The organism is Streptomyces sp. C1-1, from assembly GCF_050214755.1.
GTDB lineage: Bacteria > Actinomycetota > Actinomycetes > Streptomycetales > Streptomycetaceae > Streptomyces.
In genome coordinates, this window is the sequence record NZ_CP189826.1 from 632,564 (window position 1) to 858,331 (window position 225,768).

A 225,768-nucleotide genomic window follows, 5' to 3' on the forward strand; every position below is an offset into this window, starting at 1 on the left:
AGCGTCGGCAGCACCATCCGCGTATGGGTCAACGCCGAAGGAGAGATCACCGACCCGCCCATGACCACGGAACAGGCCCGCAATCGCTCCATGGGATGCGCCGTCCTCGCCGCCATGGCCGTCCCGCTCCTCGGCATCGCCGCATACGGCTACGCGAACCGCAGGTTGCAGCGCTACAACCTCGCCCAGTGGGACGAGGCTTGGGCCGAGACCGCACCGCGGTGGACTACGTCTCGCTGACGCGGCGAGTCGGTCCGGCGACAGGAGACGCCACACCGGACGGCCCGGTCGAAGCCTGTTGTGACGACCAGCCGGATCTGGATCCAAGCCGCCCAAGCGCTCTGCAGGCAGGGGCACGTCTCCATCCGGATCCGCCGTCCGTCCCAGGAACTCTCAGCCTGGCATCGGTCATCAGTGCGGCCTATCCTGGTCCCGTTGCCCCGGACCCCGGCAGCCGCGGCCGTAAAGAAGAGTCTGGGGCACCGAGACTCATGCGCCCCTCACCTGTACCTCCACGGCAGGAAACGACGAGGGGATGATCCCATGGGGCGCGACGTACGACTCTTCAGCCTGCCGCACGTCTACGAGGGCGAGGCTTCCTCACAGCTCGCCCATGTGTCGTCGGCCATGGAAGTCCGGCAGGAGATCGACTCCGTCAGCACCGCCGAAGCGGCTCGGGGCATGCTGGTCGGTTTCGGGGTGCCGAAGCTCATGGCCTCGCTAGTGGCGGACGCCGTCCGAGTGGGCTGTCACTACATGCGCGGGCACAGTACTCGGGACCGCTTCTGGGTTCTGCTCGGCACGGACGATGTCGGCGTCACCGTCGTGCTCACGGACTGGGACGAGGTCTCGCTCGGGGAGGATCCCGAGTGGCACCCCGACGGCGACAGCCCGGAGGCAATCAATTCCGGGCGCCTTGGCGTGCGTACGAACGCCCAGGGCTACCTGCGAGTTGGCTGCCGGATTCAATGGTCCTGGCTGCAGAACGGCCGCGCGAACGGCATCGCTCACTCAGCCACCTCGACCAAGGGACAGCTGCGCTACTGAGGCGCGAGGCGCGAGCCGGGGTTCTGCCCGAACCGCTACGTACGCGCGGCGAGCGACACGGTCGACGGCCGGTCACGGAAGTGGGCGGTCGCGCCGGCGAGTGCCAGCGGCCCGAGGGAGGCCCTGTAGTGGTGGCCGCACAGGTACAGGTCGATCGGGCGGCCGCCTCGAACCGGCATAAGGATCTTGACCTGTGGCGGGGCGGAGCAGCAGCACGCCCGTGCGGGCCACCCGTTCGTGCCCTGGTCATCAGGGTCGGCGTGGATGTCGTGGATCGTCACGCCGGCACGGAGTGGCTGTCGCCCATCGTCGAATGCGTCCTCCGGTGAGGGCAGACCCGGGTGGCTGTCGGTGCCCCAGCGGGAGAGGTCACTCACGGGGATCGTCAGTACCGGGCAGGTGGCGTGCCTGGCGCAGTAGCGACAGGTGGAGCGGTGAATCCAGCGCCGTGGCCACAGTCGTCGCAGGCGGCGGACGGGTGGCCTGCCCAGGACCAGCAAGTCGTCCTCCCGGTGCGCCGCGGCGACCAGCACCGGACCGGGCCGGCCCATCGCCACCACCTGGTGGAGGTGTACGTCACGGGGAAGTCCCCCCAGCGCCTTCTCGAAGGTCCGTGTCACCGCTCTCAGTTCCCGCTCCTCGCAGGCAGCCAGCAACCGGTGCCAGGGCTCGCCCGTCGGGGGTTGCGGTATGCGGGGAAGTCGCCAGTCGAGCGGGTTCGGCGGGGCCGCGCCACCACCGGTCGGCGCGGGATAGGCGCGCACGGCCATCAGTTCCCGGCCCAGCACCCTGGCCTGGGCGACGGCGGCGTGCAGGGCGCACAGACCAGCCGGGGAATCGTCCACGCCTACGATGACACGACCACCGGACGATCCTGTCATGACCAGTCACCGTCCCTCGGTCGCGGCTTTCAACACCAGCATCCGCGCGAGCACGACGGCCGGGCATGGGCCACAGGTACTGCGCTTCGGGGACGCACGGCCCAAGGAACAGCCGCCTCCCCGAGCTCACAGCACCCGCGCAGAGCTTCCGGAAGATCTTCTTCCGCCCGATCGATGGGACCTCCAGGGCGTCCGGTGCTCGCACTCGATGCCCGTCTCGCACATCCGCGTCGTACGCGTCCGCCCCGACCTGGTCACCGGGATCAGGGTTCCCCGAACGGCCCACGTCCCCGATCCGCTGATTCAGCCCGTCCCGTCCTGGGAGAGCCGTCCGGTTCGGTCCGTCCTGGAAGCAGGGTCGGCGGATGCCTGGCCGGCGCGGTCTCCGGCGGGCCTCTTGGCGACGGAGACACGGCGGGGCGCGATGGTCTCACCGGCGGGGCGCGCGCTCGGGGGCTGGACGCCCAGCAGGCCGTAGACCACCGTGCCGTCCACGGTTTCCCGCTTGAGCAACAGGTCGGCCAGCTCCCGAAGCTGTGCGCGGTGCCGGGTGAGCAGGTCGGTGGCGCGCCGTTCGGCCTCGCGGAGCAGGCGGGCGACCTCGTCGTCGACGGCCGCCTGGGTGGCCTCGGCGAAGGGGCGGCTGCTCATGGCGGGTGCGCCGCGGCCGAGGAAGACGGAGCCGCCCTGCGGATAGCCCACGGGGCCCAGCGCGGGCGAGAGCCCGAACTCGCGGACCATCTTGATCGCCAACTCGGTCGCTCCGGCGAGGTCGTTGGCCGCTCCGGTGGAGCCCTGGCCCAGGACGACGAGTTCGGCGGCGCGACCTCCCAGCCGTACCGCGAGGGTCTGGTTCAGATAGTCCTCGCCGTACAAGTGCCGCTCGACGAGCGGGAGTTGCTCGGTGACACCGAGGGCCTGTCCGGCGGGCAGGATGGTGACCTTGGCGACCGGGTCGGCGCTCGGCGACAGGGCGGCGACCAGCGCGTGGCCGGCCTCGTGCACCGCCACGGCTTCCTTCTCCTCGGGCAGCAGCACGTTGGAGCCCTCCCGGCGGCCGAGCAGGATCCGATCGCGGGCGGCGTCGAAGTCGGCGGCGGCCAACACCTCACGGCCGTCCCGGACCGCGACGATGGCGGCCTCGTTCGCCAGGTTGGCCAGGTCGGCGCCGGAGAAACCGGGTGTGCCGCGAGCCACCACATCCAGGTCGACGTCCTCGCCCAGCTGCTTGTCCTGACAGTGCACGGCCAGGATCGCGGCGCGTTCGGCGAGCGTGGGCAGCGGAATGGTGACCTGACGGTCGAAGCGACCGGGACGCAGCAGAGCCGGGTCCAGTACCTCGGGCCTGTTGGTGGCGGCCAGCACCACGATGCCCTCGGCCGCCTCGAACCCGTCCATTTCGGACAGCAGTTGATTCAATGTCTGCTCGCGCTCGTCATTGGACACGACGGCTCCGGCGGCGGCGCGCCTGCCCCCGAGCGCGTCGATCTCGTCGACGAACACGATGACCGGCGCCCGCTTGCGCGCCTCGGCGAACAGGTCGCGCACCCGGGCGGCGCCCACGCCGACGTACATCTCCACGAAGCTGGAGCCGACCACCGACAGGAACGGCACCTCCGCCTCGCCCGCGACCGCGCGGGCCAGCAGCGTCTTGCCGGTGCCCGGCGGGCCGACCATGAGCACACCGCGCGGTGCCATCGCCCCGGCACGGCGGTAGCGTTCGGGCCGCCGCAGGAAGTCGACGACCTCGGCGATCTCGCCCTTGGCGCCCTCGTAGCCCGCGACGTCGGAGAAGGTGGTCTCGGGCCGTTCGGCGTCGAACACCTTCACCCGGGACTTGCCGACGCCGCCGAGCGCGCCGGTCATCTGAGCGACCCCGCCCTTCGACAGCCGCCGCCAGAACCAGAAGATGATGATGAACGGTCCCAGCAGGAGGATCAAGGACAGCGCCTGGGAGCCGAAGGACGTCGTGGTCGACGGCTGGGACGCGGTGACCTCCACCTTGTTCTTCTCCAGGCGGGTCAGCAGCTGGTCGCCGGCGAGCTGGACGGGGACGACGGTACTGAAGGCGTGCCCGTTACCGAGCCTGCCGCTCGTGTGCCCGTCGGAGCTGATCGTGACGGACTTGACCTTGCCGGCGTCGACGTCGGTGAGGAACGTCGAATACGTCAGGTTCACCTTCTGCGTGTCGGTGGACCGCGTCATGGGCAGCACCGTCCACAGGCCGACGGCGAGGAGGATCGCCAGCGGCCACAACCAGTGCCGCCAGGCGGGCGGAGGCGGCGGCGCGGTCGGTGACGGCCGGTCGCCCGGTGGCGGCGGCTGGGCCTGCTTGGTCATGGCGTCTCCATGCGTTCTCAGGCGGGCCCACCAGGTGGCCTGGGGTAGCGAGCGGGGTCGGAGTCGAAGGCGGACACGGAACGGGCGTGGTGATTTGCGGGGAGCACGCGGTCGTACAGCAGCTCGTACATCCACTGTCACGCTCGCGTACGTGTCCCCACAGGGGCCCACCGTCCCCGCGCACAGGGCTGCCCGGCCCTTCGGACGTCTGGGCAACGGCCTCCTTCACCAGTCCGGGGTGGCGGGCGGCCACGTCCGGTCCGCGGCGTCGGCCCTCTTCGCTGGTCCCTCCTTGGCTTCCGGTCCCGATCTCATCGACGTCTCTCCGCCAGCCGGTGATGGCGGCTTTCTCGGCGCACGAGCAGGCAGGCGCCGGGGCCGTCGGCCGTCCGAGGATCACCTGCGACGACCGGGGTCGTCCTCACATGTGGCCGGAAGCCGCAACGGTGGAACGCGCCCGCGTGTCGGGGCGATGGGTGAGGTGGCTGGTGACCGCCACGACCCCGTCCACGTGCGCGGCGATCCACGCCGCGAGTTCGGTGTCATCGCGCTGCCGCAGATGTCCCCTCAGCGTCACCACTCCCGCATCGACCTCGACGTCCACCGCGTAGCGGGGCACATCCAGGCCCAGGACCACGCGGCGGCTCACTTCACGACGGATTTCGTCGTCCGTGCGCAGGAAGACCCGCAGCAGGTCGCCGCGGGTGACGATGCCGACCAGGTGGCCCTTGTCGTCCACCACGGGCAGCCGTTCCACGCCATGCTCGCGCATGATCTGTGCGGCCTCTGTCACGTAGTGGTCAGGGGTGACAGTGATCGCCGGCCGGGTCATGAGGTGATCTGCGGTCCTGGCGCGGGCCTTGGCCGCGGCGGTGCGGGCGGAGAGGGTCAGCTTCGGCCGACGAACGCGCCTGTGCTCGTAACCGTCGTCCTGGTGGGTCTGACGCTGCATGAGGTCGGTCTCGGAGATCACTCCGACGACCTTCTCCTCGTCGTCCACGATGGGCAACCCGCTGATGCGGTTGTCCGACAGCAGCCGGGCGATCTGCTTGAACGGCGTCTCGCCGTAGGCGCGTACCACCTCCTGGGTCATGACGTCCTTGATCCTGCAGTACATCATCGCTTCTTCCTCCTTTCGTTCCCATGGGCACCAACTGCGGCACGGTGGACGTGTGTCGGGCCGTCCCCAACTCTTCTACCGTTTCCAGTCTCTGACGGTGCGCCGCCCAACACATGAGTCCTACGGGTCACAGATCACGCCTACCGGCCCATGCCGGCCGTACCTCGCCGCCGTCCGCCGTCCCACGTCCGCTCCTGAACCAGGCTGCCGCCGAACACACGCGCCGAATCCCGCCTGAGCCGAGACCACCGCGCTTCGTTCTCGACAACGGTCGTCCGGTCGGCATCGTCGCTCTCGCCGCCAGACCCTGAACAGCCCTGCCATGACTACCGATTGGCCCTCGAAGGCGGCAGACATGAGCGATGTACTGGGAGGTGAGGTATGTCAGCCTTCTTCTTCGAGAAGGGAGGAGAACGTCATGGCCACGCCTCGAACCTTCCGTCACATAGCGCTGGGAGCCATGGTGCTCCCCCTCGCCATGCTTGCACCGACCTCCGGAAGCACCGCCACAGAAACCGCCGCCGACACCGCGGTTCAGGGCCGCGGCGGGAACCCGGCGTCCACCGTCGACCATGTCGCCGACTTCTACGGCGCCTACACCGACGTCCTGCACGACGTCGGCCACGGCCGCCTGTCCGATGCCCTGCGCGGGCACTACCTCACCCCAGAGCTGCGTCGCGCCTTGGCACGCTGGGAGGCGGCCCACCACCGGGACGGCGTTCTGCGCGCCAAGGGCGTCCCCACGCAGTGGCGCGTCGAGTACAACGACAGCGGCATGGGCCATTGCTGGACCCGGGTCACCCTCACCTGGAACGACCCCGGAAAACACAAGCGAACGAGTCACGTGATGATTCAGTCCGACCTCGCCACCCGGCTGATCTCAGGTATTCGCGCGGACGAATGAGGCATACGAGCCCCATGGCACAAGCCACCGCTACGGCAAGGACAGCGGGACTGGAAACGCTGGCTGGTTGGCTGGCTGCAGGTGAGTGGGGTGCGGCAGCACACCGGCGGCCCCGTCGGCGGCCGGAGGTCCGATATACCGACTCGGAGGTGGAACGGCTTCTATCGCCGTCCGCTGCACCGCCGGCCCTCGCGCGGGATCCGGCCCAGCATCACGCAGCGCTATATGTCCGTTGGCCGTGGTTATGCGAGAACAGGGCCGGCTAGTGCTGTGACCGGGATGGTCCACCGTGATCGGGAGGCGGCTCGCGGGACGAGCGCACGCGCAACGGCTGGTATTACTGGGGCATGCAGGAAGAGACGGCACGCTCCGCGATCGACACGTTCATCTCCGCGTTCAACGCATCGGACGAAAGCTATGTGACTGCCCTCCTCTCCCAGGCCCTGACCTCAGACGTGGTCTTCTGGGGGCCGTTGGGTCGCAGCGAAGGGATCGAGGCGGTCGAGCGGTTCGTGCTGGACATCCGGCGCCACCCGGCGGGGACCGGCACGATGGTGCGCTGCTCAGCGGTGGACATGCCTGACGAGTGGGCCCGGTACCAGTGGGTCTTCACCACGCCGGATGGAGGCCCCCGCCTGGCGGGAACGGACGTCGTCCATCTGCGGCGGAGCCTCATCGACCAGGTCATCGTCTTCGCGGGGGAGATCGAGCCGTCCGCCTCCTGAGTGAACCTACGCCGTCACAGCACTAGACCTGCACAGAGAACCGGGCCTGGTCGAATCGGTGGGCGGCGAGGTCTTCAGAGCGGATGAGCCAGTAGAGGGTGCCCTCGTCGCCCCAGGTCATCTTCGCGTCGCTGTCGCTGCCGAACTGGGCGAGCAGGACCCAGCGTTCGGCTTCCTGGTCCAGCGGTTGGTCGCCCCACTCGTGCGTGCCGCCGAGTGTCGCGTTCGCGATCTCGTACTCCACCGGGCCCTGGAAAGCGACGGCGTGGCCGCCGATCTGGTGGTCGATTTGGGCGTGCAGGTGTCCGAAAGCGCGGACGAACGGTTTGAGCTCGGCCGGGGTGTCGCGCGGGTGGGGCCAGTGCCGGTTGTCACCGAGCAGGGCACGCCGGGCCTGGGGCAGCCACAAGTCCGGGGCACTCTGCCCGGTGTCTGCGGTGAGGTCCACACGCTGGAACGCCTCCAGGACGGGGGGCGTGTCCGCCGGGAAGACGGGGGTGTCCTCCGGGATGTACAGCACCTGGGCCCCGGCCCAGGTCTCCGGGTCGTCGACGGACACGAAGGCGTCTTCGTCCACCTGACCGTCGAAGTAGAAGAAGAGCAGGGTTCCATCCCGGGGGAACTCCTTGGCAAGTCCGTCTCGGGGCAGTGCGGCACACCGCACCGAAGCGACGAAGGACAAGGGCCCGTATGCGGGCCACTCGGGCCAGGCGGCCCCTGCCGGAAGCTCCGGGGCTCCGCCGAGAACGGCCACGGTCTGCTCGTCGGCTTCGGCCTGACGCAGGCGTATGCACGGGCGCAGGAGCGGTGTCCAGCGCTGGGCAAGATCGCCGGGAAGGTGCTCGGCGGCAAGCCGGGAGTATGGCTCATCAGTCATGCGGCTCATCATCTCGGGCCCCACTGACACTGCGGGCGTCGACCTCACACGTTGCGTGACCTTCGAGGATGGATCAAGGGAGCGTAGATCGCCCCGGTCACGGCCCTCACCGGCGTCGCGTCGTGCCCGTCCGGTGGACGCAGCCGCCGGGCTTGCCTCGGCGATCCCCCCAGAGGGGGACGGGGGCTCGGAGGATCACATACGCTGCGGCCGTACGACGAGTCCCACGGGCGCCCGGCGTCGGCCGGGACCGACTCATCGGAGGCGATGGCACTGCTCACCCTGGATCTGCACCCCGTCTTCCGCAGCGACCGCGCCATCGACACGGCCCTGCGGCAGACCCTCTTCAAGGCCGCCGCCACCGGAGTCGACACCGTCCAGATCATCCCGGGCAAGGGGACGGGCCAGCTGAAGAAGCGCGTGCTGGCGGTGCTGGCGCAGAAGCACCTCAAGAAGCTGTACGCCCGTGTGGAGACGGATCCGACCAACGCCGGCCGGATCCTGGTCCACCTGCGTTGACCCCCCGGACCGACACGCCGCTCACACGGGCGCTTCCGTCAGACCCGCCGACAGCCATCGCACCACCGACTCCGCGCTGTACGACTCGCCTGCGGGGGCCAACTGCCGTAGGAAGCCGAGGTCCTGGCCGATGGTGACGATGGGAGGTTCGACCGCGCCGTGCGGGCGGCGCTGGCCGAGCCCGACGGCGGCCAGCAGCCCGTTGCACAGGCACTGCCGGCCCTTCGTCTGCTCGGCGGCGCCGCCCTTGCGGACGTACATCGCGGCCGGCTCCGCGGGACAGCGGTAGGCGATGGCGCCCTGCTCGGTGCGGTAGGGGGTGCGCAGATAGCCGAGGTCGCACAGCCGGCGGCGTGCCGCGCTCACGGAGGGGTCGGCCAGTGTGCCGGGCAGGTCGGCGACCTTGAACGGAAAGCTGGTCGGGGAGGCCGCCGGATCGTTGTGGACGGTCAGTTCCGTGCGCAGCTCACGCTCGACCAGCTTGCGCCGCAGCCCTGCTTCGAGGCCGGACTCCTCGCACAGCGCGAAGACACTGCCGAGTTGGACGCCGACCGCCCCCGCTGCCCGTGCCCGGCGAAGATGCTCGGGTCCGCACTGGCCGCCGGCGATCCAGAAGGGCAGGCCGAGGGCGGCCATCTTGGCGAAGTCGGGGGTATCGCGGGGCCCGTAGACGGGGTCGCCCCGCTCGTCGAGGCGCATCGGCCCGCGCGGCGGCGCGCTGTGCCCGCCGGCGCCATGGCCCTCGACGACGAAGCCGTCGGGCGTGGTCTGCGCCGAACGGCTCAAGTACGACGCCAGGGCCGGTAGCGAGACGATGGCCAGGACGTCGGGGCGGCGCAGAGGCCCCGGCTGCGCGCCGCACAGCACCGAGGCCGGGTCGAAGGCCAGCTCCACGGGCGTGTCGTCACCGTCGACGTCCAATCGGGCGGTGACTGGCTCGAGTTGGGCGAGCCGGGTCGCCATGCCCGGGATCTGCGCGGGAATGCCCGCGCCGACCAGGACGTAGTCGACACCGGCCAGGATCGCACCGAACATGGCCGGGGCCGTGGCGAGTTGGACCTTCGCCAGGTAGTTGATGCCGACCTGTCCGTCGTGGCCCTCCTTGGCGAGCCACACCTCACAGAAGTTGGCGACGACCGTCAACTCTCGTGCCGAGCACGTCTCGTCGGCCGTCAGCCGGGGTGTGGCGGCGTACCGCTGGTCGGCCCCGATCCCTTCCTCGACGAAGTAGCGCTGCCGTATGGAGTCGGCGAGTTCCGGTACGGGGAAGGCGGCGAGGGCCCGCCTGAGGTGGCCGCCGGGGTCACCGTTCTGCAGCGTCCGGATCAGCAGGGTGTCCAGGGCGGTGCCGGAGACGACGCCCAACTGCCCCGCGCGCGCGACGGAACGGGCCAGGCGCCAGCCGGACACCCCCACCCCCATCCCCCCTTGGATCAGCCAGGGCAGGTCGGTCTTCGTACCGGGAGTGCTCATGGTTCCTCGCAAGGATGATCGCCGGTTCGGAACACCTACTTACGGTTCCGTAACCTACGCTACCGTAACCAAGGCCAGCAGAGCTTCAGGGTCTCGGTTCTACGATCTCTTGGGTGCCGATGACGGCGAGGAGGTCGAGGGCGTCGGCGCTGTCGGTGCCGACCGCGGGGGTGAACCAGAGCAGCCGCTGCCGGCCGTCTTCGCTGAACAGGCTGAGGCAGTTGACCTCGATCAGGCCGATGGCGGGGTGGTTGAGGCGTTTTCGGTCATTGCGTCGGAACGCCACGTCGTGGTCGGCCCACAAGTCGGCGAATTCCCGGGAACTGCCGAGCAGCGAACCGATCATCGAACTGGCCTCGGTATCCTTGCTGTCCCGTCTGGCGGCCGCGGCCCGCAGGTCGGCGACGAAGGCGCGGGACTGCTCGCCATGGTCGGCCTCGGGATACAGGTTGCGGGCGGCGGGGTCGGTGAACCATCGGTGGACGAAGCTGGCCCGGGCGCCACGGAAGCCGGAGTGGTCCCCGAGCAGCGCCACTGCGAGCGGGTTCTGAACGAGGGTGACGTGCAGGTCGGTGATGACCTGTGCGGGTGTCGACGTAAGGCGGGTGAGCAGGTCGAGCATGCCGGGGTGGACGTGCGAGGCGGCTGAGCCGGCCGCGGGCACCGGACGGTCCGCCAGGTGGTAGAGGTAGTCCCGCTCGTCGGCGGTCAGGCGCAGTGCCCTTGCCAGCGCGGCGACCATCTGCTCGGAGGGCTGGGACCCGGCTCCGCGTTCGAGCTCGTTGTAGTAGTCCACCGAAGCACCGGCGAGCTGCGCGACCTCGTCGCGGCGCAGTCCGGGCACCCGGCGCCGGGGGCCGGACGGCAGTCCCACGTCGGCCGGACGAATGCGCTCGCGCCGGGAACGCAGGAAGACCCCCAGCTCGGTGTATTTCCCAGAAGCCATGCCTGCCATTGTGCGTCCGGCCGGAGTGGCGGAACCAGGGGATGGCATCCCCTGGTTCCGCCTGCCGAAGCCCCGCATCGTGGAGGACATGACCAAGAATCACAGCACGCCGGCGGCCGTACGGGTCGCTGTCGTCACCGGCGGATCGCGCGGCATCGGCCGGGCGGTCTCCCACCGGCTCGCCCAGGACGGCCTGGCCGTCGTAGTGAACTACGCCCGGGACGCCGCCTCCGCCGAGGAGACCGTGGCGGCGATCACCGCCGCCGGAGGCCGGGCGATCGCGGTACAGGCGGACGTGGCGGACGAGAAGGAGGTCTCCGCGCTGTTCGACCGGACGCAGGAGGAGTTCGGCGGCGTGGACGTCGTGGTGAACTCGGCCGGCCGGATGGTCCTCGCGCCCATCGCCGACCTGGACCTGACGGCGCTCGACGCCATGCACCGCACCAACATCCGCGGCACCTTCGTCATCGCCCAGCAGGCCGCCCGGCGACTGCGCGCGGGCGGTTCGTTCGTGGGGTTCTCCACGTCCGTGGTGGGGACGCAGTTCCCGACCTACGGCGCGTACGCGGCCGGCAAGGGCGCCGTCGAGGCGATGACCATGATCCTCGCCCGCGAGCTGCGCGGACGGGACATCACCGTGAACACCGTCGCCCCGGGCCCCACGGCCACGGATCTGTTCCTCGAAGGCAAGACGCCCGAGCAGATCGACCGGCTCGCCAAGACCCCGCCACTGGAGCGACTGGGCACCCCGCAGGACATCGCCCAGGTGGTCGCCTTCCTCACCAGCCCGGAAGGGCACTGGGTGAACGGCCAGATCCTGCGCGCCAACGGAGGCATGGTCTGATGAATCAGCAGAACGTCGTGGTGGTCACCGGCGCGTCCAGTGGCTTCGGAAACCTCACCGCACGCGCCCTGGCCGAGGCCGGCCACATCGTGTACGCCGGTATGCGCGCCACCGCGGACCGCAACGCCCCCGCCGTCGCCGCGCTCACCCGGTTCGGGAAGGACCGTGGCGTACGGATAGCCGCCGTCGACATGGACGTCCAGGAACAGGAGTCCGTCGACGCCGCCATCGACCACGTCATGAGCGAGCACGAACGTATCGACGTGGTGGTCCACAACGCCGGCCACATGGTCCTCGGGGCGGCCGAGGCCTTCACTCCCGATCAGCTCGCCGAGGTCTACGACATCAACGTACTGTCCACGCAGCGGGTCAACCGCACGGTGCTGCCGATCATGCGCCGTCGAGGGCGGGGCCTGCTGGTGTGGGTCGGTTCCTCCTCGACCCGCGGCGGACACCCTCCCTTCCTGGCGCCCTACTTCGCCGCCAAGGCCGCCATGGACGCCCTCGCCGAGAGCTACGCCGCCGAACTGATCAAGTTCGGCGTCGAGACCACCCTCGTCATTCCCGGCGCCTACCCGAGCGGCACCAACCACTTCGCCCACGCGGGCACACCCGCCGACACCACGCGAGCCGCGCAGTACGACGAGTTGTACGGACGGCTCAGGAGCACCATGGCCGAGACCCTGAGCGACATTTTCCCCGCCGGTCGGGAGGCGGGTGAAGTGGCCGACGAGATCGTGCGGGTCATCGGTCTGCCGCATGGCGAACGCCCCTTCCGCACCCACGTCGACCCCAGCCGCGACGGCAGCGAAGTCGTGTCGATCATGTACGACCGGATCCGCGCGGAGTTCTTCCGCCGCATCGGCATCGACGAACTGCTCACCCCTCACGCCAGTCTCTGACCACGCCTCATTCCAAGGAGAAACACTCATGCCTTTCGCCAACTTCAAGGTTCCAGCGGGCACCATCACGGCCGAGGACAAGAAGAAGATCGTCGAGCGCACGACCGATCTGTACGCGGAGATCTACGGTGAGCGAGCCCGCCCCAACACCGTCGTACTGATCGACGAAGTCGTCGACGGCGGCTGGGGCTTCGGCGGCACCGTCCTGACCGCCGCCATGCTCAACGGCGACGCCTGACTCGGTCAACGGGGAAGCCCGTCCGTGAGCGGAAGGTGCGGCGGTAGGTGTCCGGAGGCACGCCGACCGTTCGGTTGAAGTGGCGGCGCAGGGTCGCGGCGGTGCCCATGCCGGTGGCCTCCGCGATGGTGTCGACCGTGTCGTCCGTCTTCTCGAGCAGTTCCTGGGCGCGGCGGATTCGTTGGATCAGCAGCCACTGCAGTGGGGTGGTGCCGGTGGCCGCGTGGAAGTGGCGGCCCAGGTTGCGCGAGCTCATTCGCGCCCGGCGCGCGAGGTCCTCCACCGTCAGCGGCTGGTCGAGGCGTTCCAGGGCCCACGGGAGCAGGGCGGCGAGCGGGTGGTCGTCCCTGGCGGGCACCGGCGTGGTGACGAACTGCGCCTGTCCGCCGGCGCGGTGCGGCGGCACGACCAGTCGGCGGGCGACGGCGTTGGCGACGGACGAGCCGTGATCCAGGCGGACGACGTGCAGGCACAGATCCAGCGCGGCGGCCTTGCCCGCGGAGGTGAGCACGCTGCCGTTGTCCACGTAGAGCACGTCCGGGTCGACCTCCACCGCGGGGTACCGGGCGGCCAGGGCGTCGGTGTGCGCCCAGTGCGTGGTGGCGCGCTTGCCGTCCAGCAGGCCCGCCGCGGCCAGCACGAAGGCACCCGTGCAGAGGGAGGCCACGCGTGCCCCCGCCTCGTGGGCCGCGCGCACCGCGTCCACCAGGTCGGCGGGCGGGTCCTCGTCGATGTCGGCCCAGCCGGGGACGATCACGGTGTCGGCGCTGCGGAGCCGGTCGAGTCCGTGGTCGGGCTCCAGCCGGAACCGGCCGAAGCGTACGGCGTCCGGCCCGCAGACGTCGAGGTCGTACCAGGGGCCGGCGACTTCGGCGGGGGCGGTGCCGAACACCTCGTACGCCATGGACAGTTCGAAGGGCAGCATGCCGTCGGTGGCCGCAAGGGAGACAGAGCTCATGTCCGTAATTGTATGGGGCATGTCGTTTCGGACACTGGTGGTGAGGTGCCCTGCCCCGTGAGGATGGCCGCGGTCGATCGTTGCAGAGTGGGGGCAAGAGGCATGGGATCAGGGCGGAAGGTCGTGGTGTTCGGCGCTTACGGGCACACGGGCCGGTTCGTGGTGGCACACCTGCTGGAGCGCGGGTTCGAGCCGGTCCTCTCCGGCCGCGACGCCGGCAAGCTGCGCGAGCTGTCGGCGTCCTTTCCCGGACCTGAGGTCCGTACGGCATCGGTCGACGACCCGGCCTCGCTCGACCGCGCGCTGGCCGGTGCCACCGCCGTGGTCAACTGCGCCGGCCCCTTCGCCACGACCGCCACCCCCGTGATCGAGGCGGCACTGCGCGCCAAGATCCCTTACGTGGACGTGGCGGCCGAGATCGAGGCCAACGCCGACACGTTCACGCACTTCGCGGACCGCGCCCGAGCCGCGGGCGTGGCGGTCGTCCCGGCCATGGCCTTCTACGGCGGTCTCGGCGACCTTCTCGCCACCGCGGCGATGGGCGACTGGACCGCGGCCGACGAGGTGCACGTCGCCTACGGGCTGAGCGGCTGGCATCCCACGGAGGGCACCCGCGCCGCGGGCAAGGTCTCCGGCAAGCGGCGCAACGGGCGCCGGGTGCGCTACACGAAGGGGCGGCTGGAATATCACGACGACGCGCTGCCCACCCTGACGTGGCCGTTCCCCGACCCGATGGGCCCCCGCACCGTCATCGGTGAGTTCACGATGGCCGACGTCGTCACCGTCCCCAGCCACTTGGCAGTCCCCGAGGTCCGCACCTACATGACCGCCGAGGCGGCCGGTGGCCTGGCCGCCCCGGACACACCGGCGCCAAGCGCGGTCGACGAGCGCGGCCGGTCCGCGCAGACCTTCCTCGTCGACGTCGTCGTCCGCTCCGGCACGACCGAGCGGCGCGCCGTGGCGAAAGGCCAGGACATCTACGCGGTCACCGCGCCGCTCGCGGTGGAGGCGGTTGACCGCATCCTCACGGGACGGACCAGGACGGTCGGCGTCGCCTCGGCCGGCGAGATCTTTGACGCGCCCGACTTCCTCCGCGCGCTGTCCTCGCACATCGTCCTGGAACTGCACCCTTAGAAGGCGCCCCCGTGCCCCGAGTGCTGCTCGTCACTCAGCGCGGATGCTCGGCCGGCCCGACGATGATGCCCTCCGGGGCACGGAAGTAGCAGAGCAGGGAGCCGTCCTCATACCGGGCGATCTCACCGCCGAGTTCGGCGCCGTGAGGGCACAGGCGGGCGTTCTCGGCATCCGCAGACCGCCGCACTCCGGTCAGTTCCTTCTACTCTGTGCGCAGCGCGCAGCACCCGGCCACAAGGAACGCCATGCCCGACAGCCCCGCCCCGACGCAGCCGGGAACCAGCCGAAGCACCTCGGCGACCATCGCTCCGAACATCCTGCGCTGCCTGAGCCCGGTCACCGACGCGTACGGGGTCGACCTCCGGCCCGAACTGAACCGGGTCGGGCTGGACGAGGCGATGCTGCGCTCGGCAGCGCTGCGGGTCTCCTACCGCCAGGGCAGTGCCGTCATCCGGAGCGCCCTGGAGCTCACTGGTGACGCCCACCTGGGGCTGCGGGTGGGCGCCGCTCAGCACCTGACCTCCTGGGGGCTTCTCGGGTTCGCCCAGATGGCGGCCGCCACGCTGCGGGAGGCCATCGAGACCGGCGTACGTTTTCAGAACCTGTCCGGGACGATGGTGGTCTGGTCGGCCGGGCCGGAGGAAGCCGGCTATGTGCTGCGGGCCGAACTGCCCGATCCGGCCCTCGATCCGCCGGTCGCGGTCTTCCTGGCGGAGGAGGCGTTCGCCAGCGTCGTCGCACTGACACGGCTGAGTTCCGGGCAGGAGTTCGCGCCGCGGGACGTCGAGTTCGCCTTTCCCGCCCCTCGCGACACCGGGCCGTTCACGGAGTTGTTCCGCTGCCCGGTCCGCTTCGGCGCCGTCACGAACCGCCTGGTGTTTCCCACGTCATGGGCCGGGCGGCCGATGCCGGGCCGAGACCCGGTCACCTACACCGCCGTCGTGGAGATTCTGGAGGAGCAGGCGGCGTCGACACGCGATCGGCAGGACCTCCTGGAGGTGCTGGAGATCTCGATCGCGCAGGGCCTGCCCGAGGTGCCGTCCTTCGTCGAGCAGGCCCGACGGCACGCCTTGAGCGAGCGCACGCTGCGCCGTCGGCTGGTCGAATGCGGCACGACGTACGAGGCGGTCGTCGACGGAGTGCGCCGCGAGCGGGTCGAGCAGTTGCTGCGCCGACCGGAGCTGACTCTGCGGGACATCGCCCGGCAGGCGGGCTTCTCCGACGTCCGCGCGCTGCGGAGGGCAGTGCACCGCTGGCACGGGGTGGCCCCGGCCCGGCTGCGCGGGGACGCCTCGGAGCAGTGAGGCCCGCGCCCAGGGCCCACCGGGTCGCCGTGCCACGGCATCAACGTGTGCGGATCCAGACGGTCTTCTCTCTGGTCCACTGCGCGAAGGCGTCGGTGGACTTCTCCGAGCCCCCGAATCCCGACTGTTTCCATCCTCCGAAGGGAGTTGTGATGTCGCCTTCGCTGTAGGCGTTGACGGAGACCACCCCGGCCTCCACTCCGCGCGCGAGCCGGAAGGCGGCGTCGAGGTCGCGGGTCCACACCGAGGCGGCGAGCCCGTATTCGGTCTCGTTCGCCAACCGCACCGCCTCGTCCTCCGAGGTGAAGGTCTGGACGGTGACGACTGGGCCGAAGAGCTCCTTGGTGAGCACGTCACTGTCGGCCGGGGCCCGGCTGATCACGGTGGGCGGGTAGTAGGCCCCGTACGGCGGCAGACCGTGCGGCAGGCCGCCGGTGTGGATGTGGGCACCTGCGGCGCGGGCCGCGTCCACCGCCCCGGCGACCCGGTCGAAGGCGGCACGGTCGATGAGCGGCCCCACCTGGGTGCGTGCGTCGGCAGGGTCTCCGACGGTGAGTTTCTTCGCGGCGGTGGTGAATCGGTCCAGTACCTCCTCGGCGATGCTGTGGTGGACCAGGACGCGGGAGCCGGCTGTGCAGTTCTGCCCCATGGTCAGGAACGCCGCCTCGGTCATGTGGTCGATCAGTTCGTCGCCGTACTCGAGTGCGTCCGGCATGAGGAGCTGGGGGCTCTTTCCGCCCATCTCCAGGGACATCCGCTTGAAGTTGGACTCGGCCGCGTCGGCCAGGATGCGGCGTCCGGTGGCGGTGGATCCCGTGAACGACAGCGCGCGCACCAGTGGGTTGCGGGCGAGCGCCGTACCGGTGACGGTGCCGTGGCCGGGCAGGACCGTGAGCACACCGTCCGGCAGTCCCGCCTGGGCTGCCAGGGCGGCCAGGCGCAGGGCCGAGCGCGGGGTGGCCTCGGCGGGCTTGAGCAGCAGCGAGTTGCCGGCGGCGAGCGCGGGGCCGACCTTCCAGGCGGCCATGGCCAGCGGGTAGTTCCAGGGCAGGATCGCGGCGGCGACCCCGACAGGTTCCCGGCTCACCAGGCCCAGGCTCTCGTGACCGGTGGGAGCGACGCGGCCGAAGACCTTGTCGGCCGCCTCCGCGAACCACCGGATCGACTCGATCGCCGCGGGCACGTCCCCCGTACGGCACTCCGTGATCGGCTTGCCCGCGTCCTCGCAGTCCAGCCGGGCCAAATCCTCGGCGTGGCGCTCCATGAGGTCGGCCAGGCGCAGCAGGACGGCGGCTCGCTCCCGGGGTGACCGGCTCGCCCAGACGCCACTGACGAAGACCTCGTGCGCCCGCTCGGCCGCCCGCACGACGTCCTGCTCGCTCGTCGCCGGCAGGGTTGTGATCAGTTTCCCGGTCGCGGGGTTGACGACGTCGAGCGTCTCTTCGGCAAGGGTGCTGCCCCTCGGGCTCATGCTTCCTCCACCAGTTCCCACCGGCCGCCGACCTGGCGGGCCAGCCCCCTGCGGCGCAGGTCCTCCAGATAGCGGGCCATGCCCCGCTCACCTCGTTTGCGGAACAGCGGGAAGAGTCTGGGCAGCAGATTCGGCGCCAGCATCGCGAACCGCACCAGTCGGGACTCGCCGGAGCGGACGTAGGACTCCAGGCGGGGCTTGTCCAGCAGGCTCACGACCGCGCGCACGACATCGGACGGCTGCTGCGGCGGGTCCTGGAACTGCATGGAGTTCCCGCCGTCCACGGCCTCCTGCCGCAGCATGCGCGTGTCGGTTGCCGACGGCAGCACCGAGCCGGCCTGGATGCCCTTGTCCTTGAGATCCAGCCCGATGGCGAGCATCGCGCCGCGCAGGCCGAACTTCGAGGCGGTGTAGATCGGGGTCTCACCGAGCGGGAAGATCCCGCCCAGCGACACCGTGGTGACCACGCGCGGGTCGCCGGAGGCCCGCAGCAGCGGGACGGCGATCCGGGTGGTGACCAGCGGAGCGACCAGGTTGACGTCGATCTCCCGCTCGATGCTCTCGACGCTGCGCACGTCGAAGCGCTCCGCGTTGGTCATGCCCACGTTGTTGACCAGGACGTCGATACGGCCGTGGGTGATGGCGACACCGTCGAGCATCCGCTGCACGGCCTCGCCGTCCAGCAGGTCGCAGCCCAGACCGGCATGGCCGCTCCCGGGCAGCTCGGCGGCGGTCCGCTCGGCCCGCACCCCGTCGATGTCGACCACGAGGAGCCGCGCACCGCCTGCCGCGAAACGGTGGCACAGGGCACTGCCGATACCTCCGGCGCCGCCGGTCACCAGGATGACCTTGTCATGGAAGTCGTACGTCATGACGCCACCGCCTGCTGTCGCACGGACGTCGCCCGAGGCGGCAGACCCGCGGTGCGCCAGCCCATCCCTTCGGCGACCTTGCCGAGGTACTTCACGAAGGCGTCGCTGTGCACGTAGCCGGTGTGGCGCGGCGAGTCGACGAACTTCAGTCCGCCGGTAAGGTCCGGCCGGTCGCTGCGGACGAGGCGGGCGAACCGTTCGGCGGTCGGCAGCCCGGCCCTGCTGTCCTGGATGAAGGAGGCGAGCAACTGGGCCTGGCTGTCGAAGAGTTGGTAGGCGCCGGAGTTGGTCTCCACGAAGCCGACGCCGAACAGGCCCTCGTGGTCGCGGGAGAAGGAGGACAGGTAGAGGTCGGGGTGCTGCTCGTCGCCGAAGTACCGCTGCGCGACGGGGACCTTGTGGACGTATCCGGTGGCCAGCAGGATCAGGTCGAAGTCGTCGCTGGTGCCGTCGGTGAAGTGGACCGTCCGGCCCTCGGTGCGGGCGATGCCGGGCCGGGCGGTGATGTCGCCGTGCTGGAGGTGGTGGATCAGCAGCGAGTTGATGGCCGGGTGGGTCTCGAACAGCTTGTGGTCCGGCTTTTGCAGACCGAGCCTGCGCGGGTCACCGTTGACGAGCCTCAGCAGGCCGCCGAACAGCTTCTGCTGCAGCCACATCGGGAGGTGGGGGCCGCCCGCGGCGATGGTGTCCACCGGTCGGCCGAACAGGTGCTTGGGGATGAACCAGTAGCCACGGCGCATGCTGATCGCCGCGTGGTCGGCGGACCGTGCCGCGTCGCAGGCGATGTCCAGCCCGGAGTTGCCCGCGCCCACCACCAGCACCCGCTTTCCCTGCAGTTCCGCGCTGCTGCGGTAGGTGAGCGTGTGCCGGATCTCTCCGGTGAAGTGGCCGGGCAGATCGGGGACGTTGGGGTGCCACTGCGACCCCGTGCACACGACGACCTGCCGGTGGGTACCGGACCGGCCGTCGGCCCGGGTGACCGTCCAGGTGCCGTCGGGATTCTTCTCCACGCTGCGGACCTCGGTGCCGAACTCGATCCGGTCCGTGAGCCCGTAGGCCTCGGCGAACGACGTCAGGTAGGACAGGATCTGCCGGTGCGGCGGGTAGTCGGCGAAGTGGTCCGGCATCGGATAACCACCGAAGCCGGAAAGCGACTTGCTGGAGATGAAGTGGGCCGACTCGTACATCGGGCTGCCCGGGTTGTCGATGTCCCACAGCCCGCCCGGCCCCGTATGGCGTTCGATGTGCGTGTACGGCAGGTCCCGCTCGGCCAGCGCCCTGGCGACCGCCAGTCCCGCGGGTCCGGCACCGATCACACAGGTGTCGTCCTCGTTCTCGCTCACTGGTCCGATCCTTTCGTCGATGGAGCAGGGGGTCGCGAGGAACCTATGCACCGCGCGACCGCCGGGAACTGACTCCTGCGGCCACAGAGGGGACCGCAGCGGCCAGCGACAGGCCGCTGCTGTCCGGGGTCCGACTTGGTGACCGGGATCACAGAGGTCAGGTGCATCGTGGCGTGGTGTCCAATGTCTTTCCTCAGGTGTAGGGGCCTGGTCGAAACGGGGACGGTGCGTGTGGAACAGGGTCGAGCCGAAGGGTTCGACGGGTTCGTGGCAACTCGCTGGTCGGCGTTGTTCCACCTCTCCCGTCTGCTCGTGGGAGGCGATCGGCACCGGGCCGAGGACCTGCTGCAGGAAGCCCTGGTCAAGCTCTGGTTCGTCTGGCCGAGGATCGCCGAGGAGGCCCCGGAGGCATACGTGCGCAAGGTGCTGGCACGCGCGGCGGCACGCTCGGCGCGGCGCCGCTGGTGGGGCGAGAGTCCGGTCGAGGAGTTGCCGGACCTGCCCGCGGCCGGCGACGTGTCCGCGGCCGTCGTCGAGCGCTCACGGCTGGAGTGGGCCCTGGCCCAACTGCCGCCACGGCAGCGGGCCGCGGTGGTACTGCGCTACTACCAGGACCTGTCCGAAAAGCAGGTCGCCGAAGTACTGGGGTGCCCGGTGGGCACCGCCCGGTCCCATGCCTCGCGTGGCGTGGCCCGGCTGCGTCGCATCCTGTTCGACGTCATCGAGCCGGTGGGGTGAAGGGGAACCGATGGACCACTTCGAGCGGGAGTTGGCGCGGATGATGCGCGACACCCAGGAGTACACCCCCTTCGGGGAGGAGCACCAAGAGCGCCTGAGAGCCGGTGTTCAGACCCAGAGGCGGGTTCGTACGGCGCGGAAGGCAGCCGGTTCCGTGCTGGCCGTGGCGGGACTCGGGCTCGGCCTGTTCATGCTGCCCCACGCCCAGGGAGACAACAGGCCGCAGGCACCGCATCCGCGCCCCACGACGAGCCAGGTGTCCCCCGCGCCGGCGCCCACCACGACCCCGGCACCCACGACGGCGCCCCCCAGCGCGACCACGTCGCAGAGCACCACCGGCGCCACCGGACAGCCGTCGTCCTCGACCGCGGCACCGCCCCCGTCCGGGACCTCGTCCGCATCCACCTCCGCCCCGCCCCCGACCACGCCGACGACTTCACCGCCGAAGAACACGGCTACGCCCACCTCACCGGCGGCACCATCGACGGCACCGGCGTCGGCCTCGGGCTCTGCCAGTCCCGGATAGCAGGAGCCGTGCCGCCCCACTGACTCGCCCCCTCCGACCGCCCCTCCGACCGCCCCGCCGCACCGCACCGTGAAACCACCGTGCCTGCCTTCGGCATGCCCTGCGCCAAGACTCGAATCTGGACGGACCGTGACAGACCTGATGAATCAACTGCCGCTGCCCACACCGGTGTCGGCCCACCACCGCGAGCCCGTCCTGGACGTGGTCGTGCCCGTGTTCAACGAGCAGGCGGACCTGGAGCGCAGCGTACGGCGGCTGCACGCGCATCTGCGCGAGACGTTCCCCTACCCCTTCCGGATCACCGTCGCGGACAACGCCAGCACCGACGCGACCCCGCGGATCGCGGCCCGGCTGGCGGCCACGCTGCCGGAGACGCGGTGGCTCCGCCTGCCGGAGAAGGGCCGGGGCCACGCCCTGCACGCCGCATGGTCGAACTCGCGGGCACCGGTGCTCGCCTACCTCGACGTAGACCTGTCGACCGACCTGGCCGCGCTGTTGCCCTTGGTCGCCCCGCTCATCTCCGGGCACTCCGACATAGCCATCGGCACCCGTCTGGCCCGCGGCGCCCGGGTGGTGCGAGGCCCCCGTCGGGAGGTCATCTCCCGTTGCTACAACGCCCTGTTGCGCTCCACGCTCGCGGTGGGCTTCTCCGACGCGCAGTGCGGTTTCAAGGCGGTGCGGCGAGATGTCGCCGAACGACTGCTGCCCCTGGTGCAGGACACCGGATGGTTCTTCGACACGGAGCTCCTGGTGATCGCGGAACGGGCCGGACTGCGCATCCACGAGGTACCGGTCGACTGGGTCGACGATCCCGACAGCAGGGTCGACATCGTGTCCACGGCCCTGGCCGACCTGCGGGGCATCGCCCGGATCGGCCGGGCGCTGGCCCGCGGGGCACTGCCGACGGCGGCACTGCGCCGCCGCGACGACGGGCCGTCCAACGGTCTGGCCGGCCAACTCCTGCGGTTCTGCGCGGTGGGAGCCGTCAGCACCGTCGGATACGTACTGCTGTACGCGGCCCTGCGGCCCGCCACCGGCGCGCAGGCCGCCAACGCGATTGCGCTGCTGCTGTGCGCTCTCGCCAACACGGCGGCGAACCGGCGGCTCACCTTCGGGCTGCGCGGCCACGGCGGCGCACTGCGCCACCACGCCAAGGGCCTGCTGGTCTTCGTCATCGGCCTGGCCCTCACCAGTGGATCACTCGCCGCGCTGCACCACCTGGCCCCCGCGGCGGCACGGGCCGCGGAGATCGCGGTGCTCGTCGCCGCCAACCTGGCGGCCACCCTCGTACGCTTCGCGCTGCTGCGCGCCTGGGTGTTCCGTGCCGGCCGTCACGGGACGGACTCGGCGACAGCATGAACGACACGCTGACCCCGGCCACCCGCCCCGACACCGGCTCCCCCACGCACACCGGCGAAAGCCGCGTTGCCTCCCGGCTTCACCCGGCGTTGCGCCAACTCCGGCACCACGCACCCGTCCTGGCGATGTACGGCATCCTGAAGCTCATCGGGTTCGCCGTCTTCATGCATCTGTTGGACTCCGCCGGAGACTTCCGCAGGAAGAACCCGCGCTTCGGCGGAGGCGCCCACGCCTGGGACGTCCTGGCCAGCTGGGACGGCTGGTGGTACCAGCAGATCGCCGCCCACGGCTACGACCCCGCCCTCGTCCGGATCCCCGAGGCCTCGGGTCTGATCACCCTGGAGGGCAACTCGGCGGCGTTCTTCCCGCTCTACCCGGGAGCCATGCGGCTGGTCTCCTCCTGCACGGGCCTCGGCCTCTACGGCGCCGCAATGCTGGTCTCGATCCTCGCCTCGTTCGTGGCGGCACTCGGCATCTGCGCCGTCACCGCCCGTGTCGGCGGCCGGCGCGCGGGGCTCGTCGCGGCGGGACTGTGGGCGGTGTGGCCCGGTTCCGGCACCGAGTGGTCCGGGTACTCCGAGTCGCTCTACGTCGCCCTGGCCGTCTGGGCCTGCCATGCGGTGATGAGCGACCGCTGGCTGACCGCGGGCGCACTCACCTTCGCCGCGGGGCTGAGCCGCCCCACAGCGCTCGCGCTCATAGCAGCCCTCACCGTCGCAGCCCTGCGGACGCTGCACCACCGTCAAGAAGACGTCGCCCGCCCGATGGCCGCGATCCTCGTCGCGCCGCTGGGCCTCACGGGATACCTCCTCTGGGTCGGCGACCGGATGGGTGACCTGACCGGCTACTTCAAACTGCAGAAGGGTGCCTGGGCCCACACCTTCGACTACGGCAGGCAGACGCTCGACGTCTTCAGCTCCCTCGCCGTGGGCCGCACGGACTACCTCTTCCCGTCCCCGTTCGAGGACGTCATCGGTGTGCTGGTCGTCCTGACGGGCCTGCTGCTGATCCCCTTCCTCATCCGCCTCCGCCCACCCGCCGTCCTGGTCGTCTACACCCTCCTCACCTTCGTCCTGGTCCTGGGCAGCCAGCAGATCTTCGGCAACGTCTCGCGCTACCTGCTCCCCGCCTTCCCCCTGTTCATCCCGCTCGCCGTACGACTGCGCACGGTCGGCCTGCCCCTGCTGTGCGCACTCCTCGCCGTCACGGCGGTGGCATCGGGCTCGTATGCCGGATACGCGCTGTTCGAGCTGGGGATTCCCTGATCCACTGTCCACGGCTTCCGTGACGGTATCCATGCCACTAGATTTGGCGTCATGACTGCCATCACTCTCCGAATCCCCGACGCCATGGACAAACCGCTGCGCGACGCGGCCGCCGACGCCCCCTCACTGAACGACTACATCGTGCGCGCCGTGCGTCGGCAGATGACGCTCGACGCCGCCCGCAAACTGGCCTCGATCGCACCCCTCGACCTCGCGGGCGAGGGCGACGCGCTGTGACCATCCGCAAGGGCGACGTGTGGGACGTCGACACCGGCAAGGGCACCCGCACCGTTCTCGTCGTCAGCCTCGACGGCCTCGCCGAGGCCTACAACGCTGTCGTCGTCCTGGTTCTCCACGCTCCCGCGCAGCACCCCGACACGGCGATGAGCGTGCGTCTGACCACGCCGGTGGACGCCTCCCTCGTCGCGGTGAACCTGCTTCAGCTCTCCGCCGTCCGCTTCGAAACCGGCACGCTGCACGGCCACATCGGCCCGGAGCAGCAAGAGCTCGTCGACAACGCGATCCGCGCGGTCCTCGACCTGTAGGCCCACCCGGCCGACGTCGGCCGCCCGAGCCACCGGCAGCGGGTCGGGGGCCTACTTGGATTCGACGCGTCCCACCGCGTTGGGGTCGTCGGCCAGCGCCTCGCACTCGGCCTGCCACGTGGACACACCGGGCTGGAGCTGGGTACGGAGATAGGCCGCGGCGAGCCTCGCGAGGGCGGCGACGCGCTCGGGGTCCTCGTCGGTGGTCTCGGCGGCGTCGTACCCGGCGATCCCGCCGAGCCCGTGCTCCGCCCCGAAGAGGGTGAGCAGAGCTTTGGGCCCGGGGGCGAGCGTGTAGGGGTCGACGTGCCAGTCCGGCCCCATGTCCGTGAAGTGCCGGGAGTCGTCCTTGTCCCCGGCGACGACCAGCGCCGGTGTGGTCATGGTGGAGAAGTCGATGGTCCGGAACACCGGCAGCGCGTCCGCCATCGGTCCGTTGAGGACGTCACCCCTGCCGGGTGCGGCGAGCAGCACGCCCGCTGTGATCCGGGGTTCGAAAAGGTTCACCTCGGCCCCCTCCTCGGGGTCCGTGACCCGGGCCCCCAGCAAGAGGCTGGCAGTGAAGCCGCCGAACGAATGCCCGGCAACGGCGACCTTGGTGTGGTCCATCCGCCCGGAGAGTCCCGGCACGGCCTTCTCGATCATGTCGAGTCGATCGAGGATGTGCGCCATGTCCTCGGAACGCGAGCGCCAGAAGAAGGGCGCTCCAGGGACATCGGCGAGCAGGTGAGTCAGCGTCCTGGATGTGAGGTGGGTCGGCTGGATGACCACGAATCCGCTGGCGGCCCAGAAGTTGGCCAGTGGCGCGTAGCCGTTGAGCGAGGAGAGATTGTTCGAGGGCCCCCCGCCGTGGGAGAGGAGGATGACCGGAAGACCGGTGCCGGTCGCGGGTGCGGAGACGCGCACGTGGAGGTCAACGGGGCGTCCGGGCACGGAGAGGACGACGGGACTGCAGGACAGGACGGCGACGGGCGCGCCGAAGGCGTCGGCGCCGGCGCCAGTGGATGTGCTCATGGTGTGGGTTCCCTTTCGGTGGCACCTGCCGGCCGCCGGTCCCGCGACCGACGACAAGAAGGCGGTCAAGGGCATCCCGCTTCCACCACCAGAAACGGAACACCGTTCCGAATACTATCCGGAACAACGATCCGCTTTGTCAATCGGCGTGGCGGGGGTACGCGATGGCCATTGGCGCCCTCCAGGCACGACTCGCTCGCCCACTCACTCGATGTCACAGCAGACGGGATCCGCGGTGGGCAGGCTTGATGCCAGCCGGATCAGAGTGCTGCGGACCGTTTCGCGCAGACGTCCCAGAGGGAGGGCGGACGCGTCGTCATAGATGAGGATCTTCACCGCGTCGACGCGCGGTTGTTCGCCGTCGCTGAGCTGGGGCAGCCCGGCGAGCAGTTCATGGGACGGCCGCCCGGTCGCGGCGTGCGCGATGTCCGCGAAACGCATGTGGTCGATCAGGTCGGCTGTCCAGGGACGACCGTCCGACACCGCGTCCAGTACGAGGGAATGGATGCTCAGCGCAAGCAGCATCTCCAGCAAGGGGTCGGCCGACGCCGGATGCATCGACCAGTTTCCGTAGCGCCGGTGGCGGCGTGCGCGCTCCCCGGGCATCCGATCGACGGCGCTCAGGATCCGACCACTCCACGCGATACACATCCGCCAGACATCCACAGACTCTGCCTCGCCTTCGGGTCTCAGTGACCTCGACGGGTCAGCGTCGATAGAGCTGCCACATCGCGAGTTCGTCGTCGTGCGCTCGTAGGCGTTCGACGGCTTCCGTGGGGGTGCGCAGTTCGGTGAGCTCGTAGAAGAAGAACAACGGGGCGAACACGCTCGCATAGCCGAAGGGGGCGCCCCGAGGGGCGATATAGGTGCCGGCACCGGCGTCGAGGAAGGCGTCGGCGAGCGCGGCCTCCCCCGTGTCGCAGCCGGTGACGAGAGTGACGCTGCCCGGCAGACGGAAATGCTCGCGTACTCGGTCCGGCCCAACGGCACCGTTGAACGGCTGGAATCTGGCCAGCTCCTCGGCGACATCATCCATCAGAATGCGTCCCTCGTCGCCGTGGCAGCACAGGACCACGTAGGGTGCGATCGGTCTGGTGCCGTTCAACGCGGCCACCAGGTGGCGAGGTTGACCGACCCGCAGATAGTTCACCTGGACACCGAAGACTTCCAGCCCGTCGCGCAACGCGCGCGCGTACTCGCCCTCGACGTCGATCAGGTCGATCTCGGTCCAGCCCAGGCGACCGGCCTGGACCTCCCGCACGCGCGACGGCCGCTGAGTCGCCAGCCACTCCTGTTCCTGTCCATGCATCACTCGGCCACGATGCCACGGCCCTTGGAGATGTCCTCCGGATCGAGCCTGTTTCATGTGCGTGGCCCATAAGATCTCGGATCTGTCGGGCGGGCGACCTACGCTGAGCCCCGTCGGCACTATCTGGGAGAGGCATGACAAGCAGGTTCACCGAGTTGACCGTTGACTGCCATGATCCGGAGAGGCTCGCGGCCTTCTGGTACGAAGTCCTGGACTTCAAGGTGATCGACCGGGGCGAGGGCAAGGTCGAGATCGGCTCATGGATGCCAACCGTCGAGGAGGTACGGGCCCGCCAGATGCCGCCCACCCTGGTGTTCATCCGTGTGCCCGAGGGCAAGACCGTAAAGAACAGGCTTCACCTCGACGTCAGCCCGATCGACAGCAGCACCGAGGACGAGGTGACCAGATTGCTCGGTCTGGGCGCCGTAAAGGTGGACGTGGGCCAGGGCTCAGACCGGAACTGGGTGGTGATGGCCGACCCCGAGGGCAACGAGTTCGACGTCGTGCGCACGTTGGCACCGCGGGAGTAGCCCGCCTTCCACGACCCGAAGTGCGCGAGCCGGTTCATCCAGGGTGTCCCGGAGCATCGAGCAAGAACCGCGCCTACTCGACGAACCTACAGGGGTCATCGACGCCAACAACCGCCTGGTGGTGGCCGCTGGCATCCCGCTGCCCGGCAGCCGCAACGCCATGCGCACAACCCTCGTGTCGAGATTCACGCGTGTGGGTTCATCTGGGCCGCGGTGATGTCTGCGAGTCGTTGCGCGGTGTTGAAGTGGGGGGTGAGACGGGTCTTGGTCATCGCGAAGGAGGTGCGAGTGACTGTGTCGGCATAGACGTAGCTGCCGCCCCCGCCGACCCAGCCGAACGTGGTGGAGGCTTCGTTCTGCTGGGCACCGATGCGCCCGAGCGGATAGCCCAGGGCCAGTCGCGCGTGGTTGCCGAAGACCTGGTCAGTTCCCTCGAAGGCCACCGCCGTCAGCTCCTCGAGCTGGTCTGAGCCGATGAGCCGACCGTCAAGTGCCGCCGCATTCATGGCAGCGACTCCCCGCGCGGTGAAGCTGCCGACGGACGGGATGTCTGCCAACAGGATCTGGTGGCTGTTCCCCATGGCCGCGCTCGGTCGCATTTCCCAGGGCGCGAGAATGGCGTCGCCGTCGGGTACGGCGGCCGGTTGGGGTGCGGCGTCCTCGAGTCGCGCCAAACGGGGCAGGTCAGTGCTGGGCACACCGAAATACAGCTCGCCGTCGATGCCCAGGGGTGCGGTGACCCACTCGCGCAGGAGCTGCCGCATCGGTTTGCCGGTGGCTCGGCGAGCGACTTCGCCGACCAGGAAGCCGAAGGTGAACGAGTGGTACCCGGTCTTGGTCCCGGGCCGCCACTGCGGCTCCGCGTCGGCGATCGAGCTGCAGACCCGCGGCCAGTCGGTGAGATCCGCAGGGCCGATGCATCGTGGCATGGCCGGCACACCGACCGAGTGGGTCAGCACGTGCCGAAGAGTCGCGGTCTCCTTCCCGTGGGCGCCGAACTCCGGCCACAGGTCGACCACTGGTGTGTCGTATCCGACCGCTCCGGTCCTGACGAGCAGGTGAGCGATCAGCGACGTCATGACCTTGCCCGCGGAGAAGCTGAAGAACGGGGTCCGCGACGTCACCCTGCGCCCACATCGGGCGTCGGCGACGCCGGCGACGGCGTCGGCGACAAGAGCGCCGTGATGGTGAACGGCGACCTGCAAGCCGGTTTCGGCTCCCTGATCGACGAGTTCGTCCAGGACACTCTGGAGCTCTTGCCGGAGTGAGGGCATCATCATTACCGGCTCGGCCAGGTGTATCGGGTCTCGCTGGACGTCGGCAGCTTGCCAAAGGCGAATGCGACAGCCGGCTCGACTCGGTACAGCCTGACGTCGCCGACGATGACGGCCTCGCCCAACCCGTACCAGGCACCCTCGGGGCTGGTCAGATGTGTGCCGTACTTCCGCTCGAAGTCCGCAGCGGCCTGTTCACGCTCGGAGCGCCCGTCCACTATGTGGGCGGCGCCCTCGATGACGACGTCAACACCGGTCAAGGCATTGGTGCCGGTCGTCAGCACACAGCGGGGATTGCGCTCGAGATTTCGCGCCTTGCGCTCCTGGCGACCGGTGGTGAAGCACATTCCGCCCAGACTCCAAGCCGCCAGCAAGGGCGTCACGTGCGGTCGCCCGTCGGACCGCACCGTCGACAGCCAGAACACCTCCGCCTCAGCCAGAATCGCCAACGCCGACGCCCATGGCGTCGCTCGCGCGCTTGGGGACGAGAAGGGCCCCAGCAGGACATCTGGTTCGCCGTCCAACATGTTGCGTCCCCAATCAGGCGTATTCATCCACGAGCATCGGTGAGCCATTGGCATCCAGCCGACCCGCCCTGCTGTCGGACATTTCTTGCGTACCGCCTTGGTGATGACCTGAGGTCGCCGAGAAACTCATCGGTCCGAGTGCACCAGGAAGCTGTGATCGTGCCGTCGAGCCGTTGCGGGACGACTTTGACCAGTCGAAACCGCCACCTCCAAAGTCAGCGGCACCAACTTGATCGGGTCGCGCGCGATGGTCCCCCGCTGGCACGCTCTCCTCATGGATCACGCGGAAGTACTGCTCATCGGAGGGCGAGCCGGTGTCGGCAAGACGACGGTGGGCTGGGAGGTTTCGGCGTTGCTGCGTTCCAAGGCAGTCGCTCACGCGATCATCGACGGTGACTTCATGGGGCAGGTACATCCGGCACCGGAAGGGGACCCCCACCGCGCGGAGATCACCGAGATCAATCTGACTGCCGTGTGGGCGAACTTCGCTCAGCGCGGCTACCGACGCCTGATCTATACGAACACCATGAGTGTGCTGCCGGAGGCGACGGGCATGTTCGAACGTGCCATGGGGGCCGGAGTGAGGATCACACGGGTCCTGCTGACCGCCTCCGACGCCACCGCCCGCGAGCGCCTGCTGGGACGAGAACTCGGCTCAGAACTGGAAAAGGAGCTGGAAGGAAGCGTCCGCAAGGCACGGCTCCTGGATCAGCGGGCCCACGCAGAGACCGTGCGCGTGGCGACGGACGGACGGGGCGTCGTCGACATCGCACGGGAGGTCGTGACCGCCACTGGTTGGGCCGGGTCTCACGCGCCGGCGTCCGCCAGCAGTCCGCCCAACAGGTAGATGAGCAAGCACAGGAACACCGCCGCCATCACGCCCGCCACGAACCTGAGGCGGTTCGGAGTCATCCTCGGTCTGGCGGTGACGGGGCTCCTCCGGTCCAAGTAGTCATGGACCCAGAGACCGAAATTGCGGTAGTCGACGGCAACGAGCAGACAGAGGCTTCCGAGCAGGGCGACCCAGCTCAGCATGGAGAGGGCTTCGCCCCAGCCGACGGGCGCGACCACTGGCTGACCCGCAAGGACCAGAGGCCCACGCACAGCGCCCGCCACTTCCCACTGCTCCTTCACGCTCACATTTCACGATCATCGAGAGGCGCCAGGCGCCAGGCGGCCGACGCGGTCGTGAAGTTGTGGCACGGCCCGCCACGCACGGGTGACCTCAGCTGGTGTCCGTCACCTCGCGTCCCTGCGCATGACGCAGTTCGACGCAGCATTCGCCGGGGCGCGGAGCCAGGACGGCCCGGACCGCCGGGGCGCGTAGTCCTTGCAGGTAGCCGGTGAGGAAGGCGTGGTTCATGCCGCAGACCAGGTCGGGGGCCTGGGCGGCGAGGGGGTGGAAGGGGCAGTTGCGCAGTCGTAGCCGGTCGGGCGCTTCGCGTGTGGGCTCGAAGCCGTGCCGCTCGAGCATGCGCTCGCACAGGGTCAGGCCGCGCTCGGCGCCGAGCCGGCCGGGACGGGTCTGGGTGCGTTCCTCCTCGCCGAGTTGTTCGCCCCTGTGTTCGGCGGTGCGCATCGCCGCCTGGACCGCGGTCTCGTTCTCGCCTTCGGTCACGACCGCCTGGACGAGCAGGTCGGCCAGGAGTTCGTGGCGGCGGTCGGGGATGCTGACGCGGATCGGTGTGTCGGTGGGTTCGTACACCTTGGGCTGCCGGCCCACTTTGCGGATGCCCGTGGGAGAGGCGTAACGGGCGCGCAGCAGGCCGACGTCGACGAGCTTGTCGAGGTGGAACGCGGCGAGTTTGCGAGAGATGCCGACGCTGGCGGCCGCCTCGTCGCGTGTGACGGGGCGACGGGCACGGCGGATGAAGGCGAACATCTGCCGCCGGGTGCCCTCGCCGAGCGCGCTGACGGAATCGATCGCGGCGTCGTCGGGAGAGACCGGCGGGGTCATGTCGGAGGTCACGTCCTCACAGTAACGCCAACTCTCGTCATCGAGGGCACATCGCATGCACTTGAGCTGGAGCACTTGACCGCCTCCCCGAATAAGACCAAGCTTTGTTGGTGAAATCAGGTGAGATCAGGAGGTGGCTCCTATGACCCAGCCGCATCCGGCCAAGCAGCCGGTCAGTGCCGCGCTCGCCGGCCCCTACGGGCACCCTTTCCACCCGATCCTGGTCACCGTGCCGATCGGAGCCTGGGCGGCCGGCCTCGTCTTCGACATCGCCTCCCACCTCGTGGAAGGACCGGAGTTCTTGTCCCGCGGGGCGATGTGGCTGATCGCCCTCGGCGTGATCGGCGCCCTGGCCGCCGCCATGGTGGGCTTCCTGGACCTGTTCGCCATCCCGACCGGTACACGTGCTTTCCGGGTGGGCTTGATCCACATGACGTTGAACCTGCTGGTGACCGCCGCCTACCTCGGCAATTTCCTGTGGCGGCACGCCGGTGGCGGACCCTCCGGCAGCGTGGGGGCGGGGCCGATGGCGCTCAACGCCGCCGCATTCGTCGTACTGGGCGTCTCCGGATGGCTGGGCGGCAAGCTGTCCTACCGCTACGGCATCCGGGTCGCCGACGAGGAGACCCAGGCCGAGGGCTTCGTCCGAGTGCATCCGGCAGAGGGACTCACCCCCGTGCACCCGAGGCCACAGGGCCGTACCGACTGACGGACCGCTCTCGCCCCTGTCCGGCATCGGCCGTGGCAGCCGCTTCTCCCCCACTGGAGTTCTCATGGACATCGCCGCACTGGTCACCTGGGTGATCACAGCTCTCGGCGGCTTCTACCTGCTCGGCACCTGGCTCTCACGCGGCGGCGCCCGCGGCGCCAACAGCCACCTCCCGGTCCCGGTGATCTTCGGCCACTTCGCGCTCGCCGCCATCGGCCTGGTCCTGTGGATCGTCTACGTCATCGCCGACAAGGAGGCTCTGGCCTGGACGGCCTTCATCGTGCTGGTACCCGTCGCGCTGCTCGGCTTCGTCATGCTGGCGCGCTGGGTCCCGGTGCACCGCGCGCACGCCACCGCCCCGGCCGGAGCCGGACAGGACGTTCCCGCCGAGCGGCACTTCCCGGTCGCCGTGGTCCTCGCTCACGGACTGTTCGCCGTGGTGACCGTCGTGCTGGTTCTGCTGTCCGCTCTGGGTGTCGGGGGCAGCTGACATGTCCCGGCACTACGCAGCCCTGCCGCACACGTCCGAGCCGACACCGCAGGTCGCTGCCTTGCGTGTGGTCTCCCCCGGCGGGCAGGAGACCGATCTGGCAGCCGCCGAGCAGGCCGCCGCACAGTTCCTGCGGGCTCTGGGCATCCGCACCGACTCCGAGAGCCTGCGCGGTACCCCGGGCCGTATGGCGCGCGCCTACGCCGAGCTGTTCTCCCCCCGCTCGTTCGACTTGACGACCTTCCCCAACGACGAGGGTTACGACGAACTGGTCCTCGCCCGCAACATCCCCCTGCGGTCGGTGTGCGAGCACCATCTGCTCCCTTTCGTCGGCACCGCCCACATCGGCTACCTCCCGGGGCGGCGGATCCTGGGGCTGTCCAAACTCGCCCGCGTCCTGGAACACTTCGCCTGCCGTCCCCAGGTACAGGAGCGCCTCACCAAACAGGTGGCGGACTGGCTGCAGAACCAGCTGCAGCCCAAAGGCGTCGGAGTGGTCATCCAGGCCGAACACACCTGCATGACCCTGCGCGGCGTCCAGGCCACCGGCACCACCACCATGACCTCCACCCTCCTGGGCCTCCTGCGCACCGACGCGCGCTCGCGCAGCGAATTCCTGACCCTGACCGGCCTGCCCGGCTGACACCCGCTCCCCCGCGTCGAAGGACCCACGACATGCCGCCTCCCGTGAGCGCCGGACCAAGGCGCCGGCCACCCACCCCTGCCTGATCCAGCGCTAGAATGCACGCCCGTGGCGGACACCCAGTACGAAGACCTGTTGCGGCTGGTGCTCACCTCCGGGACGGCCAAGGCCGACCGGACGGGCACCGGCACCCGAAGTGTCTTCGGACACCAACTGCGCTATGACCTCGCGCAGGGATTCCCGCTGATCACCACGAAAAAGGTGCATCTCAAATCCATCGTGTACGAGCTGCTGTGGTTCCTGCGCGGCGACTCGAACGTCGGCTGGCTGAACGAGCACGGCGTCACCATCTGGGACGAATGGGCCGACGCGAACGGTGAACTCGGGCCGGTCTACGGCGCGCAGTGGCGCTCCTGGCCCGCCCCGGACGGCAGGCACATCGACCAGATCAGCGACGTCCTCGACACACTGCGCCGCGACCCCGACTCCCGCCGCATGCTCGTCTCCGCCTGGAACGTCTCCGAGCTGGACAAGATGGCGCTGGCGCCGTGTCACGCCTTCTTCCAGTTCTACGTCGCCGACGGCAAGCTCTCCTGCCAGCTGTACCAGCGCAGCGCGGACCTCTTCCTCGGCGTCCCCTTCAACATCGCCAGCTACGCCCTGCTCACACACATGGTCGCGCAGCAAGTCGGCCTCGAGGCAGGCGACTTCATCTGGACCGGCGGTGACTGCCACGTCTACGACAATCACGTCCAGCAGGTGACCGAGCAGCTCTCGCGCACCCCGTTCGAGTTTCCCCGGTTGCGTCTGCGCCAGGCGGACTCCCTGTTCGACTACGCCTACGCCGATGTGGACATGCTCGGCTACCAGCATCACCCGGCCATCAAAGCGCCCGTCGCGGTGTGAGCGACGGCGCAGCCCCCTGGACCCGTCCGGCCGCACCTGCACGCTGATGCCCTTGGGGTATCACAGGTGACGAAAGAGGTCTTGGACGCATTCCGGTCTCCGAGCGCAGGCTTTGGACAAGTCACGACCGACGGAGATTGGAATCGAGATCATGAGGGTTTTCCTCACCGGTGGATCCGGATACATCGGCAGGGCAACGATCACCGCTCTGGCCCGGCACGGCCACACCGTGGAGGCCCTGGCCCGCAGCGACCGCGCGGCCGAGACCATCAGTTCCCTCGGAGCGGCACCGCTGAGAGGCGGCCTCGGCGATCTCGGTGTGCTCAACGCCGCGGCCGCCCGCGCTGAGGCCGTCGTACACCTGGCGCAGGCCGAGACCGGTGCGGAGGACCTGGCAGCCGCCACCGCCATGCAGGACGGCATCGGTACGGGCACCTACGTGCACACCGGCGGCACCTGGGTCTACGGAGACACCGACGGCGTCGCCGACGAGACCGCCGTCTGGAACCCACCGGCCCTGGTCGCCTGGCGCAAGCCCGTGGAGGACGCCGTCCTGGAGCGCGCGCGGCGGGGCGGTTGCCCCGTCGTGGTGCAGCCCGGCCTGTTGTACGGCGGCGAGAACCGTCTGATCGACATCTTCTACACCACCCCGGGCAGGGAAGCGGGGGCCATCCCCTGCATCGGCGACGGTGCGAACCACTGGGCGCTGGTGCACATCGACGACATCGCGGAGCTGTACGTCGCCGCGCTCGACGCGAAGCCCGGATCGGTGTACGTGGGCGTCGGCGGCGTCAACCCCACCGCGAAGGAGTGCGCCCTGGCCGTCGCCCGCTCTGTCGGCCTCGACGGCAAGGTCGCTTCGGTCACTCTGGAGGAGGCTCGCCGGCAGATGGGCCCGGTCGCGGACGCCTTCGCCCTGGACCAGGAGTTCACTCCGGCTCGCGCCGAGGCCGAACTGGGGTGGGTACCCGTACACACCGACCCGCTGGCCATCCTCGCGGACGGCGAGTGATCCGCCCGGGCCGAGCGGCTCACCGCCTGCGACGGTTCACCGCGGCCGGGACGGTAAATTCGTGATCGGTTGGCGCGGCCGTGTGCCCGCGGACGGCCGCGGCACTACCGACAGGGCGGCCGGCGCAGCGAGAGAGCGGTGATTCCGGGTGGATCTTGACCTGCGGAAGCTCCGGTACTTCGTGGCCGTGGCGCAAGAGCTCCACTTCGGGCGGGCGGCCGAGCGGCTGCACATCGCGCAGCCCGTCCTTTCCCGGCAGATTCGCAGCCTGGAGGAGGAGCTCGGTGCGGAAGTGTTCACCCGTGACCGCAGAGGCACTGTGCTCACCGCGGCGGGAGAGCAGCTGCTTGAGGACGCCGTTCCCCTGCTCGCCTCGGCGCAGGCACTGCTCACGCGAGTGACAACGGTGGCTCGGGGCACGCAGACGCTGACCATCGGCTTCATGCCCGGCATCACGCTGACTCCAGCCACCGTTGCCTTCACCGCACGCCATCCGAAGGTGAACGTTCGCCTGCTGCGCACCACGTGGGACGACCAGGTGGAGGTGCTGCGGGACGGCCGGGCGGACGTCGGCGTCGTACGGCTGCCCATCGACCGGGACGGTCTGCGGGTGCAACACCTCTTCCGGGAACCACGGGTGGTGATGCTGCCCGTCGGACACGTCCTGGCGAACAGGGCGTCGGTGACGGTCGCCGATCTTGCGTCCGAGCACCTCCTGCAGGACCCGAACGCCGTTCCCGAGTGGCGCGATGTGGCAGTGGAGCTGCGGGACAAACGGCGCCGCGAGGTTCCGGTGATCCATCAGGTCGAGGAGAAGCTCGAACTGGTGGCCGCCGGAGCCGGCATCTGTGTGCTCCCGCTGTCCACCGCCACCTTCTACACCCGGGCGGATGTGGTCGCGGTGCGCGTCGACGGCATCGCCCCCAACGAGGTGGCCCTCGCGTGGGTGGCCACCCGCCGGTCTCCACTGATCCATGACTTCGCCGAGGCCGCCGCGGATTGCCTGGCCGAAACTCATCTCGAGGCACACCGGCCGGCGCCGCAGTAGGGGCAGTGGACCGGCGCGCGGCTGCCCGGGCCGGTTGGGCCCGGGCAGCCGCGTACTGCGGGTGTGGGTCAGGGTGTCAGCTGCCAGCGCGCGATGTAGCCGACGTCGATGGACGCCCGGTCCTGCACGCGCAGCTTCCACGTGCCGTTGAGCGGCTGTGCGGAGGCGTCGATCGTGAAGGTCTGGTCGACGTTGGCGGCGGAGCCCCCGCTGCGGTTGAGCAGGGAGTAGACGGTGCCGTTCGGGCCGACCAGGTCGACGGTGAGGTCACCGCGGTAGGTGTGGACGATGTTGACGTAGACCGAGGTGGTCGCGGAGGCGTTGCCGTCGCGGCCGGCGATGGTGACCGGTGATTCCACGGCGGGCCCGTTGTCCGGGATGTCGACGCGGGTGGCGTTGGCGTAGACGTAGGCGATGCGCCAGTTGAAGGTCTTCGAGGCGGACGCCCCGGTGCTGTCCGTCACCTTGATCGTGACGTCGCTCGCGCCGAGGGTGGTCGGTGTGCCGGTGATCAGACCGCTCGGGCTGAGGCTCAGGCCGTCGGGCAGCCCGGTGGCCTCGTAGGTCAGGGTGGCCGCGGAGTTGGTGGTGTAGGCGTCCAGTTGCAGGCTCACCGCCTGGCCGATGCCGCTGATCTGGTCGCCGACCGGCGCGAGGTTGACGCCGAGGGCGATGCGGTTGCCGACGTTGATCCCGGCCCAGGCGTCGGCGACGGCGAGGTAGGTCGGGCTGTAGGCGCCGAACAGGTCGGCGGCGGCCGACAGGGTGGCGGTGCGGGCCCCGGCATAGTTGGTCGTCGAGGTCATGTAGGTGGTCAGGGCCCGGTACCAGATCGCGGCGGCGTTCTGGATTCCGATGCCGGTGACGGGCTGGCCGTCGTACGTCGGGCTGTCGTAGGACACGCCGTTGACGGTCTTCGCGCCGCTGCCTTCGGAGAGGAGGTAGAAGAAGTGGTTCGCGGGGCCCGAGGAGTAGTGGACGTCGATTCCGCCGAGGGTGGAGCTCCAACTGTCGCGGGAGGCGCCGTCCTTGGAGGGCTTGTCCATGTAACGCAGCGGTGTGCCGTCGCCGTTGATGTCGATCTTCTCGCCGACGAGGTAGTCGCCGGGGTCGGCCGGGAGGTTCTCGTAGAACTCCACGGCGGCGGCGAAGATGTCGGAGGTCGCCTCGTTCAGGCCACCGGACTCGCCCGAGTAGTTCAGGCCCGCGGTGGCCGCGGTGACGCCGTGGCTCATCTCGTGGGCCGCCACGTCCAGCGCGGTCAGCGGGTGGGAGTTGCCCGAGCCGTCGCCGTAGGTCATGCAGAAGCAGGAGTCCTGCCAGAAGGCGTTGACGTAGTTGTTGCCGTAGTGGGCACGGCTGTAGGCGGCGACGCCGTCGTTGCGGATGCCGTTGCGGCCGTACGTGTCCTTGTAGTAGTCCCAGGTGGCAGCGGCGCCGAAGGCCACGTCGACGCCGGCGGTCTGCCGGTTCGACGGCGAGCCGTCGCCCCAGGCATCGTTGTCATCGGTGAACAGCGTGCCGGTGCCCGAGGTGCCCTGGTTGAGGTCGTACGTCTTGTGTCCGGCGCGGTCGGGATCGATGAGCTGGTACGTCGATCCCGACGGGGTGGTGCCGAGGGGGACCGTGCCGACGTACTGGCCGGTGCCCGTGCCGGTGTCCACCTTCTGCGCGGCCAGCAGCTGCTTGCCGGTCCTGGCGTCGGTGACGACCTGCAACTCGCTGGGGGTGCCGTCCCGTTGGACGCCCTTGACGACGCTCTCCCAGGCCAGGACGGGCTTGCCGGCGCCCGCCCACACGACCAGGCGCGGCTTCTTCCCCATCTGGGAGCCGGTGACCTTGGCACGCTTCGAGGCGGCCTCGGCGCGGTCGGCGGCGCTCGTCGCGGTGATCTTCGAACGGAGCGAGGGCACCGAGAGTGCCGCCCGGTTCGCCTTGGTGATGGTGAGGCGGCCGCTCTTGTCGTGGATGACGAGATCGCCGCCGAGCACGGGCAGACCGGCGTAAGTGCGCTCGTAGCGCGTGTGCGTGGTGCCGTCGGCGTCCCTGATGACGTCCTTGACGACGAGTTTCTCCTTGGCGCCGAGGCCGATGTGCCGCGCCGTGTCCGCGGCCGCGGACTGCGCGCTCTTCACCAGGGCGGCGCGGCGGGCGGGTGTCAGGGAGGCCGGGAGTGCACCGGCGCGGGGCTTGGCCGTGATCTTCGCGGGGGTCGGGGCCGCCGGGGTGGCGTCGGCGTGACCGGTGACGGCCAGGGTGAGCACAGAACCTATGGACGCGAGAGCGAGTGCGGTGGCGCGTCTGCGCCGCAGGAAGGGGCGGTGTCGCAGGGGCAACGGAAACTCCTTCAGTACGACGGCCCGTTGTGGGGGCCGCGGACGGCACGGAGCGGCAGGATGCGCCGGTCCGGAGACGGCACGGCATGCGGGTGGAAGGAGGTGGGGGGTGGTGCTGCGGCTGCGCCGCGTGGGGAATCTGTCAAGGAATGGTGAACTTCCGCAGAAGAGTGACACCCGACAGCCTCTACTGTCATGCCCGAGTCAACTCAACGGCTTGAATTGGTAAGGAAGTTCCGGCAAATCGGACTGCCTGCCACCGCTTTTCGGCCGCAGCCGGACACCGGGGAGTCACCGACAAGGCGTCACCAAGACGGTTCGTCAGGCCCCCTTGGACGCCCCCACGACCAGGCACCTGTACTCCACGCGGACTTCTCCGCCCTCCCCGGCATCGAGGCAGGAAGCGACCTCGCGCAGGAGCCTGTGTCGCAGCGGCGAGGGCAGAGCCAGGTGACGGCTGTCAGTGCCCAGCAGTCCGCAGAACTCATCGGTGGCGAGGCGGGTCTGCCAGGCCACGACCGTCCTCGTCACGCACCGGAACCCGTGGGATCGCAGTTCCTGGGCGTATGCGTCGAGGTCGCTCTCCGACAGCGACGTCCTGCCGCCCCGTCCGGGTGGCAGGCCATCGGGCAGGACGGAGGCGTAGACACGGTTGAGGCAGGTGCTGTCGCGCAGCGCGTAGGTGCCGAAGTTCCAGGCGAGGAGGATTCGGCCGCCCGGGCGCAGACACCGCGCCGTCTTGGCCGACCGCTCTCCGCTGTGCAGCCAGTGCCACGCCTGACCGCATGCCACCAGGTCGAACCGTCTGCCGCCGGGCTCCCACGTCTCGAACGCGCCCACCTCCACCGCGAGCCCATTGGCCGAGGCGACGGCCGCCATCCGCGCATCCGGCTCGAGACCGGTGACCGCATGGCCGAGGGCCGCCAGGGTGACCCCCAACTTGCCGGTGCCGCAACCGATGTCCAGCGCGGTGCCGGGTGGCCCACCGCCCAGGGCGGCCAGGGTCTCGGTGACCGCTTCGGCCGGGTAGCCGGGGCGCAACCGGTCGTAGTCGTGCGCGCGGGCGCCGAAACTCGTGGGCGACCACACCGTCCGGTCCTTCACGTCAGCCTCCGATCAGGGCCACGAAGGTGTGCTGCGGCAGGAAGAGCACGTAGGCGCCCAGGCAGGCAAGGCCGAAGGGCACGAGGCGTTTGGGCAGGAGTGAGGTGAAGGACAGATGCGTGAGCAGCCCCAGAACTGCCCCCGTCGGCCAGGTCGCGGGGAAGATCAACAGGAGGGGAAGGACGGCCTCCACGGCGATCGTCGCCATTGCGGGCAACCGCCAGCGGCGGGCGACGACCGGCGGGGCGGCGGTCGCGAAGCGGCGGGTGAACCAGTCGGGGAAGAAGTACTCACGCGGCCCGTCGGGCAGGTCCTCGCGCACGGAGACCAGCTGCGCGAACACCCGTTGAAGGGTGTACCCGCTGGTGAACTGGCGGGAGGTGGCCTTGTGCCAGGCGCTGCTCCAGTACAGGTGGAACACCAGCACGACGGCGGCCGCCTGCGGCCACGACGCTCGCTCGGCCCCGGGCAATCGAGCGGGATCGAAGAACGCACCCGAGGACGGGGCGTCCAGCAGCGACTGCAGACTCAGATAGGCGTCGGCCCCTCTGGCGAATACGAAAGGCAGGCACATCGCCCCCAGGAACAGCGTGTTGAACTTGCGGTCCCAGGTGAACTCGAAGACGCACCATGCGGACACGACGCCCGAGGCCAACGGGGTCAGCACACCCGCGAGCACGCACAGCACGGCGAGGGCACGGGCGGCATAGAAGACCCTGAAGGCCGTGGGACTCAGCAACAGCTTGACGGGCATCTCGTCGTGCTCGTAGCGCCAGCGCTGCAGGGACTTGGGGCCGAGGTCGAAGAACCGCGCCATGCCGAAGACATGGTCCGCGATGATCTTCCACAGCAGGGCCGCGCCCAGGACCAGCCGGAAGAAGCACAGCGAGGGACCGGCCGTCGTTCCGTGCACCGGGAACGCGACGGGCAGCAGCTCATGCACGGAGGACCCTGCCGTTTCTGACCACGATCCTGAAGTGGTCGAAGTGCGTCAGGATGACGCCCTCCCCCACGACGCGCCTGCCGCGCTCCTCGTTCAGGTAGCTGACCAACGAGCCCAGTTGCTGCGGGGAGTTGAAGAAGTCCTGACGCAACTCGTACTGCCACGGACAGACCGGCTGCCCGTCGCGTACGTCGTGCAGCCGGACACGGTAGGCGCCGATGTTGGCGAACATCGGCCACGAGCCGAAGGCACCCGGCTCGAGACAGAATCCGCGCCACACCAGCCAGCCCACCGCCCCGCAGCCGAGAACCGCTGCGGCGATGTCGTTGATCATGACGGCTCCTTCGGTACGCGGCGGGACAGGTCAAAGGACCATGGACGGCACGGGCCAGCGGTCAAGCCGGTACGGCGCCCACCAGTCGCGGCCACCGAAGTCCAGGACCAGGTGCTCGGCGCGCAGCGCGGCCATGACCTCGGGATCGACGCCGTCCGCCCGCTGTTCCTCCAGCGAGGTCACCGCCTGCACATACGCGGGCTGGACCAGGTCGAAGCGTTGCAGCACCCCCTCTCGCCGGTCGCGGATCTGCACGAAGCCGGGGCCGCGGCGCCACACGCAGCGGCCGACGTAGAACCGGCTCCTCCACTCGGCAAGGCGCTCGGCCGAACGGCCGCCGTCGAGCGAGACCGGGGGCTGAAGGTGGGTCAGGTGGCGTGCCGTCAGGGCGGGATCGGCGCGGCGGCCGGCCCGCAGGTGCCAGCGCACCAGCAGGCCCCGGCCTGTGGCGTTCCGGACGAAGTCGAGTGCGCGCAGATCGCGCGCGGTGGGCGAGCGCAGCGAGACGGGATCGTCGAGGGTGGCGCACCGGACGCCCCGGCGGTACAGGTCGCGGACGTGCTCGCCGGAGGGCGGGCCGTCCGGGGCGGTGGACGGCAAGGTCAGGAGATCGTCACGCATGCGGGCTCCTCGGCCAGTTCCAGGGCCAGTTCCGGCCCGCCGGACTTCTGTGACTCGCGCCGGATGCGGCACATCAACTGGTTGTCGTCCTCGGTCGCGACATGGAGCACGCGATCGTCCTCGACGAAGATCAGACCTTGGCGGCGCCAGTCCGCGAGCAGACCCTCGACACGGGGCCGGTCCCAGGCGCCACTGCGCTGACCGGCGCGGCGTACCAGGTGATCGTTGGTCCTGGGGTCGTGCAGGGCACGGAACAACTCCACCTCGACCGGGTCGTCCAGTGTCATGGTCCGCCAGGCGAAACCCGGCCGGGAATTGACCAGTTCGATACGGCCGTCGACGTCGGCGTAGGACAGGCGGCTGCGGACGTAGTTCTCGCGCCATTCCTGAAGAGCCTCGTCCAGGCGGTCGGCGATCGCCTTCTCGATGCCCCGGTCGTCGGTGTCGAACAGGTAGGCCAGGTCGGCCAGTTCGGTATCCGGCAGGTCATAGATGAGCGGGTACTGCCAGTGCGGGCGCCGCTCGGCGAAGCCCAGATCGGGGCGGTCGAAATAGGGGCTGAAACGCTCCAGCGCGATCCTGCCGGCCCCGGTGTAGGGATGAAGGTGGTGCAGGGCCGGAAGTTGCTCGATGACGGGCAGGTAGTCGTCCTCGGTCTCACCCGGGAACCCGTAGAGGTAATTCCACGCCACCGACAGGCCGTTGCTCTCGGCGTCGCGGAGGAAACGTACGTTGAGGGTGCCGCTGACGCCCTTGTCCATGATCTTCAGCACGCGGGTGCTGAGGTTCTCGATGCCCGGCTGGACACTGACCACTCCGGCCGCACGCAACTGGGCGATCTGCGAGAGCTTCATGTTCGACTTGACCTCGTACTGGATACGCAGGTCGAACGGCGCCTCGGCGATCTTGGCCAGGACGGAGTCGAGGTAGGACATCTCCAGGATGTTGTCGACGGCGTAGAAGTCCAGCACGCGGTGACGCCCGGCGAGCGTGAGGATCTCCTCCAGATAGGTGTGCGGGCTCTTGCTGCGGAAGGTCATGGCCGATCCGTTGAGCCCGCAGAAGGTGCAGTGGTGCTTCTCGCCCCACCAGCAGCCACGGGCGCCTTCGACCACGAGCACCGGCTCGGACCAGGACTGCACGCGGGAGCGTCGCAGCCTCTCGAAGTAGGCGTCGTAGTCGGGTGAGGGAATCTCGCCCGGAGCCAGCAGACGATCGGACAGCGGATTGCTCACACTCGCATCGCCGTCGCGCCAACACAGGCCGGGAATCCGTGAGATGTCCTCGCCGCTGTCGGCATCATCGGGGAGGTCGGCCGCGACGAGCTGCGTGAAGGTCCGCTCCCCCTCGCCGCGTACGACGTAGTCGACGAAGTCGAAGTTGCGGTGCAGCGCTTCGCCCTGCGGGCCGTCGCAGTTGGCGCCGCCCATGACGGTTCTCGTGTCCGGGGACAACTCCTTGACGCGCCGCAGCAGTGCGAGGGACGCCACATTCTGCTGGAACGTCGAGGTCGCGCCCACGAGATCGGGCCCGTCCGCGACGATCCGGCGTGCGAGCGCGTCGATGAAGGCGGGGACCGTCCGGTGGATCCGCAGGCAGGTCTCCAGTCGCTCGGCGCTGATGCTGTCCGTCATCTCACGCCTGAATTCTTCGACGCGCCAGGAGGTGTCGTCGTAGAGAGCGGAGGAGAACACCCAGTCGCCGCACCCCATGAAATAGCTCTCCAGCGAGAAGAAGCCGAAGTCGTTCGCGCTGTAACCGCCTTGGTGAAACATCCAGTCCGCGAAGTCGATGTTGGCGTACACCGTCTCGGTCTCGACCTCCGGAAAAGTGTCCGCGATCTTCTTCGAAAGGATGCCGAGTGCGAGCGACGGAGTTGCTATCGAGGCCCACGGCATGCAGACCAACGTGATCTTCATATGCCCTCCGGTGCGAGCCCGCACTTCCGGAAGACGGGGAAGTGCGCGGCGTGGCATGGTCGTTGACCGCTTCCGGTGCGGCCCGAACTTCCGGCCGCACCGGAAGCGAGGAGAAACCCAGCTCAGGTGGGCCTCGTCAGAACCTACCGATGATGATCGGCACCACGATCGTGGCCGATTCAGTGCCTTCGGTCTGCGGGTCGTTGTCGACGACGGTCTTCTCCACGGCGATCCTCCCTTCAGCCGCTCGGCGGGGCCGGCGCGCGGATGGGGCACAGCCGCGCCGGCGAGTCGTAACTCACCGGACAGCGTGGGCCGGCCGGAGCGGGCTGTCGTGCTCTGTTCCGCTCAGCAGACCGGACGAAAAGTCCCTTGCGGTCAGGGACGGTGAGGGCCGTACGGTTGGTCCCCGTGACCGTCGAGGTGCCCTACCAGCCACTTCCGATCGACCAGTCCGACGTGCGCTACGCCCACGGACCCGACTCCGCCACACAGCCGGACGTGCCCGCCGGCGAGACGGTCGAGTTCGAGTGGAGGCGCAGCGAGGTCTACCCGGGAACCTTCCGCAAGTTCTGGGTCCACGTGCCCGCACAGTACGCCCCGGCCGAACCCGCGTCCTTGATGGTGTTCCAGGACGGATGGTGGTACATGGACCCCGCGGGGGAGGTACGCGGCGCGACCGTCCTGGACAACCTCGTTCACCGCGGCGACATCCCCGTCACCATCGGCGTGTTCGTCGATCCCGGTGTCTTCCCCGACGCGGAGAACCCGAAGAACCGCAACACCGAGTACGACGCCTTCGACGACCGGTACGTCACCTTCCTCCTCACCGAGATCATTCCGCGGGTCACGGAGCGCTACAGCATCGCCCAGTCGCCCGAACGGTGGGGCATCTGCGGCGGGAGCAGCGGCGGCAACTGTGCCTTCACCGCCGCGTGGCTGCGGCCGGACAAGTTCCGTCGTGTCATCGGATACCTGTCCAGCTTCGCGCAGATGCCGGACGGCAATCCCTACCCGGACCTCGTCCCCCGCGTTCCCCGCAAGCCGCTGCGCGTCTTCCTGCAAAGCGGCCACCGCGACCTGCACTGGAACGAGCCGCAACGGAACTGGCTCGCCGAGAACCTGCGCGTGGCGGCCGCCCTCGCCGAAGCCGGCTACGACTTCCGCCTCGTCCTGGGAGACGGCGGACACAGCCCCAACCACGGCGGCGTCCTGCTGCCGGACGCTCTGCGCTGGCTGTGGCGGCCGGGTACGGAAGCGGTGTAGGTCTGGTCCAGGGAATCGGGGAGCCCGGTGCCGCTGAGGGCGGGGACGGTGTTCTCCACGCGGAGGAGAGAACGGGCGCCGACGCGGAACTGGTCGAGTCTGTCGACGATGGTCTGCCCCACGGGCTTGTGACCCCAGATGCTGATGCCCTGATGAGTGGAGGGTTCCCAGGTCGATTCGTCGATGACGATCGGATTCCAGCCGATCTCCCACTCGAAGCCCGAGGGGGTGCGGGCGTAGTAGGACAGTTCCTTGTCGTTGGTGTGTCGGCCGACCGACAGGGCCATGTCGAAACCGAGTTCGCACACGCGCTCGTAACTCTGGGCCAGGTCGTCGAGGGCGGCGGTCTGGATGTTGAGGTGCTGGACGCGGGTGCGGATCGGGTCGATGGGCAGGCCTCGGACCGCGGCGATGGCGATGGAGTGGTGGCGTTCGTTGACCCTCAGGAAGCGGATCTTGATTTTGACCCCGCTGATCGTCTCGTCGATGTAGTCGGTCAGGCGCGCGTCGAAGACGGTGTTGTAGTAGCTCCGCATCAGGGCGGGCTTGGTGGAAGTGATGGCGACATGGCCCATTCCGGCATCGCCCGTGACCCAGCCCGAGGAGAGCATCCGCAGCGGCTCGTCCGCGATGAGGGGCGTCGTGTAGATCTCCTGGGCGATGCCTTTGGGGCCGGGGAAGCGCAGCAGGCGTTCGACGCCGCGCAGGGCGGCCTCCTCGTCGGAACCGCGAACGACGGGAACGCCATGGGCTCGTATGCGGGCTTCGATCTGGTCGAAGGAGGCGTGGTCGTCGATGTGCCAGCCGATCGCGGTGACGTCCTCGGCGGGACCCCTCTGGAGCAGGAAGCGGCAGGCGTGCTCGTCGATACGGAAGCGCATCAGGTCGCGGGAGAGGTCGTCGCGGTGCATGCCGATGGCGTCGGTGCCGAAGCGGCGCCAGTCGGTGAAGCGGTTGGTCTCCACGACGATGTAGCCCAGGTGGACGGCACCGAAGACGGACGTGGTGTTCATCGGCGGCCCGCCAGGAAGTCGGCGCAGAGGCGGTTGAACAGTTCGGCCCGCTCCCACTGCACCCAGTGGCCGGTGTTGGCCACCTCGTACAGGTCGCAGTCGGGCATGCGGTCGGCCAGCATCCGGCCGCCGGACGGCCGGTTGACCCGGTCCTCCGCGCCCCACAGCACGAGGGTGGGCACGGGTAGCCGGGACAGGCGCCTGTCGCGGGTGAAGTCCATCTTCCACACGGTGCGCAGGTCCTTCGGACGCTGCAGCGGTGGATTGGCGATCACTTCGGGGTCGATGCTCGCCTCGTAGCGGGCGTCGATCACCGCGTCCGGCACCCTGGCCGCGTTGAAGACGAGGTGGTCGCGGATGAACTTCTCCAGCTTCGGCCGTGAAGGGCCGTCCCCGCCGTAGTAGTTGAGCAGGCTGTTGAGACCGGCGGTGGGAAGCGCGCGGGTGGTGCCGATGCCGCCGGGGCCCATGAGCACCATGCGGTCGACGCGGTCGGGGGTGTCCAGGGCGAGGCGCAGGGCGCAGGCACCGCCGTAGGAGTTGCCGACGAGGTGTGCCTTGTCCAGGCCCAGCCGGTCGAGGACACCCCGGATTCCGGTGGCGAGGGAGCCGAAGGGGTCGGTGCCGTCGATGCCCTTGCCGCTGCGGCCGTAGCCGGGCAGGTCGGGCACGATGACCCGGTACTCCTTCGCCAACTCGGCGATGTTACGGACGTAGTTGGAGACTCCGGAGGCGCCCGGGCCGCCGCCGTGCAAGAGCAGGACGGGCGCCCCCTGTCCGGTCTCGGCGACGAAGATCTTCCTGCCTCCGACATCGAGCAGGCTCTCCTGCATCACCGGTGGCTGAAGGTGTGTGGTCATGGTGGTCCTCACTTGACGGCCGAGGCGGCCTGTCCGGGTAGCGGGGCGAAACCGGCCGGGGGCGGCGGGAGTTGGGCGCCGGTGGGCGCGCCGGCGTAGACGAAGGCGTCGGGGCGCAGGGCCACCGTGGCCACGTGGTGTTCGGTCAGCCAGGGCAGCAGGACGTCGTCGCTGTCGACGACCGCGCCTTCGGTCGGGCGGGAGCCGACGGGCAGGACCGCCAGCGAGGGGACGCCGACGCGCTGCCAGGCGGGCTGCGAAGTGGGTGATCCGAGATGCAGCAGCAGCCATCGGCCGCCCAACGCGTCGTCGAGGCGGATCCGTTCGCCGCCGGAGTCGGTCACCCAGGGCTGCGGGATCTGGCGCCCGGAGGCCTTGGTGCGGGGACGGGCCTGGAAGCCGTCGGCGTAGTGGGCGACGGGTATCCAGTTGGAGTCCTGCAGCCAGTCGCCGAGGCCCACGATGCGGTTCAGCACCGGCAGTACGGCGTCCCGGGTCAGGGTGACCGCGCGCCGCCGCTCGGTGATGATCCTGCCGACGAACACCGCCCGCCTGGTGACCTCCTTGACGTGCGGTTTCCGCTCGGCCTCGTAGGAGTCCAGGACGGAGTCGGGCAACTGCCCGCGCAGCACGGCCTCCAGTTTCCAGCACAGGTTGGCCGCGTCGCGTACGCCGGCGGCCATGCCCTGCCCGATCCACGGCGGCATGGCGTGGGCCGCGTCCCCGGCCAGGAAGACCCGGCCGGTCCGGAAGCGGGCGGCGAAGCGGACGTGGTGGCTGTAGACAGTGGCGCGCAGAATCCTGAACTGGTCCCGGCGGATGCCGTACTTGGCGACCATCGCGTGGATCGCGTCATCGGTGACGAGGTGCGACTCGTCGTCTCCCGGCAGGATCGGGAACTCCCAGCGGTGATGGCCCAGCGGGGTCGGGCAGTCCACCGCCGGCCGTCTCGGGTCGCAGCGGAAACGCAGCCGGTCCTGGTCGGGCCAGGGCTCCAGCATCTCGGTGTCGACGACGACCCAGCGGTCCTCGTACGTGCGTCCCTCGTATCCCACGTTCAGCTGGGCCCGGGTAAGGCTGGAGCCCCCGTCGGCCGCGATGACGTACTTCGCGCGCAGTCGTCGTACGGAATCGTCCGCCGCGGAGACGGCCGTCAGCTCCACGCCGTCGGGGTCCTGACGCAGGCGCAGGCACTCGTGTCCGAGCAGGATCTCCACGTTCGGGTAGCGCTCCACCCCGTCGCGCAACACCTGTTCAAGGGCCGGCTGGTAGATGAACATCTGCGGTGGGTGGCCATGGCCCCGCGGTGTCGGACGCGCGCTGAGGAACGTCCGGCCGCGGGCGTCGACGAAGTCCAGCGGCCGTTGCGCCAGCATGTCCTGCTTGAGGCGGCCGGCCAGGCCGGTCCGTTGCCAGATCCGCATGACCTCCTCGTCCGTGGAGATGGCCCGGGCGCGGGAGAAGATCTCCACGTCGCGCTCCAGTACGACGACCCGCAGGCCCGTCGCCCCGAGCAGGTTCGCCGCCGTGACGCCGGTCGGCCCGTAGCCGATCACCGCTACGTCGTACGTGCCGCTGCCGGTTCTCTCCTCGGCGCTGTTCTCACTCACCAGGCCACCTCACGTGTCCCTGTCGCGCTTGCTGTAGCGATCACTACAATTGGAATGGTCGCTACGTTAAGCAGAGCATTGGATAAGGTCAAGAGCCACAGGGACAGGAAGGGCAGATCCGATGACCAGGCCGCAGACGGCGCGCAGGAAGCGCGCGAACGGGGTGGAGTCGCGGCAGAGGATCCTCGACGCGACGGTGGAGATCGCGGGCGAGCGTGGCTACGAAGGGACGTCCATCGCCGCCGTCAGCGCCAAGTGCGGGCTGCCCGCCAGTTCGATCTACTGGCATTTCAAGGACAAGGACGACCTGATCGCCGCGGTCATCGAGCGCAGCTTCGAGACGTGGCTGGCCGCCGTGGATCTGCCCGGCGAGGACGCCGGCACGCCCCTGGAACGGGTCACGGCGATGGCGGCGAACGTGGCGAGGTCACTGGTGGACGCGCCGGACTTCCTGCGCCTCGGGCTGATGCTCGCCCTGGAACGCCGCCCTGCCGAACCCCGCGGCCGGACGGTGTTCCTCCAGGTCCGGGCCATCGCCGAACAGAAGGTCACCGAGGTCATCGAGGAACTGTTCCCGGACCTGGACCAGGACGCCGTGCGGACCCTCACCGTCTACGGAGTGGCCGGCGCGGACGGACTGTTCGTGCACAGGGAGATCAACGGCGACGCCGTGGACCTGGTCGCAATGTTCGAGTTGCACGCACGGCTGGTCTACCAAGCGGCGGCCGCCATGCCGACCGCCGTTTCCTGATCACGCCCCCGCGAGCCTGGGGAAGAGGACTTCCGCACTACCGCGATTGATGGCGTCGAGCCGGCCGGGCTGGAAGCCCTCGTAGCCGTCGAGCATGGAGTCGAGGGGGAGGCCGGACTCCTGCGGGGCGAAGGGGAAGTCACTGCCGTACAGGATGTGCCCCGGGGCGGCGAAGGCCAGCAGGGAAGGCAGGGCGGCGGGCGTGGAGGACAGAGCGGTGTCGAAGTAGAAGCGTTGCAGGTCCGCCAGGATGCCCAGGGCAGTGGTGCCGGGATTGAACTGGGCGCCCCCGGTGAACCGCCAGGCGGCGTACGGCAGGAAACCCCCGGCGTGCGAGAGGATCACCTTCATCCGGGTGTACCGGCTCATGACCCCGTTGAGCGTCATGTGCACCGCGGTGCGAGTGGTGTCGAAGGGAAAGTCCAGCAGCGGGCCGGGCATGCCCTCCAGCATGGGCAGCGGCGGCGCGTCGGGGTGGATGAAGACGACCGCCTCGCGGGCATCGAGTTCGGCCCACAGGGGCTCGTACTCCTTGTCCCCGAGGTAGCGACCCCTGACGTTGGACAGCAGCACCACACCGTCCGCGTGCAGGTCGTCCAGAGCGTGGACGGCTTCGGCGAGCGCGCCGTCGACGTCCGGCAGCGGCAGGCTCGCGAAGAACCCGAAGCGGTTGGGCCGGTCCTTGGCCAGCTCGGCGGCGTACTCGTTGACCATGCGGGCGACCGCACGAGCCTCGGCGTCGTCGCCGAAGTGGGTGCCCGGCGAGCTGATCGAGAGGACGCCGGTGGCGATCGACCGGCGGTCCATCATCTCGAGCGCGCCGGCCGCGCCCCAGGCCGGGGTGGGCCACCCCGCGGCCGTCGCGCCGTGGCGATCCATCACCTCCCGGTACGCCGGCGGGATGAGGTGCTGGTGGACATCGATGCGGTACGGAGAGGGCACGATTCCGCTCGCCTCCTAATATTTAGTCGGCTAATTATTGCTCTGGTAAGTTACACGCCCATGAGCAAGCAGTACAGAGCCGGCCAGACAGAGCAGGACGCGGAAGCGGACGTCAGCGCCGAGGAGATGGCGCGGGCGACCGACGCGCTCTTCGTCGCCATCCGCCGGGCCCGTTCAGCGGGTGCGGAGCATTTCGGCGGCCTCTCACTGGCCCAGGTCACGCTGCTCGAACCACTGGCCACCGAGACGGATCTGCCGGTGGGCAGGCTGGCGAGCAGTGCCGATGTCAGCGTTCCGACGGCCACGCGCATGTTGCAGCAGCTGGAGTCGAAGGGCGTCGTGGTGCGGCGCAGGTCCGAGCACGACGAGCGCCGCGTGCTGGTCAGCCTCACCGCCGAAGGAGCCGAACTGCTCTCCACCCTCCGGGAGCGGCTGCGGGAGCGCCAGACCCACGCCTACGAGGCGTTCACGCCGGCCGAACGCACCCAACTCGTCACCCTCATGCGCCGCCTCACCGAACTCGTCTCCGACTCCGGCTGAACAGGACTTGTTCGAGCGCGAGTCGGAGGTACTGCCGGCCTAGATGTGGATGAGGATCTGCCGTAGGGGATGCCCGAGCGCGTCCGTGAGCGTGGCCAGTTCCTCGTCGGTCAGCCATGACCGGTTCGGATACAGGACCTCGATCCTGAACCGCGCGAACCCCATCGGCCAGTCGTACACCAGGTCGTTGAGCGACGTCTCGACGTCACAACAGGCAACCGTCACGACGAGCGTGGCGAAGTCCGCGTCGTATCGTCGCGAGACGGCCTCGGCCCACCAGCCGGGGGCACACTCCGCGCCGCAGTGCGGGCAGAGAATTCTCTTCAGGTTGGAACCGCACCAGACCACTTCGACACCGTCATGCCACTTGGCCTCCAGACCACGGCGGGCATCGTCGTCGGGGAGCATCCGCGACAACGCGGCCGCAGCGCGATCCGCCGCATCCCTGCCGGGCAGCCAGTACGGATCGGCCGGAATCACCGTCAGGTAGTTGTCACTCATCGGCCGGCATGTCCATACCCTCACGCTCCGTCGCGCAGCACACGGGACAGCCCCAGTGCCGCCGTCCGTACCGCCGGGGCAAGTTGGGCGGGGCGGTAGCGTTCACGCGGCACCGCGACCGACAGGGCGGCCACCGTGACACCGCCGGCGAAGACGGGGGCGGCGATGCAGCTCACCCCGAGTGCGGCTTCCTGCTCCTCGTAGGCGAGACCCGAGACCTGGATCTTCTCCAGCGTCAGGCGCAGCCGGTCGGGGTCGGTGATGGAGTACGGCGTGAGACTGGGCAGCGGGTGGGACAGGACGCGCTCCAGCAGCTCCGTCCCGGAGAAGGCGAGCAGGGCCTTTCCGACGCCGGTGCAGCTCAGCGGCAGGCTGCCGCCGATGCGGGACGGCAGGGAGAGGGCCTCGTGGCCGTGGATGCGTTCGAGGTAGACGATGTCCATGCCGTCACGCACGCCGAGGTGGACGGTCTCACGGGTCGCCTCGAACAGGTCCTGGAGGAAGGGCAGGGCCGCCTCGCGCAGATCCAGCCGATGCGGCACCAGCGAGCCCAGCTCGAAGAGCTTCGCGCCGAGCCGGTAGTGCGGGCCTGTCCGCTCCAGCCAGCCCAGCCGGACGAGGTCTCCCGCCAATCGGTGCACGGTCGGCTTGGGCAGCCCGGTGCGCTCAGAAAGTTCCGACAGACGGAACGGACCTCCGCTCGGAATGAAGCAATCCAAGATGACAGCCGCCTTCTCCAGCATGTTGCCGCTCTGGTTGTTCCGCTTCACGAAACAATGTTTGCCCATTCGCGAGGTCAATGTCTATATCGAGGTCGAACCGCATATTTCTTGTCGCTTGCCCCTTGCCCCTTGGAGACCCCATGCCGAATGCCCTCCCACCGGCCGTGGTCGAGGCCGCCGACCTGCTGGCGGAGGCTGCCCGGACCGGGGCCGCCTGCCCACCGGTCCGGGGCCTGTTCCACGGCGGCGGCGATCTGGAAACCGCCTACGCCGTACAGCAGCTGAACGTGCAGCGTGGACTGGACGCCGGCCGCCGGATCGTCGGCCGCAAGATCGGCCTGACCTCCGTGGCCGTGCAACACCAGCTGGGCGTGGACCGGCCCGACTTCGGCACGCTCTTCGCCGACATGGCCGTACCGGACGGCGGCACGGTGTCCGTGGAGCGGCTGCTGCAGCCGAAGGTGGAGGCAGAGGTCGCGCTCGTGATCGGCCGGGATCTGCCGCACCGCGCGTGCACGGTCGTCGACGTGCTGCGCGCGGTCGACTTCGCGCTGCCCGCGCTGGAAATCGTCGACAGCAGAGTCCGCGGCTGGGACATCTCCCTCGTCGACACCGTCGCCGACAACGCCTCTTGCGGCCTGTACGTCATCGGCGCCACTCCCGTCCCCCTCACGGACGTCGACCTGCGCGCCGTGACGATGACCATGACGCGCGACGGCGAGACCGTCTCCGAGGGCACCGGCGCCGACTGTCTCGACGGCCCTCTCAACGCCGCGCTCTGGTTGGCCTCGGCGCTCGCCGAAAGGGGCGATCCGCTGCGCGCGGGCGACCTGGTGCTGACCGGAGCCCTGGGCCCGATGGTAGACGCCCGGCCCGGGAACGTCTTCGAGGCGCGTATCTCGGGGCTCGGCTCCGCACGCGTCCGCTTCGCCTCGGAAGGAGAGGCCCGGTGAGCGCCAGGACCAAGGTCGCCGTCATAGGCTCCGGCAACATCGGCACCGACCTGATGATCAAGGTGCTGCGACTGTCGGAGACCCTGGAGGTCGCGGCGATGGCCGGTATCGACCCCGACTCCGACGGGCTCGCGCGCGCCCGCCGGCTGAAGGTGGCCACCACCCATCAGGGTGTGGCGGGGCTGGTCGGCCTGGACGAGTTCGCGGACGTCGAGATCGTCTTCGACGCCACCTCGGCAGGCGCCCACCGCCACCACGACGAGATCCTGCGCCCGCTCGGCCGCACTCTCGTCGACCTCACCCCGGCCGCGCTCGGCCCCTACGTCGTTCCCCCGGTCAACGGCGACGCCCACCTCGACGCGCCGAACGTCAACATGGTCACCTGCGGCGGCCAGGCCACCATCCCCGTCGTCGCGGCCGTCAACGCCGTGACTCCGGTGCACTACGGCGAGATCGTCGCCTCCATCGCCTCCCGCTCGGCCGGCCCCGGCACCCGCGCCAACATCGACGAGTTCACCGAGACCACCTCCGCGGCCGTCGCACGGGTCGGCGGCGCCGCCCGCGGCAAGGCGATCATCGTCCTCAATCCGGCCGAACCCCCGCTGATCATGCGGGACACCGTGCACTGCCTCGTCTCCGACTGCGACACCGGCGCGGTCACGGCGTCCGTCGAGGACATGGTCGGCCGGGTCCAGGTGTACGTGCCGGGATACCGCCTCAAACAGAAGGTGCAGTACGAGAAGGTGGCCGCCGACGACCCGCTGCGCACCCTCGCCCCCGCCGGGGACCTCCTGAAGGTGTCCGTCTTCCTGGAGGTGGAGGGCGCCGCGCACTACCTTCCGGCGTACGCCGGGAACCTCGACATCATGACCTCGGCGGCCCTGCGCACCGCCGAGCGCATGGCCGTCCTCGCGCACTCCGGACCTCGCTCGAGCGGGGGCACTCCCATCGCCACGGAGGTGGCCCGACCATGACCGCTCTGTACGTCCAGGACGTGACCCTCCGGGACGGCATGCACGCCGTCCGCCACCGCTACACCGTCGACCAGGCCGCCGCGATCGCCGCCGCGCTCGACGCAGCCGGCGTCGCCGCCGTCGAAATCGCCCACGGCGACGGCCTGTCCGGCTCCAGTGTCAACTACGGCGTCGGCGCACACACCGACTGGGAGTGGATCGAGGCCGTGGTGGGCGCCGTACGGCGGGCCGTGCCCACGACCCTGCTGCTGCCCGGCATCGGCACGATCCGCGACCTGAAGCAGGCGCACTCCCTCGGTGTCCGCTCGGTCCGCGTCGCCACCCACTGCACCGAGGCCGACATCGCCGCCCAGCACATCGCCGCGGCCCGCGCACTGGGCATGGACGTCGCCGGGTTCCTGATGATGTCCCACATGGCCGAACCGGCCGAACTGGCCCACCAGGCCCGGCTGATGGAGTCCTACGGCGCCCACTGCGTGTACGTCACCGACTCCGGCGGCCGCCTCACCATGGACGGCGTCCGGGACCGCGTCCGCGCCTACCGTGAAGTCCTCTCCCCCGAGACGGAGTTGGGCATTCACGCCCACCACAACCTCGCCCTCGGCGTGGCCAACACCGTCGTCGCCGTCGAGCACGGCGTCACCCGCGTCGACGCCTCCCTCGCGGGCCAGGGCGCGGGCGCGGGCAACTGTCCCCTGGAGGCGTTCGTCGCGGTCGCCGATCTGATGGGCTGGGACCACGGCTGCGACCTGTTCCCTCTCATGGACGCCGCCGACGACCTCGTACGGCCGCTGCAGGACCGCGAGGTGCGGGTCGACCGGGAGACCCTCACGCTCGGCTTCGCGGGTGTGTACTCCAGCTTCCTGCGCCACGCGGAGACAGCGGCCGCCCGCTACGGCCTGGACACACGCGGCATCCTGGTCGAGGTGGGGCGAAGGAGGATGGTCGGCGGCCAGGAGGACATGATCACCGACGTCGCACTGGACCTGGTCGCCCGCACGCATGCGTGAGCGCGTTCGGCGGGCCTGCCAAGTCCCTTCAGGACTCAGGCGGGCACGCGCTCGGCGGTGAGCTTGCGGGGGTTCCGCCAGGAGGGCGCGCAGCCTGGCCGCGGGCAGCGGGACGCCCGGGTCGTCGGAGGGCGGCATCCGCATGGGGGCGCCGGTGCGGACGGCTTCGGCGAGCTTCACCCGGGAGGCCGGCGCGGCGTCGGGGTCGGTGAAGCAGGGCGCCGTGCAGGGGTCGGTCTCGGGCTCGAAGCGCCGGCTCTCGGCCAGGGGGCCGGCGTCGACGGTGTCGAAGCCCGTCTCCCGTTACACCGTCTCACCGATGCGCGAGCGTCCCCGCGATCTCCTGGGCCCAGCCGTCGATCTCGCCCCAGTCGCGGTGATCGCCGTACCGGCAGCCCATCAGCCGGAACATCAACCGTCCGCGACGCGACAGGTGCCCGGGCCTGATGACACCGGAGAACAACCGATGGCCGCGCGCGGAGAACGGTGCCGCGAGATCCTCCTCGATGGCCGGCACCTCCTTGTACATCAGCCGCTTCCAAGGGCCTCGCAGCGCACCCGGCATGCCCACACTGAACAGCCACACCGGCCGGGAACCGGGCGCGGCGATGTCTCGGCGGACGAAGTTCCGGGCCTCGTCCAGCCACTTCTGATCATGTACGGCACTGCCGACGACGAACGCGTCATAGCCGCTCACCTCGTCGACCGCCTCCAGCGCGCGCACATCGACCTCCACACCCGCGGTCCGCATCCGTGAGCCGATGCGGTGGGCGATCTCGCGCGTGGATCCGTGCGCGGTCGCGTATCCCACCAGAACAGTCATGGCGATCCCTCCACGACGTGCAACACCGCCTGCAGGCCGTGCCGCGGCGAACGTCCACCAAGTCCAACGAACCCCACGTCGCCGGAGCCATACAGGGGCCGTTGGCCCCCTCCCGGCAGCATCCGGCCCTTGTCGCAGCGCCGAGGTCGGCCGGGACGGCGTGAGGGGTCAAGTCACGGGCCACAAAGTCTCCACACGGCGCCGCCATGCCGGCCGGGTGGCAGCGAGCGGTCCGGTGGACCGGGCCGGCCACGACACCTGGCCGGCATGGCGGCGCCCCATACCGCCCGCCCGGGAGCAGCCCATGTCCGCGCTGACGCACCAGACCGCACCCACGCAGTTCGTGGAGGCGGACGGCGTCCGTTACGCCTGTCGCCTGCTCGGCCCAGAAGGCACCGTTCCGCTGGTGATGCCGCAGCACTTCACCGGCAACCTCGACAACTGGGACCCCGCCTGCGTCGACGCGCCGGCCACCGAACGCGAGGTCGTCCTGGTCGACTGTCCCGGTGTGTCCGCCTCCTCCGGCACGCCCGCCACCACCGTGGCCGCCATGGCCCAGCAGATGATCACGTTCGCCGTGGCGCTGGGCCTGGACCGCATCGACCTGCTCGGATTCTCCATCGGCGGCTTTGTCGCGCAGGACATGGCTCTGATCAGGCCGCGGCTGATCCGCCGCCTGGTGCCGGCCGGCACCGGCCCCAAGGGAGCGCCGGGCACGCACGGCTGGCGCAAGGTCATCGAGACGCACGCCCGCGCCGAGACTCCCACCGGCGAGGACCTGCTCCACATCTTCTTCGCCCACACCGAGACCAGCCAGGCCGAGGGCGTCGAGTTCCTGGGCCGGTTCACGGCACGCAGCGAGGACCGGGACGCACCCAGCAGCCTCGCCTCGCGCGACGCCCGGTACGACTCTGCGTCGACGGCTCGGGGCTGATCCGCCGACGCGACCACAGCGTCGCCATCGCCGGCGACATTCCCGCAGCCCACTACATCTCCGGCCACCAGGAGGCGTCGGGCCTGGTCGTCCTGGTCGTCCCCACCACTCGGATGATCTACAGCCGTGACGAGAACGGACACAAGGTGCCCGAGCCGCTGGTCGTCTCGGTACGCCTGGAGAACATCACCGTCTCCTGAGCCACGAAGGGCCGGACCGACCCGGCCGGGCCCCGGGCAGTGACGGGCGTCGTCCACCCCGCCGCCGTGCTCCCCACCTGCATGGCCCAACCGTCGCTCTCGTCGCGAGCACTCTCGCCAGGGCCGCTCCATGACGCCCGCCGGATGAGGAACGGACTGCGCCGACGGGTCGTCTACCGCAATCGCTTAAGTCAATAGACAGATTCCCCGCTCGCCGATCGGAGGCATGCTGGGGGAATCGCTCGGCGCCGCACCGACCGCATGGACAGGGGTCGGCCGGTTGCCGACGGTGCCCGGAGCCAGCGCGTCACCCTGGAAGGGGAACACCATGCCGTTCATCACCGTCGGCCAGGAGAACAGCACCGACATCGAGCTGTACTACGAGGACCACGGCAGCGGACAGCCGGTCGTACTGATCCACGGCTTCCCGCTCGACGGTCACTCCTGGGAGAAGCAGAGCGCGGCCCTGCTCGCCGCCGGCTACCGCGTCATCACCTACGACCGTCGCGGCTTCGGCCAGTCCAGCCAGGTCACCACCGGCTACGACTACGACACCTTCGCCGCCGACCTCCACCACGTCCTGCAGACCCTGGACCTCAACGACGCCGTCCTCGTCGGCTTCTCCATGGGCACCGGCGAGGTCGGCCGCTACGTCGGCACGTACGGCACCGCCCGCATCGCCAAGGTCGCCTTCCTCGCCTCCCTGGAGCCCTACCTGCTCCAGACGGACGACAACCCCCTGGGCGCCGCCCCCGTGGAGTTCTTCCAGGGCATCTCCGACACCGTCAAGGCGGACCGGTACGCGTACTACACCGCCTTCTACAAGGACTTCTACAACCTCGACGACACCCTCGGCGTCCGCATCAGCGAGGAGGCCGTGCGCAACAGCTGGAACGTCGCCGCGGGCGGAGGATCGTACGCCGCGGCAGCCGCCCCGCTGACCTGGTACACCGACTTCCGCCAGGACATCCCCAAGATCGACGTCCCGGCGCTCATCCTCCATGGGACCGCCGACAACATCCTCCCCATCGACTCCACCGCCCGGCCCTTCCACAAGGCGCTCCCCCACGCCGACTACGTCGAGGTCGAGGGCGCTCCCCACGGCCTGCTGTGGACGCACGCCGAAGAGGTCAACAGCGCGCTGCTCGCCTTCCTCGGCAAGTAGCCCCGAACGGGCCTCACCTTCCTGCGGCGGAGGTGAGGCCCGCGCCGGCCCGGGCGCCGGCGCGGGCCCGCGGCAGGCCACCGAGCAGACGCTGCGTGTCGTGGGGGACGCCGAGTCCGCGGCGGGCATGGCCCTGCGGACCTTCCTCGCCCGGCAGGGAGTCCCCTACGCCTGGGTGCAATGACGCAGGCCCGCGCACATGTGGAGGCGGGTCGGCAGGCGCGCATCGACGCGATCCCACCGCACCACGCGCTCATCCTCGCCGCCGGCACGGCGATCACCGCGCCCGACGAGAGGGCGGAAACTCTACGAAGCCGCACTCGCCCTCCCGGACGCCTCCTTGTGGACGTACGACCAGGCCCGCACCCGGCTGCTGTACGGCGGATGGCTGCGCCGCCGACGCGAATACAGCGCCGCCCGCGTCCAGTTGAGCGCGGCACTGGAACTGTCGAGCAGCACCTCACGTTTCCATCGTGGGCGCGCCGCGCCCGCAACGAACTCCGCGCGGCCGGAGTGGACGTGGGCCTGCCGCAGGGCGGAGGCATGGTGGCGATGAGCGTGCGGGACCGCCGCATCGCCGAACTCGCGGCCGGCGGCCTGTCCCACAAGCAGATCGCACAACAGCTCGACATCTCACCCCGCACAGCGGGCGCCCACCTCTACCGGGTCTTCCCCAAACTGGGCATCACGTCCCGCGCAGCGCTGCGCGACGCGCTGAAGGCGTTCGACGAGGTGACGAACGGCGCGTGACGACGGTGGGGTGCCTCTGAGCGACAGCGACGGAGGTGCTCGCGGGCTCAAGTCCAGGGATTCGCACGCCAGTCGTCAATGACTCGCTCATTGACATGCCCTCTACAGGCGGGCACGCTGAGAGCCGTCTCGCACAGGTCCATACCAGACTTCCGCACCCCCACCGGAGGTGGACAGTGCCGCACCCACTCGGATCCCGTCGCGCGGCGGCGACCGCATCGGCGACCGCCGTCCTCGGTGCTCTGCTGACCATTGCGACGCCGTCGCCCGCGGACGCGGCCGCGACGGCCGGTGTCTGCAACAAGTACTGCGACGCGCGCGACCCCGCGGCGGCCGCCTCCGACCGCACTCCCGTCAGCAGCACCCTGTACGGCCGCACCGTACGACTGCACCTCTCGGACAACGATGTCATGGGCTGGGCCTCGATCGACGACGGCAACCCGGGTGACGAGGTCTGGCTGGATCGGAGCTTCGACGGCGGCCGCACCTGGTCCGGCGGCAGCAAGTTGGGCGACACCACGACGCCTACGGGCTCCCGCGGCTGGCGCACCCTCATGTACAACGTCGACGACTGGAACACCAGCGGCGTCGGTGCGCTGCGCGCCTGCGGCAAGGCCGGGGACCGCCCGGAGATCACCTGCACAGCCTGGGCCCGGGTCGACTGGAACGCCTGGAGCCGGGGCACCGCCGCGGCGACGGCGCTGATGATGTCGTACGACCGCGGCACGGGACTGTTCGGCGGCAACGGCTGGTGGACGGCCGCCAACGCCCTGACCGCCGTCCTCGACAACGCCCGCGTCAGCGGCATGCCCAGCTACCGGTACGCCATCGCGTCCACCTACGACAAGAACCTCGGCGCCCAGGGCGGCAACTTCACCAACGACTACCTGGACGACACCGGTTGGTGGGGCCTCGCCTGGGTCGCCGCCTACGACGCGACCGGGGACAGCCGCTATCTCAACACCGCACGCGCCGACGCCGATCACATGAACGCCTACTGGACCGCGACCTGCGGCGGCGGGGTGCTGTGGAACGAGACGAAGACCTACAAGAACGCCATCACCAACGAACTGTTCCTGCAGCTCAACGCAGCGCTGCACAACCGGATCAGCGGTGACGCCGTCTATCTGGCCCGGGCGAGGAACGAGTGGGCCTGGTTCCGGCAGAGCGGCATGATCAACGCCGATCACATGATCAACGACGGCCTCACCGACGCCTGCGCCAACAACGGGCAGACCACCTGGACCTACAACCAGGGCGTCGTCCTCGGCGGCCTCACCGAGCTGTATCGGGCCACGAGCGACAGCTCTCTGCTCACTACTGCCCGGCAGTTGGCCGACGCCTCCACCGTCCGTCTCCAAACCGGCGGAGTGCTGCGTGAACCGGGCGAGTCCGACAGCTGCACCGGCGACGGTCCGTCCTTCAAGGGCGCCTACGTCCGCGGCCTCGGCAGACTCGACGCCCAGTTGTCCGACCACCCCTACGCCGCCACCCTGGACCGATGGGCGGACGCGGCCCACGCCAACGACCGCAACTCCCTGGACCAGTACGGCCCGCACTGGAACGGCGGAACCGGCACCAGCGACTACGGCTGCCAGCAAAGCGCGCTGGACCTGCTCAACGCGGCAGGCCAGTGAAGATCGGCATGAGGGGCCTCCTGCTGGGGGAGGCCCGCGCCAAGCGGTACACCCAGTGCACCGCCGGCGAGGCCTGTCCTCAGAATCCGATGAGATGCCCGCCGTGATGATCTAGGCCGAGCCACCGTCACACGCCACGGCCCTCACCGCCGTTCTACTTGCTGACAGCGAAACGCATCAGGGCATGCTCATCGCCCTGCTTGATCTTGCCTGTCGTGTTGATCACCTCGAGCTTCCAACCGCCACCGACGCGCACGGCCTTGGCCACGGCGCAGCCGTTGTCCTGGGTGAGCAGGCTCGGCCAGATGTCGGCGACCTGCTGGGAGCTGCCCCCGGTGGCGTCGTAGACCTTGAAGCTCACGTTGCGCGCCTTCTGGAACGAACTGCCCTTCTTGTACGCGGCGGCCACGAACACGATCGACGTGATGTTGGGCGGGACCCGGGCGAACTCGACGGTCACCTTCTCGTCGTCACCGTCGCCATGCCCGGTCTGGTTGTCCCCACTGTGGACCAACGAGCCGTTGCCCATCGGGTCGAGCGAGTCCAACCCCGCCAGACGCACCGGATCTCCGCCCTGCATGGCGATGGCGATCAGGTCCAGATCCGTGCCGCTCTTACGGCGCAGCTTCCCCAGCACTCCGCCGCTGCTGCCGGCCGTGGGATCCCAGGAAACGCCGATGGACAGGTGGGTCACTCCGTCCAGGTCGGCCGGACCGTCTTCCTTTGTGAGCGTGATCATGTGTGCGCATCCTTTGTTGATGGAACTACAACACGCAGAGTGTGCCTGGCCCCCTTTTGGTTCCGTATGACGGGTCGGCTCGGCTTGTGCCACCAGCACTTCGACCATCATCAAAAGCTTTGTGACGCGTCGACTCCGCGGCGGAGACTGGCTGCCCGCGGCGCACCCACGGTGTGCGGCGAGCGCGCCAGTTGACACTCACAAGGGGGAAACATGAGATTCAATCGGTCTGCCCTGATCTCCACGGCCATGGCAGCCGTGGCCCTGGGGACCGCGACGGCCCTGGCCGCGCCGGCCTCGGCCGCGCCCAACACCACGCCGCAGAAGGTCTGCGGAAGCGCCTACAAGACCGTGAACTCTGCCGCCGTCGGCTCGCTGGGCACCGTCTACCTGACGTACAACGCCTCCAACGGCAAGAACTGTGTCGCGACCATCCGCAGCAACCCGGGCACCACCGTGGACATGTCCACCTGGATCTACGTGCCCGACACCGACGAGGGCGCCAACGACTTCGGGCGGTACACGTCGTACGCGGGACCGGCGTACGCGTACGGCAAGGGCCACTGCATCGACTGGGGCGGCAGCATCTCCAACGTGACCGTACAGGTGACGGGCTCCAACTGTGCCGCCCTGAAGGAGCACCGGGTCACCTCCACCCGCTGAGCCGCCCAACTCCGGCCTCGCAACGAGGGCCTCTTGCAGCTCGCGGTCGTTGCACTCCGCGAGCCGCGAGAGGCCCTGTTGTCCGGAGCAACGCGCGCCGGACGCCGAACGAGCTCCAACAAACCTGGTCGACGCCGGCCGACCGGGCTCGTAGCCTCACGCTGTGACGGAGACGGACGAAGAAGAGGGCGCCTTCGAGAACCGGTGCGAGAACGCGGCGTCGGTCCTCGCCCCATGTATCGGTTACTTCGTCGAACGAGTCTCGTTCGACGCCTTCGCCGAAGAGGACTTCCTCGAGATATCGCTGCGCGAGGGGCCGCGGAAGGCCGACGTCCGGATCTCACTCTGCAATCTTCACTACGTCTCGGTGTCGAAGCCGCCCGAACTGTCCGGCTCGTTCGTCGACTCGGTCTCCTTGGTCCACCTTCCACGGTGGCCGCACCCCTGGCCCGACGATGTCGCAGGCCGCCTGCGACGTTTCGCCGGATTGCCCGAACTCGCGTGGTTGAGGCTCACCGGTCCGACCGAGGTGGACGTCATCGCCTCGATCCTGACGGTCTACACGGCGATGAGTGACGACGAAGCCACGGCACGCCGGATCAGCTGAGGGCGTGCGGAAGGGCCGTCGCCGTCAGCGGAGCACCAGGAGGCGGCGGGAAGCGTAACGGGATGCCGCCCAGGTCCCGTCCGCCGAGAGGCGCCAGCCCCAGGCCAGCAGCGCCCGGTACTTCTCCATGTCGTCGCGGTCCACCAGGGTGACGCCGATGGCGCCGGTGTGGCCGCCGAGCAGGCGTTTCTGCAGGCGCCGGGCGAGGTTCCAGTCGCGGGTCTGGTCGTGGGTGCGCACCCGGCGCTCGACGAGGATGTCGGCGATCGCGAAGAGCCCGTCGACGGCGGCGACGTCGAGCAGGTCCTCCGGGAGATGTCCGTCGAGGTCCCGCCACCAGGACCCGGCGCGGTGCACCGGGAAGCCGTAGGCACATGCCGTGAGGTCCCGCGCGCCCGAGGGGCCGACGGCCTCCGCGACGAGCAGTTCGAATCCCGGCCGCCGTACATGGTCCGCAAGCCGTTGCTGAAAGGCGGTGTACCGGTCCTGGCCCGCCGGGCCCACGTGCATCGGCTCGCGCGGAGCGCACGACGAGGTGCGCGCGTACAACTCGTCGAGTTCCCACATCCGGTCGTCGACCTGGCGCCTGGTCAGCGGCCGGACGAATTCGCCCTCCTCGGGCGGAGCTCCCCGCCGACGCGCCTGCGGCATCGACTCCTCGGGAGAGACCCGATGTGGCCCCGCCGGACTGGGACGGCTGGTCGCCGGATGGCCCGGCTTGTGCGCGGTCATGGGACGGACCTTGCTCCGCAACCGGACGGAGTCCGGCTCGGCGTCGTCGTTCGCCGAGAACGGTGCAGCGCCTGGGGCCGGCACACGAGGAACCCTCGGTGCGTTCGAGCCTACGCCCCCATGTCCAGCGCGTGTCCGAGAGCGCGAGAACGCGCCACCAAGAGGCGGGCCGGGACGCGGCGCCGTTGACGGGCGGATGAATCCGACCTGTACGGGAATGCGCTGGACGACGCGGTCGACGAACCGGACCGCGGTGGCCTGGCGAGGCCTTTTCGGGGCATCCGCGTCACAACAGCGGCCGGAGCGGGTCGAAACGAGGACCGGCGCCTCACCGACCGAGCACCGCAGGAAAGGACACCACCACCGTGACCATGGATGCCTGCGGGCCCTCGGCCCCGGACGCCGCGACGGCCCGGAGACCGGCCGCCACCGCCCTCGGCGGCACCGCTCCCGGGCCCACCCCGCGCACGGTGACGGCCGAGGCCGAGGAGTCGGCAGCGCCGTACCGCACGCACACCCGCCCGCGCCTCGGCGCCGTATCGCATCGTGAGTCCCATGTCCGCTGACCCCTACCCCGGCGACACCCGGCCCGCCGTCCGCCCCATACCCGGCTCCCGGCCGCATGCCGCCTGGTGGCCGGCGTTGCGGCGCACGCCGGTGTCGTTGTGGAACGACGACATCTCGGACTTCGCGGCGGCCCTGACGTACTACGCGATCCTCGCGGTGCTGCCCGCTCTGCTGGTGGCGGTCCTCGCGTTCGGGATGATCAGTCCCGGCACTGCCCGGGAGTTCGTCACGCACGTCACCGCCTACGCGCCCGCCGAGTCGGCGGCGGCGCTGCACGCCGCCCTCTCCCGCATGCTGGGCGTCGACGGGGGCGCGTGGCCGCTGCTGGTGGTCGGCACCGTGAGCGCACTCTGGTCGGCCTCCAGCTATCTCGCCGTCTTCCGGCGTGCGCTGCACCGCATGCACCGGGTCGAGGACAGCCGGTCGCCGCTGCGCCGGGCCCACCGCATCGTGCTCACCGCGTTCGGACTGCTGGTCCTGCTGCTGACCGGTTCCCTCGCCCTGCTGCTCACGGGGCCTCTCGCCGAGGACCTGGGCCGGGTGCTCGGCCTGGGCGCCACGGCGGCCTGGGGCTGGAGCGTGCTGCGCTGGCCGCTGCTGCTGTGCCTGGTGGCGCTGCTGGTCATCGTGGTCTTCCACACCGGTCCGGTCGCGGCACGCCGGCGCGCGCACAGTCTGCCCGGCGGTGTCCTGGCCGCCCTGCTGTGGCTGGCCGTCTCCACCGGATTCGCGCTGTACGCCTCCACCCTGAGCACGTACAGCAGGCTCTACGGCTCCCTCGCCGGGGCCGTCGTATTCCTGATCTGGCTGTGGCTGTCGAACCTCGCGCTGCTCGGCGGCGCACAGTTCACCGCCGAGCTGAGCAAGGACGCCGCCCGCCACGGCGCCGGGATCGGCCCGAGCCGCCGGCCGTCCGCGTGAGCGGTGTGGGGCGCCGTGAGATCGGCGCCACCGTGATATGACAGTCGTTATAAGCGCATGTACCTTGGAAGCCGTTTATAACGACTGTCATAGGAGAACCTCTTGACGATCATCACCGTGAGCACCCCGACGGGACGACTGGGCCCGGAACAGCGCCGCACGCTGGCCGAGACGCTGACGGACGCGGTCCTCGTGCCCGAGGTGGGGCAGTTCGCTCCCTCCGCGCGCGCCGGATTCCAGGTGCACTTCGTGGAGCGCCGGCCGGACATGATGGCGATCGGTGGGCGCCTCCTGTCGGACAGCGGCCCGGACACCGACGTCATGGTGATCGACGTGGCGGTGATGGACGGAGACTGGCGGCAGGAGGTCAGGACCGCGGTCATCGAGCGCATCCTGGCCGCGACGGCCGACGCCTGCGGCCTCGCGCAGCCGTCGCCGGCCTGGTGGGTCACCTTCCGCGTGATCGACGAGGGCAGCTGGGGCTCGAGCGGTCGGGTGCTGTCCGTCCTCTCCCTCCTCGACACGGGGGTGTTCACAGAGGAGAAGGCCCAGGCCATCCGCGCCGCGCTCGGCGTATGACCCAGGCCCCTGCCGGGAGGCCGGCCGCACAGTCTCGGGTCACTTCGCCGTCGCGGCGACGACGAGGGCCTTGAGCTGCTCGGCGGCACGGTCGAGGGGCCGCGTGCTGCGCTGGGCGCGGCACATGGCCACCGTCCCCTCGACGGCCGCGACGACGAGCGTGGCCAGCTGCGCGGCCTGCTCGGCCTCGGCGCCGTGCGCCCGGAGCGAGTCGGCCAGCAGGGTCTCCCACTGCTCGAAGACGTCGGCCGCGGCCGTCAGCGCCGGAGGGACCTCGCCGTCCGGAGGTTCCTCGATGGCCACGGCCAGGACGGGGCACCCGGCATGGAAGTCGCTCTCCACGACGATCCTCCGCCACAGGTCGAGGAAGGCCCCGAGACCGGCGACCGGCCCCGATTCCAGCTCCTTGCGCAGCCTGCGGGCGACCCACTCCCCCGTGTACCGGACGGCCTCCGTGGCCAACTGCTGCTTGCCCTCGGGGAAGTAGTGGTACGTCGAGCCCAGCGGCGCCCTGGCGTGCTTGGCCATCTCCCGGATGCTCGTGGCGCTCAGTCCACGACGGCTGATCATGTCCGCGGCACCGGCCACGATCCGCTCGCGCGACGGCGTACTGCTCTTGGCCACCCGCGCCCTCCCCTCTGGTTATAACGTCCGTCATAGTCTACCGTGATCGAGGTTTATAACACTCGTCATAGGAGTCCTCATGCCCATGATCAGGCTGACCGTGCCGGTCGGCGCCCTCACCGAAGAGGGCCGCAGCACCGTCCAGCGCGACCTCGCGGCCGTGTTGCTGCGCTGGGAGGGGGCGCCCGGCACCGCCTTCTTCCGCGCCCAGGCGTGGAGTTACCTCGTCGAGTTGCCCGAGCGCGCCCAGAGCACGGCCGAGGACGACGCGCCCCGCTTCCTGGTCGAGGTGACGGTGCCGCAGGGGGCGCTGTCCGAACGGCGCACGGCCGGGCTGGTCCAGGACGCGACGAAGACCGTGCTGTCCGCCGCCGGCCTCGCTCCGGCCGACGCGCTGCGGGTGTGGGTGCTCGTACACGAACAGCCGGACGGCACCTGGGGTGCGGGCGGCTCCGTCATCCGCTACGCCGACCTGGTCGCCCTGGCCCGGCAGGGCGAGGAGCGGGCCCATGCGTGAGCTGACGTACGTCGCGCCCCGCACGGTCGAGTGGCGCGAGGCCGCCGACCCCCGGGTCCGCTCGGCCGGCGAGGCGATCGTCGCACCCGTCGCGGCGACCTCCTGCGACGTGGACTCCGCGATCCTGGCCGGACACGGCTTCATCGACCCGCCGTTCGCCCTCGGCCACGAATGCGTCGCCCGCGTCACCGACGTCGGCGACGACGTGAGCACCGTGGCGCCCGGCGACCTCGTCGTGGTGCCCTGGTCCATCAGCTGCGGCAGCTGCGCCCACTGCCGCACCGGCCTCACCGCCCACTGCACCTCGGTTCCGTACATGGCCATGTACGGCGCGCCGATCGGCGGCGACTGGGGCGGCCTCTTCTCCGACCTGGTCCGCGTCCCGTACGCGGACGCCATGCTGGTCCCGCTGCCGGCCGGCCTCGACCCCGTCGCGATGGCCTCGGCCGGCGACAACTGGTCGCTGTCCTGGCGACTGGTCGCGCCCCACCTCAAGGCTCGCCCCGGTGCCCGCGTCCTGGTCGTCGCCCGCGGCAGCATCGGCCTCTACGTCTGCGACATCGCCCGTGCGCTCGGCGCCTCCGACGTCCTCTACGTCGACCCCGACGCGGAGCACCGCAAGCTCGCCGAGGGCTTCGGCGCCCGCACCGCCGAGAGCGTCGAACCGGTCCGCCACGGCTTCGACCTGGCCGTCGAGGCGACCGGCCGTGTCGACCAGCTCGCCCTCGCCGTGAAGTCCCTCGCGCCTGAGGGCATCTGCGAATCGGCCGGCAACCACTTCCGCCCCGGCGAACTCCCCCTGCTCGACATGTACCTCACCGGCGTCACCCTGCGCGTCGCCCGCGACAACGTGCGCACCCACATCCCCGACACACTCGCCCTCGCCGCCTCCGGCACCGTCGACCCCGCCCGCGTCGTCTCCCACGTACTGGACTGGGACCAACTCCCCGACGCCCTGCGCGAGAAGCACCTCAAGCCCGTCTTCGTCCGCGATCTCGGCCCGGCCGAATCCGCAGACTGACGCCGCTCCGTCCACGACCACGCGCACAGCGGTCAGTTCGCTGTGGAGGCCTCCGCGGTGTCGGCGTCCTGCGTGGCGGCCCACGAGGCGAGCAGACGCAGGCCCTCCTCGGACGAGGAGCCCGGCTCGGCGGTGTAGATCGTGAGGGTGAGGCCGGGCTCGGCGGCCATCTCCAGCCCTTCGTAGGCGAGGGTGAGGTCGCCGACGGCGTGGTGGTGGAAGCGTTTGGTGCCGGTGCCGTGGTGGCGGACGTTGTGGGCGCCCCAGCGGGTGCGGAAGTCGTCGCTGCGCGTGGACAGTTCACCGACGAGGTCGTGGAGGTCCTTGTCGTGGGCGTTGCGACCGGCCTCCGTGCGCAGGATGGCGACGGCGATGTCGGCCGCCCAGTCCCAGTCGGGGTAGAAGCGGCGCGAGGCGGGGTCGAGGAAGTTGAAGCGGGCCAGGTTCGCCTGGTTGTGCGGGTTCGCGTGGACGTCGGCGTAGAAGGCGCGGGCGAGTTGGTTCGTGGCGAGGATGTCCAAACGGCCGTTGCGGACGAACGCCGGACCGGCGGTGACGGCGTCCAGGACCCATTGCAGGCTGCGGTGGGCCTTCCACTGCGCGGAGCGGCGCCGGGGTCGTGTGAGGGTGTCCGAGCCGTCGGCCGCGTGGGCGAGGTTGAGCAGGTGCGCGCGTTCGGCGTCGTCGAGCTGGAGGGCCCGGGCGAGGGCTTCCAGGACAGCCGGGGAGGCGCCGGCGAGGTTGCCGCGCTCCAGTTTGGAGTAGTACTCCACGCTCATGTCCGCCAGGGCCGCGACCTCGCTGCGGCGCAGGCCCGGCACCCGGCGCCGGCTGCCCGAGGGCAGGCCCGCCTGCTCGGGAGTGATCTTCGCTCGCCGCGAGGTCAGGAACTCGCGGACCTCTGTTTGGTTGTCCACGCATTCGACGGTACGTCCCGTGCGCGACCGTAGGGATGTACTGCCAGTACACCCTTTGACGGTGACTCGCTGCGCCTGCCGGAACCGGGTTGCCTGGATGGCGTGGTGCTCTTCGCCCCGCCGCGAGCCGGCGGACGGCACCCACCTGGCTCTGCACCCGGCGACGGCCGTCTCCCCTGGTACGTCACCCCGGCACGCGAAGGAATCCCTCATGCGCGGCGCAATGATCTACGCCCCTGGCGACATCCGCTTCGAGACCCTGGACGACCCCAAGATCCTCGCTCCGACCGACGCGGTCATCCGTACGGCCGTAACCTGCGTGTGCGGCTCGGACCTGTGGCCCTACCGCGGCCTGGAGCCGACGGACGCACCGCACCCGATGGGCCACGAGTACGTCGGCTTCGTCGAGGAGGTCGGCAGCGAGGTCACGGCGGTCGGGCCGGGCCAGTTCGTCATCGGCTCCTTCGCCACCTCCGACAACACCTGCGCCAACTGCCGCAACGGCTTCCAGTCCAACTGTCTGCACCGCGAGTTCATGTCGACCTGCCAGGCCGACTACGTCCGCATCCCCAACGCCCAGGGCACCCTGGTCGCCACCGACCAGGTCCCGGGCGAGGAGCTGTGGCCGGCCCTGCTGGCCGTCTCCGACGTCATGGGCACCGGCTGGTGGGCCGCGGACGCCGCCGAGGTCAGGCCCGGCTCCACCGCCGTGGTCGTCGGGGACGGCGCGGTCGGCCTGTGCGCCGTGATCGCCGCCAAGGAGATGGGCGCCGAGCGGATCATCGCCATGTCGCGGCACCAGACGCGACAGAACCTGGCACGCGAGTTCGGCGCCACCGACATCGTCACCGAGCGCGGCGACGAGGGCGTCGCCCGGATTCGTGAGCTGACCGGCGGGATCGGCGCGGACAGCGTGCTGGAGTGCGTCGGCACCGAGGAGGCCATGCACCAGGCCCTGCGCTGCGCCCGGCCGGGCGGCAACGTGGGCTTCGTCGGAGTCCCCCACGGGGTCGCCGTGGACGGACAGGAGCTGTTCTTCTCCCATGTCGGCCTGCGCGGCGGCCCGGCCCCGGTCCGCCGCTACCTGCCCGACCTCGTCGACCGCGTCCTGTCCGGCGCGATCACGCCGGGGAAGGTCTTCGACCTCACGCTGCCGCTCGACCAGGTCGCCGAGGGCTACGCGGCGATGGACGAGCGCCGGGCCATCAAGACCCTCCTCAAGCCCTGAGCGTCCGCACACCGCGCCACCTCACCGCCGTAGACACGGAAACGCCGCCGACACGGAAACCGCCGTACACACGGAAAGAAGTCCTCCATGCCCCGCACGACGTCCTCTTCGGCGACCTCCGCAATCGCCCCGGCCTGTCCCCCGCGCCCGGAGCCTGGTCACCGTGACCACCCTGGCCCGCTCTCCACCGCGGCGAGCAGCTCGACCACCACCTCGGCGCCGCCCTGGACAACGGTCTCGGCGTCGAGGAGCTGTCCGAAACCATCACCCACCTCGCCTTTTACGCCGGATGGCCCAACGCCATGAGCGCCATCATCCGGCTCAAGAAGATCGCCGACGAACGCGACGCCGCCTGAACCCCTCCCGCGCAGCCCGACACCACCCCACCACAAGGAAGATCAACATGGAGCACGTCACCTCGACCCCCACCGCCAAGGCACCGGCCGAGCGGTTCACCGGCGACGTCTACCTCAACATGATCGACACACCGACCGAGCCCGCCCGCCTGGCGGCCGCCCTGGTCCGCTTCACTCCCGGCGCCCGCACCAACTGGCACAGGCACGCCAACGGCCAGACCCTCTACGTCACCGACGGCACCGGACTGGTCGGCACCCGCGGCGGCGACGTCGTGCGCGTCAGCGCCGGCCACACGATCAAGTGCCCCGCGGGCGAGGAGCACTGGCACGGCGCCACCGACACCACGCTCTTGGCGCACATCGCCATGGTGGTCGGCACCGCCGACGGCGACGGCACCACATGGCTGGAGCCCGTCACCGACGAGCAGTACGCCGCCGCCGTGAACGGCAGCCGCTGACCCGCGTGACACGGCACGGCCCGCCGCTGCCGTGGGCGACACCCTCCCGTAACCGCTGCCCCGCATGCGAGCCGGACTGTGAGACCGCACGCTGGTGCCATGACCAGCACGCAGTCCATCGTGATCTACCCGCCCGCCGAAGACGGAGGCCGGCGGGTGCGGGTGGGCGAGCGGTTCGTCGGCATGGCGTACGGGCTGCTGGACATCGTCGAGTTCCTGCGCCTGGCGGGCCTGGAGACCACCGACGAGGTGTGGGTACGGCAGTCGGGGTCGATCGAGTGGCGGGGCGGCGGGCCGGACATGTGGGAGCACTGAGCGTCGCCCGCCCGTCGTCGAGGCCCTCAGACCCGCTCCCCGGGGCATTGTCAGTGGTGGCAGGCAGGATGACGGCATGACAACACCTGCAGCAGTGATCACGGATGCCGCCGCCTACGCCCAGGCGGTCGAGGACGCGGTGACGGCCGCCGCCGCCTACTACGCGGGCGGGACCTCGGCACTCGACGACGACGCCTACGACCGTCTGGTGCGCGGCATCGCCGCGTGGGAGGCCGACCATCCCGAGCAGGTGCTGCCCGACACGCCGACGGGGAAGGTCGCCGGCGGCGCGGTGGAGGGCGATGTCCCGCACACGGTGGCGATGCTGAGCCTGGACAACGTGTTCTCGCCGGACGAGTTCACCGCCTGGACGGCCTCGCTCGCCCGCCGCATCGGCCACGAGGCCGAGCGGTTCAGCGTCGAGCCGAAGCTGGACGGTCTCGCCGTCGCCGCCCGCTACACCCACGGCCGCCTGAGACAGCTGATCACCCGCGGGGACGGTACGGCGGGCGAGGACGTCTCGCACGCGATCGGCACCATCGAAGGGCTGCCGGAGGAACTCGCCGCACCGATCACCGTCGAGGTGCGCGGTGAAGTCCTCATGACGACCGCCCAGTTCGAGCACGCCAACGAGACCCGCACCGCGCACGGCGGGCAGCCGTTCGCCAACCCGCGCGGCGCGTCGGCGGGCACCCTGCGGGCCAAGGAGCGCGCCTACACCGTGCCGATGACGTTCTTCGGCTACGGCCTGCTGCCCCTGCCCGACACCGAGGCCGAACTCGCCACGCGGCTGGGCGAACTCGCGCACAGCGACCTGATGGCGCAGGCCGCCACGTACGGGATCAACACGACCGCCACCACCGCGGTGCCCGGCATCACCGCCGACACCGTCGAGCAGGTACTGGCCCGGGTGCAGGAGATCGCATCGCTGCGGGCCGAGCTGCCGTTCGGGATCGACGGGATCGTCATCAAGGCCGACCTGGCCGCCGACCAGCAGGCGGCGGGGTCGGGTTCGCGCGCTCCGCGCTGGGCCATCGCCTACAAGCTGCCGGCCGTCGAGAAGATCACCCGGCTGCTGGAGGTGGAGTGGAACGTCGGGCGGACCGGCATCATCGCCCCGCGTGCCGTCCTGGAGCCGGTCGAGATCGACGGCGCCACCATCACGTACGCCACCCTCCACAACCCGGCCGACATCACCCGCCGCGACCTGCGGCTGGGCGACCAGGTCATGGTGCACCGGGCCGGTGACGTCATCCCCCGCATCGAGGCCCCCGTCGCCCATCTGCGCACGGGCGACGAACAGCCCATCGCCTTCCCCGAGGTGTGCCCGCGCTGCGGGTCCGGGATCGACACCAGCGAGCAGCGCTGGCGCTGCGAGAACGGACGCAACTGTCACCTGGTGGCCGCCCTGTCCTACGCGGCCGGCCGTGACCAGCTCGACATCGAAGGCCTCGGCCACACCCGGGTCGTCCAACTGGTCGACGCCGGTCTCGTCACCGACCTCGCCGACCTGTTCGCCCTGACCCGCGAGCAGCTGCTGGGCCTGGAGCGGATGGGTGAGACCAGCACCGACAACCTCCTGGCCGCGATCGGCGCGGCCAAGGACCAGCCGCTTTCCCGGGTGCTGTGCGCGCTCGGCATCCGCGGTACCGGCCGCTCCATGTCCCGGCGTATCGCACGGCACTTCGCGACCATGGAGGACATCCGGGCCGCGGACGCCGAAGCGATGCAGCAGGTGGAGGGCATCGGCACCGAGAAGGCCCCGTCGATCGTGGCCGAACTCGCCGAACTCGCCCCGCTCGTCGACAAGCTCGCCGCCGCCGGGGTGAACATGACCGAACCCGGCGCCACTCCCCCGTCGGCCGCCGCCCCGACCGGGGACGCGGACGCCGAAGGGGAGGCCGAGGTTGCGGTGGGCGGACCGCTGGCCGGAATGACGGTCGTGGTCACCGGCGCGATGACCGGCGCACTGGAGAAGCTCAGCCGCAATCAGATGAACGAGCTGATCGAAAGGGCCGGGGGCCGCTCCTCCTCCAGCGTCTCCAAGAAGACCACGCTGGTCGTCGCAGGGGAGGGTGCGGGATCCAAGCGGGCCAAGGCCGAGACTCTCGGCGTCCGCCTGGCCACCCCGGACGAGTTCGCCACCCTGGTCGCCGACTTCATCGGGTGATCCTCTCCGGGGGGTGTGTCTCGGATCACCCCGACGGGAGCCGGCGGCGGGAACAGCCCGGGCCGGTCGGCCGTTCAACCAGACGTGGCTGCGGAGGGGACAGTGTCCCCGGGCCTCACCTTCCGCCCATGGGGACGATCGTTCGGCTGAAGCCCCATGGAGCATCCCGCCGAGAGGCGACCGCCCTCCGCACGCCACCGCTAGCGGCCCCGGCTGGTCTCCCCCGTCCAGCCGGGGCCTTTCTCACTGCCGCGGACGGATCGCGTGGTGCGCAAGCCGAGGGGAGCCGCCGCCCCCCACGGTGACCGTCGGGGAGCTGCTCCCCACGGTGACCGTGGCCTCCGTCCGCACACCGAGACCGGAGCCGGTGGCCGACAGCGCCGCGCCGGTCAACAACCCCGACACCAGCAGGGCTGCCAGCGCGGCACCGGCAGCCGTACTGTCACGCATTCAGCTCGCCTGCCCGGGTGCCTGCTTGTTGGCGTCGACGAAGGCGCGCTGGGTGATCGCGCTGGTGAACGTGACGGTGCCGACCTTGAACGGGCTGTCCGCCACGGGCTTGACCACCACGGTGCGCTCACCGAGGAACCGCAGGGTCTTCCTGTCGAAGATCCACTCGGTGCGCTCGCCGTCGGTGTCGTTCTGCCGGGCGATCGCGACCCCGTGCCGGCCCGTGGCGTCGACGGCGTCGTCCACCGCGACGACGCCGGGGATCTTCGCCGCGGCCTTGTAGAGGGCGGCGCTGACCTTGGCGGGCGGGTAGCTCTCGGTCAGCAGATCGCCGATGGCGACGAAGGCGGCCTGGTCGCGCGGGACTTCGGGATCCCGGGCGGCGTCCGATTCCCGGTAGACCCGCCGCAGCAGCGTGTCGGGGTCGGTGGGCAGCTCGGCCAGGGCGTTGTAGGCCGAGCTCATCGGAGTCTCGCTCAGCAGGGTGATGCCCTTGTCGCTCGTCTGACCGGCTTCGATCAGCCAGCCGTCCTTGCCGTCGAGGGAGTTCCAGACCTGGCGGGAGTGCAGCTGTTGGCTGACCACAGTGGTCTTGTCGCCGACGGTACGGGGGTAGGTGCTAGCCACCTTGGAGGCGATGTAGATGTACTGACCCTCGTGCGGCGTGGGCGTCGAGGTGTCGGCGGCGGCCAGGGAGATGCGGTCGAGGAGCCGGGGGGCGCCCTTGGCGTCGGCGACTCCGACCTGGGTGGTCAGTGCGGGTCCCGTGGCCAGGGGGGTCTTGTCGCCGCCCGCGTCGCCGCCGGTGAGGGCGAGGCCGCCCACGACCGCGCCGGCCAGGGCGAGGGCCGCGGCGGGCACCAGGATCGTACGGCGCAGGAACGGGTTGGGCCGCTTCGGGGGCGTCACCCGGGAGGTGCGGAGGTCTTCGTGGATCTGAGCCATCATCTGCTCCTTGTGGAACTGGTGGCGGCCCGCCGGCAGATCCCGCTCGGCGGAGGGCAGAAGGCTCTGCGTCTCCGTCCACTCAGCCGGGTGAGGCTGGTGGGAGGGGCTGGCGTTCATCGGTTTCCTTCCTGTGCGGACCGGACCGCGTATCCGCGATCACCTGGTATCTGCCGGTTCGTGGGGGTGAGTTCCCGTTTTTCTCTCACCAGTTGTGCGTCGGCGAGTTTGCGCAGCTTGCCGCGGGCGCGGGAGAGGCGGGAGCGGACGGTGCCGACCGGGACACCGAGGACGCGGGCCGCCTCGGCGTACTCCATCCCCTCGCACAGGCACAGCGTCAGAACCTCGCGCTCGGGGCGCTTGAGCAGGCTCAGCGCGGCCAGCGTGGCAGCGATCCTGCGCCGGTCGTCCAGACGTCCGACGGTCTCCTCGGCATGGTCCTCGACCTGCTCCTCCGCGGCGTTCGCGGCGGCAGCGGCGATTGCCGCGTTGCGGTAGCGGCGATTGCTGCGGTACTGGGAGCGGGCGACGTTGGTGGCGATACCCAGCAGCCACGGCCGCAGGGAACCCCCGTCGGCCTCGACCGAGGCGCGGCGCCGCCACGCCTCCATGAACGTGGCCGACATGACGTCCTCGGCCGCGGACCAGTCGGCGGTCAACCGGAAGGCGTGGTTGTACACCGTGCGGGCGCACTCGTCGAAGAGTTCCGCGAAGGCATCCGGATCTCCGTTCCGTACCCGCGTTCGCATATCTGTGATCACGTTCTGAACTGACCGATGGTGCGGGCCAGTTCCCGTGAGCTATGTCACAGCTGCCACACAGGCAGTCCGCGTTCCGCGACAACCGCGACGGACGAAACAGAACCGCGTCCGGACAACCCATCCGATCAATTCTTCAACTGACCGCCGTTACCGCCCCATTGACAGGGCAGGACACCTCCTCAATCATCAGACATCCGATGAATTGGGAGCCGCCATGAGTACTCCTCCAAGACGTCAGGTCCTGGGCGCGGCCGCGGGCATCACCACCGCCGCCGCCCTTCCTCTCAGCATCGCCACACCCGCGCACGCGGCCCAGCCGGTCGACCGGCACCCCGAGCCGTGGGCTTCCGTCCCCGATCCCGTGCCCGTCCCGCTCGATGCCCTCTACGACAACGACGGCATCGACACAACCTCCGCGCGCGGTGGCGACTTCGACGGTTCGGGCTACACCTTCCCCGGCGAGGAACTCGCCGCGGGGCCCGTCGAGGTCGACGGCATCGCCTTCCTCTTCCCGTCCCCCGCGGAGGGGGCCAAGAACAACCTCGTCGCCCTGGGCCAACGGCTCGAACTGCCCAAGGGCCGCTACCTGTCCGCACATTTCCTCACCGCGGGCAGCTACGGAAACGCCTCCGGCACGGCCACCGTGCACTACGCGGACGGTTCGACCACGTCGGCCGGTCTCGGCGGCGCCGACTGGTACTCGGCGGGCGGCTCACTGTCGGCGCCGTACCGCTACACCCCGGACGGCAGCAAGGACGCGCACGGCGTCGGCATCGGCACGGCGGAGGTGTGGATCGACCCGCAGCGGGAGGCGATCGCCCTCACCCTGCCGGTCACCAACCCGCCGCAGCCGAACAAGGCGTCCCTGCACATCTTCGCCCTCTCCCTCCAACCCGTCGCCCAGGGAAGGGCGTTGGCCCTGCGCAACGCCCGCTCCACGAACTCCCTGATGGAATCCACGGGCGCACAGAGCGTCGAGGCGACCGTCGTCAACGCGGGCACCGTCCCGGTCCTGGCCGAGGACGGGGTGTCGGTGGCCGTCGAGGTGCCCGGGGCCCGCACCGTGGAGCCGGCCCGCATCCGCCGCCTCTCCCCCGGTGAGCAGACCCGCGTCCGCGTCGGCATCCGCAACCGTCGTGGTGTGGTTCCCGGGACCGTTCAGGACGGGGCGGTGACCGTCAGCGGCCGCGGTGCCCGCGTCACCTCCCAGCGGAGCCGGCTGTCGCTCGGCGTGGCCGACTACCTGCCCACCGAGGCCTCCCTCTCCGGCCACCAGGCGCCGTACTGGTTCCAGGACGCCAAGTTCGGCATCTTCATCCACTGGGGCGTGTACTCGGTGCCCGCCTGGTCACCGGTGGGCAAGCAGTACGCCGAGTGGTACTGGAACCACATGCAGGACCCGGCCAACGCGGTGTACGCCTACCACCGGCAGACCTATGGCGAGGACTTCGCCTACGACGACTTCATCCCGCGCTTCACCGCCGCGAAGTTCGACCCACGCGCCTGGGTGGAGTTGTTCCGCGACGCCGGAGCGCAGTACCACGTCCTGACCTCCAAGCACCACGAGGGCTTCGCGCTCTGGGACACCAAGGTCTCGGACCGCAACGCCGTGAAGGCGGGCCCGAGACGGGACCTGGTCAAGGAGCTGTTCGAGGCCTCCCGCCGCTACGCGCCCGAGCTGCACCGGGGGCTCTACTTCTCGATGCCGGAGTGGTTCAACCCCGACAACCCCTGGATGGGCCACGCCCCACGCAACCCGTACACCCTCCAGCCGGTGCCGTACACCGGATACACCGGCGGCAAGGACTACGTCAGGGACTACCAGGCGCCGCAGATGCTGGAGCTGATCCACGGCTACGACCCCGAACTCATCTGGTGCGACATCGGCGGCGCGAACGACAGCCTCGACGTGCTCGCCGAGTACTTCAACCACGCCAAGAACCGGGGCCGCCCGACCGACGTCACGGTCAACGACCGCTCGGGCATCGCCTTCCACGACTTCACCACGCCCGAGTACACGACGTACGAGAACACGGTCGTCGCCAAATGGGAGTCGAGCCGCGGCCTGGACCCCTTCAGCTACGGCTACAACCAGGCCACCCCGGACAACGCCTACATGACGGCCGAGCAAGTCGTACGCAGTCTCGTCGACATCGTCTCCAAGAACGGCAACTTCCTGCTCGACATCGGCCCGCGCGCCGACGGCACCATCCCGGAGATCATGCAGACCCGGCTGCGCGAGACGGGCCGGTGGCTGCGCACCAACGGCGAGGCGATCTACGGCACGACGTACTGGTCCCGCATGGCCCAACTCGGCGACGATCTGCGGTTCACCGTGCGCCCGGACGACGCCTTCTACATCCATTCACTCGCCGAGCCGGGTGCCAAGCTCCGCGTCGAGGCGCCGGTACCCGTCCGCGGCGGCGACAGGATCACCCTGCTCGGCCACGACCGACCGCTGTCCTGGACCACGAGCAAGGGCGCGCTGGTGATCGACGTGCCCGGAGCCGCGCGTGCGGCAGGCCGATACGTGTGGGTCTTCAAGGTGGACCGGCGACCCTGACCAGCAGCCGGTGTGTTGCGAGAGCCCGGGAGGTTGTTTCTCCTCCCGGGGCTCTCGCGCTAGGTGTACCCGGTCATGACTTTGGTGACAGTCGGGTGATCGGTGGCTGGCCGCCGAGCGCGGTGTGTCGGCGGCCAGTGTTGTAGAAGTGCAGCCAGGGCGCGAGTGCGTGGGCGCGTTCGGTGTTGCTGGCGAAGACCTGGTGGTAGGCCCATTCGGCCTGCAGGGTCCGGTTGAAGCGTTCGACCTTGCCGTTGGTCCAGGGGCAGTGGGGCCGGGTGAACTTCTGCTTGGCGCCCAGGGCTTGGCAGGCGTCGCGGAATGCGCCGGAGGTGCGGTAGTTCCTGGCGTTGTCGGTCATCACGCGCTCGATGCGGGCGATGCCGTGGCCGGCGAAGAACACGGCCGCGCGGGTGAGGAAGGCCGCGCAGGTGGTGCCCTTCTCGTCGGCCAGGATCTCGGCGTAGGCCAGGCGGGAGTGGTCGTCCACGGCGGCGTGCACGTAGTCGTAGCCGATGCCCCGGCCCCGGACGTCCTCGCTGCGGCCGTGGGCCCGCCAGCCGCCGCCGTCGGGGATCTTCCCGAGCTTCTTGACGTCCAGGTGGACCAGGCCGCCGGGCTGGTTGTACTCGTAGCGTGCGGCGCTGGTGCGCACTGCCCGGATCACCTGTCCGGTCAGCGGGTCGCAGGCCGCCAGGGGCGGCACCTGGTGGCGGCGCAGGATCCGGCTCACCGTCCGGGCCGGGACCTGGGTGGCCTCAGCAATCTGCTCGGGTCCCCGGCGCAGGCGTCGGCGGGCCTCAAGGACGCGCTCCTCAACCTCGGCCGGGGTGCGACGTGGGCAGGTGTGGGGGCGGCTGGAGCGGTCGTGCAGCCCCGGCCAGCCGTGGGCACGGTAGCGGTTGACCCAGCGATGAGCACATTGCCGGGAGACTCCCAGCTCCTTGGCGACGTGCGCGACCGGACGCCGGTCGAAGACGACGCGACGCACCAGCAGGCATCTGCCGTGAAAGGTCAGCCGGGCATTAGCGTGGGCCACCAGGACCTCCGAGGTGAGTGAAGACGGCAATCTCCACTACGCCCGGAGGTCCCTCCATGATCAACAACCGGTAGCGGGCGTGTCACCAACCTCCCGGCCGAGTACAGCTAGGACGGGCTGCGGGCCCGGAACGGCGTCTCGTCACCAGTAGTGGCGTCGGCCGGCGACCGCGTGACCCGTGGAACCCATGATCCAAAGGACGGCACCGACCACGGTCAGGATGAGGCCGAGGGTCCACAGGATCGAGACGCCGGTGAGGAAGCCGATGACAAGCAGGATGATGCCGATGGCGAGCATGACGTACCTCCCGAAGTTGCCTGACGTGTCATCTCCCGGATGCCCCCAAGTCGCAACATCACCCCCGCCCGGGCATCACGGGACTGCTCGTGGATCGGCTCCGTCGGGTCAGCGGCCCTCGGCTGCCTCCGGAACGACGCTCAGGGGCCGTCCGTCAGAGCGATACGGACGGTGATGCACTTGCCGGTCGTCACCTGCCTGGCCTCGAAGCCCACTGCGAGGGCTTTCACGATCTCCAGACCGTGCTGGCCCACCCGGTTGGCGTCGGCGGTCCGTGCCTGCGGCAGGCCGGGGGCGGAATCCCACACCTGCACCTCCACCGCCTCACCGGCGAGCCTCAGCACCATCATGACCGGGCCGGGCGCGTACTTGTAGGCGTTGGTGACCAGCTCGCTCACCACCAGCTGGACCACCTCCTCCACGCGCGCGGGGACCGCCGCGGTGTGCCCGGCCCGACGGGTGAGAAAGTCCGCGGCCAGGTGGCGGGCCCGGGCGATACACGTGCCGTCACCGTCCAGCGCGACGCTGATCTCCGGCCCCTGCTCCGCCGCCGTGGTCTCCCCCTTCCTCACAGATGCGAGATCCATGACCACTGCCTTCAACCCCGTTATTGCCGCGCCCGATCGCGAGTTGCCCCTCTGCTACCGATGGCTGCGCCACGCACACGTATCACACGTATCCTTCACACAGCAGCTCGGGCCAACGCTTCAGTGTGCCAGTCCCAACGTCTTGTTCGAGGGAGAAATGACCGACGTCGACCCCACTGGGCGCCCCGGCCGGCTGTCGGCCATCCCCACCGTCATCGACGGCATCCACGTGGTCACCCTTGCCGGAGAGATCGACCGCGACACCGCCGAGGTACTGCGCCAGGCGCTGCCTCGGCCCGATGCCCCTCGCGTCCGCGTCGTGGTCGACCTCGAACAGGTCACCTTCCTGGACTCCACCGGCATCAACATCTTCATCTCCACCCACAACACGCTCGCCCGGGCCGACGGCTGGCTGCGACTGGCCGCACCCTCCGCCTCCGTGCTCCGCGTCCTGCAGATCGTCGGCATCGACACCGTCATCGACTGCTGCCCGACCCTGCACCAAGCCCTCTCGACCTGAACGTCCGTCACTGCCGGCTCCCTACGCATCCTCGTGGCCGCGCAGGACGAGCAGCGACCGGGCCTCGACCTCCACGTCGCTGCCCGCCTTGATCAGCGGCCTGAACTCGGTGTAGGGGATGGCGGTGTCCACCTCGACCGCCCACCAGGGGCCGAGTTCATCGGGCACCGTGAAGGTGAGGGCCTGGCTGTGGGCGTTGACCAGCAGCAGGAAGGAGTCGTCCTGCACGGGCAGGCCCCGCAGATCCGGTTCCGTGATGGCCTTGCCGTTGAGGTGCACCATGAGGGACCGCGCGAAGCCGGTGTCCCAGTCGTCGTCGGTCATCTCCTGCCCAGCGGGGGTGAACCACCCGATGTCCTTCGACTCCGTTGCGCTGCCTCGCGGTACGCGTCCCTTGAAGAAGCGCCGCCGGCGGAAGACGGGGTGGTCGCGGCGCAGAGCGATCAACATGCGGGTGAAGTCGAGCAGTTCGCTCCCCTCCGCGGCCTTCTGCCAGTCGATCCACGTCAGCTCGTTGTCCTGGCAGTACGCGTTGTTGTTGCCCTGCTGAGTACGGCCGAGTTCGTCGCCGTGCGAGAGCATGGGGACGCCCTGGGAGAGCAGCAGGGTGGCCAGCAGGTTGCGCTGCTGACGGGCGCGCAGGGCAAGGACGCTGCGGTCCTGGGTGGGGCCTTCGGCGCCGCAGTTCCACGAGCGGTTGTGATCCTCGCCGTCGCGGTTGTCCTCGCCGTTGGCCTCGTTGTGCTTGCCGTCGTACGAGACCAGGTCGCGCAGGGTGAAACCGTCGTGCGCGGTGACGAAGTTGACCGACGCGAAGGGCCTGCGTCCGTCGCTCTGGTACAGGTCGGCGGAGCCGGTCAGCCGGGAGGCGAACTCGCCCAGCGTGCCGCCCTCGCCCCGCCACAAGTCACGCACCGTGTCACGGTACTTGCCGTTCCATTCGGTCCACAGCGGGGGGAAGTTGCCGACCTGGTAGCCGCCCTCGCCGACGTCCCACGGCTCGGCGATGAGTTTCACCTGGGAGATGACCGGGTCCTGGTGGACGAGGTCGAAGAACGACGACAGCCGGTCCACCTCGTGGAACTGCCGGGCCAGGGTGGCGGCCAGGTCGAAGCGGAAGCCGTCGACGTGCATCTCGGTCACCCAGTACCGCAGTGAGTCCATGATGAGCTGGAGGGTGTGCGGGTGGTTCATCCGCAGGCTGTTGCCCGTACCGGTGGTGTCCCAGTAGTAGCGCGGGTCCTCCGGGGAGAGCCGGTAGTAGGCCGCGTTGTCCAGGCCTCGCAGGGACAGCACCGGCCCGAGGTGGTTGCCCTCGGCGGTGTGGTTGTAGACGACGTCGAGGATCACCTCGATACCGGCCTCGTGCAGGGTCTTCACCATGGCCCGGAACTCCTGCACCTGCTCACCCCGCTGCCCCGAGGAGCCGTAGGCGTTGTGCGGGGCGAAGAAGCCGATGGTGTTGTATCCCCAGTAGTTCGACAGGCCCTTCTCCACCAGGGCATGGTCCTGCACGAACTGGTGCACCGGCATCAGTTCCACCGCGGTGACGCCCAGCTCGACGAAGTAGTCGATCATGGCCGGGTGGGCCAGCCCCGCGTAGGTGCCGCGAATCGCCTCGGGTATCGCCGGGTGGGTGATCGTCATGCCCTTCACATGGGCCTCGTAGATCACGGTCTCGTGGTACGGAGTCCGCAGCGGGTGGTCACTGCCCCAGTCGAAGTACGGATTCACCACCACCGACTTCGGCATGTACGGGGCGGAATCCAGCTCGTTGTAACGGTCGGCGTCCTCGAAGTGGTACGGAAACAGCGCCTCGTTCCAGTCGACCTGGCCCTCGATCGCCTTGGCGTACGGGTCGAGCAGCAGCTTGTTGGGGTTGCAGCGCTCACCTGACTCGGGCCGGTAGGGCCCGTGCACCCGGAAGCCGTAGCGTCGGCCCGGGCCGACGTCCGGCAGGTAGATGTGGTGGACGAAGCCGTCCACCTCCTTCAGGGCGACGCGTTCCTCCGAGCCGTCCTCGTCGAACAGACACAGCTCGACGCGCTCGGCCACCTCGGAGAACACCGCGAAGTTCGTTCCCGCGCCGTCGAAGGTGGCGCCCAGTGGCGCCGTCTGCCCCGGCCGCGCACCGACTTCCGTGCTCTCCTGCCAGATGCGCATGCCTCACCCTCCCCCGCGCGGCCGGAGGACAGCCGCGCTTGTCTGCTCCCGTGTGCCCCTCCTTTCACTTGACATGCGGTGCAGGTCAGGTGAAAAGCTCTTGCCCGCCCGCCGTCGGCTGTCAGGGCTCTGTCACCAGGTGACGAGCAGTTCATGAGTGCCGTAGATCACCGCGTCGTACTTGAAGGGGATGTCGTCCAGGCCGGTCGCCGGGCGGAGGGTCGGGATGCGGCGCAGCAGGGTCGGATATGGGAGGCGAGGGCGGTCGCCGCGGTGATGCCGCGTATCAGGCTGCGTCGGGGTGAAGTGGGTGCGGAGAGCAGTGTCTTCTGCTCGGCGTGGCCGGTCACCACCCACGGCGTCATGCCGTCCCAGGTGCGGGCCCGGAATACCGGCCCGAAGGCGGCCAGGCCACGCATCTGCGGTGAGAGGCCGAACGGGCAACCGGCGGACCGCGGTTCGGGGAAGTCGGGTGTGTCGGCAGGCACCGGGTCGCTCTCGAGCGAGGCGGTCATGTCGTTCTCCTTGGGTGCTTTCAGTGTGCTTTCAGTGATTCAGTGCCAGGGAGTCGTCGGCCGCGTCGACGAGGGCCTGCCGGTGCAGGCGGGTCTGCTTGGGCATGTTCCAGCCCAGGACGGCGGTGGGCCTGCCGTCCCGGCGGTAGAGCGCGACGAAGCGGCGCTCGTCCTCGCTGCCCTCGACGATCTCCAGGTCCGCGTCGGGTACGGGCACTCCGTGGACCTGGATCCTGGCGTCGAACTGGTCGGTCCAGAAGTACGGGACCGGGGTGTAGGGGCGGTCCTCGCCGCAACGCCTCCGCGGTGGCCAGGCCGGCCGCGGACGCGCCGACGACGAGGACGCTGTCGGGCGAGCTCACGCGTCCTCGCCGAGGGCGATGGCGGCGGCCGGGCAGACACTGGCGGCCTCGCGCACCGCGGTGTGCTGCTCGGCTGCCGGTTCGGCGTCCAGCAGGACGACGATGCCGTCCTCGTCGCGCTGGTCGAACACATCTGGGGCGATGAGCACGCACTGGCCAGCGCCGCAGCACTTCTCCTCGTCGACGGTGATCTTCATGACGGGTCCTCCTCGGGATCCGGTAGGGGGTGGGGGGTGAAGGGGGCGAGCAGCAGACCGGTGATCGCGTCGGTGAGCGAGGTCGCCGTGTGCTGCCACAAGGACTGGAGCTCACCCGTGTCCTCGGCCAGGACACGCTCGCGTTCGGCGCAGGTGTGGACGATCAACAGCCGTGCCATGGCCGCCCGTTCGTGGCGTACGGCCTGCGGCAGTTCAGGCAGGCGGCGGCCGAGCTCGTCCAGGGTCCTGCGCAGTGGCGGCCGGTCGACCGCCGCCGCGCTGACCGCCTCCCGCAGCGCGGGGTCGGTCATCACCTGGGCCACGAACCGCGCGAGCCAGGAGGGCGCGCCGAGTGAGGCGAGGCACTCGGTGACCGGGCGCACCAGGCAGTCGACCCAGTCCCGGACGTCGTCGCTGTCACCGACCTGCGCCAGCATCCGCTCCCGGATGTGCTCGATCGGTCCGGTACTGCGGTCGAGCATGGCCCGGATCAGGTCGGTCCTGGTGCCGAAGTGGTAGCCCACCGCGGCGTTGTTGCCCTGCCCGGCCGCCTCGCTGACGCGCCGGCTGGACACCGCGGCGGGCCCGTGCTCTGCGAAGAGCCGTTCCGCCGCATCCATGATCGCCTCGCGGGTCTCCGCGGCCCGCTCGGTCCGCACGCCTGCGCCGCCCAAGGTCACCAGCTCACCGGAAGCTCGCGCAGGGGTGTGGTGATGAGGCCCTCGACGCGGCGCAGTCGAGTCGGGTCGACGGCGAGCTCGAGGCTCGGCAGACGGCGCAGCAGCACGGCGAGGACGGTCTGCATCTCGGTACGGGCGAGGGGCTGGCCGAGGCAGGAGTGCGGGCCGGCGCCGAAGGCGAGGTGCGGGTTGGGTGTGCGGGCCAGATCCACATCGTCGGCGTCCTCGAACGCGTCGGCGTCGCGGTTGGCCGCCGCCATGCTGCACACCACGGTGGTGCCCTGCGCCAGCACGGTGCCGCTGGGCACCTCGGTGTCCTCGTGGACGTAGCGGAGCATGCCGAAGCCCGTGTACGGCTCGTAGCGCAGCACCTCCTCGACAGCGGAGCGGATGAGCGAGCGGTCCTCCAGCAGCCGCTCCCAGCGCTCGCGGTCGGCCAGCAGCACGGCCGCCATGGTGGTGAGGAAGCCGGCGGTCGTCTCGTGCCCGGCCAGCAGCAGGGCCTGACCGGTGGCGGCCAGGGCCAGGTCGGACATCGGGCGGCCCTCGCCGTCGGTGGCCGTGATCAGCTCGCTGATCAGGTCGTCGTGCGGGTCCCTCCGCTTCTCCTCGACCAGGGCTGCCATGTAGGCGCCGAAGTCGCGGTGGGCCGCCTCCATGTCCGCGGCGCTGTACTTGGTGAGATTGAGGAAGGTGTCGGACCAGGTCTTGAAGTCGTCGCGGTCGCTCTCGGGGACGCCGAGCATGTCGCAGATGACGTAGACGGGCAGCGGGAAAGCCAAGTGCCCCAGCAGGTCGGCGGGTTGGCCGTGCTCCAGCATGCCGTCGACGAGTTGGTCGGCCATCGCCTCGATCCTGGGCACGAGGGCACGCATGCGCTTGGCCGTGAACCATTTGCCGACCATGCGCCGCCAGCGGTCGTGGCCCTCGGCGTTGAGCGCTCTCGCCATGGGGCTGTCGAAGATGCTGCCCGCCTCACTGGCGGTGATCCGGGCCGCGTCGGGCCGTGCCAGCCCGTCACGGCTCAGGCGGGGGTCGGACAGCGCGAGCCTGACGTCCCCGTAGCGGGTGAGCAGCGTCGCCCGGTCGCCGCTGGGCAGCGTCACGGGCGCGACCGGACACTTCTGCCGCAGCTCCGGCCACTCCTCGGGGGGCTGAAGGGCCGCCGGGGCGGCGAGCGGGTAGCTCATCGTGGGGTGTTGTGGGGGTTGCTGCGTCTCACTCACGAGGACTCCTCGGTCCGTTCCTGGCCGACGCGTTCAGCCAACTCCGCGATCACTGTTAATTCAAGCGACTGACTTAAAAGTGGCGTGAAGTCTTCGCGGAGGAAGTGCGGTGGGCCGCACGCGCGTCCGTTTCACGGCGATGAGCGCGCAACTGCCTTTACTGCGAACGCAGTTGACTACCCGAGACCTCAGGGGCCGGAAGGAACGGCGCGGGCCAGGGGCTCCAGGTCGCCGTAAAGGGCAGCGTGGAGTGCGGCGGCGAGTTCGCGGGCCCGCTGTTCGTTACGCACCCCGTGCATCATGAAGTAGACCGGTCCGGTGTAGGCGCCGAAATCGGCCTCGCGATTGCGGACCAGGTGGAGGATCGCGGCCCGAATGGCATCGTTGACGCCATCGGCCACCTCGTGGTCCGAACCGGCGGTGAGCGTGTCCGCCTTCACGGTCCACTGCCGGGGCGCCTCGGATTCGATGGCCACGAAGACAACTTCGCGCGCCATGGCCTCGCGGTAAGCGCTCCGGAAAGCCCCAGCGCCCGTGGCATCCGGGATGAGGTGAGCGGGGTAGGGAACCGGCAGCGGCTGCACCACCGCATTCTTTCAACAGGTGACGTTCATCGGCACCCGCGAGCCGGAGGCGGGTCACACCGAGTGGCCATCTTCACCCTTTGGGACCAGCGACCTTCGGGCAGGCCGCCTCACCATGGCGTACTACCAGGCCGTCCAGAAGGTGATGGGCGGAGCGGCCGCCACCAGCACGTTCGCCCGGCTGTTCCTGCTCCCGGACGTCGCCCGCTGCGGTGGCGGCCAGGGCCCGGACAGGCTGGACGCGCTGACCGCGATCGTCGACCGGGCCACCAAGGGCCAGGCGCCGGACAGCCTGCCGACCAAGGCCGTCGACGGCAGCGGCGAGACCACCTCTTCCCGACCTACCTACCCCTTCCCCTACGTCGCCGAGAACACCACCGGCGGTTCGCCCGACACCCCCTCCAGCTACACCCCGGTCAGGTCCGCGGCCGAGGCCGGCCTGACGCCGAACCGGCTCGGCTCCTTCCGCTCCGGCTACGAAGAGGTCGGCAACTGGGTCCACGGCAAGTGGGTCGTCACCCACGGCAAGGCATGATCTGACCGACGCCCGCAACCCAGGCCCCGCGCACGCCGTTCGTGGCTGCGCGGGGCCACTTTTCACTGAGTCAGGTGGCGCAGTTCGTTCTCGTACAGCTCGCCCGGGTCGAATCCCATGCCGGTGAAGTGGCCTGCCAACTCCAGGGAGAGGATGCCGTGGAGGCGGGTCCAGAAGAGCAGGGCGCGGCGCAGGGCGGGTGGGGATGCGGGATGGCCGGCCGCCCACTGCCGGTGTTCGGCGAGGTGGGCTTCGAGCGGGGCGCCGGCCGGGGTGTCCGAAACGGCGCCCGCCACGGCGCCGTCCGACTGGGCGGCGTCCAGGAGGCTTCGCATGATCTCGGAGGCGATCTCGGTGATGTCGTCGGGAGCGTGATAGCCGGGCACTGGTGTGCCGTAGATGAGGAAGTACCGCTGGGGGTCGTCCAGGGCCCACGCCCGCAGTGCGCGCCCGAGTTGTGCGAGATCCGCGCCGGGGGCGGCCGCGGCCCGGACGGTGTCGGCGAGGCTGCGGTAGGCGTCGCGGATCAGTTCGGTGATCAGTTCGTCCCGGCCGGCGAAGTACCGGTAGAGCGCGGGGCCGCTCATGCCCATCTGCTTGGCGATGGCGTTGAGGGACAGCCCCGGGGCGCCGGCGGCGGCGATCTGCTCCCAGGCGCGTTCCTTCACCTCGGCCCGTAGCTGGGCCCGGTAGCGCTCGCGTGGTGTCTCCTTGCCCGCCACAGTCACGTGCGCGTCCCTTCTGTCATCCGGAAGCCGGCTTCAGCGAGCCGGACGGGGTGGGTCCCCGCCACCCCTTGCGTTAGACCCTATTACGAACGTTCTTGACTGTCACGCGAAGAACTGGTTATAACTTCTAACGAACGCGTCAGCCACTAACTTGAACGGGATCGACGGAGGTCGTCATGAACGCTGGAACACGGGTCGAGGTCGTACTGCCGGGCAAGGTGGAACCGGAGGGGCTTCAGGTGCGCGAGGTCGCCGTTCCGGTCGCCGGAGCGGGTCAGGTCGTCGTCCGCATGGAGGCGACCGGTGTGTCCTTCGCCGAGCAGCAGATGCGCCGGGGCCGCTACTACGACCAGCCGCCCTTCCCGTTCGTCCCCGGTTACGACCTGGTCGGCACCGTTTCGCAGACCGGGGACGGGGTCGCACCCGCTCTGGTCGGCACCAGGGTGGCCGTACTGCTGAAGGTCGGCGGCTGGGCCAGCCATGTGGTCGTCGACGCCGCCGACGTCGTGCCGGTCCCGGAGGGGATCAGTGCGGCGGAGGCCGAGACCGTGGTGATCAACGGCATCACGGCGTGGCAGATGCTGCACCGCAAGGCTCGTGTCCGCGCCGGGCAGACCGTACTGGTGCACGGTGCCAACGGCGGCGTCGGTTCCGTACTCGTCCAGCTCGCGCAGGCCGCCGGAGCGAAGGTGATCGGCACCGCCTCCGCCCGCCACCACGCCGCCCTGCGGGAACAAGGGGTGACGCCGATCGACTACCGCACCGAGAACATCCCCGACCGCGTCCGCCAACTCGCCCCGGCGGGCGTGGACGCCGTGTTCGACCACGTCGGCGGCCGCAGCATCGTCGCCTCCTGGCGCCTGCTCGCGCCCGGCGGCACGCTCGTCTCCTACGGCAGCGCCTCCACCCGGGACGACGAGGGCTCCAAGCAGTGGCCCGTGCTCAAGCTGCTCGGCCGCGTATGGCTGTGGAACACCCTGCCCAACCGCCGCCACGCCTACTTCTTCAACGTCTGGGCCGGCCGCGCCCTCAGCGCCGGCCGCTTCCGGGCCCGGCTGCGCACCGACCTCACCGAGGTGTTCAACGCCCTGCGGCGTGGCGAGATCACCGCCCAGATCGCCGCCGAACTGCCCCTCGCCCAGGCCGCCGAGGCGATGCGACTGGCCGAGTCCGGCACCGTCGCCGGAAAGGTCGTCCTCCACCCCTGAAGGGCGCGCGGGCGGATCGAGACTCCGACGGCCCCTGCCGCACGGAGGCCAGACCCGCACCGCACCCTCCGCCCTCTATCCGAGCGTGAGCATCGCCTCGGTGACCTCGCCCACCGCCGCGTCGGGGATCCTGGTGGCGGCATCTTCGAGGACGAGCAGCCGTGCCCCGGGAATCTCGCGCGCGATCGCCTCCCCGTTGCCGACGGGGAAGAACCGGTCGCGGCGGCCGTGGACGACGAGCGTGGGGACCTCGATCTCGGGCAGGCGCTCGCGCCAACGGGGTGTGCAGTCGAGCGTGGAGAACACCATGGCCAGCTGGTTGGCCATCTGCGCCGAAGGCGTGGTGCCGGGCGTGCGGTCCCAGACGCGCCCGGCGATCACGCCTGCGGCTACCGGGTCGTCGCCGAGGATCTCCGCGCCGGCGGCGACGAACTCCGTGACCGCCTCCCGGTCGGTCCAGTCGGGCATCGGACGCGTGAACAGCCGCACCATCGTCGCCTGGTCATGGTCGGGAAGGTCGTCGTCGGGCGGTCCGGGGGCGACCGGGCGGGTGCCGACCAGGGTGAGGGCCGAGAACGCACCCGGACGGTCGAGCACGGCCACCTGGGCGACCATCCCGCCGACACCGATCCCCGCGAGATGCGCGGGCCCCTCGCCGAGCGCGTCGGCAAGGCCCGCCGCGTCCGCGGCCAGGTCGCGGAGGGTGTAGGCGGGCGCCTGCGGATCCGTCGTCGTCGACTCACCGCTGTCGCGCAGGTCGTAGCGCACGACATGGCGTCCGCCGGCGGCGAGGCGCTCGCACAGGGCGTCGGGCCAGGAGAGCATCGTCGTACCGCCCGCGAGCAGGACGAGTGGCGCGTCGTCGTCACCGAACGACTCGATGGCGAGATCGACCTCATTGACGTGGACAGTGGTCATCGGATCACCCGAAGACGTCGTACGTCAGATGCGTCGCGGTCGATGCCGGGATCAGTGATGGTTGGAGTCATACCAGGACAGACTCGATCCGCCGCACCAACTCATCGCTCGAGCGCGCGGCCGCAGGGCTCTGCCGGGCCTCTCGAGCCGCGAGATGCTCATCTCGGCCGCGACATATGCAAGCGGGCACCCTGCCCGGACCCGTTCAGCCGGCCCCGCGAAGCAAGTAGGTGATGTTGCTTCGCCGATCAGGCTGTTCCGGTCCCGCAGTTGTGAGCAGAATTCGTGGGAACGGTGCGCGTTCTGAGGGGATGCCATGGTGCGACTGCGATTACTCGGCCCGGTCGAACTGGCCGTGGGAGACGCGACGGTGGACGTCGGGCCGCCGCAACGGCGCTCCGTCCTGGCCGCGTTGGCCGTGGACACGGGACGACCGGTGGGAGTGGACGTACTGGTCAGCCGGGTCTGGGGCACCGACCCCCCTGAAGGCGCCCGGCGTTCGCTCTATGCCCACATCACCCGTATCCGGCATGCCTGCGACCGCATGGCCGACACCTCCAGTGAAGCGGTGCGGCTGACCCGCCGTTCGGACGGATACATTCTGCAGACCGACCGGCAGCAGGTCGACGTGCACCGCTTCCGGCACCTGGCCGACCGGGCCCGCGACGCCCGCGTGCCGGCCAGCGAGCGGGCGGCACTGCTCGGTGAGGCGCTCGGACTCTGGCGGGGCGAACCGCTCAGCGGTCTTGACGGCCCGTGGGCCGAGCAGATGCGGCGGGCCTGGCGGCGTGAACAGGTGGACGCGACCATCGAATGGGCCCGCGTCCAGGCATGCCTCGGCGCCCCCGCGGCGACGATCGGCCCCCTGTCCAGCCTCCTCGACGACTTCCCCCTCGTCGAACCGCTGGCGGAGGCCCTGATGCGGGCCCTGCACGACAGTGGGCGGGACGCCGAAGCCCTGCAGTGCTATGCCTCCATGCAGCGCCGGCTGGCCGATGAACTGGGCACGGACCCCGGGTTGGCACTGCGCGAGACCCACCAGGCCATCCTGCGAGGGACCCTTCCCCCTTCCGCTCCGCCGCAGCGACCCGTTCCGGCGCCGCCCCGACACCCAGGACAGCGGCGGGGCACCGTACCGGCCCAACTTCCCGTCGCCGTACGCGGCTTCACCGGCCGGCAGGAGGAACTCGCGCACCTCGACGCGCTCTTGGAGAGCGCCCAGCCCTCGACCCCGGTGGTCATCTCGGCCGTCTCCGGCGCGGCCGGAGTGGGCAAGACCACGCTGGCGGTGCACTGGGCGCACCGGGTGCGGGAGTTCTTCCCCGACGGACAGCTCTACGTCAACCTCCGGGGCTTCGATCCCGGCGGGACCGTCGTGGACCCGTTGGAGGCGGTGCGCGGATTCCTCGACGCCTTCGCGGTGCCCGCCGCCCGGATCCCACCGAGCCTGGAGGCACAAGCAGCCCTCTACCGAAGCCTGTTGGCAGACCGACGGGTGCTGATCGTGCTGGACAACGCACGGGACGCCGAGCAGGTCAGGCCGCTGCTGCCCGGCACACCCGGCTGTCTGGCGCTGGTCACCAGCCGTAACCGGCTCACCAGCCTGGCGGCCGTCGAAGGCGCGCGCCTGCTCTCCGTCGACGTGCTCTCCCCGGATGAGTCCCGGTCCCTGCTGGCCGACCGTCTCGACGCCCGCCGGATCGCCGCCGAGCCCGACGCCGTCACGGAGATCGTGGCCCGCTGCGCCGGTCTGCCGTTGGCTCTCGCCGTCCTCGCCGCCCGTGCCGCCGCCGAGCCCCGCGTCCCGCTGGCCACCCTCGCCGACGAACTCCGCGAGAGCGGCAGCCGGCTGGACGCCCTCGACGGCGGGGATTCCGCCACGCAGGTACGGGCGGTCTTCTCCTGGTCCTACGCGGCCCTCAGCCCCGCCGCCCAGCGGCTGTTCCGGCTGCTCGGCCTGCATGCCGGACCGGACGTCTCGGCCGCGGCGGCGGCAAGCCTGGCCGGGGTGCCGCCCACACGGATCCGAGCCCCGCTGGCCGAACTGACCCGAACGCATCTGCTCACCGAGCACCTGCCGGGCCGCTACGCCTCGCACGACCTGCTCCGCGCCTACGCCGCCGAGCTCGCCCGCACCGAGGACAGCGACACCGACCGCCGCCAGGCCACGCACCGCGTCCTCGACCACTACCTGTTCAGCGCCCTGCACGCCCAACGCCTCCTGGGCCCGCCCGCCGATCCCGTCCTCCCCTCCCCCGCTCAGCCGGAGGTGACCCCCGAGCAACCGGCCGACCGCGAGCGGGCCATGGCCTGGTTCACGGCCGAGCACCCGGTGCTCCTCGCTGCCGTCGACCAGGCGGGCCAGGAGGGTTTCGACCGTCACGTCTGGCAGCTCGCGGCGGCGCTGACGCCGTATCACCAGCGGATGGTGCTGTGGTCCGACTGGGCCGGCACCCACATGGCCGGCCTGGCCGCCGCCCGCCGCACGGGTGACAAGGCGGGCGAGGCATGCGCCCACCGCAACATCGGCAACGCCGAATCGACCCTCGGCCGCCCCGCCGAGGCCCGCACCCACCTCGAGCGCGCCGCGAACCTCTACCAGCAGATCGGTGACCGGCTGGGTGCCGCCCACACCCACCTCGCCCTCGGCAGGGTCTCCACCCAGCAGAGCCGGGTCGCCGAGGGGCTGCAGTACTCGCAGCAGGCCGTGCGGGGTTTCCGCGCCGCCGGGGACCGCGCCTGGCAGGCCCTGGCACTCAACAACGTCGGATGGGACCACGTGCAGCTGGGCGAGTACCGGCACGCCATCGACTACTGCGAACAAGCCCTGGCCCTCATCGGGGACACCGGCCATGTCTCCGGCGAGGCCCACACCTGGGACACCCTCGGCTACGCCCACCACCACCTCGGCGAGCACAGTGAGGCCGCAGCCTGCTACGAGAAGGCCGCGGCGCTCTTCCACCACATCGGCGACCTCTACTACGAGGCGGACATCCTCGCCCACCTCGGCGACAGCCACTTCGCGGCACGCAATCCGCGCGACGCCCGCGACGCCTGGACCCGGTCCCTGGCCCTCTTCGAGAAACTCGAGCACCGGGACACCGAGGCGCTGCGCGCGAGGCTCGAACATCACCTCCACCTGGACCCGTCCGACACGGTGCTCCCCGAACGTGACTGATCAGACGGGAACCGTGCGCAAGCGTCCGCCGCGACCGACGCCGCGTGGTGGCCCGGGTCGGCTACTGGTCCTTGGAGCGCTGCGGTTCTCCTGCCTTGTGCCGCTGATAGTGGCGGGCGACGCGCATGCGGTTGCCGCAGCGGGCGGCCGAACACCAGCGGCGGCGTGGATGGGTGGGCAGGAACAGCATCACGCAGTCGTCGGCTTCGCATGCACGGATCGTCGCCACCGCGGGATCGACGAGCAGGTCGGCGGCGGCTTCCGCGAGGCAGGCCGCGAGCCGCAGGCCCGGTGAGCCGTCGCGTCGGCGGACGACGGCCACGGCCGACCCGGTCCAGCCCAGTTCGCTGATCGCCGGTGCGGCGCGCTGCGCCTGGTTGAGGGCCAGCAGGTCGGCGGCCGGGGGCTCGTCGCCTCTGCGGACGAAGTCCAGGGCGCGGGCGGTGTGCTCTCGTACGGCCCGAACGGCGGCCAGGTCTTCGGCGCCGATCTCCTGCGGTACCTCGTCCGGGATGCGGGCGGCCTGCAACGTCCACCAGTCCCGCAGGCCATCCGGAGTGGCGAGCAGATCGCCCGTGGTCGGGCGCGTGTTGACCAGGTCCAGCGCCAGCGGCTCTCCGGTCAGCGGCACGAGATCACTCATGTGGCTAATGCTACACCGAACCCTTGACACATTAGATCACCTTCCACTAGACCTAATGCATAACAGGGCGAACAAAGGATTAGAGATGCTTGGAATCATGGCTCGCACGGTCCACCGCCACGTGGAGATCGACGATGTCCGGGTCTTCTACCGGGAATCCGTTCCCGACCGGGCCGACGCACCTGTACTCCTCCTCCTGCACGGATTCCCGTCCGCCTCCCATCAGTTCCGGCGCCTCATCGACGCGCTCGGCTCGCACTACCGGCTGATCGCCCCGGACTACCCCGGCTTCGGCCACACCGAGACACCGGAGGGCTTCGAGTACACCTTCGACCGGCTCGCCGACATCACCGAAGGCTTCGTCCAGAGCCTCGGTCTCGACCGGTTCGTGATGTACGTCTTCGACTTCGGCGCCCCCGTCGGCTTCCGCATGGCCGAACGCCACCCCGAGTGGATCGCGGGCCTGGTCGTGCAGAACGCCAACGCCTACGAGGAGGGCCTCTCCGACATGGCCCGCGGCCTGGTCGAACTGACCCCCCACACGCCCGGCGCCCAGGACGCCATCCGTGACGTACTCACCCTCGCCGGCACCCGCAGCCAGTACGAGACCGGTGTCGCGGACCCGGCCCTCATCGCCCCGGACGGCTGGACCCTCGACCAGCACTTCCTCGACCTGCCGGGCCGCAAGGACGCCCAGCGGTCACTGATCTTCGACTACCACACCAACGTCGAGCGCTACGGTCACTGGCAGCGGTGGCTGCGCCGGCACACTCCGCCCGCGCTCGTCCTCTGGGGCACCGGTGACCCCTTCTTCACCGAACCCGGCGCCCACGCCTACCTCCGCGACCTTCCGGAGGCCGAACTCCACCTGTTCGATACCGGCCACTTCGCCCTCGAAACGCACCTGCCGGACATCGCACCCCTGATGGCCGACTTCCTCGACCGCGCCTGGAAGTGAGTGACCCAATCGGTGTGCAGCCGTGCCGTGCGCCACGTACCGTGCTCCTCGATGCGGTTCGCGACCTTCAATGTGCTGCACGGCCGGACGCTTCGGAACGGCCGGCCCGTTTCCGTCCCGCCCGCGCGTGCCGGGATTCCACTGGCCGACGCCGTCACGGCACTGGGCGCCGACGTCCTGGCGCTGCAGGAGGTCGACCGTCTCCAGGAGCGGTCGGGGCACGTGGACCAGGCGCACGTCGCCGCCGAAGCGGCGGGCGCGCGGGAATGGCGGTACGCGTCGGCGGTCCATGGCCGGGCCGTGCCGGGCAAGGGATGGGTGCTCGACCCGTCCGAGCCGGGGCTGCGGGTCCACGGCCCGCAGGATGCTTCGGCGCAGGGTGATGTGCCGTCGCACGGCATCGCACTGCTGTCCAGACTGCCCGTTCGCGAGTGGCGGGCCAGGCGGTTCGCACCGGCTCCCTTGGCCATGCCGCTGCGGGTGCCCGGCAGGCCCGGACTCACCGTGTCCCGCGACCAGCCACGCGCTGCCCTGGCCGCCGTAGTCAGCGCAGAGCGGGGGCTGTTGACGGTGGTGGCAGTGCATCTCTCGTTCGTGCCCGGGTGGAACATCCGGCAGCTGCTGGCCGTACGGGACTGGATCGCCGACCTGCCTCGGCCCCACGTCCTGCTGGGTGACTTCAACCTGATCGGCCCGATACCCAGGCTCGCGCTCGGGACCGCCGAGTTCGTCGCCCCCTTGGCCGGCCGCGCGCCACGGCCGACGGGGCCGGGCGGCTGGCGGGACCTGGCCCGCGTTCGGACGTATCCCTCGCACCGTCCTGTGGTCCAGTTCGACCATGTGCTCGTCTCCGGGACATCCCGGTGTACCCCGGTCGCCGCGAGTGCCCCGCGCCTGCCGGTGTCGGACCACCGGCCCGTCGTCGTCGACCTTCCCTGGTGATGCCTCAGGGCAGGCCTGCTCAGCGCAGCACGGCCGCCAGCAGGTCGGCGCCCAGCGACGTCACGTCGGACAGATTGAGGGTGTAGCGGACGTACCGGCCCTGCCGCCGAGCCGTCAGAAGGCCCGCGCGACGCAGGACGCCGAGGTGGCGGGACACCTCCGGGGGCGAGAGTTCCCAGAAGTGGGCCAGCTCGGCGGTGCTGTGCGGCCCGCGGGCCAGGGTGCGCAGCAGCCGCAGCCGTACCGGATGCGCGAGCGCCTCCAGCCGCAGGGTGACCGTCTCCAGGGAGACGGGCTCCGCCGGAGTCGGCTCGGCCACGGGGTACTGCACCACCGGATGCCACCCGGGCGCGTGGACGGCCACCAGGTGCGGGCGGCCGAAGACGCTGGGGATGAACGTGACCCCGCCGCCACGCGCCGCGGTCGCCTTGTCCTGCACCTTGTCCACGACGATGCAGTCGCCGTCCGGTGCCAGGGTGACCGCGCCCGAGACCGAGGCGAGTGCCACCCCGAGGCCCTGCCGCCTGAGCAGTTCGTTCTTCAGGCGCAGATCGGTCGCGAGCTGCACCGCCACGTCCGCCCAGGCGGCGTCGAAGAAGGCCTCGGCGCATTCCTCGAGCGTGCGGCGCACCCGTACCCGTACCGCGGCCGGATCGGCGAGCAGCCGTTCCGCGAAGGCTTCCTGCAGTGCGCCGCGGGCCTGGGCCACGTCCAGGGCCCGCTCGCGCGCGGTCGCGTCGGTGAGCGGCGAACTGCCGGGAAAGTGGACCCGGTTGCTGCCGCACGTGGTGACGAGCGCGGCGGTCACATATCTCTCGTCGTCGATCCGGTCCACGTCGTCCAGTTCCTCGGCCAGCGTCGACCGCGGCCGTCCGGGGATCAGGAAGTCGGCCTGCGAGGAACGCCAGAGGAACTCCGCCTCCCGCAGCCGCTCGGCCAGCTCGGGCCGCAGGCCGGCCCAGACGTCCGCGGCCCAGCCGGCGAACTGCGGATGGTGACCCGGTTCGGCCAGCACGTGCAGCATCGCGGTCAGCTCGGCCAGCGGGGAGGCAGCGAACCGCACGCGCTCGGACGGCAGACCGCTGATGTCGATCCTCAGCGTCATCCCCTCATCATCACCGCCCGGGCGGCCGACGACGGCGCCGATTGACGAGGAACGTCAACCCACGTGCCGTACCCCGGCGGCCGGACGCACCGTCTGACGCCATGGCAACCCTCACCCGAGTACGGCCCCGCTCCCTCGTCCGTGCCTCCGGAGGCCCCCGTTATGTCGTCGCCCTGGCCGTGGACGCGCTCGGCACCGGCCTGCTGCGGCCCTTCCTGCTGCTGTACGGCGTCATGGTGCTCGGACTGTCCGCGCCGGTCACGGGCACCGCCATGACGGTCGGCATCGTCGCGGGACTGGTCTGCATGCCCGCGGTGGGCCGATGGCTGGACCACGGCGCACGCAGCACGGTCGTGGCGGCGTCAATGCTGGTGCGCGTGCTGGGTGTTGCCCTGTTGCTGGCCGCCCCGGCCGGGCATGTCTGGCCGTTCGCGTTGGCGGCGCTGTTCCTCGGCATCGGCAACCAGGCATGGCCCGCCGCCCACGCCGCGCTCGTGGCGACGGTGGCCCATGGCCGCGAACGCGACACCGCCCTCGCGGGAGCCCGCGCCCTGCGCAACGCCGGCCTGGGCGTCGGCGCGCTCCTCGCCACCGTCTGCCTGGCGGGCGGCACCGGCGCGCTGCGAGGTCTGGCCGGCGTCACGGGCCTCGCCTACCTTGCCGCGGCCGGCCTGGCGTGGTCGGTCCAGGTACACGCCCGTCCGGCACGGTCCGCCACCGGCGAGGGTGGGGACGAAGAGTCCGCGCCCAGGATGCTCGCCCTCCTTGCCGCGAACGTGATCTACGTCTTCTGCCTCAACGTCCCCGAGATCGCGCTCCCTCTCGTCCTGGTGACGCAGCTGCACGCCTCGCCGGTGTGGTCGGCAGCCGTCTTCGTCACCAACACGGTGCTGGTCGTCACGCTGCAGGTGCCCCTCACCGTCCTCGTGTCCCGCTTCTCCCGGCGCACCGTCCTGGCCCTTTCCGGCCTGCTGCTGGCGGCCTCCTACCTGGGCTTCCTCGCGGTCATCCCACTCGGCCACGGCTGGGCCGCCCCGGCCGTCGCCGCCGTCTCCGTGGTCTGCACGATCGGTGAGATCCTCTACGCCGGCAGCGCCACCGCGCTCGTCACCGCTCTGGCCCCGGCCCATGCCCTGGGGCGTGCCCTCGCGCGCTTCCAACTCTCCACCGGTTTCGGCCTCGCCGTCTCCCCGGCGATCATCACCGCTCTCGCGCCGCTCGGTCCGGCCGCCCTCTGGGGCAGCCTCACGGCTGCCACCCTCCTGTCCGCCTGCGCCGTCGGCACCGAGAAACCGCTGTCGGACGAGCAGCCCCGTCTGATCCGCACCCGCCCCAACAGGTGTGCGGCCGGTCCCAGGGGCGTGGAGTCCCCCGGGACCGGCCACTGAGTACCGGTCTGGCTGTGCCGACCCCCGTGAGGCGCGGTCAGAACTCGATCGGATCCATGTGGTCCCTGTTGTCCTCGCTCATCGAGACGCGGTTCACGATCGTCTGGGAGACGTCTCCGTCGTCGAAGGTCAGATCGAGCCTGTAGCCGAACTTCCAGGTGTCGTCGCCGTTCGGCTGGATGTGCAGCCGGACGGTGCCGCCCTGGAGCGCGTCCCAGGTGATGTTCTTCCGGACGAGCAGATCCACGGGTACGACGGAGCCGTCGGCGAACCTGCCGAAGGTGTCGAACGCCGACGCCGCGGTCTTGCCGGCGGCGGTCACCACCTTGATGCTCACGGTGGTGTCACCGTCCTTGTCCTCACCCGAGGTCAAGAACGTGATCTTGGCGCTCGTCAAGGTCGCACCGACGTCCGCCGGGCGGACGCTGTTCGACGGCGCGGCTCGATGGCTGGGCGCGGCGCCGGCGACGCCCGCCCATCCCAACAGCAGGGCGATGCTCGCCAAGGCCGCGGCTATCGTGCGTCCGAGTCGTTTTCCTCGCATGGGATTCCTTTGTCCAGGCCCCATTTGACTGGGCCGTGAGTGAAATGAGTGGGGGGAAGAGGCCGGCGACCTTCTCCATGGATGGTGTGCCGAAGTGGGCCGGGCGGTCACATCAAGTGCCGTTCAGCGGAACAGGCGTGACGGAAGGGCACGGCAGCAGGCATCGAGGCGCCCACGGCACCGAACTGCTCCGCGAGAAAGCGAGGCAACGCGCCCCAAGGTGCTCAGCAGTCCGCTTCGTCGGGGCTGATCTACGCGCGCCTGGCGGGATGCGCGACGCGGGCGAGGAGGGTGCGCAGCTGAGTCGGCTCCGGGGCGTCGAGGTCGCTGAGGAGGCGGGCTTCGGCGGCGGATAGGCTGCGCCGTACCTCGGGGAGGCGCGTGCGCCCGGTGTCGGTGATGAGGACCTGGCGCACGCGCGGATCGCGCGGATCGGGGCTGCGTGTGACCAGTTGATGTGCTTCGAGGTCGTCGAGCAGGTACGTCATGACGCCGTCGCCGACCTACGCCGACGGCGGCGAACTGAGCGCTCCGCCGTCCTGGCGTATGCCGTGGTGGACCTTCCGCGGCCGTCCGACGCGGGGGCCCGGGCCTCGCGTGCGGGGAGGTTCGCGGTGATCACTCGTCGGTGACAGATCCGAAGTCGGCGCCGTGTGCGTTGCCTGTCAGCGGATGACGTCGAAGACGTTCTTCTGCAGGCCGTTGGCATAGGCCTCGTGCTCAACGAGCTTGAGCTTCTGGGTGCCCTTGTCCGTGCTGCTGAACAGGCGCTTGCCCGCCCCGAGCAGCAGCGGGAAGACGAGCAGGTGGTATCGGTCGATCAGACCGGCGTCGGAGAGGGCCTGGTTGAGGGAGGCACTGCCGTGCATGATGATCGGGCCGCCCTCGGTCTCCTTCAGCGCGGCGACGTCGTCGAGCGAGCGCAGGATCGTCGTGCTGCCCCAGTTCGACACCAGTGCGTCCTCGGTGAGGGTGGTGGAGACGACGTACTTGGGCATCACGTTGTAGTCGGCGAACTCCTCCATGTCCGGCCAGACGGGGCTGAACGCCTCGTAGCTGGTCCGGCCCAGCAGCATCGCGGTGGCTTCCTTCTGCTCCCGCTCCTTGATCTCGAACGCCTCGGGGAGGAATTCGACGTCCTTGAAGGTCCAGCCGGCGTTGCGGTAGCCGGGCTCGCCGCCCGGGGCCTCCACGACGCCGTCGAGCGAGATGAAAGCGGTGCTGATCAGGGTACGCATCGGGGTTCCTCGGTATCTCGTGTCGGGTTGCCGCCAGGTTCGGCCGGTGCGCTCTTCCGTCACGGTCACGGCCGTGCGCTCCAACCATGCTCTATGACTGGGGGTCCCGCAGAAACTCATCGGCGGCCGGGAGAGGATTCACCAAGGAACGGTCTTGCCGAAGCGGTCCAGATAGGCCAGGCCGGGCGTGCCCAGTCGGGACAGCAGGACGTCCACCAGCATGGGGACGCTCTCCTCGAGGGTGTACGGCGCGTCGGGACCACCCAGGGCGGTGCGTATCCAGCCCGGCGCCATGAGGACGAAGGCGCGCCGTGTCTCACTCCGCCGGGCCGCGAAGCTCCGCAGGAACATGTTCAGGGCTGCTTTGCTGCCTCGGTAGACCTCGCGTCCTCCGGTCGTGTTGTTCGTGATGCTGCCCTGCCCGGAGGACATCACCCCGATGAGTCCTGTCGGAGACACCAGGTCTTCGAGGGCGTCGATGACGCGCATGGGGCTGAGCGCGTTGGTGACCATGACGTCGATGAAGTCGGCTGTCGTGACCTCGCCGATGGGCGTCCGCTCGCTGTTGGTGATGCCGGCGTTGACGAAGAGCACGTCGAGTCGGCGGTGCGCCAGACGTTCGCGCAGCAGGGGAAGTCGGCCGGGCTCGTTGATGTCGAGCTGCTCGATGGTCACCCGCCCGTCGGCGTGGTCGGCGAGATCGTGCAGCGGCGTTCGGGCGGTGGTGTCGCGAACGGTGCCGACGACTCTCCAGCCCCTGTCGAGGAGCTCCGCCGCCATCGCGTGGCCCAGGCCGCGCGAGGCGCCGATGACGAGAGCTTCCGGTGAGTGGTGTTCCGAGTCAGTCGATGACATCCGGCGTTATCTCCGTTCTTCAAGCGATGTGACGCTGATGGGGCAGGGGGGAGGCCTCGGGACGGCACAGCGCGGTGTTCGCTGCCGCGGCTCCTCGGCCCGTGCGCTTCAGTGTCTCGGCCGTGCTGCCTCGCGGGCGAGTTACGGCGTCTCCTTTGTAGGATCGCCGTCGTGGCAAGGGCACTCATGACGGAATCCGCTGCCGTACAGCCTGAGGATGTACGAATCATTCGGGCCCTGCAGATCGCTCCGCGGGCTTCGTTCGCCGCGATCGCGACGGCCCTCGGCATGACGGAGGGCGCCGTCAACCGTCGGTATCGCCGCCTGCGCGCCGACGGTGTCGTCCGCGTGGCCGGCGTGGTCAATCCGGGTGCGCTGGGACAGAGCAGGTGGCTGGTGCGACTGCGCTGCCGCCCCGGCAGTGTCGCGGCGATCGCCGATGCGCTCGCCAAGCGTGATGACGTCAACTGGGTGGCGCTGAGCGCGGCCGGCTGCGAGATCACCTGTGCGACTCAGTCCCGGACGCGGGAGCAACGCGAGGATCTCCTGGGGCAACGGCTGCCCCGTACGGCCGCGGTGATCGACATCAACGCCTTCGCGATGCTCCGTCAGTTCCTCGGCGGCCGCGGCCACTACTGGTCCGCTCTGCACGGCACCCTGTCCCCGGAGGAGGAAGCGGCGCTGGGGAGCGGTCGGCCCCCGTTCACCGAGTCTCCGGTCGTCGCTCGCGAGCCGCTGTGCCTGACTCACGAGGACGAGAAGATGCTCGACGCGCTCGCGGCCGACGGCCGCGCGAGTCTCGTCGATCTCGCGACGGCCGCCGGGCTCACCCCGGGACGCGTCTCACGACGGCTCGACACTCTGTCGCGGCACCGCGTCGTCCACATCGACGTGGAGATCGCCGCGGCGGCCCTGGGCTATCACGCTCGCGCGAACCTCTGGCTGCGCGTGCACCCGTCGGCGGTGAAGAGCGCGGGCCGCACCCTCGCGCAGGAACCCGAGATCGCCTTTGCGGCGGCCGTCTCCGGGCCCTGGAACCTGCACGCCGTCGCGCACTGCCGGGACCTCGACGAACTGTTCGAGTTCACGTCCGAGCGCATCGGCTCCTTGACCGGACTGCAGAGCATGGAGGTCTCCCCCGTGCTGAAGCTCATCAAGCAGGCGGGCACCCGGCTCTCCAACGATCGCCTCGTGGAGCCGTCCAGTGCTCGCGCGCGGCGATGAGAGCCCGGGGTCCCGAGTGCCCGGGCGCGCGTCAGCCGACGGTGACGGCCGTCGCGGCGTACGACATCGCCGTCAGGGCCAGTACGACGGCGGGCAGGGCCCGCACGGGCGGGTCTCCGTGGCGCAGGTGGACCACCGCGGCCGCGGCCGTCAGCAGCGCCAGCCCGATCGCGGCCGCCGCCCCGAGCGGGGCCCATGCCGTTCCGAGCAGCGCACCGACGGCTCCGGCCACCTCCAGCGTGCCGACGACGCGGTAGAGGCCGGGGGTCATGCCGAGGTGCGCCGCAGCCCGGCGCATGAACGGCACCGCGGCGACCTTCGCCAGGCCCAGTGGCAGGAAGACCAGAAACAGCGCGACGGCGAGGGTGAACTGTGCGGTCGTCACGCCGGCCGCCTCCGGCGTTCGGCGCCCAGCCGGGCGTAGTGGTCGATGAGGTCGGGCGCGTCCACGGCCCCGCGGCTGACGACGTGTTCGAGCGGGGCGCCCTGGAGGAGGCGTTTGACGGGTACTTCGAGCTTCTTGCCGGTGCGGGTGTGCGGGATCCCGGGCACTTCGAGGATCTCGTCGGGGACGTGGCGGGGTGAGGCTCCGCTCCGGATCGCTTCCTTGATCTTCTCCCGGAGGGCGTCGTCCAGGACCACCCCGGCGGCCAGGACGACGAACAAGGGCATCCAGTAGCCGCCGTCGGGCTCCTCCACGCCGATGACCAGTGCCTCCGTGATCTCAGGTAGGCGTTCGACGATGTCGTGGATGTCGGCGCTGCCCAGCCGTACGCCGTTGCGATTCAGCGTGGAGTCGGAACGGCCGTGGACGATCACCGAGCCGTGCGACGTGAGGGTGATCCAGTCGCCGTGCCGCCACACGCCGGGGTAGGAGGAGAAGTAGGCGTCGCAGTAGCGGGTGCCGTCGGGATCGTTCCAGAAGTACAGCGGCATCGACGGCATAGGTCGGGTGACGACCAGCTCGCCGACCTGGTTCAGCACCGGCGACCCTTCGGCGTCGTACGCGGCCAGCGCCACGCCGAGGTGGGGCGCGGACAACTCCCCGGCCCACACCGGGGTGTTGGGCGCGCTGCCCGCGAAACCGGAGACGACGTCCGTGCCGCCGCTGATGGACGCCAGCAGTACGCGTTCGCCGACGTGGTCGCGGACCCAGGGGTAGGCGGAGGCGGGCAGCGTGGAGCCGGTGCAGCCGACCACGCGGATCGACGACAGGTCGTGGGCCGAGGGGTCGATACCGAACTTGGCCATGCCCAGCAGGTATTGGGGGCTGGTGCCGAAGACGGTCACCTGGTGACGTGCGGCCAGCTTCCACAGGATGTCGGGCTCCGCGAGGGGCGCCGGGCTGCCGTCGTACGTGCAGGTCGCGGCACCCGTCAGCAAGGTCGAGGCGACCAGGTTCCACATCATCCAGTGGGTGGTGGTGTACCACATGAGCCGGTCGCCGGGACCGAGGTCGGAGTGCAGACCGAGAGTCTTCAGGTGCTCCAGCAGGACTCCGCCGTGACCGTGGACGATGCCCTTGGGCAGGCCCGTGGTGCCGGAGGAGAAGACCACCCATAGGGGGTGGTCGAACTCAACGGGTGTGCAGGCCAGTTGCTCGGTGCGGCCGGCCGCGTCCTCCCACGGGATCACCAGCGACGGGTACGGCTGTGCCGACCACCGCAGGCCCACGTGGTCCACCAGCAGCGTCGCCTTCAACGTCGGCAGCGCCACGGCGAGTTCGAGGGCGGCGTCGCGGCGGTCGTGGGTGGTGCCGTTGAAGAGGTAGCCGTCGGCGGCGATCAGGACCGTGGGTTCGAGCTGGGCGAAGCGGTCGGCGGCGGCTCGGGGCGCGTAGTCCTGTCCGCACACCGACCACACGGCGCCGAGGCTCGCCGTGGCGAGGAACGCCACGATCGTGTGCGGGGTGTTGGGCAGGTAGCCCACCACCCGGTCGCCCTTGCCGACGCCCAGGTCACGCAGGGTCGCGGCGACGGAGGCGACCTGGGAGCGCAGGCGGCCGGCGGTCACCTCGTGGCAGGAGCCGGTCTCGTCGAGCGCGATGACCGCCACGGCGTCGTCGGCGAGGTTGCGCAGGGCGTGGTGCGTGTAGTTGAGGGTGGCGCCGGTGAACCAGCGGGCGCCCGGCATGGTCTCCTCGGCGAGTACCTGCTCGTACGGGGTGTCCGCGTCGATGTCGAAGTACTCCCACACCGCGCCCCAGAAGCCTTCCAGATCGGTGACCGACCAACGGTGCAGGGTGGCGTAGTCGGCGCCGTCCATCCCGGCGTGGCGGGCGAAGTCCGTGATGTGGCTGCGAGCGACGGCCTGCGGATCCGGTGTCATGAAAGGCACGGTCATCGTGTGGCGCTCCTCAACGGGTGTGCGGTCGGTTCCAGTGGGCGCGGGCGGGGCGTGGTGTGCAGGACGGATGCCCAGATGGCGGTGCCGGTGAAGTCCCGGCCACCGGCCGGCACGACGTCCATGACGACGCGGTCGGGGCGCAGCAGGACGGCATCCGCCCGGCCGGCGCGCAGCCAGGCGGCGAGTGTGCCGTCGTCGCCGAGGCCGGTGACGGGGATCGCGCGGCTGCCGAGGCCGTGGGCGAGGGCGTTCAGTGCCGGCCATGGTTCGGCGGCGGTGAGCACGGCGAACGAGTCACCGAGCACGTCGTCGAGGCGCGTGCGCCGTCCGTCGGCGGTGACCCAGGGTTGCGGGCAGTGGGTGCCCACCAGGCCTCTGCGGAGGCCGCGCCGGACGAGGGGCCCGGCGGTCAGGGGCGGGCTGAGATCGCGGCCGACCGTCGCAGCGAGCCCGGGTAGGCGGCAGGCGGCCGCGAGGAGTCGGCGGCGCAGGGCCGCGGCGCCGTCCTGCCCGCCGGTCATGGCCCAGCCCATGGCGACGGCGAGCCGGATCATGTGCCGTGCGTGCGGCCTGCGTTCGCTCTCGTACGTGTCCAACAGCCCTGCATCACAACCCTGTTGAAGAACTCGCGCGAGTTTCCATGTGAGGTTGTAGGCGTCTCGCAGGCCCGCGCACAGGCCCTGTCCGATGAACGGTGGGGTGAGGTGGGCGGCGTCGCCGAGGAGGAAGACGCGTCCGCTGTGCCACCGGTCGGCTATGCGGGCCCGGAAGGTGTACTGCGTCTCGCGAACGACCTCGAAGTCCCCGTCGTAGGAGGGCGGCAGCCACGGGGCGATGAGTTCGCGGAGCGGTTCTTCGCCGTCGCCGAGCCGGAACTCCCAGCGGTAGCGGTCCTCGCCGACGCGCATGAAGGTCGCCGGGCGGCGCGCATCGCAGACCTGGTCGACACCCTCCCAGCAGCGGACGTCGGCCTTCGTCCGGACGTCGATGACGTTCCAGCGTTCCTCGAAGTTCAGGTCCTCCCAGGCGGCGCCGATGGCGTCCCGTGTGAGGCTGTTCGCGCCGTCGCAGCCGAGGACCGCCTCGGCCCACAGGTGGTGCTCGCCGTCGTCGTCGCGGTAGGTCACGCGTACCGGACCGGCGGTGTCCGGTCCGACGCCGGTTACCTCCACGCCACCGCGCAGTTCGCATTCCGGGCGCTGGAGGAGAGCGTCGCGGAGCAGCCGTTCGAGTTCGGGCTGGTCGAACATGCTGGTCTGCGGGTAGCCGTGACGGCCGTGTCCGGTACGGCGGAACTCGGCCATCACCCGGTGGCGGGCGTCCAGCAGCCGCATCCCGTTCGCGGGGCGGGCGATCGCGGCGAACTCCTGCCCCACGCCGGCGGCCTGGAGAATCCTGCGGACCTCGTCGTCGGTGGCGACGGCGCGGGGCAGGGGGTAGACGTCCTGGTGGCGTTCCAGGACGATGGTGCGGATTCCGCGCCGGGCGAGGAGGAGGGCTGCGGTCACGCCCACCGGCCCGGCGCCGATGATGACCACGGGTACGTCGGCCCCGTTGCGTTCGACGGTCATGTGCGGCTCACTTCGGGGGTTATCGGGCGTCCGTGACGGGGGTTCGCTGCTCGCCGAGGTCGATCCGGCCGTCCGGGGTCGCGATCGTCGCCGTGATCAGGTCACCGGAGTGCAGGTAGTGCGGGTTCTTCGCCTGCGACTTGAAGAACGCCTTCCACTTCACCGGGGGCGGCAGCAGGGCGCCGATCTTCTCGACCGGCTTCGGCGGAGCCTTCAGGGCCGTACCGCCGGGGGTGCCTGTCAGCAGCAGGTCGCCGGGGTCGAGGGTCTGGAAGCGGGCCAGCAGGGTCAGGGCCTGCGCCGGACGGACGATCATGTCGGCCAGGGTGCGGTCCTGGCGCAGCTCGCCGTTGACGGACAACTGCAGCCGCAGATCGAGGAGATGGGTGAAGTCCTCCGGCTCCAGCAGGGCGAGGTACGGGCCGGTCGGTGTGAAGGTCGGGTACGACTTGCTCTCGTAGAACTGGGTCTTGGTCAGCTGGACGTCGCGGGCACTGACGTCGTTGGTGATCACCAGCCCTGCGACGTACGACGGCAGGTCCCGCTCCTCGACCACGGTGCCGATGGGCAGGGGTGCGCCCATGACGAGGCCGAGTTCGATCTCGTAGTCGAGGAACTTCACATGGGAGGGCCGCACGACGGTGTCGCCGGGTCCGCCGACCGAGCCGGACGCCTTGCGGAAGAAGGTGGCTGGGATGTCGCCGGTGAAGCCCGAATCGCGGGCGTGGCTGCGGTAGTTGACCATCTGGGCGACGACCCGGCAGGGGGTGGTGACCGGTGAGAGGGCGGCCAGGTCGGCGACGGGCGTGCCCGCGTCTGCGGCGAGCGCGGCGTCTCGTACGGCGTCCCGGTCGGCGATCAGTTCGGCGGTGGTGACGGCCTTGGTGTGGACGGGGACGGCCCGGTCGCCGCGGACCACCCACCAGCCGTCGGCGGTGCGCAGGACGTTGGTGCTCATGTCGGTGCCTTTTGTGAGAGGGAAGGGTCGGTTCAGGACCTGGTGGCCTTGAGCAGGCCCAGCAGGCGTGCGGGGTCCATCTCGTTGTCGCCGCGCAGGGCTTCGACGACGTCGCGGATCCGCTGCGGGGAGGGGTTCGCGCCGAGGAAGTCGCGGGTGGCCGGCGGGCCCCACTGGGCCAGGCCGCTCGTCGACATCGGCGCCCAGCCGGGTTCGACGTCGCTGGAGAACAGGTCGCCGTCGGCGAAGTGCTCCAGCATGAAACGGTCGGGGTCGCGCCAGTAGTCGAACAGCTGGCTGCCCTGGATATGCCGTCCGATGCCCCAACTGCGCTGGTAGCCGCGCTCTTTGAGGTACTCGCCACCGGCGGCGATCGAGTCGAGGTCGGTGACCTGGTAGGCGGAGTGGACGTAGCCGGTGCCGGGTCCCAGGTGCATGGCCAGTGTGTGGTGGTCGACCGGCACGCTGCCGAGGTCGCAGCGGACGAAGGCCATGGTCGGGCCTCGGTCGCGCTGTCCGTCCAGGAACAGGAAGTCGGAGACGATCATCCCCAGGGTGTCCAGGTACCAGTTCAGGGCCCGGCCGAACACCCGTGTCTCCAGGACCACATGGCCCAGCCGCTGGATGCGTGACGGCTCGCGGGGCGGGCGCTGTGTGGCGTTCGTACGGCGGTGACCAGTGCCGAAGTTGAACAGGAGGGGCTGCTGTTCGGGGAGCGCCGGCAGCTGCTCGCCGCAGTGCACCACGCGGACCGGGAAGCCCGAGGGGTCGAGCAGGTCGACCGCCCGGCCGCCGCCTGGTATGTCCGCCTCGCGCACGTCGGACCCGGTGGCGCGGGCCAGGCGGTCCAGGTCGGCTCGCTCCGCGGCGCGGAACGCCGGGCCGATGAACCGGGACGTACGCCCGCGGCGGATCACCACGCACGGTGAGCCCGCGAAGGTGCCGCGCAGCCACAGCTCCCGCTCCGTGCGGGCCGCGACAGCGAACCCGAAATCGCGGGCGAAGACCTCGGCGCGGTCCAGGTCGGGCTTCTCGAACTCCAGCCAGGCCAGGTCGGCGACCTTGATCACCGGGTTGCGGGACCGACCGGGGTGCTCCCCTCGCAGCGCGCCGTCCTCGCTGTGCAGGTCCTGGTGGGCCGTCCTGGCATCGGGCCCGTGGACGCGGGTTTCAGACATGGTGCCCTCCGAGCAACATCGCCGTAATGAGGGAATCATCAACTTTGACAGTTCCGTCGTCAAGGTTTCCCCGGAGAGAAATGATGAATTCATCAGAGTTGCGGTCGTCATCGGTTGCGCGGCTACACTCTGTGCATGCCTACGTCCGCCCCGCCCAGCAACCGCTTCGAGCGGCGCCGCGCCGAGACCCGTCGGGCGCTCATCGGCGCCGCCCGGCAGATCCTCGCCGAGACCGGGGACACCGGCGTCAGCATCCAGGCGATCGCCGAGCGCGCCGACGTCGGCTTCGGCTCCTTCTACAACCACTTCGAGTCGAAGACCGAGCTGTTCGAAGCGGCGGTGGTCGACGCCCTGGAGGAGTTCGGCCAGAGCTTCGACGAACGTCTGGCGGGGCTCGACGACCCGGCCGAACTCGTCGCGGCGGGCTTCCGGCTCAGCGCCCGCATGGCCGACACCCACCCGGAACTGATGCAGGTCCTGCGCCGTCGCGGCCTCGGTTACATCCACTCCGACAACGGCCTGGCCCGCCGTGCAGTGCGTGACCTCGAGGTCGGCATGGCCTCCGGGCGCTTCACCGCGGTGGACCCGGCGGTCGCCCTGTCCGCACTGGGCGGAACCCTGCTGTCCCTGGTGGAGCTCAGGTTCGCCCGCCCCGACCTCGACGGCGACGAGGCCGCGACGAACCTGGCCGAGATGGTCCTGCTCATGCTGGGCGTGCCACAGGCAGATGCCCACGAGGTCGCACGCCGCCCCCTTCCCGCCCACCCCGCCTGACCGGCCGGCCTCACGCGGTGACCGCCGAGCCCGGCCGGGAGGCGACCGGGCGGCCGGCCGATGCGCCCGACGGCGCCGCATGCCCACAGAGATCCGTCGTGCCGCGCCCCAGGCCACCCTTTCGAAGCTCTTCGAAAAGATGGTCCGTGCGCCTGGGCGGCTGAAGAGTGGTGATCGCATCGGACGCGGCGAGGTCTGCCGACACCGGCGGTGAAACGGCTCGCGCGCGCTTCTTCCGGGGGGACGCCGGCAAGGGCTGCGATGGCGATCGCGCAGGCCTTCCCCGCGGCATCCGGCGGTCACGCTCGGAGAAGGGAACGGGTGAATGGACACAGTCTTCTCGGGCGAGGGACGTTCCATCGGCGGGTTCCTGCGCGAACGCTGGAGCGAGATGTGTGACGGGCTCGGCCTGCCGCCGACCCTGACCGGCACTGTGACGGACCAGGTCCGGGATCTTCTGCGGCCGTGGGCCGACCTGCCCGTCGGACAGGCGTCCCCGTTCCCCTCGTACGTCGCCGGCGACGGCTTCCCCGCCGAAATGTCGGTGAAGTGGTCGCGGGGGCGGCCGGAACTGCGCATCCTCTTCGAGGCCCTCGGCGCCTCCCGGCCCATCACCGCGGCCTCCAATCGAGCCGCTGCGGCGGCGCTGACGGACCGGCTGGCCGGGGAGCCACTGGTCTGCCTGGACCGCTACGGGAAAGTGGCCGACATGTTCGCGCCGGGCCCAGGCCAGGAGACATCACCCATCCCCGTCTGGCACTCCCTGGCCTGGAAGCCGGGACGTCCTCCCGCCTTCAAGGTCTATTTCGGGCTGTACGCTGTTGATCTGACGGAGCGTCACGCTCTGGTGGGCGAGGCGATGGCACGTATCGCCATGGGCACCGCGTGGGCCGACACCTCGGCACGGGTGGCCCGAGCGGCCTCGGCGGACGGAGCCGAGCGCGAACTGGAGTTCTTCGCCCTTGACCTGGACGCCGGCGCGCGGGCCCGGGCCAAGGTCTACTACCGCAACCACACCAGCAGCGTCGCCGTCCTGGAGCAGATGGCCTCCCTCTCCCGGGCCCATGATCCGGACAGGGCCCGCTCGGCCTTCCGCACTCTGCTCGGCACGGCGCCCGAAGCCGCCGGCGAAGCCCCGCTGACCTGCTTGGCCTACCGGCCGGACGCCACCTGCGCCGACGAGTCGACCACCTACTTCCGCGTGTCCACCTTCACCGCGTCCGATGAGGAGGCCGCCGACAGGATCGGCGCGCTGATGGCGCACGAAGGCCTCGACCCACGACGTCACCATGCCCTCCTGCACGCCCTGGCGCCACGGCCCCTGAACCGGACCCGGGGCCTGCAGGAGCTGGTCAGCTACCGCTCGCTGGGCCAGGACGGCGACGTATCCGTCTACTTCAGGTTTCCGGTCTACCGGCCACGCACCGCGGAGTCCGGACCGCCGACGCAGCCACCCCTCCAACCCCTGCGACCCCTCCAGGAGGACGACTCCCTATGACCACCATGCCCGCTCCCCTACGGGAAGTCGCCGACAGGAACGAGGAGTACGTCCGCGCGTACCGCGCCAGCGACCTGATCGTTCTGCTGGAGGACCCCACGACACCGGCGGCAACGAAGGACGCCGTACTGGCGCACGTGGCACCGTGGTCGGACGCGTTCCAGCGGATGATCGGTGTGCGGGCCGCGTTCGAGACCGACCCCCAGCTCAAGGAACTCGCCCTCGAACACCAGCAGGAGGAGGTCGGGCACAACGACATCCTGGCGGACAGTCACCGCACCGGCCGGACCGCCGGTTGGGACCCCGTCGTCGAAGCCGGAGCCGCCTGGTTCGTCGACCAGTTCCGCACGCTGCCCGGACTGCACCGCGTCGTCCTGGCCCACCTGGTGCTGGAGGCCGGCAGCCTCACCTTCAGCAACGCCGGCTCCCGGGCCTTCCCCGGCAACGCCTACTTCGCCCTGCACGACGAAGCGGACGAAGAACACATCGAGATGGGCTACCGCCTGCTCGCCGAGCGCCGGGAGTGGCAGCTCGGCGAGGTCACCGAACTCCTCGACCACGCCTGGCAGATCATCACCATGGTCTCCGACCGGATCGCCGAACTCGCCCGCCGCGACACCGCCGTACCAGCATGAGCACGCGCCCCCAGCAGAGTCCCGACGCCGGCTCCGCCACCAGGATCGCCGAAGACAGCGCGAGGGTGTTCCAGCAGGCACTCACCGACCGCCTCATCGCGGCCTACGCCCTGGGCAGCCTCGCGCACGGAGGGTTCGCACCCGCCGTCAGTGACATCGACCTCGCACTGGTTCTGACGGAACGCCGTCACGACGACGACCGAACCATCCACCGTGTGACCCTCGAACTCCAGGCGCGGGACAGCTCCCACCAACGCCTGTCGGTGTTCTGGAGCTCCTTGCCCGCCCTGCGCGCGGACCGCGACGACGGCAGATTCCCCGCCGTCGACCGGCTCGACCTCAAGAACAGCGGCAGACTGCTCCTGGGCGAGGACGTACGCCAGGACGTCGAACCGCCGGGCGCCGACACGCTGGTGACCGACAGCGTCCGGTTCGCCCTGCGGATGCTCGCGCCGGACCGCGTCCTGGCCGAGTTCCACCACCCCGCACGCCTCGCGAGCGACACCAGACGGTTCACCAAGGCGGTCCTGCTCCCCCTCAGGTTCCTCTACACCGCCGCCACCGCGGACTGCGGCTCCACCGACGACGCCATCCGCCACCACCTCGCACACCCCTCACCGGTGGCCGCGGACCTCGTACGAGCCGCGACGCGCGCCCGCCAGGGACAGCCGGACTCGGCGGAGCACCTCACCGAACTCCTCCACGCCGACCTCGTTCCGCTCTACCTCCACTACATCGACAGCACCCTGCTCAGCCTTCCTCCCGGCAACGGCGAGCTGTCCCAAGGCCTCGTCGACTGGCGGACACGACTCCTGGACCGCTGAACAGTCCCTGTGGGCGGGCCGCACCCGCGCGGCACCCGGCAGGCTCCTCCTCCCCTCTCCCGCCGCGCGTCACCGCGAGGCCGCCGCCACCAGCGTCGCGGTGACGGGCTCGAGCTCGGCGATCAGCTCGTCGAGCTCGGCGGGCGACAGGGCGTCGTACGGCGGGGCGGCGAGTTCGTCCGTGAGGGCTTCGACGCGTTGGCTGGTCGCACGGCCGGCGTCGGTGAACCGGCCGTCGGCGTCGACGAGCCCGCGCTCGCGCAAGCCGTCCATCACCGCGGCCAGCCGTTCCTTCGGCAGGTGGTGGATCCGCCCGAACGACTCCGGCGGGTGGATGCCCTGGGCGAGCGCGGACAGGACGTGGGCCTCGGTGCCGCCGATGCGCTCGCCGACGAGAGCGGCCACGTGCCCGTCACCGCGGTGCTCGCGCAGCACGGTCGCGGCATGCCACAGCCGGGCCACCGGGTCGCCGGGCACCGGAAGGGTGCGCATCCCGGCGTACATCACCCGGCCTTCGGTGGGCGCGCTCATCGCGGCCTTGGTGGTCAGATCGGCGGCGCGCACCACACCCGGCGAGCCGGCCAGATCGTCCCCGAGGATCCGCCGCAGTGAGGCCGCGCTGCCTCGCTCCCGTGCGGCGACGGACGCTTCGGGCGGAATCGTCTCCCAGGCGCTGGGGATGTGCCGCGCCACCTCCCCGTCGGCGAAGCTGTAGAAAGCGGCGTGCACGACCTCCGCAGGCACCCGCCCCAGCGGGGCGGCGCGGCTGGCGAAGTAGCCGTCCCAGTAGGTGCGGTGGCCGAGCGCGGCCAGTTCCTCTCTGCATTCGTCGGCCGTGAAGGTGACCAGGCAGATGGGCTCCAGGAGCTCGAACATACGGCGGGCGACGTGCGTCATGGCCACATCATGCCTGCGGGTCGGCCCGCGAGGCCGGGAACGCCCGAAGGTGTCGTGACGCCGCGCCTCCGGCAGGGAGCGCGGCTCGGCGGTGAACCGCTTCCGACGCCCTTCACGCACCCCGTGGCGAACGGACCGGCCGAGCCCTACGTATTGTAGGGCCCCACCGGCCGCGTCGGCCCGTCAACTCATCGGGAGTACTCATGCAGGGCACGGACACTCAGGAGGCCCGTCGCAGTCTCGGGCCGACGGTGGCGGTGCTGGTGGTGAGCCTGCTGATCACGATGGAGGGTGTGTACGAGCTGTCCGGCTTCGGCCTGCACAGCCTCGACCGGCGCCCGCACCTGTTCAGCGACGGGCTCGCCACCGGCGGGGTGATAGTCGCGGCGGTGGTGGCGGGAACGGCGATCGGCAATCTGGCGTGGATCCTGGCGGCGCGCTGGCGGGTGGAGCGGGCACAGCGGTAACTTCACGCTCCCCGGATTCACACCGTTTCCCGCACTCGGCCCGAACCCCTTCCTTACCTGCGCCGATATCCTACAGAGTGTAGGGTCAACTCCCCCATCGACGTCCCCCAAGCCGCCTTCAAGGTAGTCGCTCACCATGGCCTCACAACAGTCCGCCCTGATACCCCCACGCCCCGCCGCCGCGCAGCGCACCCCCGGCACGCAGTCGAGCCGCCTGCGCCGACGGGCCGCGGACGCCACCGTCTGGTACCTGCGGGTGATCGCCGTACTCAACATAGTGGCGGTGCTGTCGCTCCCGTTCCGGCAGGAGGTCTACGAGCACAACAACGGCCGGATCACCCTCCACCTGCACCGGCAGCACGCCCACCACTCCGGCCAGTTCTTCACGCCGTACCTGGCCACCGCAGGTCTGATCTCGGCGGCTCTGGCGATCTTCTTCGTGCTGGTGATGCGCCGCCGCAAGCGCGCGGCCTGGGCGGCCAACCTCGCCCTGTCCGCTCCCCTGTTCGTCCTGTACGTCCTCGCGCTCACCCAGCCCGAGTACCGTACCCACGCGTTCAACTGGCTCTCCGCCGCCCTGACCGGTCTGTTCGTCGCCGCGCTGCTGATCAGCCGCCGTGAGTTCCACGCGGTGGGCGACCCGTCCAACCCGAAGCTGGCACTGGCCGTCGGCGTGGGCGGCCTGGTTGTCACCGGCGGCCTGGGCACCCTGCTCGTGCACGCGACGAACACGATCCCGGGCGCCACCCTCGCCGACGAGGTCGGCTACACCCTGCTGCGCGGCGTCAGCGTCGGCCCGCTCGCCGACCGCGTCTCCACGGTCCACGCGCCCCGCTGGACCGACATCATCATCAACATCCTCCTCGCGGTGGCCTTCTGCCTGGTCCTGTACGCCCTCTTCCGTTCGCCGCGCGGGCGCCGCCTGCTCGGCCCCGAGGACGAGGAACGGCTCCATGCCCTGCTGGACAAGCACGGCGCCCGCGACTCGCTCGGCTACTTCGCCCTGCGCCGCGACAAGGCGGCGATCTTCTCGCCGACCGGCAAGGCGGCGGTCACCTACCGCGTCGTGGGCGGCGTCAGCCTGGCCTCCGGCGACCCGATCGGCGACCCGGAGGCCTGGCCCGGAGCGATCGACGCCTGGCTGACGGAGGCGCGCCAGCACGCCTGGACGCCCGCGGTGATGGGCGCGAGCGAGGAGGCGGGCACCATCTACGGCCGCCACGGCCTGGACGCCCTGGAACTCGGCGACGAGGCCATCGTCGACATCGCCGACTTCACCCTCGAAGGCCGCGCGATGCGGGTCGTACGCCAGGCCCACAACCGGGTCCGCCGGGCCGGTTACACGGTCCGCATCCGCCGCCACGAGGACATCCCGGCCGACGAGATGGCACTGCTCATCGACCGCGCCGACCACTGGCGCGACGGCGCCACCGAGCGCGGCTTCTCCATGGCCCTCGGCCGCCTCGGCGACCCCTCCGACGGGCGCTGCGTGATGCTGGAGTGCCGCGACGCCGACGACGTCCCCCGGGCCCTGCTGAGCTTCGTCCCCTGGGGCGAGCACGGCCTGTCCCTGGACCTGATGCGCCGCGACCGCGCCTGCGAGAACGGGCTGATGGAGTTCATGGTCGTCGAACTCCTCCTGCGCGCGGCCGAACTGGACATCCGGCGCGTCTCTTTGAACTTCGCGATGTTCCGCTCGGTCTTCGAACGCGGCTCCCGGCTCGGCGCGGGCCCGGTCCTGCGCCTCTGGCACGCCACCCTCACGTTCTTCTCCCGGTGGTGGCAGATCGAGTCCCTGTACCGCGCGAACGCCAAGTACCGCCCGATATGGGAACCCCGCTACCTGCTCTTCGCGAGGAGCAGCGACATCCCCCGCATCGGCCTGGCGAGCGCCCGCGCGGAGGGGTTCCTCACCCTTCCCTGGAAGACCTGAGCGGGCCGCTTGTCCCGTTGAAGCGGATCAGGGGCGGCACCTTGCGGAGAGCGCCGTAGTGGCCCGGCCGGCCGAGCACGAGCGTGTGGTCGGCCACGGGCCAGGCGCGCTCCACCCGGCACACGGCCGTGGCCAGCGCCGCGTCCAACAGGGGTACGCCGTCGACGAGGTGGTGGGGAACGGTGGCGAACCGGTCCCCCGGCGCGGTGGCGAAGTGACCGGCGAGTGCCGTCTGGTCGCCGGCGAGGACGTTGACCGCGAAGACGCCCCGCGCGCGCAGGGTCGCGAGGGTGCGGCTGCCGTCGGCCAGGCACACCAGGAGAAGGGCCGGCTGGAGCGACACCGAGGTGAACGCGGTCACGGTGCAGCCCACGGACCGCCCTTGACGCCGGCTGGTGACCACGGTGATGCCGGTGGCCCAGGTCCGCATGAACCGGTGGAACTCGTCCGAACTGCCGGGAGCATCCGGCTCGTCGAGCGCGGATCGCGCCGTGGCCAGGTCCTGCCGCAGGGGGAGGTGGCTCATGCCGCACCGGCCGACATCGCAGAGCCAGTGGACGCGCGGGCCGCGTCCAGGTCGGCCCGTTCCGCCTCTCGGTCGCCCAACTCGGCATAGCACTTCGCGCGTTGACGCAGCAGCTCGGCCTGGTCGGCGCCGGGCAGGTCGAGCGCGAGCGTGTAGTCGTCGACCGCGGCCTGCCACCGTGAGGCACCCTGGTGCACAAAGCCGCGGTTGTAGCGCAGGTCGGGGTCGTTCGGCCGGAGCTCGACGGCACGGGTCAGGTCGCGCACCGCCGTTTCGAGGTCTCCGGAGTCGAAGGCGAGCGCCGCACGGCCCGCCAGCGCCGCGACACACCCCGGGTCGCCGGCCAGGGCCAGGTCGAAGTCACGGCGAGCGGATTCGGCCGAGCCGGCCTCCCACGCCAGTTGACCCCGCACCTGCAGCAGCCGCGGCTCGTCGGGAGCCAGCCGCAGCCCCTCCGCGAGCAGCGGCTCCACCGCCTTGGCCCGCCCGGTCTCCAGCAGCAGGCCGATGAGGTTGGCACGGGCGTCCAGCTCGGTGGGTTCGAGCTCCACCACGCGCCGCAGGTCGGCGATCGCACCCTCCGCGTCACCCATCGCGGCCAGCAGGTCGGCCCTGTTGAAGTGCACCTCCCAGAACGGGGGGCTGAGCGAGACCGCGGTGTCGTAGTCCGCCAGCGCGGCCGCGTCCTCGCCCAGCTTGTGCAGGAGCTCGGCACGGTCGAAGTAGTAGTCGGGGTAGTTGGGGTCGAGGCCGATGACCGTCGTCAGGTCCGCCCGTGCGTCCTCGAGCCGTCCCAGCGCCGCCAGGACCCGGCCCCGGTTGTGGACCAGCACGGAGCGGTGCAGCCGGTGCCGATCGGCCGGCAGCTCCGCGTCCAGGCGCTTCAGCCCCGAGTCCACCAGGCGAAGGGCTTCGGGCAGGTTGCCCAGGTGCATCTCGACCAGGGCCATGCCGTTGCGCTGGAAGACCGAGTGGAAACTGCGCTCTTCGGCGTCGGGCAGCAGGGACGCCAGCGTGATCGTGTTGCTGAGGTAGCTCTTGGCCAGCTGGTGGTCGCGCAGTTCCGGCGGGTGCATGCGGGTGTAGAGCATGGCCAGGGCGTAGCCGGTGAACATCTGCGCCATCGGCAGGGCGTAGCGGGCCCGCACCTCCAGATACAGCGTCTCGGCCTCCCGCGTGCGCCCCAGCAGCGCCAGCGCCGAGGACATCTTGCCGCTGAAGTCCCAGTAGCGTTCGGCTTGTTCGGGGTCGATGACGGCCCGGGCGCGGGTGCCGTAGTCGAGCACCGCGTGCCACAGGCCCAGGCCCGCGGCGTAGTAGACGGCTTCGTGCAGGGCCTCGCCACCGGCGCCGGCGGGGTCGGTTCCGCGTTCCAGGTGGTACGGGACGGCGCCCAGACGCAGGCTCCAGTCGCCCTCGCGCAGCAGTACAGCGGCGCGTTCGTCGTGCAGCCTGGCGCGCAGGCCGGGGTCGGCCGCTTCGTAGGCGGCCAGCGCGTCGGGGTCGTCGCAGGTGCCGTCCGAGGCGATGTACGTGCTCAGCAGCTCACCCTGATCACGGCTCGCCCGGGTCGCTGCCGCCGTGCCGGCAGGGGTGAGCCGGGTCGCGTACCGCGCGAGGGCCGAGGCCAGCTCGTCCGGCAGGTCGCCGCCCCGGCTGCCGACGGTGACCGAGATCTTCGTGCCCTGCGTGCGCCGGAGCAGGATGGCCAGGAACTCCTGGTCGGTGTGGTCGGCCTCGTCGACGTCCAGGAAGCACAGGCTGAGCCGCCCGGACTCCCGCAGGTTCGTGTACGAGTGGAGGAACTCGACCAGTCCGTGGGCGAGTCGGCGTGTGCGCGCGGCGGCGTAGATGCGGGTGCGTTCCTCGGGGACGGCCAGGGAGGTGAGGGTCTCCGGTGCCGCGCCGATGCGATCCTTGAGTTCCGGAGCCGTCGAGAGGATCTCGATGGCGTGCGCCCTCACCAGGTCGGGCCGGCGCTCGTACGCGCCCGGGACCAGGGCCCGGACCAGCGATCCCGCTCCGGTGTACGGGCCGCGCAGCCGGCGGTGACAGCCGACCGTCACTTCGGCCGCTCCGTCGTGCGATCCGTGCGGGCCGGAGCGCCACAGGTGGGTGTTCATGGGGCCTTCCTTCAACGTGAGTCGGTACCGGCGGACTGTGACGCCTCGCGGCGAGAGACCAGGATCAGGAGCGTGAACTCGGCGGCGAACAGGCCGACCGATGTGGCGGAGTCCCAGAAGCGGGCGCCGTCCGCCGTGCCGTGCGCCAGTGCCGGGCCGAGCCGTGTCGCGAAGCCCACCAGCAAGGGGACGAGGGCGAGTACGGCGGTCGCCAGGAGGAAGCCGACGCCTGCGACGGTGAGCAGCGCGAACCAGGGCGCCATCCGGCGGTCGCGTTCCGACCACGCGGATTCGGCGTCGGCGTCGCTGCCGCCGCCGGCATCGGCGGTGAGGCGCCGCAGGCCCGGCAGCCGGCTCGCCCTGCGACGCAGGTAGTCGGAGGTGGCGCCGTGCAGGTCGGCGCAGCCCAGGAGGGTGGTGAACACGTAGTACAGGTCGGTGCGCAGGAAGACGTAGAACTGCCAGACGAGCCGCAGCAGAACGGTGTACGCGACGGCGAGCGCCAACCGGCAGGCCCAGCCCGTGCCCGCGGCTCCCACCAGGGTGAGGCCGCTGAAGAGCAGGAGGTCGGCGAGCATGCCCGCGAGGAACGGCAGATAGCGCTTCTTGCGCGGCACGCTGTACAGGCCGTCGAGGTGGGCCTCCACCACGACGAAGAACAGCCGTCGGCTCACCGACAGCCGAGTGGGCAGTCCCAGCCGGCGCCCGGCCAGGACATGGAAGGACTCGTGCCAGGCCACGGCCGGCAACTGGGCGAAGGCCAGCACCAGTTGGACCGCGACGAGGGACGGGGTGAAGAACACGGCGTCCGCGTGGGGCCGTATGCGAGGATGCGTGGCCATCATCGCCGCACAGGTCACGACCAGCGCCGTGTAGGCGATCCAGGCCGTGGCGGAGAACGTCCACGCACCGAGCCGCAGCATCCCCGGCCGAGAGGGCGTGGCAGTCGGCTGCGGCCCCTCCCTGACGAAGCCCAGCTCGCGCAAGGTGGAGACGAAGTCGCCGATGTCGACGCTCTCACCGAACTCCCCCAGGTACCAGTGGGCGGCCTCGTCGGCCGGGTGGCCGGCGGCGAGCCGGCGCAGCAGGGCCGCGCCGTCGTGGGGCAGCACGGCGTAGGACTCGGTGTCGGGGCGTCCCACCACGACGCCGTCGCGCTCGTCGACGAAGGTCAACGGGTGGAATTCGATGGCCGACATGGGCGTCGCGGACCTCCTCGCCGGTGCGGTGCAGACGATGTGGTGCGGAAGAACCCGCACCCCCGGCCGCCGCGGTACGGCGGACAGGGGTGCGGACAGGCGGCGTCAGCAGCCGACGAACGTGTAGGCCGACGCGGACGACGTGAGCTTGATGGAGCCGGTCTTGCGAACGGTGATCTTCTTCATGGGTTTCACCTCCCCCGGTACCTGGTGGCGAGCCTGCGGAGCACCGCCGGGTGGGCGGCTCGGCCACCAACACTGGCTTTCGACCTGTCGCCGGCACATGGGGGTACGGCCCCCATCTTCGGCCGCCCGACGACAGCCACGAATGGGGGCCGCACCCCCATGCGGGACACGGAAGCGGCGTCGCAGGGTGAAGGGCATGCGAGACGACGCCCTCTCGGTCATCGCCTGCGGGTCCAGCGCGGCGAGCCAACTGCCCCAGTACCTGACGTGGTTGCGCCAGGAGATCGACCTCGGCCTGCGGGTCCTCCTCACCACCGACGCCGCCCGCTTCGTCCAGCCCCAACTCGTCGCCTGGCACGCCGACGAGTGCTACACCAGCGATGATCCCGCCCTGAACCCGGTCGAGTTCGCGAAGCGCTCGGCGGCCGTCATCGTGCTGCCGGCCACCGCGAACACGCTCGCCTTCGCGGCCCTCGGGCTGGCCGCGACCCCGGCCCAGACCGCCCTGTTGGCCGCCGAGCGCCCGGTGCTGTTCTTCCCGAACATGAACCGCACCATGTGGATCAAGGAGCCCGTCCAACGCCATGTCGCCACGCTGCGGGCCGACGGTCATACGGTGGTGGAGCCGCAGGAGCGGGTGGTCTTCGAGCTGTGGCGGCGGGAGAACGCGGTCGGTATCTCGATGCCCGCGCCGGACGAGTCGGCCTCGACGGTCGTCGCCTGGCTGGAGAAGACACTGGCGGACGAGGCAGACGGGCGGGACGAGGGGCCGACGGACGGCTGAGGACCGCCGTCGGCCCTCTGCCGGACGGGCATCACCCGTCGACCTGCCGGAGCCGAGCCGCATACGCGTTGAGCGCCGCCCGGTTGCTCTGATCGGTCTTGCTGATCAGGCTGGCGACGTGCTTCTCGACCGTGCGCGGCGAGATGAACAGCCGTGCGGCCAGCGTGCGGTTGTCGAGCCGGTCGGCCAGCAGGCGCAGCACTTCGTACTCCCGCGGCGTGACACCGAGCAGGCGCAACGGGTGGGGGACCGCTTGCCCGTTGGCGCCGCTGCGATGGGGCACGACCGCACCGGCACGTCGCAGCAGAGTGCGGCACGCCCCGGCCACGGCCCCGACTCCCGCCTGGTGGAAATACTGTTCGGCCTCGCGGAGCCAGAGCACAGGATCACCCCAGCCGTCCCTCTGCGCGGCCTCAGCGACCAGGCGCAGCCCCAGATGCGCGGCCGGCGGATACGGCTTCGCCCATGCCCGGGCCTTCGAGACGGCGTCGGCCGCTTCGTCACCCCGCCCCTGCCGCCCCAACCGGACGGCCTCGGCCAGCACCACGAACTGCCGGTTCCAGCGAAGTCGCCCGGCCTCACCCGGATCCGGCGCGTCCAGGCGGTCCGGATCGGCCTCCAGCGCGTCCAGGAGTACGGCCAGGCCGTACTGTCCGGTCAGGGGGTACGGCGCCGGGCGTACGGCGTCGTCGGCCTCCGCCCGCTTCAGCGTCAGCCGGGCCAGCTCGCGGTCCTCCTCCAGCAGCGCCCGGACGACGCCGCCCAGGCCGTGGGCCAGTGACGCCCACGGCGAGGGTGGTGCGCCCGTGCCGAGCGACGCGTTCAGCAGCTCTTCCAGCGGCTCGCGCCTGCCCTGGTGGGCCGCGCCGACGGCCCGTACGGCCGCCAGGCAGTGCGGGTCTCCCCCGGCGAGCCCCGGCCGCTCCTCCCGCGCCCGGTAGGCGTCGGCGAGGCGCTGCGCCTGCGCGTACTCGCCCCGCAGCACATGGTCCAGCGCGAGCATGAGATCGGCGGAGGTACGCACCGCACGGGCTCCGACCTTCCGGGCCTGTCGGCGCACTCGCAGCAGGGCGTCGCGCTCGCCGTCCACCAGCCAACGCTGTCCGGCGAGTTGCAGCATGGCGTGCATCCGCCACAGCGGCAGCTCATGGGCCTCGGCGAGAGACCGCATCCGGGTGAAGCAGTACGACGCCTCCTGCGAGCCCCGCCGCAGGGCCAGTTGACCCCGTACCCGCCAGGCCCGGCAGGCGACGGCCGGCATCCCGGTGCGCTCGGCTCTGAATGTGGCCTGCGCGGCGAGCCGAGCGGCCGCCGGCGGGTCGGTGTGGACCGTCAGCTGGGCCTCGACCGCGTCGAGCGCGGCGGTGCGCCGGTCCTCCGCTTCGGGGCCCAACGCGCAGCGCCCGGCGTGCACATGGGCCAGCCCGGCCGTCGGCCGACCGTCGGCGTGCCACAGCCAGGCCAGCCGGGCGTGCAGCCGTGCCACATGACCCCCCGCCAGCCCCAGCCCCTCCAACTCGTCCAGCGCGGAGGCGAGTCGAAGCCCGCGATCGATCCGCCCGCTCTCCGCCAGCGCGACCAGCAGCTCATCGAGGACATCGGCCCGGACCCGCGGTTCGTCCCCCTCGCCGAGCAACTCCCATGCCCGCGTCAGCCCTTCTACGGCGGTGGAGATCCGCCCCGCCGACAGGGCCCGGCGCCCGGCGGTGGCGAACAAGGACGCCGCCCCTGATCGGTCACCGGCGGACAGCCGCAGTTCGGCGGCGAAGGGACACCACCGGCCCGGCAGCCCGGGATGCAGTTCGGCCACCGCCTCGGCGCTGCGGCGGGCCAGCGCGGCCCGGTCCGCCGGGGTGAGCCGCGCCAACAGCGCCGGGGCGGTCAGCGGCCCTCGAAAGCCGTACCACTCGCCGGCGGAGTCCTCGGCCGCGACCAGCCCGGCGGTTACCGCCGCGCGCAGCCGCGCGAACAGCTGCGCCTCGGACAGTCCCCAGGCCTGGCGCAGCACCGACACCGGGAACCTCTCGCCGATCACCGCCGCGGCGGACAGCAGCCGGTGTCCTTCCGGGCCGAGGCGAGCGGCTCGCCGCGCGATGCCGTGCTCGACCGCCGCGGGCACGGGACACCGCACCCCCGCGACCAGCCGGCATCCCTGCGGGCCGGTCACCAGCCCGCCGGTGTCGACCAGCGTGCGCAGCAACTCCTCGGCGACGAAGGGGTTTCCGCCGCTGTCCCGGTACAGCCGCTCCACGACGTCGTACGGCACCCCGTCGACGCCCAGGCCCAGGCACGACGCCGCGAGCCGAGCCACCTCGGCCCGGCTCAGCCCGCCCAGGGTCAGCAGTGTGCCCGCGCGGCGCCGTGCCAGGGTCCGGGCGAGGTCCCCCGGCTCGCCCGGACCGGTCCGGAAGGTCACCAGCAGCACCGTGCCCTGCGCCGCGATGTTGTCCGCCAGGTACTCCACCACGGCCAGCGTCGCCGGATCGGCGTCGTGCAGGTCCTCCAGGACGAGCAGGCTCCCCGAACCGGCTCCGGCCGCGGACAGCAGCCGCAGCACGGACTCGCCGAGGACCACGGGCGAGTCCTGCGGACCGGTGCCGTGGACGACCCGGTCCGTGCAATCGGGTACGACACGGCCGAGTGCAGTGCGATACGGCCCCAGCGTCCCGATGTCCGGTCCTCCGCCCTCGTCGGAGGGCTCGCGGAAGAGAGAGGCCAGGGCCTCGCTGAGGGGCCGCAACGCAACGGCGGGGCCCACCGGACTGCCCCGGCCGAGCAGCACGCGCATCTCCCGGCCTCGGGCCGACTCCACCGCCTCCCGCACCAGCCTGGACTTGCCGATGCCGTCCTCACCGGTCAGCAGGACCGTCGTGCCGTGTCCGTCCCGCGCCCCGACCAACGCCTCCCTCAACACACGTAGTTCGTCTTCACGGCCCACACAGATCGATAAGTCGTCCCTGCTCGCTGCCGACATCGCACCCCCGCGCGTTCGACTCGTGTCCTGACGTGTCGGTCATGTGTGGCGAACGAGCGCGAATCATGCGGATGCATCCATCGGCCCGCCGCGCACCGCGCAGTTTGGTTTCACCGCCAGGTGCTGTCACTCCGGGTTCCGCCCAGCGGACTCCCGCCCTCGCCGCGAGACAACTCAGCGCGGACCCCGGCGGCGACGGACGAGCAGGACCGCACCTCCCAGCACGGCCACGCCGCCCGCCGTGGTGGCGATGAGTGCGGTACGACCCGGCCCCTTGGCGGTGGGGGCGCCGCCGGATGTGCCCGACACGCTCGCTGGGGCCGAGGCACCGAGGGCGAAGGTGACTGTGTCGTTGGAGGGGTCCGGGTCGTCCAGCCCGGTGGCGGCCGGGCCGGGACGCAGGGTCACCGTGCCCTTGGCCCCGTGGAAGGCCTCGGTGGTCTTCCCCCACAGCACGAACGGTCGGGCCTTGCCCGCGGCGACACCGAACGGCACCGGGCACACGTAGTGCCGATGGCCGGCCTCGAACGGTGCGGTTCCGCTGTCGCCGACCCGGAGCAGGCACTGGCCGTAGTAGGAGTCCTCGCCCTCTTCGAAGGCGTTGCCGGTCGCGACCGTGCCCTCGGGCAGGACGACGTCGACGTTGGCGACGGTCTTGCCGACGGTGTCGTACAAGGAGGCCGGGCCGTGGTTGACGGCGTTCAGCTCAAGGGTCCATTCGCCGCGTTTGCGCCCGGGCTTGACCGAGGCGGTGGCGGCGAGATCCGCGAAGTTGTCGGCCGACACGGTGAATTGCCCCTTGGCGCCGGTCTCGAATCCACTTCGCCGCCCGGGGGCCGGGACCAGGGTGAGCGCGGGGCCGGTGCCCCGCTCGCTGCCGCCGCCGGGTCGGACGTTCGGCTCGAGGAGGGTGACGGAGTAGTCGGTCACGGCGGACAGAACGCGTTTGCCCACAGTGGCGGTCAGGGGGCTGCTCAGCTCCACGATGGCGCCGGCGGGGACGGGGCCGTTGAAGAGGCAGCTCACGGATGCGTGCCCGCCCGGTTCGACAGCGTCATCGCCTGTGCCGTAGAAGCAGTTGGAGAACTTGTGGTCGAAGGCGAGACCGCCCTCCGATTCCCACTGCACCCAGACACGGCGGTCGGTGGGCAGATCCCCGGTGTTGCTCAGGTGCAGCGGAAGAGTGATACGGGACCCGGTCCGGGCGTGTGAGACATCGGGGATCTTGCCGACGACGAGTTTCGGGATGCCCACGACCACTGTCGTAGTGGCGGCGGTTGCGTGGTCGAGGTGACGTGCGGTGAGGGAGTACTTGAGCCTGCCGGTGGTGCCGAGTCCGGCGCCCGCCTCCGCCCGCACGGTGAACTGGACCGAAGGGCTCTGTGACGCGGCCTTGTTGACGCAGGTGATGACCCGCCCGTCGGCCGTGCATCTCGGGTCGTCGGCCTTCACGCGCGCGACACCCGCCAGGTCACGCGCATCGATGACGAGCCTGTCGTTCGTGGGTACCGGGACCTGCGCCCCGCCGTCCCAGAACATCCAGTTCACACCGGTCGACTGCGGGGTCGAGTCCACGTTGAGCTGCCGCGGCGCGTCGATCGTCGCATACGCCAGCGTCGGGTGGGGCGACGGCGTCGCAGAGCCCTCACCGGACGCGGCCGACGCGCCGGGGGCCAGGGCGAGCAGCACGGCCGCCGGCGCCGCTCCCCACACCGTGCGCGTGGACTTCATGCACATGTGATGCGCGAGGTGCCCGGAAGGTTGCCCCGCAACACATGGTTCGCTGCCTCCGCCCTCATTTCAGGGATTGGGCCCATCAGCTGTGTGCCCTGGTGAACGGCTCGCGACGCCGGCCTCGTTGACGTGCTGCGGCCTTCTCCGGGAGGACGACGGCAGGACGCTGCCGGCCACCGGCGGCACGGAGTCGGGGTTCCACAGGCGCAGTGCGCGCAGCACAGGGCCGGCCGCGATGGTGGTGAGCAGGGCCATCAGGACCATCAGGGTGAACACCCGATCGCTGATGAGCCCGAGTTCACGACCTATGTCCAAGATGACGATCTCGGTCAGACCCCGCGTGTTCATCAGCGCCCCGAAGGCACCCGCCTCGCGCCACCCCATGCCCAGCAGTCGAGCCGGAAGCGCGGCTCCTGCGAACTTGCCGGCCACGGCGGTCACGACGACCAGCAGCAACGCCACCAGTCCCGCCCAGCCGAGCGCCCCGATGTCGACCGAGAGCCCCGTCACGATGAAGAAGACCGGCAGGAACAGGCTCGAGACCCTCTCCACCGACGCGGCGACCTGTCCGAGGAGTCCCGACAGGGCCTCGCGAGGCATGACCATTCCGAACACGAAGGCACCGAAGATCGCATGGATGCCGATCCATGCGGACGCGCACGAGGAGAGGAACGTTCCGGACACGACCATGACCAGCAGCGTGCCGTGGTCTGCGTGCCGTGTGAGGGAGGCGACCACCCGGCGCAGCAGCGGCCGGACGATCAGGAACATCACCACGCCGTATGCGGCGGCCCAGGCGACGACCGATGCGGACCGGGCGATCCCGTCGGACTGCGCGACCGCCACGACCACGGCCAGCAGACACCAGGCCAGGACGTCACACACCGCGGCGCAGGCCATGGCGAGGGTGCCGATCCGTGTCCGGGACAGCCCACCGTCCCGGATGATGCGGGCCAGCACGGGAAAGGCGGTGATGGAGAAGGCCGTGCCCATGTAGAGAACGAAGACTGCGAGGCTCACGGCGTGGGGTGCGTACCGGCCGTACAGCACTGCCGCTGTCAGCACACCGAGGGCGAACGGAACCGCCATCGACAGTGCGGCGATGGTGGTCACGGATTTCCCGTGGCCGCGCAGCGCGGCGACGTCGAGCTCCAGGCCGGCGAGAAACATGAAGAGCACCAAACCGACTTGGGCGATAACCGACAGCATGGGCATCGCCCCGCCCGGAAACAGGTGGTGTGGAATATTCCCGGGGAGCAGGCCGAGGAGGCTGGGGCCGAGCATGAGACCGACGGTGATCTCGGCGACGACCGGGGGCTGGCGCAGGCGTTTGGCGAGTTTCACCATCGCGGTTCCCGCGAGCAGGACGGTCGCGATGTCCGCCAGGACGATCGCTTCCATGGGTGGTGCGTCAGCCATGCCTTCTCGCTTCCACGAACGTCAGGAGAGTCAGGGACCAGCTGCACTACAGTTGCGCGACGCCCCGGCGCCGGTCGGGAAGTGCCGGACCGTTCCCGAGAGTCGCGGACACGGTCGCGGCCACCTCCGCCGCATGGTCCGTGATGAAGAAGTGGCCCCCGGGGAAGGACACGACCTCGCTGCCGGCCGTCGTGCTGAGCCGCCACCGGTCGAGTTGCTCACCGGTGAAGAAGTCGTCGGTGCCGTGGCACACCACGATCCGGCTCTCGGTCACGGTGTTGCGGTGCCCGCGCACGAAGTCGTCGCACACCGCGAAGTCAGCGCGCAGCAACTCGACTGATCGCTCTCGCAGCTGTTCATGGGCGAGGATCTGCGGTGACACTCCGCCGAACCTTGCCGCGGCGTCCAGGATCTCCTGTTCCCCGGCCTCCACTGGGTCGTCGGCGAACAGCGGGGACGCGCCGAACGGCCCGGCGGCGGCAGAGGCGAACAGCGTGTCGCAGTACGCACCACCCGAGGTGGCTTCCAGATGCGAGGCGAGGAGCAGACCGAGGTAGGCGCCCATGCTGTGCCCGAAGATCGCGAATCGTCCGGTGATCTTGGACGCGACGATCTGCGCGGCGAGGTCCTCGGCGGCCTTGTGTGCCGAGGCTACGGAGTTCTCACGCCATCTGCGCCCTCTGCCCGGGAGTTCCAGCACATGGGCCGCGATCTGCTGGGGCAGCGCACTGACGAGGGGCTGGAAGACCTGGGCGGATCCGCCTGAATGGTGCAGCAGAACGAGCGGGACAGGGCTCACGACATGTCCTCGGTGCCGGCTCACCAGCGGCGAGGAGTGAACGCGTAACCCCGGCGGCTGTGCGTTGCGATCGTGTTGATCCCGTAGGTGTCCTCGCCGGAGACGAGGACCGCGCCGTAGTTGTCGAGCGCGATGCCGCCGCCGTACTCGGCCACCTGATCCGTGTCGGGGTATATCTTCACCTTCGTCGGCACATACCGGGCGGCGAATCCCATGCGGTAGTCCTTCCTGCTCCCGGTATGCGGAAGGGAGGCGTGCATGAGGGTGGACCAGAAGATGACGCACTCGCCACGCTTCATCACCAGAGGAAAGGCCTGCGACTCATCGGGCTTCCAGTTCGGGTCCTTCTGCAGCTGCCGGTAGTCGTAGCCGAAGAATCCGCGCTTGACTCCCTCCTTTTCACGGGAGTTGATGGCGTCGGGATCGTAGTCCATGGCCTTGGACTCGTCGTAGTTCATCTCCCGATGGGTGCCGGGCATGAGCTGGAGGCAGCCGTTCTCCTTGGTGGAGTCCGTGAACGCGGTCCACACGGTGATCGTGCCGCCGAAGGGAATCTCCGAGTCCTCCGCCGGCCACATGATCTGCGGCTTCTTGCTGGCATTGGCGAAGGTGGCCGCCTGGTGCCAGTCAGTGCCCTCGTCGCCGGGGTACTTGGGGAAGAACTCGGTGCGCCAGCAGAGCACATCGGGCCCGAGAATGGAGGCCACCCGGTCGACGATCCGCCGGTTCATGATGTGTTCGGAGAGCAGATCGACATCGAGGTGGCGGTCGTAGTTGGAGATATTCGTGCCACTGCTGAGCGCGTCGTCGGGATAGATGGCCAAGGAACGGTCGGGAAGCCGCCGTCGGATGTTGTTCCAGCGCTCCGTCATCTCCTCCGGCTCGAATATCTTGATCGGGCCGATGAAACCGTCCCGTTCGAACCTCGCGAGCTCCTCGGCGCTGAGCCGGAAGTCGGTTTCCTGACTGATCGTCATGCGGGCCGTCCTTTCTGTGGCATCACGGTGTTCCGCGCGCCTCTTCGCCGGGGATCGGTCGCCGTCAGCTCCCGGTGACGCGGGAGGCCAGCTCGGCCGCGGCCGAGGCCAGGGTTCCCTCGAACAGGGTCTTGAGGTCGTAGTCGGCGCCGAAGGCGTCCTTGGCGCGCTCACCCAGCACCAGGGCAAGCATGGAATGACCGCCCAGGTCGAGGAAGTTGTCGTCCTCGGTGACCTCCGGCTCCTCCAGGATTTCGGCGACCCACTCAAGCGTCCGGCGTCGAACCGTCGCCGCGTCAGGTGCGATGCGTGCATCGGGCATTTCTTGCGTTCTCCCGTCGGTTGATCCGGGGCCCCATCTCGGGTAGCGCCTGCCGGCGCTGCCCACAGGCCCGGAAAGTCCCCTCAACGACTGCGCATCTCAAGCTCGACCAGGCTTTTCGGCCGCATGTCCGTCCAATGTGCATTCACATAATTGAGGCAGGAATCGCGATCCGCCGACTCGAGGACCATGGACCAGCCATCCGGAACCTCCACGAATGCCGGCCAGATCGCATGCTGCATCTCGTCGTTGACGAGCACGTGAAAGACTCCGTCCTCGGCATCGAACGGATTGACCATTGAGCTGTCTCACCAACTTTCAGACGGGTGAACCGTGTTCGAGGCGAGTGAGGACCGGCATGGATGGCCATGGCGCCGAATGCGCGGCGCACTCCGACCTGAAATGCGGCAGACAACCTGAAGTCGGAAGCGGAAATGACTTTCTGCTGTCGAGAAAAGCCTCTGGCGAGTTTCATGGCGGCCCGAACGCCACCGACCGACTCCGTCAGGGTAGCGCAATTTCCCTTTCCGTCGACTCCCCGCTCGTACGCCCGTCCGGGAAGCTCCGCGGCGGCCTCCGTACCGTCACCGTGCGAGGAAGCGGGGCCGGAACTGGACACGTCGGCATGTGATCGGTAAACAGGCAGGCGAAGCCACTGGTGACGAGGGTTCTTCTGATCGAAGGCCTGACTACCAGCGGCTTCGCTACGTTGCCAGCTCAACTGGCAAACCACTGCGGCAGGTTGGAAGAATCCGTGTCCGATAGTGTCGAGGTGACCGACGCAGCGAATGCGTCCCCCACGCCGTTGAGGCACCTCTTAGGCGGGCGGTTCGGCTGGTTCTACGCAGGCCGCACCGTCGATCTCGCCGGCTCGTCCATGACCACCGTCGCCCTTGCCCTCGCCGTGCTCCAGGCGTCCGGCAGCGCGACCGATCTCGGCATCGTCCTCGCCGCCAACATGATCCCCACCCTGGTGCTCCTGCTCCTGGGGGGTGCGGTGGCCGACCGCGTCAGCAGGCGAGCCGTGCTCATCGTGACCAACCTGACGACCGCTGCCGTCATGGCCGTGATGGCCGTCATCCTGATCACGGATCGCTACGACCTCTTCGTGATCTCCGGCCTGGTTCTCGTCAGCGGAGCCGTCAGCGCCTTCTCCCAGCCCGCGCTGCGCGGCATCGTCCCCGAACTCGTCGAGCGCAGGGACCTGCAGCGCGCCAACGCGCTCCTGGCCAGCAGCCAGAACGCCGTGCGCATCCTCGGTCCGATGATCGCCAGCGTCCTGGTGGCCACGGTCGGCGGCGGGTGGGCCCTCGCGGCCGATGCCGCATCCTTCGTCCTGGCCGCCGCGGCGTTCACTCGCATCCCCGGGGCGAGCCGGCCGCCGGCGGCGGACCGGCCGCTGTGGCACGACCTCGTCGAAGGCTGGTCCGTCTTCCGGTCGATGCGCTGGGTGGTCATCATGACCGTCTCGTTCGCCCTCGTGAACGCCTTCAACGTCGGCCCGTGGAACGTCTTGGGGCCGCAGGTGGTGTCCGGGAAGGACGGGGCCGTGGGCTGGGGCACCGTGCAGACCGTGCGAGCGATCGGGCTGCTCGTGATGAGCGTCGTCGCCGTGAAGATCGTCCTGCGCCGACCGCTGCGGGACGGGCGGATCTGGGGAACCCTTGCCGGCCTTCCCCTGCTGGCGGTCGGCTTGTCCGGGGAGGCCTGGATCGTGGCCGTGACCGCATTCGTCGGCGGCCTCGGCTTCACCGTGGCAGCCATCACCTGGGAGAGCACCCTGCAGTCGGCTGTCCCGGAAGAGTCCCTCTCGCGGGTCGCCGCCTACGACGACCTGCTGTCCTACCTGGCGATTCCCCTGTCCCAGCTGGCCATGGGACCGCTGGCCGCGCACTACGGGGCGAAGTCGGTGAGCGTCGCCTGCGGTATCGCCTTCATCGTCGTCTGCCTGTTGCCCCTCATGAGCCGGGACGTCCGCGAACTCCGCACGTGATGGCCCCATGGCCCGTCATCGGCGCTCCCCGAACCAAGCGTCATAGCGGCGCGCTCCATGCGCGTTCGGCACGAGCCTGACCGGGCGACCGGCCCGATCGCCGAGCTCCGCGACCGACTCGATCTCCGGCGTGTCCGCACTGTCGTCCGAGGCGAGTCGGCGTTCGACGTCAGCAGCGGTGTCACCCGGCGCCGCGTCGGCGAGCAGCCCGCACAGCGCGAAGGGCGTCATCAGACGGGAGTTCGGGATTCCCGTGACGGTCAGCGGCTCCGGTCCGGGCCGTTCGAGCTGTTCCTTCAGGTCGGCGAGGCCGCCGACCCCGTCCCACGGCACGGCCTCACCGTGGGCGGCGAAGGCGTCGAGCTCGGCGGCTCTCCCGGCACCCAGGAGGGTGACGTCGTACCGGAAGGACGTCAGCTCGTTGCGTGCCGAGCCGCGCTTGAGCTCGAGTACGACGTCCATCCCGGCGTCGGCCGCGAACGCGGCGAAGAAGTCTCCCGGCACGCACAACTCTCGATCCGTCTTCACCCGGTGCCGGACCAGCTCGGCCAGCTCGGCCACGGGAGTGTCGGCCGCGGCGTGGTGAAGGACGACCGTGGCGTGAAACGCCTCGAGCAGAGCCGGGTCGCGGACGTCTCCGATGAACACGGCACCTTCGGGCCCTGTGATGCGGGCGGCTTCGGTGAGTACCCGGCGCAGGTAGGACAGGCCGGGAAAGTACTGCACGACCGAGTTGAGAACGACGGTGTCGAACTCCCCGGCCCGCACGTCGGCCAGGCCGTCCGCGTCACCGACCCGCAGACTCACGTGGTTCCACCCGTCGTCCAGTTGCCGGGCCGCCGCCTGGATCGCCGCCGGGGCCACGTCGATACCGACGTAGCGCTCCGTGCGATGTGCGAGGCTCCGCAGGATCGAGCCGGCCCCGACGCCCACGTCCAGTACCCGACGCGGTCGGGTCGACTCGATCCGACGCACGGTGTGGTGCAGCCATGCGCGCATCTCACCGACGGGTATGGGATCGCCCGTGTAGCTGCTGCGCCAGCCGGCGAACTCGGCGTTCGGCTCCTGCGTGTACGCGGCGTCCCAGACACGGCCCCAATTCCTGCGGTGGTCGGATTCCGTGCCCGACACGGTGTGGGCCCTCCCCGCGAGCACCGGCTGGACGTAGGCGACGAGCTTGTGAGAACCGTCGGTTCCCCGCTGCGCGACCACGGCGGCCGCCCGCACGTCGGGAGAGGTGGACAGGACGGCCTCGATCTCGTCGAGCTCGATCCGCACCCCGGAGATCTTGACCTGCCGGTCGAAGCGGCCGACGAACTCAAGCGCGCCGTCCGACCGGCTGCGCACCCTGTCGCCGGTTCGATACCAGCGTCGCGACGCATCACCTGCCTCGTCGACGAACCGCTCCTCGGTGCGGTCCGGCAGGCGGAAGTAGCCGGCCGTCACACAGGGGCCGCCGACCCACAGCTCTCCCACCTCTCCCGGGACCACCTCGAGGCCACGGTCGTCGACGACCCGGAGGCGGGCGTGCCCGAGAGCCGCCCCGACAGGGATCGCGGTGCCCCGGGCTTCCTCTGCCGTGACCTCGTGAACAGCGCACCAGACGGTCGCCTCAGTGGGCCCGTACATGTTGCACACCCGAACGTCGGGAAGGGCCGCCACCAGCCGCCGAGCGAGCCCCACCGGGAACACCTCACCCCCGACGGACAGCACCCGCAGACCGCACAGCGACCGCAACGTCTCCTCGTACGAAGCGATGGCCGACAGCAGGGACGGCGTGGCCTGGAAGAGCGTGGGCCGGAAGCGCCGTATCAAATCCCGGAGACCGCCGTCGCTGTGGGGGTCGAGGCGGTCGACCATCCGGTCGGGGCTCACCACACTCGCCCCGCCGCGGGTGAGCGGCCAGAACAGCTCCATGACGGCGATGTCGAACGAAACACTGGTCACGGCGAGAAAGGTGTCGTCGAACGGGGTGCCGAAGGTTTCGTCGAGGGCGTCGAACAACGCGGCCACGTTGGCGTTGGTGACGACGACGCCCTTGGGCCGACCGGTCGATCCGGAGGTGTAGATGACGTAGGCCGGGTCCTGGGGGGACGCTGTGGGCAGCACCACCTCGGCCTGGCTCGATCCGGCCGCCCGGGGGGTGACATGTACCGCTGGGACGGAGAAGCCGGGGCCGCTCGCATCCGTGACCAGGAGTACGGGATCGGCGTCCTCGACTATCGCCCGCAGCCGGTCCTTCGGATAGCCCGGATCGAGAGGGACGTACGCCGCCCCGGCGGCGGACACACCGAACAACGCCACCACCAGGTCGACGCCTCGCTCGACCATGACACCGACCCGATCGCCGGGTCCCGCTCCTCGGTCGACGAGTCGGCGGCCCAGGCCCTCGGCTCTCGACACCAGCTCGCCGTACGAGAGCGTGGTCGCCCGATCGGACACGGCCGGCCGCGAAGGGTCGTCCAGCGCCACTGCTCTGAGCTGCGCAAACAGCGAGCCTGACACGGTCTCACGTCCTCCGGGTTCGTGGTACTGACCCGAATTCCAGGAGCCGGGCCAGGCCCTGACGGTCATTCATCAAGCCCGCGTGGTTGTAGTCCGCGCAGAAGAACAGCCAGCACGATCCGATCTGCTGTGCCGTACGGAACTGCTGTGCGGCCGGGACGTAGAGGTCGTCCATGGCGGCCACGGCGTACACGGGCACGGTGTTGCGCGCCAGCTGCGGCAGGTCGTACAGGCTCTTCCACCCGGTGTACCGGGCAAGCTCGTCCGCGACCTCGGCGAACGGTCTCAGACCGCCGATCTGACGGAACATCCAGGGGAAGGCCACCTCGCCGTAGAAGTGGAACGGCCGCGCGTGGTCGCCGAACGCCGGTTCGTCCGCGTAGAGACGGTCCGCGGCCCAGCGGGTGGCCGAGCCGGGCATTCCGTAGATGTACTCCTGCAGATAGAACAGGGGCGCGCTGGACATGTCGGTCGCGGCCACCGCCTTCACGAAGGCCTCGGTCAGGTCGTCGCCGTCCCAGGCGTTCTGGACGAGGTCGTGGACCGCCTCCATCCCGCCGTCGAACCCGAACTTCAGCCCGAGCATCCTCAGGCGCTCGGGCGACAGCCTGTCCCCCGTCGGGAGAAGGACCTCGTGTTCCCGCAAGTGGTCCACGATCCGGTCGATGATCTCTCCGTCGCCGGGGTACCTCTCGTGGTACTCGGCGTTCATCTTCTTGCTCATCGCCAGGGTGTCCCGCAGCACGTCGTCGGCGGTACTGACCGGACCGATGAGCCCGCTGGAGATGAACGCCCGGTCGATCCGGTCGGGGAAGTGGGAGAGGTAGGTCAGGGCGATGGAGCCGCCGTAGCTCTCCCCCAACAGCGTCCAGCTCCCGATGCGCAGGATCCGCTCCCGCAGGAACTCCGCGTCCCGGACGATGGCGTCCGCCCGGAAACACCGCAGTCGCTCCAGCGCGGCGGTCGCTGTGAGGCCCGCGATGGAATCGGCGGTGACCGGTGAACTGCGGCCGCAGCCGCGCTGGTCGAGGAGCACCACCTGGTAGCGGTCCAGTGCGGCGTCCAGCCACGTCGGGATCACGTTGCGCGGATCGGGGCACTGGCCGCCCGGGCCTCCTTGGAGGAAGAGCAGATACGGAAGGTCATGGGCCGCGTTCTCACGGCGCACCACACTCTGGGCGAACACGGTGATCGACGGGCCGGCCGGATCGTCGTGGTCGAGGGGGACCTCGAAACGATGGGTGTCGACGACGACGTCGGCGTTGTCCGCGTTCCTCGCGACCGGTGAGGAACACGCCAGGATGTTTCGGATCGTCGGGTTGCGGCGCAGGCGAGCGCCGTCGACGTGTCGCCCGGTCCGCTCCGTCCATGCCGCGCATGCCTTCACCAGGATCAGGGAGCCGGCGCCCAACCGCGTCAGGTCCTCGTCCAGGTCGATGTGGACCCGGGACAGCTCCGCGGTGAAGAACCGGACCAGGAAGTCCAGGTCGTCCGTGGTCGCCTCGTCATCGTCTTCCGGCAGTTGTGCCGGTCCTTCCACGGCTGTCCCGGCGGCGGCGAGTCGCCCGAGCGCGGCTCTGTCGACCTTGCCGTTGGGCAGCGCCGGAAGCGTGTCGACGAACACGAACTCCGTCGGGACGGCCTCGCGGGGCAGGAAGGACGCGAGGTGGTCACGCAGCCGTGAGGTCATGTCGGCCGGGTCGTCCTGTTCGGGTTCGTCCGCCAGCCGTCCGTGTCCCTCGTGTGTCCGCTCACTCATAGCGACTCCGCAACCGCTTCTCGCCGTACTCCGTGCGGAACAGCCCGCGCTTCTGCAGTAACGGCACCACTTCGTCCACGAAGTCGACGAGGCCGACCGGGAACACCGGCGGCATGATGTTGAATCCGTCGGCCGCACCGCCCTCGATCCAGGTCTCGATGACATCGGCGATGCGCTCCGGTGTGCCCGTGACCACGAGATGGCCGCGCCCGAAACCCTGCAGGGCGATGATGTCGCCGACCGTGACTCCGCCACGCCGGGCTATGCCGGTGATCAGCTCGTAGGTCGTGCGGTTGCCCTGGATGCTGTCCGCGGAGGGCAGGCGGTCCACGGGAAAGGGCGCGTCGGCGGAGCAGTCGGTGAGATCGACGTTCAGCATCATCGAGATGTGCTCAAGGGCGTAGTCCGTGGCCTGCATCTGAATGAGTTCACGTTTCTTCTGATCCGCCTCGGCCTGGGTCGAACCGACGATCGGGAGCAACCCGGGCAGCACCTTGAGCGTGCGTCCGTTGGCCGCGGCGCGTCGGCGCATCTCCGTGCGGAACCGCGCGGCGTCGTCCACGTTCTCCTGCACCGCGAACACGGCGTCGGCATGACGGGCGGCGAACGACCTGCCGGCCTCCGAGGCGCCCGCCTGCACCATGAAGGGGCGGACCTGCGGGGAGCGCTGGATGTTGAGCGGCCCGCGGACCTTGAAGTACTCGCCTTGATGCTCGACGAGATGAATCCGGTCGGGGTCGGTGTAGTGACCGGTGGATCGATCCCGGATCACCGCGTCCTCGTCCCACGACTCCCACAGCCGGCCCGCCACCTCGAGGAATTCCTCGGCACGCTCGTAGCGCTCCCGGTGGGAGAGCATCTTCGACCTGTTGAAGTTCCTGGCCTCGTTGACGCTGTTGGACACGACGATGTTCCAGCCGGCGCGCCCACCCGAGATGTGGTCCAGCGACGCGAACATGCGCGCCAGGTGGAAGGGCTCGTAGTACGACGTCGACGCCGTCGCGATCAGCCCGATGTGCTCGGTCCCCAGAGCGAGAGCACCCAGGAGGGTGAGCGGTTCGAGCCCGGCACAGTAGTTGCTGCGCGGCTTGTGCCACAGTGCGTCGGCGATGAACACGGAGTCCATCAGCCCCTTTTCCGCGATGCGCGTGAGCTCCAGGCAGTAGTCGACGTCTGTGACGCGCACCGACTCGCACTCGGGGTGCAGCCAAGCGGAGTCGTGATGGCCCGGGAGCAGCATGAACAGGTTCAGGTGGATGCTCAAGGATCTGACTGCCTTCGCCTCATCGGAACGGGTGATCTTCGTTCCTGGGTGGTCACGGCATGCTCTTCGCCTCGTGCATCTCGGCCACCCGTCGAATGGCGTCCTCCACGCGCTTCTCGCAGTGCTCGACGTCGTCTCCTTCGATGACGGCCCAGGCGACGGCTATCGAGCTGGTCTTCATCTCCTTCATGACCTCTCCCGGCCGAACCTTCATGCGAAGGTGCCTGACCCCGGGAAGGCCTTCCAGATCGGCCCGGGTCACGCCGTTGCGGAAGCCTGACTTGACCGGAAGACATACGAAGCCGAAGACGCCCGTGGGTTCGAACTCGGGCGGCGTGACGTCGGCACCGACATGGGCGCGCGCATGCGCCGCCCAGAGACCGACGCCGATGCTGTGCAGTGCGCTGACGCTGATCAGGCCGCCGGCCGGGCGCCAGCCGAGTTCGCCGGCGACGAACCTGCCGGGTTCCCCGAACACCTCGAGATGAAATGCGCCGCACTCGCCTCCGAGTGCCGACCGGCAGCTCTCCGCGAACGCCCGTGCCTCGTCGTAGAGTTCGGGGTACTGCTTGGCGGGGAGGGCGATGGAGCGAAACGGGCTTCCGGACTTGGTCTCGATCGCGGGCGTCGCGTCACGCGACACCATGAAGCTTTCGATGCGGCCGTCGGCGACGACTCCGTCGAAGTGCCATTCATCCCCCGACTGCCACTCTTCGACCATGCAGGTGTCCAGCTCGGTGTCGGCGCTGAGCCGGCTGTACAGCTCCTCGACCGTGTCGACGCGGTACACCAGATGCGAACCGCCGTCCGCCGTCGGCTTCACCACGTACGGTGGGTTCAGGTCGCCCAGACCGGAGCGCAGCGCCGCTTCGCTGGTCGGCTTCTCGGCGAAGACCCTGTAGCGTGCCGTGGGGACATGGTGGCGCTGCCAGAGGGTCTTCTGCAGCGGCTTGTCGCGTCCGGCGAGGGCGACCGCGGGGTCCATGCGCTTCTGAAGCCCGAGGATCTCGTTCAGGATGGCGGCCGTGGTCACCGCGAACTCGTGACCGGGGATGACGACGTCCACCTTGTCGGCCACGCCGAGGTGGACCAGGGCCGCCCAAGCGAGTTCCGGCCGGTCGAACGACGGCAGGAAGGCACAGTGCGTGGTCAGATCCCGGCAGCCTTCGAGCACCACCCGGTCGTGTGCCACGTACAACACGGTGACGGAGTGTCCGATCCTGACCAGCTCTTCGATCGCTTCTTGTTCGGCACCGAGAAGAACCGCGTGCACGCCTACCAACCCCTTCAGTCCGATCAGCGTTGCCGCTCAGGTCATCGCTCGAGACACACCGGAAGAACGTCCAGGCTCCGCACCGTTGCGGTGACGCGTCGGGTGGGCTCGGCCGCGAGACGCAGCCGCACGGCGTCATCGCGCAGGGCGTTGATCATCGCGGAGATGCTCAACTTGCCGAACTCGGAACCGAAGCAGGCGTGCGGTCCCGAGCCGAAACCGAGATGCGGGTTCGGGCGGCGATCCAACTTGATGTCGTGTGGATCTTCGAAAACGCGGGGGTCGCGATTGGCGGCGGCCAGCAGCGTCACCACGGAATCCCCGGCAGCGATGCGAGTTCCCTGGATCGTTGTTTCCTTCACCGCCACCCTGCTCGTCCCTTGCGCCGGTCCGTCGTACCGGACGAGCTCGTCGACGCCGGTCGGAAGAATCTCGGGCTCGGACACCTCCGTAAGGACTTCGGGCATTGCCGCCAGCAGGAGAGCCGCATTGCCGACCATGGCGAAGATCGTCCCGTAGCTCGCGTTGAACATCATCGCCGCGGAGTTTCGCATGTAGTGCCCGCCGAGGAACTCGTCATCCGCCCTCCGGATGAGCTGGGCGACAAGTCCGTCGTCCCCTTCGGGACGCGGGAACCAGCTCTCTCCGAGGTCGTTCAGACGTTTTCGGGCGGCGTCCCCCTCCGGAATGTTCTCCGGCGCGAGACCGGAGTCCATGCGCAGGGCGATGCCGTGCGAGATCTCCGCATAGTCGGACGCGTCAGGTTCGGGGACGCCGAGGAGGCTCGCGGAGAGGTGGAGCGCGAAGGGGGCGGCCACGTCCGACATCCAGTCGAACGGCTCGCCGGGGCGTCGAGCGGTCAGCGTGTCACGCAGGAACGCGACCGCGTCGTCGAACAGCTTCTTCCTGTCCTGTGAGCGCATCGCGCTCACCAGGAGGCGACGCAACGGCGTCTGCTCCGGCGGGTCCATCATCTGCACGTTCTGGCGGAACTCCGGGATCTTCTCTCCGTTGCGGCGGGGGTCCCTGGCGAACGTCTCGTGTTCCCGGAGCACACGCACGCAGTCCGCGTGCCGTACGACCACCCACGCCTCCATGCCCGCATGCCAGTGGATGGGCGTCTCTTCGAGCATCCTGGCATAAGTGGGATAGGGGTCTCGAATCATTTCGCTGCGCAGCGGATCGTAAACGGAAATGGGAGTCACCTTTTATCGCCTTTGATCGGAATATGATGTCGTCTAGGATCGCAGGTCGGAAAGAAATCCCTTGATTGCTGGAGCAGGGGCGCACGCTGCCCGCATCCGCATCGCTCGCATTTCACACGTCCGAAGAGGCAGATGCGCACGACGTACGCCCCGTCAGGTCACAAATCCTCTTTGTTCTCCGAGGATCCCGCCACCTGAACGCTGGCAATTGTCGCCAGCTCTTCACTTCTTTTTCAGTGGTTGTACGACATGATGCCACCCCCATTCTCGATGGCCAATGCGACGCTTCGCAGCATATTTTGCGGGAAGTGCAGTTGTCCAGTGTCGCTCTTTCATACAGGCACAACGCGAGCACTACGTTTTATCACCCGACATTTTCCGGGTGTTCGCGCACGCCAGAACGACGCCGACGACTCAGGCCGCCACGCGAAGCACTTCACCTGTGGGCGCCGCTTCAGCCCGAAGCAGAACCGTTCTTGGCAGAGTCGGCCGCACGGTGGCGCTCGGCCCGTTCGAGGGCCCGCGCGATCCCGGCCGGCGTCGGGTACTCGAACACGGCCGACACCGGCAGGGGCACCCCCAGCCGCTTTCGCACGCCGTGCACGACTCGCAGCGCGCCCATCGAGTGGCCGCCCGAGGCGAAGAAGTTCTGGTCGACGTCGGACACAGGTGTCCCCAGGACCTCCGCGAAGACGTCGCAGACTTCCTGTTCCACGGGGTGGGAAGGTGGTCGGCCGGCCTCCTCGGCCAGGGCGGGCAGAGCACCTCGGTCCAGTTTGCCGTTGGGGGTCAGCGGCAGACTCTCGACCATCCGGAATTTCGGCACCATGTGGTGCGGCAGGAATTCGGCCGCGTGGCGACGCAGGACGGCCGGCGTCAGTGTCGTGCTCGCCGGCACGACGTAGGCGACGAGGCGTTTGGCCGCCGTGCTGCGCTCGCGTACCGCGATCACAGCCACCTGCACGACCTGCTCGTGGCGTCGCAGGACCGCCTCCACCTCCCCTGGCTCGACCCGGAAACCCCTGATCTTCAGCTGGTCGTCCACCCGGCCGACGAACATCAATTGCCCGTCCGCCAGCCAGCGCACCACGTCTCCGGTCCGGTACATCCGGGTGCCCGGTTCACCGAAGGGATCGGGGACGTATCGGGCGGCCGTGGCGTCCGGTCGCCTGAGGTATCCACGGGCCAACTGGGCGCCGGCGATGTACAGCTCGCCCGGCACCCCGACGGGAACCGGCTTCAGCCAACGGTCGAGCACGTAGGTCCGCGTGTTGTCGATCGGCCGCCCTATCGGCGCCTCGGCCTGCCATGCACCGGGATCGGAGGGCAGGACGGCCGCGGTGGCCACGTGAGTCTCGGTCGGACCGTAGTAGTTCATCAGGCGGCGGTCTGGCGCGGCTCGTCGGAAGGCCGCCAACTCGGCGGTGAGTTTGAACGCCTCGCCGCCCTGGACCACATGCCGAAGCCGGGGCAGCCCATCGGCCGTGCCTCGGCCGGCGTCGACGATCGCCGCGAGAATCAGATTGGGCACGAAGATCTCGTTGACCTCATTCACCGCGAGCCACGTCACCAGCTTGCGCAGATCGCGTCGCGTCTCCTCCTCCGGGATCTCCAGGCATCCGCCGCGCACGGTGGAGATCAGGATTTCCATGATCGCCATGTCGAAGCTGATCGACGAGAAGTTGGCGGTCCGGTGTGCGGACCAGTCCTCCTTCTCCGACGCCCTCTGGTACCAGCTCATCAGGTTCACCAGCGCCGCACCGTGCATCACCACTGCCTTCGGCACGCCGGTGGACCCCGATGTGTAGATCACGTAGCAGGGATGCGCGGGCAACAACGGCCTGACACGGTCTTCGTCGGTCAGGTTCGTGTCCGCCATGCCGTGCGCGTGCACCGGCTCCGTCAACACGATGTGCGCACCGCAGTCCGCCAGCATGAACGAGACCCGCTCGGCCGGGTACTCCGGATCTATCGGGCAATAGGCAGCGCCGGCCTTCAGCGTCCCCCAGACCGCGACGACGAGGTCCACCGACCGTGGCATCGACAGTGCCACCACCGACTCCGGCCCGGCACCGCGGCTTGCCAGATGGCGGGCAACGCGATTCGCCTTCGCGTTCAGCTCGCCGTAGGTCAGCTCCGCATCACCGATCCGTACCGCCACCGCATCCGGTGTCTTGGCCGCCCTCGCTTCCAGCAGCTCCGGCACGCTCTGCCCGTACACCTCCCGCGCGGTGTCGTTCCAGCCGCTCAGAAGGGTTTCGCGTTCAGCAGTGGAGAGAACGTCGATGTCGCCGACGGCGAGCGTGGCGTCCGCGGCCACCGCGGTGAGGACCCGGACCAGCCGATCGACGATCGTCTCCACGGTCGTCCGATCGAACAGCTCCGTCCTGAACCGTGCCTGGCCGACGATGCCCACCGCGGTTCCGTCAGGTTCGTACCGCGTGTCGAAGTTGAAGCCCACGTCGAACTCGACCGCCCCGCAAGGACGTTCACTCGCGGTGGCGCGCAGCCCGTTCATCGCCCACCCGTGCTCCAGTGACCGCTGCGTCATGAAGACCTGGACCAGCGGATTGCGTCCCACGGCCCGTTCCGGGTTGACCGCCTCGACGACCTGCTCGAACGGGATGTCCTGATGTGCGAAGGCGGCCAGGTCCACCGCGTGTACCTCGTGGAGCAGATCGGCGAAGGTCGGGACGCCCGCGAGATCGGTCCGTAGCACGACGGTGTTCGCGAACTGTCCGACAAGGTCGTCCGACACCGCCTGAGTACGCCCCGCCACCGGTGTTCCGATCGCGATGTCCGTCTCACCGGTCAAGCGGCCGAGCAGAACGGCGAGCCCAGCATGGAGAACCGTGAACATCGTGATTCCGCTGCGTCGAGCGAGCTCGGCCAGCCGCGCATGCACCCCGGGTGCCACCTCGAACCCCACCGAGTCGCCACGGAAGTCCGGCTTCGCCGGGCGCGAGCGGTCGAAGGGCAGTCCGGTCTCGTTACCCAGCCCGGACAGGGCCGTCCGCCAGTACGTCAACTGCCGTGCCGCGAGGCTGTGCTGGTCCGCAGGGTCACCGAGCTGCCGCTGCCGACGGGAGACGTGATCGGCGTACCGAACCGCGGGCCGGGTCCGGTCCGGGGCGGCACCACGACACCGGGAGTTGTAGAACTCCACGAGATCCCGGCCGAGGGGGCCCACAGACCATTCGTCGCACGCTACGCGGTGCAACAGCAGCAGCAGTACGTGCTCATCCTCGGTGAGCTCGAACAGAGTGGCCCGCACGGGTGGCTGCGTCGCCGGATCGAAGGGACGCGCCGCCGCGACGGCCAGCTCACGCTCCAGCTCTGAGGGAGTAGCGCGACACACCTCAAGGAACGGCGAGGCCTGCCGCTCACCCAGAACACGTGGGACCGGACGCCCTTCCACATCAGCGAGAACGGTACGCAGGCTTTCGTGGCGCGCGACGACATCGGCCACCGCCGCCTCGAGCGCGGCACGGTCGAGCATGCCCTGCATCCGGACGGCGATCGGAAGGTCGTACGTGGGCGTGCCACCCGCCAATCGGTCCATGAACCAGATCCGAAGCTGGGCCGACGAGACCGGCGGCGGATCGAGCCGGCCGGCGGTTCGGAACGGCCCGGTCACGGCCGACGACGTGATGTCGTCCAAGGTCCACTCCCCTGTCTGTGCCTTCGTGACACGACCGACACCCAAGCGGACGGCCTCACTCACCCCACATGGCCGTGCTGAGTGTTCGACTGAAAACTTCTGTCACTCGTACACCTGCGCATCGCATCTGCATCGCACCGTGGTGCGGCGAGCCTTGCGGGACGAGCGGCCCGGGCACAGTCGCAGAAGCCGGGACGCGAGCCCCGGCGCGCCGTACCGGTTCACATTTCGAATGTGCGCCGAGACCATATCAGGCACCCCACCGAATCAACACCGCACCGCACAGCGACACTTGATGCGCGGTATTAGCGGACGTGGCGGACCCGGCATTCTGGCGCACGCGCCGATGCGTCCGCTAACCTCATGCGAGTCTCGGGCGGCATTGCACGGTCATGGGATCCAGTGCCCCGACAAACCCCTCATCGACGCACCACCACTGCGGCCAGAAACCGCTGAATCGCAAGCAAGGGGAATTTCATTGAGCACCTTGGAAAAAGCTCGCGCCGAGTACGAGGAAAACGGATACAGCATCATTCGAAACGCGATTCCCGTGAGCCTTGTGGAAGAAATACAGGCGCACGTGGCGTGGCTCACCGAACGGTATCCGGAACTGCGCCCCGAGCATTTGCATCACCCGCTGATCCGCAATGACGCCTTCTGGGTGCGGCTTGTCTCCGACCCTCGGCTGGTGGACATCGCGGAATTCTTCCTCGGCCCCGACGTCGCATGCTTCACGGCCCACTACATATGCAAGCCGCCCTACGACGGCCAGCCGGTGCTGTGGCACCAGGACGGCGCCTACTGGAAGCTCGACCCCATGCGGGCGCTGACCGTGTGGATCGCCGTCGACGAGTGCACCCGGGAGAACGGCTGCCTGCGCGTGATACCGGGCAGTCACCGCCTGCCGCTCTATCAACCCACCCGTCGGACGGACTCGCCGAACATGCTGTTCTCGGCATCCGACGAGAAGCTGGTCCAGGAATGGTCAGAGCGGTGCGGAATCGTCGACGTCGAGCTGAATCCGGGCGATGTCGAGATCCATCACCCCAACATCCTGCACTGCTCGGAGCCGAACACGTCCGCACGGCGCCGCTGCGGACTGGACGTCGGGTACATCCCGACAAGCACTCGGATCCTCAGCGACGGTCTCTATCTCGATCCGATCCTGGTCCGCGGCGAGCCCACCGCGGAGGTCAACACCTACCGACCGTATCCGCCCTATGTCCCCGGGGAAACCATCCCCTTCGCGGGCATGGAGGCGTGGGACGAAGAGATCGCGGTCCGCAACGCCGGCATCGCCGTCGACGGCGACAATTCGGAGACGCCGCTGCACGCCACGCACCGGATGATCGATCGACTGCGTGAAGGCACCGTCAAACGCTGAGAAACGCCCGGCGCCGGTGGGTGGGACGCTCGTCAGGTCAGCGGAGCCTCACGCCCCCGCGGCGGCTGTGGCAGTCCGCGGGGGGGCGACCAGATCTCGCCGGATGTTGCCGTAGGCGATTTGCACAGTAAGCTCCCTCGTGCCCTGGTAGTGGAAGCCTTCGACTGATGCACGTTCCGGACCCCCGCTTGTGCATGCCGCAGGTGTGATCGGCTGGACCATCACACAAGTCGCCCCGCAGTCGGCCGGACCTGTGGCCAATATTGACTGTATTTTTCCGGAGACTTGCAGCACGGCGTTTGCGGGTAAAGCAGGAGGAACAAGCTGTAGGCGGCCGTAAGTTGATCCAGAACACGAGGGGGAAACGGATATGGTTCAGGCCACACCATCACCTGGGATCACACTGCATCGGGATGCCAATGGCCTCCGCGACTCCAAGGAAGGTGAGTCGCCCGTACCCGAGGTGGGTGAAACGATCGGGGTGATACGGTGACGTCCGACAAGTCAGCACGGGCGACCCGTAGTTCTCGGACCGTGACAAGGGACTTCGCTCGAATCGACCGACTCCAGCCCGCCGATTCGCCCCGCCTCAATGGCGAGGACCCCGAACACATACGGCTCCTTGCCGAATCCGATGACGCTCTGCCTCCCATTCTGGTCCACCGCGACACAATGCGTGTCATCGACGGAATGCACCGATTACGGGTCGCTCAGCTGCGCGGAGACACCGAAATCCCGGTGGAGTGGTTCGACGGCAGCGACGTGGAGGCGTTCGCACGCGCCGTCCAGGTGAACGTGACCCATGGACTTCCACTCACACTGGCTGACCGGGAAGCCGCTGCCGTGCGCCTGATCGAGTCATGTGACGCCTGGTCGGACAGAGCGATCGCCCAGATGACAGGGCTGAGTGCCCCCACGGTCGGCCGCATCAGAGCACGCTCGCGGCCCGACCAGCAGTCCGCGGCACCATCCAGGATCGGCCGCGACGGCCGAGTTCGCCCGCTGAACAGTGCGGCCGGCCGTCAGCGTGCCAGCGAACTCATCGAAGCGGAGCCGAATCTGAGCCTGCGTGAGATAGCCAAGCGCGCGGGTATCTCCATGAGCACCGCACGAGACGTCCGTAAACGCCTCAACCGAGGCGAGAATCCCATCCCGGACAAGTTCTTGCCCGACCCTGATCCGGCATCCGCCACGGACAGCGGGTCGAGTCCCGGTCTGCGAACACTCTCCCTCGCCCAGCCGCCGATCGAAGGCTCCTATATCTCCAACTTGGACAGCCTGCAAAAGGATCCGTCGGTACGACTGTCCGGGGACGGCCGGTTCCTTCTGCGCTGGCTCAGCCTCCACGCCATCAGCGGTGAAAAACGGGCCAAGCTCATCAGGTCCCTTCCGGCCCACAGCAAGGTTCGCATCGCAGGCATGGCCAAATACTGCAGCCGGTGGTGGGCTGAATTCGCCGACGATCTGGAACAACAAGGGCGTCGAGACATATCGAAAACGGGTTGATCGACATCGCCGGCCGTCCGGAGCCTCTGGTGCGGCCATCGGTTCGTCGTTCGCCCTGATCCCAGCCTCGCGATCACCGCCACGCAGAGTGCGGTGAGGGCCGTCCCCCGAGAAGCCACCGCTTTCCGATCATTCTTGGGCTCGCAGATGCGGGTCACAGGGTCTCCAGGGCCTTGCAGCGTCGATCCTCTGCGACGCGGCAAGGCCCTTCTCGACGGGAGACGACTATGCCGGGAAAGTCCGCTATGGCCTTTCGTCGGTGTGTGACATAGGATGCCGGGAACCTCTGCCGGGATCGTGGCTTATGTCGCGATCAAACCTGTGCCCTGATCGGACCGCGGAGGTGCGGTATGTGGCGTTCACTCGCGTTCGAGAATCACAAATCTGCTTGGCGCCTGCAGGCCCTGTGCGTCGGCGAGGACCCCGAGTTGTTCTTCCCGCTGGCGGAGACGGACCGCGCGACAGCGCGTGCTCGCGCGGTGTGCCGACGGTGCCCGGTGCTGCTCGACTGCCGTGACTGGGCCATCCGCCACGGCGAGACGGACGGCATCTGGGGCGACACCACAGCGAGCCAGCGCAGAGCGATCCACAGCGCGGCCATCCGCAGGTGATCGGCCGCTCCGATGAGCGCCGGGGGCTCCCCCCTTGCCCGGATCCGGGCGCCGGGCGCCCCGTCCCGGGCCAGGCGAACCGCTTCCCAGGAAGCCCCTCACCCTCGCAGTCCTCATGCGGCGACCCCGTAGCACGATGTACGTCGGAGGTGCGGGGATGAGCGTGACGTGGGCGGCGACGGCACTGCAGTCGGGGCGGTTCTGCGCAGTGGAGAGGTGTTCTGAAATCTCGGAGCTGGCGGATCACTTCCACGCACTGCGCTCCCGTGGTCAGGGGTACCTCGAAGTCCGTCTGCCGAACGCCGAGCTTCCCTTGCTGGCTCTTGGCTTTCGAGGTGATCTGGGAGTCCTCCATCTGTTCGATGAGGCCGAAGGGTCGTCCTTGCTGGTCGGCGACGGTATCGCCGCGGCGGAGGCCGTCGTCGACGTCCCCGTTGCGGATGACCTGGCCGCGTTCAGCGGCGACTTCGTCATGTCTGTCGACCGTGCTTGGGAGCTGGTACGCCGCTTCGTCGCGACGGGGGTACCCGGCGGACTGGGCGAGTGGTGTGACCTGTGATCACGCGTCGAGGTCGTCGAGTGGGGCGTCGGCCGAGCGGGCAGCGGTCGACGATCACAGGAACCGTCGGACAGGAGTGACCGCCGCCTCCTTGGCGCGCTGCAGTACGGCCCGTCGTCTCCAGCGGTTGAGGTCGATGTCGACGCTGTGCCGGAGGTCCGCCTCGTAGTCGCGGTCGAGGGAGGCGGTGAAGTTCTCGTCCAGTACCGCGAGCATGACCTCCTCGTCGTGGTCCATGGACCGGCGGTTGAAGTTGGTGGAGCCGATCAGAGACGCCACCGAATCCACCGTGATGATCTTGGCGTGCATCATGGTCGGCTGGTACTGCCGGATACGCACGCCTGCTTCCAGCAGGCGCGTGTAGTGGTGCTGGCCCGCGAACTGGCAGGCGCGCTGATCGGTGTGCGGCCCGGGCAGGAGGATCTCCACCTCCACACCGCGCCGGGCCGTCTGGCACAGCAGGTCGATGAAGTACGTGTCGGGCGCGAAGTAGGCGGTCGCCAGCCGGAAGCGTTCCTCGGCGGAGGTCAGCATGACGCGGATGAGGGTCTGCATGTCCTGCCAGCCGATGCTGGCCGACCCGCGCACGACCTGAACGACGGACGAACCGGGCTGCTCGTGTTCGGTGAAGCGGTCGCGGTCGTCGAAGAGCTCGTCGTGGCACTCGGCCCAGTTCTGCGCGAACGCGGCGGCAACCCCGTCGACGGCCGGACCGCGCACCTGCACATGGGTGTCCCGCCATTCGCCGGGGCCCCGGGCGTCGCCGCACCACTCCTCCGCGATACCGACGCCGCCGGTGAACGCGGTGCTCTCGTCCACGATGAGGGCCTTGCGGTGGCAGCGGTGGTTCTGTTTGAAGGGTGACAGCCAGACGGGTCTGCGGAACCAAGCCACCTGTACACCCGCGTCGTCCATCTCTTCGAGCAACTGCTGCTCGATCTTCTGGGCGCCGAAGCCGTCCAGCAGCAGCCGGACCCGCACTCCCGCACGTGCCCGGTCGGCGAGGGCGAGCGCGAAGTCCCGGGCGATCTGTCCGCGCCAGTACACGAACGTCATCATGTCGATCGTGTGGCGAGCCGAACGGATCGCCCCCAGCATGGCGGGGAAGATCTGGTCTCCGTTGCGCAGCGGGACGAGTTCGTTGCCCTCGGTCGCGGCCACGCCGATGAGCCGCTCCAGGCGACGGCGCAGGCGGCGCTTGCGCGCGTCGAGTGCGGCACTGGTGGCGGGGGCGGGGGCTGCCGGTACGCCGTCGAGAATCACGTCTGTCTCCCTTTGACCTTGAGGGGCGGTTCGGTGCGGGCTGGCGGGCCAGGGTCTGTCCTTTGGATCTGCTCGGCGTCCGAACGACAGGTCCTGGCCCGAAAAGCCACTTGCCCGGCGAATACGGCGGCACTCCCGACGCCCGCCGTATTCGTGCCCGCCGCCCCCGGCCTCGGCGCTCCGGGCAGGAATCGCTCTTTTCTCCCATGCCGCTTCCGTTCCGGTGTCGGGTTCGCCAACTCACGGCCCCCACGCGTGACTTGCCTGCGCTGTCCGTCCACCTCGCCGCCGCCTCGACCGACTCCCCACCGACCGACCCGATCGCGGCGCGTCTGCACCGAAGTTCAGTGGGCATACGGCGGTGAGCCGGAGGACGCGCCTCGGGCCGGCCATCGCCGCGACACGTCGATCAGGGAGTACGGATGCCGACCGCCGTATCGGGAAGACCAGCCGAGTTGCCCGGGGAGAGACCCGCGGGAGGTCTCACAACTGCCGGCGCCGGCCGCACCGCACCGCGCGGAGTCGGCTGGTCCGTTCGCTGGATCGCGGCGTTGACCATCTGCCAGGCGGCGTTGATGGTGGGCATCGGTCTGCTGATCACCGGCCCCGCCCACCATCTGTGGCCGATGACGGTCGAGGACAAGGTCAACACCGGCTTCGAAGGGATGCGGACGCACTCCCTCACCGTCCTGTCGTGGTTCGCCTCCGAAGCCGGAAACACCGGGACGGTGATCGCCGTGACCCTGGTGAGCTGTCTCGGGCTGCTCTGGATACCGAGGCTGCCGATGTGGCGGCAGGCCGCCTTCCTCGCCCTCGCCGTGTCCTTGCAGTCACTGGTCTTCCTGGTCATCACGGTGGCGGTGGACCGGCACCGCCCCGAGGTGCACCGTCTCGACGGCTCGCTGCCCACGTCCAGTTACACCTCCGGCCACACCGGCGCCGCCACGGCGGTCTACGGCGGTCTGGCGGTCCTCGCGCTGTCCCGGCTGCGCAGCCCGTGGCGACGCGTCGTGGCCGGCGCACTGTTCCTCATCCCGATCGTGGTGGGCCTCGCCCGGCTCTACCGCGGCATGCACCACCCGACCGACGTCGTGGGCGGACTCGTCAACGGCGGCCTGGCGCTGTGGATCGTCGGGCGCGCCGTGCTCACGGACGGCTTCGTGACCGCTCCCCCGGCATCCGAGTCCGTGGAAACGGTAGAAGCCGCGGCGGAAGGGCTCGAACAGCGCACCGGCCACGCCGCGGTGATCTTCAATCCCACGGTCACCGATCAGAAGGACCGCGACGCTCTGCGACGGGTCCTCGAGCAACACGGTTACGGCGCACCGACCTTCATCGAGACCACCGCCGAGGACCCGGGTGGAGGCCAGAGCACCGAGGCGGTGCGCAACGGCGCGACCCTCGTCGTGGTCTGCGGCGGAGACGGCACTCTCCGGGCGGCGGCCACCGCCCTGGCGGGCAGCGCGGTGCCCCTCGCTCTGGTGCCCTGCGGTACCGGCAACCTCCTGGCCCGCAATCTGGGTCTGCCGCTGTCGCCCGTCGACGCCCTCGATGCCGCCCTGCGCGGCACCGTCCACAGCGTCGACCTCGGCCGCATCGAGGGCGACGGCCTGCCCACCACCCACTTCGCCGCCATGTGCGGCGCCGGCCTGGACGCGGCGATGCTCCAACGCGCCAACGCCGACGACCGGACGAAGGCCAACCTGGGCTGGCTCGCCTACGTCCTGGCACTCCCCCGGGTGTGGTCGCGCACCCCGCGGATGAGCGTGGACGTACGGCTGGACGGAGCCCCGGCTCATCGACGCACCGCCCGCATGGTGCTGATCGGCAACGTCGGTGCGGTGCAGGGCGGCATGCGGTTGCTGCCCGACGCCCGACCCGACGACGGGCGGCTCGACCTGCTGATCCTCGATCCGCGTGGTCTCGGCGGGTGGATCAGCGCCCTGTGGACCCTGCTGCGCGGCACCGCCACCCCGCGGTCGGCCGCCGACGCCCCCGCGGGCGAGGACGACAGCGCCCCGGTGGCCTTCTTCACCTTCCGGCACGCCGAGTTCACCTTCGACCACGACCAGCCGCGCGAACTGGACGGCGACCCCGTGGCCCGCGGACGGCGCCTGACGGTCGAGGCGAACCCGGGCGCCCTGAAGATGCTGCTGCCCGCACGGGGGAAGTGAATGGGTACCGCGACTCAGGTCCCCGAGACCCGGGACATGAGCGGAGAGGAACTGTCCGCCGACGAGGCCTGGGCCACGCTGCGCCGCTACGGCGGCTGGTCCCTGCTGCGCGACGCCTTCGTCCGCTTCCGCTACGCCGACGGCTTCAGCCACGCCCGTGCCCTCGCCCTGCAGACGGTCCTGGCGGTCGTCCCGCTGGCCATCGCCTTCGTCGGCCTGTCCACCAGCCTGCACACCGAGAACATCGGCAGGCTGGCGGAACTGACGATCCACCGGATCGCCCAGGGCCCCAGCGCGGAGGTCGTCGACGACGCACTCGACCGCAGCCGCCGCAACTCGGGTTCCGGCGCCGAGGTCGCCCTGTGGTTCGGCGCCGTCTTCTCCCTGATGAACGTCACCACGGCCATGTGCCAGATCGAGCGCGGCGCGAACCGCATCTACGGCAACGAACGCGACCGCCCCTTCCACCTCAAGTACCTGCGGGGCCTGGTGATGTCGCTCAGCGCCGGACTGCCCCTGGGCCTCGGGTTCGTCGTCATGGTCGCCGGGGACGACCTCGCTTCGGCAGCGGTGACGGTCTATCACTTCGACGACAGCACGCTGCGCGCCTGGACCATCCTGCGCTGGCCCTTCGGTCTGCTGCTCGCCCTGATCTCGGCGAGCGCCGTCTTCCGCCGTTCACCACGCCGCAAACAGCCCGGCTACACGTGGCTGGCCTTCGGCGCGGCCGTGTACCTCGTCCTGTGGATGACTCTGACCTGGCTGCTGAGCCTCTACCTGAACATCAGCGGCTCCTTCGACACCGTCTACGGCCCCCTCAGCGCGTTCATGTCGCTGCTGCTGTGGGCCTACCTCACGTCCATCGCCCTGTTGCTGGGCCTGTCGTTCGCGGCACAGCTGGAAGCGGTACGCGGCCGCCGCCCCGGGCCGATCCAGGAAGATCCGGGAGTCTGAAATGGGCACGTACGCCACCTTGCGACAACGACGTCGACGCTCACGGACGGCCGACCGCCGGTTCGGTGCCCGGCTGCTCGCCTCCGCCGGTGTCGCCGCCGTCAGCGCGGTCCTGTTCGGACTGCTTCTGATCCTCGTCGAGGACCGATGGCGGCCGCTGCGGCGTCTGGACACGGGCGCCGCGCAACGGCTGCACGCGCAGGTCCTCGACCATCCGGCGTGGAGGAGCGCACTGCACCTGTTGTCCGACTGGGTCTGGGACCCGCTGACGCTGCGCCTGGCCGTCGCCGTACTGACGATGTGGCTGCTGTACCGCCGGGCTTGGCGACTGGCGGCCTGGGCGGCGGTGACCGCCGTGGCCGGCGGGCTGATCGGGCTGCTGGTCAAGACGGTGGTCGAGCGGGCCAGGCCCGATCTGCAGGACCCGGTGGCCCATGCGCCGGGGTACTCCTTTCCCTCCGGCCATGCCATGACCGCCACCACGTCCTTCGGCATCTTCCTGCTGGTGCTGCTGCCATTGATACCGCGGGCCTGGCGGGTCGCGTGCTGGTGCGTCGCCGTGTTCTCGGTGGTCGGCGTCGGTTTCACCAGGGTCGCCCTCGGCGTGCACTGGTGCAGCGACGTGCTGGGCGGCTGGCTCCTCGGCCTCGCCGTCGTGACCGTCACCGCCTGGGCCTTCGAGGCTTGGCGTACGGACGTGGGCCGAGACCGCACAGCGGTGGCCGAGGGCCTGGAACCGGAGATCACCTGGGAAGAGCCCGAGCCCCGGTAGGCACCCGCCGCCCAGGATCGTCAGACGCTCTCGGGAACAGCCTGGGCCGGCGCCTCCGGTGACCGGCGGGTGAGGGGCAGCAGCACCGCCGAGACCAGCAGGGTGAGTATGCCGAGCAGCAGGACGGCCGAGGCCAGGGTGCCCAGGGTGCTCGTGGCGGCGAGCAGGGCGAGCGGGCAGGCGAACTCGCCGAGGAAGAAGGCCGACGTCCACAGTCCGGTGCCGCGCCCGCGGTCGGCGTATTCGAGCCGGGACAGCGCCACCGTCAACAGGGAGGGCAGCAGCATCCCGGTGCCGACGCAGTTGACGACGGCCCCGGCGATGAGAAGGGGAAGGTGATCGGTGGCGCCCATCAGGACGAAGCCCGCGGCGCACACGAGGAGCACGGCGGGAAGGCGGCGGCGCGCCCGGTCGGCGAGCCTGGTGAACAGCACCGACCCGAGGACGGTGGCGGCGCTGGCGAGCGCCGTGGCGGCGCCCACCACGCCGGTGGAGTGCACGCCCAGGTCGTCCATGAGGTAGGCCATCTCCACCGGCACGGTGTAGAAGACGGCCGCGCCGAAGACGGTCAGCAGGCAGATGCCCGCCATGCGCCGCAGCGGGAAGGGGCGCCGGTCCGCCGCCACCGACTCGGCGGCCGGCCCCGGGGTGGGCAGCGCACGGGCCATGACCGGGGCGAGCAGCACGCCCACGAGGTAGAGCCAGAAGGGCGCCCGCCAGCCCGCCGAGCCCAGCGCGCCGCCGAGGACGAAGAAGACCGTGGCGGACGCCGACGCGCACATGGTCTGCAGCGCGAGGTACCGGTCCCGGGTCCGTCCGGTGTAGTAGTCGCCGATGAGCGTCGTGCAGCAGGTCATGATGGCCGCTTCGGCGATGCCGACCAGGACACGGCTGGCCACGATGCCGTAGAGCGAGGACAGCCACAGCGGGGCGGTGCCGAACAGGGTGTACAGGACGGTGGCGGTGACCAGCAGGCGCTTGCGTCCGAGCCGGTCGACGAGGGCGCCGGCGAACGGGGCGAGCACGGCCAGCGAGAGGGCCGGGACGGTGAGGACGAGCGGGACGAGGGCGGCGTTGCCGGGGACGTACCGGAAGTGGTCCTGCATGCGCGGCAGCACCGGGGCGATCAGGACGGCGCCCAGGATCGGCAGGCAGCTGCCGGCCATCAGCAGCACGGCCGGCAGCTTGCTCCCGGCGACCGGGTCCTCCGTGTGTTGTTCATGAGCGGGCGGGGCGGCGGAAGCGGGCATGGCGGCACTCCGGAACATGGGCGGGGAAGGGCACCGCGCGGCGAACGGGCGGACGTGTGGTCGGCGCCCGGTAGCGGACTGCGGGCGGCGCGGCGGTGTGCCACGACTATGCGTTCCGGGCCTCGGCCTGCCCAGTCCCCCGGTCATCCAAGTTTGCGATGCGGCTGATCCAGCGCGTGGATGGCGGCGTTCAGCCGTCAGCCGCCCTTGCCCCTGCCCGGCTCTGTCCGGCTCAGCTCTCGGAGAGCAACCGCGTCCCGACCCGCGCGGCCGTCTCGCGCAGCCAGATGTGGGCCGCGTCGTGCGTGTGCACCGGATGCCACCACAACGCCTCCCGCAGCGGGACGGTTTCGTACGGCGGTTCCACCACGCGGACGGCGGCGATCGGTGCCAGCAGCCGGGCCAGGCGCGACTGCACGAGGGCGACCCGTCGGGTACCGGCCACCAGCAGCGGCAGCAGCTGGAAGCTGTCGACGGAGACCTCGACGCGCGGTTCGACGCCCAGCATGCCGAGCTGACGCACCGCGGGGGCGTCGTAGGTCCGCTGGTACGTCACCCAGGGCAGGCGCTCCAGGTCCTTGCGGGTGAGGCGGTCGCCGACGCTCGGGTGGTCGCGCGCCACGAGGAAGACCCAGCGGTCGTCGAAGAGGTCGGTGGCGGGGAAGTCGCTGATGACGCCGTGCGGCATGAGCAGCCCGTCGGTGGCGCTCAGCAGGGTGGCGGTGTCGTCCACGACGGTCGTCGGCGTGTGGGTGAAGCGCAGCCGGATGCCCGGAGCCTCCTCGTGCACCGCGCGGGCCAGTTCGGTGCCGAAGACGGCCACGGCGTAGTCGGAAGCCAGCAGCTTGAACTCGCGGTTCTCCTTGGCCGGATCGAAGTCCGCCTGGCTGGCGAAGAGCCGTTCCAGCACGTCGTAGGCGGTGGCGGTGCGGTCCAGCAGCATCTGCCCCAGCGCGGTGAGCTCGTAGTGGCCGCCGACACGGGCGAGCAGGTCGTCGTCGAAGTGCCTGCGCAGCCGGGCGAGGGCGGCGCTCATCGCGGGCTGGCTGAGGCCGACGCGCTGCCCGGCACGGGTGACGTTGCGCTCCTCCAGCAGAGCCCGCAGGGCGACGACGAGGTTGAGATCGAGACGAGCCAGGTTCATGCGCTTCCCTCAGCAGTGTGGCGCCGATCAGGGAGGCTATTCATGCGATGGATTGGGGTGATCCACATAATCTATTTCCCTGATCGCGGGTGCGGGGTCCAGATTAGTCGCACCGCAATCAGGAGGACATGTCCGTGAAACCCGAAACCGCGTCCGCGCTCTTCGCCGGACCCTTCGCTCTCGCGACGCTCTCGGCCCCGGACGGGCCTCACTTCCCCGCCCTCGTCACCCCCGACGGCCTCGCTGTCGACCTGCGGTCCGCCTTCGGCGACGAGCGGCTGACCGTGCTGAACCTGCTGGAGGCCTGGCAGACGACGCTGCCGAAGCTGCACGCGTTGGCCGCCGACACCGGTCTCGGCCGGACTCCCCTCGCGGACCTTCACGTGCACGCGCCGGTCGAACCGCGGCAGGTCTTCCAGTCGGGGGCGAACTACCGGCAGCACGTGATCGACCTGCACGTGGCCCACCGCGCGCCCGGTGACGACCGGCCCGAGGCCGAGCGGCGCGCCGAAGCGGCGGAGATCATGGACCGCCGGGCGGCCGAGGACCTGCCGTACGTCTTCATCGGCCTGCCCAGTGCGATCACCGGCCCGTACGACGACGTCGTCCTGCCTGCCTGGGCCGAACAGCCGGACTGGGAGCTGGAGTTGGCGGTGGTGATAGGCCGGGCGGCCCACCAGGTGTCCGTCGAGGAGGCGCCGGCGTACATCGCGGGGTACACGATCGCCAACGACCTCACCGACCGTGCGACCGTCTTCCGCCGCGACATGCCGCAGATCGGCACCGACTGGCTGCGCAGCAAGAACGCGCCGGGCTTCACTCCACTCGGCCCGTGGATCGTGCCCGCCGAGTCGGTCGCCGACCCCGACGAGCTGCGCGTCACGCTGAAGCTCAACGGCGAGACCATGCAGGACGAGTCGACCAAGGACATGATCTTCAAGGTCGCGCGGATGGTGTCGTACGCCTCCCGGACCGCCCGCCTGCTGCCCGGCGACCTGGTGCTGACGGGCAGCCCGGCCGGCAACGGAATGCACTGGGGGCGGCTGCTGCGCGACGGCGACGTCATGGACGGGTCGATCACCGGTCTCGGGGCCCAGCGCACCCGCTGTGTCGCGGAGGCGTCGTGAACCGGCTCGATCCCGAGGGCGCGATCGCCGAGGCCGCCAAGGCGTACTCCAACTGGGGGCGCTGGGGCGAGGACGACCGGCTCGGCACCCTGAACTTCCTCGACGAGGAGAAGCGCCGTGAGGGCGCCACCCTCGTCCGGCGCGGGGCGAGCTTCTCGCTGTCGCAGTCCTTCGACATGAACGGCCCGCAGAAGGGCTGGCGGCGGCGCACCAACCCCGTGCACACCATGCTCGACACCGGTACCGACGCCGCCCTGGGCAACCAGGGCTTCCCGCACGGCATCGGCGGCGCCGACGACGTGATCGCGATGCCGTTGCAGTGCTCCACGCAGTGGGACGGCCTCGGCCACATCTTCGACCACGGCAAGGCCTGGAACGGGCGCCCGGCCGAGAAGGTCGTCACCTCCGACGGCGATCTCGTCACCGGCATCGAGCACATGGCCCCGCATGTCGCCGGGCGCGGCGTGCTGCTGGACGTCGGACGCGTGGTCGGGGACACGGGAGAGCTGCCCGACGGCTTCGCGATCACCCCGGAGCACCTGACAGCCACCGCCGAGGCCCACGGCGTGAGCGTCGGACGCGGCGACATCGTGCTGGTCCGCACCGGCCGGCTCGCCCGGGTGCGCCGCGAGGGCTGGGGCGACTACGCGGGCGGCCCGGCGCCCGGTCTGTCGTTCACCACCGCCGGCTGGCTGCACGGCAGCGAGATCGCCGCGATCGCCACCGACACCTGGGGCTTCGAGGTCCGCCCCAACGAGTTCGAGCACGCCTTCCAGCCCCTGCACCAGGTCGCGATCCCCAACATCGGCCTGCTGATCGGCGAGATGTGGGACCTGGAGGCCCTCGCCGAGGACTGCGCGGCCGACGGCGTGTACGAGTTCTGGCTGACCGCCGCTCCCCTGCCCATCACCGGTGCCGTCGGCTCGCCCGTCAGCCCCGTCGCCGTCAAGTAACCAGCGGAACGAAGGAGTTCCCCGCATGAGCACACCCCGCAGCACACCCCGCGCGGTCCTGGTCATCGGCGGCGGCGCGGCCGGCAACGCCGCGACGATCCTGCTGCGGCGCGCGGGTCTGGCCGTGGACCTGATCGAGGCCAAGGACGACTGGAACGCCACCGCCGGCTCCGGCATCACCCTCCAGGGCAACGCCCTGCGGGTGCTGCGCGAACTGGGCGTCTGGGAGCAGGTCAAGGCCTCCGGCTTCGGGTTCGGGTCCGTCGGCATCACCGCGCCCGACGGCACCGTCCTGCACGTCGCCCGGGACATCCACACCGGCGGTGACGACCTGCCCGCCACCGTCGGCATGCAGCGCCCCCAGCTCCAGCGCATCCTCATCGACGCCGTCCGCGCGAGCGGCGCCTCGGTGCGCCTGGGCACCCGCGCCGAGTCCCTGGAGCAGGACGGCGACGGCGTGACCGTACACTTCACGGACGGCACCCAGGGCCGCTACGACCTGGTGATCGCCGCCGACGGGCTCGGCTCCACGACCCGCGCGGCCATCGGCGTCACCGCCAAGCCCGAACCCACCGGCATGGCCATCTGGCGCGTCGCCGCTCCCCGCCCGGCCGGCGTCACCCGCACCGACCTCGCCTACGGCGGCCCGGCCTACATCGCCGGCTACTGCCCGACGAGCGACACGACGATCTACGCCTACGTCGTCGAGGCCAACCGCGACCGGGCGTCGATACCGCCGCAGACCTACGCCGACGAGATGCGCCGTCTCGCCTCCGCCTACGGCGGCTTCTGGCCGGAGATCACCCCGCACATCACCGACCCGGCGACGGTCAACTACACCTGGTTCGACCGGCTGTTGGTGGAAGGCTCCTGGCACCGCGGCCGGGTCGTCCTGGTCGGCGACGCCGCGCACTGCTGCCCGCCCACCCTCGCACAGGGCGCTGCCCTGTCCCTCGAGGACGCGTGGGTCCTCGCCCAGCTCCTGACCGCATCGGACGACTGGGACGACGCGCTGTTCCAGGCGTACTACGAGCGGCGCATGGCGCGCGTCCGCCCGGTCGTCGAGGCATCTATACAGATCGGGCAGTGGCAGCTGGACGGCGTACGCGACGCGGACCTGCCCGGCCTGATGGGCCGCACCATGACCATGCTCAGGGAGCTGCCGTGACCCCGTCCCCCACCGTCGACATCCACGCCCACCTGCTGCTTCCCGACGTCGAAGCCCTGGTGGAGGGCCTGCCCGGACTGGCCGAGGCCAAGGCGCTGGACGCCCGGCGCAACGGCCCCGCCGCCCTCGCGGTCAACGGCCCCATGGTGCGCGCACGCATCCCGCTGCTGCTCGACGTCACCGCACGGCTGGCCGCGATGGACGCCCAGGGCGTGGACGTCCAACTCGTCAGCCCCTCCCCCTCGCACTACCACTACTGGACGGACGAGGAGACCGCCGAGAAGCTGTACCGACTCGCCAACGAGGCGACCGCAGCGCACTGTTCGGCAGCGCCCAACCGGCTGCGCGGCCTCGGACTCGTACCGCTGCAGCACCCGCACCTGCTGGTGGGCGCGCTCGACCACGCGCTGGAGCAGGGCCTGGCCGGGGTGGAGATCTCCAGCCACGCACCGGGCCGGGAGCTGTCCGACCCGGCGTACGAACCCTTCTGGACGCGGGCCGAGGAGACGGGCGCGCTCGTCTTCCTGCACCCCTTCGGCTGCACGCTCGACGAGCGGCTGGACCGGTGGTACCTGTCCAACACCGTGGGCCAGCCCACCGAGAACGCCGTCGCGCTGTCGCACCTGATCTTCTCCGGCGTGCTGGACAGACATCCGTGGCTGAAGGTGATCGCCGCCCACGGCGGCGGCTACCTGCCCACCCACATCGGCCGCTCCGACCACGCCTGGACGGCCCGCTCCGACGCCGGAACCGGCTGCGCCCATCTGCCCAGCAGCTACCTCAGGCGGCTGTACTTCGACTCACTCGTGCACGACCCGTCGGTGCTGCGGGAGTTGATCCGTGTCGCCGGGCCCGGCCGGGTGCTGCTCGGCTCCGACTTCCCCTTCGACATGGGCACCCGGGACCCGGTCGGTGCCCTGCGCGCGGCCCGCCTGCCCGAGGCCGACTTCGACGCCGTACGCGGTGGCAACGCCGCCGCCCTCCTCTCCCTGGGAGTGACACCATGAGCGCACGTCTTCTCACCCACCTCAGGCACGTCGACCTCGCCGTGCCCGACTACGACAAACAACTCGACTTCTACGCCGGCGTGTGGGGCCTGACCAAGGTCGAAGAGGACTCCGGCATCTCCTTCCTGGCCGCCGAGGGCTCCCCCGAGCAGTACGTCGTCCGGCTGCGCAAGGCCGCCGAGAAGCGCCTCGACCTCGTCTCCTACGGCGCCGCGAGCGCGGCGGACGTCGACACGCTCGCCGAGCGACTCCTGGCCGGTGGCGTGCGGTTGATCTCGCAGCCGGGCAAGGTGGACACCCCCGGCGGCGGTTACGGCTTCCGCTTCTTCGACGTCGACGGCCGCACCATCGAGGTCTCCGCCGACGTCGAGGTGCGCCGGCACCGCAAGATCGAGGAGAAGGAGTCGATCCCCGTCAAGCTGTCCCACGTCGTGCTCAACTCCCCCGACCTGGACCGGACGAGGGACTGGTACGAGCGGCACCTCGGCTTCCGCCTGTCCGACACGCTCAGCTCGCCGCACATGGGCGAGGTCATGCACTTCATGCGGATCTCCAACCAGCACCACTCGATGGCCCTGGCCAAGGGCCCGCACACCTCCCTGCACCATGTCTCGTTCGAGATGCGCGGCCTCGACGAGTACATGCGCGGCTCCGGCCGCGTCATGCGCGCCGGCTTCAAGAAGATCTGGGGCCCGGGCCGGCACATGGCTGGCGACAACACCTTCACCTACTTCCTCGACCCGCACGGCAACACCGTCGAGTACACGACGGAGTTGGAGCTGCTGGACGAGGACACCTGGCACCCGCACGTCTACGACTTCTCCCGGCCCGAGGTCACCGACCAGTGGGGCACCGCCAACGCGATGAACGAACTGATCGCCAAGGAGTCGTTCAACGACCCCGACCGCGGCAGCTTCGTCGCCCCGCCGGTCTGACCCCCTCCCCCGACTCCCGGGGGCACGGCAGCCCTGTCAACTGCCCTGACGCACCGCCCGCCGTGCCCCCGGGCCCAGCCCCGAGCCAGGAGCCGCTCATGCGCTTCGCCGCCTACGAACACCTCGACCGGCGCCGCCTCGCGGTCGTCGACGACGACGGAGTGCTGTACCCGGTGCCCGGCGTCCGCTCGCTCACCGAAGCCCTCGCCGCCGGAGACGGACTGCCCGCACTCCTCGACCTCGGCGCCGCCACCCTCGACGTCCCACCCGGCCCCCACGTCTCCGAGGTACGCCTGCTGCCACCGCTCCAGCCCACCTCGGTACGGGACTTCGTCACCTTCGAGGAACACGTCGAAGGCGTACGACGGTCCGTCGACAGGGCCGCCGGGGTGCCCGAGCAGTGGTACGCCGCCCCCACCTTCTACTTCACCAACCCGCACGCCGTCTACGCCACGGGCGACGACATCCCGATGCCACCCGGCTCCACGGTCCTGGACTTCGAACTGGAGGTCGCCGCCGTCATCGGCCGCGAGGGCCGCGACCTCACCCCCGACCAGGCCCGTGACCACATCGTCGGCTACACCGTCTTCAACGACTGGTCCGCGCGCGACCTGCAGTCCGCCGAGATGAAGGTGGGCCTCGGCCCCTGCAAGGGCAAGGACACCGCCACCACCCTCGGCCCCTACCTCGTCACCGCCGACGAACTGGAGAAGCACCGCGACGCCGACGGCTTCCTGCGCCTCGCGCTGACCGCCGAGGTCAACGGCAAGACCGTCGGCCGTGACCTGCTGTCCAACATGAGCTGGACCTTCGAGGAGATGGTCGCCTACGCCTCCCGCGGCACCCGCGTGCTGCCCGGCGACGTCCTGGGCTCCGGCACCTGCGGCAACGGCGGCTGCCTCGCCGAACTGTGGGGGCTGCGCGGCGAGCAGAGTCCGCCGCCGCTCGAGCCCGGCGACACCGTCACCCTCACCGTCGACGGCCTCGGCACCCTCACCAACACCGTCGTCCCCGGCGCCGAGCCCGTCCCCCTGCCCGCCGGCCGGCGCCGCTCCCGGGAGCGGCCGTGAGCGACCTGCACCCCAAGAGGCTTCTCGGCAAGGTCGTCGTGGTCACCGGCGCTGCCCGCGGTCAGGGCGCGGCCGAGGCTGAGGCCCTCACCCGGGAGGGCGCCCGCGTCATCGCCACCGACGTCGGACCCGCCGACGGCCGCCGACGGCTCGACGTCACCAGCGACAAGGACTGGACGGAGCTCGCCGCCGAGCTGAAGGAGGCGTACGGGCAGGTCCACGGCCTGGTCAACAACGCCGGCATCACCTGGCGTGCCCGGCTCGGCGACGTACGGCCCGAGGACCTCGACCGGGTGCACGCCGTCAACGTCACCGGCCCGCTGCTCGGTATGCAGCACCTCGCCCCGCTCATGCCGCCCGGTTCCTCCGTCGTCAACATCGGCTCCTCTGCGGCCCTCACCGCCCACTACCCGGTCGCCTACACCACGAGCAAGTGGGCCCTGAGGGGCCTGTCGAAGACGGCGGCGCTGGAACTCGGCCCGCGCGGCATCCGCGTCAACACCATCCACCCCGGCTACATCGAGACCGAGATGACCGCCTCCGCCGCCCCGGCCTTCCGCGAGGCGAACATCCGGGAGACCCCGCTGGGCCGCACCGGCACCGTGGACGAGATCACCCCGCTGGTCGTGTTCCTGCTGTCGGACGACTCCTCCTTCATCACCGGCGCCGAGATCCCCGTCGACGGCGGTCTGACCGCACACGGGGGCGTGAAGTCCATCTCGGACACGCTGCTGACGGAGGGCGGCCGGTGAAACGGCTCGACGGCAAGGTGGCCCTGATCTCCGGGACGGCGCGCGGCCAGGGCCGGGCGGCGGCGCTGCGCTTCGCGGCCGAGGGCGCGCTCGTCGTGGGCGGCGACCTACTGCACGAACAGGCCCTCGACACCCAGCGGCTCATCGCCCGCGAGGGCGGCACCGCCCTCACCCCCGGCCCGCTCGACGTCACCGACGAGCACTCCGTCCGCGCCTGGACCGAAGAGGCCGTGGACGCGTTCGGCGGCATCGACATCGTCTACGCCAACGCCGGCGCCGTCCGCTTCGGGGCGATCGCCGACCAGCCGTACGAGGACTTCGCCTTCACCCTGCGCGCCGAGCTCGACTCGGTGTGGCTGACGGTCCGCGCCGCCTGGCCGCACCTGGTGCGCAGCCGCGGCTGCGTCCTCACCGTCGGCTCCACCGCGGGCCTCGCCGGCTCCCTCACCAACCAGCGCACTTCACACTCCGCGTCGAAAGGCGCGGTCATCGCCCTGACCCGCCAACTCGCCGCCGAGGGCGCCCCGTACGGCATTCGCGCCAACTGCGTCAGCCCCGGAATGATCGACACCGACGGCACCCGCGGCGACCTCCTCGCCGACGACCACCCGATGCGCGACATCGCCCGGCACATCCCGCTCGGCCGCGTCGGACTACCCGACGAGGTCGTCAACGCCGCCGTCTTCCTCGCTTCCGACGAAGCCGCGTACATCACGGGCGCCAACCTCGTCGTCGACGGCGGCTGGTCCACCGTCCTGCCCGGCGCGACCCCCTGAAAGGACTCCCCCGCATGAACAAGGTCCGCGCGAGCGCCGCCGAGGCGGTCGCCGACATCCACGACGGCGCCTCGCTGGCCGTCGGCGGCTTCGGCCTCAGCGGCGTACCCGAGACCCTCATCCGCGCCCTGTACGAACAGGGGGCCGGCGACCTGCGGGTCGTCTCCAACAACTGCGGCGTGGACGACCGAGGTCTGGGCATCCTGCTCGCCGCGGGCCGCATCGCCCGGGTCACCGGCTCCTACGTCGGCGAGAACAAGGAGTTCGCCCGCCAGTACCTGTCCGGGGAACTCGAGGTCGAACTGGTGCCGCAGGGCACCCTGGCCGAGCGCCTGCGCGCGGGAGGCGCCGGCATCCCGGCGTTCTACACCCCGGCCGGCGTCGGCACCCAGGTCGCGCGGGGCGGCCTGCCCTGGCGCTACGCCCCCGACGGCTCCGTCGCCGTGGCCTCGCCGCCCAAGGAGACCCGCGACTTCGCGGGCCGCCCGCACCTCCTGGAGCACGGCATCACCACCGACTTCGCCCTCGTACGGGCCTGGCGCGGCGACCGTCACGGCAACCTCCGCTTCCGCAGGGCCGCCGCGAACTTCAACCCCCTTGCGGCCATGGCCGGCCGCGTCACCGTCGCCGAGGTGGAGGAACTGGTCGAACCGGGCGACCTGCGCCCCGACGACATCCACCTGCCCGGCGTGTTCGTGCAGCGCGTGGTGGAACTGACGGCCGCTCAGGCCGCCGACAAGCAGATCGAGAAGAGGACGGTACGTTCCTGATGGCCTGGACCCGCGACCAGATGGCCGCCCGTGCCGCCGCCGAACTCACCGACGGTTCCTACGTCAACCTCGGCATCGGCCTGCCCACCCTGATCCCCGGCCACCTCCCGCCCGGCGTGCACGTCACCCTGCACTCCGAGAACGGCATCCTCGGCACCGGCCCCTACCCCACCGACGACGAGGTCGACCCCGACCTCATCAACGCGGGCAAGGAGACCGTCACCGTGCTGCCCGGCGCCGCCTTCTTCGACTCCGCCCTCTCCTTCGGCATGATCCGCGGCGGTCACATCGACACCGCCGTGCTGGGCGCCATGCAGGTCTCGGCCACCGGCGACCTCGCCAACTGGATGATCCCCGGCAGGATGGTCAAGGGCATGGGAGGCGCCATGGACCTCGTCCACGGCGCCCGCCGCGTCATCGTCCTCATGGAGCACACCGCCAAGGACGGCAGCCCCAAGATCCTCAAGGAGTGCACCCTCCCGCTCACCGGCGAACGGTGCGTCCACCGGATCATCACCGACCTGGCCGTCCTCGACGTCACGCCCGCAGGTCTGAGCCTGATCGAGACCGCTCCGGGCGTCACGGTGGAGGAGGTCATCGCCCACACCGACGCACCGCTACGGCTCGACCGGTCGGCGGCGGCCCGCTGATCGGCGGTCGGCTCGGCTCAACGTCTTTACACGGCAGGGCTGTTGGTCTCCGCTCCTGGTCACCGCCCGCAGGATGCGCCCCGCCCGGTTTCGGTGCATGGCCGAGGCGGGGCGTGGAAGGGTAAGTATGTTCAGCGGGCAATTAGCTCGGACATATGAGGCACCTGGCCTGCGGGGGAATCAGTGGCACTTACCGCGAGTTGGAGCACCGACCATGCACTCCACCCCCCATGTGCGCTTCCACGTACTCGGTCCCCTCGAGATCTGGGCGGGAGACAGACGGATCAGACCTGGTGGCCCTGTCAACGAACGCGTACTCGCCATGCTGCTGCTTGAGGCGGGACGGATCGTTCCCGTCTCGCGGCTGATCGAGGCGGTCTGGGAGGAGGAGCCGCCGTCCACGGCGGTCCACCAGATCCGCAAGGCGGTCGCCGAACTGCGCCGGCGGTTACCTTCCGGGCACGAGTTCATCGTCACCGAACCGCCGGGATACCGCGTGATGCTCGAGGACGGCCAGTCGGATCTGCGGATGTTCGACATCCGGATGCGCCGCGCGCAGGAAGCCCGCACCGAAGGGCTTCTTGACAACGCTGTCATGCAGTTGAAAGCCGGACTGGACTCCTGGCGCGGTCCCATCCTCGGCGGCACGGGCGGCCCCCTCATCGACGCCGCTGCGGCTGCGTGGGAGGAGAAGCGCCTGACCGCCACCGAGCAGTGCTTCGAACTCCGCCTCGATCTCGGCGAGGCGAGCGGGCTCATCGGCGAACTGCGCGAGGCCGTGACCGCGCACCCCTACCGGGAGGTGCTGCGCGGCCACCTGCTGCTCGCCCTCTACCGCGCCGGACGACAGGCGGAGGCGCTGGAGGAGTACACGCGGCTGCGGACCTCGCTGGCGGAGGAACTCGGCATCGACCCCGGCCCCAAACTGGCCGCCCTGTACGAGCAGATCCTGCGCGCCGACCCGGAGCTGGACGCCCCACCGCTCGCCCACGACACCGCCGAGCCGCCGTTCGCGGTCGCCGGGACCGCCCCCTGCACGCTGCCGTACGACCTCGCGGACTTCACCGGCCGCCACGAGGAGATACAGCGGCTCGTCACCGCGCCGTCCCCCACGGGCGACCGCACCAGCCCGCGCATCCTGCTCGTCGACGGAATGGGCGGAAGCGGCAAGACGGCCCTGGCCGTGCACGCGGCGCACCGTCTGGCCGACACCTATCCCGACGGGCAGCTCTACGTCGACCTCCGCGGCTTCACCCCCGGGGAGGAACCCCTCTCCCCGGCAACGGCGCTCGGCGTACTGCTGCGGGCGATGGGGGTGGCCGGCAAGTCCGTACCCGACGACGTGCTCAGCCGCGTCGCGCTGTGGCGGGTCACCAGCGCCCGCCGACGGCTGCTGCTGGTCCTGGACAACGCCGTCGACGCGGCACAGGTACGCCCGCTGCTGCCCGCCTCTCCCGGCAGTCTGGTCCTGATCACCAGCCGGGTCCGGCTGCCCGAACTGGAGGGCGCCGAAGGGCTCTCCCTGGGGCTGTTGTCCGAGGAGGACAGCGTCGAGATGGTGCGCAGCATACTCGGCGCCGACCGGGTGGCCGCCGAACCGGACGCCGCCGCGCACCTGGTCCGGCTGTGCGGCAGGCTTCCGCTCGCCTTGCGGGTGTCGGCCGCCCGTCTGCGCAAGCGTCCCCACTGGACGCTGCGCCACCTGACCGAACGGCTCGGCGACGACTCCCGCATCATGGGCGAACTGGAGTCCGGGGACCGCAGCGTGGCAACGGCGCTGCGGATGTCGTACGACGCCATGAAACCCGAACACCGCGCCCACTTCCGGCTGTTGAGCCTGTATCCGGGAGTCGACTTCGCGGTGCCGGTCGCCGCCGCCCTTCTGGACACCGATCCGCACAGCGCCGAGCGGATCCTGGAGTACCTGCTGGACGTGCATCTGCTGCAGGAGTTCGAGTTCGGCCGGTACTCCTTCCACGACCTGGTGCACAGCTTCGCCCACACGCTGACGGCCGCCGACGACGCCCCACAGCGCTCCGACGCGGTGCGGCGACTGGCTGCCCGCATGGTCGCCGACCTGGAGCGCGCGTGTGATGCCCTGTTCCCCGGACGGGTGCGTTACGGCTGCGCCCCGCCCACCGAGGCGACAGCACCGGGCCTGCGCCCCGAGGAGGCGCAGCGGTGGTTCGCCCAGGAGTGGCGAAACGTCGTGGCGGTCGTCCATCTCGCCGACCAGCACGGCCTGCACCGGCACGCCGCGTGGCTCAGTCGCGGCGTCGGCTTCCATCTGCACGCCCAGAACCACTTCTCCGATTTCGAGCACACGGCCCGTCTGGCCGTGGACAGCGCCCGCAAGGAGGGCGATCCGGAGCTGCTGTGCGTATCGCTGATCAACCAGGCGGTCGCCCAGTGGCAGCGTGACCTGTTCCAGGAGGGCATCGCCTCGTCCGAGGAGGCGCTGGAGGTCGCGGCCACCCTGGAGGACCCCCGCACCGAGGCGGCCTGCCTGAGCCGGCTCGGCGTGCTGTGCACCAGCGTCGGACGCCTGCGGGAGGCCGTCGGATACCTGGCGCGTGCGAGCGAGGCGCATCGCGCGCTCGGCTCCGCCCGGGAGGAGGCACAAGCCCTGGCCAACCTGTGCTTCGCCAGGGAGCGCCTGGGGCGTCTGCCCGAGGCCGTGCAGGCCGGGCAGCGGGCCGCCGCACTGGCCCGCGACACCGGTGACGCGGGGATCGAGGTGACCGCGCTGGCCAATCTGTCGCTCGCCCATCTCGGCCTGGAGCGGCTCGATGCGGCGGCCGAGTGCCTGGACCGGGCCCGGGCGCTGTGCGAACCGCTGCGCGCACCGGCGCTGACCTCGCTGGTGCTGTGCAACCTGGCCGAGGCGGAGCTGCGGGCGGGGCGACCGGACACGGCTCACGAGCACGCGGTGAACGCGCTGGACCTGGCCCGCGGCCACGGCTCGCAGGCCAGACAGGCCGCGGCCGAGAACGTGCTGGGCCGGATCGACGGTGCGCGCGGGGAGTACCGACGGTCCGTGGACCGCCACCGGGCCGCGCTGGAGCGGGCCACGGGCATCGGGCTGCGCACGGAGATGGTACGGGCGCACCAGGGCCTGGCCCAGTCCCTGCGTGCCCTGGGCGACGGGACCGCCGCCGACGAGCACGTCTTCGCGGCGCAGGAGCACGCCGCGGCGATGGCGTTGGGCACGAGGGCGGAAATGGACCCGGCCGCCGGGCCCTGAGTGTGACGCGTCAGGGCGCGGCGGCCGGAAGCGGGCGGGCGGTGACGGATTCGGTGGTCAGGGCGCGGAGCCGGCCACGACGTCACCGCCCGGCACGTGCGCCGTCGTTGTCCGGGCCGCCCGCGTTGCGGACGGGCGGCCCGCGGCCGGGGGCAGCCGTGCGGCGATCAGCCGGGACAGGGCCGCCGCCCGGGCCGCCCGCGGGCCCGACGGCAGCGTGACGAACTCCGTGCCGGACGTGGAGTGACGGCACCACGTCCGCAGACCGGACCCGTCGAACCGCGCCGACGTCCGGTCGGTGCAGACCACGAGCCGGCTCTCGGTGACCGTGCGGCGCACGTCGGCCGGGACCGGCGACACCGTAGTGCGGCCGGGGGCGACCGCGTCCGACACGAACAGGGTGGTGCAGACGGCGTGCCCGAGCGCCCTCTCGAGCACTCCCGCAAGCGCGAGGCCCAGGTAAGCGCCCGTTCCCCAGCCGTGCACCGCGAACGGGCCGCGCACGCCCGCGTCGCGTACCTGACGGGCGAGGACCTCCGGCGGGCCGGGCGGCGTGGACGCCCCTGTGCCGGGGCGCAGCACGACCGGCCGGAGGGCGGCGGGCAGGGCACGGACCAGACCGGCCACCTCCGCCACCGGGGTGTCCGGTCCCGGCAGGAGAACCAGCGGAAACCGCTCCTGGTACACCGTCATCACGGTTTCCTCCCGGCCCGGGGCGCGACGGCTGTCAGTGAGTGGGGCCGACATCGGTGGCCAGGACCAGGCTGCGTCCGTCGACGGCGTGCGCACCGGCGGATCCCGCCGTGGCACCCGCCCAGCCGATCACCGCCGTCATGACCACGGCCAGTGCTCCATGTCCCAACCACCGCATGTCGCGTTCCTTTCAGCTGCCCGTTCTCGATGTGCCACCACCTTGCGACCGACTGATCCCGACGACATCCCGGTCCGATACCGCCGGGTTACCCGGCAGGTCAGAGCCCCCCTCACCGAGGACGCCGTCGGCACCGTCCGCGCAGGACTCGCTCCCCGGGCCCGCCTGGCGGTATGGCCTGCCGTGTCCCCCGACATCGACACCGGCCTCGCGGCGCTGCCCACCGACGGCCTCATCGAAGGCGTCTGGGAGGACGCGGACGGCCGCATCCTCAGCGCCATCGCCGACGAGGACGACTTCCCGGAGCTCACCGCGCGGATGTCCCGTGCCACCGCCGCCGCACTCCTGCCCGTCTACGCGGACGAACGCGTGCCTCTGTTCACCGCCGTCATGCCCGACGACGGAGTCCTCCGGGCTCGCTGGCGGCCCGAAGCGACGCCCGACGACCGGCGCTGGGCTCTGCGGCGCCAGCGGAGCTGAGTCAGGGCGGGTCATGGGGCACCTCCCCGCGCGCGAACAAGTACGCCTGTGTCAGCAGGAGTTCGACGACGGCCGACTCCGTCTCGTCACGCGGGCCGTAGACCAGCAGCGAACCGCGCGGTACGACGGTCACGCCCCACCCCGCCGCGACCGCCCACCGCGCCCACCGGCCGGGCAGCATCAGGTGCACGCTCCCGTCGTACGGCGGATGCACGTGCCCGAACTCCGAACCGGCCAGGAACGCCTCGGCCGGCCCATGGGCGAGGACCGGCGCGAGATGAAAAGCGCAGGTCCCCCGTACGCAGACGTACGAGGGACCCGTGCGGACCCCGTCGAGTGCGGCGACGGCGTCGACGAGCCGCTGTCTGAGCGCGGCCGGTGCCGGGTCGGTCAGCTGCTCCACCGGATCACCGGTCACGACCAGCGGGGCGGCGCCCCGGCGTGACGGCAGAGGCATGCCCGCTCACCCTCCTCCCGTCCGGCTGCCGGTCACGGCGGCACCCTGCGGATCGCCGCCCCGCGCGGCGCCGGACCCGGATGGCGGCTCACCGGTTCTTCACCCCGCCGCGACGCCCGCGGCGGGCGGTGTCTCGGCGAGCCGGAAGCCCATGGCGTAGATGTCCCGCCGGTACCAGCCGTGCCGGCGGCGGCAGCGGGCCAGGTCGGCGTAGCGGGTGAAGCTGCCGCCGCGGGCCACCCGGTAGGTGGCGTCGGTGTCGGCGTGCAGGTCGTCGGCGACGTACTGGCCACCCGGGTAGGGGCGGTAGTCGTCGGCGACGTACTCCTCGACGTTGCCGGCCATGTCGTACGCGCCGAACAGGCTGCGTCCTGCCGGGTACATGCCGACCGGGGTGGTGGTCAGGGGCCCGTACTCCACGGTGTTGGCCAGGTCCGCGCCGGGCTCCTCGCCCCACGGGTACGCGCGCCCGTCACCGCCCGAGGCCGCGTACTCCCATTCCGCCTCGGTCGGCAGCCTGAAGGCGCGTCCGGTGCGGCGGGCGAGCCAGGCCGCGTACGCGTCGGCGTCCTGCGGGGACACGCTCCACACCGGGTGGTTGGCCAGGTGGGCGGGGTACACGCCGAAGCGCCAGGAGGTGGGCAGCCCGGCCTCCGGGTTCTCGGTCAGGAACAGCCGGTACTCCGCGTTGGTGACGGGGTGGCGGGCGATGCGGAAGGCGGCGATGTCGGCGTCGTACTCCGGTGCCTCCTTCGCGATCCACGCGCGCGTGACGCCCAGATGCCGCCAGGCGGCGGCGACGGCGTCGACCCGGTCGGCCGCCAGGCCCAGCCGCACCCGTGCGGCCGGGACGTCCGCCATCGCCGGTGCCAGCGGGTCGATGCGGGGATCGCCCAGCAGGGCGAGGAGTTGACCCGCGGCCAGCCGAAGCAGCCAGTCGGCCTCCGGGTCGGCCACCCGCGCGGCCAGCTCCTGCGGGTCCTTGCCCGCGAGCGTGCGGGTCAGCCGCCGCAGCCGGTCCTGGTCGACGCGGTCGGTGAAGGCCGCGGACAGCCCCATCGCCGTGCGGTCGTCCAGCTGGTTGGGGTTGACGACGAGGGTGTCGGCCGTGGTCATGGGGCCGGCTCCGGCTGCGGCTGGAGCGGGTAGACCCGGCCGTCGTAGGAGGAGGCGAGGAAGCGGCCGCGGGCGGCGTCGTAGTGCAGGCTGGAGATGCCCGCCGTGGTGGGCCGCCATACGTGCGGCCAGTCCCCGGTGGTCACGTCGTACACGGCCACCGTGCCCGCGTACGAGCCCGTCGCCACCAGGCGGCCGTCCGTGGAGGCGGCGACGCACTTGACGGAGTGGTCGTGCGGCGTGGGCACGGTACGGCTGGTGTGGCCGTCCCAGATCCGCAGGGTCAGGTCCCGGCTGACGCTGGCGAAGCGGCCGCCCGGCAGCGGGGCGCAGCCGTTCGCGATCCGCGCGTGGGCCTCGTCGACGCGGCCGGTCTCGGTGAACGTCTCCAGCGAGAACCAGGACACCGAGGCGTCCGCGCACACCGCGAACAGCGTGTCGCCGGAGACCGCGACGCCCTTGACCGCGTTGGTGTGCAGCGGCAGCGTCGCGACGTGCTCGGGGTCCTGTCCCTCGCGGACGGCGAACACCAGGCCCTCTCCCGTGTAGGCGCCGACCACCACGTGCGGCACGCCGTCGCGGGTGAAGGCGGCGGCACAGTTCAGCGGTGAGCGGTGCTGGTGCAGGACGCGGCCGTCGCGGGCGTCGAAGACCCGGCCGAGCTGGCCGCCGGTCAAAACCCGGTCGCCGACCTCCACGAGGAAGTTGCACAGGCTGCCGGTGGTGGCGCGCTGCTGTCCGTCGACCCACACGATTCCGGCGTCGCCGGTCGTCCAGACCGCGCCGTCGGCGGTGGTGACGACGGCGTTGACGCACGCGGTGGGCTCCACTCCCGTCAGGTCCCAGGTGCCGTCGGTGACGCGGTACACGGCGTAGGACGAGCCGAAGGTGCCGAAGACGAGCGTGGCGTCGTCGAGGAAGGCGCACGAGCGGGCCCACACCTCGGCGGGGAACTCGGCGGTGTGCGTGAGCCTGAGCCCGGCGTCCGCGTCGGAGGCGTCCCACACCCGCAGGGTGCGGTCGTAGCTGAGGCTGACCAGGGACTCGGTGGCCGCGTTGTACACCAGCCGCTTGATGCCGGCCTCGTGGGCGGGGGCCTTGCCGGTGCGGCCGTCGGCGATGGTGATGATCTCGCCGTCGTCGTTGCCCGCGTACACCACGCCGGCCCGGGTGATCGCGATGGTGTCGGTCTCCACACCGCCGAGGTCGACCTCGCCGACCATGCCGCCGGCCGCCAGGGACCAGCGCTTGACGGTGCCGTCGTCGCTGGAGGTCAGCAGTTCGTCGCCGTCCCCCAGCCAGGCGACGGAGATGACGTCGGCGGTGTGTCCCTCGAACCGGGCCACCAGCGCGCCCGTGAGGTCGTACACACGCACCAGGTGGTCCCGGGAGGCGGTGGCGACCAGGTCCCGGGTGGGGTGGAAGACGGACATCTCCACGTCGTCCTTGTGGTCGCTCAGGACGGCGCGCAGCTTCAGGTCGGGCACCGACCACAGCCGGGCGGTGTAGTCGCTCGACGAGGTCAGCAGCAGCGTCCCGTCGGGGCTGAAGGCGACCTGGTTGGCCAGGTGGTCGTGGACGGCGCGGGCCAGCGGCAGCCGTGCCGCCGCGTCCCACAGGATGACCTGGTTGTCGTAGCCGGCCGTGGCCACGTACGCGCCGCCGAAGGCCGCGACGCCGCTGATCGGCCCGTGATGGCGTATCACGCTGACTCCTCCAGTCGGATGGTGTGCGAGGTGCGGGCGACCTTCGCCGTCAGGTAGCCGGTGTTGTGCGGGTTGACGAAGACGCCCGTGGCGACGGTGCGCCGCACCCGGATGCCGTAACGGCGCAGCTGCTCGCACTTGTTGGGGTTGTTGGTGAGCAGGTCGATCTCCTCGTGGCCCAGAGCGAGCAGCATCTGCGCGGCCGCCGCGTAGTCGCGCATGTCCTCGCCCAGTCCCAGGGCCCGGTTGGCCTCGTAGGTGTCCAGGCCGCGGTCCTGCAGCCCGTACGCGTCGAGCTTGTTGTACAGGCCGATGCCGCGCCCTTCCTGACGCAGGTACAGCAGCAGCCCGCCGGCGGTGTCGATCATGCGCAGTGCCTCGCGCAGCTGGGGGCCGCAGTCGCAGCGGGCGGAGCCGAACACGTCGCCGGTCAGGCACTCGGAGTGCACCCGCACCAGCGGCACGCCGTCCTGGACGGTCCCCAGGCGCAGCGCCAGGTGCTCGCGCCCGTCCACCAGCCCGCGGAAGGTCATGACGCGGGCGGTGATCGGGTCTCCCGTTGCCGGGTAGAGGGGGATGCGCACGCTCTGGCGCACCTCCGCCCGCGGCGGCGGGTCACCGGCGCCGTCGCGGTGGCGCAGCGCGGGCACGGAGGGGGCCCGGAGGCCGGTGGTGCGGGTGTCGCCAGGTATGTGGGGCATGTCTTCCTCCTCCTAGGCCGGCTCGGTCGTCGCCGGGTTCGTCGGGGTCCAGGCGGTGCGGGCGCGGTGCAGGTGGACCATCACCACCGACGAGACGGCGCCGAGCGCCAGGAACGTGGCGTGCGGGCCCGCAACATGGTCGAGCGGGGGGATCACAACAGGGGACAGCAGTGCGGCGGATCCGGTCAGCAGCCACATCAGGCCCGAGGCCCGGCCCATGACGGCCTGCGGCAGGTAGCGCACCCGCAGCATCACCACGGCGGCCAGCAGCGCGCCCTGGGCGACGGCTCCGAGGACCAGTGCGGTGAGGAACAGCGGCCACCACGGCACCGCCAGCAGGGCCAGGGACATCGCGCGGGCGGCGAGGGCCACGGGCAGCAGCGTTCTGGGGCTCAGCCGTCGGCGCTGCGAGACGAGCAGGTTGCCGGTCAGCAGGCTCAGGTTGACGGCGGCGACGACCCAGCCCGCCTGCTGCCCGGACAGCCGCCAGGAGTGGCGCAGTTCGAACAGGACCAGGGACGTCAGGCCGGTGCCGCAGACGGCCTCCAGCACCATCTGCAGGACGAGCGTGACGGCGATGCGCCGGTCGGCGGTGACGTCGTGCCACACCTTGCGCAGGCGTGCCGGTTCGCGCCGCCCGGCGCCCGCGGCGGCGCGGCGCGGTGGGCGCACGCCCACCGCCCACACCGCCAGCGGTGCGAAGAACGTCGGCAGGTTCAGCCACAGCACGCCCAGGTAGCCGAGCCACGGCAGGGTCGCCGCGACCAGGACCGGCCCGGCCAGGGTGGTGGCGAGGAAGAGGCTGTTGAGGGTGCCGCGGGCCCGCGCCGGGCAGCGCGGGAACATCACGGGTACGTCCGTCATCCAGCCGGTCCGGTAGGCGACCCCGCCGGCCGCGACCACCAGGGCGCACACGAACAGCGTCCAGGTCTGCGGACGGCCCTGCCACAGCAGCAGGTTCATCGCCAGGGCCGCCGACGCCTGCGCCAGCAGCCCGTACAGGACGAGGCCGGACGTGCCGCGCCGGTCGGCCACCGAGCCGAACCAGGGGGCGAGGAGCATGCTCATCGGCACGGCGGCGGCCAGCCACGCCATCACCGTCAGCGAGCCGGCCAGCCGGTACGCCAGCAGCGGCAGCGCGGTCGCGTACAGGGCCTCGCCGACGTTGTTGACGGCGTTCCCGGCGGCGAAGACGAGGAACGGGCGCTCGGTGAACGGGGAGGGCTCCACCACCTCGTCGCCGCGGGCGGTGCCGTGGCCGGCGCGCACCCGGCCGGCCGTGGTCACGGCCGGGCCGCGCCGGCCGCGGCGGGGAAGGGACGGGCTCCGGAGGAACGCGGCAGCCACAGGTCGCGCAGCACGGTCAGCACCGGGCCCTCGCCGCCGCGGTCCAGCCGGTACAGGCGCAGGTAGCCGCCTCGGCCGCCGACCACCACGTACGCCCGGCCGTCGGCGCCGCGCAGCGCGGTCATCCCTTTGGGGAAGTCGGGCAAGTCCTCGTGCAGGGCGAGCAGTTCGCCGCTGTCGTGGTCGTAGGCGGCGATCTGCATGCCGTAGGTGACCACGCACAGCGTGCCGTCGATCAGCGCGCAGTTCTCGGCCGTGTTGTCGAGCAGTTCCACGAACTGCCGCCGCGGCTTGTCCTCGCCGACGACCAGTTCCTTGACGCCGCCGCCCCCGGTGACGCGCAGCCGGTCGCCCTCGACCAGCAGCCGCTTGGGGTAGCTCTCCAGCTCCGTCTCCCAGGAGACGCGGCCGCTCTCGTCGTAGGCCGCGAGCCGGCCGGTGCGGCAGCCCAACACCCGTCGCCCGTCCGGCAGATAGGCCGACGCCCACGCGCTCGCGGGCAGCCCGTCCATGTGCAGCAGCTGCCGGCCCGTGGCCGCGTCGTACTCGAAGCCGCCGGCGTTGCAGGCCACCAGGACGCGGCTGTGGTCCGGCGAGACCGAGACGGTGTGGACGATGCCGGGCAGCCGTGCCTCCCACACCGTGCTGCCGTCGGGGGTGAACCGGCGCACCGTGTCGGGCCAGAAGATCGCCACCCGGTCGTCGCCGCACGGCTCGGCCCGGCGGGCGAAGCCCGGCGCGCCGTGATACTCGTCGACCAGGTCCAGCCGGGCGTGCTCGCCGCGGGTGTCGAGGCGCAACACGGCGGTTCCGTCGTCGGTGGCGGCCAGGAGGGTGGTGGGATCGCCGGGCAGCGGACGCAGGTCCCACACGCACTGGCGGGGGAAGTCGAGCCGGTGCAGCACCTCGCCCTCCGGGGACAGCGCCGTGATCTCGCCGTCCTGGGTGAGGGTGTAGACGCGCCCCTCCTCGTCGATGGTGACGTCGATGATCTGGTGGCTGAAGCCGGGGACCCGCTTGCGGACGGTCAGTTCGGGGGTGGTGTTGTCGAACAGGAGCAGTTCCCCGTCGAAGCCGCCGATGTAGGCGGTGGTGAAGTCCGGGGAGAACACGAGCCCTTCGACGTCGTTGCGGGCGAAGTGCATGCGCTGGTCGACCGTGCCGTCCAGCCCGATGGTCACCACGCCGTTGGAGACGTTGTGGGTGTCGCCGATACCGGCGTCGCCGATGGCCCAGAAGCGGTGGTGCCGGGCGTCGTAGACGACGCGGTGCACGTTGGAGGTGTCGATGCGCACCGTGGTGGGGAACGACCACTCCTCCAGCGAGCCGAGGTGCACGCATCCGTGCCGGTCGGCGACGGCGTGGACGCCCGGGGCGTCGGTGCAGAACCATTCGAGCATGTCGTAGCCGTGCGGCCACGGGACGATGCGCTCGACGGCGAAGGTCTCGACGTCCAGTACGACGACCTGGAAGTACCCGTTGTCCACATAGGCCTTGCCGTTCCATACGCCGATGCCGCGCAGCATCGTGGGAGACGGCTGTTCGCCCTCCAGCAGCAGGGAGCGGTCGGCGGTGGTGCGGGCGTCCAGGCGGTCGGCCAGGCGCAGCGTGTCGGCGTGCCAGCGGCAGATGGTGCCGGTCTTGTCGCGGGTGACGATCCAGTCGCCGGCGAGGGCGACGCCGTACAGCGGGCAGCCGGCCGGGTCCTGCGCCACGGCGGGCAGGCCGGACGACCGGCGCAGGGTCAGGTCGTGGTCGAGGCGGTGCAGGCCACCGCGGACGTCACAGGCCAAGAGCCCGCGACCGGGCAGGCTGACGATCCGTGTGATCCGTTCGGGGATCTCGGGGATCTCCATGGTGAGACTCCACTCCTGTCGGACGGGCTGAAGCGACAACAAAAAATGAGCAAGGGGAATGAGAAGCAAGAAAGAACGCCGCGCCGGCGGATGACGAGCTGCGCCGTGCGAACGTGGACGTGCCCCCCGGGGCTGGGGTGACCCGGCCCCAGGGGGCGATTCCTCACTGCGCTACAGGGTGAGGACGCATCAGATGGCGGCGCGGGTCACGCGGCGGACGAGCTTCGTCATGGGACTGCACCTCCTTCGCATTCTTACCTCGTGGCAAGGGAACTGACAGGGCGCCTCAGATGGCGGCGCGGGTCACGCGGCGGACGAGCTTCGTCATGAGGGGCACCCCCTTTCCTGGGTCCGGGCTCCACGTGGCGTGGTGCCGAAGCGAAGTGCCGTCCATGGCCGGACGGGCGTTCCTGCCACCGACGCGTACCTTGTGGGCACCACGCAGGGGGCAAGTCTGTGAGGGACGCGGCGCGTCACGGCGCCGCGCCGGGAAGCGGCGGTCTCAGGCGACGGCCGCGGGGTGCAGCCCACCGTCACCGGCCGGCGGGCGGATCACCTCGGCGTCGGCAGCGCCGCGCCGGGCCGCCCATACGGCGTCGGCCAGTTCCTGCAGCAGGGCGAGCACCGACGGATCGGTGAACCCCTGGTCCGTACGCGGCAGGGCTTCCGCGTCACCGAGCGCGAGGGGCCGGTGGTCGATGAGGACCGCTCCGGAGCGTTCGAGGTTCACCCGCAGTCCCGGCTGGGCGTCCGCCGCACCGCGGGGCCCGGGTGAAGCACTCATCAGGGCCGTCGGCAATCCGGTCAGGGCGCTGTCGCCCCAGGGGCGGGAGAGCCAGTCCAGGGCGTTCTTCAGGACGCCTGGAGCGCCGCCGTTGTAGGACGGGGTGCTGATCACCAGGGCGTCCGCCGATCCGAGCAGCCGCCGCGCCCGGGCCACCGGGGCCGGTCCGTCGGCCGCGTCGAGGTCCTGGTCGTAGTACGGCAGAGTCCGCAGATCCAGCAGCGGAGTGCGCACCTGTGCGCCCCGCCGCGCCAGCAGTCGGCCGATCGTCGCGACGGCGGTGCTGTTCACCGAGCCATGCCGCAGACTGCCCGACATCAGTACGATCCTGGTCACCCCGGTCTCCCTGTCCTTCGGACGGTTCCCCATCGGGCCCCGCCTTCCGATGACTTGAGAGTGCCGGAGCGGGGTCCCGACGCGATCCCGATCCGATACCGGGGGCACGGGACAGGCGGGTCGGTAAGGACTCGGCAGACGAACTCCGCGGTCCGGGTCCTCGATCTCAATGCCGACCGTCGCGGGGTTTCTCCCACAGCAAGGTGTAACGCCACAGCAGACGGCGCCGGAACCGGCTGCCCGGCAGCACACGGCGGGCTGTCTCGCGTGCTTCGCCGAACGTGGTGTCCGGGTCCGCCACGGGCATCTTCGCCGGTGCGCTGCTGCCTCCGCTGCGTCGGCTCAGCAATTTCACCGAGGGGACTGCCGCGGCCAGGTGGAGCAGGTCGACGACGGATCCGGGGCCGGCGATTCCGATGACGGCCAGTCGCCCGCCGGGGGCCAGCAGCTCGGCCGACCGAGCCAAGGCGCGTTCGGTGCCCAGGTGGTGAGCGACGGCCACCATGGTGATGAGGTCGTAGTGGCCCGGCGGAAGCTCACGGCCGCCGGCTTCGAGGAAGTCCGCCTCCAGGAACCGAACGTTCTCGACCTCTTTGCTCTGATCTCGAGCCGACTCGACCATCTCCGCGGAGAGATCGATCCCGGTGACCCGGCCGGACCTGGAAGCCAGCAAACGGGCGAGTGTTCCGTCTCCGCATCCCACGTCCAGCGCCTCGCGACAGTTCGCGGGCACGAAGCCGAGAACAGCGGGATAGTAGTGAATGTTCGGATTCCAGCGACCAATATCCATGGCGACACATTAAATTCGGCGAGTTATCGGGTCAAACCCCCTTTCCGCGGGATTAATTGAGGACCCATTCGGGATCAATTCAGGACCGGAAAGCAGAAATCTGTTCCTTTGTTATTTCGCCCCACGGCGGGCTCCCCTCGCCCGCCGACGGGTGCGGCGAGCGAGGGGAGCCCGAGTGGTGGGGGCAGGTTGGTTCAGGGGCAGGTGGGTACGCCGTCCAGCCAGGCCGGGCCCTGGATGTAGATGTTCGTCATCCATGCCTTGTAGTCGGGCAGGTAGGCCCAGGCGTCGTTGGTGTAGCCGTCGGAGGTGACGACCTCCGCGTGCTTCTGGCACTCGACGCGGATGGTGGTGGGACCGGGAAAGGCGTAGACACGGCCGGCGCTGACGGAGGGTGCCTGCTTCGTCCAGACACCCGTACCCCAGGTCTTGAAGACATGCCCGGTGACGGCGCCGGTGTTGACGCGGACGGCCCCGAAGTAGTCGCCGCCCAGGCGAACGTCACTGACCATCAGATGCGTACCGGACTGCTTCGCCTCGACCATCTTGCCCGCGCCGAGGTAGATCGCGATGTGGTGCAGATCCGCCGAAGTCCCGTAGGCCAGAAGGTCGCCGGGGAGCAGCGGGGCGGTGCCCTGGGCGGCGGTGAAGCGGGCGGCGGCGCGGACCGTGTAGTACTGCTGGCCGGCGTCGCCGTTGAGGATGTCGGAGCCGGCGGCCTGCGCGTAGGCGTACCGGACCAGGCCCGAGCAGTCGAAGCCGAGCCGCTCGGGGTCGTGTTCGCTGGCCGGGTCGGTGGGGTCGACCTGGCCGTAGGTGGCGCCGGGCTGGGCGCCGTGGCCGCCGCCCCACGTGTACCAGGTGCCCGCGTCGACCTGGGCGCAGGCGGCGGCGATCGCGCGCTCGGCGGCCGCCGGGCCGCCGGACGCGAGGACCCCGCAGCCGCTTGCCGCCGGGGCGGCGGACGCGGCGGGCGCGGCGACGGCGGTGGCCGCGGGCGCCCAGAGGAGAAGGGCCAGTAGCCCGATGAGTGTGCCGATGATTCCGGTCCGCCGGAGCATGCCGGGACCCCCGTCTTCTTTGATGCGTGACTGGTCGTGCATCAGCCTGCCGACCGGACCGGGGCCGGTCGAGCACCCGGCGTCACCCCACCCCGAAAGGCAACGGGAAACCCTTGGGAAACCCCCTGCCACCAGCGGGGTCCGGCCGCCCGTCGTCAGGGCCGCGCGCACGCGGGGGTGAGGGACACGGGCAGTCCCGGCATCAGCGCCTTTCGCTCCTGCGGTCCGATCGCCCTGCGCAGTCGGCAGATTCGGGCGAGCCGGGCGCCGAGGTCCAGGTCCCACAGTCGTACGGTCCCGTCGTTGCTGCTGCTCGCCACGGTCCGCCCGTCAGGGGCGAACGCGACGCCCCACACCGCGTTCGTGTGCCCGGTGAGCGTGGCCCAGGGCCGCCGTCCGGTCACGTCCCAGAGCCGAACCGTACGGTCGCTGCCGCTGCTTGCGAGGAGTCGGCCGTCCGGTGAGAAGGCGATACCGCGGACCGATCCGGTGTGGCCGGTCAGGGAGGCCTCGAGGCGGCGGTGGCGGACGTCCCACAGGCGGACGGTGCCGTCGTTGCCGCTGCTCGCCAGGGTCGCCCCGTCCGGGCTGAAGGCGACGCCCCGTACCGCGCCGGTGTGGCCGGTGAGGGTGGCGAGCAGCCGATGGCCGGCCGTGTCCCACAGCCGTACCGTCAGGTCGTCGCCCGCGCCGGCCAGGGTGCGGCCGTCCGGACTGAACGCGACATCGTTGACGTAGTCCGTATGCCCGGCCAGGACGGCGAGTTGACGGTGGGTCGCGACGTCCCACAGGCGGACCGTGCGGTCGGCGCCCCCGGATGCGAGGGTGCGGCCGTCCGGCGCGAAGACCACCGAGAACACGTCCCCGGTGTGGCCGGTGAGGGTGGCGAGCGCGCGGTGCGTGGGGATGTCCCACAGCCGGACCGTGCCGTCCGAGCCCGCCGACGCCAGGGTTCGGCCGTCCGGCGCGAAGGCCACCGAGAACACGCTCTCGCGGTGGCCCGTGAACGTCCTCAGGATCCGGTGCCGGGCCACGTCCCACAGCCGCACGGTGTGGTCCGCGTCGGCGGAGGCCAGGAGTCTTCCGTCCGGGCTGTACGCCGCCTGCGAGACCTCGGTGAACGGGCGCGCCGCCAGCACCGGGCCGCGCAGGTCCCACAGCACCACGGACTGGTCGAACCCTCCGGTGGCGAGCGTCGTCCCGGTGGAGTTCACGGCGACGGACATCACGTAGTCGGTGTGGCCCGCGAGGATCGCGGCAGGCCGGCCGGTGCGTACGTCCCACAGACGGGTCGTGCCGTCGCCGCCCGCGCTGACGACCGTGGTGCCGTCCGGTGTGTAGGCGACCGCGTTGACGTCGTCGCTGTGTCCGGTGAGCTTCGCCGTGACCCGGTGCGTGGCCACGTCCCACAGCCGTACGGTCCGGTCCACGCCGCCGGAGGCCACGCTGCGCCCGTCCGGGGCGAACGCCACCCCGAGTACTTCGTCGGTGTGCCCCTTGAGGACGGCCAGTTGGCGGGCCCGGTCGGTGTCCCACAGCCGTACGGTCCGGTCGGAGCCGCCCGAGGCCAGGGTCCGCCCGTCCGGTGCGTAGGCGAGGGTGTTGACGCGGCCGGTGTGGCCGACGAGCCTTACCGGGGCGGGGTGGTCGCCGTCGGCGTCCCAGAGCTGGACCGTTCCGTCGTCGGCGGCGACGGCGAGGGTACGGCCACGGGGGTCGAAGGCGAGTGCGTGGGCCCCGTCGGTGGCCGCGGGCAGCAGGGTGCGCAGCCGGTGGTCGGCGGTGTCCCAGATCCGTACCGGCCCGTCCGTGGACGTCGCGGCGAGCGTGCGTCCGTCGGGGCTGAAGGCGACGGAGCGGACCCGTCCGGGAACGGTGAGGGTGGCGGTGGTCCGGCGGTCGGCGGTCCGGCGCAGTTGTACGGTGCCGTACGCCTCGGCCGTCGCCAGCAGGCGGCCGCCGGGGGCGAAGGCGACCGCGTTGACGGGCCCGTGGTGGCCGACCAGGCGGGCGGAGAACGCCTGGGCCTGGGTGCTCAGCAGGGCCCCGCGTGCCTCGGGGGTGGGGTCGGTGCGGTAGGCCTCCTCGGCGAGCAGCATGGAGGCCTCGGGCTGGCCACCGGCCAGGGAGGTGGACTGCGCGGCGAGGGCCTGGGAGCGGGCGACGCGTTCCTGGGCCAGGGCGGAGGAGCGCTGCTGATAGGCGAGGCCGCCCGCGGTCACGGCGAGGCCGAGCAGGACGGCGAGAACGACGAACAGGGCCTGTTTCAGGCGCGTCTGACGTCTCGTCATGCTTCGGCGGAGGTCCTCCTCGGCCTGGCTGGCGAGGAGGAAGGTCTGCTCGCGGGGGCCGAGGCGGCCGCGGGTGTCCAGTTCGTCGGCCCAGGAGCGGGCGGTGTCGAGTCGGGTGCCGCGGTAGAGAGCGGACGGGTCGCGGTGCTCGCGCTCCCATTCGGCGGCGGCGTGGGCGAGTTGCTGGTGGATGAGGAGTCCGGCCCGGTCGGCGTGGATCCAGTCGCGCAGCCGGGGCCAGGCGTGCAACAGGGCCTCGTGGGTGATCTCGACGGTGTCCCGGTCCACGGTGATCAACCGGGCCCGGACGAAGGCGTCGAGGGCGTCCGAGGCGGCGCCGGCGTCGCCGAGTTCCTCCATGAGGGTGCTGCGGCCGGTGCGGCGCCGGGTCGCGACGGTCCCGTCGTCGGACACCTGGACGAGGCGGGACAGGATGCGCCGGATCGACTTCTGCTCGGCCGGGTACAGCTGGGCGAACACGGTCTCGGCGGTGCGGGCGATGGCGCCCTGGATGCCGCCGGTGCGCTCGTAGCCGGCCACCGTGAGAGTGGTGTCCTCGCGCTGCTGCCAGGTGGCGAGGAGGGCGTGGGAGATGAGGGGCAGCGCGCCGGACGGGGTGTCGTCGGGGGTGCTGGCGCCGCTCGCACCGGCCGGCTCGTCGCGCAGGCCCGCGTCGCGCAGGAGGAGGGGGACCAGGCCGGGTTCCAGGGTGACGCCGGCGAGTTCGGCGGGGCGGGTGATGGATTCCCGCAGTTCCGCGACGGACATGGGGAGCAGTACGAACAGTCCCTCGGTGAAGAGGGGTACGAGTTCGGGGAGCTCGAGGCAGCGCCCGGAGAAGTCGGCGCGGACGCCGAGCACGACGACCGCCGGGTCGGGGCAGGTGGACACCGCGCGAAGGACCCGGACGAAGGTCCGTCTCTCGTCCTCGTCGGAGCAGAGGGTGAACAGTTCCTCGAACTGGTCGACGAGCAGCACGGGCCGCACCGGTGGCGGGCGGCGGCCGTCAGGACCCGGCGGGGCGTCGTCGGAGCGGGCGCGGACGGCGTCCAGCAGGGCCTCGGGACGGTCGGCCAGCCGGGCCGCGGTGAGGTCGAGATCGCTGCCGAGGACCTTCGTGGCCCGTTCGAGGAGTTCGTCGAGCGGGTGGGCGGTGGGTGTGAGGGCGATGACGGGCCATCGGTCGGCGCCGGGCATGGGGAACCCGCCGGGGCGCCGCAGTGCCGGGACGAGACCGGCGTTCAGCAGGGAGGACTTACCGGCGCCGGACGGGGCGACCAGCAACAGCGGCCCTCCGCCGACGCGTTGGAAGACCCGTTCGACCAGTGCGGCCGTGGCCCGCTCCCGGCCGAAGAACCAGGCCGCGTCCTGCGGGGTGAACGCGGCCAGACCGCGGTACGGGCAGGCGGGCGCACCGGCGTCGCCGGCCGGCCCACCGCCGCGCTCCACCGGGGCGGCCTCCCGTACCAGTCGGAGCAACTCGCCCTCGGCGCGCAGGATGTGGTCGCACTGGCGGGCGACGTCGACGGTCGCCCGCTTGACGCCGGTCTCGATCTTGCTGAGATAGCCCTTGCTGTAGTGGGTCTGGCGCGCGAGGTCGGCCAGCGACAGACCGCGTTCCCGACGCAGCCGTCTCAGCTGCGCGGGAAACGACGGTGTGGTCTGCGCGGGGCTTTCCGGCTGGTCGGTCCGGTCGACGCCCGCGTGTACGTGTTCCTGGTCCCCCAAGGCGTCCCCCTAGGCACTGGCCTGCCCGGATCGTGAGACGGCGGATGCCCAGGTTACTGCGGGGGTCGGACACAGAACCAAGCCTTTCACTCGGAGTGGCGAAAAACGGGGACCGCCGGGACCGGCGACGGCCGGCCCCGGCGGTCGCTCCCCCGTGGCGAAAGGCGCGCCGCGTGCGCTACGGCCGGTTCAGGGTGATGGAGTTGATGGGCGTGAGGTCGTAGTTGACGTAGTAGTCCTGCGGGATGTCCCAGACGCAGTTGGAGCCGCCGTAGTTCTTGCAGAGGCTCGCGGAGGCGCCGCCGTACTGGTTGTTGACGACGACGTGGTAGCCGACCTGGTTGCTCAGGTTGTGGGCGCCGTAGCTGTAGTACACGTCGGTCGGGTGCGGGTTGAGGGAGGGGTCCACGCCCTCGCCGTAGATGCACACCGCTCCCGACGGGCAGCCCCACACCGTCGTGTTGCCGGCGGGCGCGGCCTGGGCGGCGCCGCTCATCGCCACCACTGCCGTGGCCGCGGTCGCGAACGCGGCGGCGGCGCTCAACATCTTGCGCATGTTTCCCCCTTGCGGGTCTCCTGCGTCGTCGCAGGCCTTGCTTCGAGCTGACGGGATCAGCCTGTCCCGGGCGCCTGCCGGGGTCGACGGGTTTCCTGTTGCCCGTCCCGGGGACGGCCGGGAAACCCGGTGTGAGCTAGGGTTTCCCGGTTCGGCGGTCAACCGGGGAGCCGCCCCGGGCCACTGGTGGCACCATCGGCGGAACGGTGTCGTCAGGAGGCGTGGCGGAAGACCGCGGCCGGGCCGATGACGTCGGCTCCGTACTTCTCCCGCACCCGGTCGACGGCCTCCTCGGCCACCAGCCGCGCTTCACGGGCTTCGTCCAGGCTGATCTGCCGGGCGACCTCACCGGCCTCCACGAGGTCCTCGCCCTTGAGTGCGAGCCCGGTCAGGCGTCCGCGCTGCAGTCCGGCGGCGTCCATCAGCCGGTAGGCGAGCAGCCGCAGGTCGTCGTCGTGGGCGCACGGCTCCGCCGGACGGCCGGTCCTCTCCCAGCGGCCGCCCCCGGCGAAGCGCAGGGTGAGCGTCACGGCCCGGGCGGCCTGCCCGCGGCGGCGCAGCAGCAGACCGAGCCGCACCACGAGCTCCAGCAGAGCGGCGCGGACGTCGGCGCCGTCCAGCACATGACGGTCGAAGGCGCGGCTCACGGCCGCCGTGGTGGGCAGGTCGCGGGGGACGACGGGACGGGGGTCGATACCGCGGGCCCGGTCGGAGGCCGTCCGGCCGGCCTTCCCGCCCAGCAGACGCTGCACGGTGGCGGGCTCGACGGCGGCGAGCAGGCCCACGCTGTGGATGCCGTACTCGCGCAGCACCGCGGCCTGGCGCGGGCCGATGCCGTGCAGTGCCTCGACCGGCAGCGGGCCCAGCCAGGAGGCGACCTGGTCCGGGTCGACGGCGAGGACACCGCCGGGCTCGGGTGTCCGGGCCGAGGCGGTGGCGGCCACGGTGATGGTGGGGCCGATGCCGACCCGGATGTCGATGCCGAGGCGCGAGAGCGTGCGTACGCGCAGGACTTCCCCCAGGCGGCGCGCGTCCGCGCCGTGGTAGCGCAGGGCGCCCTTCAGCTCCACCAGCGCCGCGCCGGGCGGGAGCGCCCGCACCACCGGAGAGAGCTCCGCCAGCTGCTCCAGAACCTGCCGGTAGCCCTCCTCCCCCAACGCTTCCGGGCACCGCACATGCATCACCGTCGACACCTCGTGTGCCCTCGTCATGCCCCTCACCTCCGATGCCCCACGCTATCGAACATGAAATCGAACACGCGAGGGCGCGAAGCGGGGATCATGAGCATAGAATCAAAAATGTGTTCGATGACCTGCCGCCCGACCTGGAACGCCTGCACACTCTGCGCGTCTGGCACGCCCTGTGGCTGGCCCGGATCGACGCGAAGATCGAGGCGCTGCGACTTCGACAGGTCGAAGCCGACCACGGGCGGCGCCGAAGGCCGCGGCCTCCGGAGTGGATCGTCGAGCTCGGTATCGGTACCGGCCGACGGCCCGTCCAGGTACACGCCGGCGACTGCCACATGGCCGGCTCCCGTCGCCGGCCCGTGGGCCGCGACGAGGCCCGCCGCCTTCTCGCCTCGGGCCTCGGGGCCTGCACCCACTGCCGGCCCGACGCCCAGCTCGACGTCGTGGACTTATCCCTCGGCAGGGCCGGTCGTCGTTCGACCGACACACGCTATCGCCCGATATTCTGAAGTCTGGGCGATATGAAACCTATCGCCCAGAACAGGATCTCTTCCGATGACGACTCCCCCGCCCCCGATCAGTGAGCCCGACCCGTCCGCCCTCACCTGCCCGGGCGACAAGGTCGGCCCGTGCTCCGCCTGCCAGCGCAAGACCCACAAGTACGGCTCCGGCGGCAGCCCCCTGTGCCAGTGGTGCATGGCGTCGGCCCAGGAGAAGTGGGGCCCCGGCGTGCGTTACACCAGCACCAGGCCTTAGATAGATCCGGTCTCGCGTGCCGTCCGTGCTTCGCGGTTCGGTCGGCCGGCCCACCAGCCGCCTCTCATCGCGCCGGGGGGCCGCGCAGTTCGCCGTGCACCGCCCAGGCCACCGAGACCATCGGCACCGCCACGACCGCTCCGACCACGCCGGCCAGGATGCCCCCGGCGATGACGGAGACGGCGACGACGACCGGGTGCAGCCGGACCGCCCAGCTCATCACCAGCGGATGCAGTACATGGCCTTCGATCTGGCCGACGACGACGATCAGCGCGAGGACCAGGAGGGCGATGGCCGGCCCGCGCGAGGCGAGGGCGACCACCGTGGCCACGCTCAGCGCGATGGGCGATCCCACCAGCGGGATGAACGCGGCGAAGAACTCCAGCAGCGTCAGCGGCAGGGCCAGCGGTACCCGCAGCAGGAACAGGGCCACTCCGACCAGCACCGCGTTGGTGGCCGCCACGATGACGATGCCCCGCGTGTACCCGGCGAAGGTCCGCCACGCGGCGCGGCCCGCTCGGCTCCACGGGTCCCGGGCCGGCTGCGGCAGCAACTCCTGGAACCAGCGCCAGAACCGGTCGCCGGAATGGATGAAGAACAGGGAGCAGAACAGCGCGAGCACGCCCGCGGTCAGCACCTCCACCAGCCGTCCGGCACCGCTCACCGCGCTGCTGATCAGCGTGGAGCGGTGCTCGGACAGGAAGGTGTTCAGCTTGCCCTGGAGGTCCGACATCACCGTGGGACTCACGTGGAAGGGCGGCCCCTGCAACCACCGTTCGATGCGGCCGATGCCTCCGCTGAACTCCCGGCCGAGCCGGTCCCACTCGCGGGCCACCAGTTCGCCGACCAGTGCCAGCAGGCCGAGGACCGCCATCAGGCTTCCCAGGACGCTGACCACCACTGCCAGGGCCCTGGGCAGCCACCGGGCGAGCAGGTCGGCGAGGGGACGCAGTACGGAGGTCACGACGAGGGCGAGGAACAACGCCACGGCGACCAGCTGCAGACGTCCCAGGATCACGAAGCCCGCGTACACGGCCGCCCCGAGCACCAGCAGCCGCCACGCATACCCGGCTGCCGTCTTCAGCCCGTGGTGCACGGCCACGCCGTCCTCGGGGCGCCGCACCTCGGCGGCCGCCCTGCGCGCACGGGCCACCGTCCCGGCTCCACGCGCAGGCCTGCTGCCGAGCACGACGTATCGCATCCGCCGCGGGCCACGACTCGCACCGCGACCGGCTCCTGGGCCCGCACCCGGATGTCGGGGCGACCAGCGCGGTGCATCGCTCACCTGCTCGTCACCGCCTCACGTCATCGAGACCACGCAGCTACGTGTCCCCAGAGACGCCGATTTCTAAATCGGACCCGCCCGGACAGCCTCGAACGCACCACAGACACGAGCGGCGCGCACTCGAACGCACCACGGACGCGAGCGGCACGGCGGAAGACCGCCGGCTGTCCCCCGCGCCCCCTTCAGCGCGCGGCGTCGTCACCGTGGCTGCGGACGATCTCCTTCACCTTGGCCACCGCGAACCCCCAGCCCTGCTCGACGGTCGGCTTGGCCGGTACGGCGATCTCGTCGGGGTTGGTGATCACGTCGAGCAACACGGGCCCCGGGGTGTCGAAAGCCCGACGTACCCCCTTCTCCAGGTCGCCCGGGTCGGTGACGCGGATGCCGGTGATCCCCAGGGCCGTGGCCACGGCGGCGAAGTCGGGGTTGTCCAGGACGGTGCCGAACTCCGGGAGCCCGGCCTGTTCCTGCTCCAGCTTGACCATGCCCAGACGGCGGTTGTCGAAGACGACGAGCTTCACGGGCAGCCGCTGCGTCTTCAGCGTCATGAGGTCGCCCAGGAGCATGCTCAGTCCGCCGTCCCCGCAGAAGGCCACCACCTGCCGTTCCCGGTCGAGACACTGTGCGCCGAGCGCCTGGGGCATGGCGTTGGCCATGGAACCGAGGTTGTAGGAGCCGATGAGGCGCCGCTGTCCGCGCATCTCGACGAAGCGCGAGAGCCACACCGTCGCCATGCCCGTGTCGGAGGTGAAGACGGCGTCGTCGGCGGCCAGCCGGTCCACCACGGCCGCCAGCGCCTCGGGGCGGATGTCGTGGGTGCGGTTGTCGAGCGACGAGCGCATGCGGCCGAGCAGGCCCTTGTCGTGGGCGGGGTCGGCCAGCCGGGCCTGGCCCTCGCGCCACTGCTCGAACCTTTCACGGGCCTTGTCCAGGTGGGAGCGGTCCCGGGCGCCGTCCGACCCGGCGGGGGCGGCCGCGAGATGGGTGAGGAGGTCGCGGACGGTGGCGCCCGTGTCGCCGACGAGACCGACCTCGACGGGTACCCGCCGTCCGATGTGGGCGGCCTCGGTGTCCACCTGGATGACGGTCCTGCCCTCCGGATACCAGTCGCGGTACGGGAAGTCGGTCCCCAGGAGCAGCAGGGTGTCGGCGTCCTGAAGGGCCGACGCGGCGGCCGGGTTGCCGATGAGCCCCGTCTGGCCGACCTGGAACGGGTTGGCGTCGCCTTCGAAGCCCTCCTTGGCCTTGAGGGTGAGGACCATGGGCGCGGCCAGCCGGTCGGCCAGGGCGAGGACGTCCTCACGGGCGCCCCGTGCGCCCCGTCCGACGAGCAGGGTGACCCGTTCGGCGCGGTCCAGGAGGTCGGCGGCGTGCCGCACCGCAGGCTCCTCCGGCCGGCTGAGCGGCGCGTCGAGCGCGAACCGGGCCGGGCGGTCGGTGCTCAGTTCGCGTTCGCCGAGGTCGCCGGGGACGGTCAGGACGGCGACGCCCTTGCGGCCCAGGGCATGGCGTACGGCCGTCTCCAGCATCTGCGGCATCTGGTCGGCGGAGGTGATGGTGGCGCGGAAGACGGCGACGTCGCTGAAGAGGGCGTCGTTGTCGACTTCCTGGAAGTAGTCGGTGCCGAGTTCGGCCAGCGGCACCTGTCCGGCGATGGCCAGGACGGGGGTGTGGCTCTTGGCCGCGTCGTACAGTCCGTTGAGCAGGTGGACGGAGCCGGGTCCGACGGTGCCCATGCAGACTCCGAGGGTGCCCGAGAGCTGCGACTGGGCGCTCGCGGCGAACGCGGCCGCCTCCTCGTGCCTGCAGCCCACCCACTCCAGGCCCTCGGTGGTGCGAATGGCGTCCGTCAACGGGTTGAGCGCGTCTCCCACGACGCCGAACACCTGGCGCACGCCGAGTTCGCTCAGTGCGTCCACGATCACGCGGGCGACGGTACGGGCCACGGTTGTTCCTCCGGGTTCAGACGGTGAAGTGGTCGGGGTCGGCGGCCTTCCAGTCGGCCGCCCAGGACTGCGGAGCCCCGGCGAGCAACTGCCCCGGCTCCAGCCATTCGTACAGCTCCTCGTAGGAGCGTTCGGTGTAGGGGTCGATGCGCCGGCGGAGCATGTGCGGGCGCAGATCGGCGGGGTCGGTCACGCCCATGGATGCCATGATCTGCAGGGCGCTCGCCACGGTGGCTTCCTGGAACCGGTGGACGCGCGGCGTCTTGTCGCCCACGTCGAGGGCCCGGGCCCGCCGGGGGTCCTGTGTCGTCACGCCGGTGGGACAGGTGTTGGTGTGGCAGCGCTGGGCCTGGATGCAGCCGACGGCGAACATCATCGCCCGTGCCGCGTTGCCGTAGTCGGCGCCCTGCACCAGACGTTTGACCAGATCGGTACCCGTGGCGATCTTGCCGCTCGCCCCGATCCGGACGCGGTCGCGCAGCCCGGTGCCGACGAGGGCGTTGTGGACGGTGAGCAGCCCCTCGGTCAGCGGTGTGCCGACGTGGTCGGCGAACTCCAGGGGCGCGGCTCCGGTACCGCCCTCGCCGCCGTCCACGATGATGAAGTCGGGGGCCGTTCCCTCGGCCAGCATGGCCTTGCACACGGCGAGGAACTGCCGCCGCGAGCCGACGCACAGTTTGAACCCGGTCGGCTTGCCACCGGACAGCTCCCGCATCCGTGCGATGAACCGGACGAGTTCGCGCGGGGTGGAGAACACCCGGTGGTACGGCGGTGAGATCACCGTCTTCCCCTCGGGCACGTCCCGCACCTTCGCTATCTCGGCGTTGACCTTCGCTCCCGGCAGGACCCCGCCGATGCCCGGCTTGGCGCCCTGCGACAGCTTCAGGGACACGCACTTGACGTGGTCGTGGGCCGCCTTGTCGGCGAACTCGGCGGGATCGAAGTCGCCGTCGGAGGTACGGCAGCCGAAGTATCCGGTGCCGATCTCCCACACCAGGTCTCCGCCCGGCCGCAGGTGGTATTCCGACAGGCCGCCCTCACCGGTGTCGTGGGCGAAACCCCCGGCGGCGGCGCCTCCGTTGAGGGCGAGAACGGCGTTCGCCGAGAGCGAGCCGAAGCTCATCGCCGACACGTTCAGCAGCGCCATGTCGTACGGGCGGCCGCAGTCCGGGCCGCCGATCCGCACCCGCGGTGGCGTCTCGGGCACCGGGCGGGGGGCCATCGACGGCACCAGGAACTCGTAACCGGGCTGGTAGACGTCCCGTTCGGTGCCGTAGGGCTGTTCGGCGTCGGTGCCCTTCGCCCGCTCGTAGACGATGCTGCGCACGTCACGGTCGAAGGGGCGCCCGTCGTAGTTCCGTTCGATGAAGTACTGCTGGAGCTCGGGACGGATGCGCTCCATGAGGAAGCGGGCATGCCCCAGCACGGGATAGTTGCGCAGCACGGAATGCTCCCGCTGCACCAAGTCGGCCACGCCGACGAGCCCCAGCAGACACAGGGGTACGGCGGCCAGGCACCACCAGGGCGAGAGTCCGACCGCGGCGACGGCTGCCGCGATGCCGCCCGCCAGGATGAGAGCGACGATTGCCTTACGTATCACCCCTCGCTCATTGCCCTGGATCGGCCTGCCAGTCCTGCGGGTTCGTCAAGAAACGGCAAGCCCGCGGCGCGCGAGGTGAGTTCGGCCGATGGCGGCGAGGACCGCGTGGGACGCGTGGTGCAGTACGTGGTCGACCCCGTCCATGGTCTCCGACCAGCCGCGGTCGGCGCCGAGGTCGGCGACGGCGAACTCCAGCCGGCCGGCCGGGTCGACCTCGGCCTGCCGCAGCGCGGCCAGGACCTGGCCCTGCTGTCCGGGCTCCCGGACCGTCACCCGGGCCCGGTATCCCTCGGCGATCAGCCGGGCGACGGAGTGGCTGCCGACGAAACCGGTGCCTCCCGTGACGAGTACCCTCCCGCTTGCTGCGGGGGATGCGGCGACGTTCTCTGTGCTCAAGGTGCGGTCCTTCAGTCGGTGAATCGGTCCATGACGTGTGTGACGTCGTCGATGGCCTGCTTTTCGGCGTCCGCGTCCCCGCGGACCCGGGCGTCCCACAGGTCCGCCTTGCCTCGCAGATACGCGAGGCGGAGCTGCAGCCGGGCGATCTCGGCGGCCAGCCGGTCGGCCTGCGCGGCGAACAGCTCGTGCTGCTCGGCCGCGGCGGAATCCCCCTGGGCGCGCAGGTCCAGATAGCGGCGCATCCCGGTGACGGTCATGCCCGACGAACGCAGACAGGACAGCGCCAGCACGCGCTCCACGACCGCCGACCCGTACCGGCGGTGACCGCTGGAGTCCTCGCGGGCGACCCCTCCGAGCAGGCCGATCCTCTCGTAGTAACGGAGCGTGGGTTCGCTGAAGCCCGACCGCCGTGCCATCTCCTGGATGGTCAGGTCCGCGGCTTGCTCTTCGATCGCTGCCATGCGGCAAGCCTCCGACACCTCAAGCGCTTGAGGTCAACCCCGCGACGCGAACCGTCGGCTCGTAAGCGTCGAGGTCAGCGGGTGACGCGCCGCCAGACCGTCGGCCGGGGCCGCATGCCGGTCCTCTAAGGTTGGTGGGCAAGCGAGGGGAGGAGCATTGAGAGCGTCGCGCACCCTGGCGACCCTGGACGAGGTCGACGCGGGTGATCACGTCTGCCAGCTGCTGGAACGCACCGACGACGTCGTCGACCGCAGCCGGGCGTTCGTCGCGGACGGGGCACTCCACGGGGACAAGGTGGTGATCGTCGGCCCGGCCTTCCACCGAGGCGGCGAGTTCGCCCCCCTCGTCCTCGATCCGGCCAGGCTGGGCGGCTCCCTCCTCGCCGCGATGCGTCGCGAGGCCCACCATGCCGACCGCGAGGGTTTCCGCTCACTGCGCGTGCTGCACCATGTCACGCTCGGCCGCCGCGCCGAACCCACGAAACAGCTGCTGCGCAGCGAACTCGATCTCGAGGAGTTCGCCGCGGACACAGGGGCCATGGTGGTGTGCGCCTACAGCGGCGACTTCGACCTCCCCACCCTGCAGCGGATCCGGTGCGTACACCCCCACCATCTGGGCGGCAGTCCCGGGCCACCCGCGTTCCAGGTGTACCGGACGGGGAAGGAGGGGTGGACGGTGAGCGGGATCATCGACAGCGAGGGCGCCGACGCCTTCGCCACCGTCCTGTGTACTCTCCTCGCCCAGACGGCGACGGTCCGCCTGCTCTGCCACACAGTGGACTTCTTCGACGCCGCAGGGATGAGCGCACTCGCCGACGCCGCCAGGCACCTTCCGGATCGCAAGGTCATCCTGGAAGGCACCAACGAGACCGTACGGCTCGCCTGGGAGCTGTCCGGATTCGCGGTACCCGACATCCCGGTGGTGATCGCGTCGTGACCTCCTCCCCTCCCACCCCCGCGCCCGGTACGGGGTACCGGCACGAGCTGTATCCGTACTCCGGCAGGGGGGAGTTCGTCGAGGGCGCCGCGAGCTTCATCCAGGACGCTCTGGACGGCGGCGAGGCCGTCGTCGTGGCCGTTCCGCACGACAAGGCGTCTTTGCTGCGTGCCGAGATCCGTGAGGACGAGGCCGTGCGCTACGTCGACACCAGCAGGGTGGCGCATCATCCGGGCAGGCTGATCGCTGCCTGGCAGGAGTGGCTGCAAGGACACGTGTCGGACGGCCGGCCCGTCCGCGGCATCGGCGAATCCCCCTGGGAGGCCGTTCGCAGCCCGGCCGAGGCCGCGGAACTGCGCTACCACGAGTGGCTGCTCAACAAGGCCTTCGCCCAGGGTCCGGCCTGGTGGCTGCTCTGCCCCTACGACGTCGCCCACAACGAGGCCACGCTGCGGGAGATGGCCCGCTGCCACCCCGAGATGCGCAAGGGCGGCCGTACGACGCAGTGCGAGGACTACGATCCGCAGGCGCCGTACGCCTTCGGGCCCCTCACCCACCCCTGCGATCCGTACGACGAATTCGCCTACACCAAGGGTGACCTCCCCGCTCTGCGGGAGAAGATCGCAGCCTGCGCCGAACTGCACGGTCTGGCCGATCGCCGTCTGCGCGAACTGCATCTGGCCGCCGCGGAGGTGGCCGCGAACAGCATCAGCCACGGCGGCGGGCGTGGTGTGCTGCGCCTGTGGAGGGAAGACGGCCGACTCGTGTGCGAATTCCGGGATGCCGGCTACATCGCCGATCCTTTGGCCGGGCGCACCAGGCCGACCGCCACACAGGTCGGCGGGCGCGGACTGTGGCTCGTCCACCAGCTCTGTGACCTCGTGGAAATCCGCTCCACGCCCGCCGAGGGCACGACGATACGCCTTCACACCGAGCTGCCCGAGCGGCCGTGAGCAACGGCCGACGCCAAAAAAACTGCGCCAAAACTCGGATTCCGGGTAGGGGCTCAAGGACGTCAGAAAAAGGCAAGGCGCAAACGGTCAAGACGGGAGCACGCAATTCATGCTCACAGTGCGGATGCGGCAAGGAAACGCGACAATCGCACGACTGCCCGAAGCGGTCGACTACGACACCGCTTCCCACATCGGCGACGAGTGCAAATCCTTGATCAAGCAGGGTTGTCGCACCCTCGTCCTGGACGCCTCACAGGTGCAGTACCTCGACTCCTCGGGCATCAGCATGCTCATCATGCTGACCCGCGCACTCGAGGAACGCGCCGGAACCCTGCGCATCGCCGACCTCAGCGATCACTACCAGCAGGTGTGGCACGTTCTCGGCCTCGACACGATGTTCCCCATCGCCCCGACCGTGAACGCCGCTCTCGACGCTCCCGCGACCGAGCCCTCCCCCGGCGCCCGGCTGGACTCCAGCTCGATCTAGCCCTCGTTCCTCCGCAACCCGGATGATCGTCCGGCGGGAGACGCGCTTTCCGGGAACGACGGCGGCAGCCGCATCGGCCGGCGGGCGGCGGCCCAGTCCGCGGCGGGTCATCGCGCGCGAGCCGTCCATCAGCCCGGCCGAGCACGCCTCCGCTCCGGGAGGCAGGAGATCACGACTCGACGGCGGACAAAATCTATCGCGGCGACAGTAGACATTGAACCGTCACGGCGCTACCGTATGTGTTGTACGCAGGAAGTCGTAACCGAAGGTAAAGGAGCAGAACGCCATCAGGATCGCCCGGGCGAGGAAGGTGTCCGTCCGGGTACCGCAGGCCCCGGATTGGAAGGTGATCCCCGGTCACGCATCCTCGATCCCCGCAGTCCCGCCGTACGGGCGGCACCTGCGGAAACAGAAGGCCGGCGCAGTAGGCCGGTAGATGGTGTTGAAAGCTCGGGGCCCGGGTGCCAGGACGGCACCCGGGCCCCCCGACGCGTCCCCGGAAGAAGAGGTCTATGCCCCCTCGCGGTACCCACCCCGTCACCCCTCTCGATGACGACGACTACCCGGCCTACACCATGGGCCGGGCCGCCGAGATGCTCGGCACCACCCCCGCCTTCCTCCGCGCCCTCGGCGAGCACCGCCTGATCACCCCCCTGCGCTCCGAAGGCGGCCACCGTCGCTTCTCCCGCTACCAGTTGCGCATCGCCGCCCGCGCCCGCGAGCTCGTCGACCAGGGCACCCCCATAGAGGCCGCCTGCCGCATAGTCGTCCTCGAAGACCAACTCGAGGAAGCCCAGCGCATCAACGACCAACTGCGCGCCCGGAACGGGGAGCCGCAGCCGGAGACCACGAGCTGAGCCGCAGCCGCCGCCCCACCCGGCCCACCTCCGGTAATGTCAGGTCAACGTCAACGAGGTTGCGGGGAGTAGGTGCAGGCGGCCGCAGGTGACACTCTTACGTTGGTACGGCGACGGGACGCGCGTAGAGGGGCGGGGCGACATCGTGAACGGTGAGGCGATGAATCCTCTCGCCGGTTTCCGGCAGTGGCGGCGCCTGCGGCGTCGCGACCGGGACATGCACCAGTTCGCCGAGGAACTCATCGGTCCCATCCGGGAGAAGCTGTTCGCCGAGCAGGACGCCGCATCGGGACAGCAGGGGCCGGTGGACCCCGAGGCGCTGTTCGCGGCCCTGGTGGAGTCCGCCCGGCGGTGGCGCGGGGAGCGCACGCTCGAGGTGCACAGGGTGCGCATCCCCCGTAAGTTCCACGCCACGGGGATGTGGGTCGAGCGAAAGCAGCGGGACGACGTGATCGTCGAGCAGGACGCCGAGGTCTGGCACCAAGCACAGATCCTCGGCCACGAGTTGTGGCACATGCGGCAGAAGGACAGCCTGTCGCCGCAGGAGTTGGCGGCGGACGCCTGCTCCGCGCTGGGTCCGGGGCATCCGCACGACGCCCGGCCGGCCGCCGCGCGTTCCGGCTTCGACGAGGACCCCGAGAAGGAAGCGGAGTTGTTCGGCATCCTGATCGGCCAGCAGATGCGATCGCTGATGGACCGGGACGTGATCGTCGGCGACACGGCCCGCCGCATCGCCGACTCCCTCGGCTATCAGAGGCACCGCAGATGAGCGGGGCGATCAACTACATAAGTTGCGGCCTGCTCTGGATCGCGCTGCTGTTCCGGCTGCCCGACCTGAGGCGCCACTGGTCCGAGCCCTCCCTGCGGGCCATCATCGCCGTGCTGGGGTTCGCCTCGATGTGCTTCCTCCTCGGAGCGCCACCGACGGTCGCCCTGATCAACAGCCTGAGCGGAATTCCCAACCTGGCCGCGCCCCTGACCTACGCCGCGATCACCGCGTACAGCGCGGCCTCCCTGGTCCTGATCGCCTGCTGGCGCGGCGGTCCGTCCGTCCGCCGGACGGCACGCAACTGGATCTGCAGCTACGCCGGGGTCCTCATCGGCATCGCCGTCCTCTTCGCGGTGGGCGACCCCGCCGAGGAGCGGCGGACCGACTTCGACACCTACTACGCGACGACTCCCTGGGTCGCCGAGATGGTCGTGCTGTATCTCCTCGCTCATCTGACGGCCGCGACCGTCAGCGCCGTGTGGTCGCTGCGCTGGGCCCGCGAGACGGAGGTACGCCGACGGCCCTGGCTGCGGGCCAGTCTGCTGACGATCGGCACCGGCACGGCGCTCAGCACCGGATACAGCATCAGCAAACTGGCAGCCATCGCGGCACGTTGGTCGGGCCAGGACTGGGTGACGGTGGGTACGTCGGTGTCCTCGCTGTGCGCCGGTCTGGGTGCGCTGCTGACGGTCGCGGGATTCCTGCTGCCTGTGGCCGGGCACCACCTGTCGGCGTGGGCCGACTTCGTGCGGCTCGCGCCGTTGGACGCCCTGCTCGACCCGGTTCTCGAGGACCGCGCCCTGCGCGTCGAACGGCCCCGCTCGCCACTGCTGTGGGGCACCTGGCGGCGCAGCACCATCCTCAACGGCCTCCATGAGATCGAGGTGTTCTTCGACAAGGCGCTCTACGAGAAGGTCCACGACGCCGAGTTGAAGAAGCTGCGCGAGACGGCCGGGGGGAACGGGCCCGAGGACTCGGCGCAGGGGCGGGCCGTGGCTTCCGCGTGGGCGGTCACGATTTCGGCGGCCACCCGGCGAAGCGCTCAACGGCCGGCCGGCGCGTTCGGCGAATCGGCCCCGCTGCCGCTGCCCCGGGACCCCAAGGCACTCGTCCAGATCGCCGATGCCGTGAAGCGCTCGGAACGCAGGGGACGCTCCGTCGCGGCGGGCCCCGCCAGGGCCGGGACGCTATGACACACGGGCCCGGACACACCCCCACAGCAGGCGAAACGGAGCTGCCGATATGAGTCTGGTCGTCTACGCGGCGGCCGTGCTGTTAGTCGTGGCCGCGATGATGATCCGCCGCACCCGCACGACTCCCCGTACGCCGCTGACCGTACCGACCCGGGCGACCGCGTTCCTCGGCGCGGTGTGCTTCATCTGCGCGGCGCCGGCGACGTTGGCCGCGGTCAACAGCGCCACGGGGATCCCCAACTTCGGCGCGCCCCTGACGTACAGCGTCATCTCCGCGTTCAGCTGCTCCCTGATCATCCTGCTGATCTACTGGCGGGGTGGGCCGAGCGACCGGATCCGCCGGATGGTCCGCGTCAGCATCGCGGTCTACGGAGCCCTGATCGTCGCCATCATCGTGCTGTTCTTCCTCGCGGACGCGGACACGGAGCGGCTCAGGGACCTGGACACCTACTACGCGAACACCCCGTACATGCGGGAGATGATCGTTCTCTATCTGCTGGGGCATCTGGCCAGCACCATCGTGCTCAGTGTCGTCTGTCTGAAGTGGATACGGGGCGAGGTGACGGGCCTCCTGCGCGTCGGTCTCCGTCTGATCCTCGCCGGTCTGCTGCTGGACGTCCTTGGCTTCGAACTGACCAAGGTCACCGCGGTCGTCGCACGGTGGTACGGATACGACGTGGACTTCCTGTCGACCACGGTGGCACCGCCCGCCGCGTCCCTCGGCGCCCTCATCTACTCCGCGGGCTTCGTCCTGCCGCGCCTGGTCTCGGCCGCGTCGGAGAAGCAGAGCCTGGCCAACTACCGTGCGCTGCTGCCCTTGTGGGCGGTGCTCAAGGACGTCACCACCACCCCCCGCACGGAACAGCGGCGCGCGCTGTGGCGTCAACTGCCCAGCAGCCGCCTCTACTTGCTCGAAGCACAGATCCACGACGCCTTGTTGGACCTGACGGCTCACTTCGACCAACGGATCGGCGAGGCCGCCCACAGTGTCGCGCTGGAGGCCGGCAGGAGCCGGGAGGAAGCCCGCATCGCCGCGGAGAAGGCGATGATCATCGACGCCATACTCCGGGCCTCGGGCCGGACCACCGGCGCCGCCGATCCGCCCGACGAGTTCCGCCTCACCGTCGATCTGGTCGAGCTGGCCCTCGCCGTGAGCCCCGTCCAGGACCTGACGCCGGATCAGGTACGCGCCCACTGAAGACGTTTCACATGCACCAAGGAGAGCGAGTGTCGCAGAAAGCTGTCGTGATCGGAGCGGGCATAGGCGGTCTGCTCGCCGCAGCGGCGCTGTCGAGGGCCGCACCCGATACGGAAGTGATCGTGCTCGACCGGGACGTACTGCCCGACGGCCCCGAGAACCGCCGGGGCGTCCCCCAGGGCCGGCATGCCCACCTGCTCATGGCCGGAGGGTGGTCCGCCATGGAGACCCTCTTCGAGGAAAGCATGCGCGAGCGCCTCCTCGAGGCGGGTGCCCGCGAGATCTCACTGGGCAGCGGCATGCTCGCCCTCACCCCGGACGCCGGCTGGTTCCACCGCTACCGGTGGAACGGCTCCCGCATGATCACATGCACCCGTGCGCTGCTGGACCACGTCGTCCGTGAGGGCCTGTTGGCCCAGGCGACCAACGTCTCGTTCCACCGGGCCACCGTCGAGGGGCTGATCGGCGACGCACGGCGCGTCCGCGGGGTGCGCGTCAGCGGAGCCGAACCGGCCCTCGGCACCCAGGTGGAGGCCGATTTCGTGGTGGACACGAGCGGACGGGGTTCACACAACCTGCGGTGGCTCCGTGACATCGGTGTCGACGGCGTGGAGGAGCGGAAGGTCGACTGCGGACTGACCAACGCCACCCGCATCTACCGCACTCCGGCGGGTGCCGAGTCGTTCCCGCTGACCATGCTCCAGGCGAACCCCTACAACGGCCGGCCCGGCAGAAGCGCCATGGTGCTGCCGATCGAGGGCAACCGGTGGATGGTCAGTGCGGGCGGCACCAGGGGCGGCGAGCCTCCGAGCGACCCGCAGGCCTTCCTGAAGTACATCTTCGGTCTGCCGCACCCGATCGTCGGTCAGCTCATCTCCGGCGCCGAGCCCCTCACCGACGTCGCGGTCAGTCGCAGCACCAGCAACGTCCGCCGGTACTTCGAGAAAGCACCGGTGTGGCCCGAGCGGTTCCTCGTCCTGGGCGACGCGTTGGCGACCTTCAACCCGGCCTACGGGCAGGGCATGTCGGTGGCCGCCCTCGGCGCGCAGGACCTCCTCCGGGCACTGCGACAACACGGCGTCGCCGGCCCGGGCCTCGCCCGGCGCGTTCTCCACGACGCCGCCCGGCACGTCGACACGGCCTGGTCCACCGCGGTCGCGATGGACGTCCTGTACCCGGACACGCAGGGCGGCACGCCGACGCTCGCCGACCGTCTGACCACGGCATTCGCGCGTCGGCTGACGCACGCGGCAACCGGCTCCCTCAAAGCGGCGGCAGCCCTGTTCGACATCACCAGCCTCACGGCACCCCCGACGCGGGCCTTCCGCCCGGGAGCCCTGCTGGCCACTCTGAACGGCTCTCCCCTGCCCCGGCTCGCCGAGCCCCCACTGCTGCCGTCCGAACGGCGAGTCCTTCAGCGCCTCAAGGAAGCCGCCGCACAGCCGCACGCCACACCCTGACAACCCGTCGGCCTGAGTACGGTGACCAGGACCGCCACCGCACTCAGGCCGACGGCGTGACCGGCGACCGCATGCCGAGCCACTGCTCGGCGCCCCAGGCCTCGAACCTCTCCACCTCGGTGAACCCCAGCTTCGCCGCGAGGCGCATCGAGGCGAGATTGGCGGTCTGAGTGGTCAACAGCACCGGCTCGCCGGGACATACGCCTTCGAACCAGCCCAGTGCCGCCGAACATGCCTCGGCCGCGTACCCGAGTCCCCACGCCCGCGGCAGGAAGAGATATCCGAGATCGGCCTTCCCCACGGCAGCCGGGCGACCGGTCTCGGTCGTTCTCCTGAGCAGGACATGGCCGATCATCTCTCCGTCGAGATCGACGACGAAGCTCCCGGGCCACTGCTGCGGCACCTCGGGCGTCCTGCGCTCGAGCTCGTCACGCGGGCGCGGGCCGCCGACGTAGGCGTTCGCCTCGGGCGAGGTGAGCAGGTCGATGAACGCCGCACGGTCCCGCGCCTCGGACCCGCGGAGCACCAGCCGCTCGGTCCTGACCGGTTCGGGCGGCCACGGCACATTCCCCAGATCCTCCATCCGCGCACGCTAACAGGCCGCTGCTCAGTGGTGTCGGTTTCCGAGGGACTCCCACTCGCGCTCCGGCAGGGTCAGGAGGCGTGTGATGTCGGTCGGGGTGGGCAACGGGCCGTGGTCGCCCGTTACTTGGAGGGCCGAGGCTGCGGTGATGTGGCCGAGTCTCAGGGCCTGGGGCACGGTGGCCTCTTGGTACAGCCCCGCCAGGAAGCCCGCGGCGAAGGCGTCTCCGGCGCCGACGGGTTCCACCACCTCGGTCCGTAGCGCCGGGACGATGTGGATGTCGTCCTCGGTGAAGGCGGTGGCGTTCCGGGAGCCGTCCTTGACCACGAGGAGGCGTGGACGCGGGATCAGGCGGCGCAGGCCGGTCGCTGTCAGGTCGGCGTCCCACAGGTTCCGCGCCTCGTCGAGACCGGCGAAGACGATGTCGGCCCGGTCGGCGAGCGCGCGCAGCAAGACTCCCGCGTCGCCGTCCGGCGGCCACAGGGCGGCCCGGTGGTTGACGTCGAAGCTGATCGCGTACGGCCGTTGCCCGGCCGGGGTGTCCAGGGCGCGGGTGACCAGCTCCCGGCAGGTGGGTGACAGGGCGGGCGTGATGCCGGTGAAGTGCAGCAGGGCCGCGGAGCGCACGGGTTCGCGGTCCAGCAGGTCGGGGCCGAGCCGGGTGGCCGCAGAGCCGGCCCGGTAGTAGTGCACGCGCGTGCCGGTGGGACTCGGGTCCTTCACGAGGAGCCCCGTGGGGTGCCCGGTCTCGGTGCGTACGTGGGAGACGTCGACCCCCGCGGCGGCGACGGTGGCGCGGACCCGGGCGCCCAGCGGGTCGTCTCCCAGTGCCGACAGCCAGGTCACGGGCACACCGTGGTCGGCCAGGTACATGGCCACGTTCGACTCCGCGCCGGCCACCGACAGGCGCAACTGCCGGGCCTGGGCGAGGGGTTCGGGCGGGTCCGGGGAGAGCGCCGCCATCGTCTCGCCGACGCAGACCACGGCTCCCGCGCCGGGCCACCACGGCCGGCTCCTCCGGGGCGCCGCTTCGAGCGCGCTCATACGGACCTCCGCGCCGCCACGTCGGCTCCGTACGACGGAAGGCCGGCCAGGAGCGAGGGTGCGGGGCGGTAGGGGGCGGCGGGCGCGCCGGGTACGTCGACCCGGACGCTGAACAGGCCGCCGTCGTACGGCCCGACGGGGTCGAGACCGACTCTCGCCGGTGCCACCGCTCCCAGCGGAACGGGCAGGGTGGCGACCGTCCGCAGGGGTGCGGTGGGGACGTCGGGGGCTACGAGGAGGCGGCCGGAGAGGATGTCGACCAGGACGAGGTGTTCGCCGGTCCAGCGGATGCCCTCACCCAGGTCGAGCCGGTCGGGCCGGGTGGGGTGCAACTCGGTCACGGCATGCTCTCCTGGACGGCCGCACGGAACGTACGGGCGCGTTCGCGCAGGGCGGTGATGCTCCCGCCGTCGGCGGCGTCGCCGACGAGGGGGGAGCCGACGCCGACCGCCGTGGCACCGGCGGCGAGGTACGCGCGGACGGCCGGCGCGTCGACGCCGCCCACCGGCACGAACAGTTCGTGCGGGAAGGGGCCGCGCAGTGCCTTCACATAGCCGGGGCCCCCGAACTGGGCCACGGGGAAGATCTTCAGCGCCGTCGCGCCGAGTGCGCCCGCGGTGACGATCTCGGTGGGCGTCAGCACACCGGCCAGCACCGGCATGCCCAACTCGACTGCCGTGCGCACGCCTTCGCCGAGCGCGGGGGTGACCGCGAAGTCGGCACCGGCGCGGTGGGCGGCGCGGGCGTCGTCGGCTGTCAGGACGGTGCCCGCGCCGAGCGGCGGGCCGGCGCCGAGGGTCTTGCGTGCCCGTTCGACGACGGTCAGGGCGTCCGCCCCGGTGAGCGAGACCTCGACCAGTTCGATGCCTTCGTCGACCAGGGTCAGCACGGTACGCAACGCGGCTTCGGGGTCGCTTCCGCGCACGATGGCGAGAAGGCGGTGAGTCATCAGAGCGGATTTCAGATCCACGGTGCACTCCTTCCGGCGGGGTTCAGGGGCATGGGCAGCGGGCGGTCACGGTGAGCCGCCAGTGGACTTCGCCGGTGGCCGGGACGCATGCGGCATCGCCGTCCCCGGCGTCGGCGAGGTCGAAGACACGGCCGAGCATGGGTTCGACGCCGGTGCTGCGGTAGGGGGCCGGGGCGGGGAAGCCGCCGAGGTTGCGCCACAAAGCGACCGACGTCGGTTGGCCGTCCGCCTCCAGTGCCAGCGCCAGCCGGTCGGGGCCGTCGTGGACGCAGCAGTGGGCGGTGTCCACGACGGCCCCGACGGCGGTGCCGTCGTCGGGCCCGAACCGGTCCAGGGCCAGGCCCCTGGGCGCGGGCCAACTGCCCTCCAGCCAGGGGGCTCCGGCGGGCCAGGGGCCGGACAGCGACGGGGCCGCCTCCGGGAACAGCCGGGTCGGGGCGTCCCGGGGGGCGTGGAGCGTGGCGTGCTCGGACAGGTCCAGCAGGGCGTGAGCGGCCCATACGAAGCGGAAGCCCGGGTCGGCGCACAGGATGTAGTCGACCTCTGCGCCCCGGTCGGTGGTGCGGATGGCGCGGGCAAGGGTGAAGCGCTCGCAGTCCACCCGTTCCGTGTCCTGCGCGACGCTCCAGGGGCGGGACCAGGCGTCTCCGTGGTCGGGCGTACCGCGAACGGTCGGCAGGCACTCCTCCAGTCCGCCGGCGTCGACGAAGCCGTCGCCGGGCCGGACGCGGCCGCGTTCGGGTGCGTCGCGATGCCACAGCCATTCCCGGCCGCCCGCCTTGAGCGAGGTCCAGCGGCCGCCGTGGTCCGGGTCGGTGACGATCTCCACGCGCACCGGGCTCACCACTCGGCGAAGGAGCCGTCGGGGTGGCGCCACACCGGATTGCGCCAGGCGTGGCTGCCCCGGTCGGCGGCGCGTACGGCGGCCTCGTCGACGGTGACGCCCAGGCCCGGCCGGTCACCGCGCAGGGCGTGTCCCTCGACGAAGCGGAACGGCTCGGGGTCGACGACGTAGGACAGCAGGTCGGCGGCCTTGTTGTAGTGGATGCCGCGGCTCTGTTCCTGGATCAGGAAGTTCGGTGTCGCGAACGCGAGTTGCAGACCGGCGGCCAGGGCGACGGGGCCGAGCGGGCAGTGCGGGGCGAGGAGGGCGCCGTAGGTCTCGGCGAGCGAGGCGATGCGGTGCACCTCGGAGATGCCGCCCGCATGGGACAGGTCAGGCTGCACGACGGCGACGCCGGCGGTGAGGACGGGCAGGAACTCGGCGCGTGAGTAGAGCCGTTCGCCGGTCGCGAGCGGCACGGGACCGCAGGTGACGAGATCCGCGAGCAGATGGCTCTGCTCGGGCAGGACGGGTTCCTCCACGAACAGCGGGTGCAGCGGGGCCAGTTCGGCGAGGACGCGGCGGGCGCCGGCGGCGGTGAAACGGCCGTGGAAGTCGACGGCGACATCGCGGTCGGGGCCCAGGATCTCGCGTGCCACCGCGACGCGCTCGACGACGGCCGCGGTCTCGGCTGCGGTGGGAATCGGCGAGGTCGCGCCGGCGGCGTTCATCTTCACCGCCGTGAAGCCCGCCTCGACCTGGGCGGTGACCTGCTCGCGCAGATGGCTCGGCTCGTCGCCGCCGACCCAGGCGTAGACCCGCACCCGGTCGCGCACCGGGCCGCCCAGCAGGGCGTGCACGGGGGCGCCGTAGGCCTGGCCCGCGATGTCCCACAGCGCCTGGTCGAGACCGGCCACGGCGCTGGACAGCACGGGGCCGCCGCGGTAGAAACCGCCCTTGGTCAGCACCTGCCAGTGGTCCTGGATGCGCAGCGGGTCCTGGCCGAGGAGGTGTTCCGCCAGCACGTCGACGGCGCTGCGCACCACTTCGGCGCGCCCCTCGACGACCGGCTCCCCCCACCCGACGAGGCCGTCGTCGGTCTCGATGCGGCAGAACAGCCAGCGCGGCGGGACCATGAAGGTTTCGATGCGGGCGATCTTCACTTGTGGCGGGGGCCTTTCGTGTCGTCGTCGCCGTCGATCCGGTCCAGGTCGCGGCCGGCCTGGTCGAGCAGGGCGCGCATGGCGGCCTCCGCGGCGTCCGGGTCCCGGTCGCGCACCGCGTCCAGGACGGCGCGGTGGGCCGGGACCGGGTCCTCGCTGTGCGGGGAGCTGTGCACGATGCGGTCGCGGTGGGCCAGGCCCGACTCGATGACCATCTCCATGCGTTCGAGCAGCTCGTTGTGGGTCGCGTTGAGCAGCGCGCGGTGGAAGGCGAGGTCCGCCTCGACGGCGTGCGCGGCGGAGGCGTCCTGGTCCATGGCCTCCAGGGCGGCGTCCAGGGCGGCCACGTCGGCGTCGGTGCGGCGCTGGGCGGCGAGGCGGACGGCCGCGGGTTCGATGATGGCGCGGACCTCGGCGAGGTTGCGCAGCAGGGCCCGATCGGCCCCGTCGGCCCCGCCGCCCTCGAACTGCCAGCGCAGCACGTCGGCGTCGAGAAGGTTCCAGTCGGAGCGGGCGCGCACGAACGTGCCGCGTTTCTGCCGGGCGTCGACCATGCCCTTGGCGGCGAGCACCTTCAGCGACTCGCGCAGGGCCGTGAGACTGACGTCGAGTTCGCTCTGCAGGGCGACGAGATCCAGCGTCGAGCCTTCCGGGAGCTCCCCGCCCAGGATGCGGCGGGCCAGGGCTTCCACGGTCTGGCCGTGCACGCCTCGGCGGGCGTAGGGGGTCATGTCGTGCTGCCTTTCTGCTGCGGGGTGGGGGGCCTGGTCATGCGGACGCTTTCACGACGCTCCAGCCGCCGTCGACCAGGAGGTGCGCGCCGGTGATGAAGGAGGCCTCGTCGCCGGCCAGGAAGGCGATGGCGGCGGCGACCTCCGCGGGGGTGCCGAAACGGCCCACGGCCGTCTCGGCGATGCTGCGCTCGCGGTCCTCGGGCGAGACCCTGTCCCAGGCGGCGGTGAGGACGGGGCCGGGCAGGACGGCGTTGACGCGGACCTGGCCGCCGTACTCGACGGCCAGCTGGCCGCACAGGGACAGCAGCGCGCCCTTCGCGGCGGCGTAGGCGGGGTGGCCGGGGATGCCCTTGTGGGCGTGGACGGACGAGGTCAGGACGACCGCGCCGCGGCGCTCGCGCAGGTCGGGCAGGAGGGCGCGGAAGCCGAGGAAGCCGCCGGTGAGGTTGACGTCGAGCTGCCGCTGCCAGGAGGGGAGGGACATTTCGTGGGCCGGTGTGACGTCGACGGTGTAGGCGTTGCTGACCAGGACGTCCACCGGCCCGAACCCGTGGGCGGCGGCCACGATCCGCTCCCAGTCCTCCTCGGCCGCGACGTCGGCGGTGACGGACCGGGCGGTGCCGCCGTCGCGGGTGATGCGCTCGGCGAGGGCCGTGCCCCGTTCGCCGTCGATGTCGGCGAGCACGACGGCGGCCCCCTCCTGCGCGAGACGTTCGGCCGTGGCGGCGCCGATGCCGGAGGCGGCACCGGTGATCACGGCGGTGCGGCCGGTGAACCGGGCGCCGGGGAGTCGTGGGGAGTGGTCCATCGCGGGGTCGGGCTCCTTCGTGCTGGCGGCGGCTCGTCGGCCGCGGTGGGACGGATGCGGGTCAGCCGGCCGGGTGCCTGGTCAGCACCACCAACTCGGCGTCGTGGGTGGCGCTCCAGGCGAGCGGCAGACCGTAGTGGAGCAGATGGGCGCCCGCGTACGTGACACCGCTCGCGGAGTCGTCGTAGCGCGCCGTCGGATCCAGGCCGCGCAGGCGGAGCCGGGCGGCGCGGCCGGGCAGCAGCGGGGCGCCGTCCAGGCGGCCGGTGCTGAAGGCGGCGACGACGGTGCGGCTGCCGTCCGGGGCGTCGTACTGGACGCCGCAGGTCGGGTCCTCGGGCGTGCCCAGCAAGTGTGCGTCACCGTGGTGGATCACGTCACGGACCTCCTTGTAGCGCGCGACCCACCGGGCGGCCTCGGCCCGCTGACCCGGCCCCCACTCGCGCAGGTCGGCTCCGATGCCCAGGACGCCGCACATCGCGGTGACGAAGCGGAAGGCGAGGCTGCGCGGGCGCGGGTCGAGGACGCCGAGCGCGTCGGTGACCCAGGAGCTCATCACGTGCGGCGCGTGGGCGTGCAGGAAGCCGAACTGGACGCGCAGCCGGTCCAGGGGGGCGGTGCTGTCGCTGGGCCAGACGACGTCGGTGCGGGCGAGCGTGGTGTGGTCGATCCGGCCGCCGCCGCCCGCGCAGCCCTCGACGGTGACGTCGGGGTGGGCGGCGCGCAGGTGGTCCAGGACGCGCAGGTAGCCGGCGACGTGCCCGGCGTCCAGGTCGAGGTGGTCGGCGGGTACGGCGCCGGGCCGGCCGCGCTCGGTGGGCGGGCGGTTCATGTCCCACTTCAGATAGCTGATGGCGTGTTCGCCCAGCAGCCGGTCCAGGGTCGCGATCACGAAGTCCTGGACGTCGGTGCGGCCGAGGTCGAGGAGCAGCTGGTTGCGTACCAGCCGGGCCGGGCGGTGGTCGATGCGGTAGACCCAGTCCGGGTGTTCGGCGTGCAAGCGGCTGCCGGGGCTGACGGCCTCGGGTTCGATCCACAGCCCGAAGTCGAGCCCGAGGGCGCGCACGTCGTCGACGAACCGGCCGAAGCCCTGCGGAAAGGCCACCGGGTCGGGTTGCCAGTCGCCCAGTCCGCCGGTGTCGTCGGCGCGGCCGGTGAACCATCCGTCGTCCACCACGAACAGTTCGGCCCCGATGTCCGCGGCCTGTTTGGCCAGCTCCAGCTGGCCGGCGGCGTCGACGTCGAAGCCGGTGGCCTCCCAGGAGTTGTACAGGACCTTGCGCCGGCGGTGCAGGCGCTCGCCGGCGAGCAGGCGCTCGTAGCGGTGCCAGGCGCGGGACAGCCCGGTGAGTCCGTCGGCGCTGAACGCGCAGGCCGCGCGCGGGGTCGTCAGGGTCTCGCCGGGAGCCAGGTGCACCACTCCCTCGTGCGGTACGCGTCCGGCCCGCACGCGCACGGTGGCTCCGGGTTCGGCCTGTGCGCTGATGTGCCAGTTGCCGGGCCATTCGAGGGCGATGCCGTAGACGGCGTCCGGTTGCCCGGCGTCCTGGACGGCGAGCCACGGCGCGTACGCGTGGCCGGGCGCGCCCTGGGTGCTGCCCATGGTGAACGTGCCCCGGCCCAGGTCGAGTTGGGTGCGCTGGAACTCCTGGGACCACTGGCCGGTCAGGTACGTCAGCCGGGCAGTCGTGGTCACCGGGACGGTGAAGGCGGCCGAGTCGATGCGCTCCAGGCGCAGCGGTTCCTCGCCCGTGCAGGTCAGTTCGGTCCAGCGGTGCAGGACGTCGGTGCCCGGCACGGTGGCGTAGCACAGGGTGGTGCGCAGGCCGAGGACGTCGTCGGTAAAGGTGAGCCGGAGGCCTCCGTCGTTCTGCTCAGCCCCTGTGAAGGTCCACCACACGCCGCGTTCGGAGCCGGGGCGTGCGGCGACCAGATCGGCCTCGGAGAAGGGCCGCAGCCCGTGCGGCAGGTACTCGGCGGGGGCGGCGTCGGCGGTGGTGATGAAGTGCGTGCGGTGGGACCAGTCGAGCGCCGACGGCCCGTCCTCCACGCCGTGCGGTCCCCAGGCCTCCAGTTCCGCCCAGGGGCCGTCCGTGGAGAGCCGTACGGTGTAGCTGGTGTGGTCGGTGCGCAGGGTCCAGCGCCGGGGTGGGGTCACTTGACGGCTCCGAGGTTCAGGCCGGCCACGAAGTGGCGCTGGAAGCGCAGGAACACGGCCACCGTGGGGGCGGCGGCGATGACGGAGCCGGCGGCGATCACGTTCCACATGGACACGTACTGTCCCTGGAGTCCGATGAGGGCGGCGGTGATCGGCATCCGGCTGTCGCTGCGCAGGACGGTGATCGCCCACAGCAGGTCGTTGAAGATCCAGGTGAAGGACAGTGCGCTGAGCGCTGCGAGCGCCGGACGGGTCAGCGGCAGGATGACGCGCCAGAAGATCTGCCAGGGGCTCGCGCCGTCCACGACGGCCGCCTGCTGGATCTCGACCGGGATCGCCCGCATGAAGCCGTGCAGGACGAAGACGTAGAAGCCGACGCCGAAGCCGATCTGCACGCCGATCAGGGCGGGCAGGGTGTCGTAGACCCCCATCATCTCGCTCAGCCTCGACACGGGGATGAGCAGGATCTGCGGGGGCAGCAGGTTCCCGCCGAGCATGAGCAGCAGCAGGAAGCGGCGCAGGGGCATGTCGTAGCGGCTGAGGGCGAAGGCGGCCATGGCCGCGAGCGCGAGGGTCAGCAGGACGCAGGGGACGGTGACGGCCAGGCTGTTGATCAGGGCGCGCTGCTGGCCGCCGTCGACCCACGCCTGGGGGAAGTTGTCCAGGGTGAACGAGCGCGGCCAACTGCCCAGGCCGTGCGCGGCGATGTCGTCGAACGAGCGCAGGCTGGTCACGAGGACCAGGAGGATGGGCAGCAGCCACAGGACGGCCAGGGCCCCGGCGCCGAGATGGAAGCCGGCGGTGGCGGCCTTGCGGCGGCGCAGCGCGCCGGTGGAGGTGTGCGGGCTCGTGGGGGCCATCAGTCGGCCTCCCGGAAGGCGCGCACCAGGTAGGCGGCGATGACTCCGAAGGCCAGCACGAAGATGACGACGGCGAGGGCGGAGCCGTATCCGAGACGCAGGGACTGGAAGGCGGTGGAGTACATGTAGGTGCTCAGCAGTTCGGAGGAGTGGTAGGGGCCGCCGCGGGTCAGCGACCAGACCACGTCGAAGGAGCGCAGCGAGTCGATGATGATGACGGACACCACGACGGCGTTGACGCTGCGCAGCTGAGGGAGCGTCACATGGCGGAAGCGCTGCCAGGGCCCGGCGCCGTCGACCTTGGCCGCCTCGTACAGGGCGGGGTCGATGCCCTTCAGGCCCGCGAGGTAGAGGACCATCACGTAGCCGATCTGCCGCCACAGGGCGGGCACGATCACCGCGTACAGGGCGGTGTCCTGGTCGGCGAGCCAGGCGTGGCGCAGGCTGTCGAGCCCGGCCGATTCCAGGAGGCGGTTGAGGACGCCGTCGGGCTGGTAGATGGCCTGCCAGACCAGGGCGGTGGCGACGAGGGAGAAGACGACCGGCAGGAACAGGGCCGCGCGGTAGAAGCCGACGCCCCGGCGCTCCTGCTGCAGCAGCAGGGCCGCGGCCAGGCCGAGCAGTGCGGACAGGCCGCCGAAGAGCAGCAGCCACAGCACGGTGTGGCCGGCCGCGCTGCGGAAGACGTCGTCGCCGGCCATCTCGCGGAAGTTGCCGAGACCGACGAACGTCGGCGCCGACACGCCGTCCCAGCGGGTCAGTGCGAGGTAGAAGCCCTGGAGGGCGGGCCAGAAGACCCACAGTGCCTCGGCGAGCAGGGGGACGAGGACGAAGGCCGGGACCAGGGGCGGTGTGCGCCGGGGCCCCCGGGCCCTGCCGCCGCGCACGGGAGCGGGGGCCGGGGGTGTGTGGCGCGGTGTGGTCAGGACGGCCATGTCAGGCGTTCCAGATCTTCTCGGCGTCGCGCTGCCACTGGGTGAGGATGCCGCCGACGTCCTTGGGGCGGGCGATGAACTTCGTCAGCGCGGTGTCGGCGGTGGGCTGGAGGGCGTCGCTGGAGTCGCGGTTGAAGAACTGGGTGATCTCGACGGCTTCCTGGATGTGCTTGCGGCCCTTGGCGACCAGTGCGGTGCCGGCGTCCTTGGCGGCGGGGTTGCAGGGCAGGACCGTGCCGGAGGAGCCCTTGATGTAGATCTCCTGCGCCTCGGCGGTGGCGAGGTAGCGCATCAGGTCGAAGACCTGCTCCCGGCGGCCGGTGCGGGCGCTGGCGAAGTACCCGTCGGTCGGGGCCTCTTCGGCGAGCGGGATCTTGGAGTCGATGACGGGGAAGCGGAAGAAGTCGATGTCGTCGAGGGCGTCCTTGGGCGCGGCGTCGGCGAAGAAGGTGCCGATGAGCATCATGCCGCTGCGGCCGTTGAGCAGGGCGGTGGTGGCGTCCTGGAAGGCGACGGCGGTGCCGTCGGGGTCGAAGTAGGGCAGCACCTCACGCCAGCGGTCGAAGACCCTGCGCACCTCGGGGTCGTCGAAACGGTGTTTGCCGGCGAGGAGTTCGCGGTGGTAGGCGGCTCCGTTGATCCGGATGTCGAGGTAGTCGAACCAGGCCGAGGCCACCCATGCCGTGCCGCCGCCCGCGCCCAGCCCGATCGGCGCCACCCCCTTCGCCTTGAGCCTGTCGCACAGGTCGAGGAAGTCGTCCCAGGTGGTGGGCGCGCTGACGCCCCACTTGGCGAAGTTCGACTTCCGGTAGAACATGCCCCACCAGTAGTAGGTGGTGGGGACGAAGACCTTCTTGCCGGAGCTCGCGGTGCACAGGCTGTTCAGGGCCTTGGAGTACTTCTCGAGGTCGGGTGAGGAGTTCCAGACCTCGTCCAGGTCGAGAAGCAGGTTCTTCTTCGCGTAGGCGTCCGCGACGGAGCCGGGGTACCAGGTGTACACGTCGGGCGGGTTGGCGGAGGTCAGGTAGGTCGGCAGTTGGGTGCGGAAGGTCTCCGCCGCCACGGTGTTCAGGCCGGCGCGTCCCTTGCCCTTCTTGCCGTAGGCGGCGACGAGGTCCCGCATCGCGGCCTTGGCCTGCGGTGCGGAGAGGTTCGACTGGAGCGTCACCGCGCCTTTGGAGGAGGTCGTGCCGGAGGAGGTTGAGGTGACGCAGCCGCTGAGCAGTGCCGAGGTACCGGCGGCTCCGAGTCCGGCGAGGACGTGCCGGCGGCTGGGCAGGTGGTGGGTCATTCGGGCTCCCGTGCGGGTTGCGGGCGGCGGGCCCGGCCTTCGTGGCGGCCGGGCCCGGCTCGCGGCGGATCAAGCGTCGCGTGGTGATCACGCCACGTCAAGATTAATTACTAATTTATTTGAACTGGGTTGTGTGGACGGAGCCGTCGACCCCGCGGAACACCACGTCGACGGAGCCGCCGGGCCCAGCGACCGCTCCGAGCGCGCCGTCGAAGGCCGCGCTCGGGAACTCCTGCCGCTTGGTCCAGCCCTGCCACGCCCCGTTCGCGTACCGCTGCTGCCAGAGCGTGTAGTCGGCCGCACGTGCGTACAGCACCACCCCGTCCCCCATGGCGACGAGGGTCGGACTGCCGCTCACCGTGCCGCCGAGCGACGTCCAGCCCGACCACTTCCCGGACGCGTCCCGCACGATGGTGCGCACGTCGTCCGCGGCGGTGCGTACGGCCACATGGACACGCCCGTTCGCGTCGACGACCGCCGACGGCCTGCCGTACACCGGCCGGTCGTCCGGCGCGCCGAGCGACGACCAGCCGGACGCGGGCCCGCGCCACACGACGTCCCCGGCGTCGCCGCGGGCGACGAGCGTCCAGTGCGCGGGGCCGGTGAAGGCCACGGTCGGCGCGTCGGTGAGGCGACCGCCCAGGTCCTGCCAGGCACGCCAGTGGCCGCCTGCGAAGACTCGGCGGTAGGCGTGGTCGTCGGTCCCGCGGACGAAGACGTCGATACGGCCGCCCGCGGAGGCGTAGGCGGCGGGCTGGCCCAGGATCCGCCCCCCGACCGGACCCGCGAGATCCCGCACGCGCGCCGGACGGTTGCCGTCCGCCGTGTGCTGGACGAGTGTGCCGCCCGGCCCGCGGAAGAAGGTGGTCAGGGTGTCGCCGTCGCGGACCACGGCCGGACTCGCCGAGGTCTTCGCGCCGAGGCTCGCGCCGGGCAGCGCGTCCTGCCCGGTGAGGCGGAGGGACGCGGTGCCGTGAGCGGGGACCTCCACGGTGTACGAACCCGTGTGGGTGCCGCGGTCGGCACGGGCCCGCAGGTCACGGACCTGGACGGGGCCGCCGAGGGCGGCGTCGGCGAATGTCACCGTGCGCGTGGCGGGCCGGTCGGAGCGGTTGAGCAGCACGACCGCTCGACGGCCGCGCCCGGAGAGCACCTTGCTGTAGACGTCGCCATCGGAGTCCGTGGCGATGCGCACCCCCTGGACGGCGAGCGGGTCCTGGTCGACAGCGACGATCTCCGGATTGCGCAGGGTGGCGATCATGGCCGGGGACAGGGTGCGCGGGTCGGACCCCAGCACGAGCGGGGAGGCCATCTCGGCCCACATCACGAACTGGGTGGTGGACTCCTCCTGCGTCAGCTCCAGCGAGCCGTCGGCCGTGCGGCGCATGGGGATGAGGTAGTCGGGGTCGTTGTAGTGGCCGGGCCCCTGCGCTTCGGGGTGCCAGGCGTTGGCGTCCATGTTGCGCAGGACGTCGGGCCACTCCCCCGGGGTCGGGGTACCCCAGGCGATGTCCGTTCCGGTGCGCCAGGAGTCGGCGATCGTCGGAGCGTAGGCGTAGGTGTTGTGCGCGTCCTGCTCCGGCGTGTGCGGCAGGCCCCAGTCGTCGGTCAGCGGGTTGCACAGGTTCAGCAGCATCCTGCGGCCCGACTTGGCGACGGCGTCGCTGAACTCCTTGTACGCCGGACCGGGATCGAGCTTGGCGCCGATCCCGCACAGGAAGTCGACCTTGATCGCGTCGATCTTCCAGTCCGCGAACTGCCGGGCGTCCGCCTCGTAGTGCCCCCGGCTGCCCAGACCGCAGCTGCGCCCGCCGTCGTACTCGCCGGCGTCGGTGTAGATGCCGGCCCGTAGCCCGCGCTTGTGCAGGTACGACACCAGGGCCGGTATGCCGGACGGAAAGCGGTCGGGGTTGGCCACCAACCGCCCCTGCGCGTCACGCGGGTTGTCCGCCTGCCAGCCGCCGTCGAGCCAGACGATGTCGTAGCCGCTGTCGCGCAGACCGCTGCTGACCAGCTTGTCCGCGACGGAACGCACCTCGCTCTCGGTGGGGGCGCCGAGGCCGTAGTAGGTGTTCCAGCCCATGTACGGCGTGGGCGCCAGGCCGCTGTCGTAGTAGGCGGGCGCACCCTGGTCGGCCCCGGTGTCCGCCGCCGCCGGGCAGACGCCGGACGCGGTCAGCACGGCTGTCGCCGCGCCGATGATCAGGGTCGAGGACCGGTGCTGTGGGGGTCTGTGTGCCGGCAACTGGGAAGTCACGTGCCTCTCCCGGTGGTTGGGAAGCGGGAAGACGTGAGGGCGGGCCGCGTCCGGATGCGGAGGGCCCGGCGTCACGGCGAAGACTGTGGGCCCGCTGCCGGGAGCCTGTCAAGATTAATTCCTAATTTAATAGCAGTCACCGCCATCGCAGACCCCTGGCAATCCTCGGCCCGCGATCCGCTCCGCACCCGATCCATGTCGCAGGGGTTGACATCAGACACTCCCGCACCCAGCCTTTGGCAACGTTGTCATTCAACGGCGCGAGACGGAAACACTCCGGCTTGTGCTGCTTTTTGATGGGACGTCACGCTCATGAACGATCAGTCGGATTCGTCGCGCCCACCGTCACGGCGGACCGTCCTCACCACCGGGACCACCCTGCTCGCCGCGATCGGCCTCGGTTCCGCCCTGCCCGTACCGACCGCGGCCGCGACCCCTGCCGACGCACCGGCCGCGGCCCCCGGCGCGCGCGGTGAACTCGCCCTCTACCGGCCGGTTTCGGTGTCCTCGACGGCCTACGCCGCCACGCCCGGCTCCTTCGTGGTCGATCGCCTCACCTCGCCCGGAGTCCGCGGCAGCGGCTGGCGTGCCGAGGACGGCGACCCGCAGTGGATGACCATCGACCTCCAGGGGGCCTGCGAGGTCACCGAGGTCCGCCTGACCTTCGAGGCCGACGCCTCCGACCCGGTCTACACGCCGCCGACAAGCGGCAACGTGCACAGCGGCACCACCGGCAAGGAGATCCAGTCGAGTTACTCGCTCGTCTTCGTCGTCGAGACCTCCCTGGACGACAGCTCCTGGACCACCGTCCACCGCACCACGGCGGGCACCGGGGGCGTCGTGGACATCAAGCTCACCCGCCCCGTGCGGGCGCGCTGGGTGCGCCTGACCTCCCACAAGCGCTCCAGCCCGCTCCCCCTCGGTCTCAACGGCTTCCAGGTGTACGGCACCCCCGACGGCCACCGGCCCTCGGTCACGGGCTGGACCGACTGGGGCACCCACCACGGCGAGGCGCCCGAGCTCACGGTCGCCGACGACGGAACCGTGCCCGTGGAGTCGGGCTGGCGCCTCACCCTGGACGACTGGGCCGGGGCGGACGGCGCCGGGCTGTCGAAGACGTCCGTCGACACCAGCACCTGGCTGCCCGCCACGGTTCCCGGCACCGTGCTCGGCTCGCTCGTGGAACAGGGCAAGCTGCCCGATCCGGTGGCGGGTCTGAACAACCTGCGCGTTCCGGAGGCTCTGTCACGCCATGCCTGGTGGTACAAGCGCGACTTCGCGCTGCCCCGCGCCCTGCGCACCGGCACCGAAAGGCACGTCTGGCTGGAGTTCGACGGCGTCAACCACAAGGCCGAGGTGTGGCTGAACGGGAGTCGCGTCGGCGATCTGACGTACCCCTTCGCGCGGGCCGCGTTCGACGTCACCCGGCAGCTGTCGGCCGACGGCGAGAACGGGCTCGCGGTACGGATCACGCCGATGCCGGTGCCCGGAAGCCCCGGCGACAAGGGACCGCAGGGCGAGGCCTGGGTGGACGCGGGCGCCCAGCAGATGAACCTCAACTCCCCGACGTACCTGGCCTCTTCGGGCTGGGACTGGATGCCGGCCGTGCGCGACCGGGCGGCCGGCATATGGAACCACGTCCGGCTCAGATCGACCGGGCACGTCGTCATCGGCGACCCGCGCGTGGACACCGTCCTGCCCGAGCTGCCGGACGTGTCGGTGGCCGAGGTGACCCTGGTCGTCCCCGTGCGCAACGCCGGCACCGCCGACCGACGGACGACGGTCACGGCGGCCTTCGACGGGGTGCGGGTGTCGAGAACCGTCACCGTCAAGGCCGGCGAGAGCCTCGACGTCTCCTTCACCCCCGACGCCTTCGGCGAGTTGAGGCTGCGCGACCCCGAACTGTGGTGGCCCAACGGCCTGGGCGAGGCCACCCTGCACGACCTCACGCTCACCGCCTCGGTGAACGGCCGCGAGAGCGACCGGCGCACCACCCGCTTCGGCATCCGCCAGTTCGGCTACGAGTGGGACGTACCGCTCGCGTTCACCTCGTCCGGCGACGCCTACACCCAGACGGTGGCCTTCGACCGACAACAGGCCCGGCACGTCCGCATCAGATGCCTGACCCGGGCCACCTCCTGGGGAAGCTCCCTGTGGACCCTGTCCGTCCAGGACAGCACCCGCCCGGGCGTCGACCTCGCCCTGCACGCCCAGGCCGACGCGTCCAGCACGGACGGCAACCCGGCGGCCAACGCCACCGACGGCGACGCCGGCACCCGCTGGTCCTCCGCCTACGAGGACGACCAGTGGATCAGCGTCGACCTCGGCGCCGTCCAGTCCTTCGACCGGGTCGACCTCACCTGGGAACAGGCGTACGCGAAGACGTTCGTGGTCCAGGTCTCCGCGAACGGCTCGGACTGGACCGACGTGAAGTCGGTGGACAACGGAGCGGTGCCCCTGCCCTTCAACAACGGCAACGCCGCCATCCAGGTCGAGGACTTCGACCCGCGGACCGCCCGCCACGTCCGTCTGGCCTGCGGTCTGCGCAACACCAGCTGGGGCAACTCGCTGTGGTCGTTCACCGTGGTCGACCGCGGCGATCCGGGCACCGACCTCGCCCTGCACCGCAAGGCCACCGCCTCCACCGAGGAATCCGACCACCCCGCCGCGCACGCCACCGACGGCGACCCGGGCACCCGCTGGTCCTCCGCCTACGAGGACCACCAGTGGATCCAGGTGGACCTCGGTTCCTCCCGGACGTTCGACCGCGTCGCCGTCGTCTGGGAGAGCGCGTACCCGAAGTCGTACACGATCCAGGTGTCCGAGGACGGCGAGACGTGGACCGACGTCAAGTCCGTTTCGAACGAACCCGATCCGCTGAAGATCAGCGTCAACGGCGTGCGGGTGCTGGCCCGCGGCGGCAACTGGGGCTGGGACGAGCTCCTGCGCCGCATGCCCGAGGAGCGCATGGACGCGGCGGTGCGCATGCACCGCGACATGAACTTCACGATGATCCGCAACTGGGTCGGCAGCAGCGACCGGGAGGAGTTCTTCGCCGCCTGCGACCGGCACGGCATCCTGGTGTGGAACGACTTCCCCAACGCCTGGGGCATGGACCCGCCGGACCACGAGGCGTTCGTCTCGCTGGCCCGTGACACCGTGCTGCGCTACCGCATCCACCCGAGTGTCGCGGTGTGGTGCGGCGCGAACGAGGGCAATCCCCCGGCCGCCGTGGACAAGGGCATGCGCGAGGCGGTGGAGCGGCAGGTGCCGGGTCTGCTCTACCAGAACAACTCGGCGGGCGGCATCGTCACCGGCGGCGGCCCCTACGGCTGGGTGGAGCCGGAGAAGTACTTCGACCCGATGACCTACGGCAGCCGTGACTTCGGCTTCCACACCGAGATCGGCATGCCGGTCGTCTCCACCGCGGCCAGCGTCCGCAGCATGACGGGCGACGAGCCGGAGTGGCCCATCCGGGGCGCCTGGTACCACCACGACTGGAGCGAGCACGGGAACCAGGCACCCCAGAACTACAAGGCGGCCATCGAGGCGCGGCTCGGCGAAGCCGATGACCTCGACGACTTCGCCCGCAAGGCGCAGTTCGTCAACTACGAGAACGCCCGCGCCATGTTCGAGGCGTGGAACGCCCATCTGTGGGACAACGCGAGCGGGCTGATGCTGTGGATGTCCCACCCGGCCTGGCACAGCACGGTGTGGCAGACGTACGACTACGACTTCGACGTCAACGGCACCTACTACGGCGCCCGTTCGGGCTGCGAGCCGCTGCACGTGCAGGCCGACCCGGTGGGCTGGCAGGTCATCGCGGTCAACCACACCTCGGCCGACCTGCGCGGCGCCACCGTCACCGCCCGGCTGTACGACCTGTCCGGCCGCGAGCTGGCCGGGAAGAGGACCGCCAAGGTGGACGTGTCGCGCGCGGACACGACCGACGCGTTCACCGTCCCGTGGACGGACGGCCTTCCCGGACTGCACCTCCTGCGGCTGACGTTGCGGGACTCCCGAGGCAGGGAGGTGTCGCGGAACACCTACTGGCGTTACCGCGAGGCAGCCGCGCTGCGCGCCCTGAACACGGCGAAGCAGGTCAGGCTGACAGGCTCGGTCGACCGGGTGTCGCGCACCGGTGACCGCCGGGAGCTGACGGCGGTGATCCGCAACCAGGGTTCGGCCGTGGCCGCCATGGTCCGGTTGTCGCTGCTCCAGGAGCCGGGCGGCGATCGGGTGCTGCCGACGCTGTACAGCGACAACTACCTGTGGCTGCTGCCGGGCGAGTCCCGGACCGTCCGGCTGTCGTGGCCGGCCCGGGCGCAGTCGTCGGGCCGGCCCGTGCTGACGGCGCAGGCCTACAACGGGCCGGTCACCGTGCTGCACTCCTGAATCCGGGTTCCCGGGCCCCGGCCTCCCGCACCAGGGCCCGGGAACGGATCAGTGGGCGTCAGGTGTGCGCACCGCGCGGCCGGCTACCAGCCGACGGCGACCAGGAGCCACTGCGGGTCGGCGTGGGACACGAAGGAGGACTGGCCGGCCACGTCGTCGTACGGGAAGCCGTAGGCGAGGTGGTTGATGGCGTTGTCGTGCCAGAACTTGGCGTAGTAGTTCGCCGGTGCGGCCTTGTAGAACTGTGCCGGGTCCGACTGCTGGGAGGCCGGCAGGGTGGCGACGTGGCGGTTGAGGGCGGCGCACATGTCGGGGTTGCCCGCCAGGGAGGCGGCGCAGCCGAAGATGTCGGAGGTGGCCGCGTTCACGCCCACGGACTGGGCGTAGGCGGTGAAGTAGTTGGCGTTGGCGCCGCCCGCGCGGAAACTCGGGTCGCTGCCGGGCGCGATGATCCGGTACGGGGCCTGGGTCTGGGCGAGCACCTTGAACTCGTTCGGCACGGCGTCGGTGAAGCGCTGGAAGGTGGTGGCGCGGTCCTCGGCGAAGGTCTGCCGGTTCTCGCCGACCTCGACGTCGTAACCGTCCTTGCTGTGCAGGCGCATGGCCAGCTTCAGGCCGAAGGCGTCGACCCGGGTGGTGTTGCCGTTGAAGACGTTGTTGCCGACCGTGAACTCAATGAAGTCGTAGTAGGGGCCGTTGGGCGAGCCGAGGTAGAAGTACATGCGGCCGGCGGAGTTGGCGGGCATGTCGAGGTAGGGCTGCTCGGCGATGGAGTGCGTCTGGCCGTTGAAGCTCCAGTACACCTGGCTGTCGGGGTACTTGCCGTTGGTACGGTTGAGGATCTTCACCTCGACGGCGTTGCTCGCCGGGGGTATTCCGCTGGTGCTGCCCCAGAAGTCGTCCGGCGGGGTGGTGCCGCCGGGGCTGTAGACCTGGAACTCCCACAGGGAGTAGCCGTACGGGGTGCCGCGTGCGGTGCCGTAGAGGCGGACGTAGCGGCCGCTGCCGGAGATCGTGATGTTCTGGGTGCCGCCGGTGGCGTTGGTGGTGGAGTGGACGGTGGTCCAGGTGTTGGCGTCGGTGGAGGTCTGGATCTGGAAGGCGGTCGCGTAGGCGGCCTCCCAGTTGAGGCTGACGCGGCTGAGCTGCTGGACGGATCCGAGGTCGACCCGTATCCATTGCGGATCCGAGAAGGCCGAGGACCAGCGGGTGCCGGTGTTGCCGTCGACGGCGGCGCTCGCGGGGAAGGTGCCGTTCTCGGTCGAGGAGGCGGTGGCGGGCCTGCCCTGGGACAGCAGCTGGTCGGCGGCATGGGCGGGTGACGGGGCCAGGACCGCGCAGAAGGCGGCGATCAGGGCGACCACCAGACCGAGAACCGCGCGGCGGCGTGCGATGTCGGTCGGTGGTCTGCGGGTGGGTGCGCTGACGTGGCTCTGCATGCGGGTCTCCTCAAGCCGGTTCGGCGTCCGTGGGGGTGGAGCAACAGCAGATGTGAGAGCGCTCTCTCGGGTTGTAGCCCCGCCGGTACCCGTCGTCAACAACTGAAGCCGAAATCAATCGGGTTGGGCCCTGCCCTTACATCCCTTGACGCATCCGGTACGGACCTTCCCGTGCCGTCACGCCGACTCGCGCACCACGAGTTCCGGCTCGAAGACGACCGACGTCGCGTCGGTGCGTACGCCGTGGATGTGCTCGTCCAGCAGCCGGGCCATCTCCGCCGCCATCTCCTCCACCGGCTGGCGCACGGTGGTCAGTTGAGGGCGACAGGTGACGGCGATGCTGGAGTCGTCGAAGCCGACGACCGCCACGTCCTCCGGAACCCGGCGGCCGCGTTCACGCAACACCTGGCACGCGCCCTGGGCCATGAGGTCGTTGGCGGCGAAGACGCCGTCCGTGTCGGGATGGCTCTCCAGCAGTTCGGACATGGCCGCGACGCCGCTGTCGAGGGTGAACCCGCCTTCCGCGACCGGGACGTACGGGTGGCCGTGCCGGGCGAGGGCGTCACGGAACCCGGCCAGGCGCTCCTGGCTCGCGGGCACGTCCAGGGGGCCGCAGATCGTGGCGAGCCGGCGGCAGCCGCGCCCGAGCAGGTGCTCGGCGGCGAGACGTGCTCCGTCCCGGTGCGCGAGGTCGACGTAGCTGAGCGGTACCGGAGGCGAGGGGCGGGCGAAGAGCACGGCGGGGAGCCGGGCGTCGGCGAGGAGGGCGGGCAGCGGGTCGTCGGCGTGGGTGGACACCACGAGTGCGCCGTCGGCACGCCCCTGCCGCAGATACGTAAGCACCTCGTCACGGGCCTCTCTGGACTCGGCGAACATCAGCACCGGGTGCAGGGAACGGGGGCGCAGGAAGCCGACGACGCCTCCGACCACCCGGCCGAAGAAGGGGTCGGCGAACACTCGCGCGGCGAAGGCGTTCTGGCCGGCGTCCGTGGTGTCCCCCGCGCCGGACACCACCAGGGCGACGGTCTCGGCCCGCCGGGTCACCAGGGAACGGGCGGCCCGGTTGGGGGCGTACCCCGTCCGTTCGATGGCACGGCGTACCAGGTCCTGTATCTCCGGATCGACGTTGCGGATGCCGTTGACCACCCGCGACACAGTCGCCCGGGAGACTCCGGCCTCCCGGGCGACGTCCTCCAGCGTCGGGGCCCGTCTGCGCATGCAGGAACCCTAACGGACTTGCGGATCACACAGTAGAGCGCTCTCCGAGGGTGGGGCCGGGCCGCGGCGCTGTCAGTTGTAGATGCCGAACTCGTAGAGCGAGTAGCCCCAACCGGTGCCCCGCGCGGTGCCGTTGACCCGCACGTAGCGGCCGGTCCCGGTGACGTCGAAGTCGTCGATGCCACCGTTGCCGTCGGACACGGCGCGCACCGTCTGCCAGTTCTGTCCGTCGTCGGAGGCCTGGATGGTGTACGCCTTCGCGTACGACGCCTCCCAGAACAGCTGGACGTGCCGGAACGTGGTGCGGGTGCCCAGGTCGACCTGGAGCCACTGGGGGTCGCTCCAGTCGCCGGCCCATCGGGTGGCGGGGTTTCCGTCGACCGCGTTGGCGGCGGTGCAGGGGCAGTCGCCGTAACTCGCCTGGTAGGACGAGGCGGTGGCCGGTCTGCCCTGCGCCAGGTTGGTGCCGGACGGCACGGGTGGGACGACGCGGATCGAACGGGTCTCGACGCCGACGTTGCCCCGGCCGTCGGTGGCCTTAACGTACATCTTCCAGACGCCGGGGCGGTCGGGTGCGGTCACCTTCATCCGGCCGCCGCTGAGGTCGGTGAAGGGCAGCGGGGTGAGGTTCTTGCTCTGGTCGACGTACATGCTGTTGTCGAGGACCTCGTAGGAGATCCGGTCGCCGTCGGGGTCGGTGGCCTTCACGTCCAGGACGAGGTCGCGCCCGGCCTGCACCTTGCCCGCGTCGCCCTCCACGGTCAGGTCCGAGATGACGGGCGGGGTGTTGTCGTGCGTGGTGTCGCCGCCGTAGGCCTTCTTCACGGCGTAGTACGACAGGCGCTTCTGGCCCGCGGGCAGCAGGTTGAACCAGATGCCGCCGAAGTCGTACTCGGTGCCGTAGTGGAACATGGTGGCGCCGAGCGCGACGCCCCTGTGTCCGGTGATACACCCCCACGCGCGGGTGTAGCCGTCGCCCTTGGCTCGGTCGGTGGGTTCGAGCGGGACGCCGTTGGCGTCGTCGGGGACCTCCCACTCGCCGGCCGGACCGGTCTCGGTGACGATGTAGGGCTTGCTGTAACCTCCTTGCTCCCAGGCGGACTTGATGTCGCAGACCGCGTTGTAGGAGTTCACGGCGTACAGGTCGAGATCCGGCGCGTTCTTCTTGTAGTAGGGCCATGCCCCCACCCAGGCGTCGGTGGAGGTGACCGGGTGGTCGGGATCCACGGCGTGGATCTTCTTGGTGATGTCGTCGACGAGCGTGGTGTAGGCGTCGCGCTGTCTCTCCAACTCGTCGCCGCTGTAGCAGTTCTGCAGTCCGAGGACGGACTCGTTGCCGACGTCCCACATGAGTACGCCGGGGTTGTCCTTGTACGTCTGGACCCACTTGGGGAACTCGTCGAGCATTTGGTTCTTGTACGCGGTGTCGGTCACGTAGTTGACGCAGCCGCCGCTGCCGGGGCCGCCGCCTGGCTGCAGCCAGAAGCCGGCGACGACCTTGATGCCGTGGGCGGCGGCGGAGTCGAACAGGGGCTTGCTGGTGGCGTCGGTGCCCCAGGTGCGGATGGTGTTGACGCCCATGGACTGCAGGTCGGGCATGTACCTCTCGGCGTCCGCGACGTTCGGGCCCCAGGTCAGGCCCTTGATCTGGTACGGCCGTCCGTCCACCGTCAGCTGCCAGGAGCCCTGGCTGCCGGTGACCTTGACGACGCTGCCGGCGGCGTGGGCCTGGGTGGCGGGCAGCGCGATGAGGAAGCCCGCGGCCAGGACGCCGGCGGTGAGGGGTGCCGCGGCGCGGCGGGTTCTGGAGCGTGTGCGGGGTCGTGGGGTCATCGCTGTTGCTCCTCAGGGCAGTTCGTAGTGCTCGTTGAGGGCCGCGCCCGCCTCCGGGTGGGTCTCGTCGTAGCCGCGCGCGTCGCACTGCAGGCCGCCGACGACGCAGTGGTCGACCAGCGCCTTGAGCGTGGGGGCGTCCCAGGCGTTGAAGAAGTCGTAGTGGAAGGTGTGGCCCGCTCCGCTGGCCAGGCGCACCTTGGACATGTCGCCGTTGACCGGGAAGGCCATCTTGAACTCGATCATCGGCAGTGCGACCGGGTGGTCGGCCGGGCAGATGTTGTCGTTCGTGCCGGGCTTGACCACCGGGTAGGCCATGTGGCTCTTGTGGTCGGGGGTGTCGAGGTACTTGCCGTCCCAGCAACTGGGCGCCTGGAAGCGGATGTTGAGCTGCACGTCGGCGCGGTTGGGGCAGGTCGCGGGGAACTCGGTGTTGAAGTAGCTGTCACCGCACTCCCAGCCCTCGACGAAGCCGGGGTGGTGGCGGAACTCGTCGGCGCTCTGCATCGGGCTGCCGACGACGAACCGCAGGCCCTTGGGGAAGGGCCGGACGCTGGTGTAGTCGGTGACGCCCGCCTTGTAGTAGATGACCTGCGGTCCCACGGGGAGGATCTGCTGGTCGCCGTTGTAGAGGGTGGGCATCCAGTAGCCGGACAGGTCGCCGGGGGCCTTGCAGGTGGTGCCGCCGGCCTCCAGCGAGGCCGTCGTGCTGTAGGCGTCGGTCGTGGTGTTGCCCATGAACGTGTGGTCGTGGGACTTGCCTGGCTGCTGCGGGTAGACGATGGGGTCGTCGGGCCTGGTGCGGGTGACCGAGCAGTTGGCCTGGAACTCGTGGAAGTAGCGGTGGGGCGGGTCCTGCGTGGACGGCGTCACACCGGTGACCGGCGGGTTCGCGGGGATGTAGCCGTCGCCGTCCGGGTCCTCCGGTGAGGTGGCGGTGGACGCCGCCATCGCGTGCCCGGAGTGGGTGGCCGCGAACACCCGGGCGGCGGAGCCGTGCGGTGCGGGCGGGCCGGCGCTGACGGCGACGCCGCCGAGTCCGAGCGAGGTCAGCAGGAGCGCGCCGGTGATCAGCGTGACGGACAGGCCTTTCGATCTCCGTGACATGGAGACCTCCTCCTGTGCTGTGGGGGTCGGGGAGCGCCGGATCGGATGCGGGAGAGCGCTCTCCCGCCGAGGAGTGTTGAGGGCATGTCATCAAGGTGTCAAGGGATCCGGCAGAAGTGGATCCGGAAAGATTTCAACTTCCGAAGGCTTGCCGAGAGTTGTGACTCATCAGTTAAATCAAGACGTGAACTAAGCGTCGGGGCACTGCCCTTGGCGTGTCGATCCGCCTGCCGTCGGCGGCATCACGTGTTCCTTTCCCCACCACACCCGCAGGGACCTCCATGAGACTCAGATCCATGGGCGTCGTGCTCGCCGCCATGGCGGCGCTGCTCGCCCTACCCGTTCCCCGCCCGGCCGCCGCGGCCGAACTCCCCCTGTCCCAGGGCCGAACGGCGACCTCCTCCTCCGACGAGAACGCCGGCACACCGGCCGCCTACGCCGTCGACGGCGACACCGGCACCCGCTGGTCGTCGGCCGCGAGCGACACGCAGTGGCTGCAGGTCGACCTGGGCGCCAGGGCCACGATCTCGAAGGTCGTCCTCAACTGGGAGGCGGCCTACGGCAAGGACTACAAGATCCAGGCCTCCACCGACGGCAGCACCTGGACCGACCTGACCTCCGTCACCGGCGGCGACGGCGGCACCGACAGCCTGGATGTCTCCGGGCAGGGCCGCTACGTCCGGATGTACGGCGTCCACCGGGCGACCCAATGGGGCTACTCCCTCTGGGAGTTCCAGGTCTTCGGCACGTCCGGCACCGGCACGGCCTCCTGCGACACGGCGAACGCGGCGAAGGACAAGCCCGCCTCGGCCTCCTCCACGGAGAACGCGGGCACCCCCGCCTCCGCCGCCTTCGACGGCGACACCGGCACCCGCTGGTCCAGCCAGGCCTCCGACCCGCAGTGGGTGCAGGTCGACCTCGGCTCGGTCAGGAACCTGTGCAAGGTCGACCTGACCTGGGAGGCCGCCTACGCCAAGGAGTTCCAGATCCAGGCCTCCACGGACGGCCGGAGCTGGACCACCCTCAAGAACGTCACCGGCGCGAGCGGGGGCACGGCGTCCTACGACGTCTCCGGTTCCGGCCGCTACGTCCGTGTCAACGGCACCGTCCGCGCCACCGGTTACGGCTACTCCCTGTGGGAGGTGGCCGTCCACACCGGAAGCGGCGGCAGTACTCCCCCGGTCCAGGGCGGCGGCGATCTCGGGCCGAACGTCATCGTCGTCGACCCCAGCACCCCCAACCTCCAGCAGAAGTTCGACGACGTCTTCGCCAAGCAGGAGTCCAGCCAGTTCGGCACCGGCCGCTACCAGTTCCTGCTCAAGCCCGGCACCTACAACGGCATCAACGCCCAGGTCGGCTTCTACACCTCAATCTCGGGGCTCGGCCTTGACCCGGACGACACCCAGATCAACGGCGACATCACCGTCGACGCGGGCTGGTTCAACGGCAATGCCACGCAGAACTTCTGGCGTTCGGCGGAGAACCTCGCCATCACACCGTCCAACGGCACCGACCGCTGGGCCGTCGCACAGGCGGCGCCCTTCCGCCGCATCCACGTCAAGGGCGGCCTCAACCTGGCCCCGAACGGCTACGGTTGGGCCTCCGGAGGCTACATCGCCGACTCCAAGATCGACGGCACCGTCGGCCCGTACTCCCAGCAGCAGTGGTACACCCGCGACAGCTCGGTCGGCGGCTGGACCAACGGCGTGTGGAACATGACGTTCACCGGAGTCCAGGGCGCCCCGGCGACCAACTTCGACTCGGGCCCGTACACCACCCTCGACACGACGCCCGTCTCCCGCGAGAAGCCCTTCCTCTACCTCGACGGCAGCACCTACAAGGTGTTCGTGCCCGCCAAGCGCACCAACGCGCGCGGGGTGTCCTGGCCGGCGAACGCCGGCACCTCCATCCCGCTGGACCAGTTCTACGTCGTCAAGCCGGGCGCCACCGCCGCCACGATCAACCAGGCGCTCGCCCAGGGCCTCAACCTCCTGTTCACCCCCGGGGTCTACCACCTCGACCAGACCATCGACGTCACCCGTGCCGACACCGTCGTACTCGGACTGGGCCTGGCGACGCTCGTGCCGGACAACGGCATCGACGCCATGCACGTGGCCGACGTCGACGGCGTCCGCCTCGCCGGATTCCTCATCGACGCGGGCTCCGTCAACTCCGACACGCTGCTGCGGATCGGGCAGCCCGGCGCGAGCGCCGACCACTCGACCGACCCGACCACCATGCAGGACGTGTTCGTGCGCATCGGCGGCGCCGGTCCCGGCCTCGCGACCAACTCCGTCGTCGTCAACAGCGACGACGTCGTCATCGACCACACCTGGCTCTGGCGCGCCGACCACGGCAGCGGCGTCGGCTGGGACACCAACCGCGCCGACTACGGCCTGCGCGTCAACGGCGACGACGTCCTGGCTACCGGTCTGTTCGTGGAGCACTTCAACAAGTACGACGTCCTGTGGAGCGGCGAACGCGGCCGGACGATCTTCTTCCAGAACGAGAAGGCCTACGACGCCCCGAACGCCGCCGCCATCACCCATGACGGCATCGTCGGATACGCGGCCTACAAGGTCGCCGACACCGTGACCCAGCACGAGGCTTGGGGGCTCGGCAGCTACTGCAACTACACCGCCGATCCGTCGATCGTCCAGGCACACGGCTTCCAGGTCCCGGTCACCGCCGGGGTGAAGCTGCACGACGTGCTCGTGATCTCCCTCGGCGGCAAGGGCCAGTACGCCCACGTCGTCAACAACACCGGCGCCCCGACCTCGGGGACGGACACCGTGCCGTCGAAGCTGACCTCGTTCCCGTGACCGACGGGCCGAGCAACACCCCACACCGCTGACCGCCTCCGGCCCCCGACGTCATGTCGGGGGCCGGACCTCGTAACAGGGCAGCTTGTGCATGCACAAGCGGTGAGCCTCTTCATGCCTTTCTGAGGGTGATCGCTTGTGTGACAGCCGTGCTGACCGTCAACAAGCCCGCGGCGACGGCGAGGAGGACGGCAGTGGGCACCAGGGCGTCCGTCGAGTCCGAGGTGTTCTGCAGGTGGGTGAGCATGATGTTGACCGGAGAGACGCCTTTGCCCAGCAGCACGGCCAGCAGGAGCCCCAGGGCGAGGAGGAGCGCGTAGCCCTGTCGTCGGAACACCAGCCGTGAGCAGACCACTCCGATGGCCATGCCGGTGAAGCCGCAGGTGAGTTGGGCCAGGATCCCCAGCGCCAGGTCCGCGGGGCCGGGTGTTCGGGCTGCGAACATCAGCGGCAGCACCAGGCCGACGGCCGTCAGCAGCAGGCACCACACGGCGGCCGTCCCGACCGCCGCGAGCAGAACGCGTAGATGGCTGCCGGTGCTGACGACGACGATCGAGCGGTGCGGCTGATCCTCCAGACCGATCAGTGCCATGGTCAGCCAGACCGAGCACAGCAGCATGGCTCCGGCCACCGAGGCGTAGGTCGCGGTGAGCGGGCCGGAGTCGCTGCTGGTCAGCACGGCCACCAGACCGAGGAACAGCAGCAGCGGCGCGAGGTAGCGCTGGGAGAGCAGCAGCACCGTGAACATGTAGCGGACCAGGGCGATCACAGGGCGACCCGCTTCCCGTCGAACCCGTGATCATGTTCACCCACGGTCCCGGTGAGGCCCGCCACCGACCACCGGTGCTGCAGGGCCGTCAGCAGTACGGCGTCCGAGTGCTCCCGCACCACCCGCAGGACGACGTCCCCGCCGCGCCGGGCGGAGTCCACCACACCCGGCAGCGCTGACCAGTTCACCCCCACCGGCGTAACGCCTGTCGGCGGCGCTGTCAGGACCAGCTCGACCATCGAGGCCGGGCCCCCGGGCTGCCGACCGCCGCGCAGCGCGACCCGGCCGTCGCCGATGACGTAGACGCCGCCGGCGTGCGTCTCGGTGATCGCCTCGCGATGGTCGGTGAAGACCACCGCCCCGCCCTGGGCGGCCGCTTCCTCGATGAACTCGGCGAGGACACCGTGGGCAGAGGCGTCCAGACCGGACCAGGGCTCGTCAAGGACCAGCAGACCGGGCTGCACGAGCAGGGCCTGGGCGAGCGCCACCTTCTGCAGGTTGCCCTTCGACAGCGTGCGCAGCGACGCGTCCCGTCCACCCACCAAGGACAGCCGCTCCAGCAGCTGTTCGCCGCGGGTACGGGCGGCGGAGACCGACAGGCCTCGTATACGCCCCATGTGGGTGAGGTAGGAGATCGCCGACATGCGGTCGTGGGCGGTGAAGCGGTCCGGTACGTAACCGATGTGCGGTGGTCGCCCCGTCACGCTTCCCTCGGTGGGCTTTGACAGTCCGGCGAGGATTCTCAGCAAGGTCGTCTTCCCTGAACCATTGCTGCCCACCACCGCGACGACTTCACCGGCCGAGACCATCATGTCCACGTCGCGGAGGATCCAGCGCCCTCGGCCGTAACGTCTGCCGACCGCCTCGCAACGCAGCAACTCGTCCTCCGTGAATGGAAAAGGCTCTGTACGGTGTCAGCCCCCAGTCGTCCTGCTCTTCCGGCTGAGCACCACGAAGAGCAGAAATCCCGCCGCGGCGAGGACGACTCCGGCGACCAGGAAAGGGACCGGGGAGTACTCGTCCGTGCACGACTGGCCGCCGGCCACGGTATGGCAGACATTTCCAGGACCGCTTCGGTTCAGGTAGGCGATGTAGAAGAGCGGCACGGCCAGACCGGCCAACAGGCCGGACACCGCGTCCCTCGGTCCCTTCCACAGCAGGACACCCGCCGCGACGGCGGCCAGAAGGAGCAGCGCGATCCCCACCGTCAGAATGGCGGCCAGCCCGACACCCGCGCACGCGCCCAACGCCAGCCAGCCCGCGAACCAGCCCCAGCCGACGGAGCGTCCCTGTCCTCGCGTGACGGCTTCCTGACTCACCATGCTGCCCGTCCCCCCTGAGACCGCGACATCGGACACCGACGGGTCCACGTCATCCCCCAGCATCGCAGGGTTTCGGCAGCCGCGTCCGACCGCGGCGGCGAGTGAAAGCGGCGGTGTACGACGGGCGGACCGCTGGGCTCGCCCACGCCCCTCTCCGACCATGGGGGACGGACGGGCACCGGGCTGACCGAAGACGCTCACTGTGCGATGCTCGACACGTGACGTCACGGGAACAGCCGCCCGGGCAGGGGGCCGCGTCCGACTCCCCGACCTTGGCGAAGGTGGTCGCACGGCAGCGAGCCGAGATCGTCGACCTGCAGCGCGTCGCCGCGCTGATGCCGGTGCTGGAACGCGCCAAGGGCGCGATCATGGTGCAGGAGGGCTGTTCCGCGCAGGAGGCGTACGAAACGCTCCTCGAGCGCAGCGCCACGGCGGGCCGGACACTCGTCGAGGAATGCTGGCTGACGCTGGGCGCCATCCGCCCCGCCCGCAGACGACGCCGGCGCCGGCGCGAGACCGGCCGCGGCGGCTCGGTGTTCTCATCCACCCAGTACCTGGTCCCGGCGGAGTCGGCCCCGCCGTCGGCCGCCCCGGGCACGGACCGCGAGGCGACCCTGCTGGGCAGGCTGGGCCTGGGGCTGGCGAGCGTGGAGGACCACCACGATCTCGCCCGCTGCCTGCTGGAGCACCTCTGCCACGGCGTCGAGGTCGGCGCCGTACTGATCTACGTCGGAACCGAGGACGGCGTGCGGCTGAGCGGGCACGCGGGCATCGACAGCGTGGAGGCCGTTCGCTGGCACAGGCTCACCGCCGACGGCCGGTCCCACGGCCACGATCCGCTGCGCAGCCACCGGCCCCTGTGGTCGGAGGGCCCCGAGGCACCCGAGGCATACGCGGTGCCCGAGGAAACCCTGCTCCGATGGCCTTCACGTGCCTGGCTGCCGGTGGACACAGGCGGGGAGGTCGAGGAAGTCGTCACCGTGCTCCGCGGCACCGACCGGGCCTTCACACCCGCCGAGCGGGAGCTGCTGGTGGGCGCCGTGCAACTGTGCGCCGGACGGATGGCGACACTCGGTTCGGGCGTGCCGCGCCGCAAGCCGTCCGTGGAGAGCGTGCAGCAGATCTTCGACTCCCTGCCCGGATCGGTGATCCTGCTCGCCCCGCTGTCCGCGCCCGACGGCACGGTGGAGGACTTCCGGATCGAGGCCGCGGCGCCCGACTCGGTGGACGTCGCCGGCCGCACCGGCCGTCAACTGGTCGGCCTGCGCGTGCTGGAGTGCTATCCGACGTTCGCCGGCACGCAGATGTGGAAGGGCTACCTGGACGTTCTGGCCACGGGCAGACCGTTCGCGGGCGAGCCGTTCACCTACGAGGAGGTGGTGGCCGGCATC

At 70.5% G+C, this 225,768-nt stretch carries 214 protein-coding genes and 3 pseudogenes (2 of these 217 only partly in view); 95 read left to right on the forward strand and 122 right to left on the reverse strand.

Annotated features, from left to right (window positions below):
• Together ACQF4J_RS02720 and ACQF4J_RS02725 are read left to right on the forward strand one after the other, a co-directional pair.
• Positions 1–240, forward strand: partial view of an Rv1733c family protein gene (locus tag ACQF4J_RS02720; protein WP_351567742.1) — the final stretch only. 381 nt of this gene lie to the left of the window's left edge; 240 of the gene's 621 nt are visible here — the last part of the coding sequence; its start codon lies off the left edge, out of view; its stop codon occupies positions 238–240.
• Between the two features lie 303 nt (positions 241–543).
• Positions 544–1,047 carry a hypothetical protein gene (locus ACQF4J_RS02725; RefSeq protein ID WP_351567740.1) on the forward strand — a complete coding sequence of 168 codons (504 nt, stop codon included), beginning with the start codon at positions 544–546 and terminating at the stop codon, positions 1,045–1,047.
• A 35-nt stretch (positions 1,048–1,082) separates the two neighbouring features.
• Here ACQF4J_RS02725 and ACQF4J_RS02730 read toward each other — a convergent pair whose 3' ends face one another.
• The 3 genes from ACQF4J_RS02730 to ACQF4J_RS02740 all read right to left on the reverse strand — a co-directional run bounded on the left by ACQF4J_RS02730 (position 1,083) and on the right by ACQF4J_RS02740 (position 5,388).
• A complete protein-coding gene (locus ACQF4J_RS02730; protein WP_351567737.1) occupies positions 1,083–1,928 on the reverse strand; it encodes a universal stress protein in 846 nt (281 codons plus the stop codon).
• Between the two features lie 303 nt (positions 1,929–2,231).
• Positions 2,232–4,268 (reverse strand): ATP-dependent zinc metalloprotease FtsH, encoded by a 2,037-nt coding sequence (gene ftsH, locus ACQF4J_RS02735; protein ID WP_427164416.1) that lies wholly within the window; start codon positions 4,266–4,268, stop codon positions 2,232–2,234.
• Between the two features lie 421 nt (positions 4,269–4,689).
• Positions 4,690–5,388 (reverse strand): CBS domain-containing protein, encoded by a 699-nt coding sequence (locus ACQF4J_RS02740; protein WP_351567728.1) that lies wholly within the window; start codon positions 5,386–5,388, stop codon positions 4,690–4,692.
• Positions 5,389–5,806: 418 nt separating this feature from the next.
• On the opposite strand from ACQF4J_RS02740, the gene ACQF4J_RS02745 reads away from it, so the two are divergent.
• Together ACQF4J_RS02745 and ACQF4J_RS02750 are read left to right on the forward strand one after the other, a co-directional pair.
• Complete coding sequence (locus ACQF4J_RS02745; protein WP_427164417.1) at positions 5,807–6,292, forward strand: hypothetical protein; 486 nt, start codon at positions 5,807–5,809, stop codon at positions 6,290–6,292.
• A 347-nt stretch (positions 6,293–6,639) separates the two neighbouring features.
• Complete coding sequence (locus ACQF4J_RS02750; protein WP_351567723.1) at positions 6,640–7,017, forward strand: nuclear transport factor 2 family protein; 378 nt, start codon at positions 6,640–6,642, stop codon at positions 7,015–7,017.
• A 22-nt stretch (positions 7,018–7,039) separates the two neighbouring features.
• Here the strand turns inward: ACQF4J_RS02750 and ACQF4J_RS02755 are convergent, their stop codons facing one another.
• Entirely contained in the window at positions 7,040–7,894 is an 855-nt protein-coding gene (locus ACQF4J_RS02755) for a YwqG family protein (protein WP_351800937.1), read from the reverse strand.
• A 267-nt stretch (positions 7,895–8,161) separates the two neighbouring features.
• On the opposite strand from ACQF4J_RS02755, the gene ACQF4J_RS02760 reads away from it, so the two are divergent.
• A complete protein-coding gene (locus ACQF4J_RS02760) occupies positions 8,162–8,413 on the forward strand; it encodes a Smr/MutS family protein (RefSeq protein WP_351567717.1) in 252 nt (83 codons plus the stop codon).
• Between the two features lie 21 nt (positions 8,414–8,434).
• On the opposite strand, the gene ACQF4J_RS02765 is transcribed toward ACQF4J_RS02760, so the two are convergent.
• Together ACQF4J_RS02765 and ACQF4J_RS02770 are read right to left on the reverse strand one after the other, a co-directional pair.
• Positions 8,435–9,886, reverse strand: a complete 1,452-nt coding sequence (locus tag ACQF4J_RS02765; RefSeq protein ID WP_427164419.1) for a nitronate monooxygenase — start codon at positions 9,884–9,886, stop codon at positions 8,435–8,437.
• Between the two features lie 85 nt (positions 9,887–9,971).
• Positions 9,972–10,841 carry a helix-turn-helix transcriptional regulator gene (locus tag ACQF4J_RS02770; protein ID WP_427164420.1) on the reverse strand — a complete coding sequence of 290 codons (870 nt, stop codon included), beginning with the start codon at positions 10,839–10,841 and terminating at the stop codon, positions 9,972–9,974.
• Positions 10,842–10,920: 79 nt separating this feature from the next.
• Here ACQF4J_RS02770 and ACQF4J_RS02775 point away from each other — a divergent pair, with 79 nt between their 5' ends.
• The 3 genes from ACQF4J_RS02775 to ACQF4J_RS02785 are packed head-to-tail and all read left to right on the forward strand — an operon-like array spanning position 10,921 to position 12,816.
• Positions 10,921–11,676, forward strand: coding sequence for an SDR family oxidoreductase (locus ACQF4J_RS02775; RefSeq protein ID WP_427164422.1), 756 nt, complete (start codon positions 10,921–10,923; stop codon positions 11,674–11,676).
• Complete coding sequence (locus tag ACQF4J_RS02780) at positions 11,676–12,578, forward strand: SDR family NAD(P)-dependent oxidoreductase (RefSeq protein ID WP_427164423.1); 903 nt, start codon at positions 11,676–11,678, stop codon at positions 12,576–12,578. The genes ACQF4J_RS02775 and ACQF4J_RS02780 overlap by 1 nt, the downstream gene beginning before the upstream one ends.
• 28 nt (positions 12,579–12,606) lie before the next feature.
• Positions 12,607–12,816 carry a 4-oxalocrotonate tautomerase family protein gene (locus ACQF4J_RS02785; RefSeq protein WP_351567702.1) on the forward strand — a complete coding sequence of 70 codons (210 nt, stop codon included), beginning with the start codon at positions 12,607–12,609 and terminating at the stop codon, positions 12,814–12,816.
• Here the strand turns inward: ACQF4J_RS02785 and ACQF4J_RS02790 are convergent.
• Positions 12,800–13,774, reverse strand: coding sequence for a helix-turn-helix domain-containing protein (locus ACQF4J_RS02790; protein WP_427164424.1), 975 nt, complete (start codon positions 13,772–13,774; stop codon positions 12,800–12,802). The genes ACQF4J_RS02785 and ACQF4J_RS02790 overlap by 17 nt on opposite strands.
• Positions 13,775–13,876: 102 nt before the next feature.
• Here ACQF4J_RS02790 and ACQF4J_RS02795 point away from each other — a divergent pair, with 102 nt between their 5' ends.
• The gene (locus ACQF4J_RS02795) at positions 13,877–14,908 is read left to right on the forward strand and encodes a saccharopine dehydrogenase family protein (protein WP_427164425.1); all 1,032 of its coding nucleotides are present in this window, start codon (positions 13,877–13,879) and stop codon (positions 14,906–14,908) included.
• Between the two features lie 34 nt (positions 14,909–14,942).
• Here the strand turns inward: ACQF4J_RS02795 and ACQF4J_RS02800 are convergent, their stop codons facing one another.
• Positions 14,943–15,095, reverse strand: coding sequence for a hypothetical protein (locus ACQF4J_RS02800; RefSeq protein ID WP_427164427.1), 153 nt, complete (start codon positions 15,093–15,095; stop codon positions 14,943–14,945).
• Between the two features lie 58 nt (positions 15,096–15,153).
• On the opposite strand from ACQF4J_RS02800, the gene ACQF4J_RS02805 reads away from it, so the two are divergent.
• Entirely contained in the window at positions 15,154–16,212 is a 1,059-nt protein-coding gene (locus ACQF4J_RS02805; protein WP_351583568.1) for an AraC family transcriptional regulator, read from the forward strand.
• A 40-nt stretch (positions 16,213–16,252) separates the two neighbouring features.
• Here ACQF4J_RS02805 and ACQF4J_RS02810 read toward each other — a convergent pair whose 3' ends face one another.
• From ACQF4J_RS02810 to ACQF4J_RS02820, 3 genes are read right to left on the reverse strand one after another with little or no spacing between them, the layout of a single operon-like run.
• The gene (locus ACQF4J_RS02810) at positions 16,253–17,683 is read right to left on the reverse strand and encodes an aldehyde dehydrogenase family protein (RefSeq protein WP_427164428.1); all 1,431 of its coding nucleotides are present in this window, start codon (positions 17,681–17,683) and stop codon (positions 16,253–16,255) included.
• Positions 17,680–18,555 (reverse strand): SDR family NAD(P)-dependent oxidoreductase, encoded by an 876-nt coding sequence (locus ACQF4J_RS02815; RefSeq protein WP_351583562.1) that lies wholly within the window; start codon positions 18,553–18,555, stop codon positions 17,680–17,682. Before ACQF4J_RS02815 ends, ACQF4J_RS02810 begins: the two co-directional genes overlap by 4 nt.
• Positions 18,552–19,898, reverse strand: a complete 1,347-nt coding sequence (locus ACQF4J_RS02820) for a flavin-containing monooxygenase (protein ID WP_351583558.1) — start codon at positions 19,896–19,898, stop codon at positions 18,552–18,554. The genes ACQF4J_RS02815 and ACQF4J_RS02820 overlap by 4 nt, the downstream gene beginning before the upstream one ends.
• A gap of 231 nt (positions 19,899–20,129) precedes the next feature.
• Here ACQF4J_RS02820 and ACQF4J_RS02825 point away from each other — a divergent pair, with 231 nt between their 5' ends.
• Positions 20,130–20,636, forward strand: a complete 507-nt coding sequence (locus ACQF4J_RS02825) for a SigE family RNA polymerase sigma factor (RefSeq protein WP_351583555.1) — start codon at positions 20,130–20,132, stop codon at positions 20,634–20,636.
• Positions 20,637–20,744: 108 nt separating this feature from the next.
• Here ACQF4J_RS02825 and ACQF4J_RS02830 read toward each other — a convergent pair whose 3' ends face one another.
• Entirely contained in the window at positions 20,745–21,182 is a 438-nt protein-coding gene (locus ACQF4J_RS02830; RefSeq protein WP_351583552.1) for a hypothetical protein, read from the reverse strand.
• 121 nt (positions 21,183–21,303) lie between these two features.
• On the opposite strand from ACQF4J_RS02830, the gene ACQF4J_RS02835 reads away from it, so the two are divergent.
• The 4 genes from ACQF4J_RS02835 to ACQF4J_RS02850 all read left to right on the forward strand — a co-directional run bounded on the left by ACQF4J_RS02835 (position 21,304) and on the right by ACQF4J_RS02850 (position 24,331).
• Positions 21,304–22,521, forward strand: coding sequence for a glycosyltransferase (locus ACQF4J_RS02835; RefSeq protein WP_427168551.1), 1,218 nt, complete (start codon positions 21,304–21,306; stop codon positions 22,519–22,521).
• 125 nt (positions 22,522–22,646) lie between these two features.
• On the forward strand, positions 22,647–23,786 hold the full coding sequence (locus ACQF4J_RS02840) for a hypothetical protein (protein ID WP_427168552.1): 1,140 nt from the start codon (positions 22,647–22,649) through the stop codon (positions 23,784–23,786).
• A gap of 51 nt (positions 23,787–23,837) precedes the next feature.
• Positions 23,838–24,023 carry a hypothetical protein gene (locus ACQF4J_RS02845; RefSeq protein ID WP_125195937.1) on the forward strand — a complete coding sequence of 62 codons (186 nt, stop codon included), beginning with the start codon at positions 23,838–23,840 and terminating at the stop codon, positions 24,021–24,023.
• Positions 24,020–24,331, forward strand: a complete 312-nt coding sequence (locus ACQF4J_RS02850; RefSeq protein ID WP_351583545.1) for a type II toxin-antitoxin system PemK/MazF family toxin — start codon at positions 24,020–24,022, stop codon at positions 24,329–24,331. Before ACQF4J_RS02845 ends, ACQF4J_RS02850 begins: the two co-directional genes overlap by 4 nt.
• 51 nt (positions 24,332–24,382) lie before the next feature.
• Here ACQF4J_RS02850 and ACQF4J_RS02855 read toward each other — a convergent pair whose 3' ends face one another.
• The 3 genes from ACQF4J_RS02855 to ACQF4J_RS02865 all read right to left on the reverse strand — a co-directional run bounded on the left by ACQF4J_RS02855 (position 24,383) and on the right by ACQF4J_RS02865 (position 26,654).
• A complete protein-coding gene (locus ACQF4J_RS02855; RefSeq protein ID WP_427164430.1) occupies positions 24,383–25,345 on the reverse strand; it encodes an alpha/beta hydrolase family protein in 963 nt (320 codons plus the stop codon).
• Positions 25,346–25,549: 204 nt separating this feature from the next.
• On the reverse strand, positions 25,550–25,951 hold the full coding sequence (locus ACQF4J_RS02860) for a hypothetical protein (protein WP_351583539.1): 402 nt from the start codon (positions 25,949–25,951) through the stop codon (positions 25,550–25,552).
• A gap of 100 nt (positions 25,952–26,051) precedes the next feature.
• On the reverse strand, positions 26,052–26,654 hold the full coding sequence (locus ACQF4J_RS02865) for a hypothetical protein (protein WP_427168553.1): 603 nt from the start codon (positions 26,652–26,654) through the stop codon (positions 26,052–26,054).
• Between the two features lie 134 nt (positions 26,655–26,788).
• On the opposite strand from ACQF4J_RS02865, the gene ACQF4J_RS02870 reads away from it, so the two are divergent.
• Positions 26,789–27,184 carry a VOC family protein gene (locus ACQF4J_RS02870; RefSeq protein ID WP_427164431.1) on the forward strand — a complete coding sequence of 132 codons (396 nt, stop codon included), beginning with the start codon at positions 26,789–26,791 and terminating at the stop codon, positions 27,182–27,184.
• 53 nt (positions 27,185–27,237) lie between these two features.
• Positions 27,238–27,395 (forward strand): annotated as a pseudogene (locus ACQF4J_RS02875) (IS5/IS1182 family transposase); the annotation flags it as partial.
• Here ACQF4J_RS02875 and ACQF4J_RS02880 read toward each other — a convergent pair.
• On the reverse strand, positions 27,370–28,464 hold the full coding sequence (locus ACQF4J_RS02880) for a serine hydrolase domain-containing protein (RefSeq protein ID WP_427164432.1): 1,095 nt from the start codon (positions 28,462–28,464) through the stop codon (positions 27,370–27,372). The pseudogene ACQF4J_RS02875 and the gene ACQF4J_RS02880 overlap by 26 nt on opposite strands.
• A complete protein-coding gene (locus tag ACQF4J_RS02885) occupies positions 28,464–28,985 on the reverse strand; it encodes a pyridoxamine 5'-phosphate oxidase family protein (protein ID WP_427164434.1) in 522 nt (173 codons plus the stop codon). The genes ACQF4J_RS02880 and ACQF4J_RS02885 overlap by 1 nt, the downstream gene beginning before the upstream one ends.
• Before the next feature lie 274 nt (positions 28,986–29,259).
• On the opposite strand from ACQF4J_RS02885, the gene ACQF4J_RS02890 reads away from it, so the two are divergent.
• Positions 29,260–29,832, forward strand: a complete 573-nt coding sequence (locus ACQF4J_RS02890; protein WP_427164435.1) for a hypothetical protein — start codon at positions 29,260–29,262, stop codon at positions 29,830–29,832.
• On the opposite strand, the gene ACQF4J_RS02895 is transcribed toward ACQF4J_RS02890, so the two are convergent.
• Positions 29,793–30,125 carry a hypothetical protein gene (locus ACQF4J_RS02895; RefSeq protein WP_351583533.1) on the reverse strand — a complete coding sequence of 111 codons (333 nt, stop codon included), beginning with the start codon at positions 30,123–30,125 and terminating at the stop codon, positions 29,793–29,795. The genes ACQF4J_RS02890 and ACQF4J_RS02895 overlap by 40 nt on opposite strands.
• Before the next feature lie 85 nt (positions 30,126–30,210).
• Positions 30,211–30,954, reverse strand: coding sequence for a helix-turn-helix transcriptional regulator (locus ACQF4J_RS02900; protein WP_351583530.1), 744 nt, complete (start codon positions 30,952–30,954; stop codon positions 30,211–30,213).
• A 130-nt stretch (positions 30,955–31,084) separates the two neighbouring features.
• Between ACQF4J_RS02900 and ACQF4J_RS02905 the strand changes: the two genes are divergently transcribed.
• The 6 genes from ACQF4J_RS02905 (at position 31,085) to ACQF4J_RS02930 (ending at position 35,750) form a co-directional block, all read left to right on the forward strand.
• Positions 31,085–31,651, forward strand: a complete 567-nt coding sequence (locus tag ACQF4J_RS02905; protein WP_351800967.1) for a DUF2231 domain-containing protein — start codon at positions 31,085–31,087, stop codon at positions 31,649–31,651.
• A gap of 64 nt (positions 31,652–31,715) precedes the next feature.
• The gene (locus tag ACQF4J_RS02910; protein WP_351583524.1) at positions 31,716–32,141 is read left to right on the forward strand and encodes a hypothetical protein; all 426 of its coding nucleotides are present in this window, start codon (positions 31,716–31,718) and stop codon (positions 32,139–32,141) included.
• Position 32,142: 1 nt separating this feature from the next.
• A complete protein-coding gene (gene folE, locus ACQF4J_RS02915; protein ID WP_351583521.1) occupies positions 32,143–32,784 on the forward strand; it encodes a GTP cyclohydrolase I FolE in 642 nt (213 codons plus the stop codon).
• Between the two features lie 108 nt (positions 32,785–32,892).
• A complete protein-coding gene (locus ACQF4J_RS02920) occupies positions 32,893–33,690 on the forward strand; it encodes a thymidylate synthase (RefSeq protein ID WP_351583518.1) in 798 nt (265 codons plus the stop codon).
• Positions 33,691–33,841: 151 nt separating this feature from the next.
• Positions 33,842–34,702 carry an NAD-dependent epimerase/dehydratase family protein gene (locus ACQF4J_RS02925; protein ID WP_427164436.1) on the forward strand — a complete coding sequence of 287 codons (861 nt, stop codon included), beginning with the start codon at positions 33,842–33,844 and terminating at the stop codon, positions 34,700–34,702.
• A 148-nt stretch (positions 34,703–34,850) separates the two neighbouring features.
• Entirely contained in the window at positions 34,851–35,750 is a 900-nt protein-coding gene (locus ACQF4J_RS02930; RefSeq protein ID WP_351583512.1) for a LysR family transcriptional regulator, read from the forward strand.
• Between the two features lie 68 nt (positions 35,751–35,818).
• Here the strand turns inward: ACQF4J_RS02930 and ACQF4J_RS02935 are convergent, their stop codons facing one another.
• The 6 genes from ACQF4J_RS02935 to ACQF4J_RS02960 form a co-directional block, all read right to left on the reverse strand.
• Positions 35,819–38,086: a M4 family metallopeptidase gene (locus ACQF4J_RS02935; RefSeq protein ID WP_427164438.1), complete on the reverse strand. Its 2,268-nt coding sequence runs from the start codon at positions 38,084–38,086 to the stop codon at positions 35,819–35,821.
• Between the two features lie 321 nt (positions 38,087–38,407).
• Positions 38,408–39,190 carry a class I SAM-dependent methyltransferase gene (locus tag ACQF4J_RS02940; RefSeq protein WP_427164439.1) on the reverse strand — a complete coding sequence of 261 codons (783 nt, stop codon included), beginning with the start codon at positions 39,188–39,190 and terminating at the stop codon, positions 38,408–38,410.
• A gap of 1 nt (position 39,191) precedes the next feature.
• Positions 39,192–40,133, reverse strand: a complete 942-nt coding sequence (locus ACQF4J_RS02945; RefSeq protein WP_427164440.1) for a hypothetical protein — start codon at positions 40,131–40,133, stop codon at positions 39,192–39,194.
• Positions 40,126–40,467 (reverse strand): hypothetical protein, encoded by a 342-nt coding sequence (locus ACQF4J_RS02950; RefSeq protein WP_351569870.1) that lies wholly within the window; start codon positions 40,465–40,467, stop codon positions 40,126–40,128. Before ACQF4J_RS02950 ends, ACQF4J_RS02945 begins: the two co-directional genes overlap by 8 nt.
• Positions 40,468–40,497: 30 nt before the next feature.
• Complete coding sequence (locus tag ACQF4J_RS02955) at positions 40,498–41,088, reverse strand: DUF5825 family protein (protein WP_351569874.1); 591 nt, start codon at positions 41,086–41,088, stop codon at positions 40,498–40,500.
• On the reverse strand, positions 41,070–43,007 hold the full coding sequence (locus tag ACQF4J_RS02960; protein ID WP_427164442.1) for a RiPP maturation radical SAM C-methyltransferase: 1,938 nt from the start codon (positions 43,005–43,007) through the stop codon (positions 41,070–41,072). Before ACQF4J_RS02960 ends, ACQF4J_RS02955 begins: the two co-directional genes overlap by 19 nt.
• 411 nt (positions 43,008–43,418) lie before the next feature.
• Between ACQF4J_RS02960 and ACQF4J_RS02965 the strand changes: the two genes are divergently transcribed.
• Entirely contained in the window at positions 43,419–44,273 is an 855-nt protein-coding gene (locus tag ACQF4J_RS02965) for an alpha/beta hydrolase (protein ID WP_427164443.1), read from the forward strand.
• On the opposite strand, the gene ACQF4J_RS02970 is transcribed toward ACQF4J_RS02965, so the two are convergent.
• Genes ACQF4J_RS02970 through ACQF4J_RS02980 form a run of 3 tightly spaced genes read right to left on the reverse strand, consistent with a single transcriptional unit; the run spans position 44,162 to position 47,756 of the window.
• The gene (locus ACQF4J_RS02970; protein ID WP_427164444.1) at positions 44,162–45,286 is read right to left on the reverse strand and encodes a VOC family protein; all 1,125 of its coding nucleotides are present in this window, start codon (positions 45,284–45,286) and stop codon (positions 44,162–44,164) included. The genes ACQF4J_RS02965 and ACQF4J_RS02970 overlap by 112 nt on opposite strands.
• The gene (locus tag ACQF4J_RS02975) at positions 45,283–46,146 is read right to left on the reverse strand and encodes an alpha/beta fold hydrolase (protein WP_351800983.1); all 864 of its coding nucleotides are present in this window, start codon (positions 46,144–46,146) and stop codon (positions 45,283–45,285) included. Before ACQF4J_RS02975 ends, ACQF4J_RS02970 begins: the two co-directional genes overlap by 4 nt.
• 8 nt (positions 46,147–46,154) lie before the next feature.
• Complete coding sequence (locus tag ACQF4J_RS02980) at positions 46,155–47,756, reverse strand: bifunctional 3-(3-hydroxy-phenyl)propionate/3-hydroxycinnamic acid hydroxylase (protein ID WP_427164445.1); 1,602 nt, start codon at positions 47,754–47,756, stop codon at positions 46,155–46,157.
• A 121-nt stretch (positions 47,757–47,877) separates the two neighbouring features.
• Between ACQF4J_RS02980 and ACQF4J_RS02985 the strand changes: the two genes are divergently transcribed.
• Positions 47,878–48,507, forward strand: a complete 630-nt coding sequence (locus ACQF4J_RS02985) for a TetR/AcrR family transcriptional regulator (RefSeq protein WP_351569896.1) — start codon at positions 47,878–47,880, stop codon at positions 48,505–48,507.
• Here ACQF4J_RS02985 and ACQF4J_RS02990 read toward each other — a convergent pair whose 3' ends face one another.
• Positions 48,508–49,449 carry an amidohydrolase family protein gene (locus tag ACQF4J_RS02990; RefSeq protein ID WP_427164447.1) on the reverse strand — a complete coding sequence of 314 codons (942 nt, stop codon included), beginning with the start codon at positions 49,447–49,449 and terminating at the stop codon, positions 48,508–48,510.
• A 60-nt stretch (positions 49,450–49,509) separates the two neighbouring features.
• Between ACQF4J_RS02990 and ACQF4J_RS02995 the strand changes: the two genes are divergently transcribed.
• A complete protein-coding gene (locus ACQF4J_RS02995; RefSeq protein WP_351569902.1) occupies positions 49,510–49,989 on the forward strand; it encodes a MarR family winged helix-turn-helix transcriptional regulator in 480 nt (159 codons plus the stop codon).
• Positions 49,990–50,028: 39 nt separating this feature from the next.
• On the opposite strand, the gene ACQF4J_RS03000 is transcribed toward ACQF4J_RS02995, so the two are convergent.
• Both ACQF4J_RS03000 and ACQF4J_RS03005 read right to left on the reverse strand, forming a co-directional pair.
• Positions 50,029–50,490, reverse strand: a complete 462-nt coding sequence (locus tag ACQF4J_RS03000; protein ID WP_351800989.1) for a zinc ribbon domain-containing protein — start codon at positions 50,488–50,490, stop codon at positions 50,029–50,031.
• Between the two features lie 20 nt (positions 50,491–50,510).
• Positions 50,511–51,233 carry an IclR family transcriptional regulator gene (locus ACQF4J_RS03005; protein ID WP_351801203.1) on the reverse strand — a complete coding sequence of 241 codons (723 nt, stop codon included), beginning with the start codon at positions 51,231–51,233 and terminating at the stop codon, positions 50,511–50,513.
• A 119-nt stretch (positions 51,234–51,352) separates the two neighbouring features.
• On the opposite strand from ACQF4J_RS03005, the gene ACQF4J_RS03010 reads away from it, so the two are divergent.
• Genes ACQF4J_RS03010 through dmpG form a run of 3 tightly spaced genes read left to right on the forward strand, consistent with a single transcriptional unit; the run spans position 51,353 to position 54,149 of the window.
• Entirely contained in the window at positions 51,353–52,165 is an 813-nt protein-coding gene (locus ACQF4J_RS03010; protein ID WP_351800991.1) for a 2-keto-4-pentenoate hydratase, read from the forward strand.
• Positions 52,162–53,139: an acetaldehyde dehydrogenase (acetylating) gene (locus ACQF4J_RS03015; protein WP_427164449.1), complete on the forward strand. Its 978-nt coding sequence runs from the start codon at positions 52,162–52,164 to the stop codon at positions 53,137–53,139. Before ACQF4J_RS03010 ends, ACQF4J_RS03015 begins: the two co-directional genes overlap by 4 nt.
• Entirely contained in the window at positions 53,136–54,149 is a 1,014-nt protein-coding gene (dmpG, locus tag ACQF4J_RS03020) for a 4-hydroxy-2-oxovalerate aldolase (RefSeq protein WP_351569914.1), read from the forward strand. Before ACQF4J_RS03015 ends, dmpG begins: the two co-directional genes overlap by 4 nt.
• A gap of 313 nt (positions 54,150–54,462) precedes the next feature.
• Here the strand turns inward: dmpG and ACQF4J_RS03025 are convergent, their stop codons facing one another.
• On the reverse strand, positions 54,463–54,972 hold the full coding sequence (locus ACQF4J_RS03025; protein WP_351800997.1) for a flavodoxin domain-containing protein: 510 nt from the start codon (positions 54,970–54,972) through the stop codon (positions 54,463–54,465).
• Between the two features lie 304 nt (positions 54,973–55,276).
• Here ACQF4J_RS03025 and ACQF4J_RS03030 point away from each other — a divergent pair, with 304 nt between their 5' ends.
• Entirely contained in the window at positions 55,277–55,906 is a 630-nt protein-coding gene (locus ACQF4J_RS03030; protein ID WP_427164450.1) for an alpha/beta fold hydrolase, read from the forward strand.
• A gap of 528 nt (positions 55,907–56,434) precedes the next feature.
• The gene (locus ACQF4J_RS03035) at positions 56,435–57,271 is read left to right on the forward strand and encodes an alpha/beta fold hydrolase (RefSeq protein WP_351569923.1); all 837 of its coding nucleotides are present in this window, start codon (positions 56,435–56,437) and stop codon (positions 57,269–57,271) included.
• A 306-nt stretch (positions 57,272–57,577) separates the two neighbouring features.
• On the opposite strand, the gene ACQF4J_RS03040 is transcribed toward ACQF4J_RS03035, so the two are convergent.
• Positions 57,578–57,730 carry a hypothetical protein gene (locus ACQF4J_RS03040; protein ID WP_351569926.1) on the reverse strand — a complete coding sequence of 51 codons (153 nt, stop codon included), beginning with the start codon at positions 57,728–57,730 and terminating at the stop codon, positions 57,578–57,580.
• A gap of 60 nt (positions 57,731–57,790) precedes the next feature.
• Between ACQF4J_RS03040 and ACQF4J_RS03045 the strand changes: the two genes are divergently transcribed.
• On the forward strand, positions 57,791–58,021 hold the full coding sequence (locus ACQF4J_RS03045) for a helix-turn-helix domain-containing protein (protein ID WP_351801003.1): 231 nt from the start codon (positions 57,791–57,793) through the stop codon (positions 58,019–58,021).
• Between the two features lie 95 nt (positions 58,022–58,116).
• Positions 58,117–59,658, forward strand: a complete 1,542-nt coding sequence (locus tag ACQF4J_RS03050; RefSeq protein WP_427164452.1) for a glycoside hydrolase family 76 protein — start codon at positions 58,117–58,119, stop codon at positions 59,656–59,658.
• Positions 59,659–59,812: 154 nt separating this feature from the next.
• Here the strand turns inward: ACQF4J_RS03050 and ACQF4J_RS03055 are convergent, their stop codons facing one another.
• Positions 59,813–60,397 carry a TerD family protein gene (locus ACQF4J_RS03055; protein WP_351569931.1) on the reverse strand — a complete coding sequence of 195 codons (585 nt, stop codon included), beginning with the start codon at positions 60,395–60,397 and terminating at the stop codon, positions 59,813–59,815.
• Positions 60,398–60,610: 213 nt separating this feature from the next.
• On the opposite strand from ACQF4J_RS03055, the gene ACQF4J_RS03060 reads away from it, so the two are divergent.
• Positions 60,611–61,060 (forward strand): spore-associated protein, encoded by a 450-nt coding sequence (locus tag ACQF4J_RS03060; protein WP_351801005.1) that lies wholly within the window; start codon positions 60,611–60,613, stop codon positions 61,058–61,060.
• Between the two features lie 163 nt (positions 61,061–61,223).
• Positions 61,224–61,667 carry a hypothetical protein gene (locus ACQF4J_RS03065; RefSeq protein WP_351569937.1) on the forward strand — a complete coding sequence of 148 codons (444 nt, stop codon included), beginning with the start codon at positions 61,224–61,226 and terminating at the stop codon, positions 61,665–61,667.
• Between the two features lie 24 nt (positions 61,668–61,691).
• Here the strand turns inward: ACQF4J_RS03065 and ACQF4J_RS03070 are convergent, their stop codons facing one another.
• On the reverse strand, positions 61,692–62,318 hold the full coding sequence (locus tag ACQF4J_RS03070) for a hypothetical protein (RefSeq protein ID WP_427164453.1): 627 nt from the start codon (positions 62,316–62,318) through the stop codon (positions 61,692–61,694).
• 446 nt (positions 62,319–62,764) lie between these two features.
• Here ACQF4J_RS03070 and ACQF4J_RS03075 point away from each other — a divergent pair, with 446 nt between their 5' ends.
• The 3 genes from ACQF4J_RS03075 (at position 62,765) to ACQF4J_RS03085 (ending at position 64,466) form a co-directional block, all read left to right on the forward strand.
• A complete protein-coding gene (locus ACQF4J_RS03075; RefSeq protein WP_351569943.1) occupies positions 62,765–62,965 on the forward strand; it encodes a hypothetical protein in 201 nt (66 codons plus the stop codon).
• Complete coding sequence (locus ACQF4J_RS03080) at positions 62,955–63,887, forward strand: YihY/virulence factor BrkB family protein (RefSeq protein ID WP_351569946.1); 933 nt, start codon at positions 62,955–62,957, stop codon at positions 63,885–63,887. The genes ACQF4J_RS03075 and ACQF4J_RS03080 overlap by 11 nt, the downstream gene beginning before the upstream one ends.
• 102 nt (positions 63,888–63,989) lie before the next feature.
• The gene (locus ACQF4J_RS03085) at positions 63,990–64,466 is read left to right on the forward strand and encodes a tautomerase family protein (RefSeq protein WP_427164454.1); all 477 of its coding nucleotides are present in this window, start codon (positions 63,990–63,992) and stop codon (positions 64,464–64,466) included.
• 39 nt (positions 64,467–64,505) lie between these two features.
• On the opposite strand, the gene ACQF4J_RS03090 is transcribed toward ACQF4J_RS03085, so the two are convergent.
• Positions 64,506–65,090, reverse strand: a complete 585-nt coding sequence (locus tag ACQF4J_RS03090) for a TetR/AcrR family transcriptional regulator (protein WP_351569952.1) — start codon at positions 65,088–65,090, stop codon at positions 64,506–64,508.
• Positions 65,091–65,169: 79 nt separating this feature from the next.
• Between ACQF4J_RS03090 and ACQF4J_RS03095 the strand changes: the two genes are divergently transcribed.
• Together ACQF4J_RS03095 and ACQF4J_RS03100 are read left to right on the forward strand one after the other, a co-directional pair.
• Positions 65,170–65,607 carry a tautomerase family protein gene (locus ACQF4J_RS03095; RefSeq protein ID WP_427164455.1) on the forward strand — a complete coding sequence of 146 codons (438 nt, stop codon included), beginning with the start codon at positions 65,170–65,172 and terminating at the stop codon, positions 65,605–65,607.
• Positions 65,600–66,628, forward strand: a complete 1,029-nt coding sequence (locus ACQF4J_RS03100) for a zinc-dependent alcohol dehydrogenase (protein WP_427164456.1) — start codon at positions 65,600–65,602, stop codon at positions 66,626–66,628. Before ACQF4J_RS03095 ends, ACQF4J_RS03100 begins: the two co-directional genes overlap by 8 nt.
• A gap of 32 nt (positions 66,629–66,660) precedes the next feature.
• On the opposite strand, the gene ACQF4J_RS03105 is transcribed toward ACQF4J_RS03100, so the two are convergent.
• Positions 66,661–67,545, reverse strand: a complete 885-nt coding sequence (locus tag ACQF4J_RS03105) for a helix-turn-helix transcriptional regulator (protein ID WP_351569961.1) — start codon at positions 67,543–67,545, stop codon at positions 66,661–66,663.
• Positions 67,546–67,756: 211 nt separating this feature from the next.
• On the opposite strand from ACQF4J_RS03105, the gene ACQF4J_RS03110 reads away from it, so the two are divergent.
• The 5 genes and pseudogenes from ACQF4J_RS03110 (at position 67,757) to ligA (ending at position 72,072) form a co-directional block, all read left to right on the forward strand.
• Entirely contained in the window at positions 67,757–68,773 is a 1,017-nt protein-coding gene (locus tag ACQF4J_RS03110; RefSeq protein WP_351569964.1) for a zinc-dependent alcohol dehydrogenase family protein, read from the forward strand.
• Between the two features lie 98 nt (positions 68,774–68,871).
• Positions 68,872–69,129, forward strand: a pseudogene (locus tag ACQF4J_RS03115) (carboxymuconolactone decarboxylase family protein); the annotation flags it as partial.
• A gap of 47 nt (positions 69,130–69,176) precedes the next feature.
• The gene (locus tag ACQF4J_RS03120) at positions 69,177–69,587 is read left to right on the forward strand and encodes a (R)-mandelonitrile lyase (RefSeq protein WP_351569967.1); all 411 of its coding nucleotides are present in this window, start codon (positions 69,177–69,179) and stop codon (positions 69,585–69,587) included.
• A 99-nt stretch (positions 69,588–69,686) separates the two neighbouring features.
• On the forward strand, positions 69,687–69,902 hold the full coding sequence (locus ACQF4J_RS03125) for a hypothetical protein (RefSeq protein ID WP_351569970.1): 216 nt from the start codon (positions 69,687–69,689) through the stop codon (positions 69,900–69,902).
• 76 nt (positions 69,903–69,978) lie between these two features.
• A complete protein-coding gene (ligA, locus tag ACQF4J_RS03130) occupies positions 69,979–72,072 on the forward strand; it encodes an NAD-dependent DNA ligase LigA (RefSeq protein ID WP_351801021.1) in 2,094 nt (697 codons plus the stop codon).
• Between the two features lie 243 nt (positions 72,073–72,315).
• Here ligA and ACQF4J_RS03135 read toward each other — a convergent pair whose 3' ends face one another.
• The 3 genes from ACQF4J_RS03135 to ACQF4J_RS03145 are packed head-to-tail and all read right to left on the reverse strand — an operon-like array spanning position 72,316 to position 74,216.
• Positions 72,316–72,522 (reverse strand): hypothetical protein, encoded by a 207-nt coding sequence (locus ACQF4J_RS03135; protein ID WP_427164458.1) that lies wholly within the window; start codon positions 72,520–72,522, stop codon positions 72,316–72,318.
• Entirely contained in the window at positions 72,523–73,587 is a 1,065-nt protein-coding gene (locus tag ACQF4J_RS03140) for a CU044_5270 family protein (protein ID WP_351569976.1), read from the reverse strand.
• Positions 73,584–74,216, reverse strand: coding sequence for an RNA polymerase sigma factor (locus ACQF4J_RS03145; protein ID WP_427164459.1), 633 nt, complete (start codon positions 74,214–74,216; stop codon positions 73,584–73,586). Before ACQF4J_RS03145 ends, ACQF4J_RS03140 begins: the two co-directional genes overlap by 4 nt.
• A 226-nt stretch (positions 74,217–74,442) precedes the next feature.
• Between ACQF4J_RS03145 and ACQF4J_RS03150 the strand changes: the two genes are divergently transcribed.
• Positions 74,443–76,791: an alpha-L-fucosidase gene (locus tag ACQF4J_RS03150; RefSeq protein WP_427164461.1), complete on the forward strand. Its 2,349-nt coding sequence runs from the start codon at positions 74,443–74,445 to the stop codon at positions 76,789–76,791.
• A gap of 73 nt (positions 76,792–76,864) precedes the next feature.
• Here ACQF4J_RS03150 and ACQF4J_RS03155 read toward each other — a convergent pair whose 3' ends face one another.
• The 3 genes from ACQF4J_RS03155 to ACQF4J_RS03165 form a co-directional block, all read right to left on the reverse strand.
• On the reverse strand, positions 76,865–77,830 hold the full coding sequence (locus tag ACQF4J_RS03155; RefSeq protein WP_427168554.1) for an IS481 family transposase: 966 nt from the start codon (positions 77,828–77,830) through the stop codon (positions 76,865–76,867).
• 141 nt (positions 77,831–77,971) lie between these two features.
• Positions 77,972–78,127: a DUF6131 family protein gene (locus ACQF4J_RS03160; RefSeq protein ID WP_142146189.1), complete on the reverse strand. Its 156-nt coding sequence runs from the start codon at positions 78,125–78,127 to the stop codon at positions 77,972–77,974.
• 140 nt (positions 78,128–78,267) lie between these two features.
• On the reverse strand, positions 78,268–78,714 hold the full coding sequence (locus ACQF4J_RS03165) for an ATP-binding protein (RefSeq protein WP_351569985.1): 447 nt from the start codon (positions 78,712–78,714) through the stop codon (positions 78,268–78,270).
• Between the two features lie 157 nt (positions 78,715–78,871).
• Here ACQF4J_RS03165 and ACQF4J_RS03170 point away from each other — a divergent pair, with 157 nt between their 5' ends.
• On the forward strand, positions 78,872–79,234 hold the full coding sequence (locus tag ACQF4J_RS03170; protein WP_351569988.1) for an STAS domain-containing protein: 363 nt from the start codon (positions 78,872–78,874) through the stop codon (positions 79,232–79,234).
• A gap of 21 nt (positions 79,235–79,255) precedes the next feature.
• On the opposite strand, the gene glgX is transcribed toward ACQF4J_RS03170, so the two are convergent.
• The 7 genes and pseudogenes from glgX to ACQF4J_RS03205 all read right to left on the reverse strand — a co-directional run bounded on the left by glgX (position 79,256) and on the right by ACQF4J_RS03205 (position 84,874).
• Complete coding sequence (gene glgX, locus ACQF4J_RS03175) at positions 79,256–81,397, reverse strand: glycogen debranching protein GlgX (RefSeq protein WP_427164463.1); 2,142 nt, start codon at positions 81,395–81,397, stop codon at positions 79,256–79,258.
• A 167-nt stretch (positions 81,398–81,564) separates the two neighbouring features.
• Positions 81,565–81,912 (reverse strand): hypothetical protein, encoded by a 348-nt coding sequence (locus ACQF4J_RS03180; RefSeq protein WP_351801029.1) that lies wholly within the window; start codon positions 81,910–81,912, stop codon positions 81,565–81,567.
• A gap of 31 nt (positions 81,913–81,943) precedes the next feature.
• Positions 81,944–82,162, reverse strand: a pseudogene (locus ACQF4J_RS03185) (oxidoreductase C-terminal domain-containing protein); the annotation flags it as partial.
• Between the two features lie 108 nt (positions 82,163–82,270).
• Positions 82,271–82,471 carry a ferredoxin gene (locus ACQF4J_RS03190; protein WP_351569999.1) on the reverse strand — a complete coding sequence of 67 codons (201 nt, stop codon included), beginning with the start codon at positions 82,469–82,471 and terminating at the stop codon, positions 82,271–82,273.
• The gene (locus tag ACQF4J_RS03195) at positions 82,468–83,151 is read right to left on the reverse strand and encodes a TetR/AcrR family transcriptional regulator (RefSeq protein ID WP_427164464.1); all 684 of its coding nucleotides are present in this window, start codon (positions 83,149–83,151) and stop codon (positions 82,468–82,470) included. The genes ACQF4J_RS03190 and ACQF4J_RS03195 overlap by 4 nt, the downstream gene beginning before the upstream one ends.
• Entirely contained in the window at positions 83,148–84,341 is a 1,194-nt protein-coding gene (locus ACQF4J_RS03200; protein ID WP_351570206.1) for a cytochrome P450, read from the reverse strand. The genes ACQF4J_RS03195 and ACQF4J_RS03200 overlap by 4 nt, the downstream gene beginning before the upstream one ends.
• Before the next feature lie 224 nt (positions 84,342–84,565).
• On the reverse strand, positions 84,566–84,874 hold the full coding sequence (locus tag ACQF4J_RS03205) for a hypothetical protein (protein ID WP_351801033.1): 309 nt from the start codon (positions 84,872–84,874) through the stop codon (positions 84,566–84,568).
• Between the two features lie 202 nt (positions 84,875–85,076).
• Between ACQF4J_RS03205 and ACQF4J_RS03210 the strand changes: the two genes are divergently transcribed.
• Complete coding sequence (locus ACQF4J_RS03210) at positions 85,077–85,496, forward strand: tannase/feruloyl esterase family alpha/beta hydrolase (protein WP_427164465.1); 420 nt, start codon at positions 85,077–85,079, stop codon at positions 85,494–85,496.
• A 62-nt stretch (positions 85,497–85,558) separates the two neighbouring features.
• Here the strand turns inward: ACQF4J_RS03210 and ACQF4J_RS03215 are convergent, their stop codons facing one another.
• Positions 85,559–86,224: a TetR/AcrR family transcriptional regulator gene (locus ACQF4J_RS03215; RefSeq protein ID WP_351801035.1), complete on the reverse strand. Its 666-nt coding sequence runs from the start codon at positions 86,222–86,224 to the stop codon at positions 85,559–85,561.
• A gap of 176 nt (positions 86,225–86,400) precedes the next feature.
• On the opposite strand from ACQF4J_RS03215, the gene ACQF4J_RS03220 reads away from it, so the two are divergent.
• Positions 86,401–87,432 carry a medium chain dehydrogenase/reductase family protein gene (locus ACQF4J_RS03220; protein ID WP_351570007.1) on the forward strand — a complete coding sequence of 344 codons (1,032 nt, stop codon included), beginning with the start codon at positions 86,401–86,403 and terminating at the stop codon, positions 87,430–87,432.
• Positions 87,433–87,507: 75 nt separating this feature from the next.
• On the opposite strand, the gene ACQF4J_RS03225 is transcribed toward ACQF4J_RS03220, so the two are convergent.
• The gene (locus ACQF4J_RS03225; RefSeq protein ID WP_351801037.1) at positions 87,508–88,350 is read right to left on the reverse strand and encodes an alpha/beta fold hydrolase; all 843 of its coding nucleotides are present in this window, start codon (positions 88,348–88,350) and stop codon (positions 87,508–87,510) included.
• Positions 88,351–88,666: 316 nt separating this feature from the next.
• Between ACQF4J_RS03225 and ACQF4J_RS03230 the strand changes: the two genes are divergently transcribed.
• Entirely contained in the window at positions 88,667–91,528 is a 2,862-nt protein-coding gene (locus tag ACQF4J_RS03230; RefSeq protein ID WP_427164467.1) for an AfsR/SARP family transcriptional regulator, read from the forward strand.
• A gap of 61 nt (positions 91,529–91,589) precedes the next feature.
• On the opposite strand, the gene ACQF4J_RS03235 is transcribed toward ACQF4J_RS03230, so the two are convergent.
• A complete protein-coding gene (locus ACQF4J_RS03235) occupies positions 91,590–92,171 on the reverse strand; it encodes a CGNR zinc finger domain-containing protein (protein WP_351570016.1) in 582 nt (193 codons plus the stop codon).
• A gap of 97 nt (positions 92,172–92,268) precedes the next feature.
• Between ACQF4J_RS03235 and ACQF4J_RS03240 the strand changes: the two genes are divergently transcribed.
• Both ACQF4J_RS03240 and ACQF4J_RS03245 read left to right on the forward strand, forming a co-directional pair.
• On the forward strand, positions 92,269–93,129 hold the full coding sequence (locus ACQF4J_RS03240) for an alpha/beta fold hydrolase (RefSeq protein WP_351801043.1): 861 nt from the start codon (positions 92,269–92,271) through the stop codon (positions 93,127–93,129).
• Between the two features lie 51 nt (positions 93,130–93,180).
• Positions 93,181–94,071, forward strand: a complete 891-nt coding sequence (locus ACQF4J_RS03245) for an endonuclease/exonuclease/phosphatase family protein (RefSeq protein WP_427164469.1) — start codon at positions 93,181–93,183, stop codon at positions 94,069–94,071.
• A 19-nt stretch (positions 94,072–94,090) separates the two neighbouring features.
• Here ACQF4J_RS03245 and ACQF4J_RS03250 read toward each other — a convergent pair whose 3' ends face one another.
• Positions 94,091–95,176: a helix-turn-helix domain-containing protein gene (locus tag ACQF4J_RS03250; RefSeq protein WP_351570025.1), complete on the reverse strand. Its 1,086-nt coding sequence runs from the start codon at positions 95,174–95,176 to the stop codon at positions 94,091–94,093.
• A 101-nt stretch (positions 95,177–95,277) separates the two neighbouring features.
• Here ACQF4J_RS03250 and ACQF4J_RS03255 point away from each other — a divergent pair, with 101 nt between their 5' ends.
• Positions 95,278–96,564 (forward strand): MFS transporter, encoded by a 1,287-nt coding sequence (locus ACQF4J_RS03255; protein ID WP_351801047.1) that lies wholly within the window; start codon positions 95,278–95,280, stop codon positions 96,562–96,564.
• Positions 96,565–96,601: 37 nt separating this feature from the next.
• On the opposite strand, the gene ACQF4J_RS03260 is transcribed toward ACQF4J_RS03255, so the two are convergent.
• The 4 genes from ACQF4J_RS03260 to ACQF4J_RS03275 all read right to left on the reverse strand — a co-directional run bounded on the left by ACQF4J_RS03260 (position 96,602) and on the right by ACQF4J_RS03275 (position 99,201).
• Positions 96,602–97,069, reverse strand: coding sequence for a hypothetical protein (locus tag ACQF4J_RS03260; RefSeq protein ID WP_351570031.1), 468 nt, complete (start codon positions 97,067–97,069; stop codon positions 96,602–96,604).
• Positions 97,070–97,359: 290 nt separating this feature from the next.
• Positions 97,360–97,596 carry a MarR family winged helix-turn-helix transcriptional regulator gene (locus tag ACQF4J_RS03265; protein WP_351570033.1) on the reverse strand — a complete coding sequence of 79 codons (237 nt, stop codon included), beginning with the start codon at positions 97,594–97,596 and terminating at the stop codon, positions 97,360–97,362.
• A 177-nt stretch (positions 97,597–97,773) separates the two neighbouring features.
• Positions 97,774–98,346, reverse strand: a complete 573-nt coding sequence (locus tag ACQF4J_RS03270; protein WP_427164471.1) for a dihydrofolate reductase family protein — start codon at positions 98,344–98,346, stop codon at positions 97,774–97,776.
• Positions 98,347–98,484: 138 nt separating this feature from the next.
• Positions 98,485–99,201 (reverse strand): SDR family NAD(P)-dependent oxidoreductase, encoded by a 717-nt coding sequence (locus tag ACQF4J_RS03275; RefSeq protein ID WP_351570039.1) that lies wholly within the window; start codon positions 99,199–99,201, stop codon positions 98,485–98,487.
• Positions 99,202–99,372: 171 nt separating this feature from the next.
• Between ACQF4J_RS03275 and ACQF4J_RS03280 the strand changes: the two genes are divergently transcribed.
• Positions 99,373–100,425 (forward strand): Lrp/AsnC family transcriptional regulator, encoded by a 1,053-nt coding sequence (locus ACQF4J_RS03280; RefSeq protein ID WP_351801053.1) that lies wholly within the window; start codon positions 99,373–99,375, stop codon positions 100,423–100,425.
• Between the two features lie 31 nt (positions 100,426–100,456).
• Here ACQF4J_RS03280 and ACQF4J_RS03285 read toward each other — a convergent pair whose 3' ends face one another.
• The 5 genes from ACQF4J_RS03285 to ACQF4J_RS03305 are packed head-to-tail and all read right to left on the reverse strand — an operon-like array spanning position 100,457 to position 106,478.
• Positions 100,457–100,810 (reverse strand): DoxX family protein, encoded by a 354-nt coding sequence (locus tag ACQF4J_RS03285; RefSeq protein WP_351801055.1) that lies wholly within the window; start codon positions 100,808–100,810, stop codon positions 100,457–100,459.
• Positions 100,807–102,768 (reverse strand): acetoacetate--CoA ligase, encoded by a 1,962-nt coding sequence (locus ACQF4J_RS03290; protein ID WP_427164473.1) that lies wholly within the window; start codon positions 102,766–102,768, stop codon positions 100,807–100,809. Before ACQF4J_RS03290 ends, ACQF4J_RS03285 begins: the two co-directional genes overlap by 4 nt.
• Complete coding sequence (locus ACQF4J_RS03295) at positions 102,765–104,342, reverse strand: bifunctional 3-(3-hydroxy-phenyl)propionate/3-hydroxycinnamic acid hydroxylase (RefSeq protein WP_351570052.1); 1,578 nt, start codon at positions 104,340–104,342, stop codon at positions 102,765–102,767. Before ACQF4J_RS03295 ends, ACQF4J_RS03290 begins: the two co-directional genes overlap by 4 nt.
• A 19-nt stretch (positions 104,343–104,361) precedes the next feature.
• Positions 104,362–105,300 carry a fumarylacetoacetate hydrolase family protein gene (locus tag ACQF4J_RS03300; protein ID WP_351570055.1) on the reverse strand — a complete coding sequence of 313 codons (939 nt, stop codon included), beginning with the start codon at positions 105,298–105,300 and terminating at the stop codon, positions 104,362–104,364.
• Positions 105,301–105,332: 32 nt separating this feature from the next.
• Complete coding sequence (locus ACQF4J_RS03305) at positions 105,333–106,478, reverse strand: VOC family protein (RefSeq protein WP_351801059.1); 1,146 nt, start codon at positions 106,476–106,478, stop codon at positions 105,333–105,335.
• A gap of 135 nt (positions 106,479–106,613) precedes the next feature.
• Here ACQF4J_RS03305 and ACQF4J_RS03310 point away from each other — a divergent pair, with 135 nt between their 5' ends.
• From ACQF4J_RS03310 to ACQF4J_RS03325, 4 genes are all read left to right on the forward strand, one after another.
• On the forward strand, positions 106,614–107,252 hold the full coding sequence (locus ACQF4J_RS03310) for a TetR/AcrR family transcriptional regulator (protein WP_351570061.1): 639 nt from the start codon (positions 106,614–106,616) through the stop codon (positions 107,250–107,252).
• Positions 107,253–107,577: 325 nt separating this feature from the next.
• Positions 107,578–108,750 carry a tryptophan dimethylallyltransferase family protein gene (locus tag ACQF4J_RS03315; RefSeq protein ID WP_351801061.1) on the forward strand — a complete coding sequence of 391 codons (1,173 nt, stop codon included), beginning with the start codon at positions 107,578–107,580 and terminating at the stop codon, positions 108,748–108,750.
• Positions 108,747–109,385, forward strand: coding sequence for a hypothetical protein (locus tag ACQF4J_RS03320; RefSeq protein ID WP_351570067.1), 639 nt, complete (start codon positions 108,747–108,749; stop codon positions 109,383–109,385). The genes ACQF4J_RS03315 and ACQF4J_RS03320 overlap by 4 nt, the downstream gene beginning before the upstream one ends.
• Positions 109,382–110,209, forward strand: coding sequence for a hypothetical protein (locus ACQF4J_RS03325; protein ID WP_351801063.1), 828 nt, complete (start codon positions 109,382–109,384; stop codon positions 110,207–110,209). Before ACQF4J_RS03320 ends, ACQF4J_RS03325 begins: the two co-directional genes overlap by 4 nt.
• Before the next feature lie 69 nt (positions 110,210–110,278).
• Here ACQF4J_RS03325 and ACQF4J_RS03330 read toward each other — a convergent pair whose 3' ends face one another.
• Positions 110,279–111,106: an SCO6745 family protein gene (locus ACQF4J_RS03330; RefSeq protein WP_351801065.1), complete on the reverse strand. Its 828-nt coding sequence runs from the start codon at positions 111,104–111,106 to the stop codon at positions 110,279–110,281.
• A 203-nt stretch (positions 111,107–111,309) separates the two neighbouring features.
• On the opposite strand from ACQF4J_RS03330, the gene ACQF4J_RS03335 reads away from it, so the two are divergent.
• Together ACQF4J_RS03335 and ACQF4J_RS03340 are read left to right on the forward strand one after the other, a co-directional pair.
• Positions 111,310–111,573, forward strand: a complete 264-nt coding sequence (locus ACQF4J_RS03335; RefSeq protein WP_351570078.1) for a hypothetical protein — start codon at positions 111,310–111,312, stop codon at positions 111,571–111,573.
• 136 nt (positions 111,574–111,709) lie between these two features.
• On the forward strand, positions 111,710–113,506 hold the full coding sequence (locus ACQF4J_RS03340; RefSeq protein ID WP_351801067.1) for a phosphatidylglycerol lysyltransferase domain-containing protein: 1,797 nt from the start codon (positions 111,710–111,712) through the stop codon (positions 113,504–113,506).
• Here ACQF4J_RS03340 and ACQF4J_RS03345 read toward each other — a convergent pair.
• From ACQF4J_RS03345 to ACQF4J_RS03355, 3 genes are read right to left on the reverse strand one after another with little or no spacing between them, the layout of a single operon-like run.
• Positions 113,484–114,032: a flavin reductase family protein gene (locus ACQF4J_RS03345; RefSeq protein ID WP_427164475.1), complete on the reverse strand. Its 549-nt coding sequence runs from the start codon at positions 114,030–114,032 to the stop codon at positions 113,484–113,486. The genes ACQF4J_RS03340 and ACQF4J_RS03345 overlap by 23 nt on opposite strands.
• A complete protein-coding gene (locus tag ACQF4J_RS03350) occupies positions 114,029–116,155 on the reverse strand; it encodes a tetratricopeptide repeat protein (RefSeq protein WP_427164477.1) in 2,127 nt (708 codons plus the stop codon). The genes ACQF4J_RS03345 and ACQF4J_RS03350 overlap by 4 nt, the downstream gene beginning before the upstream one ends.
• Before the next feature lie 11 nt (positions 116,156–116,166).
• The gene (locus ACQF4J_RS03355; protein WP_427164480.1) at positions 116,167–117,354 is read right to left on the reverse strand and encodes a hypothetical protein; all 1,188 of its coding nucleotides are present in this window, start codon (positions 117,352–117,354) and stop codon (positions 116,167–116,169) included.
• Between the two features lie 382 nt (positions 117,355–117,736).
• Between ACQF4J_RS03355 and ACQF4J_RS03360 the strand changes: the two genes are divergently transcribed.
• A complete protein-coding gene (locus tag ACQF4J_RS03360; RefSeq protein WP_427164481.1) occupies positions 117,737–118,324 on the forward strand; it encodes a flavoprotein in 588 nt (195 codons plus the stop codon).
• Positions 118,325–118,355: 31 nt separating this feature from the next.
• Here ACQF4J_RS03360 and ACQF4J_RS03365 read toward each other — a convergent pair whose 3' ends face one another.
• From ACQF4J_RS03365 to ACQF4J_RS03395, 7 genes are all read right to left on the reverse strand, one after another.
• The gene (locus tag ACQF4J_RS03365; RefSeq protein WP_427164483.1) at positions 118,356–121,298 is read right to left on the reverse strand and encodes an AAA family ATPase; all 2,943 of its coding nucleotides are present in this window, start codon (positions 121,296–121,298) and stop codon (positions 118,356–118,358) included.
• Positions 121,299–121,472: 174 nt separating this feature from the next.
• Positions 121,473–123,029 (reverse strand): hypothetical protein, encoded by a 1,557-nt coding sequence (locus ACQF4J_RS03370; RefSeq protein ID WP_351801079.1) that lies wholly within the window; start codon positions 123,027–123,029, stop codon positions 121,473–121,475.
• A 69-nt stretch (positions 123,030–123,098) separates the two neighbouring features.
• Positions 123,099–124,451, reverse strand: coding sequence for a cation:proton antiporter (locus ACQF4J_RS03375; RefSeq protein ID WP_351801081.1), 1,353 nt, complete (start codon positions 124,449–124,451; stop codon positions 123,099–123,101).
• 46 nt (positions 124,452–124,497) lie between these two features.
• Positions 124,498–125,250 carry a thioesterase II family protein gene (locus ACQF4J_RS03380; protein WP_427164485.1) on the reverse strand — a complete coding sequence of 251 codons (753 nt, stop codon included), beginning with the start codon at positions 125,248–125,250 and terminating at the stop codon, positions 124,498–124,500.
• 20 nt (positions 125,251–125,270) lie between these two features.
• Positions 125,271–126,227, reverse strand: a complete 957-nt coding sequence (locus ACQF4J_RS03385) for a chlorinating enzyme (protein WP_351570107.1) — start codon at positions 126,225–126,227, stop codon at positions 125,271–125,273.
• A gap of 64 nt (positions 126,228–126,291) precedes the next feature.
• Positions 126,292–126,549: a phosphopantetheine-binding protein gene (locus ACQF4J_RS03390; protein ID WP_351570110.1), complete on the reverse strand. Its 258-nt coding sequence runs from the start codon at positions 126,547–126,549 to the stop codon at positions 126,292–126,294.
• An 83-nt stretch (positions 126,550–126,632) separates the two neighbouring features.
• Complete coding sequence (locus ACQF4J_RS03395) at positions 126,633–126,848, reverse strand: MbtH family protein (protein WP_351570113.1); 216 nt, start codon at positions 126,846–126,848, stop codon at positions 126,633–126,635.
• A gap of 473 nt (positions 126,849–127,321) precedes the next feature.
• Between ACQF4J_RS03395 and ACQF4J_RS03400 the strand changes: the two genes are divergently transcribed.
• Positions 127,322–128,542, forward strand: a complete 1,221-nt coding sequence (locus tag ACQF4J_RS03400) for an MFS transporter (RefSeq protein WP_351801087.1) — start codon at positions 127,322–127,324, stop codon at positions 128,540–128,542.
• A gap of 15 nt (positions 128,543–128,557) precedes the next feature.
• Here ACQF4J_RS03400 and ACQF4J_RS03405 read toward each other — a convergent pair whose 3' ends face one another.
• From ACQF4J_RS03405 to ACQF4J_RS03430, 6 genes are all read right to left on the reverse strand, one after another.
• Positions 128,558–131,116, reverse strand: a complete 2,559-nt coding sequence (locus tag ACQF4J_RS03405) for an amino acid adenylation domain-containing protein (RefSeq protein WP_427164487.1) — start codon at positions 131,114–131,116, stop codon at positions 128,558–128,560.
• Positions 131,052–132,806 carry an alpha/beta fold hydrolase gene (locus ACQF4J_RS03410; RefSeq protein WP_351570122.1) on the reverse strand — a complete coding sequence of 585 codons (1,755 nt, stop codon included), beginning with the start codon at positions 132,804–132,806 and terminating at the stop codon, positions 131,052–131,054. The genes ACQF4J_RS03405 and ACQF4J_RS03410 overlap by 65 nt, the downstream gene beginning before the upstream one ends.
• A complete protein-coding gene (locus ACQF4J_RS03415; protein ID WP_427164488.1) occupies positions 132,799–134,070 on the reverse strand; it encodes an LLM class flavin-dependent oxidoreductase in 1,272 nt (423 codons plus the stop codon). The genes ACQF4J_RS03410 and ACQF4J_RS03415 overlap by 8 nt, the downstream gene beginning before the upstream one ends.
• A gap of 52 nt (positions 134,071–134,122) precedes the next feature.
• Entirely contained in the window at positions 134,123–135,343 is a 1,221-nt protein-coding gene (locus tag ACQF4J_RS03420; RefSeq protein WP_427164490.1) for a hypothetical protein, read from the reverse strand.
• Positions 135,344–135,384: 41 nt separating this feature from the next.
• Positions 135,385–136,548, reverse strand: coding sequence for a cytochrome P450 (locus ACQF4J_RS03425; RefSeq protein WP_351570131.1), 1,164 nt, complete (start codon positions 136,546–136,548; stop codon positions 135,385–135,387).
• Between the two features lie 454 nt (positions 136,549–137,002).
• Positions 137,003–140,209 (reverse strand): non-ribosomal peptide synthetase, encoded by a 3,207-nt coding sequence (locus tag ACQF4J_RS03430; protein ID WP_427164492.1) that lies wholly within the window; start codon positions 140,207–140,209, stop codon positions 137,003–137,005.
• A gap of 478 nt (positions 140,210–140,687) precedes the next feature.
• On the opposite strand from ACQF4J_RS03430, the gene ACQF4J_RS03435 reads away from it, so the two are divergent.
• The 4 genes from ACQF4J_RS03435 (at position 140,688) to ACQF4J_RS03450 (ending at position 144,269) form a co-directional block, all read left to right on the forward strand.
• Positions 140,688–141,593, forward strand: coding sequence for a phytanoyl-CoA dioxygenase family protein (locus ACQF4J_RS03435; RefSeq protein ID WP_351570136.1), 906 nt, complete (start codon positions 140,688–140,690; stop codon positions 141,591–141,593).
• A gap of 534 nt (positions 141,594–142,127) precedes the next feature.
• Entirely contained in the window at positions 142,128–143,099 is a 972-nt protein-coding gene (locus tag ACQF4J_RS03440) for a ParB/RepB/Spo0J family partition protein (RefSeq protein ID WP_351570139.1), read from the forward strand.
• Positions 143,100–143,449: 350 nt separating this feature from the next.
• Positions 143,450–143,710: a WhiB family transcriptional regulator gene (locus tag ACQF4J_RS03445; RefSeq protein ID WP_351801098.1), complete on the forward strand. Its 261-nt coding sequence runs from the start codon at positions 143,450–143,452 to the stop codon at positions 143,708–143,710.
• A 157-nt stretch (positions 143,711–143,867) separates the two neighbouring features.
• The gene (locus tag ACQF4J_RS03450) at positions 143,868–144,269 is read left to right on the forward strand and encodes a hypothetical protein (RefSeq protein ID WP_351570145.1); all 402 of its coding nucleotides are present in this window, start codon (positions 143,868–143,870) and stop codon (positions 144,267–144,269) included.
• Between the two features lie 54 nt (positions 144,270–144,323).
• On the opposite strand, the gene ACQF4J_RS03455 is transcribed toward ACQF4J_RS03450, so the two are convergent.
• Complete coding sequence (locus ACQF4J_RS03455) at positions 144,324–145,532, reverse strand: phospholipase D-like domain-containing protein (protein WP_351570148.1); 1,209 nt, start codon at positions 145,530–145,532, stop codon at positions 144,324–144,326.
• Positions 145,533–145,954: 422 nt separating this feature from the next.
• Between ACQF4J_RS03455 and ACQF4J_RS03460 the strand changes: the two genes are divergently transcribed.
• The 3 genes from ACQF4J_RS03460 to ACQF4J_RS03470 are packed head-to-tail and all read left to right on the forward strand — an operon-like array spanning position 145,955 to position 149,432.
• Positions 145,955–147,706 carry a diacylglycerol kinase family protein gene (locus tag ACQF4J_RS03460; protein ID WP_427164495.1) on the forward strand — a complete coding sequence of 584 codons (1,752 nt, stop codon included), beginning with the start codon at positions 145,955–145,957 and terminating at the stop codon, positions 147,704–147,706.
• A complete protein-coding gene (locus ACQF4J_RS03465; protein ID WP_351570153.1) occupies positions 147,707–148,660 on the forward strand; it encodes a YihY/virulence factor BrkB family protein in 954 nt (317 codons plus the stop codon).
• A gap of 1 nt (position 148,661) precedes the next feature.
• Positions 148,662–149,432, forward strand: coding sequence for a phosphatase PAP2 family protein (locus ACQF4J_RS03470; RefSeq protein WP_427164496.1), 771 nt, complete (start codon positions 148,662–148,664; stop codon positions 149,430–149,432).
• Between the two features lie 20 nt (positions 149,433–149,452).
• Here the strand turns inward: ACQF4J_RS03470 and ACQF4J_RS03475 are convergent, their stop codons facing one another.
• Both ACQF4J_RS03475 and ACQF4J_RS03480 read right to left on the reverse strand, forming a co-directional pair.
• The gene (locus tag ACQF4J_RS03475) at positions 149,453–150,682 is read right to left on the reverse strand and encodes an MFS transporter (protein WP_351570159.1); all 1,230 of its coding nucleotides are present in this window, start codon (positions 150,680–150,682) and stop codon (positions 149,453–149,455) included.
• Positions 150,683–150,914: 232 nt separating this feature from the next.
• The gene (locus tag ACQF4J_RS03480) at positions 150,915–151,826 is read right to left on the reverse strand and encodes a LysR family transcriptional regulator (RefSeq protein WP_351570162.1); all 912 of its coding nucleotides are present in this window, start codon (positions 151,824–151,826) and stop codon (positions 150,915–150,917) included.
• A 128-nt stretch (positions 151,827–151,954) separates the two neighbouring features.
• Between ACQF4J_RS03480 and ACQF4J_RS03485 the strand changes: the two genes are divergently transcribed.
• The 11 genes from ACQF4J_RS03485 to ACQF4J_RS03535 all read left to right on the forward strand — a co-directional run bounded on the left by ACQF4J_RS03485 (position 151,955) and on the right by ACQF4J_RS03535 (position 164,278).
• On the forward strand, positions 151,955–152,953 hold the full coding sequence (locus ACQF4J_RS03485) for a fumarylacetoacetate hydrolase family protein (protein ID WP_351570165.1): 999 nt from the start codon (positions 151,955–151,957) through the stop codon (positions 152,951–152,953).
• Positions 152,950–153,906: a cyclase family protein gene (locus ACQF4J_RS03490; protein WP_351570168.1), complete on the forward strand. Its 957-nt coding sequence runs from the start codon at positions 152,950–152,952 to the stop codon at positions 153,904–153,906. The genes ACQF4J_RS03485 and ACQF4J_RS03490 overlap by 4 nt, the downstream gene beginning before the upstream one ends.
• 25 nt (positions 153,907–153,931) lie before the next feature.
• Complete coding sequence (locus ACQF4J_RS03495; protein WP_427164498.1) at positions 153,932–155,074, forward strand: FAD-dependent oxidoreductase; 1,143 nt, start codon at positions 153,932–153,934, stop codon at positions 155,072–155,074.
• Entirely contained in the window at positions 155,071–156,081 is a 1,011-nt protein-coding gene (locus ACQF4J_RS03500; protein ID WP_351570173.1) for an amidohydrolase family protein, read from the forward strand. The genes ACQF4J_RS03495 and ACQF4J_RS03500 overlap by 4 nt, the downstream gene beginning before the upstream one ends.
• On the forward strand, positions 156,078–157,016 hold the full coding sequence (locus tag ACQF4J_RS03505; protein WP_351570176.1) for a VOC family protein: 939 nt from the start codon (positions 156,078–156,080) through the stop codon (positions 157,014–157,016). The genes ACQF4J_RS03500 and ACQF4J_RS03505 overlap by 4 nt, the downstream gene beginning before the upstream one ends.
• Before the next feature lie 98 nt (positions 157,017–157,114).
• Positions 157,115–158,086, forward strand: coding sequence for a fumarylacetoacetate hydrolase family protein (locus ACQF4J_RS03510; RefSeq protein ID WP_351570179.1), 972 nt, complete (start codon positions 157,115–157,117; stop codon positions 158,084–158,086).
• Positions 158,083–158,838, forward strand: coding sequence for an SDR family NAD(P)-dependent oxidoreductase (locus ACQF4J_RS03515; protein WP_427164501.1), 756 nt, complete (start codon positions 158,083–158,085; stop codon positions 158,836–158,838). The genes ACQF4J_RS03510 and ACQF4J_RS03515 overlap by 4 nt, the downstream gene beginning before the upstream one ends.
• Entirely contained in the window at positions 158,835–159,614 is a 780-nt protein-coding gene (locus ACQF4J_RS03520) for an SDR family NAD(P)-dependent oxidoreductase (protein ID WP_351570185.1), read from the forward strand. Before ACQF4J_RS03515 ends, ACQF4J_RS03520 begins: the two co-directional genes overlap by 4 nt.
• 14 nt (positions 159,615–159,628) lie before the next feature.
• Positions 159,629–160,384, forward strand: a complete 756-nt coding sequence (locus ACQF4J_RS03525; protein WP_427164504.1) for a CoA transferase subunit A — start codon at positions 159,629–159,631, stop codon at positions 160,382–160,384.
• On the forward strand, positions 160,384–161,034 hold the full coding sequence (locus ACQF4J_RS03530) for a CoA transferase subunit B (protein WP_351570191.1): 651 nt from the start codon (positions 160,384–160,386) through the stop codon (positions 161,032–161,034). Before ACQF4J_RS03525 ends, ACQF4J_RS03530 begins: the two co-directional genes overlap by 1 nt.
• A 214-nt stretch (positions 161,035–161,248) precedes the next feature.
• The gene (locus tag ACQF4J_RS03535; RefSeq protein ID WP_427164507.1) at positions 161,249–164,278 is read left to right on the forward strand and encodes a BTAD domain-containing putative transcriptional regulator; all 3,030 of its coding nucleotides are present in this window, start codon (positions 161,249–161,251) and stop codon (positions 164,276–164,278) included.
• Between the two features lie 57 nt (positions 164,279–164,335).
• Here ACQF4J_RS03535 and ACQF4J_RS03540 read toward each other — a convergent pair whose 3' ends face one another.
• Both ACQF4J_RS03540 and ACQF4J_RS03545 read right to left on the reverse strand, forming a co-directional pair.
• The gene (locus tag ACQF4J_RS03540) at positions 164,336–164,971 is read right to left on the reverse strand and encodes a hypothetical protein (RefSeq protein ID WP_351801110.1); all 636 of its coding nucleotides are present in this window, start codon (positions 164,969–164,971) and stop codon (positions 164,336–164,338) included.
• Between the two features lie 34 nt (positions 164,972–165,005).
• Positions 165,006–165,149 carry a hypothetical protein gene (locus tag ACQF4J_RS03545; RefSeq protein WP_351584934.1) on the reverse strand — a complete coding sequence of 48 codons (144 nt, stop codon included), beginning with the start codon at positions 165,147–165,149 and terminating at the stop codon, positions 165,006–165,008.
• Positions 165,150–165,332: 183 nt separating this feature from the next.
• Between ACQF4J_RS03545 and ACQF4J_RS03550 the strand changes: the two genes are divergently transcribed.
• Positions 165,333–165,629: a hypothetical protein gene (locus ACQF4J_RS03550; RefSeq protein WP_427164509.1), complete on the forward strand. Its 297-nt coding sequence runs from the start codon at positions 165,333–165,335 to the stop codon at positions 165,627–165,629.
• Between the two features lies 1 nt (position 165,630).
• On the opposite strand, the gene ACQF4J_RS03555 is transcribed toward ACQF4J_RS03550, so the two are convergent.
• The 12 genes from ACQF4J_RS03555 to ACQF4J_RS03610 all read right to left on the reverse strand — a co-directional run bounded on the left by ACQF4J_RS03555 (position 165,631) and on the right by ACQF4J_RS03610 (position 181,569).
• The gene (locus ACQF4J_RS03555) at positions 165,631–166,086 is read right to left on the reverse strand and encodes a luciferase family protein (RefSeq protein WP_351584944.1); all 456 of its coding nucleotides are present in this window, start codon (positions 166,084–166,086) and stop codon (positions 165,631–165,633) included.
• A gap of 99 nt (positions 166,087–166,185) precedes the next feature.
• The gene (locus ACQF4J_RS03560) at positions 166,186–167,202 is read right to left on the reverse strand and encodes a formylglycine-generating enzyme family protein (protein ID WP_427164511.1); all 1,017 of its coding nucleotides are present in this window, start codon (positions 167,200–167,202) and stop codon (positions 166,186–166,188) included.
• Positions 167,199–168,908 (reverse strand): WD40 repeat domain-containing protein, encoded by a 1,710-nt coding sequence (locus ACQF4J_RS03565; protein WP_427164513.1) that lies wholly within the window; start codon positions 168,906–168,908, stop codon positions 167,199–167,201. Before ACQF4J_RS03565 ends, ACQF4J_RS03560 begins: the two co-directional genes overlap by 4 nt.
• Complete coding sequence (locus ACQF4J_RS03570) at positions 168,905–169,609, reverse strand: GTP cyclohydrolase II (protein ID WP_142146070.1); 705 nt, start codon at positions 169,607–169,609, stop codon at positions 168,905–168,907. Before ACQF4J_RS03570 ends, ACQF4J_RS03565 begins: the two co-directional genes overlap by 4 nt.
• A 12-nt stretch (positions 169,610–169,621) precedes the next feature.
• On the reverse strand, positions 169,622–170,896 hold the full coding sequence (locus tag ACQF4J_RS03575) for an MFS transporter (protein ID WP_427164515.1): 1,275 nt from the start codon (positions 170,894–170,896) through the stop codon (positions 169,622–169,624).
• Entirely contained in the window at positions 170,893–172,812 is a 1,920-nt protein-coding gene (locus ACQF4J_RS03580) for a PQQ-binding-like beta-propeller repeat protein (protein ID WP_427164516.1), read from the reverse strand. The genes ACQF4J_RS03575 and ACQF4J_RS03580 overlap by 4 nt, the downstream gene beginning before the upstream one ends.
• Positions 172,813–173,314: 502 nt before the next feature.
• On the reverse strand, positions 173,315–173,932 hold the full coding sequence (locus tag ACQF4J_RS03585; protein ID WP_427164517.1) for an NADPH-dependent FMN reductase: 618 nt from the start codon (positions 173,930–173,932) through the stop codon (positions 173,315–173,317).
• 166 nt (positions 173,933–174,098) lie between these two features.
• Positions 174,099–174,722: a class I SAM-dependent methyltransferase gene (locus ACQF4J_RS03590; protein ID WP_351576071.1), complete on the reverse strand. Its 624-nt coding sequence runs from the start codon at positions 174,720–174,722 to the stop codon at positions 174,099–174,101.
• Between the two features lie 194 nt (positions 174,723–174,916).
• Positions 174,917–175,783, reverse strand: a complete 867-nt coding sequence (locus ACQF4J_RS03595) for an NlpC/P60 family protein (RefSeq protein WP_427164518.1) — start codon at positions 175,781–175,783, stop codon at positions 174,917–174,919.
• Positions 175,784–175,938: 155 nt separating this feature from the next.
• Positions 175,939–179,802, reverse strand: coding sequence for a helix-turn-helix domain-containing protein (locus ACQF4J_RS03600; RefSeq protein ID WP_427164519.1), 3,864 nt, complete (start codon positions 179,800–179,802; stop codon positions 175,939–175,941).
• Positions 179,803–179,980: 178 nt separating this feature from the next.
• Positions 179,981–180,358: a hypothetical protein gene (locus ACQF4J_RS03605; protein ID WP_351576063.1), complete on the reverse strand. Its 378-nt coding sequence runs from the start codon at positions 180,356–180,358 to the stop codon at positions 179,981–179,983.
• Between the two features lie 212 nt (positions 180,359–180,570).
• Positions 180,571–181,569: a DNA polymerase Y family protein gene (locus tag ACQF4J_RS03610; RefSeq protein ID WP_427164520.1), complete on the reverse strand. Its 999-nt coding sequence runs from the start codon at positions 181,567–181,569 to the stop codon at positions 180,571–180,573.
• An 89-nt stretch (positions 181,570–181,658) separates the two neighbouring features.
• Here ACQF4J_RS03610 and ACQF4J_RS03615 point away from each other — a divergent pair, with 89 nt between their 5' ends.
• Together ACQF4J_RS03615 and ACQF4J_RS03620 are read left to right on the forward strand one after the other, a co-directional pair.
• Positions 181,659–182,054, forward strand: a complete 396-nt coding sequence (locus tag ACQF4J_RS03615; protein ID WP_351576057.1) for a DUF6233 domain-containing protein — start codon at positions 181,659–181,661, stop codon at positions 182,052–182,054.
• Between the two features lie 46 nt (positions 182,055–182,100).
• Positions 182,101–182,301, forward strand: coding sequence for a hypothetical protein (locus tag ACQF4J_RS03620; protein WP_351576054.1), 201 nt, complete (start codon positions 182,101–182,103; stop codon positions 182,299–182,301).
• 64 nt (positions 182,302–182,365) lie between these two features.
• Here the strand turns inward: ACQF4J_RS03620 and ACQF4J_RS03625 are convergent, their stop codons facing one another.
• From ACQF4J_RS03625 to ACQF4J_RS03645, 5 genes are all read right to left on the reverse strand, one after another.
• Positions 182,366–183,454 carry an AI-2E family transporter gene (locus ACQF4J_RS03625; RefSeq protein WP_351576051.1) on the reverse strand — a complete coding sequence of 363 codons (1,089 nt, stop codon included), beginning with the start codon at positions 183,452–183,454 and terminating at the stop codon, positions 182,366–182,368.
• A 314-nt stretch (positions 183,455–183,768) separates the two neighbouring features.
• Positions 183,769–185,532 (reverse strand): thiamine pyrophosphate-dependent enzyme, encoded by a 1,764-nt coding sequence (locus ACQF4J_RS03630; RefSeq protein ID WP_427164522.1) that lies wholly within the window; start codon positions 185,530–185,532, stop codon positions 183,769–183,771.
• A 16-nt stretch (positions 185,533–185,548) separates the two neighbouring features.
• Complete coding sequence (locus ACQF4J_RS03635) at positions 185,549–187,132, reverse strand: FMN-binding glutamate synthase family protein (protein WP_351801128.1); 1,584 nt, start codon at positions 187,130–187,132, stop codon at positions 185,549–185,551.
• A gap of 45 nt (positions 187,133–187,177) precedes the next feature.
• A complete protein-coding gene (locus ACQF4J_RS03640; protein WP_427164524.1) occupies positions 187,178–187,528 on the reverse strand; it encodes an NAD-dependent epimerase/dehydratase family protein in 351 nt (116 codons plus the stop codon).
• An 11-nt stretch (positions 187,529–187,539) separates the two neighbouring features.
• Entirely contained in the window at positions 187,540–187,992 is a 453-nt protein-coding gene (locus tag ACQF4J_RS03645; RefSeq protein WP_427164525.1) for a MerR family transcriptional regulator, read from the reverse strand.
• A 157-nt stretch (positions 187,993–188,149) separates the two neighbouring features.
• Between ACQF4J_RS03645 and ACQF4J_RS03650 the strand changes: the two genes are divergently transcribed.
• The 8 genes from ACQF4J_RS03650 (at position 188,150) to ACQF4J_RS03685 (ending at position 195,846) form a co-directional block, all read left to right on the forward strand.
• On the forward strand, positions 188,150–188,929 hold the full coding sequence (locus ACQF4J_RS03650) for an MEDS domain-containing protein (RefSeq protein WP_351576030.1): 780 nt from the start codon (positions 188,150–188,152) through the stop codon (positions 188,927–188,929).
• Positions 188,926–189,882: a sensor histidine kinase gene (locus ACQF4J_RS03655; RefSeq protein ID WP_351801130.1), complete on the forward strand. Its 957-nt coding sequence runs from the start codon at positions 188,926–188,928 to the stop codon at positions 189,880–189,882. Before ACQF4J_RS03650 ends, ACQF4J_RS03655 begins: the two co-directional genes overlap by 4 nt.
• 109 nt (positions 189,883–189,991) lie before the next feature.
• Positions 189,992–190,369 carry an STAS domain-containing protein gene (locus tag ACQF4J_RS03660; RefSeq protein WP_351801132.1) on the forward strand — a complete coding sequence of 126 codons (378 nt, stop codon included), beginning with the start codon at positions 189,992–189,994 and terminating at the stop codon, positions 190,367–190,369.
• A gap of 512 nt (positions 190,370–190,881) precedes the next feature.
• Positions 190,882–191,226 (forward strand): MerR family transcriptional regulator, encoded by a 345-nt coding sequence (locus tag ACQF4J_RS03665; protein WP_351576021.1) that lies wholly within the window; start codon positions 190,882–190,884, stop codon positions 191,224–191,226.
• Between the two features lie 160 nt (positions 191,227–191,386).
• Positions 191,387–191,995 (forward strand): toxin, encoded by a 609-nt coding sequence (locus tag ACQF4J_RS03670; RefSeq protein ID WP_351576018.1) that lies wholly within the window; start codon positions 191,387–191,389, stop codon positions 191,993–191,995.
• Positions 191,992–193,188 carry an MAB_1171c family putative transporter gene (locus ACQF4J_RS03675; protein WP_427164527.1) on the forward strand — a complete coding sequence of 399 codons (1,197 nt, stop codon included), beginning with the start codon at positions 191,992–191,994 and terminating at the stop codon, positions 193,186–193,188. Before ACQF4J_RS03670 ends, ACQF4J_RS03675 begins: the two co-directional genes overlap by 4 nt.
• A gap of 49 nt (positions 193,189–193,237) precedes the next feature.
• Positions 193,238–194,386 carry a DUF6545 domain-containing protein gene (locus ACQF4J_RS03680; RefSeq protein WP_351801134.1) on the forward strand — a complete coding sequence of 383 codons (1,149 nt, stop codon included), beginning with the start codon at positions 193,238–193,240 and terminating at the stop codon, positions 194,384–194,386.
• Between the two features lie 29 nt (positions 194,387–194,415).
• Entirely contained in the window at positions 194,416–195,846 is a 1,431-nt protein-coding gene (locus ACQF4J_RS03685) for an NAD(P)/FAD-dependent oxidoreductase (RefSeq protein ID WP_351576010.1), read from the forward strand.
• A 43-nt stretch (positions 195,847–195,889) separates the two neighbouring features.
• Here ACQF4J_RS03685 and ACQF4J_RS03690 read toward each other — a convergent pair whose 3' ends face one another.
• The 13 genes from ACQF4J_RS03690 to ACQF4J_RS03750 all read right to left on the reverse strand — a co-directional run bounded on the left by ACQF4J_RS03690 (position 195,890) and on the right by ACQF4J_RS03750 (position 209,472).
• Positions 195,890–196,429, reverse strand: coding sequence for a GNAT family N-acetyltransferase (locus ACQF4J_RS03690; RefSeq protein WP_351576007.1), 540 nt, complete (start codon positions 196,427–196,429; stop codon positions 195,890–195,892).
• Positions 196,430–196,453: 24 nt separating this feature from the next.
• Positions 196,454–197,473 carry a sugar kinase gene (locus tag ACQF4J_RS03695; RefSeq protein ID WP_351576004.1) on the reverse strand — a complete coding sequence of 340 codons (1,020 nt, stop codon included), beginning with the start codon at positions 197,471–197,473 and terminating at the stop codon, positions 196,454–196,456.
• Entirely contained in the window at positions 197,470–197,814 is a 345-nt protein-coding gene (locus ACQF4J_RS03700; protein ID WP_351576001.1) for a hypothetical protein, read from the reverse strand. Before ACQF4J_RS03700 ends, ACQF4J_RS03695 begins: the two co-directional genes overlap by 4 nt.
• Complete coding sequence (locus ACQF4J_RS03705; protein ID WP_351575998.1) at positions 197,811–198,443, reverse strand: bifunctional 4-hydroxy-2-oxoglutarate aldolase/2-dehydro-3-deoxy-phosphogluconate aldolase; 633 nt, start codon at positions 198,441–198,443, stop codon at positions 197,811–197,813. Before ACQF4J_RS03705 ends, ACQF4J_RS03700 begins: the two co-directional genes overlap by 4 nt.
• 22 nt (positions 198,444–198,465) lie before the next feature.
• Positions 198,466–199,278 carry a hypothetical protein gene (locus ACQF4J_RS03710; protein WP_351801140.1) on the reverse strand — a complete coding sequence of 271 codons (813 nt, stop codon included), beginning with the start codon at positions 199,276–199,278 and terminating at the stop codon, positions 198,466–198,468.
• Positions 199,279–199,283: 5 nt separating this feature from the next.
• On the reverse strand, positions 199,284–200,429 hold the full coding sequence (gene dgoD, locus ACQF4J_RS03715) for a galactonate dehydratase (RefSeq protein WP_351575992.1): 1,146 nt from the start codon (positions 200,427–200,429) through the stop codon (positions 199,284–199,286).
• The gene (locus ACQF4J_RS03720) at positions 200,426–201,160 is read right to left on the reverse strand and encodes a FadR/GntR family transcriptional regulator (protein ID WP_351801142.1); all 735 of its coding nucleotides are present in this window, start codon (positions 201,158–201,160) and stop codon (positions 200,426–200,428) included. The genes dgoD and ACQF4J_RS03720 overlap by 4 nt, the downstream gene beginning before the upstream one ends.
• 37 nt (positions 201,161–201,197) lie before the next feature.
• Complete coding sequence (locus tag ACQF4J_RS03725) at positions 201,198–201,971, reverse strand: SDR family NAD(P)-dependent oxidoreductase (RefSeq protein ID WP_351801144.1); 774 nt, start codon at positions 201,969–201,971, stop codon at positions 201,198–201,200.
• Between the two features lie 61 nt (positions 201,972–202,032).
• The gene (locus tag ACQF4J_RS03730; protein WP_427164529.1) at positions 202,033–204,129 is read right to left on the reverse strand and encodes an alpha-galactosidase; all 2,097 of its coding nucleotides are present in this window, start codon (positions 204,127–204,129) and stop codon (positions 202,033–202,035) included.
• On the reverse strand, positions 204,126–204,989 hold the full coding sequence (locus tag ACQF4J_RS03735) for a carbohydrate ABC transporter permease (protein WP_427164530.1): 864 nt from the start codon (positions 204,987–204,989) through the stop codon (positions 204,126–204,128). The genes ACQF4J_RS03730 and ACQF4J_RS03735 overlap by 4 nt, the downstream gene beginning before the upstream one ends.
• On the reverse strand, positions 204,989–205,924 hold the full coding sequence (locus tag ACQF4J_RS03740) for a carbohydrate ABC transporter permease (RefSeq protein ID WP_351575977.1): 936 nt from the start codon (positions 205,922–205,924) through the stop codon (positions 204,989–204,991). Before ACQF4J_RS03740 ends, ACQF4J_RS03735 begins: the two co-directional genes overlap by 1 nt.
• A gap of 1 nt (position 205,925) precedes the next feature.
• Positions 205,926–207,215 (reverse strand): ABC transporter substrate-binding protein, encoded by a 1,290-nt coding sequence (locus ACQF4J_RS03745; RefSeq protein WP_351575974.1) that lies wholly within the window; start codon positions 207,213–207,215, stop codon positions 205,926–205,928.
• A 115-nt stretch (positions 207,216–207,330) separates the two neighbouring features.
• On the reverse strand, positions 207,331–209,472 hold the full coding sequence (locus ACQF4J_RS03750) for a glycoside hydrolase family 27 protein (protein WP_427164533.1): 2,142 nt from the start codon (positions 209,470–209,472) through the stop codon (positions 207,331–207,333).
• A gap of 312 nt (positions 209,473–209,784) precedes the next feature.
• Between ACQF4J_RS03750 and ACQF4J_RS03755 the strand changes: the two genes are divergently transcribed.
• Positions 209,785–213,867, forward strand: a complete 4,083-nt coding sequence (locus ACQF4J_RS03755; RefSeq protein WP_427164534.1) for a discoidin domain-containing protein — start codon at positions 209,785–209,787, stop codon at positions 213,865–213,867.
• A gap of 83 nt (positions 213,868–213,950) precedes the next feature.
• Here ACQF4J_RS03755 and ACQF4J_RS03760 read toward each other — a convergent pair whose 3' ends face one another.
• The 4 genes from ACQF4J_RS03760 to ACQF4J_RS03775 form a co-directional block, all read right to left on the reverse strand.
• Positions 213,951–215,306, reverse strand: coding sequence for a beta-1,3-glucanase family protein (locus ACQF4J_RS03760; protein ID WP_427164536.1), 1,356 nt, complete (start codon positions 215,304–215,306; stop codon positions 213,951–213,953).
• A 177-nt stretch (positions 215,307–215,483) separates the two neighbouring features.
• Entirely contained in the window at positions 215,484–216,524 is a 1,041-nt protein-coding gene (locus ACQF4J_RS03765) for a LacI family DNA-binding transcriptional regulator (protein WP_351575961.1), read from the reverse strand.
• Positions 216,525–216,596: 72 nt separating this feature from the next.
• Entirely contained in the window at positions 216,597–218,357 is a 1,761-nt protein-coding gene (locus ACQF4J_RS03770) for a discoidin domain-containing protein (protein ID WP_427164537.1), read from the reverse strand.
• Positions 218,358–218,369: 12 nt separating this feature from the next.
• A complete protein-coding gene (locus ACQF4J_RS03775) occupies positions 218,370–219,464 on the reverse strand; it encodes a DUF1996 domain-containing protein (RefSeq protein ID WP_351801152.1) in 1,095 nt (364 codons plus the stop codon).
• Positions 219,465–219,745: 281 nt separating this feature from the next.
• On the opposite strand from ACQF4J_RS03775, the gene ACQF4J_RS03780 reads away from it, so the two are divergent.
• Positions 219,746–222,286, forward strand: coding sequence for a discoidin domain-containing protein (locus ACQF4J_RS03780; RefSeq protein WP_351575952.1), 2,541 nt, complete (start codon positions 219,746–219,748; stop codon positions 222,284–222,286).
• A gap of 112 nt (positions 222,287–222,398) precedes the next feature.
• Here the strand turns inward: ACQF4J_RS03780 and ACQF4J_RS03785 are convergent, their stop codons facing one another.
• From ACQF4J_RS03785 to ACQF4J_RS03795, 3 genes are all read right to left on the reverse strand, one after another.
• Complete coding sequence (locus ACQF4J_RS03785; protein ID WP_427164539.1) at positions 222,399–223,055, reverse strand: hypothetical protein; 657 nt, start codon at positions 223,053–223,055, stop codon at positions 222,399–222,401.
• On the reverse strand, positions 223,052–223,873 hold the full coding sequence (locus tag ACQF4J_RS03790; protein WP_427164540.1) for an ATP-binding cassette domain-containing protein: 822 nt from the start codon (positions 223,871–223,873) through the stop codon (positions 223,052–223,054). Before ACQF4J_RS03790 ends, ACQF4J_RS03785 begins: the two co-directional genes overlap by 4 nt.
• Before the next feature lie 96 nt (positions 223,874–223,969).
• Positions 223,970–224,377, reverse strand: coding sequence for a hypothetical protein (locus ACQF4J_RS03795; RefSeq protein WP_427164541.1), 408 nt, complete (start codon positions 224,375–224,377; stop codon positions 223,970–223,972).
• 218 nt (positions 224,378–224,595) lie between these two features.
• Between ACQF4J_RS03795 and ACQF4J_RS03800 the strand changes: the two genes are divergently transcribed.
• On the forward strand, positions 224,596–225,768 hold the 5' end (the start) of the coding sequence (locus ACQF4J_RS03800; RefSeq protein WP_351575941.1) for a SpoIIE family protein phosphatase. It continues 1,248 nt past the right edge of the window; the window shows 1,173 of its 2,421 coding nt (coding positions 1–1,173); its start codon is at positions 224,596–224,598; the stop codon falls past the right edge of the window.

Coding starts and splice junctions, on each gene's coding strand:
- ACQF4J_RS02725 (WP_351567740.1), top strand. CDS start 544: ATGGGGCGCGACGTACGACTCTTCAGCCTGCCGCACGTCTACGAGGGC.
- ACQF4J_RS02730 (WP_351567737.1), bottom strand. CDS start 1,928: ATGACAGGATCGTCCGGTGGTCGTGTCATCGTAGGCGTGGACGATTCC.
- ftsH (WP_427164416.1), bottom strand. CDS start 4,268: ATGACCAAGCAGGCCCAGCCGCCGCCACCGGGCGACCGGCCGTCACCG.
- ACQF4J_RS02740 (WP_351567728.1), bottom strand. CDS start 5,388: ATGATGTACTGCAGGATCAAGGACGTCATGACCCAGGAGGTGGTACGC.
- ACQF4J_RS02745 (WP_427164417.1), top strand. CDS start 5,807: ATGGCCACGCCTCGAACCTTCCGTCACATAGCGCTGGGAGCCATGGTG.
- ACQF4J_RS02750 (WP_351567723.1), top strand. CDS start 6,640: ATGCAGGAAGAGACGGCACGCTCCGCGATCGACACGTTCATCTCCGCG.
- ACQF4J_RS02755 (WP_351800937.1), bottom strand. CDS start 7,894: ATGACTGATGAGCCATACTCCCGGCTTGCCGCCGAGCACCTTCCCGGC.
- ACQF4J_RS02760 (WP_351567717.1), top strand. CDS start 8,162: ATGGCACTGCTCACCCTGGATCTGCACCCCGTCTTCCGCAGCGACCGC.
- ACQF4J_RS02765 (WP_427164419.1), bottom strand. CDS start 9,886: ATGAGCACTCCCGGTACGAAGACCGACCTGCCCTGGCTGATCCAAGGG.
- ACQF4J_RS02770 (WP_427164420.1), bottom strand. CDS start 10,841: ATGGCAGGCATGGCTTCTGGGAAATACACCGAGCTGGGGGTCTTCCTG.
- ACQF4J_RS02775 (WP_427164422.1), top strand. CDS start 10,921: ATGACCAAGAATCACAGCACGCCGGCGGCCGTACGGGTCGCTGTCGTC.
- ACQF4J_RS02780 (WP_427164423.1), top strand. CDS start 11,676: ATGAATCAGCAGAACGTCGTGGTGGTCACCGGCGCGTCCAGTGGCTTC.
- ACQF4J_RS02785 (WP_351567702.1), top strand. CDS start 12,607: ATGCCTTTCGCCAACTTCAAGGTTCCAGCGGGCACCATCACGGCCGAG.
- ACQF4J_RS02790 (WP_427164424.1), bottom strand. CDS start 13,774: ATGAGCTCTGTCTCCCTTGCGGCCACCGACGGCATGCTGCCCTTCGAA.
- ACQF4J_RS02795 (WP_427164425.1), top strand. CDS start 13,877: ATGGGATCAGGGCGGAAGGTCGTGGTGTTCGGCGCTTACGGGCACACG.
- ACQF4J_RS02805 (WP_351583568.1), top strand. CDS start 15,154: ATGCCCGACAGCCCCGCCCCGACGCAGCCGGGAACCAGCCGAAGCACC.
- ACQF4J_RS02810 (WP_427164428.1), bottom strand. CDS start 17,683: ATGAGCCCGAGGGGCAGCACCCTTGCCGAAGAGACGCTCGACGTCGTC.
- ACQF4J_RS02815 (WP_351583562.1), bottom strand. CDS start 18,555: ATGACGTACGACTTCCATGACAAGGTCATCCTGGTGACCGGCGGCGCC.
- ACQF4J_RS02835 (WP_427168551.1), top strand. CDS start 21,304: ATGAATCAACTGCCGCTGCCCACACCGGTGTCGGCCCACCACCGCGAG.
- ACQF4J_RS02840 (WP_427168552.1), top strand. CDS start 22,647: ATGTACGGCATCCTGAAGCTCATCGGGTTCGCCGTCTTCATGCATCTG.
- ACQF4J_RS02845 (WP_125195937.1), top strand. CDS start 23,838: ATGACTGCCATCACTCTCCGAATCCCCGACGCCATGGACAAACCGCTG.
- ACQF4J_RS02855 (WP_427164430.1), bottom strand. CDS start 25,345: ATGAGCACATCCACTGGCGCCGGCGCCGACGCCTTCGGCGCGCCCGTC.
- ACQF4J_RS02860 (WP_351583539.1), bottom strand. CDS start 25,951: ATGCCCGGGGAGCGCGCACGCCGCCACCGGCGCTACGGAAACTGGTCG.
- ACQF4J_RS02865 (WP_427168553.1), bottom strand. CDS start 26,654: ATGCATGGACAGGAACAGGAGTGGCTGGCGACTCAGCGGCCGTCGCGC.
- ACQF4J_RS02870 (WP_427164431.1), top strand. CDS start 26,789: ATGACAAGCAGGTTCACCGAGTTGACCGTTGACTGCCATGATCCGGAG.
- ACQF4J_RS02880 (WP_427164432.1), bottom strand. CDS start 28,464: ATGATGATGCCCTCACTCCGGCAAGAGCTCCAGAGTGTCCTGGACGAA.
- ACQF4J_RS02885 (WP_427164434.1), bottom strand. CDS start 28,985: ATGTTGGACGGCGAACCAGATGTCCTGCTGGGGCCCTTCTCGTCCCCA.
- ACQF4J_RS02890 (WP_427164435.1), top strand. CDS start 29,260: ATGGATCACGCGGAAGTACTGCTCATCGGAGGGCGAGCCGGTGTCGGC.
- ACQF4J_RS02905 (WP_351800967.1), top strand. CDS start 31,085: ATGACCCAGCCGCATCCGGCCAAGCAGCCGGTCAGTGCCGCGCTCGCC.
- ACQF4J_RS02910 (WP_351583524.1), top strand. CDS start 31,716: ATGGACATCGCCGCACTGGTCACCTGGGTGATCACAGCTCTCGGCGGC.
- folE (WP_351583521.1), top strand. CDS start 32,143: ATGTCCCGGCACTACGCAGCCCTGCCGCACACGTCCGAGCCGACACCG.
- ACQF4J_RS02925 (WP_427164436.1), top strand. CDS start 33,842: ATGAGGGTTTTCCTCACCGGTGGATCCGGATACATCGGCAGGGCAACG.
- ACQF4J_RS02950 (WP_351569870.1), bottom strand. CDS start 40,467: ATGATCAACGACATCGCCGCAGCGGTTCTCGGCTGCGGGGCGGTGGGC.
- ACQF4J_RS02955 (WP_351569874.1), bottom strand. CDS start 41,088: ATGCGTGACGATCTCCTGACCTTGCCGTCCACCGCCCCGGACGGCCCG.
- ACQF4J_RS02960 (WP_427164442.1), bottom strand. CDS start 43,007: ATGAAGATCACGTTGGTCTGCATGCCGTGGGCCTCGATAGCAACTCCG.
- ACQF4J_RS02970 (WP_427164444.1), bottom strand. CDS start 45,286: ATGAACACCACGTCCGTCTTCGGTGCCGTCCACCTGGGCTACATCGTC.
- ACQF4J_RS02975 (WP_351800983.1), bottom strand. CDS start 46,146: ATGACCACACACCTTCAGCCACCGGTGATGCAGGAGAGCCTGCTCGAT.
- ACQF4J_RS02985 (WP_351569896.1), top strand. CDS start 47,878: ATGACCAGGCCGCAGACGGCGCGCAGGAAGCGCGCGAACGGGGTGGAG.
- ACQF4J_RS02995 (WP_351569902.1), top strand. CDS start 49,510: ATGAGCAAGCAGTACAGAGCCGGCCAGACAGAGCAGGACGCGGAAGCG.
- ACQF4J_RS03000 (WP_351800989.1), bottom strand. CDS start 50,490: ATGAGTGACAACTACCTGACGGTGATTCCGGCCGATCCGTACTGGCTG.
- ACQF4J_RS03005 (WP_351801203.1), bottom strand. CDS start 51,233: ATGCTGGAGAAGGCGGCTGTCATCTTGGATTGCTTCATTCCGAGCGGA.
- ACQF4J_RS03010 (WP_351800991.1), top strand. CDS start 51,353: ATGCCGAATGCCCTCCCACCGGCCGTGGTCGAGGCCGCCGACCTGCTG.
- dmpG (WP_351569914.1), top strand. CDS start 53,136: ATGACCGCTCTGTACGTCCAGGACGTGACCCTCCGGGACGGCATGCAC.
- ACQF4J_RS03025 (WP_351800997.1), bottom strand. CDS start 54,972: ATGACTGTTCTGGTGGGATACGCGACCGCGCACGGATCCACGCGCGAG.
- ACQF4J_RS03030 (WP_427164450.1), top strand. CDS start 55,277: ATGTCCGCGCTGACGCACCAGACCGCACCCACGCAGTTCGTGGAGGCG.
- ACQF4J_RS03035 (WP_351569923.1), top strand. CDS start 56,435: ATGCCGTTCATCACCGTCGGCCAGGAGAACAGCACCGACATCGAGCTG.
- ACQF4J_RS03050 (WP_427164452.1), top strand. CDS start 58,117: ATGCCCTCTACAGGCGGGCACGCTGAGAGCCGTCTCGCACAGGTCCAT.
- ACQF4J_RS03055 (WP_351569931.1), bottom strand. CDS start 60,397: ATGATCACGCTCACAAAGGAAGACGGTCCGGCCGACCTGGACGGAGTG.
- ACQF4J_RS03060 (WP_351801005.1), top strand. CDS start 60,611: ATGAGATTCAATCGGTCTGCCCTGATCTCCACGGCCATGGCAGCCGTG.
- ACQF4J_RS03070 (WP_427164453.1), bottom strand. CDS start 62,318: ATGCCGCAGGCGCGTCGGCGGGGAGCTCCGCCCGAGGAGGGCGAATTC.
- ACQF4J_RS03080 (WP_351569946.1), top strand. CDS start 62,955: ATGTCCGCTGACCCCTACCCCGGCGACACCCGGCCCGCCGTCCGCCCC.
- ACQF4J_RS03095 (WP_427164455.1), top strand. CDS start 65,170: ATGCCCATGATCAGGCTGACCGTGCCGGTCGGCGCCCTCACCGAAGAG.
- ACQF4J_RS03100 (WP_427164456.1), top strand. CDS start 65,600: ATGCGTGAGCTGACGTACGTCGCGCCCCGCACGGTCGAGTGGCGCGAG.
- ACQF4J_RS03110 (WP_351569964.1), top strand. CDS start 67,757: ATGCGCGGCGCAATGATCTACGCCCCTGGCGACATCCGCTTCGAGACC.
- ACQF4J_RS03120 (WP_351569967.1), top strand. CDS start 69,177: ATGGAGCACGTCACCTCGACCCCCACCGCCAAGGCACCGGCCGAGCGG.
- ACQF4J_RS03125 (WP_351569970.1), top strand. CDS start 69,687: ATGACCAGCACGCAGTCCATCGTGATCTACCCGCCCGCCGAAGACGGA.
- ligA (WP_351801021.1), top strand. CDS start 69,979: ATGACAACACCTGCAGCAGTGATCACGGATGCCGCCGCCTACGCCCAG.
- ACQF4J_RS03135 (WP_427164458.1), bottom strand. CDS start 72,522: ATGCGTGACAGTACGGCTGCCGGTGCCGCGCTGGCAGCCCTGCTGGTG.
- ACQF4J_RS03140 (WP_351569976.1), bottom strand. CDS start 73,587: ATGAACGCCAGCCCCTCCCACCAGCCTCACCCGGCTGAGTGGACGGAG.
- ACQF4J_RS03145 (WP_427164459.1), bottom strand. CDS start 74,216: ATGCGAACGCGGGTACGGAACGGAGATCCGGATGCCTTCGCGGAACTC.
- ACQF4J_RS03150 (WP_427164461.1), top strand. CDS start 74,443: ATGAGTACTCCTCCAAGACGTCAGGTCCTGGGCGCGGCCGCGGGCATC.
- ACQF4J_RS03160 (WP_142146189.1), bottom strand. CDS start 78,127: ATGCTCGCCATCGGCATCATCCTGCTTGTCATCGGCTTCCTCACCGGC.
- ACQF4J_RS03165 (WP_351569985.1), bottom strand. CDS start 78,714: ATGGATCTCGCATCTGTGAGGAAGGGGGAGACCACGGCGGCGGAGCAG.
- ACQF4J_RS03170 (WP_351569988.1), top strand. CDS start 78,872: ATGACCGACGTCGACCCCACTGGGCGCCCCGGCCGGCTGTCGGCCATC.
- glgX (WP_427164463.1), bottom strand. CDS start 81,397: ATGCGCATCTGGCAGGAGAGCACGGAAGTCGGTGCGCGGCCGGGGCAG.
- ACQF4J_RS03180 (WP_351801029.1), bottom strand. CDS start 81,912: ATGACCGCCTCGCTCGAGAGCGACCCGGTGCCTGCCGACACACCCGAC.
- ACQF4J_RS03190 (WP_351569999.1), bottom strand. CDS start 82,471: ATGAAGATCACCGTCGACGAGGAGAAGTGCTGCGGCGCTGGCCAGTGC.
- ACQF4J_RS03200 (WP_351570206.1), bottom strand. CDS start 84,341: ATGAGCTACCCGCTCGCCGCCCCGGCGGCCCTTCAGCCCCCCGAGGAG.
- ACQF4J_RS03205 (WP_351801033.1), bottom strand. CDS start 84,874: ATGGCGCGCGAAGTTGTCTTCGTGGCCATCGAATCCGAGGCGCCCCGG.
- ACQF4J_RS03210 (WP_427164465.1), top strand. CDS start 85,077: ATGGCGTACTACCAGGCCGTCCAGAAGGTGATGGGCGGAGCGGCCGCC.
- ACQF4J_RS03220 (WP_351570007.1), top strand. CDS start 86,401: ATGAACGCTGGAACACGGGTCGAGGTCGTACTGCCGGGCAAGGTGGAA.
- ACQF4J_RS03225 (WP_351801037.1), bottom strand. CDS start 88,350: ATGACCACTGTCCACGTCAATGAGGTCGATCTCGCCATCGAGTCGTTC.
- ACQF4J_RS03230 (WP_427164467.1), top strand. CDS start 88,667: ATGGTGCGACTGCGATTACTCGGCCCGGTCGAACTGGCCGTGGGAGAC.
- ACQF4J_RS03235 (WP_351570016.1), bottom strand. CDS start 92,171: ATGAGTGATCTCGTGCCGCTGACCGGAGAGCCGCTGGCGCTGGACCTG.
- ACQF4J_RS03240 (WP_351801043.1), top strand. CDS start 92,269: ATGGCTCGCACGGTCCACCGCCACGTGGAGATCGACGATGTCCGGGTC.
- ACQF4J_RS03245 (WP_427164469.1), top strand. CDS start 93,181: ATGCGGTTCGCGACCTTCAATGTGCTGCACGGCCGGACGCTTCGGAAC.
- ACQF4J_RS03250 (WP_351570025.1), bottom strand. CDS start 95,176: ATGACGCTGAGGATCGACATCAGCGGTCTGCCGTCCGAGCGCGTGCGG.
- ACQF4J_RS03255 (WP_351801047.1), top strand. CDS start 95,278: ATGGCAACCCTCACCCGAGTACGGCCCCGCTCCCTCGTCCGTGCCTCC.
- ACQF4J_RS03265 (WP_351570033.1), bottom strand. CDS start 97,596: ATGACGTACCTGCTCGACGACCTCGAAGCACATCAACTGGTCACACGC.
- ACQF4J_RS03270 (WP_427164471.1), bottom strand. CDS start 98,346: ATGCGTACCCTGATCAGCACCGCTTTCATCTCGCTCGACGGCGTCGTG.
- ACQF4J_RS03275 (WP_351570039.1), bottom strand. CDS start 99,201: ATGTCATCGACTGACTCGGAACACCACTCACCGGAAGCTCTCGTCATC.
- ACQF4J_RS03290 (WP_427164473.1), bottom strand. CDS start 102,768: ATGACCGTGCCTTTCATGACACCGGATCCGCAGGCCGTCGCTCGCAGC.
- ACQF4J_RS03295 (WP_351570052.1), bottom strand. CDS start 104,342: ATGACCGTCGAACGCAACGGGGCCGACGTACCCGTGGTCATCATCGGC.
- ACQF4J_RS03300 (WP_351570055.1), bottom strand. CDS start 105,300: ATGAGCACCAACGTCCTGCGCACCGCCGACGGCTGGTGGGTGGTCCGC.
- ACQF4J_RS03305 (WP_351801059.1), bottom strand. CDS start 106,478: ATGTCTGAAACCCGCGTCCACGGGCCCGATGCCAGGACGGCCCACCAG.
- ACQF4J_RS03310 (WP_351570061.1), top strand. CDS start 106,614: ATGCCTACGTCCGCCCCGCCCAGCAACCGCTTCGAGCGGCGCCGCGCC.
- ACQF4J_RS03315 (WP_351801061.1), top strand. CDS start 107,578: ATGGACACAGTCTTCTCGGGCGAGGGACGTTCCATCGGCGGGTTCCTG.
- ACQF4J_RS03320 (WP_351570067.1), top strand. CDS start 108,747: ATGACCACCATGCCCGCTCCCCTACGGGAAGTCGCCGACAGGAACGAG.
- ACQF4J_RS03325 (WP_351801063.1), top strand. CDS start 109,382: ATGAGCACGCGCCCCCAGCAGAGTCCCGACGCCGGCTCCGCCACCAGG.
- ACQF4J_RS03330 (WP_351801065.1), bottom strand. CDS start 111,106: ATGACGCACGTCGCCCGCCGTATGTTCGAGCTCCTGGAGCCCATCTGC.
- ACQF4J_RS03335 (WP_351570078.1), top strand. CDS start 111,310: ATGCAGGGCACGGACACTCAGGAGGCCCGTCGCAGTCTCGGGCCGACG.
- ACQF4J_RS03340 (WP_351801067.1), top strand. CDS start 111,710: ATGGCCTCACAACAGTCCGCCCTGATACCCCCACGCCCCGCCGCCGCG.
- ACQF4J_RS03345 (WP_427164475.1), bottom strand. CDS start 114,032: ATGAGCCACCTCCCCCTGCGGCAGGACCTGGCCACGGCGCGATCCGCG.
- ACQF4J_RS03350 (WP_427164477.1), bottom strand. CDS start 116,155: ATGAACACCCACCTGTGGCGCTCCGGCCCGCACGGATCGCACGACGGA.
- ACQF4J_RS03355 (WP_427164480.1), bottom strand. CDS start 117,354: ATGTCGGCCATCGAATTCCACCCGTTGACCTTCGTCGACGAGCGCGAC.
- ACQF4J_RS03360 (WP_427164481.1), top strand. CDS start 117,737: ATGCGAGACGACGCCCTCTCGGTCATCGCCTGCGGGTCCAGCGCGGCG.
- ACQF4J_RS03365 (WP_427164483.1), bottom strand. CDS start 121,298: ATGTCGGCAGCGAGCAGGGACGACTTATCGATCTGTGTGGGCCGTGAA.
- ACQF4J_RS03370 (WP_351801079.1), bottom strand. CDS start 123,029: ATGAAGTCCACGCGCACGGTGTGGGGAGCGGCGCCGGCGGCCGTGCTG.
- ACQF4J_RS03375 (WP_351801081.1), bottom strand. CDS start 124,451: ATGGCTGACGCACCACCCATGGAAGCGATCGTCCTGGCGGACATCGCG.
- ACQF4J_RS03385 (WP_351570107.1), bottom strand. CDS start 126,227: ATGACGATCAGTCAGGAAACCGACTTCCGGCTCAGCGCCGAGGAGCTC.
- ACQF4J_RS03390 (WP_351570110.1), bottom strand. CDS start 126,549: ATGCCCGATGCACGCATCGCACCTGACGCGGCGACGGTTCGACGCCGG.
- ACQF4J_RS03395 (WP_351570113.1), bottom strand. CDS start 126,848: ATGGTCAATCCGTTCGATGCCGAGGACGGAGTCTTTCACGTGCTCGTC.
- ACQF4J_RS03405 (WP_427164487.1), bottom strand. CDS start 131,116: ATGACCGTCAGGGCCTGGCCCGGCTCCTGGAATTCGGGTCAGTACCAC.
- ACQF4J_RS03410 (WP_351570122.1), bottom strand. CDS start 132,806: ATGAGTGAGCGGACACACGAGGGACACGGACGGCTGGCGGACGAACCC.
- ACQF4J_RS03445 (WP_351801098.1), top strand. CDS start 143,450: ATGTGGCGTTCACTCGCGTTCGAGAATCACAAATCTGCTTGGCGCCTG.
- ACQF4J_RS03450 (WP_351570145.1), top strand. CDS start 143,868: ATGAGCGTGACGTGGGCGGCGACGGCACTGCAGTCGGGGCGGTTCTGC.
- ACQF4J_RS03460 (WP_427164495.1), top strand. CDS start 145,955: ATGCCGACCGCCGTATCGGGAAGACCAGCCGAGTTGCCCGGGGAGAGA.
- ACQF4J_RS03465 (WP_351570153.1), top strand. CDS start 147,707: ATGGGTACCGCGACTCAGGTCCCCGAGACCCGGGACATGAGCGGAGAG.
- ACQF4J_RS03470 (WP_427164496.1), top strand. CDS start 148,662: ATGGGCACGTACGCCACCTTGCGACAACGACGTCGACGCTCACGGACG.
- ACQF4J_RS03475 (WP_351570159.1), bottom strand. CDS start 150,682: ATGCCCGCTTCCGCCGCCCCGCCCGCTCATGAACAACACACGGAGGAC.
- ACQF4J_RS03480 (WP_351570162.1), bottom strand. CDS start 151,826: ATGAACCTGGCTCGTCTCGATCTCAACCTCGTCGTCGCCCTGCGGGCT.
- ACQF4J_RS03485 (WP_351570165.1), top strand. CDS start 151,955: ATGTCCGTGAAACCCGAAACCGCGTCCGCGCTCTTCGCCGGACCCTTC.
- ACQF4J_RS03495 (WP_427164498.1), top strand. CDS start 153,932: ATGAGCACACCCCGCAGCACACCCCGCGCGGTCCTGGTCATCGGCGGC.
- ACQF4J_RS03505 (WP_351570176.1), top strand. CDS start 156,078: ATGAGCGCACGTCTTCTCACCCACCTCAGGCACGTCGACCTCGCCGTG.
- ACQF4J_RS03510 (WP_351570179.1), top strand. CDS start 157,115: ATGCGCTTCGCCGCCTACGAACACCTCGACCGGCGCCGCCTCGCGGTC.
- ACQF4J_RS03525 (WP_427164504.1), top strand. CDS start 159,629: ATGAACAAGGTCCGCGCGAGCGCCGCCGAGGCGGTCGCCGACATCCAC.
- ACQF4J_RS03530 (WP_351570191.1), top strand. CDS start 160,384: ATGGCCTGGACCCGCGACCAGATGGCCGCCCGTGCCGCCGCCGAACTC.
- ACQF4J_RS03535 (WP_427164507.1), top strand. CDS start 161,249: ATGCACTCCACCCCCCATGTGCGCTTCCACGTACTCGGTCCCCTCGAG.
- ACQF4J_RS03540 (WP_351801110.1), bottom strand. CDS start 164,971: ATGACGGTGTACCAGGAGCGGTTTCCGCTGGTTCTCCTGCCGGGACCG.
- ACQF4J_RS03545 (WP_351584934.1), bottom strand. CDS start 165,149: ATGCGGTGGTTGGGACATGGAGCACTGGCCGTGGTCATGACGGCGGTG.
- ACQF4J_RS03555 (WP_351584944.1), bottom strand. CDS start 166,086: ATGCCTCTGCCGTCACGCCGGGGCGCCGCCCCGCTGGTCGTGACCGGT.
- ACQF4J_RS03560 (WP_427164511.1), bottom strand. CDS start 167,202: ATGACCACGGCCGACACCCTCGTCGTCAACCCCAACCAGCTGGACGAC.
- ACQF4J_RS03570 (WP_142146070.1), bottom strand. CDS start 169,609: ATGCCCCACATACCTGGCGACACCCGCACCACCGGCCTCCGGGCCCCC.
- ACQF4J_RS03580 (WP_427164516.1), bottom strand. CDS start 172,812: ATGGAGATCCCCGAGATCCCCGAACGGATCACACGGATCGTCAGCCTG.
- ACQF4J_RS03590 (WP_351576071.1), bottom strand. CDS start 174,722: ATGGATATTGGTCGCTGGAATCCGAACATTCACTACTATCCCGCTGTT.
- ACQF4J_RS03595 (WP_427164518.1), bottom strand. CDS start 175,783: ATGCTCCGGCGGACCGGAATCATCGGCACACTCATCGGGCTACTGGCC.
- ACQF4J_RS03605 (WP_351576063.1), bottom strand. CDS start 180,358: ATGCGCAAGATGTTGAGCGCCGCCGCCGCGTTCGCGACCGCGGCCACG.
- ACQF4J_RS03610 (WP_427164520.1), bottom strand. CDS start 181,569: ATGACGAGGGCACACGAGGTGTCGACGGTGATGCATGTGCGGTGCCCG.
- ACQF4J_RS03620 (WP_351576054.1), top strand. CDS start 182,101: ATGACGACTCCCCCGCCCCCGATCAGTGAGCCCGACCCGTCCGCCCTC.
- ACQF4J_RS03645 (WP_427164525.1), bottom strand. CDS start 187,992: ATGGCAGCGATCGAAGAGCAAGCCGCGGACCTGACCATCCAGGAGATG.
- ACQF4J_RS03660 (WP_351801132.1), top strand. CDS start 189,992: ATGCTCACAGTGCGGATGCGGCAAGGAAACGCGACAATCGCACGACTG.
- ACQF4J_RS03665 (WP_351576021.1), top strand. CDS start 190,882: ATGCCCCCTCGCGGTACCCACCCCGTCACCCCTCTCGATGACGACGAC.
- ACQF4J_RS03670 (WP_351576018.1), top strand. CDS start 191,387: ATGAATCCTCTCGCCGGTTTCCGGCAGTGGCGGCGCCTGCGGCGTCGC.
- ACQF4J_RS03675 (WP_427164527.1), top strand. CDS start 191,992: ATGAGCGGGGCGATCAACTACATAAGTTGCGGCCTGCTCTGGATCGCG.
- ACQF4J_RS03680 (WP_351801134.1), top strand. CDS start 193,238: ATGAGTCTGGTCGTCTACGCGGCGGCCGTGCTGTTAGTCGTGGCCGCG.
- ACQF4J_RS03690 (WP_351576007.1), bottom strand. CDS start 196,429: ATGGAGGATCTGGGGAATGTGCCGTGGCCGCCCGAACCGGTCAGGACC.
- ACQF4J_RS03695 (WP_351576004.1), bottom strand. CDS start 197,473: ATGAGCGCGCTCGAAGCGGCGCCCCGGAGGAGCCGGCCGTGGTGGCCC.
- ACQF4J_RS03720 (WP_351801142.1), bottom strand. CDS start 201,160: ATGACCCCCTACGCCCGCCGAGGCGTGCACGGCCAGACCGTGGAAGCC.
- ACQF4J_RS03725 (WP_351801144.1), bottom strand. CDS start 201,971: ATGGACCACTCCCCACGACTCCCCGGCGCCCGGTTCACCGGCCGCACC.
- ACQF4J_RS03735 (WP_427164530.1), bottom strand. CDS start 204,989: ATGGCCCCCACGAGCCCGCACACCTCCACCGGCGCGCTGCGCCGCCGC.
- ACQF4J_RS03740 (WP_351575977.1), bottom strand. CDS start 205,924: ATGGCCGTCCTGACCACACCGCGCCACACACCCCCGGCCCCCGCTCCC.
- ACQF4J_RS03745 (WP_351575974.1), bottom strand. CDS start 207,215: ATGACCCACCACCTGCCCAGCCGCCGGCACGTCCTCGCCGGACTCGGA.
- ACQF4J_RS03755 (WP_427164534.1), top strand. CDS start 209,785: ATGAACGATCAGTCGGATTCGTCGCGCCCACCGTCACGGCGGACCGTC.
- ACQF4J_RS03760 (WP_427164536.1), bottom strand. CDS start 215,306: ATGCAGAGCCACGTCAGCGCACCCACCCGCAGACCACCGACCGACATC.
- ACQF4J_RS03765 (WP_351575961.1), bottom strand. CDS start 216,524: ATGCGCAGACGGGCCCCGACGCTGGAGGACGTCGCCCGGGAGGCCGGA.
- ACQF4J_RS03770 (WP_427164537.1), bottom strand. CDS start 218,357: ATGACCCCACGACCCCGCACACGCTCCAGAACCCGCCGCGCCGCGGCA.
- ACQF4J_RS03775 (WP_351801152.1), bottom strand. CDS start 219,464: ATGTCACGGAGATCGAAAGGCCTGTCCGTCACGCTGATCACCGGCGCG.
- ACQF4J_RS03780 (WP_351575952.1), top strand. CDS start 219,746: ATGAGACTCAGATCCATGGGCGTCGTGCTCGCCGCCATGGCGGCGCTG.
- ACQF4J_RS03795 (WP_427164541.1), bottom strand. CDS start 224,377: ATGGTGAGTCAGGAAGCCGTCACGCGAGGACAGGGACGCTCCGTCGGC.